A 230686-nucleotide genomic window follows, 5' to 3' on the forward strand; every position below is an offset into this window, starting at 1 on the left:
CTGCTACAAGTTGCGGCGACTGGTGAGGTTTTGGCTCAGGTTTTTGGCGCTGATAATTCTCTGACTTCTCTGGATTTTCTCACTCTTTCTCCTTAATACCACAGCGCATTAAACAGCGTGTAAGGTTCCATTCACACAGCACCTTACCGCTGTTTATTCAAAAAATCTAATCCTAAAAAAATAGCTGCGATGCTTCCTGCTACACAAATTTCTCGGTTTTTTATTTTTACCAAAACTTCGGCAACGGGGACTAAAACTACTTCAATATCTTCTGTAATATCTAATTGGATTTTGCTGGCAAGCTTGACATTTTTAGCAAAGTATAGGTAGATAGAATTGGTGTCTTTTACGGGGTTATCATATAAGGTTGCTAGTTCCAAAATTTCTTCAGCAACATATCCCGTTTCTTCGGCCAGTTCTCTGGCGGCTGCCAATTTCCCGCTCTCTTCAGCAGGGTTGAAAGATCCGGCAGGCAGTTCCAGCAAAATTTCCCCTACTCCGTGCCTGTATTGGCGCACTAATACAAGTTCTTGCTGCTCTGTCGTGGCAAATACGAGGGCGATATTGGGTCGGACATTAACAAAAAAGTCGTCTATAATTTGTCCGCTTGGCAATTCTATTTCATCTTGTCTAACCTGACACCACTTGTTGTTAAGAACAAAGCGCGATCGCAATAATTTCCATTTAGTTAAATTTTTCATATCGCAATAATGTTAAACTTTCAGCGTCATCCGAAGGCAAAATTTTCTTATCCCTAATCTATTTCAGATCAAAAATTTCACTTAGCCGCCATGCCATACAAAAAATTACTCACCCGATTTGGGGAAGACTTACAAAAATTGACTGTTAATTCTCTACCAGCGGGATTGTTTGCGATCGAGTCACTGAGTCTGAGTCTAGCAGTCGTCGCCGCAGTTGCAGCAGTGCCCGCAACACTGGAACCAGCAAATGCTTCTACAGTCACAAGTTGGAAATTCGATCCGGCGACAAATCAGCTAGAAATTACTCTCCCAGAGGGAACAACCCCCACATATTCTCTACTCAATCCGTCTCAGATTGCTGTGGATTTGCCCAATACTGAGATCGGAGTAGATGCAACTCAGCTATACCCGCAAGGTAGAGTGCGTTCTGTGGGGGTGAGTCAACTTCAACCGGGAACGGCGAGAATTCTGCTCAATTTGGCTCCTGGAGTCGGTTTCAGCGCAGGGCAAGTTCAATTCCAAAGAAGCGGAGTAGAAAATCGCTGGGTGTTGCGTCCTTCGATGGAACCGACTCGGAGCGTGGAAACTCCCCAAACTCAACCCCAGCCTGCAATACAAGTACCGCAAAACCAGCAGCCTACAGATTCCAACTCAAATGCGGCCACAGAGGTCGATCGAGCTGAATCTCCTACTTCCCTAAATCCCGCTACAAATTCTTCGCAGCAGCCAACTCCAAACGATCAAATCCGACCGCTAAGAGTGCCTTTAGTCAATGTTCGCCTTGACGAACGCCGTGGGGTACAAGCTGCTGCTCTACCCCGCCTAGACCCTCAAATAACGGCTGCTGCTGCACCCCAACAGCGCACGCTTACTTTTGGTGAACCACTTCCTCGCGGCCGCTCAAATGCTCCTTTGCAGGCTGCGACTGGGGCGAATGTCTTGCTGCCGGCGGGCACGGAGCTCAGTTTGCTATACCCCGGCGATCGGGCTTTGCGACTGCAAGCGAAGCCCAGCCGAGAGGAAGTGTTGCTGCTGCAAGGGGGAATTCTCGACAATCGCGGTAATACGATCGTACCTGCCAATACGCCAGTCATCGGTCGGTTTGAAACAACGAACCTCGGCAGTCGATTTGTGGTCGAAGCTATTAGTCTCAACGGTCGCAATATTCCTCTCTTGGCTCGCTCGGAGCCAGTGGGAGGCCGACGAGCTCAGCCTTCCGATCGCAGTTTGTTGCGAAATACTGGTATTGGTGGCTTAGCTTTGTTCTTGCTGAGCGGCTTTTCTGGTATCGGTTTGTTGGCGGGGGCCGCCGGTGGTGTTGCTACAACTTACGTGGCTGCTCCTCAACCTGCTACGATTCAACCCGGCCAAATTTTGCAAGTTCAGTTAACCGAAGATTTCCCCCAGTTTGGTTTTTGAAGGAAGGAAGAAGAAGGAAGAAGGAAGAAAGAAGAGGGAAGAAGGAAGAGGGAAGAAGGAAGAGGGAAGAGGTTCGAGGGAAGAGGTTCGAGGGAAGAGGTTCGAGGGAAGAAGGAAGACTTCATTCTTCCCTCGAACCTCTTCGTTCAAAATTTACTTAGAGCAGTTTTCCATTCTCTGAAATAAAGTAGGGACTTAGGCTTAGCCTAAGTCCCTACCCCCTATCTGTACTTCACTCAAATCAAAACCGCTATATAGGCGATTTAGAAATTTTGACCTTCAGTGGTTGGAGCTATAGAACCCGGTTGGTTGAGGAACAGGTTTTTAGCGCCGTCGTTTTGGTAGATACAGTTAATTTCGGGTTGAGCTTCCAGGGGGCCGGTGAAGCCAAAGGTGTTCATGCGATTTTTGCAATCGCGCACTTGGTCTTGGCTGATGAGTTTTCTTTGTTCCAGAATTGCCCAGTTATTGGTTCGCAGGACGCATCCGGGGCGCATACTCGGCTGCGAGATGTAGACGTTGAAAGGGTTGAGGGTGACGTAGAGGCGCATATCTGTCACCATCGCGCTTGCTCCAAACTGCACGCAAAGTTCTGGGTTCGGGGCGCTGCGATCGATAAATTCACGGGAGGCTACGTTCTCTGGGCTAATTGTAGCTGTGGAGCTAAAGGCAATGCCAATCCCAATTCCCAGAATAAAGACGGCTGTTAAAATCCCTAGGGTGGCGGAATTGAGGAAAGAGGGTTTGCCCGACTGAGGTTGACGCCGCGACTGTCCGCCCATTGAGCCGGGGTAGTCGGAGTCTTCATCTCCTCGGGATGGGTCGCCGCTGAATCTGTCGTTGTAGGATTTAGGTTTGCGTTTCATATAAGGTTCCCTCAGTTCTGGAGACTCAACAGGTAGTAGTTTGTTATTTTTAGCCGATCGCGCCTTTCTAATATTATGGCGCTAGGAAGGTGGTTGCGGAGGGCCCAGGACACCCCCTGTGGGTTTGGTGTTGGGTTCACAGCTCGCGATCCACTAAGGGGCTGCCTTGTCTGAATTTTCAGATTTCAATAAAATAGCTGAAAGTGAGATAGTCTTGCACAGCGGAGGAATCCGGCTCAAGATTGTTGACAAATTTTAACATTTTACAAGTCAGGAGGTATAGATTAGTGTCTGTCGAAATTATTCAAAAGCCTTCCACAGTCCGCAAGCTTGCACCGCGCTACCGCGTTCTGCTGCACAATGATGATTTCAATCCTATGGAGTACGTGGTGCAGACTTTGATGGCGACGGTACCAAGTCTGACTCAGCCACAGGCGGTAAATGTGATGATGGAAGCCCATACTAACGGGATGGGATTGGTGATTGTTTGCGCTCTCGAACACGCTGAGTTTTACGCTGAAACGCTCAATAACCACGGATTGAGCAGCACCATCGAACCTGACGATTAGAACCTGACGGTACTGCAACGGATTCGTCCAGCCGGTTTCAGACTCATACCGTCAACTCTACAAATACCAAAAAGCCAAGGGTTCGGCCCTTGGCTTTTTGGTATATTTAATCCGGTAGAGATGGAAATTTGAAGAGCATAGGTTGTTCGGAACGGCCGGAAGTGGTTCGGAGCTAGGTGAGCTCTCGCGCCAATTTTAACTCTCCAATCTCAAATCGGGATTCGAGGAAATTAATAACGTCCTCCTCCGCCTCCCCCTCCGCGAGCAAATTTTCCAGGGCCACCGCCGCCCCGGTTGCCGCCACCCCGGCCGCCTTCATCTTCGCGGGGCTTGGCTTTGTTAACTTTGAGGTCGCGACCCATCCACTCTGCTCCGTCGAGAGCACTAATGGCTGCATCTTCTTCTGCATCTGTGGACATTTCTACAAAACCGAAGCCGCGGGGGCGACTGGTTTCTCTGTCGGTAGGTAGATGTACTCGCTTAACGGTTCCGTATTCGGCGAAGACGGTGGTGATGTCTTCTTGGGTAACTTGGTAGGATAAGTTACCGACGTATATCGACATGAGGAATAACTCCAAAATTTAGACAGTGCGAAGATTTCAGTTTCGGAGAGTCCCCTGCCGATACAGAAGGGCAAGTTTTTAGACAATTCTGTAGCAATGAACAAAGCCTGCAACTGAATCTGATTCACACTTGGTACTTTAACATAGAATAGCGTCTTTTGAGTAGGTTTTAGGAGTTAATTAAGTTGTTCTAATTAAAGGTAAAACTTTTAGGGTATTCAGAAACCTGGTTGATCGGTGTGATGTTTTGCCGGCAGTGGAAGCAGAGAAAGTTATGCCGCCCGCTCTCACCGCAGGAAAGATACATCCACCTTGCCAAAGTTGGTACTCAAAGCTAGGTTTACGTTTTCCAGGGCTTTGACTAACCACACCACGCCTTCTCGGGTACTGCATTCGTAGTGACCGAACAAAATTGCCAGTCGCTTTTCTAGGTAGGGCTTGACTTTGCCGCAAATTAGTACGATTTTCAGCAGCAAACCTGTGGTTTGGGTCGGTCCGAGGTTTGAGATTAGGTCGATGAAGACAAAGTGGTTGGGCCGCACAGGACTCTCTACTACTAAAAAGTTCAATAACTGGCTGCAAGTTCTAATCATTAAAAATTCATTAAACTTCTGATCATCGCTGTGGGGCAGGGTATTTTGTAGTTGCTTATACAATTTTTCGTTAAAGAGACGTTTGCCGTAGCGGTCATCGGTGACAGAAGAAATCAGGTATTCGTACAAGTCGTCTTTAAAGGAGCCGTAGGACTGATTTGTGCTGGCGTTCGCCGTGAAACGGCCCGCTAGCTGTCTGTAAGTATCGGCTCCTTCTACTTTTCCCACAAATTGCTTGAGGGCAAAAAACAGTTCCGGGTCGGTCAACAGCGTCGGGTTTTTTATAGGTTGTATACTTCTTTTGAAGGAAATTGAGGTCCCTTGGCGCGCTGTTTGGGATTTTCTCACTTGGTGAGCCACGTATTGGGAGAGGTTGATCTCAAATTGCTGCTGCTTTTGAGCTTGGATTTTTTTAATGATTTTCTGCTGTTCGTAGGTGCTGTCGTCGCTCAGGAGGCAGTGTTTGTAGAGGTAAGGGTAACGGGGAATTAATGTTCCGAGGGGAAGGGTAGCAGGGGTTTTGCTGTTGCTGCTACTATCTTCATTGCTGTGAGTTATGACTTTGGCTAAGCGTTGGAGGGTGAGGTACTGTTCACTTTCGGTAAATTGATTTACTAATTGGGGGATGGAGCCTCGCCCCCGCGATCGATTGTATCCAAATAATATTTTGGGCGCTTCTTCAAACACAGCTATCAATTCAGGGATGGCCGCTTGCTTGCTGGGGTAAGTTTGCCAGCGGTTGATCAGGATGTGGCAGCAGCGGTTGAGGATGTATTTGAATTCTTGTTCAGCGTGTTCTGAGCGTGCTATTTTTTCGAGTGCGTCGGCGACGGAGCGATCGGGATATCCGGTACCTTGGATAAACAAAGTGCGAAAGCGGCTGATGAGTTCGGCCGGCTGCTCTCGTTGTACCAACTCCAGCCAGTGCTTGTAAAGTAGCTGTTCTTCTTCGTGGCTTTGTCTGTTGTAGTCGTTCACTGTGGATTAACCCTCCCAGGCTGAGGCAGGAGCTTTCAGCGCTATTATCTTGATGAATTGGCCAATGAATCGCAACAATTGAGTCAACCGAGCTTCTCGCCGGATGAGGCTTATGGGTAGAAGCTGTCAGCAGCTTAAGCCGATCGATATTTTTGCTTAGTTAAACTATTTACCAACACCAGCATGACATGAATTGTTGGTAATTAGCAAGGCCTTAAATCACCATCTACTTTGTAAAGTATTGGTAAAGATTGTGGGTGGGTAGGGAATAATTTCTGGGTGGGCGGACCATTTAGTATTAGGATGATCAAGGTCAATCCTGATCCGCAGCCCGCTGTTAGTTAAATTTGAGGTTGGGCGAGGTAGAATTAGCTGGGAAAATTATTGGAAAGGTGAGTGCTGGTTATGGTTTGTCGCGTAAGTATCGCCCAACTATCTGAAATTTTAAGTGTACCTTTGCCTGCTGTGTCTAAGGGAGTTTTGACAGCTTTAGGGACAGGTATTGCCACAGATACGCGCACTCTTGAGGGGGGCGAAGTATTTTTGGCGCTGCGGGGTGACAATTTTGATGGTCATCAATTTGTGGCAAAAGCCCAGGATTTGGGGGCGATTGGCGCGATTGTCGATCGAGATTGGCAAGAGGAATTGCCTAATTTTCCGCTGTTGCGCGTTGACGATACTTTAAAAGCTTACCAGTCGATCGCCCGTTGGTGGCGTGACCAATTCAGTATACCTATAGTTGCTGTTACTGGTTCTGTAGGTAAAACTACTGTTAAAGAGTTAATTGCGGCGGTTTTGTCAACGAAGGGAAATGTTCTTAAAACTCAATATAACTACAACAATGAAATTGGAGTACCAAAAACTCTGTTGGAACTTTCACCGACCCACAATTATGCTGTAATTGAAATGGGAATGCGCGGGAGTGGCGAAATTGCGCTGCTGTCGCAAATTGCGCGTCCTACTGTGGCGGTAATTACTAATGTAGGAACGGCGCATATCGGGCGATTGGGTTCGGAAGAGGCGATCGCCAAAGCTAAGTGCGAACTGTTAGCCGAAATGCCTGCTGATAGCATTGCTATTCTAAATCACGATGGTGACAGATTAATCGCAACTGCGTCAAAAGTGTGGCAGGGAAAAACTTTAACTTATGGTTTAGAAGGCGGGGATTTGTGGGGAGAATTGCTCAATCCTGATACAATATTAGTAGAAGGTGTGGAATTGCCGCTGCCACTGCCTGGACGCCACAATGCTGTAAATTATTTGGCGGCTTTGGCCGTAGGAAAAGTTTTAGGTATTGATTGGGAAGTTTTAAAGCAAGGTTTGTCTGTGCAGTTACCGGATGGACGGGCGCGCCGCTACGATTTGCTGCAGGATATTGTGATTCTAGATGAGACTTACAATGCTGGTTTGGAGTCGATGTTGGCAGCCCTGAGACTATTAGCAGATACTCCGGGAAAGCGCCGGATTGCGGTGTTGGGAACGATGAAGGAATTGGGCGACAGGGCGATCGAATTTCACCGACTAGTGGGAAGGACGGCGCGAGAGTTGAATCTCGATGCTTTGTTTGTTTTTGCTGATTTTGAGGAAGCGGCGGCGATGGCTGCGGGTGCGGCGGGTTTGCCTTTTGTGGAGGTAGGAGATATTACAGCCAAGGATGGGCGGGAAGATTTAGCAAAGCGGTTGTTGGGATTTGTCGAAAAGGGCGATCGGATTTTATTTAAAGCTTCTCATTCAGTTGAGTTGAATCGAGTTGTGGAGAAGTTTAGGGCAGATTTTGCGGGGGAGTAATAGAAAAGAAATTTTGGGGATTTGAAATTATGCGAGCGCTTCTAGTCGATCGCCGCCTCAAACTCACGTTTCGATCGCTGATGCGTAGGGTAAGATGCCCATCTGCACCTAAGTCCCGAGGGTTCAATATCCCGATCGCTCTAACGGCCCGATTTCAATATCGGGCTCGATCTCAATTATTGAAATTTTGGCATTTTCAACTACTGTATTTCCCATCATTGTATTGTGCATTGCCTCAAACTTAGATTCTTCCTTAGCAATTCGTTCGTAGTGCAAAATTACGTGATAACGCTTTTCAATTGGCTCTCCAGAATCTGAAATTTCCACCGCGTCCCAATCTATATTTTGAGCTTGTTCGGCTTGCTGGCGGTAGCGAGAGGCTAAGTTTTCTAAGGCGATCGCGATCGCGTGTTCTTTCGTTTGTCCGTAAAAATTCATGGTATCATCAGGGCGATCGCTCAGAGATGACGAAATCTGACAAAGATACTGCCCGTTTGATTGAGCGCAAACGTCGATCGCAATTGTACCAGCAGTGCGATCGGGATTTATTTCGGTCATCTCAACCTCGCTATCTTATGAAATAAAATTGCTAAATTGTATCTGGGTCAATATTTAATTCTCGCAGTTTTGCGGCCGGACGATCGGCTCGTTGAGCCTGTTATTCGGAGCGTTGCGTCTCTTGTTGAGCACGTTGCATTTCTATCAAAATTGAGATGGAGGAGAACATTAGCTATACGGTTTAAGATTTGCTAGACAAAATGGGGGTACATTTGAGGCGATCGCCGATCGCCTGAGTCATCCATCCGCGTCAGTCAGCGTTCATCTGCGGGTGCTAAAAAGAGCGTCAAACCCAGCCATCCCCTACGGAATCGCCCTGCTTCACTCCCCTGGCTGAATTTGACTCCTCACCCACTCCCGGAACAAGCGAATTAAAGCATTTTCTTTTGTAGTCCTCCTCAATTCCAAAAAGCGCAGCATCTCAACTTGCGACAAAAAAGGAAAAGTCGGAGACACATCTCTTTCTGTATATTCCTGTGCTTCCAACTGATAAATTATTAAACGATTTCCGTCGTAGCGCCAAACTTCCGGTACGCCTAAACTTGCATATAAAGAAAGTCGATCAATCGAACTGCTAGTCACCTCTATTTCCACAACTAAGTCCGGTGGCGGATCTTGATTGAGATCGATTTGTTCTTTGTCCCAAACCACATTCTCATTTTGGATGTAGTAGCACTGATCTGGTTCTAATCCGCGAGCCAAATCTTCGCGCCTGCAAGTTAGTGAACCCAAACTCCGAATTTCGACATTTAATTCTTCAGTCACACTTTCCACAAAACGGCCTAAAATTTTCTTACTACCTTCATGGGGTGCTGATGGAGTCATAATTTCTAAATTTCCGCGATCGTAAGTCAGGCGAATTCCTCTCTGTTGGGCTAACTCATTCAGCAGGGATTCGTATGTTGTCCAGCTAATGTTGTTCAGCAGAATTCCGCTACTTTGACTCGGGATCAGGGTGGCTGTCATGGCTACCTGCCTGGGTTGTAAATTATTGATTGTATATTAGCAAATATTATCTTGATTGATGCGCGATCGCCATTTTAAAGCGACTTTTGAAGCGAGCATCTCTTTCGGCCAGTAAAAAGCATTTTTTAGGAGTGTGAAAATAAAAGTGGGATAAGCTCCAGCGGATCTAAGTTTTACTATCAAGTGCGATCGCACTCTTCTGGGCTGTCTCGCCCGCCCGAAAAATACAATTTAGATCCGCCTCGGCTTATTCCCATTGACCAAAGTTAAAAACTAGATTTTCCTAGTTTTTAACCTTGGTGATTGAGTGCGACGAATCGATTCGTCGCACTCAATACACTACTTCGCAGCTTGACGCTCTTTTGCCGCCTTAATCACTTCTTCAGCGATGTTATTCGGGCAAGGAGCATAGTGCGAGAAGGACATTGAGAACTGTCCGCGCCCAGAGGTCATAGTACGCAAGTCGCTAATGTAACCAAACATTTCGCTCAACGGTACATCTGCCTTGATCCGCGCTCCTGTTTGTCCTGTCTCCTGAGATTTCATCATCCCCCGGCGGCGGTTGAGGTCGCCGATCACGTCGCCCATGTAATCATCTGGAGTGAATACATCGACATTCATAATCGGTTCGAGCAACTGAGGCGCCGCTTTAGGCAGAGACTGCCGATAGGCCGCTTTGGCAGCAATTTCAAAGGCCATTGCTGACGAGTCAACGGGGTGGAAACCGCCGTCTAGTAGGGTGAATTTCAAGTCCAAGCAAGGGAATCCGGCCAAGACGCCTTTGTCAATGCAGCTTTCAAAGCCTTTTTCGACGGCGGGCCAATATTCTCTTGGCACGCTACCACCAGTCACTTTGGACTCAAACTGGAAGCCGCTTCCCACCTCACCAGGCTCGATCACATAGCCGATTTTGGCAAATTGACCGGAACCACCTGATTGCTTTTTGTGGGTGTATTCGTCTTCGAGGCGCTTGGTAATCGACTCGCGGTAGGCTACTTGTGGTTCGCCGACTTCTACTTCGATGCCGTGGGTGCGCTTGAGAATGTCTACTTTGATGTCGAGGTGTAACTCGCCCATCCCCTTGAGAATCGTTTCGCCGCTTTCTTGATCCGTCACCATGTGGAAAGATGGGTCTTCTTGCACCATCTTGGTGAGGGCTGCTCCCATTTTTTCTTCGCCGCCTTTTTGTTTCGGTTTGACCGAAATCGAAATAACGGGATCGGGGAATACCATCGGCTCTAGGGTGGCGGGATTTTTGGGGTCGCAGATGGTGTGTCCGGTGCGGACGTTTTTCATGCCGACGATCGCTACAATGTCCCCTGCTTGCGCGGAGTCAATTTCTTCGCGAGAGTTCGCGTGCATTTCCACCAAACGGCTGATGCGCTCGGTTTTGCCTGTGGCGGTGTTGAGTACGGTGTCGCCCTTGGACAACTTACCGGAGTACAGGCGGGTGAAGGTTAAAGCACCGTAGCGATCGTCCATGATCTTAAACGCGAGTGCCCGCAATGGTCTGTTGGGATCGACGAGCGCAAACTCGCCGGTTTCCTCGCCATCGAGATCGACTTCTGGCTGCGGTGTGACTTCCATCGGGTTCGGCAGGTAGTCAACTACGGCATCGAGAACCAACTGCACGCCTTTGTTTTTAAACGATGAGCCGCAGTAGGTGGGGAAAAATGCCCGATCGCGAGTACCTTTGCGAATGCAGCGCTTGAGGTCGTCGAGGCTCGGCTCGTTGCCTTCGAGATACTGTTCCATCACAGCGTCGTCTTGCTCGACGGCCAGTTCGATCAACTTTTCGCGCCAAGTTTCGACATCATCGACCATATCGGCCGGGACATCTTTAATTTGATAGTTCATCGGATCGCCGGAGTCATCCCAGATCCAGGCTTTGCGGGTCAGCAAATCGACTACGCCGCAAAACTTTTCTTCTATGCCGATCGGCAATACCATCACCAGCGGTTTAGCTCCGAGGATTTGATCGACTTGCTTGACAACGCGGTAAAAATCTGCACCGGTGCGATCGAGCTTATTGATGTAGATGACGCGAGCGACTTTGGAATCGTTAGCGTAGCGCCAGTTGGTTTCAGATTGCGGTTCAACTCCACCCGAACCGCAGAACACACCAATGCCACCATCGAGAACCTTCAAAGAACGGTAAACCTCGATCGTAAAATCGACGTGTCCCGGAGTATCAATGATGTTGAGCTGATGATCGTTCCAGAAGCAGGTGGTAGCAGCGGATTGAATCGTAATACCGCGCTCTTGCTCCTGTTCCATGAAGTCAGTAGTCGCCGCGCCTTCGTGAACTTCACCAATTTTGTGGATTTTACCTGTCAGTTTCAGGATTCTTTCTGTTGTGGTGGTCTTGCCAGCATCTACGTGGGCGAAGATGCCGATATTTCGATAACGAGTGAGATCTTTCATAATTACTGTTGAGATTAAATGCGACGAACCGTCGGCGACCACCTGCAAGCGTGACAAGCGAGGAATCAATGTTGCCTGGTAAGGCCAGTACAGGCCGGATTTCCTTTTCCCTGTTTCTGGCAGGACTATCTTAATTTTGACACTTTCTCGTCATTCCTGCGAAGGATTCTGGGTTTAATAAGTGCCCCAAGCCTGACAACTCATAAAAATACCCTAGACCAAGGGAAAAATCGTCTCCGAAAGTAGGTTGGGTTGAGGCACTCCTACCCAACAAATTCGTGTTTTGGACGCTTCGCTCAACCTGATATTTTGCACCATTCTCAGCAAAACCGTATAAACTGGGTTTCTTGACAAAAAAACTATGATTTTACGTGACTTTGTGGCAAGAAACCCGGTTTCTGACATTAAATAGGCAAAGGCCAATAAACCGCCCTACGGGGAGAGGGCGGGTTTGGCAGCAATAAACAGCCGGCTTTAATAGATATTCGCTTAACCTGCCACTACAAAATATTATTAAAAACCCCGTTGCGGCGTCCAAAACTATCTAAGTCAAAATCGACCCACTCATCATCCGCTGATATCTCCGCTCCAATTCATCCCGCACCACCGGCCACTGATTCAAACTTTCATCATTCTCAATTACCATTTGAGCCGCCGCCCTCGCCAACTCCAAAACCTCCTGATCCTCCACCAAACTGGCCAAAGCAAAATCCGGCAAACCCGACTGCCGAGTTCCCAAAACCTGACCGGGCCCGCGCAATCTCATGTCCATTTCTGCAATAAAAAAACCATCTTGAGATTGTTCTAAAACCTTCATTCTCTGCATGGCTTCCGCAGTTTTGGAACCGGGCATTAACAAACAATAAGAACGGTTGCTGCCCCGACCGACTCTACCCCGCAACTGGTGCAGTTGCGACAGTCCAAAACGCTCAGAATTTTCAATCAGCATTACCGTTGCATTCGGCACGTCTACTCCCACTTCAACAACAGTAGTAGATACTAAAATATGCGTTTCTTTGTCTCGAAACTTAGTAATTGCCTCATCTTTGTCAGCACTGCTCATCCTACCGTGGAGCAAACCCACCTTAAACTCAGGAAATACGCTTTTTTGCAGTTTCTCTTGTTCCTCAATTGCCGATCGCACGTCCAACTTTTCCGACTCCTCCACCAACGGCAGCACCACATAAACTTGACGCCCGCTCGCCACTTCCCGCCGAATCAAATCGTAAGCTTGGATGCGTTCTTTGGCAGACAGTACAGTGGTTTGAATCGCCTGCCTGCCGGGGGGAAGTTCATCAATCTGACTCACATCTAAATCCCCGTGCAGCGTCAGCGCCAGCGTCCGGGGAATGGGAGTTGCCGTCATCGTCAAAACGTGGGGAGCTTCGCCTTTTTGCTGCAATTTAGCGCGCTGCTGCACACCGAATCTGTGCTGTTCGTCAATTACCGCCAAACCCAATCTATGGAAATTCACCGTATCTTGAATCAGCGCGTGAGTTCCCACTAAAACTGGCAATTCTCCGGTTTCTAACTGGTTGTGAATTTCTCGGCGCTTGGCTACTTTTGTGGAACCAGTTAAGAGTTCGACAGACAAGTGCATCAAATTAAACCAACCTACCAATTTGCGGTAGTGCTGTTCTGCTAAAACTTCAGTCGGCGCCATTAAAGCGGCTTGATAGCCGGATTGAATTGCTGCTAGCATTGCCACGACGGCGACTACGGTTTTGCCGGCGCCGACATCGCCTTGCACCAATCTATTCATCGGTTGCGACGAAGCTAAATCGTTGAGGATGTCGTTAATTACTCTTTCCTGAGCATTAGTCAAGGCAAAAGGCAAGATTTCATAAAAATGTTCGATCAATTTGCCAGTAGGAAGGATGACTGCACTAGCTTGAGCTTTCCTTTGGGTTTGGCGGCGCTTTAAAAGCCCTAATTGCAGGTAGAAAAATTCGTCAAAAACTAAGCGCCGGCGGGCGGCGGCCAAACAATCTCGATCGAGCGGAAAGTGAATATTAGTCACGGCATCGGCTAAACCCATTAAACCGTAACGCTCGCGCAAATCCTCTGGTAGCGATTCTGGCAACATTTTCGCCGCCGGCATTACAGCCAAAATCGATCGCCTCACCGAACCAGCATCCACCCCCTCCGTCAACGGATAAACTGGTATCAGGCGGCCGACTTTCATTGATTCGATCGCACCGCCGGAGTCATCTAATACTTCTAACTCAGGATTTTCTAAAGTAATTCCATATTTACCCTGCTTCACCAACCCGGAAGCTGCCAGCACCGCACCAGTACAATACTCGCGCTTTTTGAATTCTTGCCAACCGCGATTACTGTAGCGAGGGCCTGCAAAAAAACGACTAATTTTTATTTCTCCGGTGCGGTCTTTTAAAATTACTTCTAATATGGTTAATTTCTTATTCTTCGGACTAGAAAAGCAATTGCAGCGCTTTACTTCTGCGATCAAAGTGACAGTTTCCCCGGCTATTAGCTCGCGAATTTGTACTTGCTTTGCATAGTCGATGTGGTTGCGCGGATAGTAGTAAAGCAAATCATATACAGTGTATAAACCCAGTTTGGCCAAGCGGTTGCCGTTGGCGGGGCCGATGCCTGTGACGCGGGTTAACTGTTGGTCGAGAGTCAGGCTGGGCGGTGGGGGTGCTGTACTCAGGGGTACTGTTCGGGGAGCGGAAAGTGCTGGGGTGGTTGGTTCAGAAGCGTTAGCGTTTGCGGGTCTGACTTGTCTTGCTTGTTCTGGCTGGTGGCGAGTTTCTTGTTCCCAAACTTGCTCCATTTGCCTCAGAAAACTGACCGTAATGGCGATCGAATGTTGGCGCTGTTCAAGATCTTTCTGAGGGTAGATGTCAAATTCAGCGGCAAGTTGTCTAGCTCGATCGCGCGCCGAAGCCGCCACAGAACCTGCAAGTTGTCTCAAACTCAGGCCCAGAAACTCGCTGAAGCGGTATTGACTGCCTTGGATGTCGTTAAATCCGCGATCGGCTTCTACTGAAAGAGCTTTTTGCAATCGCTGCCATTCGGGTTGGTTATTAGTCATCAGTCATTAGTAATTAGTCATCAGTCATTAGTAATTAGTCATTAGTCATTAGTCATTAGTTATTAATCATAGCTCAAGAATTCCAGACAATTGACAACTGACAACTGTCAACTGATAACTGTCAATTGACAACTGACTAATCTTCAAACCAACTCGATCGCCAAGCCGACTCAGCCTCCACCACAGCGAGTTCCCGCTGCTTTTTCTGGTAATCGCGGCCCAGCGAGTTCAACTTTACAGACAGGTTACGAATTTGCTGGCGCCAAGCCGAGGTTCCCGCATCGGCAAACTCTATTTCCGATAGCCGCAGTTTAATAGCTGTAATGTGCAGCGCCCTACTACCAAAGGTTTCTGCCAATTTTCGTGATGCTGATGAGGCATCGGTTTCAATGATTAAGTTTAATAAGTTAGGCGGCCCGGCAACGCTGTCGCCGGAGGATTCAGCTTGAGAAGCAGCTTCTAGAACCGGTTCTGGCAATTGACTCGGCAAGATTGCCGATTGTTGCAGCAAGCGGTTGGTGTCGCGAGAAAGCAGCTTGAGTATATGGACGATCGACTTTTCAATACTATTTTGCCAGCGTGCCAAACTTTCCGGGGAATTGGCGTTTGGCAATTGATAATTTGCCAATGAAAATAGATAGTTAATGGCGGAAACTTGGTTTTTTTCCTTTTCGTCTTCTTCCTTGTCGTCTGATTCGTCTTCCTCTTCTTCCTCTTCCTCTTCATCGAAGTCGTCTTCGTCTTCTTCTTCCTCTTCCTCTTCCTCTATTTCTTCATCTGCTTGTGATTCAGTCACCAGCGATCGCAATTTTTCCTCCGACTCCGCAGCCAAAGCCTTTACAGACTGCTGCATTTTTTGCCGCCCCTCGAAGGACAACTTGAGAAACGACTCCGGTACTGCTTGAGTGCAAAGGTGATAGCAAGCCAAAATTAACTGCTGCCGCACCGCTTGTCCCAACGCAGTTAAATAACCTTCGTAGGTACTGCGAAACTCCAAATTCAAGGCTGCTAAAGCCTCTTCGAGTCCTGCCAAATCTTGCTCTATTCTCTCTCTTGGTCGCACCATATCTCTCGTATAAAATTAAAATAGGACTTATATCATTTCCGGTAACACCGGAATGATGTTGACTGTTGACTGTTGACTGTTGACTGTTGACGCCGTGAACAGTTAACAGTCAAGAGTGAACTCTAATTTACGATTCCGATGCTAACAGATTTGATATTACGCAAGTTTTCCATTTTTACGATATCTGTAGTAGTAAGGTTTGCAGTGATCAGCCTACAAATATAGTCTGTCCATAAGTCCTATAAAAATTAAAAATTAAAAATGCAAAAAATCAAGTTTTCACATTTTTAATTTTTAATTCTAAATCTTAATTTGGGATTATTGAACACCCATTTGGGCTGCCACTTCATCGGCAAAGTTAGCTTCTACCTTTTCAATGCCTTCGCCCAAGACAAAACGCACGAAGCGGCGCACTTGGATATTTTCTCCAATTTGGGCGATCGTTTGTTTTACCAACTCTTCTACCGAGATATTCTGATCTTTAATAAAAGGCTGATCCATCAAAGATAACTCTTTCATGCGCTTCTCAATCCGCCCTAGAACAATCTTTTCTTTGATGTTTTCCGGCTTGTTGCCCAAGTCATCCTTGCCCATTTCAATTGCCTTTTCTCTTTCGACAACTTCGGCGGGGATATCTTCAACTTTCACGTATTCCACATTCGGGCAAGCTGCAATTTGCATCGCAATATTCCGCACCAAAGTTTGGAATTCTTCGCGACGTGCCACAAAATCTGTTTCGCAGTTAACTTCCACCAGCACTCCCACGCGGCCGCCCGTGTGAATGTAGCTGCCTACAAGCCCTTCTGAGGCAACTCGTCCACCTTTTTTACCTGCCGAAGCCAGACCTTTTTTCCGCAGCCACTCAATGGATGTTTCCATATTGCCTTCGTTTTCAACGAGGGCTTTTTTGCAGTCCATCATGCCCGCGCCAGTTTTTTCGCGCAGTTCTTTAACAAGTTTTGCAGATATGTCCGCCATCTTCTTTAAGTTCCCAATCAAAATTAGTTATTAGTCATTAGTCATCAGTCATCAGTCATTAGTCATCAGTCATTAGTCACTAATTTTAATGTTAATGATTAGACCAGAGTGAAGAAATACCCAGTCGATCTTAGTATCGACTTTGTAGGTGTAGCGCCAGAATGAATTCTGGCGCTGACACAATGAATGCTTTTGCCAGAACTCTACTAATGACTTAGACTCGTGCTATGTACAATTAAAAATTAAAAATATCCAACTAAAAATAATTATTATTTTTAATTTTCAATCTTTAATTTTTAATTTCCTGGTGTCAGATTCCGAGGGCAATACTAGCTCTCGGTTTCTTCGCCCTCGGCCTCAGCAGCCTCGTCGGGATCTACATAATCGGGGTCATCCAATTCTTCGATTTCGACATCATATTCAGCGCCTTCGTAACCACCGTCGTAGTCGTAGTCTTCCTCAGAGTCGCCGCCCTGCTGACCGTGACGACCTTCGTAGATGGCATCAGCTAACTTGCCGACAATCAGCTTGATCGATCGAATAGCATCGTCATTCGCCGGAATCGCAATGTCAACCAAATCGGGGTCGCAGTTGGTATCCAACAGAGAGACGATCGGAATTCCCAACTTTTGGCATTCCAACACCGCATTATACTCGCGGCGTTGGTCTACCAGCACCACTCCGTCGGGAATCTTCCGCATAGATTTAATCCCGCCCAGATATTTCTGGAGTTTTGCCATTTCTCGGCGCAGTACCGAAGCTTCTTTTTTCGGCAGCAAATCGAGGGCGCCGATTTCCTCGCGGCGCTCCAAATCCTTGAGGCGCTCCACGCGGGACTTAATCGTCGTCCAGTTGGTGAGCATTCCCCCCAGCCAGCGCTGGTTGACGTAATAAGCACCGCAGCGTTGAGCTTCTTGGGCTACAATCCCGGCAGCTTGGCGCTTCGTACCCACGAACAAAAACTTTTTGCCTTTTTCTGAGGCAACTCTCATGTACTCGTAGGCGTCTTCCATAAGCTGAGCGGTTTGCACGAGGTCAATGATGTGAACCCCGTTGCGCTCTGTAAAAATGTAGGGAGACATTTTCGGGTTCCACCGACGGGTTTGGTGTCCGAAGTGAACCCCTGACTCTAACATTTGAGCCAAACTGACTACTGGCATTGTATTTTTAACTCCTGATTCGGGTTAATCCTCCACCCGGTCGTATTTCTGAAGGTTTGCGCCCTCGAAACACCCGAAAACCCGGATGTGCGAATTTAAACAACTTTTCTAGTTTATCACAAGCGCGCTACTTTTTCTGACAATCTGATATCCGTAGGGTTGGCTTGGCACCCGGATGTGAGATTTAATGGGCGGGTTGGGTGCGGGGTGTCCACGCTGCGGTTAAAGTTACTTGCAAGAGTTTCTTAAAAACAAAAAATCCAGGTGGAAGGTTGCCAAAGCCTTTGTTCGCTTGTGAGAGAATGGCGTTGTTGGTGCGCCTCTTGTGCGTTCTACCTTCGATCGAGCTGGTATCCCTTTTTTTCGATCGGCAATTCAGTCAGCTTTAGTAGCCTGCCCTCTCCATCCGCCAAAATCCCAAAGCTAAAAACGCCATGCCCATACCCATTCTCGTTCTGCTTGAAGTTCTAATTGTCATCGCACTTTCGAGACTTGTAGGTTTAGGATTTCGAGCGATCAAACAACCTCAAGTCATTGGAGAAATTGTAGCAGGAATTATGCTTGGGCCTTCTCTGTTTGGCTTAGTTGCACCTGATTTAGCAACAGCACTTTTTCCAGCCGAAGCCGTTCCCTTCCTCAACGTGTTGTCTGAGGTGGGGCTAATATTTTTCATGTTCTTGATTGGTTTGGAACTGAATCCCAAGTACCTTAAAAGCAATTTAGATATCGCAATTTTAACTTCCCACGTCAGCATTCTAGTGCCGTTTTCTCTAGGAAGCTTGCTAGCGCTGCTGCTGTATCCCATCGTTTCAAATAATAGCGTTTCCTTTACAGCCTTTGCCTTGTTTTTGGGCGCTGCGATGTCAATTACGGCTTTTCCGGTGCTGGCAAGAATTATTACAGAACACAACTTGCAGAATACCAAATTGGGGACGCTGGCCTTGACTTGCGCTGCGGTAGACGACGTGACGGCGTGGTGTTTGTTAGCGGTGGCGATCGCAGTTACTCGTACTAATTCGATGCTCGGTGCTTTGCCGACAATTATTGAGTCTTTAATTTACATCGGTTTCATGCTGACTATAGTTCGTTGGTTCTTGCAGCGACTTTCCAAACAGTACAACCGCACTGGAAGATTAACACAGTTATTGCTCTCCGGGATTTACATGGGAGTTGTAGCTTCTGCCTTAATTACTGAATGGATCGGCATTCATTTAATATTCGGTGCATTTTTGCTGGGCGCTGCTATGCCTAAAAATGCGGGATTAACCAGAGAATTAGCAGAAAAAACCGAAGACTTTGTACTAATATTTCTACTGCCAATATTTTTTGCTTATAGCGGCTTGCGGACTCAAATCGGCTTGCTCAACACTCCCGAATTGTGGCTGCTGTGCGCCGCAGTTTTAGGAGTGGCAATTGTCGGCAAATACGTCGGCACTTACGTTGCGGCGAGAGTTTGTGGTATCAACAACCGCGAAGCTTCAGCCCTGGGATGGCTGATGAATACTCGTGGTTTGACTGAACTAATTGTGCTGAATATTGGTCTTTCCTTGGGTGTAGTTTCGCCGCTACTATTTACGATGTTAGTCATCATGGCTTTAGTGACAACTTTTATGACTTCCCCGCTGTTGGAGTGGACTTATCCAAAACGGTTAATTAGATTAGATATTTCAGAAGTTAACTCTGAGGATTCAGAATTAGAAGATTCACAAATTGCTGACAGCAATGAAGAAACTGCTAATAAATTGCTGCCCACTTATCGAATTTTAGTACCTGTTGCCAATCCCAGCACGCAGAAAGGTTTACTGCGACTAGCGGTAGCGCTGGCGCAGCCGGCTGCTGGTATGGGTGGTGATGATTTACAGTCGGCGGCGGTTCATCCTCTGAGTTTGATAGAATTAAATGATGACTATGCTTTTGAAAGTACGCCTGCAGAAGCCGATCGCATTATTCAAGAGCGCCGCTCGAAATTATCAGAATTGATTGAGAGTTTGGAACTGCCGGAGGCACAAAAATTAGTACATCCGATCATTCGGGTTACTAATGATGTAGCGCGGGAAACTGCCAAAATTGCGGAAATAGATCGCGCAGATTTGATTTTATTAGGATGGCACAGACCTACTTTTAGCAGCAACCGTTTGGGAGGACGTGTCGGCCAAATTCTCAGCAACGCTAAGGTGGATGTAGCAATTTTTGTTGACAGAGGCAGGGAAAAATTGAATAACTTGTTAGTACCTTACGCGGCAAACATTCACGATGATTTGGGGTTAGAATTGGCGCTGAGACTGTTAGTTAATAGCGAGGAACGCCGTTTGACGGTGCTGCGGGTGGCGGTTGACGGGGAAGCTGAAAATGCTCTGAGTTATGAGTTTCAGCGAGTGATGGATCAGTTGCCGGTTGATGTACGATCGCGTATTGAAACTCCGATTGTGGAGGCTGCTGAACCCATTCAAGCAGTGGTTGCGGCTTCTGCTAATGCTGATTTGACTATTGCGGGTACGAGTCGGGAGTGGGGAATAGAGCGCCAAACTTTGGGACAGTATACTGATGAATTGGCTGTGCAGTGTCATTCTTCGCTGCTGATTGCACGATGTTACGTTAGAGTGCGATCGCACTTGGCATCGGTACTTCCTCAAATGTAGTCAGTTGACTGTTGACTGTTGACTGTTGGCTGTTGTTATTAGTTATTGGTTATTGGTTATTGGTGAGTTAGTACCAATGCCCAATGCCCAATGCCCAATGCCCAATGCCCAATGCCCAATTATTAATTACCAAGATTATGAATCATTTAAGCCTCAAATCGCTGGCATTTTACGGGATTGCGATTGGCTCAGTTTCACTGCTGTTTAAAGTAGTAACTGCTTATGGAGAAGCAAATTTAAAGGCTCCTCCGGCAATTGCGGGAAATTATCGCTTCGATCCTAACAGTTTGCCCGAATGTCTGAAATCTGATGTTTTGGTATTGACAATCGAGCAATCGGGTGTTTATTTGAGCGGTAATTTGCGATCGGGCAGCAGGGAGGGCAGGGAAAACACAGCCCAAGAGAAACCTTCTCTACTTGGTAAGTGGGAAACTCAAGGATTGAACTTGTCGGGTGCGGTTCCTAATTTAGCTGGTTGCAGCGACTCCACAGCAACCGGTCAAAACAGTTCTGTTAAAATGCGCGGAATTGTCGAGCAAGAAAGCCTCAAGGGAAAAATTAGTCTAACTGATAAGACGGCGGCTACTGATTTTACGGCTCAAAGAGAAGCGGCGGTGCAACCCCAGAAGCAGGAACATTGATTGATCCCAATAGAGAATAAGAAATGGGAAATGGGTAATTCTTTGTCGCTTTCCGACTCTCCCCTTCTCCCCTCATGAACCAAGGAATCACAAAGTTGCGGCGGGGTGGGGGAGTGGGCGATCGAACTCCCGACACCGAAGCTCGCCTGTGACGGTCGGTTGCTGCTAAATTAGAAAATATACCTAAAAGTAAATGATAAAAATAAAGTATCCCAGAGAAGTTCTTGGTTGAGAATTTGTCTTGCTCAAGACCCCCCGTGCCCGTATAGTTTGTTTGGAATGGATGTTGCCGTGATATTAATGCCGTCAGAAACTTCGCTTACCCAGTCAAACCCGTTAATTTTAGACAGTTTGCCAGACTTGTCGCCTTCCGATGGGGGATGTCCCCGCCGAGCCAGATTACAAATTGACTTGATGTTGCTGGCGATCGAAGCCTTGTATCTCGGAGGTGCCGAAGAAATGCTGGCAGTGTCAAAGGACCTGGAATTGGAATCAATTATCAAAAATCGGGTTGCCCTTTGGCTGATGCGTAATACTAACCCGCTGAGACGCTACACGCAGCGCCGCTCGCTTACCATGGTGGAGGCAAAAGCGCTGGTGGCGATCGCCTGTAATATGGCGCGTAAGTTAACCGCCACAATTCGGCAGTTGCTGCTAGACTCGCAGCAGTTGCGATCGAAAAATATCCCCCTCAACCAGAACCTGCAGCTGGCCGAGTATTTAGAACGCTTTAGAGCTCACTTTCGATCGCGCATGAACCCCAAGCGATCGCTAGTTGCAGCTTACGATTCCGACGACAAGCTCAACGAACTAGCTTTGAACTTGTTGAGCAAACTGTTATTTTGTACAGGCACAGCAGGAATGCAGCGCTTCTGGGTTAGCCTGTTTGATGGAGAAGTTGAATAAAAAATGACTATTAGGCGTCAGTACAGTCTGCCAAATTGCACCCTAGTTCTAGAAGGGTTGAGCGATGGATCGGCAGCCAGCCAGTTAGATATACGGCCGGTGCTTTCCATATTAATGAGCGCTGAATGCTATGTTACAGGTCTTGGCGAGCCCCTAAGCGGGGGACGGGAGTTTTTTGAAAGCTTGGTGAGGGCCGTCAGCAGCTACGCTCAAGAATTTATGAGCGGAGTGCATTATCCCGATCGCTACGGCCCGAATGTGGGTATGGTGCAGTTACACAGAATTGACGGGAACGTGCATCGGTTGACCGTTCTACCCGCCTCCACAGGCAGCGCAACCCAAATCGATCAAAAAACAGAACTGTCGGCAAAAGTAGATTTGACGACGGTACAGCTATTCGACTTGGTAGAGGCGATCGATCAGTTTTTTGCGGACACGCAGACGCTGCCGGAATTGTCGCTGCAATTAACCCCAATTTCCAAGCGTTACGTTAAGTCAGCCGAACCTTTGGCGAAGCGGAGTTTGCCTGCTGTCGTGGGGGTGTCGAGTTTGGCTTTGGCTGCGATGGCGTTTTTCTTGGTGCCGGTGCCGGAAGTCCAGCGCCAGAGAGATCCGGTGCCGCAGCCCAATCCAGCGGGCCAGAATCAAGGGACGCCGAATCCGGGCGGATCGGGTTCGCCTAATCCCAATCCCACGCCCCCTGCGGGCGGTTTGCTGCCTGGGACTCAAACTCCGAACGCTGAATCGATTTCGCCGACTCCGAGCCCCGCGCCGCAGTCGGACGCTTCACCAAGCGCCACACCGCCGTCGGACGATTCACCTAGCGCCACACCGCAGTCGAACACTTCGCCGGAAAGCACGCCCAGTCCTGTTGCTGAAGGTTTGGCAAGCCCTGAAGCAGCACCCCAGCCAATTACCGATCCAGGGGAAATTGAGCTGTTGAGGGGAAAACTTTCCCAACAAATTGACGGAGTTGTGAAGAATCAGCCTCCGGTTGATGCGGAGTTGGTTTATCGGGTGAGTGTGGCCCAAGACGGGGCGATTGTCGGTTACAAGCCGGAGAATTCGGCAGCAGTTGATCGATCCGAAACGCCGTTGTCGGAGTTGCTTTACAAACCTGTTGGCACCAGACCACCTGCGGAACCGCTGGCTGATTTCCGCGTAGTTTGGGCACCAGACGGGACTGTTCAAGTCACTCCTTGGTAATGGTTAACGGTTGACTGTTAACGGTTGACTGTTAACGGTTGACTGTTGACTGTTGGCGGATACCAAATCCCGCTTAAATGCTCCCTCAATCTCTTAGTCTGGGGAGGCAGACTTGGTTTTTATAGTAGCGATTTCAAGATCCGAATCATCTACAAACCGATTGCTGATTCAAAGGCCTGTTGGTGCGATCGGCTCAATGTCTGGGTCAAATCCTCCAACTTGATTTGTGCGAATTATCCACAAAAATGCTCCCTGTTTTAAGAAAATTTTGGCTATTTCATCTTGGGTGCGTCTGGGCAACATGGTTCGGTAACTAATAGCAGCTTTTATCAGGTTTGCTATACCAACAAAAAATGTTTTTTTCAGTTCAGAATCAATTCCCGCTAATCTCGAATTTTTGCGCCAATCTGGACGGACAATGCCGAGGGGCATTAATACTTTTTCTAAACTCTCTCCTAAAGCTACTAACTGGTGAAACCTTTGGGTTTGTGCGTCGGTGGGATGTGTTTTCAACCAGTCTTGAATCTGAGGATTTGACTCTATTTCGGAAGTGATTTTTTTAATGGTGGCGTAAATTGCCTGACTTGAATCTTGGACGCAAGAAGTTGCTGGCGTGACTAAACTTGCGCCGGTGCCGTCTCCGCTGCGGTAACGGGCCATCATGATATCTAGTTGCTGGTTTAATTCGGTTAAAGGCGACAAGGTGATGCCGTCAAAATCGTAGTCGCAACACACGCAATCTAATTTACAGATGATATCGCAAACCGGGCGATCGCCCAACCAGCCGCGCTGCAAGTCTCCCATGTAGCTTTGCCATTTGCTGGAACCGGCAACAATTCCGTCGGGATTGTGGGCGTAAACTTGTTTGTATTCTATGTCAAAACGCAGTTCGCTGGTAAAGCGATCGCGCACTACTTTTGCTACTCCCAAAGCAAAATGCCCCGTGACAATTCCCAGCGGCGGCCGTTCGCCTTTTTTGCCACCGATACCGCCGAAACTGTGAATCACTATCCCGATATCTCCTTCTTGCCAAGGAGAGATTGAATCGTTTTCTGTAGCCTCATTTGGGGTTAACAATACTCTTTTTGCTTGCCCTTTTTGGGCTGGTGTATTTTCCCAATTTTTGTAGTTTAAATAAGAGAGAGATTTTTTGAGGCCGAAATGTGTTTCATCTGGTGTTAATTGGGCAATTTTGCGGGGTTCGATTGCCTGCACTACAAATATACTGTCTTCGTCTCTTTCGCCGTAAATGTACCAGCCGTCTGGATTTAAGGGGGATTGTTCGATCAGGTGATTGGTAAACCTCGCTACGCCATTTTTATCTGGCTGTACTTGGGGAATCCGAATTATTTCAGCGGCGCCGTCAAATTGTTGAGATGTTTTGTTGAAATGCCGGACAATAAATTTGTCGCTGTCGGCTTCTTTTCGCTGTAAAATTGAGACTAAGGCGCAGAAACGTCCGATAATTTGTACTGGTTCGCGATCGATCGTGAGTTCCTGGCGATCGCTGCTGCTATAATTAATCGCAATCACGGGTCTGCGTAGCATCACAGTCACGCTGTCTTCAAGTCTGCTGCCTGCTAGAGTTTCTAAAGGGCCGACATTTCGCCAGCCGTTCAATCTCTCTGGATGGATATTGCCAGATTTTTGACTTTTTTTAGTTTCTTGTGTGAAGTTTATATCTTGACTGACTGCGTGGACAAAAAACTGTACTTCGCGATTTGTACTCCATTTCAAAAATGCTGTTTTGCCAATGAAATTCTTATATTTTTTGGGGGCATTTATTACTTCAAAAAACACGGTACCGTAGGGCTGGCGCTGTTCGTTGGAGGGCAAAATTAAGCGCCCGTGCCAAAGGGCGATCGGCTTGTAGAGATAGGCAACTACTGGTGAATTTTCGCAGATTATCTCCGGCTGAAGCGCTCTTGAAATAGCGCTTTTGCCTCCAAAAATAGTAGCAGTTAAATTGCCGTCACTTTCTACAAATTTTGGTTCTAAAAAAACTTTTTCAGGTTGTGAAATATTAGGGGTTAAATGACCAGTGTTTCTTGTGAACGATCGCCTAAAGAGGTGATTGTTCTCGAATTTTGCCTGCAACCAAGTGAGGAAAATGCGAATAAAAATAAACGCTGTTAAACCAAAAACAACAGCTAAAATAATCAGCCCCAGGGTCAAAATGAATTGGTTGAAAGACTGACCTGACAGTAAAAAAATGGTTGGCCCGATCCAAGGAAATGCCGCCATAATGTCTAAAAACGAGTTTTAGGTTCGATCCAGTCTTTGCTGGCTTGACTGCCGAAAACTAAGGGTTTGTCCTCGGTGACTGCTACCGTTTGCCCTGTCATATCCACTGCACAAAGAGGCCAAGATCGATCGCCCAAATTGCCTGCGCGGAACAGAACTTTTCCGGGACAAACTTGGCTCCAACCCAACAATACAGCATGAGTGTAAAGACTGCGAGCGGGAGCAACGGTATAAGTGTAGTTATCATTTTTGTCCCAAATGACACCGTAGTCGGACATATCGGAAGAGTTGAAAAGTGCTTCAAATTCGCGGGCGAGAATGCGGGAACCGTCTTGATTCCAAGAAACAGGCACTAAAATGGCGATCGTCCCGGACATATCTGTATCATCGCTAGCATACATCCCACTTTCGGCTAGTGGCGAAGCAGCCGCCACTGTTTGCAGTTCCCCGGTTTTGAGATTTTCCACAAACATGACACTGCTAACCCGACATCGGGAGAATTCCGGCTGTACTTGCAACTCAATTCGACTGTAAGCTGCGTATTGGCCGTTAGTGGATACTAGGGATGGACTGCGATAATAGCGGAGGCCTGTGCCGGCAGTGGAGCTCACTTTAGCATGAGTGGCACTAATCCATTCCCAAGGAACGGGATAAGGGCTATTTAAAGGGTCAGTCATCGGTTTTTTTTCCAAAAATTTTACTGAATTATCCAACAGATTCAGGCTGGCACGCAACAAACTAGAAACCAGGTTTCTGGCTTGATGCTTCGCCACTAAACCCCAGATTTATAGAAACCGAGTTTCTTTTTTAGATTTTAGATGGGAGGGCACATCTCAAATCTAAAATCTAAAATTTCCAATCGGATAGGTAAGATAGTATCGAAATTAATCTGGTATGTACACTGAGAGGGATGAAATATGACGCGATCTTTTAACCAAAAACCTTCAATCCCCCCCACTCGCGTCTCCAAGTCGCGGGGAAAAGGTTTGCTTGTACTGTCGCTGATTTTTCGACTGCTGCTGCTGGGGGTGGGCAGCGGTTTTGCGTGGGTTCTGGGGATGACGATCGCTCAAATTTATCCGTCAGGCGCGACGGAGATGCCGCTGGCAGAGAGATTGCTGCGTGGAACTCAAAATTCGACCTCCAGCCCGAAACGCGCCCCAGCAACGCCAATTCCGGCGCTCCCGCCACCAACCGCTACACCGACTCCCCAGTCAAAAGTTAGTCCTGCCCAGAGAGAGAAATTGCAGTCGGATTTGAGACAGTTGCAGGGTGAACTCAACGCGCTGATTGGTCGCACGGCGGCTTTGGAGAGTCAGTTGGGCAGCAGCCGCCCGACGGAAACTTTGGAAAAGCGTTTGCAGTTGATGTCGCGGCAATTGGCGGGGCCGGAAACGGCGACAAGTCTTGCCCCTGCTTTACCGGCGATCGGCAGCAGCCCGAGTCTGAACCCTGAAACGGTGAATACTGCCCCACAGAATGCCAATAATTCGGTGTTTGGGAGGGATGGGCTGATGGTGACTCTGCCCAGCGATGTTTTGTTTGATACTGGCAGCATTTCTTTGCGCGCTGGAACAAGTGCGATTTTGGACAATTTGGTGGCGGAGTTGAGCAATCACGAGGGGGCAACTGTGCGGGTGGCGGGCCACACTGACGACGCGGGGGAAGCGGCGGACAATCGCAATGTGTCGTTTGCGCGGGCTCAGGCTGTGGTGCAGTATTTGTCTGATGTACTCGGTCAGAAGTATCATTGGGTAGCGATCGGCTATGGGGAAAGTCGCCCTTCGGTGGATAATAGTTCCGATACTAATCGGCAGCGCAACCGTCGCATTGAAGTGGCAATTAATCCTTAGTCAGCGGACTTGTGGATACTAGATTTATTGCATGAATCTTTGATTGATAGTCAACGGCAGATGTAAGGCAGATAAACACGGATAAACGCTGATAATTTCCACAGAGGTGAGCGAATGCTTGCAATTGGAGTCTACTGTGTTGAATTCTCAAGGCGTAAGTTGCTGTCACGCTGAAGGTGTCAGAGGTGGCAAGTCAGAATTATTTTTAGCCTGATCTATTGCCTCTCGATGTTCGCTCCTAAGTTTCGGTTTTAAATACAAGTTCTCAATCAAAGCTGCCACTCCCGCAAACCAAGGCGGCACAATTACAGCTCCAATAATTCCTAATACTTGAACGCCTCCCAAGACAGACAGCAATTGATATAAAGGATGCACACCAACCGATGAACCAACCAGCAAAGGATCGAGTACGTAAGTTTCTAAATTCTGGATAATTACAAATAACAGTAATACCCACAAAAGTACCCAGCCACCTTTAGCTAATGCTACTATTAATGCTGGTCCTGCTCCCAACACTGGGCCGATGAAGGGAATCAAGTTGGTAACACCTGCGATCGCACCCAAGCCTAAAGCAAATTCCGGCATTCCCAAAATGCTCAAACCTGTGGTAATAAATATCCCTAAAATGGCCGAAACTAACACTCGCCCGCGAATATAACTCCCCATTCTTTGACCGATTGGCGCGGCTTGTGCGGCTAATCTTGTGTCCCAAGGTTTAGGGAAAAATTGCACCACACTTTTGATTAATGTGTCGCTGTCGGCTACCATGTAACCTGAAATAAATAATGCTAACACTAGGCTGAAGACCCCGCCTAGAATGCCTCTCGTTAAACTGTACGATCGCAAAACCAGTTGTTGACTCGATCGAATCAGCCAATTAGTCAGCGATTGAGTGTCCACCAACTGACCCACCAAGGTTGGGGCATCGTCGGTTAGGCGACTCAATAAATTAGTTGCCACAGTTCGCAAACTTTCAACATAGAGTGGTAACTGTCGCAGCAGTAACTCTATTTGTTCGATTACCGTGGGGCCGATTAACACTACCGTCCCGCTAAATCCACCGATGAGAGTTAAATAAACCATAATCACCGCCAGCCAGCGCGGAACCCGCATCGTTTGGGCCCAATTAACAATAGGGACGATCGAAGCAGCCAGCACGACTGATATCATCAGAATTACTAGCAGGCTCCGCAATTGCCACAGCAGCACTAGCAGCAAGGACGATGCTACAATTAGCAGCAAGTTAGGTAAAGAAATGGTAATCCGCTGTTCTGACATAATTAAGTAATCAAGGTTTGTATTGGCGCTTATGTCATCCCGCAGGGCGGGTTTATTTATATTCTCATTTACCAAATATATGTCGGGTAAAACCCGCACCTACTCATATTATAATAAAAAGTAACATCGGTTCAAAAAAAAATAATATGCAACCGCAATATTCAACCCAAGATTTCTCCACCCTTTCGTCTATAAAATCACCAACGCTCTTTTACGAATGGCAAAATTACCGTTGTGCTTATGAAGTTTATAACCCAACTACTGCGACAGAAGATAGCATCCCTTTGTTATTAATTCATCCGATAGGAGTTGGTTTGTCAAGAATCTTTTGGCATAGATTTTGTGAGAGTTGGTACAAAGCAGGGAACAGTAATCCGATTTACAATCCCGACCTTTTGGGCTGCGGCGATTGCGAAATGCCGGCTGTGGCTTGCTATCCAGACGATTGGGCCGCACAGTTGCAGTATTTCTTGGAAACTGTAGTCAAAAAACCTGCGATCGTCCTCGTACAAGGTGCTTTACTATGTGTAGCCTTGGCTTTAGCAAAAAGGCAGCAGGAAAGCGGCTCAAATTTAATTCGCGGCTTAGTCCTCGCCGGGCCTCCCGCTTGGGCTGTCATGAACAAACATTCGACAGAAAGACAGCAAAGAATTGTCTGGAATTTGTTAGATTCTCCCTTGGGAAACGCTTTTTACCGCTACGCCAGACGCGCTGATTTTTTGCGCTCTTTTTCTGCGAAACAACTGTTTGGCGATGCGGCACAAGTTGACAGCGAATGGTTGGATGCTTTGCAGGCTGGGGCGGCGAATCCTGACAGCCGACACGCGGTTTTCTCGTTTTTAGCGGGGTTTTGGCGCCAGGATTATAGTGGTACGATTCAAAAGTTCGATCGCCCCGTACTCGTTGTGATGGGAGAAAAAGCCTCAAGCATCAGTCAAGCGGGTAAGGAAGAGAAACCGGATGAAAGATTAGCGCAATATTTAACAACTTTTCCCAATGCGGAAGGTTTATTAATGCCGGGGCGCAATGTTTTGCCCTATGAATCAACCGCAGAATTTGTCGCGGCTGTTGCGGAGTTTGTGAATGGGAGTTTTTAACCGCAGATATCAGCAGATGAACACCGATGAACGCGGATGGAATTTCATCTGCGTTCATCCGCGTTCATCTGCGGTTAAAAAACTCTAAATTTCAACTCCGGTGCCAGATGGTTGTACCATCTTTTTGATCGATCAAAGTAATGCCCCGATCCTTAAGTTCGTTGCGAATGCGATCGCCCTCAGCGAAATCCCTCGCCTTTCGGGCATCTTTCCGCTTCTGAATCATCGCCTCAATCTCCGCAGCACTCAAACCGTCAACCGCATCATTGCTATCACTTTCCGGCTGAACTTCTAAACCCAAAACCCCAGCCAAATTCACCAAAGTCAGCCATTTTTGCTGCAACAATTCCGGTGAAGTTTGTGTTTTGCCTTGATGCACTAAAACATTGCCTTCCTTGCCCAATTCCTTAGCCAATTCAAACAAAACAGTCAAAGCGCCGGGAGTATTGAAATCATTATTCATAGCTGCTTGAAATTGCTGGACTAAGGTGTTATCTTCTCCTGTCAATTTATCAATTTTCTCAACATCCCAACCCAGTTTAGAGCCGTGTTGACTGCCAAAAAGTAAGCCTTCCTTAAGAGTGTGCCAGCCATTTCGAGCGCTAGCGATCGCGTCTTCGGTAAAATCAATTTGACTGCGATACTGCGCCATCAACACAAACAGCCTCACCACCATCGGTTCCACCGCTTTTGACTTCTCGCTTCCTTCATTCTTACTCCCCCCCTTACCAAGGAGGGGCTGGGGGGGGTTAAATTCCCAATCACCCGACCAATTCCCATCCAACAAATCGCGAATTGTAATAAAATTGTGCAAAGATTTCGACATCTTTTTGCCATTGACAGTCACAAAAGCATTGTGCATCCAATATTTAGCAAGTGACTTGCCCGTCGCGGCTTCAGATTGAGCAATTTCGTTTTCGTGGTGGGGAAAAGTTAAATCGGAACCGCCGCAGTGAATATCAATAGTTTCGCCCAAGCAATCGCGCACCATCGCCGAACATTCAATGTGCCATCCGGGACGACCTTTTCCCCAAGATGAATCCCAAGCAGGTTCTCCCGGTTTAGCACTTTTCCACAGAGCAAAATCTGACGAATCTTGCTTTTTTTGAGATTCTATTTCTGCGGTTTCCAATCTACCGCTAGCCCCTGCCTGCATTTCTTCCAACTTGCGGCCCGAAAGTTTTCCGTAATCAGGAAATTGCCTCACGTTGTAGTAAACGTCGCCGCCAGACGCATAGGCATAACCTTTATTTTCTAATTCGTGAATCAGCCGTTTAATGCCGTCGATTGTATGGGTGGCGCGGGGATATTCATCGGCTCTGAGAATATTCAGCTTGTCCATATCTACAAAATATTCATCGATGAAGCGTTCCGCTACGGCTTCCATTGTGGAATTGGTTTCGCGGGCGCGGTTGAGAATTTTGTCGTCAATATCTGTAAAATTCTGCACGTAGCGCACATCGTATCCTCGCCACATCAGATAGCGGCGCACCATGTCCCAAACAATGTAAGCGCGGGCGTGGCCGACGTGGCAGTAATCGTATACCGTAACGCCGCAGCAATACATCCGCACCTTTCCTGGTTCGAGGGGCTCAAAAGGTGATTCGCGACGGGTCAAGCTGTTGTAAAGCGTTAGGGGCATGGGATTTGAGATTTGGGATTGATGTACTGCTCTAATTTATTATATTGCGGTTGGTGAATCTTTCGGTGTCATTACCAAACATCTGTTAAATCTAAGACAAATCCCGGTAACACATCTTCCCCTGACAAAGTGCTGGGATTATCTAATATTTCCACAGCCTGATTTTGTCTGTATATCTCAACTTTCTGGTTTTTGCCATCGATTAACCATCCCAAAATGGCTCCATTTGCGATGTAGAGCGGTTCTCAAGAAAGTGAAATACACGGGCTAGTTCGATGCCCCATGCTTTTATGCCCGATGCCCAATCCCCAAGAGCACCTCATGTTACTGAGAAAGGCTATATTCCAGCATTTTTTCTGGCAATGGTTCCAGGTTGTCAGACTTAGAACGCAATGATTCAGAAGAAAGAGCGACCTTAGAAGGGAAGAGAGAAAGTAGTACGTCAACAGATGCTAGAATATCTCAGCCCCAAAGTTGCCATTTTTTTATCCAAACAGTAACCAAAACAGTTAAAGGGCGATCGCGCACGCTTAACAGTTATTTACAGTTTGTAGGGGAGGAGTTGACAGTGAAATATAAAGAAAAAAATAGTTTCAAAACAGGAGTCAAATGGCTACTGTGGTCTAGTTTTCTCACTCTAGGCATCGGCGGCGGCTTATTTGCCTACGGGTTATATCAAAACCGACCTCCCGAACCCATAGGAGTGCGCTTGATACCCGTCAAAATTGGCGATATTGAAGATACGCTTAATGAAAGCGGCACTATTGAATTGGCTGGTCAACAAACTCTTAAATCTCCCGTTGATGGTACTGTTGATGAAGTGTTAGTAAAAATCGGGCAAAATATCACATCTGGTCAGAACTTAATCACTCTTCGTAACCCCCAAAAACAAACAATTCTCACCAAGCAAGAGTTGGTGATTCAAAAAGAAAAACTCACTCTAGAAAGCTTACGCCAAAAACTTGTCGCAGCCCAGGAAACGCTCAGTATCGCCCAAGGAAGACTTCAAAATTATAAATCCGGGCAAAATAACGATTTATTAGAAATTAAAAAACAGGAAATTGCCTTAGCAAATAATCGCAAAAAAATTGTTGACGCGGAGGTGGTTTTGGCTGCTGCTGAGCGGAAACTTACGGAGCAAAAAGCATTATTTGAAAGAGGTTATATTCCGGGAAATGACGTGCGCTCCCAAGAAGACGAAGTTCGCAAGGCTAAAGTCAGTTTACGAGAGGCACAGTCTCAAATCAACACCGATTTGCTCGACCTCAAAAGTCGGCAAATGCAGCGACAAGATAAAGAGCAAGAACTTCAGGAAAAAGCGAGCGCTGCTGAGTCAGTAGTGCGACAAGCTCAGTTAGATGTTGCTACAAATAGCCGCAGTCTCCAAAGCTCTCTGCTTGAGTACCGAGAAAAAGAACAGGAACTAAAAAACAATATGGTGACTGCATCTATTGATGGCAAGGTACTTAATATTCAAGTTAAAAATGGCGACGGAGTGACGCGGGGAACAGAGCTTTTGACATTAGGCGACCCTTCACAAGAACTGGTAAAACTACAGCTTTCTACCCTCAATGCTGCTAAAGTTAGACCCAAGCAGTCCGTCCGTATCAGCATTATTGGCCCCAATCCTAAGCAGTTTTCAGGAAAAGTAGAAAGCTTGTATATTCTTGCTAAAAGTGGTGATAGTAAAGGAAATGACGACTCTAATCAAGGCAGTCAACCAACGGTTCCTGCAACGGTAAGACTCGATGCTCCAACCCGGACTTTGATTCCAGGGAGTCAAGTGAATGTGGAGATAATTTTGCAGCAGCGCCAGAAGGTAGTAGTTTTAGATACAGAGGTAATTGTGCGATCGGACTCTAAGCCTTTTGTGTGGATTCGGGACAGTCAAGGCAAAGCCCAGAAACGGTCAGTTACATTAGGTTTAGAAGGATTAACACAGGTAGAAATAACTTCTGGTTTGCGGCCAGGTGACAGTGTTGTGATACCCCCTCCTGAACCTTCCTTAAAGCCAGGAACTCCTATTCAGGAAGAAAAAACCACTGAAAAGAAAGAAAAAACAGACGGTGACGATCTGGAATAAAAATTAAAGAGTAGGATCAAATCAGCTAATTTTATTAATGTACGAAATGTTGATTTTTAATTTTTAATTACTTATGAGCCTTTCTCCTTTAGACCTCCTCCGCCTTACTTGCATTTCCCTAAGTGGCAATCTTTTGCGCTCTGCCCTAACTACAGTCGGAGTTTTCATGGGTGTAGCTGCGGTCAGCGCAACGTTGCAAGTTGGCAACATTAGCCGCGCGGTGATTGCTGAACAACTAGCCAAGCGAGAAGCACCTCAATTTAGAATCATTATCTGGGATGACTTAGGTTTGAAGTTAGAAGATATGGAATTTTTACGGAATCGGCTGAAAGGAATTCAGGCGATTAGCGGAGCAAAGTTGTTTCGTTATAACGAAAAAGTTATATTTCAGGCTGAAGAAGCGGAAACTAATATCTTCGCTGTTTCTGAAGATCATTTATTGACATCGGGGCGGCGATTAATAGCGGGGCGTTTTTTTTCCCCTAATGATTTTACTAATTATCGACCTGTAGTGGTAATTGATGAAATGCTGGCGACACAACTTTTTAAAGGTGGCATAAAACCTGTAGATCAGCGCATTTATGCTAACGGTAGACCTTACATTGTTGTTGGCGTAATGGAGAGCAAGGAAGGCTTTTCTGACAAAATCGAAGCTGAAATGTGGGTGTCGATGTCGGTTTACAAAGCGATGACAGGTAGCCAGACAATTGGGGGAATTTCCGTGCGTCCTTACAATCTCAAAGATATTAAAGGGATGGAAAAGCAGGGAAAAAAGGTTTTGAAGCAGCGCTTTCCCAAGGCAGAGGTTCATACTCGGAACAATGTTAAGAAAATTTTGGAGCAGCAGGAAATTCTGGAACTTGCTTCACAGGGACTATTGGCAGTGGGGGTAATTTCGCTATTGGTGGGAGGGGTTGGTATTGCTAATATTACGATCGCGGCGGTGATGGAACGTACCCCCGAAATTGGTTTGAGACGTGCGATCGGGGCTACTCAGAGAGATATATTGTTGCAGTTTATTCTAGAAGCAGTAATTCTGAGTTTAGCGGGGGGAATTGCTGCTATTGTGACGGTACACGGGTTAACGGTGGTGGTTGCGGATGTTTTTAAGTTGCCTTATAAATTTGACAGCAACACAGCAGCTTTGGCTCTAGGAGCGGCATTAGCGGTGGGTGTAGGAGCTGGATTTTTCCCGGCTCTGCGAGCTAGTCAACTCGATCCTGTTAAGGCGCTGCGTCAAGGGTAGTCATCCCGTAGGAAATCGCCATAGAATTACTTGCAGAAATCACTGGAGTTAGCATGACTGAGCAACCGCACGAAGATTATCTCCCAAATAGCGATTCCCCTGCTCGCTACGAGATTCCTTGGATATTTCGTTTTAGCCTAGTTATGGTTGCAAGCTGTGGGCTATTGGCGATATTTGCTGTTGCTTTTAAGTCTAGTTCAACAGTCAAAACTGATGTTAGCTCTAAATCTGCGATCCCGCCAAAAATTCTGCCACTTACCACTAAAAAACATCTCCCACACATCCAAAACCCACCGCAAAATCAGGCGCTCATTAAACCCCCAAATCAGAGAGAAACGCTATCTACAAACCAGAGAATAGTTATTCCTCAATTCCCCGACGAAAATCCAACAAGTAAAATCAAACACTCACCCATTCCCCATTCCCAATCCCCAATTCCCAGTTCCCAAGTATTAACAACTTCTACTACTCAAAAAAAACCTGTTCAACCAGAATCAATAGTAATTTCTGAAGCTCCACCAAATCCAGAAATAACAGCAGAACCCATACCTGAAAATAGCCAAGAGCCAACTATTCAACAGCAATTTATAGCGGATGAATTAGGGGTTGAACTGACACTACCGGAAGTTGTATTTTTAGGCTTAGAAAACAACAGAGATATCAAAAATCAATACCTCGAACGCATCGCCCAAAAACAAGATTTAGCCGTAGCAGAAGGCTTATTTGTCCCTATTTTTACACCGAGACTATCCGTGTCATCAATTCCTTTGAGGAATGGGGGAAGAGTCGCCACTACTGGCGAAGTCGATTTATCTGCCCAGGTGAGTGTCAAAATTCCCACAGGAGGAAATATAAGTTTTGTGTGGAGTGGTAAACAAGGACAAGATGCGAATGGTTTTGGCATTAATAGTGAAGGTTCTTTAAGTCAAAATCTCAGGTTAAATTTTACCCAACCTCTGTTAAGGGGAGCTGGAGTTGCTGTCAATCGAGCACCCATTGAGATTGCTCGCCTGAGTGAAAAAAGAAATATTCTGAGTTTGAAAGGGACGCTAATTGAGACAATCACCTCAGTAATTTTAACCTATCGAGAGTTGATTAAGGCTCAGGAACGAGTTAAGATTTCACAAAGCTCTCTGGAAATTGCCCGTCAGCAATTGGAGATTACTCAGGTTTTGATTGAGGCAGGAATACTAGCAAAAGTTGAGATTTTTACAAGTGAAAAAGCTGTGGCAGATCAGGAAGTGACAGTATTAGCTAGTGAGGAGCAACTGAAGAAGGCAAGATTAGCACTGCTGCAAATTCTAGACCTCGATCGCAATCTTAATATAACAGCAAGAGAAGATGCTGCTGTACAGACTAACCCTCTGGATTTCTATAAGATTCTACCATTAGCTCTGTCAAATAGTCCTGATTATTTACAAGTACAGCTCGACCGGGAAATCGCTAAATATAACTTGCTCGTAGCGGAAAATAATCGACAATGGCAAGTGGATCTAAATGCAAGTATTAATAATAATAATAATGCTACTAATCTTTCAGACAGCAGCTCGGATTTGAGAGTGGGACTGGTTTTGACTCGCGAATTTGGAAAGAGAGGAATTGAGCGAGATTTTCAGAATAGTCGTATTAAGCTATTACAAGCTGAGAATATTTTAAAGGAGTCCAATCAAAAGCTGGAAGTTGGGGTCAGAAATGCAATTCGAGATATAAATTTGAATCTTAAGCAAGTAGAACTAGCTCAAAGGTCAAGCGAGTTAGCGCAAAAGCAATTAGAAATAGAGCAAGAAAAAAGAAGATTGGGAGTGGGAAGTTCTCGGAGTATCGAGATTGTGACTTTTCAGAAGGAGTTAATAGAGGCTAGAAATGCAGAACTTAATGCGAGGATTGCCTATTTTAATGCTTTGACAAATCTTGATAAAATAATAGGTACTACTTTGGAGACTTGGCAGGTGAGGATTGAAAATGAAGAATGATGTTAGTTAGTTGTTATCGGATTGAATGAGACTTGTCAGTAATTCCAACCAGGCTCCATCGGATCGGGAGCGGTAGAATCAGCCGTCAAGCAGATAGGTACAAGGCTAAACATTTCATTCTTCACAGTAGAAATCTGAAAGTGTTTCTCAAATGTTACAACTGCGTTGTGCCTACTTGAATGGTTAATTTGCAGTCTAATATTTTTGCAAAATCGGGATGCTCCCGCGAAGCCTTCTTGTTAGAAGGATTATATAGAAAGTCTTCCACTTTGTCATATTCGCAAAGACATATCCATTCTAAACGATCGCCCCCACCCTCCAAACCCATCAAAAGCCCCCTATCCCAAATTGTCATCAAATCCTGACATTGGCTTCAACACCGATCCCCTAAACCTCGCGAATGTCAAGATTCCCTGACAATTTGATCCCCAAAATCCCGAAAATGCGTATAAGTACCCAGGATTGAGGCAAAAGACCCCTTGACCCGATCGCAACTTGTCTGCAACATTAAGTCATGACAAAGCGATCCCAAAGAAATGCTTCGATTAAGCAGCACTGGGAGTCAAATAGCGCGTGTGCTGCCAGCACAGCGTTGCTAGCAGCACCGATCGCACTCACAAAATCGATCTTGTCAATCAAGAATCGACAGATAAAGCTTTATTTAGCTCGGACGGTGCGCGCAGAAGCCAAGAAGTCACAACCCTCGATCGCATTGGGGATAAGACAAGCTAAAAACAATCAAGGCTTCATAAGGTTGGAGAGATTTGGAAGCTCGATCATATTTGCATTTAAAAGAGTTTCTAACTCAAAAAGTCAACACATTTGTGTTGAAACGAAAAATCTAACCCGCCATCCCAAATTAGTGGAGAACAAACTCATGGCAAAAGAACGCCCACCATTAGAAGAGATGACTTTGCGACAACTCCGCAGAGTTGCTAGCGAATGTGGAGTCTCTCGCTACAGCCGGATGCGGAAATCGCAACTTCTGGCATCAATTCAAGAAATTCAGCGCACCAAATTTTCCTACAGCCCATCTCGCAAACTAGAGGCACAAGAAGCAGTGGAAGCAGCAAAGTTTGAACTCGGTCAAGAAGATAGAACAGGCGGTTCTTTGTCGTCGGTAGATGAAGGTTTAGCAGATTTGCCCAACGGCTACGGCGAAAGCCGGGTTGTTTTAATGCCCCGCGACCCTGAATGGGCCTACACTTACTGGGACATTCCCAACGATCGCAAAGAAGAATTGCGTCGCCAAGGAGGACAGCAACTCGCCCTGCGGATCTACGACGTTACAGATGTTAACCTCGACATTCAAAGCCCGCACAGCATTCAAGAATATCCCTGCGACGAATTGGCGCGCGAATGGTACGTGCCAATCCCCGTGAGCGATCGGGACTACGCGATAGACATCGGCTACCGCTGTGCAGATGGCCGCTGGCTGGTATTAGCTCGATCGGCCCAAGTCCGCGTTCCTCCCGTCTATCCCAGCGACTGGATTGAAGATCAATTCATCACCCTCGACTGGGAAGAAGAATTGCAGGGCAAAACCTTCGCGGAACTGGTTCCTCCGGCCAAGAAAGTCGCACAAGCAGTCAATGGCAATGGTTACAGCACCAGCAACGCCATCTACGAACAAATCTTCGGCATGGCAGAATCGGCAGAATCCCTGCGCGTAGCGGGTTCTGTCTTCGGTTCCATGCAGCACGTCGCCGGTTCCGTCCAGCAAGTCGGCATCCACGAACAAGCTCTCAGTTCCTACGTGTTCCCCTCCGGCGTCGGAATGTGGGCGGCTCCCACCATGTCTGGCCTCACGATGTCAGGTGTCGGTATGTCCGGCCTCACCATGTCGGGTGTCGGTATGTCCGGTCTCACCATGTCCGGTTTCGGTATGTCCGGTGTCGGTATGTCGGGTGTTGGCTTCGCCGCCCCGATGCGTCCGCGCCAGTTCTGGTTAGTTGCTGATGCCGAACTGATCGTCTACGGCGCCACCGAGCCCGACGCTACCGTCTACGTAGGCGGACAGCCGATTAAACTCAATGCTGACGGCACTTTCCGCTTCCAGATGTCCTTCCAAGACGGCTTAATCGACTATCCGATTTTTGCAGTAGCAGCAGACGGCGAACAAAACCGCGCCATCCACTTGAAATTCAACCGCGAAACCCCAGAACGGCGCACCAATACCAAGCAGGATGCTGTTGTGGAATGGTTGGGCTAATCGCAAAGGTCGATCGATCAGCGGGCGATCATGCAGGTTTGTGCCAATTTTTTAACCATCACAAGGCATAGCCTCAGCCGATCATGATTTGTTAAGGTTAATCCCAGACAACAACCCATAACACCCCCTATACACCGTTCTCCTGTTTTGAGGAGCGGTGTTTTTTGTATTTAGAAGGAAGAAGGAAGAAGGAAGAAGGAAGTTCGGCAACGGATTCGCTTTCTGAGGATGTAACGGATGTCACGGATGTCAGGAAGAAGGAAGAAGGAAGAAGGAAGAAGGAAGAAAATTTTAGTTATCTAGGAGAGAAGTTTTAGTTATCTAGGAGAGAAGGAAGAATCCATTTACTGCATGGGTTTTAGCAATTAAGAATGTGCTCACCCTCATGGCGGTTGCTATATGGTAAAATACCAGGCAAGTGGGCGATCGACAAAAGTTATACCCATTCTTAAAAGTAGGGATAAATATAGATGGGATGCCAGCATCTGTAGGGACTTAGACCAAGCCTAAGTCGGGCGCGGGACTCTGCGACTTTTAATAATTGGTATAAAATTGATGATGGTAGCAAGACTTTTTTAAATTGGTATAGCCGTTTTCAATTGAGTGAATTACAGATATCCGGCCCAGGACACGACATTGCCGTGTCCTTACTTTATTGCATCCAATTGACAACTGCTAGCTTAGACAATTGGCTCAATATCTCTCTATAGATAGATGTCTACTTAACTCCCCTTGGAGCTACTTAAATCAAAATTTGCATTTTTCACTCAAGCATTATTAAGTAAGCTAAAGTTTACTTAAATTTTTATTGCACAAACTCGGTAAATCCAGCGAAACAAAAGAAAGCGAGTTATGAGAGAAAGAAGGCGATCGCACCGCCATTTCTCAAAAGCAAATGCAAAAAATCAATTCCCTGCAGCAACGAAGCCAGAAGCGTCCCCGTCTTTTAGCCTTATTCGCTGCCACATTAACCGCCGTCTTGCTTTTATTTATTCTGCCGGCACTGACTCAACAGCCAGTCGTGCTCACCATGTTAATGCAAGGCCAAGACATAGTTAACTGGAGACCCTTTGTCAAAGAATTTGAACAGAAAAACCCCGACATTCGCATCAACCTCATAGAAGGGCCTTTTGACACCAACCTCATAGAAAATCTTTACACATCTGCCTTTCTTTTAGGCGAATCGCCCTACGACATCATCAACATGGATATTGTCTGGGTTCCCAAATTTGCAGCCGCAGGTTGGGTAAGCGATTTGACAGACAGAATTCCCCCCGAACAACTATCAAAATTCATCCAAGGTAACGTCGAAGGCGGGCGGTATCGGGGCAAACTTTACCGAATTCCCCATGCTTCCGATGCCGGAATGCTTTATTACCGCAAAGACATTTTAGAACAAGCGAAAATTCCAGCGCCAAAAACCTTTGAAGAGATGGTAAAAATCTCTCAAAACTTGCAAAAACAGGGAAAAGCAACTTGGGGTTATCTGTGGCAAGGCAAACAATACGAGGGAGTATCTGCAATGTTTGTCGAAGTGCTCTCCGGTTTCGGTGGCTTCTGGGCTAACCCGCAAACTTTTGAAGTTGGGTTAGATAAACCGGAGGCAATTAAAGCAGTGGAATTTCTCAAAAATACGATCGCCTCCGGCATTTCTCCTCCGGGTGTCACCACCTACGGCGAAGAAGAAACCCGGCTGTTGTTTCAAAACGGACGATCGCTGTTTTTGCGAAACTGGCCGTATGTTTGGAAGCTGGCAAATGCCGAAGCATCGAATGTTAGAGGCAAAATTGCGATCGAGCCAATGCTCAGCAGTACCGGTCAAACAGGCGGTTCCTGCTTGGGCGGCTGGGGCTGGGGAATTGCCAAAACCTCAAAACATCCAGAACAAGCCTGGAAAGCAATTCAGTATCTTACCAGTGAGGAAACCCAGCGCAAATTTATTTTAGAAACAGGTTTAATTCCCAGTTACAAATCCCTGTTTACCAACAAAGAAATAGTCGCCAAATATCCCCACTACCCGCAACTGCTAAAAGTAGTGGAACGGCCAGCTTTGCGGCCGCCCCTGGCACAATACGCTCAAGCTTCTGATATTTTGCAGCGCTATTTGAGTTCAGCTTTTACCGGGAGAATGAGTGCAGAACAAGCAATGAAAGCAGCAGCTAGCGAAACTCGCAATTTATTAGGCAGTTTAAAACAACCCCAAGCTTCGTAAATTTGACATCTTGCCTCTGTCAGAAACAGGCAAGATGCCTGTTCCACAAAGAGTGAATTTTTTTATTGTGGGGTGGGCATCTTGCCCGCCCGAACAGGCTTTCCAGCCTGTTCCACAAAAAGTTAATTCAATTGTGGGGCGTTGCTCCTAGCCCGCCCAAAAATAAATTAAATAAAGGTGAACAATATGCAATTAGACAAGATGCGACAGCGCGAACAAAAAACCGGATGGATATTAGTAGCACCAGCTTTGATAATTCTGATGCTAGTATTTGCTTACCCAATATTACGCGCTTTTTGGCTGAGTTTATTCACCCAAAACCTCGGTACAGAATTAAAACTGGTTTTTTCCGGTTTTGCTAACTACAGTCGAATGTTAGGCGACGGGCGTTTCTGGCAAACTTTAGGCAACACCACAGTATTTACAGTCGCCTCTGTTTTACTGGAATTAATTCTCGGTATGGGCATTGCCTTAGTCTTAAATCAATCCTTCACAGGGCGCGGCATTGTTCGCACAATCTCCTTGCTACCTTGGGCGCTGCCGACTGCATTGATGGGAGTAGCTTGGGCGTGGATTTTTAATGACCAATACGGCGTAATTAACGACATTTTGAGGCGATTAGGATTGATTCAAAATAGCATTAGCTGGCTGGGAGATCCGACTTTGGCAATGATGGCAGTAATTACAGCGGATGTGTGGAAAACTACGCCCTTTGTCAGCTTGCTTTTGCTAGCGGGATTGCAGTCAATTCCCGGTGATTTGTACGAAGCACACGCGATTGACGGCGCGAGTAGCTGGCAGAGTTTCCGTCAAGTTACGGTTCCCCTGCTGATGCCCCAAATTGTGATTGCTTTGCTGTTTCGATTTGCCCAGTCTTTCGGCATTTTTGACTTGATTCAGGTGATGACGGGAGGGGGGCCGGCAGGGGCAACGGAGACGGTTTCTATCTACATTTACAGCACGGTAATGAGGTATTTAGACTTTGGGTACGGGGCGGCTTTGGTGGTGTGTACTTTTTTGCTATTAGTGGCAGCAGTTGCGATCGCCGCTTACCTGTTATCGAGAGCCCGCACCAATGCAGCAGGAGGAAACTAAGACGATTTTAGATTTTAGATTTGGGATTTTAGATAACCAACAGTTGCACTTTTATTTCATTGGTATAAATTATGTCGATCGCCCGCGAACAACCCACCAAAAAAACCTTTAACATCCGGCAATTAATCTTGCCAATCTCAGCGCTCTTAATTGTCGCATATTTCCTCGCACCTATTATCTGGCAGGTGCTAACTTCTTTTAAAGTAAATCCAGATATTTCGGCGATTCCCAACGTCTACATTCCCAAACGAATTACTTTCGAGCATTACCTGTCGCTGTTCCAGCGCCGCCCGTTTGCTCTTTACATCTTAAATAGCGCTTTTGTTTCGATTACTTCAACATTGCTGTGTTTAGCAGTAGGCGCTCCCGCAGCTTACGCTTTAGCCCGGTTGCGGCTGTGGAGCGAGAAAATCATCCTGGCAATTGTGACGATTGTAACGCTATTTCCGGCGGTGCTGCTATTTTTGGGACTGCTGGAAATTGTCAAAGCTTTGGATTTAGGGAATAATTATTTAGCATTAATTATTCCTTACACCGCGATCAATTTGCCGCTGACAATTTTGGTGATGCGGAGTTTCTTTCAACAGTTGCCCAAAGATTTGGAAGATGCGGCTAAAGTAGACGGATACAACACTTTCCAAATGCTGTGGCAAATCGTACTGCCAATGACATTTCCCGCGTTAGTCACAACTGGAATTTTAACATTTATTTCAGCTTGGAACGAGTTTATATTTGCACTAACATTTATGACTCGCGAATCTCTAAAAACAATCCCCGTTGCCACGGCTCAACTCAGCGGGGTGTCAGTATTTGAGATTCCTTATGGCCCGATCGCCGCAGCCACCGTTTTGGGAACTTTGCCCTTGGTTTTGCTGGTTTTAGTATTCCAGCGGCGCATTGTTCAAGGTTTAACGGCCGGGGCTGTAAAAGGATAAATCGATTTTAGATTTTAGATTTTAGATTTTAGATTGAACTGGTTCCTAGGCTGTGCCTGGTAACGAGTCAAACAACACAGTCAACAGTCAACAGTCAACAGTCAACAGTCAAACAACACAGTCAACAGTCAACACTTTAAAAATCATGGCAAAATTGCAACTCAAAAACCTCAATAAAACCTACAGCCCTAAAGTTGTTCCAGTAAAAGACATTAGTTTGGATGTCAGCGAAGGGGAATTTTTGACATTGCTAGGGCCGTCGGGGTGTGGCAAATCTACGACGCTGCGGTTAATTGCAGGGTTGGAACAGCCGACTAGAGGCGAGATTAGAATTGGCGATCGCGATGTCACTTATCTCAGACCGGGCGATCGGGATATTGCAATGGTTTTTCAAAGTTACGCGCTGTATCCGCACATGACAGTATACGAGAACATGGCATCGAGCCTCAAACTTCGCAAAAAAATATCCAACAGCGAAATCGAGCGATTAGTGACAGAAGTTGCAGCATCCCTCGGATTGACTGAATTAATCGATCGCAAACCAGGAAAACTATCAGGCGGACAGCGGCAGCGAGTCGCCCTGGGCCGCGCATTAGTGCGCCAACCGGAAGTATTTTTGCTCGACGAACCTTTGAGCAATCTCGACGCATTATTGCGCGAAAAAGTTAGGGCCGAACTCAAACAATTGTTTTCCTCCCAAAAAGCTCCTGTAGTTTACGTCACTCACGACCAAACCGAAGCAATGACGCTTTCAACAAAAGTCGCAGTTCTCAACAGCGGCAACGTGCAGCAGCTAGATCCGCCACACTTAATTTATACTCGTCCTGCAAATCAGTTTGTAGCGGGTTTTGTGGGCAGCCCGCAAATGAATTTGCTAGTGCTTAAATGCCAGGGAAATTTTGCTCAGTTGGGCGATTTTCGAGTTCGACTACCAGATATGCCGACTGTGCCCCCAGAAATTGTGTTAGGAATTCGCCCGGAACACGTCGGCTTTGCAGATGCAGAGGCCGGCAAGATGTCTGCCCCAGAGGCAATTAAAGGTGAGGTTTTTTTAGTGGAAAACTTGGGAATGCAAAATTTAGTTAGCGTCCGAGTTAAAGGCGTGGACTCAGTAACGGTGCGGGCTTTGCTGCCCAATGACCGCCACTGGAATTCAGAAATTGTAGAGCTGGTTTTTGGGCCTCAGTTGCTGCACTGGTTTGACGTGAAAACGGGCGATCGCTTGCAATAAGAATTTGCCCTGCATAGCATGATTGATTAAAAATTCTCTAACCCTGTGCTGAAAAATATTTTTTTTGCTTATAACTAAGTTATGACTTTAGTTAGAGGTAGAAGTATTGTGCGGCTGTTAAGGTGATATTCATGTGTGAAAAAGCTAATTGGCTGACACATAGGTTGCGTGTTTACCAGATTTTATCGCTAACCTATAACTCTATTTAGGTGGTTAATCAGAAGTTAAAGCTAAATTGGCTTTACCTCGCATTAACTGCTAAATTTGGAGCGAGTCAATTAGATCAAAAAATGTTGCAAATAATCACCAATCAACTTAGGGAGTATTACTGAGATGAATTTGATTTCCACAGCCATTGCTCGCATCAGTTCCCTGCTTAAGGGCTTTCAAATTAAGAGTTTTTTGAGTGTTGTCCTAGTCGGTTTTCTGGTGCTGACAACCACTGTAGATTCGGGACGCACTAACAAAGGTTTTGGCACGCAAGCCAGCTCAAAGGCTGAGCTAAACAATCCTGAAAGACCCCAAACAACGCGGGAATGGAGGCAAGAAGCTCGCGAAACCTCAGACTCTCCGGGCGAACGAGCTCAGAAGATTGGCCAAGAGGCAGGAGCAGCCGTGAAAGAATTCGGGGAGATGTACCAAGACACTGCTAAGAGAAGTGTCCGCGAATTAAAGGATAACTAGCTCCAACTAAAAAAATATAACACTGAGAAACCTGATTGCTTTCGGGCGCAGCCAAGAGTGCTCGCCCTTCCGGGTTTCTGAACACCTGAAAAGTTTGACGTTTAAATAGGTTGAGCGACTTAATACGACAGACGCAATCAAGTAGGCGAGCATAAATAAACTAGAACAGACGCTCAAAAACCCAGTTTCTCATGAGAAACTGGGTTTTTGAGTGGGAAGCATTTTATGTTAAATTAAATCAAATTCCCGTTAAAAACCCGTTGAGCAGACTCGGTGGTTAAAACTGAGATATTGCAGGATTCTCAATCACAATTTCAAGAGCGGGCTAGAAGCAACGGCCCACAATAAAATTGGACGATGAGTGGAACAGGCGGGAAAGCCTATTCATAAAAATGGTGCCAGATGACCTGTATTTTGGCTTAACAAAACCGGGAGGCGAGACAATTTCTGAATCAGAATGGCAGGAGTTGGTCAAAGCAGTTATTACCCCTCGCTTTCGGGAAGGGCTAACGGTATTAGACGGAGCGGGGCAGTTTCTAAACTGCTCGGAAATTATGATTAGAGAAAACTCTAAAATAGTTATTTTAATTTATGAAAGTAGTCCTGCAAAAAATCAAGCTATTCATGAAATTATCGAAACTTACAAGCGCACTTTCCTGCAAGAGTCCGTGCTGCGCGCAACCAGCGAAGTTAAGGTTTCTTTCTGATGTGGTCATCCAATCAGCGTATTTATGATATTATTCGTGGTAATCAAGGTCATATCCTCAAAGATAAGTAGGGTGCTGGTGCAAGAAAAATCATAATTTGTGGGTATCGATCGCAGACTGCAAAAAATCGCTAGAAAAACCTGCCCGGGAGAAAACAAAAACATGATGAACGACGGCAACCAAAAAGCTGAAGCGCCGGAAAGCGAGGAATCACAAAATTTGTCCGGCATGGCGAAAGCTTTTCTTGTGAGCGTGGCTTGGTCTTACGCAGAGGCATTGGAGGCAACGAAACGATCGCGAAATCCACAGGAACCCGCGCCGGAAGCTCCGACAGAACAAGTCGAACCCGATACAGAAAAAAATTAATGAAAGACTATTAAGGCGATCGCTTTGCGAAACTCTCTGTGCGAGCGAACCCCATAGTCAATTAGCTGTTTTGAGTTAAAAACAATTAACTCAGAACAGCGAACTGTGCAGCTTAAGCGGGATTTGTATTGGATTTTACAATAAAAAAAACTGAAATCCCCGTGACCAAGAATTTCTTGATGGTACAAGCCCCCGGATTTATCCGTGGAATCAATCCCAAATCGAAAATCTCAAATCCTCAAGCCCCCGAATTTATCCGTGGGGTCAATCCAAAATCTCAAATCTCAAATCGAATGACCCTTCAACAAGCTCAGGAAAAGCTTTAGTCCGGGGATGACAAATGTGTTGCAGGTTTGAACCTCAACCTATATCTATCCATAAAAGAGATTTAAACTAAACAAAGTACGGTTTTACCGCTACAGTGTACAAAACAAATAACCAATTTTTAGATCGGTCTCATGTCTAATTCAAAAATGATTGGTAAAGCGATCGCACGTAGCCTTTGCTTGGGCATCCTCATTAGCTTCAACGCCTCACTCGGCCCCGCATCCGCAGCAGCACCAATAATTGCCCAAGAAACAGCAGCCCCGGCCGCTAGCAGCATCGACAAGCAACTCCTAGGCCAATGGCAAGGCGTCGCCTCCGGTGAGTCTTTCACCTTCGTCTTTGCCCCAGAAGGCAAATTGTTTCTCATGGCTAAAGGCCCGGACGGAGCCGCCCGCGCCCAAGAAATGAGGTACAAAGTTAATCTCGGTGAAAAACCGATGCACCTTGATGTCCGCCTCAGCAGCACAGAAACCGTTGAGACTGTTTTTGAGTTGACTGCCGAAGGTCAAATGCGCCTTCAGTTGAAAGGCACCTATCCCGGACTGGCGAGACCTAATTCCTTAAACGAACAGGCAACCCTGTTTAAAAAGGTCTCCGACGCCACTGCACTGCCTGCTGACACTCAAGTCATCGGTTTTTGAGGAAAATTACTCGCAGGCAGAAGGCACTCCAGTAGTTCTGAGTTTTGAGTTTTAAGTTATAAACCATTTAAAATTCAAAACTCATCCACGGCGAAGCGTTGCGAAGAATGTTAGCTTTCGCCATCTGTTATGCAAAGCCATCTTAAAATCTTCCTACTGCCTTCTGCCTTCAGCAGGCCCTGCTACAATCCACTTAATCTCCATTTAACTGCCATAGACCTCCATGAGTGAAACCGTCCTAGAAGTTCGCAACCTGCGGGTTCAATTTCAATCTGCGGACGCAGGCGATGCGTCTGCAACCGTCAAAGCGGTTGACGGCATTTCCTTTGAGGTCAAGCGAGGGCAAACTCTGGGCATCGTGGGAGAGTCGGGGTCGGGAAAATCGGTAACATCCCTCGCTGTTATGGGTTTGCTGTCGAGTTCGTCAACCAAAATAGATGGCGAAATTTGGTTTTCTCCGACAAAAGACGGCGTTAGCAATGGGCCTGTGAATCTGCTGGAAATGCCGGACAGGGAAAAACAAACATACCGGGGCAGCCAGATTGCGACGATTTTTCAAGAGCCGATGAGTTCGCTAAATCCCGTTTATACGATCGGATTTCAACTCACAGAAGCCATTTGTTTGCACCAACAGGTGTCGCAGACAGAAGCGCGCCGTCAAGCTGCTTCTCTGCTACAAGAGGTCAAGCTGCTACCGGGCGACGATGAGCTCAGGCAGCGGTGTTTGGCTTTGCGACAAGAGCATTCCCGGGCTGCTGCTGGGAATCAAGCAGTTATGGAGGACGATCGCGATTTGATGCAGCTCGTCAACGGCCAAAAACAAGCTATGCTCGATCGCTACCCCCACGAACTCTCAGGCGGTCAAATCCAGCGCGTGATGATTGCAATGGCCATTTCTTGCAATCCCACTCTATTAATTGCTGATGAACCTACCACGGCTTTGGACGTAACCGTGCAGGCCACAATCTTAGCTTTGCTGCGGGAGTTGCGGGACTCTAGAGGCATGGCAATGATTTTTATTACCCACGATTTGGGCGTCATTGCTGAAATTGGCGATACGGTGGCGGTGATGTACCGAGGCAAGATTGTTGAGTGCGGTGCGATCGAACAAATTTTCAGCAATCCCCAACATCCTTACACAAAAGGTCTGTTAGCTTGCCGCCCAACACTCGATCGGCAACTGCGCCGCTTGCCGACAGTTTCCGATTTTATGGATGTCACCACAAATGCTAGCGGCGAATTAGTAATTGTTGAGAAAAATGCCGATTTAGACGGCGACAACAGCGGGGGAAATCCCGCTTTTGCCATAGGAAAACCGCCGCGGCTGCCGAATATTTCCCAGCCTTTACTAGCTGTTGATAACCTGGGAGTTGGTTTTCCGGTGCAGGGAATGTTTGGCGAAACTAAACGCTTGTTTATGGCGGTAAACGATATTTCTTTTGAGGTTTATCCGGGCGAGACTTTGGGTTTGGTGGGCGAGTCTGGCTGCGGTAAATCAACTTTGGCGAGAGCTTTGCTGCAATTAATTCCGGCGACCAGCGGTAAAGTGTTTTTTGAAGGCCAAGAAATTACGCCTCCTGCGAAAAGTAGTTCGGCACCGCAGTGGATGGCTAATTATCGGATGAAAAAAGAGTACGATCGCAAATTGCGGTGGCTGCGGCGCGATTTGCAAATTATTTTTCAAGACCCTTTTAGTTCTCTCGATCCGCGCCTAAATGTTGGGGATGCGGTGATGGAACCGATGGTGATTCACCGCTTTGGTAAGAACCAGAAAGAACAGCGCGATCGCGCTGCTTATTTGTTGGAGAGAGTGGGTTTAAATCCCGATTTTATGCGCCGCTACCCTCACGAGTTTTCGGGCGGACAGCGGCAGCGAATTTGTATTGCTAGAGCTTTGGCTTTGAATCCTAAGTTTATTATTTGCGATGAGTCGGTTTCGGCATTAGATGTGTCCGTGCAGGCGCAAGTTTTAAATTTGCTGAAGGAGTTGCAAACAGAGTTTGGACTGACTTATATTTTTATTTCTCACGATTTGAGCGTGGTCAAGTTTATGAGCGATCGCGCGATCGTCATGAACAAAGGTAAAATCGAGGAAATTGGCACTGCCGAGCGTATTTACCGCCAACCGCAACAAGCTTACACGCGGCAACTTATAGCTTCTATTCCAGCAGGGAATTTGGAGCGAATTCGGCAACAGCAACTAGGTCGCCAAGCTGCTTGGCCCCCATCGCCTGCAGATGAATCGAAACAGGTTTGAGCTTTAGTGTTTTAAACTGGTATCAATTACCAATTGCCCGTTACCAATTACTAATTAGCCATTACGCGCGAACATATCGGGCTACGAAAACCTGCTACGAAGATTTTTTTCATTTTTTCTTCACAAATTAGCAGTTTATCTTTATTTTAACTTCATAATTTATGGTCAAATTCTACCTGCTTGAACTTGACTAACATTCCGGGTTTTTCAACCCACAGCCAGGGCGCTCCACGCAGTATTTTCCTACATCAAACCCTGTTATTTCTAGACGCAAAAAGTGGGGTATAACACGCTACTATAACGCGGCAAGCAGATTCAGGCGCAGCCTACATAATTAGGTTCTGCACCCAGGAGTGCGAGTTTCTGCGTCCAGGACTAGCTAAATTAGGCCAAATGTCCAATGACTAACAACAATATGTCGCGTAGTATTATAAGTAAACTCTCTCGATGAGTCGGAAAAATTATAAAATGGGTACCCAAGCTAAAAAGAGATGGGTTGCTACTTCCGTAAATACACTTAATTATCGCCTGGTATTGCGTAAATTTACGTAATTATCCAATACTAGAGCTCGCCAAATAGGAAATATTTATAATATTTAAACATCTTTATTGTAATTCTTAAATCAGCACAACTCAAAGTAACTCTAGAGTAAAAGAATGAAACATTCAGTTCAACTAGAAGAATCCAAAAGCACTAAATTGCTGAAAGTGTTGCAAGTGTTGTGGACAAAAATTACGGCAGCAGTCACCAGAATAGAAAAGGCAGAAGGCAGCCAGGAGTATGAAAAAAAAATCAGCGTAGCGACGATCGCCCCTGGCAGTGTATTCTCAATTTTGATAATTGTACTGCTTGTCTTAAACGGGTGGCTCCTAGTTGGCAGCGGTGATAATTTCTACGATAGCCAACTCGCCCTGGGATTTTTGGCAATAGCAAATTTTGTCTTTTTAGCGGTATCGGCGCGCTCAAACGCCTCTGCTGTCGTAGCCCAAAACGATCGCCCCTCCAGCGAACCCAACGGGAGCGATCGCTTTTTTAGCCTCTCGCTAGATTTACTGTGCGTCCTTAGTTTTGACGGTTATGTAAAACGCATCAACCCAGCAGCAGAAAAAATACTCGGCTATTCCCCAGAAGAAATGGTTGGCCAACTCTTCATTGAATTCGTGCATCCAGACGATCGCGAAGCTACTTTAAAAGAAGCTGAAAGTATAGCTGCGGGGAAGAATACCGTTGGGTTTGAAAACCGCTGGCGCTGTCGCAACGGTTCTTACAAGTGGATAGCCTGGACTGCTACCCGTTTCTGCGAGGAAGAATTGATCTATGGTGTCGGCCGCGACATTACCGCTCAAAAACAAGCAGAAGCAGCGCTGCAAGAGAGTCAGCGTTTTGTTGAGCGAATTGCCAATACCAGTCCGAATCTTCTGTTTGTTTACGATGAAAGTGAGCAGCGAAATGTCTACAGCAACCGCGAAATCAGTGACACCCTCGGCTATACGAGGGCAGAAGTTGAAAACATGGGCAGCAATCTACTGCCCACCATCATCCACCCTGACGACTTAGCTAAATTTCCCGGATATTTTCAGCAATTAGAAAATGCTCCCGACGGCGAAGTTATTGAGTACGAATATCGGGTACGCGATCGACATAATTGTTGGCACTGGTTAGTAAGCCGGAATATTGTATTTAGCAGAACAGAGGAGGGAAAAATTAAGCAGCGTCTCGGTGCTGCTACGGACATTACAGAGCGCAAAATAGCAGAACAAGCTTTAGCAGAACAATTGAAACTTTCTCTATTCACAGCAGATGTGGGAATTGCTCTGACTCAAAACCAGACTTTGCTTGCAACTTTGCAATATTGCGCCGATGCAGTTGTGCGCCATTTGGATGCTGCCTTTGCTCGGATTTGGACGCTGAATGAAGAGGAAAATGTATTGGAACTGGAAGCAAGCGCGGGGATATATACTGGCATTGACGGCGCTTACACCCGCATTGCTGTCGGCGAGTTCAAGATTGGTTTAATCGCCCTGGAGCGAAAACATTACATCACTAATTCTGTGCAAGAAGATCCCAGACTCCACGATAAAGAATGGGCGTCACGAGAGGGAATGGTAGCTTTTGCCGGATATCCGCTAATTGTTGACAATCAGTTAGTGGGAGTAATCGCTCTGTTTTCTCGCCACAAGTTGAAGGAATCAACGCTGGTTGCTTTTGCCTCGGTAGCGGATGCGATCGCCCTGGGAATTAAGCGCAAACAAACAGAAGAAGCTCTCGCCAGACAAAAGCAAACTTTGAGGGCAATTATTGACAACGCTCCCATTTGGGTGTGGCTGACTGATACTAAAGGCAAGATGCTGTTGGTTAACAAAACTTTTTGCGAATCTGTGAACGTTCCTGAAGAAAGATTTTTGGCAGCATCTCACTCTTCAGAAATTTTGGGAGCGGAAGCATTTGCTAACTGCATGGCGTCTGACGTGCAAGTCGGGAGTCAAGATACTCCTTTTTATGCTGATGAAATTATACAGTTTGCTGACGGTAAAAATCACCATTTAGAGGTGATTAAAGCTAAGGTAAAAGAGGCCAACGGCAGCGCGATCGGCTTAATCGGTTTGGGTTTGGACGTTACACAACAAAAAGAAGCTCAACGAAAATTGCAAGCTTCGGAAGCGCGCTTCCGCAAGTTAGCGGAGCAGGAAGCACTGCTGAACCAGTTAGCTAGCAATATCCGCGAATCTCTAGATTTAGATACTATTTTGGCAACGACTGTGCAGCAGATTCGCGACTTGCTGCAAGTCGATCGCTGTGTGTTTATCTGGTATTTGCCCGACGCTTCGCCACCTGCGTGGGATGTCGTCCACGAAGCTAAAAATGAGGATTTGTTCTCGCTTTTGGGTTATTTCCCTGCTGACATAACGGGTACGCTGCCGCAAAAAATCGCTAAGTTGGAAGTTTATCAAATAGATGATGTTGCAACTGTTAGCGATCCAGTAGAACAAAAATTCTTTTTGGATATTGGTTGCAAGTCTGTCTTGGATTTACCGATTAAAAGTGCCGGGGGTTTAACTGGTGTTGTTGGCTGCGTTTCTTGCAAGGAGGTACGCACGTGGACCAAAGAGGAAGTGGAGTTAATTGAGGCAATTGGCGATCAATTGGCGATCGCCATCAGTCAATCTGAACTTTACACTAAAAGCGTCGATTCAGCCCGGATAGCGCAAGAGCAAGCTGCAAAACTCGAAGTAACTCTGTGCGAACTCCAGCAAGCTCAAACTCAGCTCGTGCAGGCAGAAAAAATGTCGAGTCTCGGTCAGATGGTAGCAGGAATTGCCCACGAAATCAATAACCCGGTCAGCTTTATTTTCGGCAATCTTACCTACACAGAAGAATACGCCAGAAACCTGATGAAACTGGTGCAAATGTATCGAGATGAATACCCCGAACCTTCTCCAGCTCTTCAGGAGGAAATAGAGGTGTTAGAGCTGGATTTCGTGCTAGACGACTTGCCGAAAATGCTGTCTTCTATGCAGATGGGAGCTACTCGCATCCGGGATATCGTGCGGAGTTTGCGGAATTTCTCTCGCCTCGATGAATCTGACATGAAAAAGGTTAACATTCACGAAGGCATCGACAGCACATTGATGATTTTAGAACACCGTCTGAAAGTTCAGCCCGAGCGCCCAGCAATTCAACTCGTTAAAGAATACGGCAAATTGCCACTGGTGGAGTGCTACGCTGGATTGTTGAATCAAGTGTTTATGAATATTATCGCTAACGCTATTGACGTTTTACAAGAATCGCTCGAAAATCCGGGAATTATCCGCATTCGTACAGAGGTAGAAGGTACTCTCGCTGTGATTAGAATTTCTGATAACGGTGCAGGTATGACAGATCAAGTCAAGCAGCGGATATTTGACCCGTTCTATACTACCAAACGGGTCGGTTCGGGAACGGGGATGGGTTTAGCGATTTCCCATTCAATTATTGTCGAAAAACATAAAGGTGAAATTAAGTGTTCCTCGGTGGTGGGGAAAGGCACTGAATTTATAATCGAGATTCCTATTAAAAGGACATAAATTTAAATGGGTTGGTCGGCAAAAATAGTAAGGTGCGTCAGTTGGAAAAACCTGATTTTTTTGTACTAACCTTAAGACTGACGCACTCTACAGGCTACAAACAGAGAAAAGTTATTTTAGCAGAAATTTGTATGGTGCGTATTGCCCACCATCCAACTAAAATTGATATGATATTAAAAATCTAAAATCTAAAATCTAAAATCTAAAATGGCATTACCTCCCGGCAGTTTCGGTTTACCCCTAATTGGCGATACTATCAACTTTTTGCAAGATTCCCAATTCGCCAAAAAACGCCACCAGCAGTACGGGCCCATTTTCAAAACCAGCCTTTTCGGACAGCCTACCGTGTTTATGCGTGGCCAAGAGGCTAGTTTGTTTGTTTTAAGCAATGACAACCAATATTTTGTTGCGAGTTTTCCTGCGAGTACGAAAGCGCTTTTAGGGCCGCTTTCCTTGTCGGTGCAAACGGGTGCTAACCACATAAATCGGCGCAAGTTGATGTACCAAGCGTTTCAGCCGCGAGCTTTGGTTGGCTACATCGGCGCGATGGAAAATATCACTCAGAGCTATTTGGAAAAATGGGAAAAAATGGAAACCCTGACTTGGTATCCTGAACTGAGAAATTATACTTTTGATGTGGCGGCTAAGTTGTTAGTAGGGATTGATAACGGTTCGGGGACGGCGCTCGGACATAATTTTGAAACTTGGGGCAATGGTTTATTTTCGATTCCTTTAGATGTGCCTTGGACAAAGTTTGGCAAAGCGAAAAATAGCAGAAACTTACTGTTAGCAGAACTGGAAAAGATTATTCGCGATCGCCAGCAAGGAACCCCTAGTGGCAAGGATGCTTTGAGTTTTCTGATTTCGGGTCGCGATGAGGAGGGAAATAGTTTGAGTTTGGATGAGTTAAAAGATCAAGTGTTGGTGCTGCTGTTTGCGGGACACGGAACTTTAACTTCGGCCATCGCCTCTTTTTGCCTTCTCCTAGCTCAAAATCCCGATGTGATGGCAAAAGTGCGGGCCGAACAGCAGCAGTTCCCCGCAACTGAACCCTTAACATTGGAACAACTCAAACAAATGACCTATTTAGAACAGGTGCTGCGAGAAGTGCTGCGTTTAATTCCACCGGTGGGAAGTGTTTTTCGGACAGTAATTAATGCTTGTGAGTTCGGCGGCTATGAAATTCCCAAGGGTTGGAGCGTGCTTTCTGGGATTACTCAAACCCATCAGGATAGTCAACTTTATCCTGAACCCGATCGATTCGACCCCGATCGATTTAGCTCCGAGCGCTCGGCTAAACCCTTTAGTTACGTGCCCTTTGGCGGCGGTTTGCGAGAATGTTTGGGCAAAGAATTTGCCCGATTAGAGATGAAGTTGTTTGCGGCAAAGATTGTTCGGGAGTTGGAATGGGAGCTTTTACCCGATCAAGATTTGAATTTAATCACAGTACCGACTCCCCGTCCCCGCGACGGTTTGCGAGTAAAATTTCGTCGAACAACTATGAAATAAGTAGAAGCTTCAGTTCTACACCCTCCTTATTTTCCTCTTCTTCTTGAGAACAGGCTTTCCGGCCTGTTCCACAAGAGATGAATTTTATTATGGGAAGTAGGGGTTGGGCTTCTAGCCCGCCCTGAAAGCCTGATTGATAATGGTGCAAGATCTCAGTCTCAATCAACATCCAATTGCATCGGCCCCAAATACTTAGTTAAATAAGGAGAAAAAACCTCATAAATCAGAGTCAAGGGCTTACCATGATGCCAAAACAAATAGTGTCGCCCCCAAAAAGGCCCCGACTGTTCAAAAGCTGACTCCAAGGCCACCGAATAACCGCAATAAATGCCCTGCACATCGCGATACAATTCTGTCCGCAGCCTCGCTAAACTAGCCCAAATTGGCAAAGATTTATTTTGTAAATATTCGTCTACATGACTCGCTTCCCACCAAGAAGTGGCATAGGCTAAGCGCTGTCCCGAAGCAGTCCGCAGCCACACTTGGCGGCGCAGGCGCGGCCCGGGAACGGCGACAAGTTGCTGGGGCGCGCCGTCTGCGTCTTCACCCACTAAAGACATATCGATCACATCTACTTCTGTGGGTTCCCCTGTCAGCAGTTGCAGGTGACGGGTGGGGGAACCGTCACCTAGGAGCAGTATTTGCCACGCCGGTGCTAGCTTGGCGTGGGGTAAACCCTTCTGTACTGCGTCTTCTGCTCCTTGCCACAGGGGGTTGAGAGCGTGCCAGGTGCGGCTGTTTTTGGGTGTAAATGTTGCAGTCAAGGGTCTTTACAAAACTTAATTTTTTGTTTATTATAACGCTTCTTCAATTATCCGCTCAAAAATCAAAAATTGCTCGACCGAGGACGATCGCCCATATGATGTCCAATTAAATAGTTATAATACTTCTGTTCGGGATTTTTATTCTTCCTTCTTCCTTCCTTCTACCTTCTTCCTTCTTCCTGACATCCGTTACATCAGTTACATCCGTTACATAATCCGTTGCCGAACTTCCTTCCACTATATGTTACGAATAACCGAAATAAAACTCCCCCTCGATCATCCTGAAGATGCGATCGCCAGCGCCATTCTCAAAAAGCTACAAATTCCCCCGGAAGAATTGCTCGGCTATTCCATCTTCAAGCGCAGCTACGATGCTCGTAAAAAAGCAGAAATCCTCCTTGTCTATATTGTGGATGTAGAGACGACACAGGAAAAGCAACTTTTGGCGCGCTTCAAAAAAGATCCTCATGTGATGGTAACACCAGACACGAGTTATCGCTTGGTAGCCAAAGCCCCCAGCAATTTGACGATTCGCCCCATTGTGATTGGTACAGGGCCGTGCGGTATGTTTGCAGGTCTGATGCTGGCACAAATGGGGTTTCGCCCCATCCTTTTAGAACGCGGAAAAGCAGTCCGCGATCGCACGGTTGATACTTTTGGATTTTGGAAGAAAAAAGCAGAATTCAACCCTGAATCTAACGCTCAGTTTGGCGAAGGTGGTGCGGGTACTTTTTCCGATGGCAAACTCTACAGCCAAGTTAAAGATCCTCAGCATTATGGGCGGAAGGTGTTGACGGAACTTGTGAATGCAGGAGCTTCACCGGAAATTTTATATATTAATAAACCGCATATTGGCACGTTCAAATTGGTTGGAATTGTCCAAAGTCTACGCGCCCAAATTGAATCATTAGGCGGAGAAATTCGGTTTCAAAGTCGTGTAGAAGATATCCACATCGAAAATGGAAAAGTGCAGGGACTTACCCTCGCCAGCGGAGAATATATTGCTAGTAATTATATAGTTCTGGCGGTGGGACACAGCGCCCGCGATACTTTTGAAATGTTGTTTTCGCGCGGGGTTTACATCGAACCTAAACCTTTTTCCATTGGTTTTCGGGTGGAACATCCCCAAACTATTATCGATCGCTGTCGTTTTGGCGATCGGGCCGGCCATAAGCTTTTGGGCGCCGCCGATTACAAACTGGTTCACCATTGCCAAAACAATCGTTCTGTGTATAGTTTCTGTATGTGTCCCGGTGGTTTGGTAGTGGCGGCTGCGTCAGAACCGGGGCGAGTTGTCACTAATGGAATGAGTCAATATTCTCGCAATGAACGCAATGCTAACAGCGGGATTGTGGTGGGTATCACGCCGGAAGATTATCCGGGTCATCCCTTAGCCGGAATAGAGTTTCAGCGTCGCTTAGAAGAACGGGCATTTGAGTTAGGAGGTGGCACTTACAACGCCCCTGGGCAGCTTGTGGGTGATTTTTTGGCGAATCGCCCTTCCAGGGCGCTAGGCAGTGTGCAGCCGTCTTATACGCCGGGAGTTGTGATGACTGATTTGAGCGGAAGTTTGCCAGATTATGCGATCGCAGCTATCCGCGAAGCACTTCCGGCTTTTGACAAACAGATTAAAGGATTTGCGATGGATGATGCGGTTTTGACTGGGGTGGAAACGCGCACTTCTTCACCAATTCGGATTAAACGCAAGGAAGATTATCAAAGTTTGAATACAGAAGGCCTTTATCCTGCTGGGGAAGGTGCAGGATATGCGGGTGGAATCCTGTCGGCGGGGATTGATGGGATTAAGGTGGCGGAGGCGGTTGCTTTGAGTATTTTGCAATCTTCAAACCACAAAATTTGATGCGGGATTTGAGGATTTTTAGATGATTTGAAGATTGCCGTCAACCGTCAACTGTCAACTGTTCAAACAGCAGCTAAACGCGATCGAATTTCGGTATCGGTATACTCAGGCGTCCAGCCTTCTTTAGTGGTAAAATAGCGCACCGCTTTAACTTTCCGGGCTGCTGTCAAATAAAACCAGTGTTCTGTATTCGCCGGCACGTTGATAAATTCTTCCGGCTGCACTGTGAGTTCGACTTGGCTGCCGTCGGGCCGCACGAAGCCGAAAATTCCCTCGCCTGCTACGATATAGCGGACTTCATCATCGGCGTGGATGTGGCACTTGTTGAATTTGGACAGCAAGGTGTCCAGGTTGGGAATGTCTGGGTGCAGTACAATTAAGTCGCGATCCTGATAGCCTGCACTTTCCGACAACTGTTGAAAGTAGCCGTCGAGAGCTTGCAGCACTTGCTCTTTTTGATTGTCGTCAAGAGCATCTTTAGCTAACAAATTTTGAATTTCAGCGCTGTCACCCACGGGCCAGCGGTTGAGTTGAATGTTTAAGGAAGCGAGTTCTCGGGTAATGTCGCTTTGTTGAGTGTAGGTTGTACCGTTTTCGAGTTGCAGGATAGCCATTTTTGCACGTTCCAATTTTTGGGTGAGGCGATACACAGGCACTGTGAAAGATGTTTGTCGATCGTACCTGTACCAGAATCACAATTTTAACGCTAATTTGAACAGGCAAGGTGCCTGTTCCACAACAGTTGAATATTTGTCGCGATAATATTGATAAGTCAGGCGCCAGCTAGCACCAGCAGCGATGGCATTACTGATATCTTAAATGTAACTTTTGCAACAACTATGCCTACTTATACTGGAATTTCTAGCGAAGCATTTCAGCATCCCCTCGATCGCCAAGCTGAGGAAGCGCTGCGAAGCGTGCCTGGATTTGACTTAATTGCCAGCAAATTTGTAGAATTTGTCTACGAACGACCGCAATTCGTTTACCTAATGGGAAATAGCATTCAAGTCGGGCCCCGCCAATATGCCAGCATTTATCATATATTTCGGGAGTGCGTGCAGGCTTTAGATGTTTTTCCTGAACCGGGTTTGTTTGTTTCTCAGAATCCCTCAGTTAACAGCTATGCCCTGGGAAAAAACCAGCCTTATGTAGTATTAAACACTGGTCTTTTAGACTTGTTGGACGAGGCGGAACTGCGGGTAGTCTTGGCTCACGAGTTGGGACACATTAAATGCGGCCATCCAACTTTAAATCAAATGGCGATGTGGGCGATGAGCGTCGCATCGACAATTGGCGAGATGACTTTCGGTTTGGGAAATATGGTCGGTAGCGGTTTAATTTTCGCTTTTTACGAGTGGCGGCGCAAGGCTGAATTGTCGGCAGATCGGGCGGCTTTGTTGGTGACAGATGACTTGAATAGTGTGATGAAGACGATGATGAAACTTGCGGGAGTTAGCAGTAAATATGCTGACCAATGCAGTTTGCAAGAATTTATCCGCCAGTCTGACAACTATCAAGAACTCGATCGAGACAATCTCAACCAAGTGTATAAATTTTTACTTTACAACGGCGGCCAAGGCGTGATGCTGAGTCACCCTTTCCCGGTGGAAAGGCTGAGGTATTTGCGAGACTGGGCCAGTTCCGAGGAATACCGCCAAATTAAGCTAGGGAACTACAAGCGGGCTGTAGCTGAGGGTGCGGTTGATGTGAAGTCGCAAACGCCTAACAGCGAGACGGAGGCTTTGCGCCGTCAAATTGAAGAGTTGCAGCGGGAGATCGAGAGGCAAAAATCAAAGCGAAACTAAGTTTAAATTCCTCGTTTCCAGGCTGTGCCTGGGAACCAGCTAAATGTTTTGTTGAAGATTTACCGGATTTGAGGGAGGGGGAAACGTAAAAGGAAGGTAAACCAGTGAGAGACTTACTCGCAACTGGCCTCCAATCTAAAAACTGTCCCCTCCTTTCGGAAATCTGTTTCTGAGGAGGTGTAGTTTAAATCAAGAGAAGCTTATAAATCAACGGGGCTAAAAAAAATGAATATTGATAACGCAATGAATACTAACAAGCCAACTTCTAATTTTTTCGGCAATGTGGGAAAAGTCGCGATCGCCATGATTCTTCTGGCCGGTGGCATGGTATTTACAAATCCTGGGAGAGACCAATACCTAACTTATGCTTCCGGCGTACTCCAAACCGAGTTGGAAAGCACTGTGTGCAAAGATTCTCGCGTTCCGAAAGCTTTGGGCGGCATTACAGATACTTTGATCGGCAGTTGCAAGAATTTGCTGACTTCGCAGCGGGGCACGATCGAAAGCTTGCTCGACAATACAACGCAGCGTCAAAATTTAGGTGTGGTCAGTATTTACACAACTGAATTAGGTAAAAAAAGCTATCAAACGGTTGGAGCTTTTGGTAATTTTGTGACGCTGCCACCTAGTTCTGAAAATGGTCAAAATTAGACTCTAATTAAGTTCAATTGTTGAAACCGGGTTTTGTAGAAAGCCCGGTTTTTGCTTACGTAATTCTCTCAATAAATTCGGAGATCGGTAGCACCTATTTTTAATGAGGCCCGCTAATAGAGACAAAATATTAAGTTTTATTAAAGAAGAAAAGTTATTGTACCACTTAATATTAACATAAACGCTATAAAGTTTGATGTTTAAAAAATAAGCAGATGGGAATGCAATTAAGTAAGGGTGAGAGATTTAATATCTCTAAAGAAGCGCCCGGTTTGAAAAAAATGGCGATCGCCCTCGGTTGGCAGGTGACAGAGGCAGGACAAAGCTACGAGATTGATGTCTCTGCCTTTATGCTAGGTGCTGACGGCAAAATACCTAACGATAAATATTTGATATTTTACAATAATCTGCAATCCGGTGACAGTTCGGTACTGCAAGTGATTCGAGATAAAAACAACAGAAGTCAAGAGAATAAGACTATTTACGGCGTTATTTTAAAAAGAGTTAATCCTGAAATTGAGGAAATAACTTTTGTTGTCACTATTCACGAAGCGGATAAAATTAATGCAAATTTTAGCAATATCAAAAATGCTTTTATCAAAGTTTCCAATTTGGATACAAAAAGCGAACTGGTTCGGTATGAATTAAAAGAGAACTTTTCGCGAGAGACTGCTGTAGAATTTGGTCGTTTGTATAGAAAGAATGGAGAGTGGAGATTTCAAGCGGTAGGAGCAGGATATCAGTCAGGATTGCAGAGTTTTGTGGATAAGTATTGCAGCTAAAGTAGTAATAATATTGCTCCAATTCCTCACGAGTTGGCAGCGGGAACTGCCGATGATTTGCAGTTTCCGGCTGGGGAGTTGGAGGTGGAGTCAGAACCGGAAGCGGAACAGTCTCGTCTGGAGCTTTTGGTAACTTTGTTACCTTGCTACTTAGTTCTGAAAATGCTCAAAATTAGGGTCAAATTAAGTTCAATTGTAGAAACCGGTTGGGGGAGAAAGCCAGGTTTTTAATTACGTAATTGTACTTAAGTAAGTCTCAATAAATTTCAGATACAGGCAGCACATATTTTTAATCAAGCCCGCTATTAAAAGCAAAATATTAAGTTTTATTGAATAGCAAAAATTATCCGGGGACTTAATATTAACATGAACACTATAAAGTTTGATGTTTAACAAATAAGCAGATGGCAATGCAATTAAGTAAGGGTGAGAGATTTAATATCTCTAAAGAAGCGCCCGGTTTGAAAAAAATCGCGATCGCCCTGGGTTGGCAAGTGACAGAGGCAGGAAAAAGCTACGAGATTGATGTCTCTGCCTTTATGCTAAGTGCTGACGGCAAACTACCTAACGATAAATATTTGATCTTTTATAATAATCTGCAATCCTGTGACGGTTCGGTACTGCAATCGATTTCTGACAAAAACAACCGAGGTCAAGAGAATAAGACTATTTACGGCGTTATCTTAGAGAAAATTAATGCTGAGATTGAGGAAATAACTTTTGCGGTCACTATTCACGAAGCAGATAAAATCAAGGCAAATTTTAGCAATATCAAAAATGCTTTTATCAAAATTACCAATTTGGATACGGGAAGCGAACTGGTTCGGTATGAATTAAAAGAGAACTTTTCGCGAGAGACTGCTGTAGAGTTTGGTCGTTTGTATAGAAAGAATGGAGAGTGGAGATTTCAGGCAGTAGGAGAAGGATATCAAGCAGGATTGCAGAGTTTGGTTGACAAGTATAAAAGCGGAAACAGCAATAATATTGCTCCCATTAGTAGGGAGTTGACAGCGGGAACAGCAGCAGATGATTTGCAGTTGCCGGCTTGGGATTTGGAGGTGGATTCAGAACCGGAAGCGGAACACTCTCGTCAGACTCGAAGGGTACAGCCATCACGAATTAACAATCAAGTTAATAATAATTCGCGAAGTCGCAAAATACCCGCAGCTTTATTAGCAGGTTTAGGGGTTTTGGTGTTGGGAACAAGTGTAGGGACGATCGCCTTAATGCGGGCAAATGAAACGCTGAAGCAAGCGAAAATACTGGCAGTTGAAACGCAGAATGCAGAGAAAGTCACAGATGTCAATTTGCTCAGAAGTTTCGATAAACGACTTAAAGAAACGATCGCCCATTTAGAGAAAATTCCTAACTTCCCTGGCTTTGGGTATCAACAAGCTAGAGCTGATTTGCTGAAACTGCGCCCGAGTTTGGTTCCAGTAGCGCAAAATTTACAGGCTGCAGAAAGTCTAGAAAAAGCTCAACAATTGGCGATGGAAGCTGCTGTGGTTGTGCAAAAACCGCCTCATCCGATAGAAGTTTGGCAGCAGTCGCAAAGTAAATGGCAACAGGCGATCGCACTTTTAGAAGTGATCGATTCACGTACACCTGTTTATAATCTAGCTCAAAATAAGTTATCTAATTACCGGGCCAATCGCGCTGTTATCAGTCAAAGAGTTGCGATCTCTCAAAAAGCTGCAAATTTCAGCAACCAAGGTTCTTTGAAAGTTCAAAAGGGAGATGTTCCGGGGGCGATCGCCAATTTTACTCAGGCTTTAACGCTGAATCCCAACATACCTCAAGCTTACCTCGGATTGGGAATTGCTACTGCAAAACAGGGAAACAAGCAGCAGGCAATTTACAATTACGATCGAGCGCTACAATTTAATCCTAACTTGGCAGAAGCTTATTTCGGTCGCGGTCAAGCATACTATGAATTGGGAAAAAAGCAACAGGCGATCGGGGATTACGAACAAGCTATTCGCGTTAATCCTAATTATGGTTTGGCTTATTTGGAACGAGGTGCTATTCGCTGTATGTTGGGAACCAAATCGCAAGCAGTAGCAGATTTTAACCAAGCTGGAGAACTTTTCTTAAAGCAGGGAGACGGAAATAATTACAAATTAGCACAAAGCTTTATTAATGATTGTCAAGAACCGATTGCAGAGGCTGCAATCTGCGATTATCGGAGGAAAATAGACTCCTTTGGCAGGCCCTGCGGTCGATCGGTTAATGTTCCGATTATAATTAGAAGAAAATCCGCGACTGCTACCTCAAACTCTGAGTCTACTGATGTTAAAAGCAGTAGCAGCGTTGAAAAAATCTCGCCTGCAAATTCTGATAGCAGCAGCACAAGAACTCGCAGCAGGAGAAGAAGTAAAAGGTAAACCCCAGTCACATTAGTCAATATAGCAACCGCCAAGACGGTTAGGACGTTGTTAATGGCTGAAACAATTGATTTTATTGCTTCTTCCTTCTTCCTTCTTCCTTCTTCCTTCTTCTTTCTGCTATAGATGACAAAATCTCCTGGTAAGCATCGATGGTTTGCTGGGCGATCGCCTCCCAGTTATAATGCTTTTTAGCATACTCTTGGCCGTTTAATCCCCGCCGTTGGCGCTCCTGTGGATTGAGAAGTGCTGATTTAATTGAATTGGCGATCGCCCCTACTTCCAAAGGTTCCACCCAACCAGCTTCTGCTTGCTGTATGTCTTCGGCAATATGTATGCGATCGGAAATGGCGACAGGTACACCCGCGGCCATCGCTTCTGCTACAGCAATGCCAAAGTTTTCGTAATAAGAAGGCAAGACAAATAAGTCGGCGTTTGTCAACAGTTCACTTTTTAAATCGCCGCTCACAAAGCCAGTTATTGTTGTGTATTGTGCTAATATTGAATTCTGAATTTGGACTTTAATTCTTGTTTCATAACCAGCATCTTGTGGGTTTGAACCAGCTAAAATAAACTTAAAACTTATTCCCGATGCCAAAATACTTTCTAATGCTGTAATTAGCAAATCAAGCCCTTTTTTAGGTTCAATCCGCGACATAAATAAGATGATTGGCACTTGAGATTCTCGCAATCTCTTAGGAAAAAAACCTGCTGTCACCCCCAATGGAATCACCAAATCTCGTGCCACGGGTATCTTGCCTGTGCAGTCCAAACCAAATCTTTCTGAGATTTTAGCTTCTTCTTTACTTGTGAAGTGAATTGCGGCTGCACCTGCTAAATTAGGGCGTTCTAAAACTGCTGCATAAATCTGTTTTAAGCGCTTTTTTTTCTGCAAATCGGCGGGATCAAGCATACCGCAGGGACGCATAATATATGGCAACTTGTGATATCTAGCAATTGTAGCAGCGAGGGTAGTTACCGGTGAGAAAAGAGCGTGAATGTGAGCCAGGTCAAATTGCCCCGCATTTTCATTTAACCACTGCAATAACGAGAGGGAAAATTTATATCTGCGCCAGGGAGAACAGCGGAAATAAATAATTTGATAACCGTTTTGTTTTATTGGTTGATTTAGAGGAACATCTAAGGGAGGTTGACCGATATCTCCGTTAGAATCTGTGGTAATAATTGTGACATCAATACCTTGGAAAGCAAGAGCCGCAGAAAGTCCGATTACCATTTGACTCGGCCCGCCGTAGACAAGGGAGATTGAAGGGATAATTTGGAGAATCCGCATCGGGGATAGTTATTTAAATCAACATACCAACACATCCCATTACAAATTTAATTATCTGCAAAAGGTTGCCCGTCTAGCTGTTCAGCTTCCTCTCTTTTTGTTGCTGTAATTTGGGTATTGTGAGCCATTGTCTTGGAAAATTCATACATTTCACTGGCTTTTGCTTCCGCCGCTTTCACAATTTCCAGGATTTCTAGGAGTAGGCTTTCATCTGGTAATTGTTTCATGGCAATGCTTCTAATCTCTCAACTACTTTGTCAATCATAATTTTCGATTCAGGAGCCATATGTAGCAAGGCTGCTAAATAATCTCCTGCTTTTTGAACATCTTCATCGGGCACACCAGCCATCAATACATTGCCCACAATGTGTTCTGCTTGTAAGCGAACACCTGCTACGCAGAATTGAAAATTACTGATCGAAGAAAAGTATTGCATCAGTATTTCATTTTGTGGAAAAAGAGACATTGCTCTTCTAAGTGCAAAAAGTCCCAGCGTTGCTTGGCGTTCGGTATCGTCTAGTACCTGGTAGAGTTCGCTAACCAAAGAGCGTATGTCGGGAGGAATAGACATTTACCACAGTTTTTTTTATTTAACACTTGCATTATAGCTAAAAGTTACAACAATTCTTTGTAGAATTCCAATAACTGCTCAGCTAAAGCTTTATTTGTATAATTGCTCATCGCTCGATGATAACCCCGATCGCCCAAATCAGCAGCCAACTCCCGCCGCTCCATCAATTGCTGCAAACACTCTCGCAAAACCCCTGCATTTCCTTCTGGGAATAATAACCCCGCATCGCCGATGACATGGGGAATTTCCCCGCAGTCGGAACCAATAACCGGAATGTGACAGGCCATCGCTTCAATTAAAACGTGACCGAATTGTTCTTTCCAGCCCACAGAGGTCAAAGTTTTGAATTTATAGCTGGTTTGCGAGGGCAATACCAAACAGTTCATTAAGTTAATGTAGGGAGGAATTTCTTCGTGGGAAACGCTTTCTACCCAGATTATTCGGTCGCTGATTCCCCATTCAATACATTTTTCCGCGAGATACGTCCGCAATTTTCCTTGTCCTACTAACAGCCACTTCCAAGAGCTTTTTTTCAAGCCTGCCAAAGCTTCAGCTAAAGTCAACAATCCTTTTTCTTCGACAAATCGCCCTACAAAGCCTACCACAAAATCGGTCGGTTCAATGCCGAATATGCGCGATAAATCAGCGTTTTTACCAGTGCGACGAAACAAAGTTTCATCTACTCCGAGTTGTGGCATTACTTTTACCGCACCTTGATAGCCCCGCTGCCGCAAAATTTTAGCTCCATCTAAGTTGCCTGCAATAATTCCGTCGGTGTGCTGAAGATTGTAATTTTCTAAGACTGAAACAGGCCAATTCAATTGATAAGGCAGATTCCACCAAGTAAATAGTATATTTTTTGCTTTGAATTTGAGCAGTTTATTTAATAAAATTAATTGAGCGCAAGCAAGGGATTTTGAACCTTGTTCAATTTGGATTATCTGGGGTCTAAAGTTTTGCAAAACTTTAATTAAATCAAAACCAAAGCTTAGCAATCCTTGATTGTTTTGACTAAAGTTGGAGACAGGGATTACTTTAAAGGAACCCTTTTGATAAAATTCCGTTTCTATAATTTTATTTTGAACCCCTCCGGGTTTCCAACGCTGCGGCACTACAACTGTTACTTCAATATCGGGTTCTAGGCTTGCTAATATCTTGAACTTTTCCCGGTTAATGTCCACAATATAGGTGTGACTGGCAACGAGAATTCTCATTTAGGGGAAGGGGGAAGGAATAGGGAATTATTGAGCGTTAATGTTGTCTTGATGGCTGTAAATTTGTCCATCATTCCACAGAGATTGAGTTACTGTATTTATAGCACTGAGAAAACCCAAGATATAAAAAGCAAATCTAGTTATAATTTTAATGGGCGAGTGGCTTTTATAACAAGGCGGATTTCCCAAAACGTGGCAGTCAAAGAGTTTGGCAAAAAATCGCAGGCATTGAAAAGCTGTTAAATTTTTCAATCCCATTAGAAAGTGATTGTGATAAAATGTGATTTGATATTCGATCGATCGCGTGCTGACATCGTGACACCCGCCGCTCTCTTCCCCCAAGTGAACTAAACACGCATTGGGATCGTACCAAATTTTCATGCCAGTCGATCGCAATCTCAAACAAAAATCCGACTCCTCCCGCACCGCACTACCTGCAAACCGCTCATCAAACCTCAGCCCCCATTCGGCAAAAACCTGCCTGCGAAATGACATATTGCAGCCTCTAGCCGAGAGCACCTGCTGCGGTTTGACTGTATGCACCAAATCGATAAAATACCAGGCAATGCCCGCATCCATAGCTTCTGAGGGCAAATATTCAATCGCCAAATCGCCTCCAGAATTATCCAGTTTCATTCTGTCCAAAACCCGGCCCGCCACACATCCCACATCGGGTTTTTCTAAATAGTTGTCAGCGTGAGCCGCTAAAAAACCCTCTGGCAATTGTACATCATCATCAATAAATAAAATAATCTCTCCAACTGCGCGGCGCACTGCATAATTTCGAGCTGCCGGCAAACTTGCCCAATCTACCCGAAACCACCGAATTTTGCCAGCATTTGCCAATTCCTCTAAATAAACTTGAGTTTCTGATTCGTGGGTGCGAGTTTGATCGATTACTAGCACTTCAAAATTCGGGTAATTTTGCCGAAGCGCATCAGCCAATGTCTCTCGCAGAGGTTGCTCGCGGTTGTAGGTGGGTATCACAACAGAAATCATCATTTGCAGTTGCCACTTTGCTTATTTCTCTACACGCCAAAGCCAGCCAGCGTCGGGTTTGTCAATTGGTGTAATGTTATATTTTTGCACTTTTTCTAGTTCAAATTGCAATGCTTCTGTAGGTCGGTAGAGAAATACATCGCTAAAACCATCAGGAATTTTGACTTGTTCGGGTTTAACTGCCAGCAAAAACTGTACTTGCGGCTTCAGCAGATAGCTGACAGACAGTATTTTTCCTGTGATGTTGTTGCCTCCGTGAGTGATTACTAAAGGTTTTTTCGCTTGATTGACAATCGCTGCTACTTGCGGATTATATTTAGTGCTAGAAGGATACTTGTTCCACCAAAGTTGCGACTGTGAGCTGACGGCACAAGAAACTATTCCACTCGATATTAACGCTATTAAACCAAGCTGCCACAGCTTTTGTTGGCGGGGATTGGTGGCGGCTGCAATTTTAGTAGTGAATAGATAGGCAACAGCTATCTGGATTGCTAAAATATAGGGAACCATATAGCGATCGGCAACGCCTCGCACTACTATCAATACTATCGCTGTAATTCCGATCCCTGTCAAGACAAACAGCCAAACTCGTTTGGGAGTTAAGCAGCAGAGCGAGTATAGTGAATGTGCGATCGCTAACAGCAATACGACCATTACAATCAGTCTCATTAAATCTGTAACCATATTGCTCGAACCCAATTTGATAATTCCGCCGGCCCAATGCGTGTCGATAAATATTCGGCAGGTGATGAGAATTAAAGGTTGAAGTGAAGACATCAAAGGCAGGGAAAAGCGGGGAAAGCCTACTGTTGACTCAATCTTTTCCGAGTTATCAACTAATATCCAAATCCAAGGCGCAAACATAATTATTGCTGCCGCTGAAGCTAGTAAATAAGCAATTAATGTCTTGCCAAAACGCCAATTTTCTGTGATAATTACATAAATGCCGTGGGCGAATACTACTAAAAAAAATAATAAACTAGAATAGAGTCCGAAAGTCAGGGCGATCGCATAAATAGACCAAACAGCCTTACTCAATAATTTAGATGTAGTCGGAGAATTTTGTAGGGCGATCGCCCGCAGCAGAATTGCATTCGACAGCAAGACGAGGACTGCAAACATCATGTAGGGTCTTGCTTCTTGCGCGTACAAGACGTGAAAGGGGGAAACAGCAACGATTGTAACCGCCATCCATCCCACAGACGCAGAGCGAAATAATTCCCAGCACAGCCAATAAATGCTGGGAAAAACTAACAAACTAATCAAAGCGGAAAGACTTCTGACAGTCGCCACTTGCGGGTCGAACAACTGCACCCAAAACCTGGCTAAAATAAAATACAGCGGCGACAGTTGAGGTTCTTCTGTAGCTAAACCTTTAACAGTATCTCGCCAAGTTTTTTCGGAATTTATTTGTTGGTATTTCCGCTGCAAATCTGCGACGCTAATTGTTTTGCCTTGAAAATCTTGCTGCACCATTTCCGTCCAAGTGTAGCCCGAAATTCGCAGCGAGGTGATAGATTCGTCGAACGAATAGACTTTGCTATCCAGATTAGTAAAGCGGAACCATATCCCCGTTATTAATATGACGACAATTAAAAATTTTAACGAAATGCGATGCAGCCGCCCCTTTTGAATTGATTTGGTGTTCATACAATCAGAAATGGGGAAATGAAGAAAGAAGGATTTAGTTATTTAGGACAGAGGGAATAAGCAAGAGGGAATAAAGAATGAGAAGTTAGTTTCAATAGCCCCTATATTTATCTAGAGGCTTCTTCCTTCTTCCTTCTTCCTTCTTCCTTCTTCCTTCTTCCTTCTTCCTTCTTCCTTCAGATTAATTCCCCATTTCCATCAGATAGCTATGTGTTGCTGAACGGCTAAAACTAAATTTTCAGTCCAGAAATTAGCCAATTCGGCGCTGGCAGCTTCCACCATAACTCGAATTAGCGGTTCAGTGCCAGAAGCGCGAACCAAAACCCGTCCCTGTTCGCCCATTGCTGTTGTAGCACGTTCGATGGCCTTTTGCATTGCCTCGCACTCCTGCCATTTCAGGCGTTTTTCGCGATCCTCCACCCGAATATTTCGCAACAACTGCGGATAAGTTTGGAAACTGCCACTTACCAAGTGTGCCAAAGATTGCCCGGACTGGCGCACCAGCGAAGCCAAATGCAAAGCTGTCAGCAAACCGTCGCCGCTGACACCGTAATGCGGACAAAGAATGTGTCCCGACTGTTCGCCGCCCAACATCGCACCAGTGCGCTGCATTTCAGCGTGAACGTACTGATCTCCCACGTTGGTTCTAGTTAGTTTACCCCCCAATTCTTCCCAAGCTCGCTCGAAGCCGAGGTTAGCCATTACAGTAGAAATAATTAAATTGGATGGTAACTGTTCGGAGTCGCGCAACTGCCGGCCCCACAGATAAAGAATGTAATCGCCGTCAATCGTTCGACCTTGGTTGTCAACACACAAAACTCGATCGGCATCGCCGTCAAAAGCAAATCCCAAATCGGCATTGTGTTCCAAAACAGCCGCTTGCAAACTGTCGAGATGAGTAGAACCGCAGTTAACATTAATGCGAGATCCATCAGGAGAGTCGTGCAAACAGATCACATCCGCCCCCATTTGCGCGAACACCGCCGGCCCCAAACCCGCGGCCGCCCCCCAAGCCAAATCCAAAACTATCCGCATTCCCTCCAAATTCATCTGTTGCAGCGAATCACAGAGCGAAGTGGCATAATCTTTAACCAACTCAGCTCGATGGTAGTGGTGTCCCCAACCCAAGCTAGCAATTGGAACCTTTGCCCCCCGGATTCCCGCTTCGATTTGTTCCTGTAACTGCTGCGACAGCTTCGAGCCGTTTGAGCCGAAAAACTTAATGCCGTTGTCTTCTGGGGGATTGTGAGAAGCCGAAATCATCACTCCGCCGACCGACTCCGAAACGCTTGCCAGATAAGCAACGCAGGGAGTGGGACACAATCCCAAATTCCACACTTCCAAACCGGCGGCCGTCAAACCCGCTGACAGTGCCATTGCCAGCATATCGCTGGAATTCCTGCTGTCTTGCCCCAAAATCACAGGCCCCTGGTTGGGGGAATTTTGGCGTAGAACTTGTCCAGCCCAGAAGCCCACTTGCAGGGCTAGGGGTGCATTCAGCAATTCTCCAACTTTCCCGCGAATGCCGTCTGTGCCGAAGAGTTTGGTATTTGGCAGGGGGAGGCTATCTCCCACCAGAATCGTATCGCGTTTGACTGGCTGTACCGAGTTAGCAGCCGGAAACTCGCTGCCACGAGGGCGCGAAGGTGTCTGAACCATATTCACTCCTTTAGGAATATTCACACTCACACTTTGGGTTCATGTTACAACTGAAAGTCTTTATTTTCAGCCTAAACTCCATTTATTTCGTCAATTGCTGAAGCAACTTGCTCTGACAACCTACGCACAAAGCTTAACTTCATCGGAAAAATTTGTATTGTACCCAAGGGAAAAACTTTTAGTACCGGGGGCGTGCCCACGCCACGAAACCCGGTTTCTTTCAGTCTCCAGGCGTGACGCTGCTGCGGTTTGAGCCTGTCAGGCACTGCGTGTGTAGAAAGTTAATGCTGTATTGCCGTATACTTTGTGGCGGCAAATTTCTAGACCGGAAATCGGTTGTGCCGATCGCTCCGGGCTGTGTTCGATCGCGATTTCGCCGTTTGGTGCTAGCATTTCTTGGCTGGCGATCGTGTTTAACACAGGTTCGTACAAGTCGCTGGCGTAGGGCGGATCGAAGTAAATGCGATCGAACTGCTGCCCCGCTAGTGCCGCCAACTTCGCCGTCGCGTTTCCCCGCAATATTTGGAAGGTTTGGGATGAGTCTGCTACTTGCTCCCAGTTTTGGCGGATAATCGCACAAGCTTTCGCCGACTGTTCGATGCCAGTGACACTCGCGGCTTGCCGACACAAAGCTTCTGCACCCATCGAACCGCTGCCGGTACAAATGTCAAGCCATCTGCAATCTGCGATCGTCCCTTGCCAAATATTAAATAAAGCTTCTCTGACTCGCGAAGGTGTAGGGCGAGTTGCGAGTCCCGGCAGGGTTTTTATTTGGCGATTGCCACAGATTCTTAGGCTCATTTAGGAAGAAGGAAGTTCGGCAACGGATTCTGTAACGGATGTAACGGATGTCAGGAATAAAAAAGAAGGAAGTTCGGCAACGAGCAATGTACGGGATGTAACGGATGTAACGGATGTCAGGAAGAAGGAAGAAGACTTTTAAAAATGTCAAACCCGGTTTCGGCAATCTACCGGGTTTTTTTTAAGATTCATGCCACCTAAGCAGGTACTTTTTCCCTCACTAGACTGACAAAATTTGACAGCATTTGCAATCCCGTACTCGAAGACTTTTCCGGGTGAAATTGCACGGCCATCAGATTGTCTTTAGCTATAGCCGCCGTCACGTTTTGACTACCGTGAGTCACCATTGCCGATCGCACTTCCCAATCAACAGGATCGACATAATAAGAATGCACGAAATAAACCCAAGGATCAGACGGTAAATTTTGCCACAGCGGCAAATTCTGCTGAGTCAATTCCAATTGATTCCATCCCATGTGCGGAATTGTCAAACCCGGTTCCGAGCGAAATCGGCGCACTTTTCCCGCAATAACCCCCAATCCGGGTTCTACACCTTCTTCGGAACTTTCAAACAGAATTTGCAAACCCAAACAAATGCCTAAAAAAGGTTTCCGCGAGGCGATCGCCCTTTTTATCGGTTCTATCAAATTGCGCGATCGTAAATTCTGCATTGCCGGGTCAAACGAACCCACCCCCGGCAAAACCACCGCATCAGCCTGCTCGATTATAGCAGGAGAATCTGTAATTTTTGGCACTGCACCCACATTTTCCAAGCCTTTACAGACTGAGTGCAGATTCCCCATGTCATAGTCCACTACTGCAATGACAGACATTGACTTACTTGCCTTATATTATCAATATCAGTATTATTGCACAAATATGACGGCGAAAATCCTGCTAACCTCATTTGATACTTGGCTTCCCCATCAGCAATCCAACTCTTCCGACGACTTATTAGCAAAGATTTCCCAAATCAAATCTTTGCCTAATTCCCTGACTTTTTTGAGGAAACTGCCTGTTGATTTTCAGCTAGCACCTAATTTAGCGATCGCCAAAATCCACCAACTCCAACCCGATACTATTATCTGCTGCGGCATGGCCGAAAGTCGGCAAAAATTAACCGTAGAATCTTGCGCTTGTTGCGATAGCGACATTCGGAAAACCGCAGTTAATCTCGAACCGCTAGTCGCTGATTTAGCTGCAACAGAAATCAGTCACGAAGCCGGAAAATTTGTATGCGAAGCCCTATATTATGCGGTTTTAAAACATATTTGCGATTCTCAAATAGCCGCTAAATGTATTTTCGTTCACGTACCAATTTTAACTGATGAAAACACCGAAAAGATTGTCGCCGATTTTTTATTAGTTATGCGACGCCTAACTCTCGCAACTAATAAATAGGTCGCTCTAATTCAACATAAAAATTTGTTTAGTATTCAGAAACCCGGACTTTTAAAGAAACCGGGTTTCTCAGTGTTAGTTTTTTTTACTAACAACTGCCAAGTGCCAAGTCATTAGCCGCCGTAATTCCAACCGGTGCTTTCTAGCAGCAACGGATTGCCTTCTCGGTGGACGCCGGCTGCCAAAACTTCTCCCACATAAACCGTGTGATCCCCGTGTTCCACGGCACCGACAACTTTGCACTCGATGTAACCCAGAGAATCCGAGATAATCGGACAACCAGTTTCCGCGCCCGGATAAAATTCTACATCCTCAAATTTATTGCCAACGCGGCGCTGCTGCTTGAAGAATTTCTGGGCTAAGTCTTTTTGCCCTGCTTCTAGGAAACTCAAAGCAAAGACACCGCTAGCTTTGATCATGGCGTGGGATTTGGAGTCTTGCTTAACGCAGTTGACAACTAAGGGAGGGGTAAAGGAAGATTGCATCACCCAGCTAGCGGTGAAACCGTTGACTTCCTCCCCGTCTTTGACACCGCAGATGTACAATCCGTGAGGGATTTTCCGCAAGATGGTCTTTTTAGCTTGTTCGTCTAGCACGGGCTTACCTGTTCGATCGATAATTCTACACCGCTCAGTTTACCAATGTCGGGTCCACAAACCCACCTGTCTTAAGGGCTATTCGCTAATATTGCCTTTTTCCATCCCAAACTTGACACCAGTTTTAAGTGAAAATTAACAACTCACAACTATCAAGAAACTCCATACTTTTTAAACCAATCTTGCATCCGTTTCCAAGCATCCTCAGCTTCTTTTTCCCGGTAACTGGGGCGATAGTCGGCGTTAAAAGCGTGGGGCGCATCTGGATAAAGCACAATTTCCGAACCGCTGCTACCAGTTTTGAGAACTTCCCGCATTTTCTCTACTGTATCGTTGGGAATTCCCTCGTCTTTGCCGCCGTAAAGCCCCAATACAGGCACTTTCAAAGTTGCTGCAATGTCGATCGGCTGTTTGGGAGTTAAAGCCGTAGAATCGCCAACCAAACGCCCGTACCAAGCCACTCCAGCTTTGACTTTCGGGTTATGGGAAGAGTACAGCCAAACAATTCTGCCACCCCAGCAAAATCCTGTAATTCCCAACTTATTAATATTGCCTTTTCCTGACTTTTGTGCCCAATCTACGGTTGCATCTAAATCGGACATAACTTGCTCGTCAGGAACTTTCGAGACAACTTTACTCCTAATTTCTTGAATGTCGGTCATTTTAGAAACATCACCTTGACGGGCAAACATTTCTGGGGCGATCGCTAAATAACCTAATTTTGCCAAACGGCGGCAAATATCTTGAAGGTGGGCGTGGACTCCGAAGATTTCTTGAATTACTAAAATTACTGGAAAATTGCTGCCGCTGGCTGGCATTGCTCTGTAGGCTGGAATTGAGCCGTCTTTTACGGGAATTTTTACCTCACCTGCAACTAAACCAGCAGCATCCGTATTGATAACGGCAGCCGCAATAGGATGAACTGCTAAGGTAAATCCGGCGCTTAATGCGGTGACAATGATAAATTGTCTGCGAGTTAAATCAGTCATGGCGATTTTAGATTTTAGTTTTTAGTTTTTAGATTTTAGATTGGGGAATTGAGAATTGGGAATTGGGAATTGGTAATTGGTTATTTCATAATTGCTCTTTCTTCCCTCTTCCTTCTTCCCTCTTCCTTCTTCCTTCTTCCTTCGATGCTCGGAAAAGCCGATCGTGCTCTGGATGGTACAAGCGCGATCGCCCTTCTGCCGATTTTCCCAACGCCGGACTAATCACATAGATTGTCGTTCTGATCAAATTATTTTCGCGCGTAGCAACGGCCATTTTGTCAAGGGGAACTAGCACAATTTTTTCATCAGGCCAGCCCAACCGATAACAAATCGCTACAGGCAAATCAGATGGGTAATGTTCCATCAATTTAGCTTGAGCTTTTTCGACATGGCGGGCACTCAAATACAGGCACAAACTCGCTTGATGAGCCGCTAAACTCGCCAATTCTTCGCGTTCCGGTACTTCAGTTCTGCCGCTAATTCGCGTCAAAATAATTGTCTGCACAACTCCCGGAACTGTCAACTCAATTTTAAGTTTAGCCGCCGCAAGTTGGAAAGCGCTAATTCCCGGAATTACCTCAAAAGCAATTCCCTCCGAGGCCAAAGCTTGCATTTGTTCGCCGACAGCCCCGTAGAGACAGGGATCGCCGGAATGGAGGCGGACGACGCTTTTTCCGGCCTGCACTCGTTGCACCATCAAAGGTACAATCTCTTCGAGGGTCTTATCCGCAGTTTGGATCACTTCAGCATCCGCGCGCACCCCCTGCAAAATTTGCTCTGGGACTAAGGAATCAGCAAATAATATGACATCGGCTGCAGCCAGTAATTTTTGAGCCTTAACAGTCAACAAATCCGGGTCTCCCGGACCTGCACCTACAATGTATACCCCTGGAATTAGGGCTTCAATCTCTGTCAAACTCATGGCTGCTAAAAAATTTGCTAAATTTACGGACTCTTCCGGATGTACCTATTTTGGTTGGAAGTAAGGGATGGTAGATGCACCCTGGTTTTGAACCCTAGAGACTAACCTCTCTGGGGTTTTTTATTGATCCTCTGGCACTTTCGGAGTGATCTTTGCCCGATCGCTATTGGGGGAGACAACATCGGGTAAAGGTCGATCGAGCAAATAAAGCCAAGCTAACCCGCCCAACCCTAGCACAATCCCAGTCAAGCTTACCATCTGTGCCGTCCGCAGCGGCCCGAACATCAAACTGTCAGTTCGCAACCCTTCAATCCAGACTCTACCCGAACTGTAAGCTGCGATATAAACCAAAAATAAAGCACCAATTTTCAAGCGAATTTTGCCCTGCAAATCGCGGAAAAACAAAGTCAGAAGCAACCCAAATACTGTCAAATTCCACAGGGATTCGTAGAGAAATGTGGGGTGGAAATATTCAAAATTAGCGTAGGCGGGCGGGCGGCTGTTTGGCGGAATATAGAGTTTCCAAGGCAAATCCGTAGGACTGCCAAAAGCTTCGGAGTTAAAGAAATTTCCCCAGCGTCCTATCGCCTGACCGAGAATTGCCGAAGGCGCGATTAAATCTGCCAATTGCCAAAAAGAAACTCGCTGAATTTTCGCAAAAATTAAAGCTGCGATCGTGCCGCCCAAAATCGCCCCGTGAATGGCAATCCCGCCTTTCCAAATCGCAATAATATCCTCTGGCCTCTGGGCGTATTGCTGCCACTCGAAAGCCACGTAATAAATTCGAGCGCAGGGAATAGCGCCCAGAACCAGCCAGATTGCCAAATCACCCAGCAATTCCGGGTTGACGCGGCGTTTTTGGGCTAAGTATTGGGACAGACTGACCCCAATCAAGACGGCAGAAGCTATCAACAGCCCATACCAGCGAATGGCTACGGGGCCAAGTTGAAAGATTATCGGGCCGGGCGATGTAAATTGAAACGCTAAGGGCAGCGCAAGAATATTTAGCACCATAAAAGTTGCATTAATTGTGATGGAAAGCTGTCAAATTTGCATACCCTTTAACAAACTCCAGAGTTTATTTTAGGTGGCTGCGGTCATTTACACGCAATATTTGGGGAATTTTGCCAAATATTAACTGGATGCTTGATTTTGCAGATTGCTGTCTGGAGTTTTTTTTGTGAGTCCACAATAAAAGCCCCCTAACCCCCTTTTTTAAGGGGGAACCGGATTATTCTTAAACTTCCCCTTATTAAGGGATTTAGCCGGATCGAGATTCCGCCTTCTGCTTTCTGCATAAGTACCTTCTGGAGGATTAACTGCCGCTTTGGTCGAGAAGTTTTAATATAGAGGATGGCTTTAAATTTTCTGATGACCTATGTCTCCTACTTCCGTTTCTCAGGTGTACTCTTCTGGTAATTCCAAGGGTGCGAATCAGTCTCGCAAGACTGCTGCTTTGGCTGTTGAGTCGGGTAAAATTCCGCCCTTGCTGGGGGCGAGTTTAGCTGAGTTAACGGAGTGGGTGCAGCAGCAGGGACAACCGGCTTATCGGGGAAAGCAGTTGTACCAGTGGATTTATGAGAAAGGTGCACGATCGATCTCTGACATTTCTGTATTCTCGAAACAGTGGCGCGAGACTGTTGCTAAAATTCCGATCGGGCGATCAACCATTCACTATCGATCGGTCGCACCAGACGCCACGGTAAAGTATCTCTTAAAATTGGCAGACGGTCAAATCATTGAAACAGTCGGCATTCCCACCGATAAACGGCTGACTGTGTGCGTCTCAGCCCAAGTTGGCTGCGCGATGGGCTGCGACTTTTGCGCTACGGGAAAAGGCGGTTTCAAGCGCAATTTAGAAAAACACGAAATCGTCGATCAAGTCTTGACAGTACAGCAAGATTTCGGCCGCAGAGTCAGCCACATCGTATTTATGGGAATGGGCGAACCCCTGCTGAATTTTGATAATGTTGTAGCTGCTGTCAAGTGTTTGAATCAAGACGTAGGGATTGGACAGCGAAACATCACCATTTCTACAGTAGGAATTCGGAATCGCATCAGCCAACTAGCTGAACATCAACTGCAAGTTACCCTCGCCGTCAGCCTCCACGCTTCCAATCAAAGATTGCGCGAAGAGTTAATTCCTAGCGCCCGCCCTTATCCTTTGGGTGAGTTAATCGCAGAATGTCGGGAATATGTGCGATCGACTGGACGCAGATTGAGTTTTGAATACGTACTTTTAGCAGGTGTGAATGACTTGCCAGAACACGCAGCCGAGTTAGCAACTCACTTGCGAGGTTTTCAGTGTCACGTCAATTTGATTCCTTACAATCCGATTCAGGAAGCTGAATATAAGCGACCTACTCCCAATAGAATTAACAGTTTCGTTGCGACTTTGAAGGAAAAGAAAATTGCAGTTAGCGTGCGGTATTCTCGCGGCTTAGAAGCAGATGCAGCCTGCGGACAATTGCGGGCATCCGAGGTTGAAAATTGAATTTTTAATCCCTAAAAATTGTCGTATGGTGCGTGAGCTCTGAGATGTTGCACCATTCTCAATTAGCCTTTTGCGGGCGGGCAGGATGCCCACCCCACAAGAAAACTCCGTCTTTGTGGAACAGGCCGGAAAGCCTGTTCTTGAGAATGGTGCAAGATGTGAGTTAGACCGCGTTATTTTATCAATCATCGATAAACTACTTTGTGACGCACCATACTAACTCTTTAAGCTGTTCTGCCTTTAAATTATCTGTCAAAAAAAATCAAAGTCTTGTGGGGTGGGCGTCTCGCCCGCCCTGAATATACAATTTAAATGCGCGACAGCTTACAAGCGTTTAACAAGTATCCACCGCAACTCTAACGGCGGTGTTTGTTGCACCGAAAATAAATCCCGCCCGCTAGCCCAACTGACAAACCAAGGTGTCGGCGGCCACGCCGAATCAGGCAAATGTTTTTGTTCGTATTGAATCACAGATTCATCAGAAATAATTTCTAACGGCAAACCCTCTATTGCTGCTTGCAATTCTTGTCTGGTAATCAGATAAGACCAACACAATTCAGACATTTGTTTTGCCATCTCATCGGGTTCGTACCCATCTACCGCTAAGAAAGTGCTGAATAAGATAAACCCGCCGCTTAAAACGGCATCGGACATTTTGCCGAGGAAAAGACGAATTTGTTCGGGGTAGCGGAAGTGGGAGAGAACTTCGGTAGCAATGGCTAATTTGTACCGATAAGTTTTCATCCTCAATAATGGGTCTAAAACGTCGCCTTGGGTGACATTTATCGGCAAGTTTTCGGCGGTGGCTGCTGCTGATAGTTTCTCGGCAAATATCGGCGTTAGTTCGATCGCATCCACGGAATGGCCTAACCTTGCTAAAGGCAAACTATTGCGCCCTGGGCCCGCACCGACATCTAAAATAGGTGCTTTTCCCGGTTCGCCTAATTCGGCGGCAATGGCGATGACTTTGGCATCGGGATGGCTGCCGAATAAAGGTTCGGGGCGAATATCCGGCCAGCTATGATATTTCTGGGCCATCGATTCGACTTGAATCTTGGTATTCAGAGTAATGCCGCCGGCTAAACCGGTTTGGGAATTAGCAGGAAAGTATGAGACTATGAGATTAGCGTGGGGGGAATTTTTGAATCCTTCTGCTAAGGCGTTGGCGATTAATGTTCGCAAGTTTTCGGCTTGGGCAGCGTCGATGTTTTGTCCGAGAATGTTTAAGAAGTCTGAGAGTAATTTAAGATAGTCGTCTAGCATCGATGGCAAGCAAGGCAGATAGAATTCTCCCTTGAGGCCGATGCTCCTTTTGAGCCTTTCTTTGAGAATTAATTTCAGGCGATTGGAGTCTGTCAGCGGCGGGCCTATTTCGAGTGATTCGCTGACAGGCAATTCGGGGATAGATGCAGCACTGGTGAGGTTTTTAGTCACAATATTTTCGATTAGATTCGGCAATAAGTGCGATCGCACCGAGCATAATCTTGTGCTCTTGCACCTGAATTCGAGCGTGCAGCGTTTCTGCGGTATCATCAGGCAATATCGGCACGGCAGCCTGCATTAAAATCGGCCCGCTGTCTACTTCTAAACGGGCGATATGCACCGTACATCCGGTGATTTTAACCTTAGCGGCCAGTGCTTGCTCGACAGCGCGAATTCCTGGGAAACTCGGCAGTAAGCTGGGGTGAATGTTAATAACGCGATCGGGAAAAGCATCAAACAAAACTTTGGTAACAATTCGCATCCAACCCGCCATCACTACCCATTCTACATCATATTCTTGAAAAGTTTTGACAATTTTTGTATCTAATTCTTCGCGGCTTTTGCAGTCGCGGTGATTGAGAAGAATCGAGGGAATGCCGTATTTTTCGGCTCTGGCTGCGGCTTTTGCTTCGGGGTTGTTGTAAATTAATACTGGGATGTTAGCGTTGAGTTGTTGGTTTTGGATGGCTTGGGCAATTACCTCGAAGTTGCTGCCGCTTCCTGATGCTAAAACTCCTAATTTTAATGGAGGATGGGCCGGAGCGAGTGCACTTTTGCCAATCTCAGGAGAAATCAGCCAGGCATTGGAATTAACAGATACTGGATTAGCGGTCATTCGATTTTAGATTTTAGATTTTAGATTGTGGATTGACCCCACGGATAAATTCGGGGGCTTGAGGATTTTAGATTTTAGATTGCGGATTGATTCCACGGATCAATCACGTGGCGGGTACCATCAAGAAATTCTTGGTCATAAAGATAAAAACTATTCACTCGTATTCTACTATAGAGGTAAAGGGTAAGGTGTGCTTCGGCGCACTCTACATGGAGATATTGCGTAGGCCCTAAGTATATTATTTTTTTTCGTTGACCGACTGATTCACTCCTCTTCTACAATATTATCAAAAAACTCTTCCCTGAGAATCGAATAAACTTTTAGATCCCAATATCTGCCTTTCACAAATAGGTGCTGTCGCAATACCCCTTCCAATTGCATCCCCACTTTTTCCATCACCCTAGCAGAAGCAATATTGTTAACTTCACATCGAGCCATAATTCGATTCAGCAACATCTCCCGAAAGCCGAATTCAATAACTGCATTGACAGCCTCGCTCATGTATCCTTCGCCCCAATAGCTCCTAGAGAGTGCATAGCCAATTTCCGCGCGGCTGTGGGTCATGCTCCATTCCACAAATCCACAAGTCCCGATAAACTTTTTGTCGGCTTTATGAACGACTCCCCAATCTACCAGCTCTCGTTTTTTGTACATTTTTGTAAGTGACTTTAGAAAATATTTAGTGTCTTCAATCGAGGTGTGACTTGACCACATTGTGTATTGTGATACTTCGGGATTTGAGGCATACTCAAACATATCGCTCGCATCATTTAAAGTAATTTTTCGGAGCAGGAGCCTTTCAGTTTCTATAGTGGGTAAATGAGTTAATATATCGAGAAGGTTCATTTGGACATTGACCTATATTGTGATACCATTTAAAACTAAAAGCTAAAATTTACAAGCCAATGGATCGGATTAAATTTGGGCGTTTTAACTGGTTGGATAATGATGCGATCGCAGCTTGGACTTTTCTGGCCCCAGCTTTGCTGTTTCTGGGTACTTTTTTGATTTGGCCGATCGCCTATTTATTTTACCTCAGCTTTACCAGCGGCAGCTTTACCCAGTCGGGAGTGCGTTGGATTGGCTTCAACAACTACTGGCGTCTAGTCACAAACCCGGATTTCTGGCAAGTTCTCCAAAATACGCTCTATTTTACTACTGCAACAGTCATTCCCAGTTTAGTGATTCCATTGGGTTTGGCAGTTTTGCTAAATCGCTCGTTTGCTTGGCGAGGAGCTCTCCGCACCGCTTATTTTATTCCTTCGATTACCTCTTTAGTTGCGGTTGGCTTGGGTTGGCGGTGGTTGTTTCAAACCGAAGGCCCGGTGAATAATGCGCTAAGTGCGATCGGCTTAAATCCAATTCCTTGGCTGAGTAGCACAGTTTGGGCAATGCCTGTGATCATTCTGCTCAGTGTTTGGAAACAATTAGGCTTTAATATGGTAGTATTTTTAGCAGGATTGCAAGCAATTCCGGTAAATCGTTACGAAGCCGCAGAATTGGATGGAGCTAATGCTTGGCAGCAATTTTTGTATATCACTTTACCCGGTTTGCGCCCGACTTTAGTATTTGCTACTGTCACTACTGCTATTTTTACTCTGCGGAGTTTCGAGCAAGTTTACGTCATCACCGGCGGCGGCCCTTTGAACTCTACTAATTTGCTAGTTTATTATATTTACGAGCAAGCTTTTTCGCAATTTGATTTTGGCTATGCAGCCGCTGCGGCAACTTTCCTGATGGCTGTAGCTTTGATATTAGTTTATGTTCAGCTTCGAGTTTGGGGCGAAGATGCTTGATATCACATCCGGTAGCATCCTTCGTGTATGGGCGGGGCGGGTTTACGAGATTGTTTGTTTAGGGGCATGATGGTTGGTAAACTCCCCCCTACGATCGCACAAATTATACAATTAACGATGCCCAATGCCCAATTACCAATTCCCAATTTTATATTCCATGTGCTCGGCTGTTTGTTCAGCTTGTGCTGTACCCAAAAGTTTGCCGACAACGTGCAAAGACATATCAATTCCCGCAGCAATTCCCCCAGAGGTGATGATTTTGCCGTTATCTACAAATCGCTGATTTTCGATAATAGTTGTGTTGGGAGCTAATTCTTTCAATAAATCCAATACTTGATGGTGTGTAGTTGCTTCCAAACCTTCCAACAAGCCAGCTTTTGCCAAAAGCAGCGAACCCGTACAGACAGAAAGGACTAATTCTGCTGTTGGCGCATAATCTTTTATCCAGTTAATAACTGCTGAATTATCGATTAACTTTCTCGTACCTTGTCCTCCCGGTACAATTAAAATATCCGGTGGCGGACAATCGGAAATGGTGCAGTCGGGATTTACACTCAAACCGTTGCGGGCGTTGACAGCACCGGGATGTTCGGCTACGGTAGAGACTGCAAAAGGTCGCTCGCCCTTACTTAATTCTGATGTCACCGAAAACACTTCAAAAGGGCCTGCAAAGTCCAGTACCTCGACATCATCGAACATTAAAATAGCTACGTTCCTAGTTGCCATAAGACCTACTTCTGATAGAGGCAAAAAATCTGGGCGATTTGTTATTGTAGAACTGATATAATTTAAATTATTAAAGCTATGCCGAAAAATATTCGCCATCGCGTCCTAACAATCTGTATTTTATGTCTGGCTTGCGCCTTAGCAATTGCTGTTGCGCCAATTGTCACGCCCGCTCAATCCACAACTCAATTAGAGTTTCGCATTACTCAATTAGAAAGGCAAATTTCTGAACTCAGGGGACAAATCTACAGCTTGCAGAACCAAGGTTCTAGAGTTAACCGGCCTCAGTCTCCTCCCCCTTCCGGTTCTGGTCGCACAAATCCTAGACCGCTGTCGGGAGACCCGATGTTTGACAATTTAGCAACTTTGGCAATTGAAACTAAGCAAGATGTTATTAAAATTCAAGAGCGCTTGTCAAAGCTAGAAGCGTCGAGAAATCGCTAGAGAAGGAAGAAGGAAGAAGGAAGAAGGAAGAAGGAAGAAGGAAGAAGGAAGAAGGAAGAAGGAAGAAGGAAGAAGGAAGGCGCGACACGGATACACGGATTAATTATTGAGCAAAAGTAGGGAGTCAGGAGTCAGGAGTCAGGAGTCAGAAGGAAGAGGTTCAAGGGAAGAGGGAAGAAGTCAGTAGTCATTAGTTACAAGGATGAAGTCATATTCTCGCCAACTCAAAACTCAAAACTCTCCCCCTCTCCTTCTCTCCCACTCTCCGACGTTGAGGTCGAGAAAAGCAGGGTCTGCTAAAAGTCAACTTGCAGAACTATTCAATGATATGGAAATAAAAGGCTGCAACCACAAAATTGATTGCTAACAGCAACAGAAACCAGCCTGCGCGAAATGGGTAAGGGAATTTGCCCGTTTTCATCACGGACTCGGATTTTAATTGGTTCTTCGCTATCTCTGGCATAGGTAAAGCTCCTAATTGATAATGTCACTCTATTTACAAATAGCAGAGAGCGTCGCACTTATGCACAATCCTCTAGAGTTATTTTTTGTAACAAGGAGTTTATACCGAGTTGAATTCAAATTAGTTTCAATCGCTCTCTCCGGCGTGGTAGGAACTGCGGACGAGAGGCCCCGATCGCACGCGCTCAAACCCCATCTCCCGCGCGATCGACCCGAAACGGTCAAATTCGGTCGGCGTCCAGTATTTACGCACTGGGAGGTGCTCTAGAGATGGTCTCATGTATTGACCGAGGGTGAGCCGATCGCACTTGGCATCCCGCAAATCAATCATCGCTTCGACTATCTCGGCTTCGGTTTCCCCGTGCCCCAACATCAAACCGGATTTGGTGGGAATAGTTGGGTCATATTGCTTAACAATACGCAGAACGTCGATCGAGCGATCGTACTTGGCCCCCCTCCGCACCGGCCCTTGCAAGCGACGCACCGTCTCAATATTGTGGTTGTAACAAGCCGGTTTAGCCTCCACCACCGTGCGAATCCGTTCTCGCTGCAACTCATCGAGGCCGAAATTCTCCCCCTCTGAACCCCTGCCCATTCCCCCCCAAAAATCCGGCGTCAGCACCTCAACTTCAGTATGCGGGTTAAGAAGGCGGATTTGGGCGATCGTTCTGGCAAACCAACCCGCACCCCCATCCGGCAAATCATCCCTCGCCACCGAAGTCAGCACCGCATAGCGCAAACCCAACAACTGCACAGCCTCGGCTACCTTTTTCGGTTCCTCCGGGTCTAGGGGCATCGGAGAATGACCTTTATCTACTTGACAAAAAGCACAAGCGCGGGTGCAAGTCTGCCCCATCAACAAAAAAGTCGCCGTTTTTTGCGCGTAGCACTCGCCCCGGTTGGGACATCTCCCCTCCTCACAAATCGTGTGAATTTGCCGCTGTTTGATAATTTTTTGCACTTGGGAAAGTTCGCTAGCTTTGCCAACGGGCCTACGCAACCACTCCGGCATCGCCTCGATTTCACCCCGCATTTGGGCGGCAACTGCTTTGACAGTAGGAGTTTTAGGAGTTTGGGGCGACATAAAATTAAGTGGCGATTGAGTTAATTCCTTCGATCGTATCCGAAATCAAAGCCCCTGAACTTGTAGGAGTATCACCCGAAATCAGAATCGCGCCTAGGTGCAACAAAACTAAACTCGCCCAGAATTATGGGTAGAATTCTGTTAGGGATATACTGAAGGTTGCAAATCATCACTCATTCATTACTGAAGGAGTCAGTCGTGGCTGGTCAAAAAATCTTGGTAATCGATGACAGTAAAGTCATCCGCGTCCGAGTCCGAGAGATGTTGCCTCAGGGTAACTTTGAAGTTCTAGAAGCAAAAGACGGCGAAGAGGGACTCAAACTGATCCGTCAAGCCCGGCCAAATCTAATTATGTTAGATTTCCTACTGCCTAAAGTCAGCGGTTGGGAAGTGTATCAAAAAGTGCAAGCCCATCCTGAGCTTTCTAAGATACCTTTGGTGATCATGTCGGGCCGCGAAGAAGAGGTGATGGAAAAAATTCCGAAACCCTTTGAGAAGCATTTTTTTGCATTCATCGCCAAACCGTTTGAGAAGAAGCAGCTAACCGAGGCAATCAAATCGGCGATGGTACTGGCCAAAAAGAAACCAGTGCCGGAAGCCCCAGCAGCAGCCGCTGCTGCACCCACTTCCGGAGCGGGCGCCGCCGAAATTCAGGCGATGACTGCGAAAATGGCGAAAATGCAAGCGGAAATTGATGCACTCAAAAAACAAATGACTCAAGTGATTACCATCATCAAGCAGAAATTGAAATAATTCTGCTGTTTTTTGAATGCACTTATGTAGAAGGAAACTTCCACACCGTGAAACTTTCAGTTGAGTCTCAAAGGCTGCGATTTTATCGGCATTGTTTTGCCAAATTGTTTGAGCGAGTGCGATCGCCAATAGCCGGGAACTGGTTTCTCAAAATCCCAGTGAGAAAATCAATTAAAAGTTAAAAATAAAACAAGGGAGGAAATTAATTATTAATTTATATTAGGATTTTTAATTCCCGCTCGCTCCACACTCAATTATCAACTCCTCAGTCTCATTTTTTTGGTTAATGACTAACGACTATTCCGATTTTTTGCCTCAACTGCGTGCCTCAACAGAGCAATTATTGAAAAGATTAGACTGCTTCGATCAAGCGCAGGTATTAGCGATCGGAGATTTGACCTTGGACGAGTTTCTTACCGGACAAGTAGAGCGAATTTCCCGCGAAGCACCTGTGTTGATTTTGCGCTACGAAAATACTCAGCAAGTACCCGGAGGTGGCGCAAATGCTGTCTATAATTTAGCCAAACTGGGAGGCAAAGTAAAAGTTGCTGGTTTGGTGGGAAAAGACGACCAGGGAAAGGCTTTGTGCGGTATTTTTGAGGCGGCGGGAATTGATACGGGTGGGATTTTAATCGATTCGCAGCGTCCAACTGTCACCAAAACTCGAATTTCCGGGCACGCGCGGCAGTCGGTGACTCAGCAAATTGTTCGAGTCGATCGCAAATCGGACGAGTTGCCGGATTTAGATTTGCAGTTGCAATTGGCAGACTACATCCGGCAGCAAATACCGACAGTAGATGCAGTGGTTTGTTCCGACTACGGCGACGGAGTTTGGACGAATTTGGCGATCGACTCGGCAGTGGTTCCCGGCAAAACAATTGTAGACGCTCAAACAAATTTGCAGCGATATTCTGGAGCAATGTTATTTACTCCGAACTTGCCAGAAGCCGAGCAAGCCGTCGGATATGCTATCAAAAACCCTGAAAATTTAATGCAAGCAGGACGCGATTTATTGAACTTAACTCAAGCTCAAAAAATCCTGATTACTCGCGGCGAAGAAGGGATGACTTTGTTTGAAAGGGCGATCGGCGAAGAAATCAAAAATTCACCCCCTCCAACATCCATTTGTGACAAGGGGGAATTTGCCATTCAAAGTTGGGACATTCCCCCTTTTAACAAGACTGATGTATTCGACGTAACCGGTGCTGGAGATACAGTCGTAGCAGCAATGACTTTAGCTTTGTGCGTCGGTGCATCCGGTTGGGAAGCGGCAGTTTTGGGCAATTTGGCAGCTAGTATTGTCGTGCGTCAATTCGGTACGGCAACGACGACAGCAGACGAAATGAAAGAAGCTTTGAAAACGATGATTGCAGTATAGGGGTGGGTAAGCTGTACTGCATTTAAATTGCCGATTTCGGGCCTTGCTCTGAGCAACGGGCCACAATAGTTTGATTACTGGTTACTGGTTCCCAGGCTCTGCCTGGTAACGCAGATCCGGAGGATCAGCCTCCAATTTTACCATCGCTTTTCGAGGCAGAGCCTCTGGATATCGGTTCCCAGGCTCTGCCTGGGAACCAGTTAAGAGCCTGGGAACAAGTTAAAATTCCCAATTCCCAATAACTACTTACTCTTTTTCAAAAGTTGCCCCTTGTCATCAATTGTCAAACCGCTATTGGGAAAATCGCTCTTTGTCAAACGGTTAATCAACCCCACAGTCCTAAAATTGTTATCAACAGCCGGAACACCTCGTCCGTCAAGTTGGACTGGGATAATCTTACCAGAAACAAAATCCCCTTGCGGCGTCATTTTCACATCCAAAATTAGAGATTGACCGAGTGCTCCAGCCGTGGACAAAGTGCGATAACCCAAAAAATTTCCCAGAGAATAAGCAATCAATTTCCCTTTATAAAGTTCCATCGCTCGGGGAACGTGCGGGCCATGTCCCAAAATCAAATCTGCTCCCGCATCAATCATCGTCCGCGAAAACAAAACCATATTTCCCCGGTTTTCTCCGTAAAAGAACTCAGTTTTATTTCTCACATTCAGAGCTCCCGTTCCTTCAGATCCAGCATGAACTGATATCACTACAATATCAGCGTTTTGCTTGGCTTTTTTGACAACTTCTGATCCTGCTTTCAGTTCCAGCAAAGAATTGTGAACGTCGCCGTAGTTGCTGAAACCGATAAATGCAAAATTCACACCCTTGACATTTTTATAAACAATTTGATCTCTTTTACCAACAGCCTTCATGCCATTGCTGTCGATGTTTTTAATCGTGTCATTAAATCCCTGCTCGTGAAAATCGTAAGAGTGATTGTTGGCAATACTCAAAATATCAAAACCAACATCTTTGAAGATTTTGGCATAACTCGGAGGCGTCCGAAAGGCAATCAGCATTCGTCCGCCGCCTGCTTTGGAACTGTAAGGATAATCGGTCATCGTGCTTTCAAAATTGCCAAAGAGAATATCAGCTCCTTTGAGGTACGGTTTTACTGACTCTAATAACATCTCTTTTTTTGCCGGCAGTTTGTTGTAGGGATAATTTGTGCCGGGGATCATGTCGCCAACTGCTTTGATACTGACAGTTGCGGGCAAAATGGCAGGTTTTTTGGCAGCCGGAGAGGGCGATTTTGGAGCGGGAAGGGGTTTGGCTGCGGGTGTCGATCTCACTTCTTGTACCGCAGGCTTTGACGTGAGAGGGTTATTAGTAGCGGTGGTTGGGGATTTGTAAAGTTGAGAAGCCAGAACAAAGCCGGATATCGGTACGAGAATTAGACTCAGAGCACCGACTGACCGCCCAGATTTTTTAGTTTTAGTGCCTGCTAATTCTGGCTGCGGTGATGGCTTTTGCTGCCTTTGATTTGGGGGTTTTGGAGTGGGGATTTTAGGGGGTTGGGGCGGAGATTTTTCTGGTGTTTGAGTGGGCGCAGTTGTGACATTTTGAGTTTTTTCTAGGTTGGGCAAAGTCACAGGAATGGGAGAAGCGGCTACACTAGCGGCTACTGCTGCACTCGCAGCTACTGCGGCATTTACGGCAACTAACGGACTCACGGGTGCGGAAGTCAAGCGTTTTTTTAATTCTACCGTCTGAGTCCAAGCGGGCAATTGCTGGCCACTCCGCCGCCCGTAAACTGTCACGGAGTAAAGGTTATTTGGTTGCAGCCGCTGCAACCCTTTGACTGCGACTCGGAGACAGGCTTCTTCTGCGGGTAAATGTTCTGATTCCAGCAGCAGGTGCAGGGTGTCATTTTCCCGGCTGGCTTTAGCCGTGACGCCGAAGCTTTGGAGTGCTTGGCTGATCAGAAAGGCGATCGCCCTAGCATCGCCTTCTTTTGCTAAATTTAAAATATCTTGTTGGCTCACAAACGCCTCTACTCTCACACTAGAAATTTAGCTCGATCTTATATCAAATTTGGCGGCACAGCATTAAATACCGATTGATTTAACTTAAGTAAGTGGGTACAAATAAACAGAAGGTGGGGGGAGGGCGCGTGCGTGAAAGGGCATACTCGCTCTCACTATAGCTTCTAACTAAATCCCACCCTTCTTTTACAAGATAGTATGATTTTTGGCGCTTGCTAGCTGAATACAATATTTCCTAACGGTTATCTTAGTCGATCGCCAAAACACTTCTATCCGGCATAATTGCCCCCTTCAAATTAACATCGGTCAAATCAGCGCTCTCTTTCTTAGAGCATTTTTGGTAAATAAAACTGGTTTGTGAGCGTCGAGAGTGCGTCCTGGAATGTACGGAAAATATGCGGTTTAGCAACGAAGAATTAACGAAAAAACCGAGTTTCTCGTTACCAGTGCCCATCCCCCTGTCCCACTTGGGCCCAAATTCAGACAAAAACGATCGACCGGCAGGCTCGGAAGCTTGTTAAACTCTTGGTCATGCCAGGCTATTAGTGAGAAATCGACGGCGAGCCACAATCGTCTGCTAGCGCCCCCGCAGTGCTGCGCTGCGGGGCCTGCACTGCACAATGCACGTAGGTGAGATTAGCTGCAATCAACTTTCGGGATGCCGCTGCTAAAGTCGCGCCCGCCGATGTAGTTGTTCGTTTTAAACTAATTAAACTAATTATTTAAAGGAGTTGCACGTCAATGACACAATTGTGCTTATAAGATCTGGCTCAGTGCCCTCTCAAACCAGGGTTTTTCGCTAGTCTGGTGCTATTTGTGAGTTAGTTAAGCCCATAGCAGCTAGGATCGAGCTAACTCAAGGTTAAACTAAAGCTCGTCATGCGGCGTTGCCTCTCAAAACCCGGATTGAGTCTTATGGCGCATTACCGCTCCTCTGTATGTTTGTTCACCTGCATTGCCTGTCTGGGCGCTGTGTTCAGTCCAAGTGCGGACGGAAAGCACCAAGCTCTCAATGCTTCCTACCGGGCTGTTTCCCCAGAAATTGCTCAGGCGAACTCTCCCCCGAACGATCGCCAGGATTCCAAGCCTCCAAAACCGTCTCCAGCGCCCGATAAAAACAAATCTCAGCCGTCCAAAACGTCCAAATCTAATTCTAAGCTCCCGAAATCGGTATCCAATTTGATCGTCATTTTGTCTCGTCAGCGGGGGCTCTTAATGTTGGGTTTGGCAGCAGTTGTCGTCACGGCAGCGGCAGTATTTATCCTGCTCAAATTAGTTAGCAGTGACGAGTCAAATTATTCTAAGCGAAGACGGGGAAGATTTGAGCGCCACAACCCAAGAAACTCTCAATTTACTAATAATCCCGATTCTCCTACAAACTCGCACGCAATTACACAGCACAAGGCTTCTTTTGGGCTATCAAAACCGCTGTCAGCCTTGCCCTACCCTTTGGATTTGCCAAAAGACAACAGTCTCGACAGCAGCGATCGGTCTTTTATCAGGGAATCCGGGGAATCAGAATCCGAGGATGCAGCATTCGAGGGCGATAGAATTAATTCCGACACCTCGCCCTTGGAGACTCACACCAATGGGTACAGCAACACAGGTTTCAACATTCCCGAAACAACTAATCAAGCCGATTCCCTAGCGAGTCTGAAGAAAGATATTGCCCTTCCCGAAACGGATGGTAGACCTAAAGTTGATATTATTGAAGCACTGATTGAAGATTTGCAGCAGCTAAATCCGGCAAAGAGGGGCAAAGCAATTTGGGAACTAGGCCAGCGGGGAGATTCCAGGGCAGTTGAGCCGTTGCTCGATTTGCTAGCAAATTCCGACTCCAAGCAGTACAGTTTAATTTTGGCAAGTCTCTCGGAAATTGGCATTCGCACCCTCAAACCCATGAATAATGCGTGGTCAATTTCGCTGCAGAATGAAAATCCCGAAGTGCGTAAAAATGCAATTCGCGACTTGACACGGGTTTACGAATTGGTGAATCAAATCAGTTACTTGTTGCACCGTGCCACGGACGATCCAGATCCCGAAGTTCAGGAAGTTGCTCGCTGGGCAATCAATCAGTTGAATCGCCTCCGTCCGCGTTCTGGGAGGGATTAATAAATGTAGCCATTTTCAAATTATTGGAAAATTAAGATTTGAGATGGGAGAATTTATAATTTAGATTATGTTAAAATTAGTGAATGCTGACTAATGACTAATGACTAATGACTAATGACTAATGACTAATGACTAATAACACTTTAAAACTCTTGTTCCTGTCAACTTCGGTCGGTCAACTAGGTTCGGGGTTGGGTGGCGGTGTCGAACTTACAGTCCTGAACATTGCTAAAGAATTGCAGAGTCGTGGTCATAAAATAGCAGTTGTAGCGCCGATAGGCTCAGTCTTAGAATCAATTCCAGTAATCGAAATAACGGGTGATTTGCAAGTAACGGCCCAAACACAAGATTACAATGATCCTATTGTGATGCCCGCAGATTCTGTGCTGGCGAATATGTGGGAATATGCTCGCCAAGTTCAGGATGAATGGGATGTCATTGTTAATTTTGCCTACGATTGGCTGCCGTTTTATTTGACAGCATTTTTTAGGACTCCGATCGCACATTTGATCAGCATGGGCTCCCTTTCCGCAGCCCTCGATCGCATTGCAGGACAAACGGCTGTCCAGTTTCCTGGTACGATCGGAGTTCACACCGCTTCTCAAGCAAAAACATTCGCCTTTGCCGATGAATGTCAGTTGTTGGGAAATGGCATAGATTTATCCCTGTACGAATTTTGCAACAAACCACAGTCTAAATTAGCTTGGCTAGGCCGCATTGCCCCGGAGAAAGGCTTAGAAGATGCAGTAGCAGCAGCGAAAATTACAGGCATTCCCCTGAAAATTATGGGCAAAATGCAAGATGAGGATTATTGGCAAAAAATTTGTGCAGATTGGCCAGATGCTCCGGTAGAATATTTAGGGTTTCTGACAACAACCCAAATGCAAGAGCAAGTCCGTCAGTGCCGAGCATTGTTGATGACGCCACGTTGGGTGGAAGCTTTCGGAAATGTCGCGATCGAGGCTTTAGCGTGCGGTGTGCCGGTGATTGCTTACGAGCGGGGGGGGCCGGCGGAAATTGTTAGAGACGGACTGACGGGCTTTTTAGTGGAGCCTGATAGTGTAAATGGCTTGGTAGGTGCGATCGCCCGCTTAGACCAAATTGACCGCAGCGCTTGCAGGCGACAAGCAGAGGTAGAATATTCTTTAGCAGCTTTGGGCGATCGTTGTGAACAGTGGTTCCAATCTATCACTGCTAGTAGGGTGCGTCAGTAATAATACTGGCACATTTTTAGAAAGATTCGCTGACTGATGCACCTTACAAGTTTATTGAACCGCAATTCAAATCTATTCTAAAATTGAGTTAAATAAACTCTTAATCGACCACACAAAAAGCAAACAGAAAAAACTATGGCAACCGAACGTTTAGTGCTTTTATCCAGTAGAGAAATCGAAAAAATGCGCCAAGCAGGCCGTTTAGCGGCCGAACTTCTGCTACATCTCGAACCCCTGGTAAAACCAGGTGTCAGCACTCTGGAAATTAACGACGAAGCCGAACGCTGGACTTTGGCACACGGAGCAAAAAGCGCTCCGCTAGGCTATAAAGGATTTCCCAAATCTCTGTGTGCAAGCGTCAATGAAGTAGTCTGTCACGGCATCCCCAATGCAAAACAAATTCTTAAAGAAGGTGACATTATTAATATTGATGTAACACCTTTAGTTGATGGTTATCATGGCGATACTTCCAAAACTTTTTTTGTGGGCAAACCTTCACCTGTAGCGAAAAAGTTAGTTGAAGTAACCGAGGAATGTTTAAGAAGAGGAATTGCGGAAGTCAAACCGGGTGCTCGTACTGGCGACATCGGTGCCGCGATTCAAGAATATGCTGAAGCACAGGGTTTTTCTGTAGTGCGAAATTTTGCGGGACACGGGATTCACCGAGTCTTTCACACTGAACCGGAAATTCTGCACTACGGCAAGCGGGGCACAGGAAAAAAGCTCAGACAAGGCATGGTTTTTACGATCGAGCCGATGATTAATGAGGGCACTTGGGAAGTGGAAATTCTCGCCGATGGTTGGACTTCTATCACCAAGGATGGAAAGCTTTCGGCTCAATTTGAACACACTCTGGCTGTGACTGATTCAGGGGTGGAAATTCTGACTTTGCCTTAGCAATCATTAACAAACAATCTGAAAAACTCACTGGTAAATCAATAATCAACCATATCCCGTAGGGGCGGGTTTCACCGACAATATCTAATGATTATCAACAATCTAGATCAACCCACCCCGCCATAACCGAGCACCTACATCAACCTGAAATTTGCATCGAATCCGCAAATGTAGGTTTGTATTTATGGGTAGGTGGGGGCGGGTTTTAGAGATTATCTGTTTCAGTCATAAATTGTCTGTAAAACCCGCCACTACAGAATTACCATCGATTCACCAAACTCGATATAACTAATAACTAATAACTAATGACTGACATAAAATTTCTGCAACCAGGAGATTTGCTCAAAGTAATTGCCCCTAGTGGCACTTTGCGAGAATCAACCAACTTTGAAAAGGGTGTAGAAATTTGGAAATCCCGCGGCTATCGACTTGAATTAACACCGGGTTTTGACGATCGCTGGGGCTATTTGGCCGGTTCCGACGAAAACCGCGTCCGACAGTTGGCAGATGCCCTAAATGACCCGGATTGTCGCGGTATTCTCTGTGTTCGAGGCGGTTTCGGCAGCACTCGACTTTTGGAAAAAGGAAATGTGGGAAAGGCGGAAAATTCCCAGTTTCCAACTCCCGATTCCCATCCGCCAAAATGGTTAATCGGCTTTTCAGATATTACGGCTTTGCTGTGGAATCAGGCTAAATTGGGTGTTTGGGGCGTTCACGGGCCGATGCTGACAACTTTGGCGGATGAACCGGATTGGTCTGTCGATCGACTTTTTGACTGCATAGAAGGTCGTCCCTTACAATCTTTGCAAGGTAAAGGATGGGGCGGCGGACAAGCCACCGGGCGGCTGTTTCCTGCGAATCTGACGGTGGCTTCTCATTTGCTCGGAACCCCGTATCAACCGGATTTGACGGGGGTTATTCTCGCATTTGAGGATGTTTCTGAGGTTCCTTACAGGGTCGATCGAATGTTGACTCACTGGCGGATGGCGGGGGCTTTCGCTGGGGTGCGGGGCATTGCTTTGGGGCGCTTCAGTCGTTGCGAGATTGAGCCGAGTATTCCCAGTTTTAGCATTGAAGAGGTTTTGCGCGATCGGCTGGGGGATTTGAATATTCCCATTGTCTCGGATTTGCCCTTCGGCCACGAGGGAGTTAACGCTGCTTTACCGATGGGAATTATAGCTAGTCTTGACGCTGATTCGGGATTGCTCAGTTGCGGGTAAAAACTACTTTTTAGATAGCCTGAAAATCATTCATCAAAGTTCTGTAAAAGTATTGTCGATTTCAGAATATTTAAGGTGCGTTCTGCATGGTAGCGAAAAAGAAACAGAAATAAAGCATAGGATGATAGTAAAATTATCACGAAAAATGGGATGATTTCTAAGGGTGGTTTTTCGGTGACAAAGAAAAATACAAGCCAACCCAATCCCAAAAACAGTAAAAAGACAATAGATAAAGTGGGAATAGTCATCTTCAAGGGCAACACCGAACCGCCTTCAATGTCTTGAATTTGTCCTGTCGCCACCAAAAAGCCTCTCCAATCTCCGCCAGTAATTGTCGCGCGGAGGAAATCACCATCAAGCTCGATTTGGTAGCAGTAAAGAATTCGGCTCCCCCCTATTATAGCTTTGCGAACGATTAAACCTGTACGAACTTTGGCAGCAAGCCGTTGGCGGACTACTTTTTTGGAAAATGGTATATGAAGGGTTGCTTCCCGGTAGGGCAAGAGCGAGTACAATAGTTTGAAGAACGGATTTAAATTTAATGGCATAGCAAAAAACACGATCGTGAATTGCATCAATTGCCACTACCTAATTCTAAGCAGCGATGTTTCATTCTATCAAAGTTTTCAACCTCCAAGCACTATAAGTAAATCTACGGAGGTTTTGGGCGATCGACATTGTGCGATCGCGAATCGCGAGAGGTTTGCCCGTACGTTCACGCTATATGTAGAGGGGTGGCATACATCCTGCCAGATAATAGTTTACAGCAACAAAATAGTCCTGTCGGGTGAGGCTAACACTAGATAGCCAAAATTACATTTAAAATGGATTATATGTGCAAATGTCGCTGCCCACACAGCCAAAAGATTTTAAAACTTTCGCAAAGAGGTTGATATGAGAACACACAACTTGTTAAACAGTATTGCTGCCGCAGTCCTAGTTACGGGATTGGCACTTACGGGGATTTCCTCTAGTGCAGTTGGCGAACTGATAGGGAATAACGATCGCATAGATGGAGTAATTCGCCGCACTTCCCCCATTTACCGTTTCCGAAATATGTGGGTTCCGGGTTCTCCGACGGAAGAATTGCGCGGTCAAGAATACACATTCAGCGCCAGGGAAGGCGATAACATTGAAGTGTTTTTAGACACAGATACAAGGAGCGGTTTTGCTCCCGTAATGGTGCTGTTTTACGGGAACAACAAACAAGTCGCTTTTACCCAAGACCGTTCTTTTAATTATCAAATTCCCCGTAGTGGGAATTATAAACTGTTAGTGTTAGCAAAAGATGCAGCCAGAGGCGGTAGCTACACGCTGGAAGTTTCGGGAATTGATGGGGGCGACAGACGAGCTCGCAATTCGCGGGACGATTGGTACACGAGGCGAGATGACGATCGATATGACGGTCGATATGACAGAGAACGGCTTTTGCAAAATGATTTTGACTTGCAGTCTGTTGATTGTCGCGAGAGACGTTCTCTGGTGAGAGTAAGGTTTGACGATGGTAATCAAGATTCAACTTACTGCGCTGTCCCGAATAGAAGGTTTCCGGCGGGAGATTATTACTACAATTCACGGACTAGAGATTTAGACTCGGCGAGGCGGAATGATAGTAGATTCGATGGGGGCCGCGATCAATGTCGGGTAGTAGTGGGCGGAGTCTGTGTGACGAGATAGTTTCGATTTAACTCAATTGGTGTAAGTCCCACACCGTAACTGTACCCGGTTCGGTGTGGGGATATAAGCCAAACAAAAATATAGAAAGAGTTGGCATATAGAGTTGATTTGAGTTAATATATAGATGGTTGCGACCCACTCACTCGGCTGTAATAACAAAACGGTCATAGTAGCAGTAATATGCTTACCGGGAAACTGCCAGAGAAAGGAGGAAAAGGCAGACCGCTGGTTAGTATGGTATGCCCTGCTGTAAAAAATAACCCATGTTTGTTGTACGAAAATAGTTTTTGGTCTTAGGAAATAGGACTTCTGCGTGGGTTCCCTACGAGGGGATAAAGGGCGTAAAAGCCCAGAGATGCTGTGTAAGACTCCGATCGTCTTTGATGACGAATATTCAGCAATGAATATCCCCAATAGAGCGACGGCAAACGAGACACGAAGCCCGAATTATAACGGTACTCCGTTTAGTTTGGGTATTTCACAGATCGACTAAGTTACATCTTTGAGAGCCGATCGCGAATTGTTCGGAGATTTTTTGACAACGCTCATGCTGCCGTCGGTTTCCAGCACGACTGCTTCGATTTCTTCGATCGACGCGCTGCCCGTCCCCCGAATCGCCGCCCGAATTTCCTCTTCACTCACGCGCTGCTGCCGCATCGCCACAGGCAGAAATTGGCCTTGGTCGAGCAGCATAGTAGGTTCGGCTTTGATGAGATTTTTTACCCACTTTACCCGCACGGCAAGCCACGTGACGATGAATTGCAGCCCGATGAGCAAGCCGAGGGCGAAAACGCCCTCGACGAGCGAAACGTCTTTTGACATGATGACAGTCGCCAGCGTCGAACCGAGCGCTATGGTAACGATGAAATCGAAGGCATTCCACTTCGACAGAGTTCGCTTGCCGGAGGTCAGCAGCAAAAAAATCAGCGCGGCGTAAGCGGAAACACCGAGGGTCAAAATCCGAATTATTTCAAACCAATTGTCAAAAAACATATTTTTATTTCGCCGTCGTGATTTTCCGCGCTTTGCCGCTGCACCAGTGCTAGAGGCTTCGTCTGCTTGAGGTCGCGGTCGCGGGTTCTGTTAGTTTCCATTGTCAGTCTAGCAGAAGGGTCGATGCGAAAATTCCCTATTAACAATAGTTTCAGGTATTAAGAATTTCTTGACCGTGCCAGAAGGTTGCTATCGAACTCAGCCACTTTCCTCATCTCCCTCCCCGCCGACAGATGAATTTTTTGTCAAAAAGGACGATCGCACAGTGGTAAGCTACCAAAGGCATTGAAATATCTAAGGTAGAGAAAAGTTAAAATGTCGGCATTAAATGAAGTTCCCTTGTTGTTGCGGGCAGCCCGCGGCGAAACCCTAGACCGCCCGCCCGTATGGATGATGCGCCAAGCCGGTCGCTACATGAAAGCCTATCGAGATTTGCGAGAAAAGTATCCCTCGTTTCGCGAACGTTCCGAAATTCCCGAAGTGGCGATCGAAGTTTCCCTTCAGCCGTGGCGCGCGTTTCAACCCGACGGCGTAATTCTGTTTTCCGATATTGTCACCCCCATGCCCGGTTTGGGTATTGACATGGACATCGCCGAAGGCAAAGGCCCGATTATCCACTCGCCCATCCGCACTCAGCAGCAAATCGACAACCTGCAACCGCTGAACCCGGAAGAAAGCTTGCCGTTTATCAAAACTATCCTGAAATCCCTGCGCGAAGAAGTCGGCAACAAATCCACCGTGCTCGGTTTTGTGGGCGCGCCCTGGACTCTGGCGGCCTATGCCGTTGAGGGCAAAGGTTCTAAGGATTATGCGATCATCAAAAACATGGCATTTTCCGATCCAACTTTACTGCATCAGTTGCTGTCGAAATTCGCCGATGCGATCGCAGTTTACGTGCGCTATCAAATCGACTGCGGCGCGCAAGTAGTGCAAATGTTCGACTCTTGGGCCGGCCAACTCTCCCCGCAGGACTACGACACCTTCGCTCTACCTTACCAGAAACAAGTATTCGAGCAAGTCAAAAAAACCCATCCCGACACACCGCTAATTCTGTTAGTCACCGGTAGCGCCGGCCTCCTCGAACGCATGACAACATCGGGCGCGGATATCATCAGCGTCGATTGGACTGTTGACATGGCCGACGCACGCCGACGTTTGGGCCCCAATATGAACGTTCAGGGAAATCTAGATCCGGGCGTGTTGTTTGGTTCTCAACCGTTTATTCGCGATCGAATTCTTGATACAATTCGCAAAGCGGGCCCGCGCGGACACATCCTGAACTTGGGACACGGCGTGTTACCGGGAACTCCCGAAGATAACGTGCGTTTCTTCTTTGAAACGGCAAAACAAGCCGACAAATTGCTTGCAGTTGCTGCTTGAAATTGATTGCGAACAGGTTTTAACTGGTTTTAACTGGTTCCCAGGCTCTGCCTGGTGAACCTATATCCAGAGGCTCTGCCTCGCGTAAAATGGAGGCAGAGCCTCCGGATCTGCGTTACCAGGTCAGAGCCTGGTAACGAGTAACAAAAACACACAATATTTGTAGGGACACGGCAATGCCGTCTCCAACCGTGAAAAAAGGATACGGCAATGCCGTTTCCCTACCGCCCTTAAAAGCGTCAAATCCTCCCTCTTCCCCTGCGGCAAAATGAACTCCAAAAAAATTTTTGTGACGGGTGCAAGTGGCTGTATCGGTCACTACATGGCCGAAACTTTGATTCAAGAAACAAACCACGAACTTTACTTATTAGTTCGCAACCCCGAAAAATTAAAATTTGACTGGAAAGCCCGCCCCGGCATCCATATAATACAAGGCGATATGCGAGATATCGATCGACACGCCGAACTTTTGCAAACAATTAATGTCGCAATTTTAGCTGCCACTGCTTGGGGAGGAACTCAAGAAGTGTTTGACGTTAACGTGACCAAAACTCTCCAACTAATTCAACTACTTTCGCCACAGACTTGCCAACAAGTAATTTATTTTTCAACGGCCAGCATTCTCGGTCGAGACAACAATTTGCTCAAAGAAGCCGGGGAACTGGGAACCGATTATATTAGCTCAAAATACAACTGCATGGTACATTTGTCAGCCTTGACAAATGTGCCTCCAATTACGGCACTTTACCCGACATTAGTATTGGGAGGAGACGCTGAAAAACCAGTCTCTCACTTGTCATCAGGCCTGCCACTGGTCGCCAAGTGGATTGGTTTGATTCGCTGGTTTAAGGCCGATGGCAGTTTTCACTTCATCCACGGCGCAGATATTGCCAAAGTAGTTAATTATTTAGTTGAACATCCGCCTGCTTCCGAGGAACCGCGACATTTTGTGCTAGGAAATCCGGCGATTACAGCTAATGAAGTGGTAGAACAAGCTTGCCAGTATTTGAATAAAAACATATTTTTTCGGATTACTCTCTCACCTTGGCTGGCCGATTTCTTTATTTGGCTGTTCCGAATTCAGGTGGCTGCTTGGGATAGATTTTGCATCAGCTACCGCCATTTTACCTATCAAAATCTTGTGAATCCCGAAAGCATAGGAATGCCGAGTTACTGCGGCACAGTTGCCGATATGTTAAGAACTAGCGGGATTCCCGGCAAAAATTCAAATTAGGGGAGAAGGAAGAGGGAAGTTCGGCAACGAGCAATGTACGGGATGTAACGGATGTAACGGATAAATGTGGAGGAAAAAGGAAGAGGAAATGTGCATCAAACTACTAATGTAGGCCACACCATAAGCACTTTACGAGATATATGTAGGGTACGCCTCGGCGCATTTTACGAATAATGTAAGTTTTTCAAATTCTTTTTTGCCTTAGTCCCATGCTTTTTAAATGCGATTATCGTCAATTAAGGGTCAAATACGATAAGATATCAGCATTTGCACACTTTAACAGGGAACTGCAAGCTAAAAATTGCGCTCAATTTGTTGGTTTTAGGGGGTGTCACCCCTCGCCAGATATTCGATCGAGTGCAAGATCGTAATTTTAGCCTTAACATGAAGTCTTGAGAGTCGATCGAACTCTCAAACACGCCAGCCCGATCGCAAGTTGTTTACTGATGTGAGGTTTAACATATAATGCGAGTTCTTCTAGTTTACCCGCTGTTTCCGAAAACATTTTGGTCTTACGAGAAAATCCTAGAATTAGTCGATCGTAAAGTGCTGCTGCCACCGCTGGGTTTGGTAACAGTAGCAGCTATTTTACCCCAAGAATGGGAATTTAAGTTAGTCGATCGCAATATCAGACAAATCACTGAAGCAGAATGGGAATGGGCAGAGCTCGTTATTCTGTCGGCAATGATTGTCCAAAAAGAAGATTTGCTAGACATTATTCGCGAAGCAAAACGGCGCGGTAAATCCGTAGCTTGCGGCGGCCCTTACCCGACTTCCGTACCCGAAGAACCTCAAGCAGCGGGCATAGATTACCTGATTCTCGACGAAGGCGAAATCACCTTGCCGATGTTCGTCGAAGCAATCGGGCGTGGCGAAAAAAGCGGAATTTATCGATCGGACGGCGTAAAACCCGATGTTACCACAACCCCTGTCCCCCGCTTCGATTTGCTGGAATTAGACGCCTACGACTCGATGTCAATTCAATTTTCCCGAGGCTGTCCTTTCCAGTGCGAATTCTGCGATATCATCGTGCTCTACGGCCGCAAACCCCGCACGAAAGAACCAAAACAATTAATCGCAGAATTAGACTATCTCTACAACTTGGGCTGGCGGCGCGGCGTGTTCATGGTTGACGACAACTTTATCGGCAACAAACGCAATGTAAAACTGTTGCTAAAAGACTTACAAGTTTGGCAAGAAGAGCACAAATTCCCGTTTACTTTCAACACAGAAGCATCCATCGATTTAGCTCAAGACCAAGAATTGATGGACATGATGGTTGCTTGCAATTTCAATGCAGTATTTCTAGGGATTGAAACTCCCGATGAAGAAAGCCTGCAAATGACGAAAAAATTCCAAAATACCCGCAATTCCCTGATCGAATCCGTAGAGTTAATTGCCAAATCAGGTTTGCGAGTAATGGCCGGATTTATCATCGGATTCGATGGCGAAAAAGCAGGCGCAGGCCAACGCATTGTAGACTTTGCCGAAGCAGCAGCAATTCCGAGCACAACCTTTGGAATGTTGCAAGCTTTGCCGCACACTGCATTGTCCCACCGACTAGCAAAAGAAGGGCGGTTGCGCGACAAATCGGGCAACCTCAACCAGACAACTTTGATGAACTTCATTCCGACGCGGCCGCTAGAAGATATCGCGAGGGAATATGTTCAGGCATTTTCTGATGTGTACGATGCTGAGAAATATTTAGACCGCACCTATCGCCACTTCTTGATGCTGGGTGCACCTACAGCAAATATACCTGCAAGAATTCCCAGTTGGATCGACTTGCGAGCACTGTTAACTGTGGTTTGGCGGCAGGGAGTCAAGCGCAAAACTCGGTGGAAGTTCTGGCATCATTTGTTCAGCATTCTCAAACGCAATCCTGCGGTTTGGGATCACTATTTAACAGTGTGTGCTCACAACGAGCATTTCCTGGAATACCGCCAAATTGTGCGGGATGAAATTGAAGCTCAATTGGCAGACTTTTTGGCTAATGAGTCTCAAACTGTATATCAAGAACCTGTTGCTGTTGAGGAAAAGCAAGTGCAAGTGGTTTAGGGTTCGAGAATTCAACCGCAGATGAACGCAGGTAAACGCAGATCAATGTAAAATTGTCTGCGTTTATTTTGTTTTTAATCTCCTTTCCAGGTTCTGGCTGGAAATGTCATATCCTGCGGCTCTGCCGCCTGTTGAGAGCAGGCGAGAGAGCCTCCCGAGGGATTCCCAGTTTCTCACTGAAAAAGTGAAATACTACTATTGGCGGCAGCAGTTATTTCGGCAGGTAGAGGCGCGATCGCCCCCAACTATGAAAATCTAATTACAAGCTCAAAAATATCAAAATATCGATCGCCCTCAACCCGCCATGTTAGGAACAAATCAACTCAGAACAGCCGCTCTCTTAGGACTCCTAAGCGGCCTTCTCGTTTTAGGAAGTTATTATTTAATCGGCAACGAGCAAGGACTTTACATCGGTTTAGCGCTAGCCGCCTTCTCAAGTTTTAGCTCTTGGTACTATTCCGACACAGCCGCGTTAATGGCTTACCGCGCTCAGCCGATCGCCCGCAGCGAAGCACCAGAAATCTACGATATGGTAGCATCGCTGAGCGAAAAAGCCCAAATTCCGGTGCCGAAAATATTTCTAGTTCCCACTCAATCTCCGAACGCATTCGCCACAGGAAGAGACCCGGAACACGCGACAATAGCAGTTACTGAAGGCATCATCAAGCTGCTTTCCCGCGAAGAATTGGAAGGCGTTTTAGCCCACGAACTGACCCACATCCGCAACCGCGACACCCTCACTCAAGCAGTTGCAGGGACAATTGCCGGTGCAATTACATTTGTCGGGCGAATTCTGACTTTTGGAGCGCTTTACGGCCCGGTAACGCGGGATAGCAGACAAGGGGCGAATCCGTTTGGTTTGCTGTTTTTAATCATTTTAGCGCCACTATCAGCAACCGTAATTCAATTGGCGATTTCTCGGACGAGGGAATTTGCAGCCGACAGCGGTGCGGTGGAAATTACCAATAACCCGATCGGTTTAGCAAACGCGCTGCAGAAATTGGAGAAACTGGGTCATGAAATTCCCATGCACGGCAATCCTGCGATGTCGCCGCTGCTGATTGTGAATCCTTTTTCGACTAAAGGTTTGCAGTCACTTTTCCGCACTCACCCGCCGACAGAGGATCGCATTCAACGGCTATTGGAAATCGCACAGCAGCAGCAGCAAGGTACTCCAGTTATGGCCTACGTGCCCGGAATTTAATCGTCGAAAATGCAGCAACAATATTTAGAAACCCGGTGTTGTGAAGCAGCCGGGTTTCTGTATGTTTATAACGATCACTTTATGGAGCGACTAATTCTTCGAGAGGTAGAGGGCGAGCGCTTTCTCCGTAAATATCGCACAGTTTTGGAGTTACTGTGAGGGGTGATGCCTCCATTGAAAAAATTTACCCCACGCAGCAATTCATCAGGCTTGTTCTTTAAGTCCGGTGATGCTAGTAGTGGTCTATAAACTTCACCTTCATAGGGCGTCCAAACATATCCCAGACTGAACGATTGAAAAACCGAAGATGCTCCCGTTGCTTGCCAAACAGCTTCAGCTAAAACCAATCCAGGAAAAGCCAAGCCCGGCTCTTCAATCAATTCGCTGTAGGTTCTAAACTCATCTACTTCCATACCAACTAAAGCATACCGAAACGGTGGAGCAAACCGCAAACGCAGATACAGAAATCTACCTATTTCCGTCATTAAATAAGCACTTTCTGGAGTGTCAATGCCAATCTCACTGATCCCACTTGGACAAACTCGACACCACCAATTTTCTTCTATATCCTGAAAAATTTCTGCCCGACATTGGGAAACTCTACTGTTTGAGAGCAGGCAGAAACTTTTATTGAAATATTGAGCAAATTGCTGTGCTTCCGATTGCTTTGTGCCACATTCAGCCGATAAGCTAAACACCCATGCCATTGCTGTTCTCCCGTTGACTAAATTAAACTATCAAACTTTCTCCCATTCGCTCTGTGTCTGGACCAGGGCTGCTTCATATTTCTCTAAAAGCATTGTAGCGCTTGGCAAAATACTGACATGAGTTGGACTATCTTGCACAGCTTCAATATCTCCGACGATCTTGCTGTCGTCAATCTGCCAAAGAGGATCTTTTCCTGTTCCGCCAAATTTTGGGGGTTTGCGGGGTGGTGGTATGCCTTCGATAGAGAGGGATACAGACATTCCTTTTGTGTTTCTAATGGCTACAGTGACAGACTCCTCTGAAGACTTGCGTTCTATTTCTGGTAGTAAATAACCTTGTTCATCCAACCAGTCTTTGGGCACTTGCTGAACATCAATGTCCATACCGGGTCTGACTCCCAGTAGCCTCGCCTTGGGCCCAATTTTGGGTTTACCGTTTTCTTCTGTCATGCCTCGATAATAGAGTCTTGCCATTAGCCTTTCATCAGCCCAACTCGATCGCCAGACCAATCATAATGTAATTGCTGCATTGGTTGGATGCGATCGCTCTTTGTTTTTGCAGCTAATTCGTGAGATGTCACTGCTCATTTATTTTGATTTGAGTATCAGGGAGAGCGCCCTGTGATTGCTCTCCCTTAATACGATTACTTGCGATCGCACAAACGCGGGTTTGTCTGTTTGCCGTTGTCTGTTTCAGTCGGCTCATCGTGGAGTGCGATCGCAAAACGCAGATGATTTGGAATCATCTGCGTTCATCTGCGGTTTAACTAAACCCTATTAAACTGAAGCCGTCACCTTATCTAAAGGCCGCACTTGACGGAGGAATTCGCGAAGTGCATCACCTTCCACCACCTCAGTTTCCAACAGTTTCTGCGTAATTGTTTCCAACAACTCTCGATTTGCTTTCAGAATATCCACAGCTTGCTGATGTGCAGTTTCAACAATTTCCTTCACTTCTTGGTCGATCGCCTCAGCAGTCTGAGCACTTACCGCACGGCGGGCATTTCCCATACCGTCATTGAGGAACATTGCTTGCTGGCCTCGATCGTAAGCTAGAGGCCCCAAAACCTTACTCATCCCGTAAGTCGTCACCATCCGTTCAGCTAAATCAGTCGCCCTTTGCAAGTCGTTTGAAGCGCCAGTAGTAATGCTACCAAACACCACTTCCTCAGCCGATCGCCCGCCCAACAAAGTCGCAATTTGACCCCGCAATTCCGACTCATCTAACAAGAAACGGTCTTCAGTCGGTAACTGCAAAGTATAACCCAAAGCAGCCATCCCGCGAGGGACGATCGAGATTTTGGCAACTTCGCCATTACCAGTCATCAAAGCGCCAACCATTGCGTGGCCGACTTCGTGATAAGCAACGATCGTTTTCTCTTTTTCATTAAGCACGCGGCTTTTCTTTTCCAAGCCGGCTACAATCCGTTCGATCGCCTCTGCAAAGTCTTCCTGTGCTACAGTTAGGCGTTTGTTGCGCGCCGCCAACAAAGCAGCTTCATTGACCAAATTTGCCAAATCTGCGCCGGAAAAACCGGGGGTGCGAGTGGCGATCGCCTTCAAATTAATATCCGGGCCCAGCTTCACTTTTTGAGCGTGAATGTTCAAAATTTCTTCGCGGCCAGATAAATCCGGGCGATCGACTAAAACTTGGCGATCGAAACGGCCAGGGCGCAACAAAGCAGCATCCAAACTTTCTGGGCGGTTAGTTGCAGCCAGCACAATTACCGTAGTATTGCCCGCCGCAAAACCGTCCATTTCAGTTAATAATTGATTGAGAGTTTGTTCGCGTTCATCATTCCCACCGAAGCTAGCGTTACTGCTACGAGATTTGCCGATCGCGTCCAATTCATCTATGAAAATAATACAAGGAGCCTGTTTCTTAGCCTGATCGAATAAATCTCTAACTCTTGCAGAACCAACACCTACAAACAGTTCCACAAACTCCGAACCCGATATGCTAAAAAACGGTACGCCAGCTTCACCAGCCACTGCTTTTGCTAACAGCGTTTTGCCAGTTCCCGGAGGCCCGACTAACAGCACGCCTTTCGGAATTCTCGCGCCAATTGCCGTAAAGCGATCGGGAGTTTTCAGGAACTCAACAACTTCGACTAATTCAGTTTTAGCCTCTTCTACTCCAGCCACATCAGCAAAAGTAATTTTCGCGGATTCGCCTTCTACATAGACCTTAGCTTTGCTTTTGCCCAGCGAGAGCGCGCCCTGCGGCCCGCCACCCTGCCTGTTCATGAAAAATTGAAAAATAGCCACAAAAATCAGCGGCGGAATCACCCAGCTTAAAACACTGCCAATCCAGCCATTTTTGGCAGGGGGAGTTGCCGCAAATTCAACGCCTTTTTCTTGCAAAAGTTTAGGAAGTTCCAGGTCAAAAATCGGCGTAGTTGACAGCACTTGACCGGGTTGATCGCCTTCGCCTTTTAGTTGGTAGCGAATTTCATTTTGACCTACCGAAGCTCGCGCTACATCTTGTTCTTGTACTTGATGGACGAACAAGCTGTAAGGCACTTGCGGAATTTGGGGGCCGAACAAATTCGGTAAAAAGATGTTTACCAGCAAAAACAAACTTGAGAGCAATAACAAGACATTGCTAATTTGTCGAAAACGAGGTGGTTGGGGCTGGTCTTTAATGGCCATTGATAACTGTCATCCTTTGATTTAAAGCCGTTTTATTCATCTATTTTCTCATCAAATACCCACACACTGTTAAGCGGATTTCCTCACTTTATCGGGTGGGTTAACCCGCTAGCACCGATGTGCTATTATTAACAATGTTTTTTTTAACGTACCGCGAAGACGCTAAGGACATGAACGAAGAGAAGAGAAGAGGGTTATAGTCTGTAGGGTGCGCCGAATAACACCGAATATTTAAGCAGCTTCCGGGTTTAACTGAATCATTTCCCAAGTGGTATAAGTGCCGATCGCACCCCAAATCACGTAAGGCAAAAGTAACAAAGCCGCGGTTTGAGAAATCGGCAAAACAGCCAACGTCAACACAGCTCCCACAATCTCGCCAGCCCCTCCCAAAATCGTCCCTACTTTGAGACTTTTGGCTCTGAGAGTAGCAGGAATATAAGCAACTGTTACAATTTCTAAAAGCAAGTACAAAGCCATCAGCAGCCATGTTTTAAGGCTCCCTGGCTCCTGTTCCCACACGACAGTAGCACTGCCTGCCCCGCAAGCAAAAATTACCGTCCAAATTAACGGAATAGCAGGCTCAAAAAACATCCAATCCGGTCTTTGAAGTTTAACGGCCCAGTTAATATCGCGGAGTTTAAAAAACAGAGTTCCGAAGGCGACTGAGAAAGTCACGCCCCCGATAATCATCCAAGATTCCATCATGGTTCTCAACTTTCAAATTGCTCGATCGCTCATTAAGTCGATCGTGCCAACTTCCAGCAGAACTTAGATCCGCCTTTAGTAATAACTTTTGTAAAGCCCTATGCAATTATTGCTAACCGCCAGACAAATTCTTAGCAAACTCTTCGCGTCCAGACTCCAAATTAGCTGGAACGCCGTTAGGGTAATTTTGTGCGATTAAAGCTTGCAATTTTTGAACTCGGTTTTCAGGGTTTGGGTGAGAACTCAAAAACTCCGGCGGCGCTTCGCCCTTCCTAGCAGCACCGAGGATTTGCATCACCTCAACAATACCTCTAGGATCGTAACCAGCTTCGGTCATAAACCGAAAACCGAGCTGATCGCTCTCAAGTTCATCCGATCTACCGTACCGCAAACCGACAACTTGATTGACAGCTTGAGCAATTAATGCAGCCTGCTGGCCCCCACCGCGATCGTCGCTAGTAGCCACCCCAACCGCCGTTACCAAAGACCTCCCGAACTGCTGTTTTGCCAAGTGTTCCGCACCGTGGCGCGCCACAACGTGACCGGCCTCGTGCCCGAGTATAGCAGCCAACTGAGCCTCGGAATTCAGCCGCCGCAGCAGCCCCGCAGTAATGAAAACTTGTCCCCCCGGTAAAGCAAAAGCATTGACAGTTTGGGCGTCTCGCAGCAGGTGGAATTCAAACGGATAACCTGCTTGTTTCGCCACCGAACCGTTGACAACTCGTTCGCCTACTCGATCGAGATACTGCTGAATACTCTGACTGGGATAAAGCCCCCCGTGCTTAGCGGCCATTTGATCTCGCGCCTGCAATCCCAAAACTATCTCTTGGCGGGGAGAAAGCTGCACTCGCTGTCTTTCTCCTGTTACCGGATTTTCTACGTCGTTTGTAAAATAGGTGATTGCCCCAAAAAATGCCATTAATAGCCCGATCGCGGCTCGAAATAAAAATTTATTCACAGGCTTTTACCTAAAAAGTTTAGCGAGTAGATTATCAGCCTGGCAGCTACCTCGACATCTGTCTGAAGTATTAATAAAGGAATATTGTGGTAGCAATTATTGCAGGACTTCTGAACAATGCTTTTTTTAACGAACCGCGAAGGCGCGAAGGACACAAAGGAAGAGAAGAGAAGAGAAGAGCGTTATATTTGTAAATGGTTGGTTAAGTGTTAGTTAATGATTATTACTTCACAATCGCTTTAAGATTCTCTCGCTCTTTTCTTCCTTCGCGCCCTACCCTTCGGGAACGGCTTCGCCGAACGCATCTTCGCGGTTCGTTAGTAAAAAAAAAATTACCCATTTCCAATGTTCCAAGCTACCCGCCGCCGCCTCGCTATTTGGTACACAGCCGTTACTGCTGTATTGTTACTTGTATTCGCCACTGGTTTCTATTTCTACGTCCGCAATACTTTGATCGATCGCATTGATGACACTCTCAATCATGTTGTCGAAGTAATAGAGCGAACTCTCGTTATCGAACCGCTAAATTTCCCTAATACCACAGATAAAATTAAATTGCAAGTTAATATTCAAGCGAGTTTTCGAGATAGCACCGATGCAGTAGAAGACGACCACATTGATTTAGAATGGTTCAGTCCTACGGGGGAATTGCTGTGGTCTACATTATCGGAACCGCTGAATATTCCCATTCACGCTAACCGTACTGGCGAAACAGTTTGGATAATTAATAATAAGTTACAGTCCGATCAAAACTATTCCCTCAGACAAGTAACGCAGCGAGTACAAAGCGGCCGCCAAGTTCTGGGATATTTGCGAGTCAGCCATCCTTGGTTTGAAGTGACAAAACCCATCCGCCAATTAATTCTCGATTTGATTTTGGGCGCGAGTTTAACTCTAATTTGCGTTGCAGCTATTGGCTGGCTGCTGTCGGGATTGGCTATGAAACCTGTGCGGGAATCTTACGGGCGTCTCAAACAGTTTACTGCTGATGCTTCTCACGAACTCAGAAATCCGATCGCCACAATTCAAACTAACGTCCAAGTAGCTTTGGCGGAACCGGATATTGAACCGCAGCAGTACCAACAGCTACAAGTTATCGAACGTCTCACGCGCCGTTTGGGGCGCTTGGTTGATGATTTGCTGTTTTTAGCCAGACAAGATAGCGGTATCGTTCAGCAGCAGTGGATTGAGGTTCCTCTCGACGCTTTACTGATGGAGGTAATTGAAGAACAACAGGCGATCGCCACTACCCAAAATCTCTCTCTTTCTTTGGAAATTGTCGATCTGCCCAACGCTGAGGACAACTTTACACTGTTGGGCGACTGGGATCAACTAGCCCGACTTTTTACGAATCTCGTCAGCAACGCCGTGCAGTACACCCCCTCTGGAGGTCAAATTCAAGTAGAATTGGAGGTGGCAGCTAAAAACAAAAGAAATTCGCCAATGTTACATCCAGCGCTGCAAATAAAAGTAACAGACACCGGCATCGGAATTTCCGCAGAAGCCCTGCCGCATTTATTCGATCGATTCTACCGCGCAGATCCCGCCCGCACCCACCGCAGCGCCGCCGGTTCCGGTTTAGGATTGGCCATCGCCAAAGCAATTGTCGAAAATCACCGCGGCCAAATCCGCATAGACAGCCAAGTCGATCGAGGTACCGCCGTTACCGTCGCCCTCCCCGCCCACAAATCAGAAGCATCTCGCCCCTAAAACTTCCCCTCCTCCTCTGCGCCCTCTGCGCCCTCTGCGGTTAAAAAAAAATCTACCCCTCAAGCCTGATTCTTCTTACCTCTGCCCCAAACCCAGCTATTAAAATTCAATTCACGCATAGATTAACATGAACTTTGTTGGAAAACCTCGATCGAACTCGTGAGGAGTTATTTATGTTTCGCCACAATCTACCGTTAAAAAAAATCAGCTTGCTAGCAGCCACCTGCGGAGGTTTACTCGTTAGTCTCGCAACACTTTCCCACGCCGGCGGCCCCCCGCCCCAACAAGGAAAACCCGTTTCCCAACCCGCAGAGACTCCCTCAGAGACTCCCTCAGAGACTCCCGCAGCCACTGAAGAACCCGTCAGCCAACCAACTCCGGCTGCAAGTCCGGGCCTCAGCGGGATGCCATCTACACCCACAGACGCGCCTCCCCGCTTTCCCCTGCCCAGTGCGCGAGTTACGCCTGCTGAAGGCGGGATAGTAATTAAACTGGTGAATACCACCAATGCTGTCATCAATTATCAAATCGTAGGCGTTACCCAGCCGCGCACTCTGGGCGAACAATCGGAAATTTTGCTTCAAACCCTCCCAGTGCCAATCACCCTCACTTACCAGCGCCCAGACGGCGGATTGGTGCTGGTTCGCCCCCAAGCAACCGCGATGCCGGGAATGTTGCAAGTCAGTTTCGGCGCGACAACTGAGGTGGCCGCTGATACAAAATCCCTGGAAATTCAGGAAGATGGGAGAGTATTTTTGAATTAGGTTAATTGGTTGACGGTTGACGGTTGACTGTTACCATTCGTGTCAACTTAAGACTAAAATCCATAATAAATATCGTTTATAGTTGAGTTTCGAGCCCCCCTAACCCCCCTTAATAAGGGGGGGACAAGAGTATTCTTACGTCCCCCCTAACTCGCATTAATAATAAAGGGGGAAGAGCATTCAAAGTCCCCCTTCTTAAGGGGGATTTAGGGGGATCGAAACTTCGATACCAACGAGATATTATACACAGGGTTTTAGTATTATGTTGACACCGATAGGCGGTTAGTAATTCCAAATTTCCAATTCCAAATTCCCAGTCAACCGTCAATCGCCGAGTAATAACGGAGGTAACTTAGTAAAAGGTAAATCCTCGTTGATTGCATCAATTTCTTCCTGTTCTCTTTCGTTGATTTGACCGATATAAGACTTGAGAATTTGCGCCAGACGGTTGTTATAAAATCGGTGCAAACTATAATTTGGCGTAGCTGGAAAGCCGCGCCGTTTTTTGTGCCTGCCGCCGGCACCTGGATCGAAGCTTTGGATGCCCCGATCGATCGCCCATTCGATCGGCGTATAGTAACAAGCATCGAAGTGTAAGCAGTCGATTTCCTGCAAACTTCCCCAATAACGCCCGTACAGTCGATCGCCCTTATACAAACAAAAAGACATTCCCACCGGCTGTCTCTCATCTTCCTTGTCGTAGGCGGCTACAAATAAAACTCGATCGCGATAATTGTGGTGCAACTGTTCAAAAAATCGCTTAGTCAGATACTTGCTTCCCCACCAACCAAATTTGTCGCAAGTATTCTCATAAAAAGCATACATTTGAGCAAACATGGCTTGGGGAATTTCATCGCCCGTCAGCGTTTTTACCAACAAACCAGCTTGGTCAACTGCTTTGCGTTCGCGTTTGATATTGCGGCGCTGGTTGGCATTAAATGCGCCTAAATAATTGTCAAAATTTTGATAGCCTTGATTTTGCCAAATATAACTGTGGTGCAGCCAACTGCTGAAACCGTGGCGTTCCATTCTTTCGCGCCATTCTGGATCGACATAAAGGAAATTGCAACCAGAGATATTGTGGCGATCGCAAAAATGGTCGATCGCGCTTACCATTACTCCGGTTAATTCGTCTTCATCTTCCCCCTCGGCAATCAAAAACCGATAGCCTTCAGCCGGAGTAAACGGCGTCATTCCCATCAATTTGGGATAATAGTGAACACCCAAACGTTGAGCTAAATCCGCCCATTGATTGTCGAATACAAATTCGCCGTAACTGTGACTTTTGACATAAAGTGGCGCGCAAGCAATCAACTGTTTGTCTCGCCAGACTGTTAAGTGATGCGGTAGCCAACCGGTTTTACCTGTCGCACTGCCCGAGATTTCGAGATTGTTAAGCCAATCCCATTCCAGAAATGGAGTTTTTAGTGGCATCGCCAGGGCATCCCACGATGCTTGCGGGATTTCGCCTATTTTGCTAATCCAGGCTACAGAATATTCAGGTTTTGGCTGTTTCAGCATAGGGAGATTTGAGCGTAGAGCGATCGAACTTTATTTAACTTAATATAATTTCCCCTGTTCCACACTTGTTACCAGGCTCTGCCTGGTAACGCAGATCCATAGGCTCTGCCTCGATTTTCCTTGCGCTGGCGAGGCAGAGCCTCGCTTACATGGGTTCCCAGGCAGAGCCGGGGAACCAGTTAAATGCGCGACTATCGATCGACCCGATAATGCAAAAATACCTCTTGTCCCACCTGTTTAACCGCCAAAAGCTCCAATTTCGGAGCTAAATCCGCCAAAAAACCCTCTCCCTCAACAGCCGTCGGTGCATCCGCCCCGCCCAAAATTAACGGGCACACCGTCAGCCAAAATTCGTCTATCAAGCCTGCAGCCAGCACAGAGGCTACGAGTTTTCCCCCGCCCAGAATCGCCAAGCGTGTGATACCGAAGCTTGCTAGCTGTTGAAACGCATCAATCCAATCAATCTCTCCACCTGCGGTTTTCGCATAGATAATTCGATCGAACTTAGTGTTTGTGATCGGGTAGGAAGAAAACATTGCCGTTTCCCCGTCTTTCGTCGGAAAAGGAGACGACAATGCCGTTTCCCTACAGTCTTGCCCCGTCAGCAGCCAGCGAGGCAGCGGTTGCTGGAAAAATCGCAAGTTTGGGTCAAATTCGGCCGATCGCGAACACACAATTTGCACAGGTTGTGGGGGCTTCCCTTGCAATTCCCTCTGTTTGACTAATTCCGGCGAAATTACTCTCATCGTCGTCCCATAAGCCTGTAACGTGCCGTTGCCGAACAAAACCGCGTCGCTTGCTGCTACTTGCTGTTCGAGGTGGGCTTTGTCGTTGGCAGAACCGAATCTCGCGGGCGATCGTACTGCATCTGCTATTTTACCGTCAGCACTAATCGCGAGTATTACTGTTGCGTGAGGTTCAGTCATGACTTATCAGAATTTCGCAGAACAACATTTAACTGTACCAATTCACAACTATTTGTAAAGTTTTTTTTCAACTCGAGCGTACTGCTTTTATTTGACGGATAATGTGGGTTTATTTATTTTGCAACCGCAGCGATCGCCCTACCAAAGTATTTACTTTTCTTTACAAACAGCAGACAAAAAACGGCGCGGAAAGTAAAAAATCCGTTGCAGACTTTAAATGCGCCGCGCGATCGACTAGAGTAAAAAAAATGGCTTGATCCGTTTATTCATCGCAAAGGAAAAAAAGCTCATGGTTCAACGCGGTTCTACAGTCCGGATTCTCCGCAAAGAATCCTACTGGTATCAAGAAGTGGGCACCGTTGCTACGGTAGACCAAAGCGGCATTAAATACCCAGTTATCGTTCGCTTTAACAGCGTAAATTATGCAGGCGTCAACACCAACAACTACGCCGAAAGCGAATTAGTGGAAGTGGCAGCGCCCAAAGCAAAAGCGAAAACAGGGACTCCAGTAGCTTCCGGCGGCAAACAAACCACGCTCGACGAGAAAACTCGGCAAACCGGCCAGGGTAGCCCCTCGCAGCAGCCGAAAACTACCGCGGACAGCAAAGCGGGCTCCGAAACCCCCGGCACCGTCCAAGGTTCGCCTCAAGGTCAAGGAACAGAACAACGCTAATTGTGCCAGAACTGCCAGAAGTTGAAACTATTTGCCGGGGTTTGAATCAAGCAACCCTCGATCGAGAAATGTTGGGCGGGGACGTGTTGTTAAACAGCACGATCGCCCGCTCAATCTCTGCGACCGATTTTTTGACAAAACTCAAAGGAAAGTCGATCGCCCGCTGGTACAGACGCGGCAAATATCTACTGGCAGAACTATCTCAATTCCCAGAAGGAGAAAGAGAGAAAGGGAAAGGGGGAGAATTTAGGGATCAAACTCCAAGCTCTTCCCTTCTTCCTTCTTCCTTCCTCCTTCCTTCAAAAGCCGGCTGGTTGGGCGTTCATCTGCGAATGACGGGACAACTGCTGTGGGTGAACCGATCCGAACCCCTGCAAAAACACGCGCGAGTGCGGCTTTTGTTTGAGGGAGACCAAGAATTGCGGTTTGTAGACCAGCGCACCTTCGGGCAAATGTGGTACGTGCCGGCAGAAACCGAGGTTTCGAGCACTGTCATCGGTCTGAAACTTTTAGGGCCAGAACCGTTTTCCGACGAGTTTACAACAGAATATTTGACCCGCAAGCTGCATCGGCGGGCGCGACCCATTAAAACAGCTTTGCTAGACCAGTCACTGATAGCCGGTTTAGGCAATATTTACGCAGACGAAACTTTGTTTTTGTCGGGAGTGATGCCCACAACTCTGTGCGCGGATTTGACCGCAGAGCAAATTGGACGCATCCATACAGCTATTATTCAAGTTTTACAGAAGGCGATCGAATCCGGCGGCACCACTTTTAGCAATTTTCTCAACGTCCAAGGTGTCAACGGCAACTACGGCGGCGTCGCTTGGGTGTACAATCGCGCCGGTCAACCCTGCCGCACTTGCTCCACAACCATCGAACGTATAAAATTAGCAGGGCGATCGACTCATTTTTGCCCCCTTTGTCAGACATAGGAAGCAGTCAATAGATTTTAGGCTTTAGATTTTAGATTTTAGATTTACCCCACGCATCGCACCCCTTTATTCCTTAGTCCGCTTGGAGTGGACTTCGTTTGTTTAGTAGCCATTTCAATCGCAGAGTGACTTTCAAGCCAAATCTAGATTAAAATTTGTATAGTTTTTTAAACTAAACAAAGCAAGTTATGGCAATCAAGAAAGGCAGTATAGTTCGCGCTGTACGCGAAAAATTGGAAAACAGTCTAGAAGCCAAAGCCAGCGACCAGCGCTTTTCCTCCTATATATTTGAAACAAAGGGCGAAGTGATGGATGTTCGCGGCGACTATGCCTTCGTCAAATTTGGCAAAGTACCCACCCCCAATATTTGGCTGCGGGTAGACCAACTCGAAGATTTTCAGTAACTCACCAAAACTAAACATCACTGTTCTTAATGTAGCGAAGGGTGCACACCGCGCACCTTTCCCCAATTAAGCTGATTGCTAAAAGCTAAAAGCTAAAATCTAAAATCTAAAATCTAAAATCCAATGAATTCTCCATCAAACCGCGTATCAATTATTGGTGCAGGCAAAGTCGGCAGTACGTTAGCCCAGCGAATTGCTGAGAAAAATCTGGCCGATGTAGTATTGCTAGATATTGTGGAGGGTTGGCCGCAGGGCGTTGCTTTGGATTTGATGGAAGCAAGGGGAGTGGAACGCCACGATCGCCAAATTGTTGGTACAAATGATTATACAGATACGGCAAACTCAAATATCATAGTAATTGCCGCCGGAGTGCCGCGCAAACCCGGTATCAATCGGGAAGATTTAATTAAAATCAATGCTCGAATTGTCACCGAAGCCACAAAAAAGGCGATCGAGCATTCTCCCGAAGCAATCTTAATCACAGTCACAAATCCCCTCGATATCATAACTTATTTAGCGTGGGAAGCAGCGGATTTGCCAAAACACCGAGTCATGGGGATGGGGGGAGTTCTCGACTCCGCACGCTTTCAAACTTTTATTGCAATGGAATGGGGCGTTTCAAATGCTGATGTCAATGCAACTGTCATCGGTTCTCATGGCGATTTGATGGTTCCTTTGCCCCGCTATTCTACTGTCAATGGTATTCCCATCAATCAACTTATGGATGCTGGGGCGATCGATCGAATCGTACAGCGGACTCGCCACGGCGGCGCCGAAATTGTAGAATTGATGAAGACTGGTAGTGCTTATTTTGCACCCGCATCTGCTGTCTGTTTGATGGTAGAATCTATTTTATTTAATCAGTCGCGACTCTTGCCTTGCTGCGTTTATTTGCAGGGCGAATACGGCGTGCAAAATATCTTTTTAGGAGTTCCCTGCCGCTTGGGATCTCAGGGAGTCGAACAAATAGTGGAACTCGAACTCAGCGATACCGAAAGAGCAGCCTTTATCGAGTCAGGCAAATTGGTTGCCGAAAATATTGAGGAAGCCAAGGCGATACTGAAAACTGCTTCTTAAGTTTGTAGAAGTTCGTTGATTATAGCAGCCGATCGCCACTTCAATATAATAATTTATATTGAGTATGACAGTGCGATCGATCTCTCGGAAGTTGGCTTTTCGGCTTTCAACCGCGCTTTTATAAAAACTATCATTTATCATGTTTGTTATGTTGTATTTCACAAGCTCAAAAATGGCAGCAAGGAACCGCTTGATAAATATAAAGTTTCCTCTCAAAAACTTGCTGAAAACGCAAAAACTGGCAAAAGCAGTTGAACTTGGTTTGTGCGACAATACCCTCATAGTTTCTGTAGGAATTCAAGCAAAAATCTGCCATCTTTTCTTTCCTACAAAACCAACAGCAGAAGCAGTTGGTTTTGGCTGATCTATCACTCCCGCTCGCATTGTCCAACAACACCGTGGCACTTTAAATGTAGAAAGCGAAATGCGAGTTTCTACGGAATTTCTCATTACTTTGACCAAACTTTAATATTCGCGCTCGCCCTTTCTATTGTTCAAGCTTGAAATACCTTTATTTTAGCCAAAAATGTGATACCATAAACATTTGTATTATCTAAAATTTTTACACTTCTCAAAAAACCTACAAATCGGGCAAAAAGTCTCCGCGCGTGCGAAGCTATCCCGAACGCGGGTGCGGGCCAGTTGCGGTAGGGAATCGCCCTTGAGTTGAGCCAATTTAACTATAGCAGGCAACCTACCTCAAATTTTTTAGGGAAAACTCACCTCTGATTCGGTGAATTCAAATCAGTTTAAAAAATCTAATTCATCGCATAAAAAAACGATACTGCAAGGAAAAATATCTTAATTTATTGCTTACAACAAAGGGGGTAAAAAATCTCATTTAGGAGAGACAAATAGAGAATTACTTAAAACTCTAGAAAAGGCGATAGCCTAAATTTAAACAAAATTTAATAGAGGCAATCCCAACAGGATATTCGCTCGCCAAAACAAGGAAACCATAGATCGAGTTTGCGGTAATAATAAAAAGGTGACAATTGCAACCGAAGGCGACCAAAAAAAATGTCAAAATTAGTCAGGGCGCTCCTCCCAATCCCGCAAGGGAACCGGGTTTCTTGTTTCCACTTTCGGAGCTTCCCTGACTTAATTACGTTAAAAAACAGGGTTTATGTGTAAGTTTTGTTATCATACTTCTCAAGAATTGACAATTTATGACGTAGCCAGTTAAGCCTTTTTTCAGTAAATATACGGGAGATAAGATGGTCGATTGACCTCCAAATCTCGAAAAAATACGGAAATGCAGCGTGAGTAGCTGCTAAGTGCTAGCAGAAGGAGGAGAATATGTTCTTTGCCTTTTTGAGTTACCAGGCTCAACTTGCAGAGCGCTATTGAGATGCCATCAACCTCGATAACAAACCGCAAAATAACTAAAGAAAAAACATTATGTTTCATGAATACCTGTATCACGAAGTCAGCAACCTGCGCGAGAAACTAGCTCACCTAGAAAGACAAACGCAGTCTCAAACCTGGTTCAAAAAGCTGCAAGCGCTGATGGGAGTTATTAGCAAAATTCGTGAATCCCTAGACTTAGAAACAATATTCAAAATCACAGCCACCGAAGTTCGGCAACTCCTAAATGCCGATCGAGTCGCCGTCTACCGCTTCTTTCCCGAATCCGAATGGAATGAAGGCGAAGTAGTGTCCGAAGACGTACTGCCCCAATACAGCCCATCTTTGGGAACCAGAGTCCGCGACTACTGTTTCGGCGAACAATTTGCCGCCAACTATGCCAAAGGATACGTTCAAGCAGTCACGGACATTTACAAAGCCCGGTTGAGTCCTTGTCACCTAAAAATCCTCAAGCGATTTCAAATCCGAGCCAACTTAGTCGTACCCCTACTGCAAGGGCAACATTTGTGGGGATTGCTGTGCATTCACTCCTGCGGCAATCCCCGCGATTGGCAAGAAGACGAAATCGAATTTGCCAGACAAGTAGGCGACCATTTAGCAGTTGCCATCCACCAAGCCGAACTGCACTTGCAAACCCAGAGGCAAATAGCACAAATCGAAGCGGCACAGCAGAAACTCCGCGACAGCGAGGAAAAATATCACCAAATTCTCGATTCGATCGGCGATATGGTATTAGTCAAAGGCCCCAAATCCAAAATAGTTTGGGCAAATCAAGCATTCCGCGACTATTACGGCATGACTGAAGAGGAACTTCAAGGCATAGTAGACGCACCTTTCGCCGATACCGACAATACTCTCCAGTACATCAAAGATGACGCCTTCGTCTTTGAAACCGGACAGACTCTGCAAATTTCCGAAGAACCGGTGACGCGCTACGACGGAGAAGTGCGGCTGTTCAGCACCGTCAAAACACCGATCCGCAACGCAGACGGCCAAATCGTCATGACTGTCGGCGTCTCCCGCGACATGACGGAACGCAAAAAAACAGAAGAAGCCGTCAAAGCCAGCGAAACCAAATACCGCAGCCTGGTAGAAACATCCCAAGACATGATTTGGTCGGTCGATGCTTCAGGGCGCTACACCTTCGTCAACCCAGCAGTTAAGTACATCTACGGTTACGAACCAGAAGAAATGATCGGTCGGCCGTTCTCCGACTTTGTGACACCAGAACAAAGCCAGAAAGATTTAGAAGTTTTCGCCCGCCTGGTGGCCGGAGAATCAGTTTTCCAGTACGAAAGCACCCACATCGCCAAAGACGGCAGCATGAAACATTTGATGTTTAACGCCATCGCCGTCTACGACGAAACCGGAAACTGCCTTGGCACCACGGGTACAGCCACCGACATTACCGATCGCAAGCGAGCAGAAGCAGCCTTACAACACGCCAACGCAGAACTAGAGCGCAGAGTAGAAGCACGCACGGCAGAACTGCGCCAGACTTTTGCCGCCCTCACAGCTAGCGAAACCAAGTTTCGGACGATCGCAGCCACCATGCCCGGAGCTTTGTTCCAATTTTGCAACCGTGACGGAATTTGGCGCATTGACTACATGAGCGATCGCATCGAAGAGCTCAGCGGCGTCACAGCAGCAGAAATGATGCGAGACATGAATACATTCATTTCCCGCGTCCACCCCGAAGACTTGGAAAGCTACATCGCCTCCGTCTGCGAAGCCGTAGAAAATCTTTCCCTCTGGCACTACGAAGGACGGTTAGTCAAGCCCGACGGTGAGATTCGCTGGTGGCAGGGCGACTCCATGCCCACCCGCAGCGAGAACGGCGAAATCGTATTTTGCGGCGTATTGTTCGACATTACCGATCGCAAAGTTGCCGAAACCGCCATCCGCAACAGCCAGCGGCAGCTCAAAGAAGCCCAGAGACTCGCCCACGTCGGCAATTGGGAACTCGACGCATCCACCGAAACCCTCACTTGGTCGGAAGAACTATTTCGCATCTTCGGGCTCGAACCGGCCCCCATCGCGCCCAACATAGCCGAACAGGTAGCTCTGATTCATCCAGAAGATTTGGAATTGTGGCAAACTCAAGTGCAGCAGGGACTCGCAACAGGCATCCCTTTTGAGTTTGACTTTCGCCTTTACCGTCCCGACGGCATCTTGCGACACGTGAACGCCGTGGGCAGAGCCGAAACCGATGTGAACGGCAAGGTACTAAAACTGTTCGGTACGGTGATCGATATTACCGATCGCAAAGCCGCCGAAGCAGCACTGCGGCAAGCAGCAGTCGAGTTAGAAGACAGAGTGAGCGATCGCACGGCCGAACTTTCCCAAGCAGTCACGCAATTAGAACAAGAAATTGGCGATCGCAAACAGGCAGAAGCAGCGCTGCAAGTTTCCGAGCAAAACCTGCGAACCATATTTAACAATGTCTACGATGCTATCTTCATTCACGATTTAGAAGGAAACATTCTCGATGTCAATAATCGAATGTTAGAAATGTACGGAGTTACCCCCGAACAAGCAACAAAATTATCAACTAAAAATGACTATTCAAGTGGCGACAATCCCATTGAACAAATGGGAGAACTTTGGGAAAGAGTATTAGCCGGCGAAACAGGTCGCGTGGAATGGAAAGCGAGGCGTCCCAACGACGGTTCAACTTTTGATGCAGAAATTGCCCTGTCCCGAATTCATCTCAACGGCAATCTCAGGGTCATTGCCAACGTCCGAGATATTAGCGATCGCAAACAGGCAGAAGCAGAACTGCAACAGGCTCAACAGTTTATGGAATCAGTGCTCAACACCATACCCGTAGGAGTATTTGCCAAAGAAGCAGAAGACTTGCGATTTGTACTGTGGAACCCAGCGGCCCAAGAGTTGCTCGGTTTCAGTGCAGCAGAAGTTAGGGGCAAAAATGATTACGACTTTTTCCCCAGAGAACAAGCCGAATTTTTCACCGCCAAAGACCGGGAAGCGCTCGCCAGCCGGCAAATTGTAGACATTCCCGAAGAACTGATTCAAACAAGAGAAGGCGATACTCGCATATTTCATACCAAGAAAACCGCAATACTCGATGCTGATGGCAAACCGCAATATCTATTAGCTGTCACCGAAGACATTACCGATCGCAAGCAGGGAGAAATTGCCTTGAGGCGATCGGAAGCCCGACTCAGGCAGCAGGCAGATCGAGAAAAATTGCTCAACAACCTCACTACTCAAATCCGCAATTCCCTCGATTTCGACAGCATTATTGCTGTCGCCGTCCAAGAAATTCGCGCTTTCATGCAGATCGATCGTTGCCACTTTGCCTGGTATCGCTGCGACGGAGAGGAACCTTACTGGGAAGTTATTCAAGAATCTCGCACAAGAGAACTTCCCGATTTAATAGGTCGCTATAAAGCTTCTGACTTCGGCCCTTTAGGAGAATCGGTATTGCGTCTAGAAACGCTGCAAGTCGATGATGTCGAAGCAATCGCAGACCCTGTTTGGAGAAAGTCTCTCCGTTCTATGGGCTACCAATCTATATTGGCAATTCCGATGCAGGCACTTTCGGGAGTCGTGAGTGTTGTTACCTGCACCCACTCCGCTTCTGTGCGGCCTTGGAGCGACAGCGAAGTAGAATTGTTGCAAGCGATTACAGTTCAATTGGCGATCGCTCTCAACCAAGCCGATCTTTACGCCCAAACTCGCAATAAAGCTCTCGAATTAGAACAAACCTTGCAGAAATTAACTAGCACTCAATCGCAGTTAATTCAAAATGAAAAAATGTCAAGTCTCGGTCAACTTGTGGCAGGAGTAGCCCACGAAATCAACAACCCAGTTAACTTTATTTACGGCAATCTCAGCCACGCTAACGACTATGCTCAAGACTTGCTACACCTGATCGAACTTTACCAAAATCACTATCCCGATCCAGTCCCGGAAATTCAAGAAGAAGTAGACACTATTGAACTCGACTTTCTGATGGAAGACTTACCAAAGTTGCTTTCTTCAATGAAAGTTGGTGCAGACAGAATTCAACAAATTGTTGCTTCTCTCCGCACATTTTCCCGCATGGACGAAGCGGAAATGAAAGCAGTCAACATCCACGACGGCATAGATAGCACCCTGATGATTTTGCAGCACCGGCTCAAAGCTAAACACAATCATCCAGAAATTGAGGTGATTAAAGAATACGGTCAACTGCCCTTAGTAGAATGTTATGCCGGACAGTTAAATCAAGTATTTATGAACATCTTGAGCAATGCTTTGGATGCTTTGGAAGAACGGGATCTGCGCCGTTCTGCTGAGGAAATGCGGCAAAAGCCCAGCAACATCCGCATCCGCACTGAAATATCGCCAGCGGGCAAGGTAATCATTCGGATTGCTGACAACGGGCCGGGAATACCGGAGACTGTCGGCACTCGGCTTTTTGACCCGTTTTTTACCACTAAACCTGTGGGTAAAGGCACTGGGATGGGCTTGTCAATTAGCTATCAAATTGTTACAGACAGACACAACGGGTCGCTGAAATGCACTTCTTCGCCGGGACAGGGTACAGAATTGGCGATCGAGATTCCCCTCAAAGCTAATTGTTAATGGGGAATTGGTAAGTTGTAATATCAAATCCGTTAGCATCGGAATGGTAAATTCGAGTTCACGGTTGACGGTTGACGGTTGACTGTTCACGGCGTCAACAGTCAACAGTCAACAGTCAACATCATTCCGGTGTAACCGGAAATGATATAATTGGCAATTGGCAATTGCGAAAGCGTTACTGTGCGTCAGTTTTGTAATTGTCAACCATATCAAATCCGGTAGCATCGTCCTGATAAAATCCAGTCAATAGTCAACAATTACCGACAATGCAACCGGAATTGAGCTAATTCATCTGCGTTAATCTGTGTTTATCTGCCATCATCTGCGGTTTTAAAAAGAGAATTTCTCGGGCCGGTGCATCAGTTGTGAGATTGTGAGTTTGTAGCCAAAATGTCTTCACGGGGTGACGCATCATTTACCAATCCGTGCCTCACTCAGTCCATAATTGCTCTATTACCGAGATTTATCAGGATTTCTGTCACGGCAGAACTGTCCAAAGGTTTAGAAAACCAATATCCCTGAGCTAATTCGCAGTCTAGTTCTCGAAGCTGCGCTAACTGTTCGCCTGTCTCTACACCTTCGGCGATCGCATTCAATCCCAAATTGTGAGCCAAAGTTACGATCGCCCGCACAATCTGCAAAGGCTGACCCCCGTCGTCACCATTTTCGACAGCGCCCAAGCGGCTTACAAAAGATCGATCGATCTTCAGTGTATCCAGCGGAAAACGGTGCAAGTAACTCAAAGACGAATAGCCAGTACCGAAATCGTCGATCGACAATCGAATATTTCTAGCTTTTAATTGGGATAGCACAATATTGGCTTTCTTCACATTTTCCACAATCGCGCTTTCAGTAATCTCCAATTTTAAACAGCTTGGATCGCAGCCAGTTTCTGCTAAAATTTGATCCATTTCATCGATCAAATTCGGGAAACCTAACTGTTTAGGAGAAAGATTGACGCTCATTGTTAATTGCGAAGGATCAATAATGGGTAATTTAAAATTCGGAATTGGTACCTGGGAAGTTGTACTGAACGTACTTGTACTGAGCGAAGCCGAAGTAGCCGAAGTATTGGGAATCGGGAATTGGGAACTCGTACTGAGCGTAGCCGAAGTATTGGTAATAGATGAGTGGAAATCGGTAATCGGGAATGGGTAACTGGGAATTGGTAATTTTTTACCGATTCTTTCTTCCCTGTGACCAATACTGGGGCTAACCTCAGTAAAAATTCCGTGTTCCTCATTCCCTGTATCTGTTACATCAGTTAAATCCCCTACATTGCCTATTGCCCTGTTCCCTGTTGTTACCCGGAGCGAAGTCGAAGCGCCTTCTTCCTTTTTGTTACCCTGAGCGACTTGCCCTGAGTGAAGCCCAAGGGAGTCGAAGGGTCTTGTTCCGACTTCCATTGGACTTCTTCCCTGTTCCTCGGTTAACATTTCTTGCCAAATCCGCAATTGCTGACAAGCTTCCCGCAACACCCAGGCTCCCAGAGGCACGATCAAACCTGTTTCTTCAGCTACAGGGATAAAAGTAGATGGCGGAACTAAACCCCGAACTGGGTGGTGCCAGCGCACCAAGGCCTCAAAACCTTCTAGCGCACCGCTGGCGATCGAAACAATTGGTTGGTAGTGCACAATAAAGTGCGAACATTGATTCTTGCTCTCTCCTAATTCCTCCTTGCCCAAAATAGCCAACCGCAGGTCAGTTTCTAACTGCAACAGCGACATAGTTTGGTCGTGCATCGCCAAATTAAACACTTCGTGGCGGGCCTTACCCAAAGCTTTAGCGCGGTACATAGCGATGTCAGCATCGCGTAGGAATTCTTCCGGGTGAGTGTACGAATTTGATGGGTCACTGGCGGTGGCTTCGCCTCGACTGAAAACAATGCCAATGCTAGCGGTGGTAAATACTTCGTGCCCTTCGAGATGAAACGGCTTCGTCAGTTCTTTTTGTATCTTTTTAGCTGCGAGGGTGGCGTCGCTTAGGCTCTGAATGTGGTCTAGCAGGATGGTGAATTCGTCTCCCCCCAGCCGGGCGACGGTATCAGAAACTCGGACGCAGGTTTGCAGTCGCTGGGCGAGGGCGATTAGCAGTTTGTCTCCTAAAACGTGTCCTAAAGAATCATTAACTACTTTGAAGCGGTCTAAATCTAGGAAAAGTAAACCAAATTTGTAATCGGGGGACTGATTGGATCGGCGGATGGCTTGTCCTAGCCGGTCGATGAACAAAACGCGGTTGGGCAAACCCGTCAGCGCATCGTGAAAAGCGCCGTGCAGCAGTTGCCGTTCTACTCGCTTGCGCTCGGTGACATCTCGGATAATAATCTGGCCGGCCGTCGAGCCTTGATAAGTGGCGGGGATGCCGGCCATTTCAACGTCTATTATTTGTCCGTCGAGCCGCATCAGTTTTTGTTCGGCAAGGTCGAGCGGCTGATTTTCTGTCTCGACTAGCCGAATGCGCTCTGTGGCTATTTCCACATAGTTTGGATGGACGAAATGCAATATTGGAAAGCCGATGAGCGCTTCGGGAGAACTCGCACCGAGGAGTTTCGCGCCGGCAGCATTGATGTAGGCGATTTTCCCTTGACTGTGAACGGCGATCGCTTCGGGAGATAGTTCTACTAAACGGCGATAGCGTTCTTCACTTTCTTTGAGAGATACTATCAACTCGCATCGCTCTTTTTCAGCTTGCTGGCGTTCGACTTCCATTTGGTGAACCGCCAGAATTTTGCCAATACTTTGAGCCATCAATTCTATAATTTCTATTTCCTCGTACTTGAACTTTCTTTTCTTTATTTCTGGAGAACTAAAACTCAACGTGCCGTAAGTTTTATTGTTAACAAATATCGGCGTTCCGATGTAAGATTCCGCGTGGCAGTTCTGATAAGCAGGATGTTCGCGCATCTCAATATCTGCTCCTATATGAGAATACGCAACTGTTTTGTTAAGTTTAATGACTGCGGCGCAGTAAGTATCGCTGAGGTTCAATTCTAAGCCTTGCACGAAGTATTCTAACTCTGTTTTAGCTGCTCGGACAATAAAAGTCTCGTTGTCAACTTCAGCCATGATGCCCCTCGAAAGTCCAAACATCAAACAGCCTGCTGTTAGATAATCGTCAACCAGTTCTTCAAAGTTTTGATAATGATAAGTTGTAATCCGGTGCAAGTGTTTGAGATTAGCGCTAAAAGCTGCTAAAGCTTGAGAATTTAAAAATAATTCTTCTTCCGAACGCTGGCGATCAGTAATGTCTGTTTGTACTCCAATAAAGTGGGTTAAGTGTCGCCGCGAGTTGTAAACCGGAGCGATCGACAGTTCGTGCCAAAAAGGCGTGCCGTCTTTCCGAAAGTTGCGTAATATAACTTGAGATTCTCTGCCTTCTTCAATCGCAATTCGCAATTGTTTGGCAGCGGGGCTGTCAGTGTCTGTGCCCTGCAAAAATCGGCAATTTTTGCCGATTAACTCGTCTCTGCGATAACCAGTAATCCGCTCAAAACTGGGATTGACATAAATAATCGGATTATCTGCAACGGTTGCGTCGGTGATTGCAATGCCGTTGCTGCAACTTTCGATCGCCCGTTCCATCATTTGTAAGCGCTCTTGCGATATAATTCGCTCGATCGCCGCAGCTAACACGTTGGCGATCGCTTCTACAAAATAAACGTCATCTTGACTGAAAACCCGCCTTTGGCTGGTATGAACCCCCAAAATCCCCCAGGCCTGCGAGGAGGAACTGTTCGTTGGTTCTGCTTGTCCCCAGTTGCTCCCCACTCCTCGATTGCCCGGAATAATTACAGTAACGCCGCTGACAGCCCGGTGGTTATGCAGCAGTGGCAACTCGCTAAAGCGGGTTTCCACCCGCAAATCTTCGACGATTGTCGGTTCGCCCACTAGCAATGTGTAACCTGCTTGCGATCGGGCAGAAGCAGCAACAGTAGCGCTGCCGACAAGGCCCTGCTGCCAGCCAACCCCCGCTCGCAGCATAAAAGCATGACCAGAGGGCAACAGTTCTAATAACTGGCAATAATCAACGTCCAAGGTTTGAGCAATTAAAACCGCAGCTTTGTCCATCAGTGCAGACAAATCTGTTTCGGCCAGGGCCTGCTGCCCCAAGTAAGCGACGGCCGCTTGCTGGCGCGCCCGCGAGTGGATTGACGTGAGCAATTCCTGCTCCTTGGCGGCGGCTCGCTTGCGATCCGTAATGTCGCTGAACACCGACAGAACAGCTTTCCCCGACACCAATGTCAGATACCGCATCGATACACTTGCCCAAAACAGCGTGCCGTCAGCTTTTTTAAGCCGGACTTCTCTCTCGCAGACGTGTTCGTTGCGGGCGAGCCGCACCATCAGTTCCTGGCGGTCTGCGGGGTTGTGGTAGAGCATTTCGGCTTTTTGGCGGTCGATCGACTTGAATCCTGTGAACCCGAAAGCCTGACGGCATAAATCGTTACTATAAAGAATTGTGCCGTCCGCCAGACTGCTGACGATCAAGGGTATCGGCATCGAGTTAGCTATCGTCAGCAGTAATTCTTTGGTTCCTTGCAGCTCTTTGTAAAAGTCTGGCTTGGAGGCCCAGCCGTGACAGTTTTCAGAGTTTTCAGGGATAAAACTTTCCATTGTTTAATCGATCCATTAGCAGGACAACTTTTTTAAACTTGTGGTAAATGACGATTTCCGATGCAGAGCATTGGTAACAACTGAAGACTTAATTTCATTTGTCAATCAGTAAGATTACTCAAAAAAACTGCTTTTCTAGGAGTAGAAAATTCGCGATTTGGGAGTGGGTGAGCCTAAATATGGCACTCGGCATGATTCCTCGATCGCGCCAATCTGAGTTTTGTACCCACAATCCGAGTAAATTCTGAGCATAATTGCTCATTGACAAATGCTTCCCTAGCTTTAGTTGTTAGGGATGGATGCAGAGGACGATCGATCGTAGCCCACAACACATTAATCTTAACCACAACAATGCAACTGAAGACCTGTACACTGCTGGGCTGGAGTCTGATCTCGTGCACTCCGAGTGGAGAACACATCTATCTTTGGTATGACAATCTACTGTTTTTAAAGTTGCGTTAAGTTTTTATAAGAGCGAGGTACTTTACCCAATGTGCAGCGGAAGCTCCTAATCTAAAAAGTAAAGTCACCGGCTTGCCAACCACTGAATACTATCCGAGGAGAGAGGAGAAATGCTTGAATCTTACCGCCGTACCGCTGCCGAACGGGCCGCTTTGGGAATTCCACCGCTGCCGCTAGACGCTCAGCAAACGTCGGAACTGTGTGAACTGCTGAAAAATCCGCCGGCACAAGAAGAAGAAACCTTAATAGAATTATTGCGCGATCGCGTCCCCCCAGGCGTAGACAGCGCCGCCTACGTCAAAGCTGGTTTTTTAACTGGCATTGCTAAAGGTGAAATCCACAGCCCCCTAATTGCTCCCAAATGGGCAGTTTACCTGCTGGGGACAATGATGGGCGGTTACAACGTCCAATCTTTAATCGATTTGCTCAATCCTACTGCCGAAATCGCCATTCCCGCCACCGCCGCCCGGGCACTGAGCAAAACGTTGTTAGTATTCGACGCTTTCCACGACGTTATAGCTTTGTCTGATACCAATCCCTACGCCAAGCAGGTAGTCGATTCTTGGGCGGATGCCGAGTGGTTTACAGGCCGTCCTGTATTGCCAGAAGCGATTACCGTTACAGTCTTCAAAGTTCCTGGAGAAACCAATACTGACGACTTGTCGCCTGCACCTCATGCTACCACGCGACCGGACATTCCCCTACACGCTTTGGCGATGCTCGAAAGTAAGATGCCAGGAGCTTTGCAAACCATTGCTGACTTGAAGCAAAAAGGTCATCCCGTAGCCTATGTTGGTGATGTTGTCGGTACCGGTTCGTCACGGAAATCGGCGATTAATTCCGTGCTCTGGCATATTGGCAATGATATTCCGTTTGTGCCGAACAAACGCAATGGCGGTTATATTTTAGGAAGTGCGATCGCCCCGATCTTCTTCAATACCGCTGAAGATTCCGGCGCATTGCCGATCGAATGTGATGTCTCCAAAATGGAAACAGGAATGGTAATTACCATCCATCCATACAAAGGCGAAATCACCAACGAAGCCGGAGAAATTATCTCCACATTCACCCTCAAACCCGACACAATTCTAGACGAAGTTCGCGCAGGTGGCCGAATTCCGCTATTAATTGGACGAACTTTAACCGACAAAACCCGCGCAGCTTTAGGACTAGAACCTAGCACTATTTTTACCCGTCCTACAATCCCAGTAGATACGGGCAAAGGCTTCACTTTAGCACAAAAAATGGTAGGCAAAGCTTGCGGTTTGTCCGGCGTTCGTCCCGGTACATCTTGCGAACCAGTCATGACAACAGTCGGCTCGCAAGATACCACCGGGCCGATGACTCGGGACGAATTAAAAGAACTTGCTTGTTTGGGATTTAGCGCCGATTTGGTTATTCAAAGTTTCTGCCACACCGCCGCTTATCCAAAACCAGTTGATGTCAAAACTCACCATGAATTGCCCGATTTCATGGCAGAGCGCGCCGGCATAGCTTTGCGCCCCGGAGACGGCATTATTCACTCTTGGCTGAATCGAATGTTATTGCCAGATACAGTGGGAACTGGCGGCGATTCTCACACTCGTTTTCCTTTGGGAATTTCCTTTCCTGCGGGTTCGGGATTGGTGGCATTTGCTGCGGCCTTGGGCGTCATGCCTTTGGATATGCCGGAATCGGTTTTAGTGCGGTTCAAAGGTGAATTGCAGCCGGGAGTAACGCTGCGGGATGTTGTGAATGCAATTCCCTATGTAGCAATTCAAAAAGGTTTGCTGACAGTCTCGAAACAGAATAAGAAAAACATCTTTTCTGGGCGGATTATGGAGATTGAAGGTTTGCCCGATTTGAAGGTTGAGCAGGCTTTTGAATTGACCGATGCGACGGCCGAGCGTTCTTGCGCCGGATGCACGATTAAATTGAGCGTGGAGACTGTTTCCGAGTACATTCGCTCCAATGTCGCGCTGCTGAAAAACATGGTGGCGCGGGGCTATCAAGATGCGCGGACGATGATGCGCCGGGTGGCGAAGATGGAGGAATGGCTGGCAAATCCGGTGCTGATGGAGGCGGATGCTGATGCGGAATACGTTGAAATCATCGAAATCGATTTGAACGAGATTACAGAACCCATTGTGGCTGCTCCCAATGACCCGGATAATGTTAAGTTGTTGAGTGAGGTTGCGGGCGATCGGGTTGACGAAGTATTTGTCGGTTCCTGCATGACAAATATCGGTCACTACCGCGCCACTGCGAAGGTGTTGGAAGGTGCAGGGGAAGTGAAAACTCGCCTGTGGATTTGTCCGCCAACTCGCATGGACGAACAGCAACTCAAAGAAGAAGGTTATTACAGCATTTTTGGAGCGGCTGGAGCGCGTACAGAAATGCCCGGTTGCAGTCTTTGTATGGGAAATCAAGCGCGGGTTAAAGATGCGACAACGGTTTTTTCCACTTCTACTCGTAACTTCAACAACCGCATGGGCAAAGATGCACAAGTTTATCTGGGTTCGGCGGAATTGGCGGCCGTTTGTTCGCTGTTAGGTCGCATTCCTACAGTCCAAGAATACAATGACATTGTGTCGAAGAGAATCGATCCTTTTGCGGGTGATTTGTATCGGTATTTGAATTTCGATCAAATTGCTGGTTTTGAGGATGAAGGCAGAGTGATTGCTTTGGAAGATATGCCTCGAATTGAGGATATTTTGGGAATTCCCGATGGTGTGTTGAGCAAGTAGTTTTATCGAAACTCAGCGAACTGCTTATCTTGAAACGCAAATGAACGCAGGTGTACGCAGATGAATTTTATCTGCGTTCATCTGTGTTAATCCGCTGACATCTGCGGTTACAACAAATCCCAGAATCTCCATGAATCATCCCCCGTTTTTTGTTTAAAATATAAGTAGAGGCGAGTTCGATCGCCAATCTCTAATTCCCATCCAGGATATCGACCTGCCAATTCCTATAAATCCGATTGAGGAGAAAAAAAGTATGTCTGAACGAGCTTTTATCACTGAAAACCCAGAGACACCAACTTCAGCGCCAGAAATTCGCATTGGTAATGAAATGGTAGAGTTTCTCAGTGTAATTCAGCAAACTCCGAGAGAATATTGGCCTAATTTGCTTAAAATGATGAGGTTATTTCTGGAAACTGTGACAGTTAAGCCAGGATTGTCGGAACCCGCCGAGACACCTGAAAATGTAGATTTTACTAAACTGTCGAAGGAGAGTATCAGAAGAAATCAAGCTATGACCAGACTAATGCGAGCGGGGCTAAAGGAAGGAAATGAGGATAACGAAAAACCAGAAATTATCGATCCTTTACAGCAGCACGAAGCTTTGAGCAAGCTGTTACAGTCTTGGGTAGATGATGGAGATGAAGAGGAACAAACAGAAACCGCTGAAGTGCTTCGCAAGGCACTAGAAGAAAACCAGGTGCATATATAGTCCATGAGCAGAATAGTGTTGTTAGATTCTGGGCCTTTAGGAATTGTTACAAATCCAAAAGCCGCCTCTTCTTTATATCAAGATGGTAAACTCTGGCTGCAATCTTTGCCACTAAAAGGTTACATTGTAATACTCCCTGAAATTGCTGACTATGAGGTGAGGCGCGAATTAATTCGTGCAGGTAAGGCGGCCGGCATTAGACGACTTGATGAACTTAAATCGCAACTTCCCTACCGTCCTTTGACTACAGAAGTAATGCTTTTGGCCGCTCAGTTGTGGGCGGATTCGAGAAGGAGAGGAAGACCAACAGCAGAAGCCAATGCACTTGACGGGGATGTGATTTTGGCTGCTCAAGCAATATTGGAGGCAAGTGAAGGCAATGAGGTGATAATTGCTACAACAAATGTGGGGCATTTGTCGCAATTTGTGGATGCTCGTGAATGGCGGCTAATTGAGTAATGTTGAAATCGATCGCACTTACGGAGTTACGCACTTAGCCAATCCCTGCTATACTTTGAACTACAGATATTTTTACAGACACCGTTGGCGAGATAAACAGGATGGTGGAAACAGTGGACACAATCGAAAAAATTGACGATCGCACACAAACCCGGTACTGGGGTCAAGTTACAGTCATAGACGCGGGCGATCGTTATAAGATCAATCGCATTGAAGTCAAGCCGGGGCATCACATCAGCACCCAAATGCACTATCACCGCAGCGAGCACTGGGTTGTCGTCTCCGGTACCGCTAAAGTTATCTGCGACGACAAAGAGACGATTCTCATGCAGAAACAGTCAACCTACGTTCCCATGAATACTGCTCACCGCGTAGAAAATCCAGGCGTTATTCCCCTGGTGATGATTGAAATCCAAAATGGTGAATACCTCGGCGATGATGACATTATCCGCTTCGCCCAAGATAGTCACGAGGAAGATTGATCCTAGATCAAAATATGAAGCAATCGCAGACGCCAAGGAAAAGCTTCGCACACCGAACCATGACGCAAAGCATCCAGGATACAAGCCCCCGAATTTATCCGTGGGCTCAATGCTTGAATTCTTTAATCTAAAATCTAAAATCTAAACTCTAAAATCGATTGACCGAAAGCAGCCAAGATACAAGCCCCCGGATTCATTCCAACGCGCAGACTCAGGACCGGTAAAATAAAAAACCTGTATCCGATGAAACTTGCCCCCCGAATTTATCCGTGGGGTCAATTCTTTAATCTAAAATCTAAAATCTAAAATCTAAAATCGATTGACCTACGCAGCGATCGGAAACAAGATAAATCCTACAATTAAAACTGTAGGGGCAATTTCAGAATTGCCCCTACCTTATTATATTAAGTTTGTTAAGGACCAGAATTTGATATAGCAATTGGCGATCGTCCTACGGCAAAGAAGCGTTTTTCAAATCTACATTTGCCATATTGGCATTCTTTAAATTAGCACCTGTCAAGTCCGAACCGTTCAAATTTGCACCGTTCAAATTTGCATTGGTCAAATTTGCATCCCGCAAGTTGACTCCCTGTACGTCTATTCCCGACAAACTTCCGCCTCTGAGGCTGACATTAGCTAAATTCGCTACAGACTGGCGAGCATTTTTCAGATTTGCACCCGCCAAATTGGCGCTTTCTAAATTAGCGCCGATTAAATTAGCGCTGGTGAGGTTGGTATTTTTCAAACTCGCAATCACTAAACCCGCCAAACTCAGATTAGCGCGGCTCAAATCAGCTCCCTCCAAATTAGCCCCGTGCATTTTAGCTGCAACTAAACTCGCACCTTGCAATTTAGCTTGTTTCAGATTTGCTTCGTTCAGTTTGGCTTCGTCCAAATTTGCACCGTTCAAATTTGCACCTCTGAGATTCGCACCGCTCAAATCTGCCCCGCTCAGATTCATACCAGCAAGCTGCGCTCCTGTCAAGTCACATTGGCTACATTTTTTAGTTTCTAATAATTGCTTGACGTGTGATACGTTTTCTGCGTTTACTCCCGATGCCGAGGCCAAGCCCATCGCAATCAGCAGCCCTGTTGTTGTTAAAATTCCAAGTTTCATATACCCACCCTCAGCAAAATCTCTCTTTAATAATATCCCACATTATTAAAGAGGTTAGGGTGATCAGTCTCTTTGAGAAACTGTGACAATCATCACCCTGTTGTGCACAAAATATGCAATAATTATTGAGTTTTAAACTCCCCAAAATTATTGTAAAGAATTATTGCTTTTTCAGGAACCAAAAAGGAAAAGATTGCGTCGGTTCTAGACGGACGCCGGTGATGCTGTTCTGAGCAAATGTATAGTCCTTATCCTGCCAAAGAGGGATGAAAGGTACATCTTTACCCAGTATGTCTTGAATTTCGGCAAATATGGCTTTGCGGGTTTCAGGGTTTGTTTCTTTGCGCTCCTTGTCGATCAGTTGATTTACCCGATCGCTATAATAAAACGAACCCTGACTTTGACTTGCACCCTTGGAGCAGCCCCCAGCCTCCGAACCTGTGGCACAATCTAAAAACGGCTGAATGTAATTGTCAGCGTCAAAAAAGTCGGCGGACCAATCCACTAAAACCGCTGGATAAATGCCCTTCTCTATGTTTTGAAACAAAGTCGGAGATTCAACGCTGTTAATTTCTACCTGCATTATCCCGTCCATTTTGAGTTTAGTTTGCGCCTCGATCGTACTTGCGACTAAAGCTCTTTTTCTTGAAGCCGAAGCATACCAAATTGGCAGAACAAAAGGATTTGTGGCCGAGTATCCCGCTTTCGTTAATAGTTCCTTGGCTTTTGCCGTGTTGGCGTCACCGTACAGTTCTTTGAAAACCGGTTTTTGAACGTCCAAGGTTGTGGGAATCAGACTGTAAAGCGGTTGTGCTTGTCCCTGCAGTACGCGCTCGTTAATCAAGGGGCGATCCATCACTGATGCGATCGCTTGTCTCACTTCTAACTTGTCCAGCGGTTTAGACTGCATATTCAGCGTCATGTAATTAACCGTACTGCTTTCTCCCGCGATTTCCTGCCATTTCCCTTTTTTTGCTCCCTCGTCCAAGCTGCGAACTTGGTCTGCATCCAGAGACAAATAAGCCACATCAACTGCACCAGTCTGAAAAGTATTAAACAAATTTGACGAACTAGAAAGCAGCAAAATGTCAATTCCTTGATTAACCGGCTTTTCCCCCCAATACTTGTCAAACACGTCAAACTTGAGAGAATCGCTGCCGTACTTCGCCAGCTTGTAACGTCCAGTTCCCACAAAGGTATCGGGTTTAAATTTACCCTGCCCAATCTCGTAAGCTTTCGGAGAAACGGCACACATACCGGAAAATGTCAACAGGGAAGGAAAAGCAGCAAAAGGCTTTTTGAGTTGAAAAGTTAATTCGTATTCGCCCGTGGCTTTCACCGATTCCACTGCATCGCTCAACAACAAAGCCGGACTGCCACCATTTTGGATAAACCGCTGCAAGGAAAACTCCATTGCTGCGGCGTTAAACGGTGTGTCGTCGTGAAAAATAACTCCTTGACGCAAGGGGATTGTATATGTCAATCCGTCTTGGCTAACTTTTGGCATTGCTGTCGCTAAGTGGGGGATTAACTCAGTAGTTCCCGACTTGTAAGTGTAGAGAGTGTCGCCCAAATTTCGCAGCAATTGTCCTGATAAGGTTTCGTAACCGTCCGCAGGGTCCATCGTCCGCAATTTCAAGGTTGTGCCAATAGTAACGCGGTTATTAGCATTTTCGCCGGTCGCAGTGACCGATGGACGTGTTCTTTGTCCACAACTTGCAGTTAACAAGCAGCACAGAAAGAACAGAGCTATTGCTTTAATCACTGAAGGTTTTATACGTATTCTAGGCTGCTGCTTGTTAATTCCCATCGTCTTTTTTTGACACTCCAAATTATTGATTATATTATCAGGACTTACGCACTGTTAGACTAGAAACCGGATTTATTTGTAGATTCTCCTGTAATACAAATATCGCTGCCTAACCACAGCAACTTAAAAGCTGGGTGATGTTCGATCGGTTTGAGATCCTTGGACTCAATCTTTATAGCTTGCTGGGCGATGACTGTTATTGCTAAGAAGCGCGGCGATCGTCTTAATTAATTTATCCGGTTCGATCGGCTTTGCCAGATGTCGGTGAAATCCAGCTTGCAAAGCTTGCTGTTGATTAAACTCACCCGCATAGGCAGTCAGGGCGATCGCGGGAATCTGCCCACCCCGTTCTGGCGGCAGAGCTCGCACTTGCCGCAACAGCATATAGCCATCCATCCCCGGCATTCCAATGTCGCTCAACAGGACATCTGGCTGGAAATTAGTCAAGGCTGTGAGGGCTTCTTGAGGGACAGCAACAGTCAGTACCTCTGCACCTGCATCTTCTAGCAAAAAGGAAATCAACTCTCGCATATCCGGCTCATCATCTACCACCAGTATCCGCATCCCGGATAACGGTTCATCCGCAGTCGATCGTTCTGAAAGTCCTGGAAGAGACTTTTCTTGTCTTACCTTCCCTGAGAGGGGCAGTCTTACGGTAAAGGTAGCTCCTAGCCCTTCACCCTGGCTCTGGACCCCAACGGTGCCACCGTGCAGTTCGACTAGATGTCGCACGATCGCCAGCCCCAATCCCAAGCCACCAAACTTGCGGGTTGTAGCGCCATCTTTTTGCCGGAAGTAGTCAAACACGTAGGGTAAAAACTCCCGTGCGATGCCAATCCCTGTATCCGCCACCGTAATTTGAGCCTGATTGCCAACACGAGTCAAATTCACCTCAACGCGCCCCCCGGCTGAGGTGAATTTGACCGCATTGGAAACAAGATTCCACACAACTTGCTGCAAACGGCCCGAATCCCCCAAAATTTGTCCAATCTGAGGATCTAACACAGTCCGAATATCAATGGATTTGGCAACAGCAGCCAAATTGACAGTTTCGATCGCCGATTCCACAGTTAAAGCTAAATCGACTGGACGAATATTAAGACTGAGCTTGCCTTGGAGAATTTTCGAGACATCAAGCAAATCTTCAATCAGTTCACTTTGCAGCTTGGCATTCCGTTCGATCGTCGCTAACGCCTGTGCCGTTTTGGCCGCATCCAGCTTGCCAGTTTGCAGCAGCTTTGACCACCCCAGGATGGGATTGAGGGGCGATCGCAATTCATGGGATAGTACCGCTAAAAACTCATCCTTGATGCGATTTGCCTGTCTTAGCTGTTCCGCTTGCTGCTGGAGTGAATCGTTCAGGTTTGCCCGTTCCAGAGCGATCGCGATCTGGTCACAGGTCGATCCCAGCAGCTCGATTTCTGCCGGAGTGAAGTGCGTCCGAGTCCGACTGGCAAATGAGAGCGTTCCTAATAACCGCCCTTGAGCGATTAACGGTTGACCCACGTAAGCCGTGATGCCAAGTTCATAGACGGCTTTACCATTCGGATGAGTCGAGAGTTCGGCTTGATTCAAGACAAGTTGCTGCTGCGTTTGGGCAACCAGTCCACAGAGATATTGCCCTAATTCGATCCATGCGATCGCCTGCGCCCTTTCTTCAGAGATGCCATCATAGTTTCTCAAATGCAACATCGGGCGGTTGTCTTTTTCTTCCACCATGAAGTTGTAGTAAGAGTGCAGATCGAGTTGCACTGCAAGTTTGCCGAATAGCGTGTCCATCAAAGCCAGAGGCTGTTCTGTCTTCATGAGATCGCGGGTAGTTTCATACAGCAATTGCAGTCGCTCACTTGCTTGCCGTTGTGCGGTCTTGTCCTGCATGATTTTGACGAATCCCTGCGGAGAATCCGCTTCGTTAAGCAGGGGCATCATCAATCCACTGGCCCAAAACCGATTCCCATCTTTGCGGACGTGCCAGCGTTCGTCTTCGGCCCGTCCTTGCAGTAGAGCCGTTTGCCTCTCGTACTCGGCTTGTCCTTGTTCGTTATCTTCGGGCGTGAAGATCATCCGAACCGAGCAACCAATTGCTTCTGTCTCGGTATAGCCCAACAACCTTTCTGCCCCTGAGTTCCAACTGGCAATGATGCCGTTAAGGTCAAGGGTGAAGATGGCATAATCTTTGGCGCTTTCAATGATCAGACGGAGGCGGGATTCACTCTCGCGCAGGGCTTCCTCAGCTTGTTTGTGGTCTTCAATATCAACACAGGAGCCTATGTAGCCCAAGAACTGGTCTTCCAATCCGTAGCGAGGAACAGCTTCATCCATAACCCAACGGTATATGCCATCACAGCGTTTCAAGCGATATTCCATCTTGAACGGTTGACGGGCATCAAAGGCAGTCACATAGGTGTCTAAACACCGCTCAAAGTCGTCGGGGTGGACTCCTTCTGCCCAACCATTGCCCCTTTCTTGCTCGATCGTCCGTCCCGTAAAGTTTAGCCACGGGAGGTTGAAGTAATAACAGAGTTTATCGGTACCCGACATCCAAATCAGCACAGGGGCGGCATCTGCCATCAGCCGGAACCGTGCCTCACTCTCCCGTAGTGTGGCTTCGGCTTGTTTGCGATCGGTGATATCGTTTACCAGTGCTACAAACCCTTCAACTTTTCCCTGGCTATTGAAGCGGGGAACATAGGTTGCATTGACATAACGGGTTACACCATTTTTGTAGGGAATTTGGGTTTCAAAGGTCACTTCCTCTCCTGCCAAGACTTGCTCAACATAAGGACGAATCCCTTGATAGCCAGTTTCGCCTAAAACCTCTTGAAGGTGCTTGCCATAGATTTGCGCTGCCGGATGTCCAAACCATTCTTCATATGCTCGATTGTTGAAGCGATAGCGCTGGTCTGAGTCTACAAACGAAATCAAGGCAGGCACGGCATTGGTGACTAAACGAAGTTCTGCTTCTCGTTGTTGCAATACCTCCTCGGCCTGTTTTCGATCGGTGACATTTCGGAAATAAATCGTAATCCCGTTCGCGGCAGGGTAGGTGCGAACGTCATACCACCGATCGTGATCCGGATAAAACGCCGTCACTGAAAAAGCCACGCGCTCCTTTGCCACGCGCCGATGAACCCGCTCAAACTCGCTGCCATTGAGTCCTGGGAATTCTTCCCACAAATTCTTCCCAATCAGAGCGCCCGGAGTGCGGTCTAGAAGAATTTCCGCTGACCGATTCACGTAAGTGAAACGCCAATTCTCATCGAGGGAAAAGAATCCATCATCAATGCTCTCCAGAATGTTGCGACTCTGTTCTTCGCTTTGACGCAACGCTTCTTCGGCTTGTTTGCGATCGCTGATGTCGATTAATACGCCCCGCGTTGAAATTATGATGCCCTCAGCGTTATAGGCGCAATCGCCCTTTGCCAAAATCCAACGAACGGTGCCATCTGGCCAAAGCGTCCGATATTCTATTTCAGTATGCGGTTGATTCGCTTTTAGCTCCGTGAGTACGGTGTGAACGAATGGGCGATCGTCGTGATGCACCGCTTCTAAAAATACCTGCACTGACATTGCCTGATCCAGGGGTAAACCAAACATCGCTTTGGCTATCTCCGTAAAACTCAGGGTATCAGTTTCTATATCCCAATACCACAAACCCAAATTGCCGCCTTCGGAAGCCAGTCGGAACTGTTCTTCGCTCTCACGCAACGCCTGGAACGATCGATCGCGCTCGAAGGCGATGCTGGCAACTTGGGTGCCGAACTCGGCGAGTTTATGTTCCCAATCCGTCGGCCTCCGCGTCTCGCTAAAGCAAAGCATCAGCGACCCCAGAGCTAGATTGTCCTGCCCGATCACGGGCTGAGAATGACAGGCTAGAATGCCATGAGCCACGCATAAATTTCGCCATGCTTGCGACCAGCGGTCGTCGTTGGCAATGTCGGCGCAGGTCACGGGCTGACCGCTATACACTGCTTCGCCACAGGTTCCAATGCACAAATCGTTAATCGGAGCATCTTGGAGTCCTTCACCAAAAGACGCTGGAAAGTCTGGAGTAATGGATCTGTTAAAAGTTAACCGCTGAGCATCCGCTAGCAGGAAGCCCGCGCGGGTACCCGGATTCAGCCTGGATACTGAGTTACACACGGCTGCCAGACAGTCGTCTAGGGGCTGTCCGAATGCGATCGACTCCAGCAGTCGTTTCTGCTCGATTAGGAGGAGTTCGGCCTGTTTGCGATCGGTAATGTCAGCAAGCAAAACGGTCAGTCCCCTGGGCGAAGGGTAAATTCGATAGTCATGCCAACCCTTCCCAGGTGAGTAGAGATAATCAAACTGGAGCGGCGTTTGTTCCCCCATTGCCCGATGAAACTGCACATAAGCATCGGTGTCAACTGCAGCCGGAAATAACTCCCAAACGTTCTGACCCAGAATCGCTGACCGAGGCATTCCAACCATTTCACAGTAGCGATCGTTGGCATAGGTGTAGCGCCAATCGCGATCGAGGATGTAAAACCCATCGTTGATGCTAGAAAGTACCGTTTCTAGCTGTTCTTTTGCCTCCGTCGCCGCAGTTTGTGCTACTTGGCCGCGAACCAGGGCTTTTTGTTCTAGCGACCTTGACTCCTGTAAAGTTTGCAAGGCTGCTTTCGCGTTTTTTATAGCAGTGCGCCACGATAGATTGAGTGAAGCGCTCAATCCTGCGGCGAGCGAAAACATACCCAGCCGAACAATTGTCTCTACATTAGTGATCTTTAAGGAATAGAACGGCTCAATAAAAAAATAGTTGATTGCCAGTGTCGATAAAATTGTTGCCAGAAACCCAGCCCTGAAACTGCCATACCAGGCACTCACCATCACCGCGATCAAAAACAGCGGCGTCGTGGTTGGGTAGAGCCACGGTAAAAGCAATCGGGTTAGCGCCAGTGCCAGAGCCACGGAGAGGGTCGCCACACCATAGGGAAGTAGTCGAATATCTCTGAAAATGCTGTTGATTCCCTGTAAACTCACCCTTTGTACTCCTTATCCGAAAAATATCTTGCTCGCAGCGCCTTACTGCATTCGCGAAGCGTTGCATCTGGCAAATTACCTAACTCATCCAGCAATATCTAAATTTGCTTGAGTGCCAAGCCCGAAGGCGTAGCGTGTCCATTTTCCGAACGATTAATCGGGGGAAAGGTCGTCCCTAATTCATCCGCCAACTTTTTCTGAGACAGGTTCAGCGCTGGCCGCCGTTCTCGCCCCAAATTACCGATCGCTGGTTTTTGAGCCCTAAGCCGTTCTATTTTGAGAGCTCTCAGAAGTAACAGGTATAAAGCTGTTTATATTTTACACCTTTGACAGATTCCAGAGGTCAGTCATCACTCTCAAGATATATTGTAGTTGTAGTGCCTTGAAAATATAAACGCTTCACCTTAAAAACCAGTGTCGTACCAGGGACGATTCGGATTTTCTTGAAAGTCTCTGGTTTGTGCCTAAAAGCTTGATTTTTGATGATGTTGTGGCTGATTTTAAACACGGGACAGGCTTCTGTTTTCTTCATCTCAAAAAGCTCTCCGGGCTTAGATGACTTTGTGACGTAGTTCATAAATGTAGGGTTTGGTCATCAGGAGATTGAACACTATCAAGACGAGGGACTATCTCTAGTATCTGTCCTAGCAGCCTGGGCGATTGTTATATGATTCGGATGGAACGGAGATGTTGCACCACGATCTATCGGCCTTTTACGGGCTGGCTAAAAGAAGCCAACCCCTACTCCCCACAAGAAAATTTACTCTTTGTGGAACAGGTAGTCGGGCGTGTTAAGCAATAATGATGCAAGATGTCAGATGTAACCGGATTTGAGATGAGTCATGAGTCAGGAATCAGCCCAAAAACGGATACTTGCTTTGCGACAGAAGTGGTCAGCCCCCAACATTTTAGAGCCTAGTTCAAGCTGCCAGATTTATCTGTGGAGGCAGTCTAAAATCTAAAATAGACTAAACTTGCTTTAAATTCCTTTGAGGAGCGATCGCCAATCCCGACAGCGTTTCAGGTAAATGCGAGCTACATGATCGCTGGGGTTTGTTCGCAAACATTCCTCAAACAATTTTCCAGCTTCTCGGAACTCCTTGCGCTCGCACAGTAACATAGCTTCATTATATACAGACAAATTTGCTAGCTTTGCCGACAGAATTTCCGGCGGATCTGCATCAAATACCTCATAGACTACGACATATTGAGATTTTCCTTTTACCTGTACTTTATCCACAATCCTAATAGCATAATCCCTGGGATTTCGCAACCGTTCCAAAGTCTGCTGAGAAATTAACAGAGGTACGCCGTAATCTTTGGTCAATCCTTCAATGCGAGATGCTAAATTAACAGCATCGCTAATCACAGTGCTGTCCATTCGGCTTTTACCCCCGACTGTCCCCAGCATCAAAGAACCCGAATTGATGCCAATGCCAATGTGAATCGGGACGTAGCCGACACCTTGACGGTATTCGTTGTAATTTCTGAGGATATTTAGCATTGCAATACCCGCTTTCACTGCATCATCTGCAAAGTCACTAAACAAAGCCATAATTGCATCACCGATGTATTTGTCAATAAACCCGTTATTGCTAGTAATGGCAGGCTCCATCCGCGAAAGGTAAGCATTGATAAATTTAAAATTTTCTTGGGGAGTCATAGTTTCTGAAAGCGTCGTGAAGTCGCGAATATCGGAAAATAGCACCGACATTTCCTGCTGCACTTGGTCGCCTAAATGGACATCTATAATACTTTCATATCCCAACAAATTTAGAAATTGGTGCGGCACAAATCTACCGTAGGCATCAGTTAACTCTGATTCGGCATCCAGGGATTTTTCCAAGTTTTGATTAAGGTCAAATAGTTTTTTAATAAATAAATGGCGATCGACTTCAGCTTCTTTGCGTTCCGTGACATCTTGAAAAACTGCGATCGCAAAAGCAACTTTGCCACCCTCGTCAAAAATTGGCGTTCCCCAAATCTCCAGGGGAATTTTCTTGTCAGCTTGATGAATTTCCAGATCGTCAGCAGTGGCGTTTTCGCCCCTCAAAGCTCGGACGATCGGCAAATTCTCGAAAGGGTAAATAGTCTTAGTTCCCGCAATATAAATTTGATAATTTTCTGACAAATCCTCAACTGCATTTAAGGGCAAAACTCCTTGACCGAGTAACTGCTGTCCGGCGTGATTTACGTAGTAAGGTCTGCCTTGAGAATCCAGCACGAGCACACCTATGGGAATCGCTTCGAGAAATTGAGCCAGCTTGATTTCGCCTTCGCGCACTGCCTCGAATGCGCGAGATCGCAACTCATTTTCAACCGAATCAGAATGTTCAGCAGTAGTTTCCAGCAAGATTTCCAGATCCGCTTTTTCCTCCTTCAAGTCTTCCACTTGCTGGCGCAATCTTTCTATCTCTAAAAGTAGCTGTTCTCTAGATGGTTGTTCTTCCAGCATAACTCGAGAATTGGCGCCTCGACTAACAAAAAATTGCTCAACAGCTCGCACCTAAAAGTAATCGTGTTTCTATAGAAATTCTAACTGCAAACCCGGCATCAGGCGCTGGAAATTCCTCAAAGATTTGCCGTGCCAACTTATGCTTTGAGAGCCTTGTACCGCCATTTGCACCCTGGCTGTGTTGCGGATCTCGATAATAAACTTCGATAGCACATTGATGCCAGAACTGTTCAAAAATTCTAACTGCTGCAAATTAAGGGTAATTTTCGTCGGTTCCATGTCGGCAACCTTCGTTAGGAAATGCGCTATCGGCGCGTACTCCGCAGGCCCGCTCAGCCTTAGAGATCCAATAAAACTCACGGTTGCCGTTGCTGGATCGTAACAGATCTGGTAATCTTGTGTATTAATTTCCATAGCCACAAAAAAAAGTCCCTTAGATATTATCGATCGCCAGCGTTGCTTATACTGTTAATTGCACCATAGTTGTTACCGCAATTACTTCCGGGTCTTTTTGCACGGTCTGGAATTTCCAGCCAAGTTTGGCGGTATAATCGGTGAGCATGGTCAACAAACCCAATCCAGAATTGGTAGAGCTTTCGTCAGCAGCATTTTTTTCCAACCGCTGAATGTAAAGTTCGCTTGGCTCCGAGGTCAGCAACTGGTGAATGTAAGCCTGAAACTTGTCCACCGCTTGGGGAGAGATGCTGTTAGCAACCGAGAAAATCACTCCGTCGCTCTCTAATTGCAGTTTAATAGCGATCGGGTACTCCGAGGTTTCATCATTAAACTTCATGGCATTTTCCAATAACTCGTTGGCAATGTAGCTAACAGCGCTTTTTATTTCAGCTTGTCTTTCAATTGTCGAGGGTTCATCTTGGTTGCCCGGAAAAAAAGTCGTCAGGTAGTCAGCCAGAAAATCCGCCGACAAACCGTTGTTCCGCCACCGCTGCTTGAGAGGAACCGAACTCGGAGAAAATCCAACTATTAAGTATTCTTGGCTAGCGAACTGCTCGATGAAATCGCCGAAGATTTGAGTCATATCGATGTGAGAGCTAAAGTTTGAGATGAGGGGGATCACTGAATATATTTTAAACTTTAGAAGCGATATCCAAGTATTTATTTTTGTTTGAGTACCAGCAATGTGATGTCATCAAAAACTTTTTGTTCGCCGATGTGCGATCGTACGTCCTTAATTACAGCGTGCCTGATTTCGGCAGCCGAACGCTGCGAGTTAATCTCTATTACCTTAATTAACCGCTCTAAACCATAAAGCAGTTTATCCATATTTTTAGCTTCCGTAATCCCGTCAGTGTACAGCACTACCACATCTCCTGAATACAACTGCACAATTGTTTCAGCAACAAATTCAGCAATATCTGCATCCAGTCCGATCGGGAAACCCAAATCGATCGTATCAAACCTCTCTACACAACCGTTAGACCGCACTACAATCATTTCTTCGTGCTGGCCGCTCAACTTCAGCATTCCCTGCTGATAGTCTAGCAAGGCAAGGGTAGCGTTTCTGTCGCATTTCATCCGCTGGATGTTATCGTAAATTACACTGTTAATAGCGCTTAAAAATTTAACCGGATCTGATTCATTGTAGGCGAGCAAAGTTCGCACTGCCGTTTGAACCATAATCATTAAAACGCCGCTCTCCAATCCGTGTCCCGTCACGTCGCCAATGCCAATTTTCACTCTACCTTTGTGCTGGAGTACGTCGTAATAGTCGCCGCCTACTTCATCGGCAGCTTCCATAAATCCCGCAATATCTAAGCCGATAACTTCCTTGAGTTCTCGGTCTTTCGGCAGCAGCATCTGCTGAATCTTGCGAGTAACGTCTAGTTCTGCGCTCATTCGGATATTTTCAGCTTTTAAGCGATCGTTGAGAACAGTAATTTCTTGATTAGCACCAACTAAGGCATCGGCAATTTTGTTAAACGCAGTCACAACTTGCCCCAGTTCATCTCTGTTATCCAAAATAATTTTGTGATCGAGATTGCCGCTTGCCATCTTTTTTGAGGCTTCGTCTAGGACAAATACAGTTTGCATAACGGTTCGGTAAAAAGATACAAATAAATAAACAACAATTGCTAATGTTATTAACACAAAACCAGAAATAGTCGTTTTTTTTGTAACAAAATTATCTATACGTTTGTGCAGCAATAAGTCTAATTCCTTAACAGTTTCATCCCATAGTTCAAAACTCGAATCCAGAACTCTATCGCTTCCATCAAGATAGGCATAATATTCCACTACGACTGTGGGATTAATCAGTTTATCTAGTTGCGCCGTTAGGAGATCTACTACCGAGTTAAATTTTGTCAGTTTATCGCTTAATTTCGATCGAAGATTGCCGTGACGATTATTGCTAAATCCTACCTCCATATTAATTGCTAAATCCTGATTAAGTTCTCTCAATTTGCCAGCCAAAGTAATCAGCTTTGCTCTTTTTTCAGGTTGGGCATGGGAAAGCAAGCTGTTTTTTTGAGAAATTAGTCTAATCTGTGACAAGATTTTTTGCATTTCTGGAATTTTCAGCAAAGTAGCATCCATCAAATAATAGGTATCTAAATCCGGGTCTAATATGAGATTGGAAGTGTCCCCGACGTGAGCGCTCAATCTATTAATATCGTCTGTTAAATTTTGATATACAAAATCGTAAGTTTCTCTACTCCAATGGCTGCGACGAAGTTTAAAGTTTTGCCAATTGTGATAGATTTTATTAAAATAGCCGCTAGAAACTAATTTTTTCCCTAACTGGCGATCTGTATATACCAGGGATTGAAAGTTCGCATCTATTTTAGCTTCTAAATCTGCTCTCGTATCTGGGAGGCTTAAATTTGTATTTAAAGGCTGATAATTTAACAATTGAAGTTTCGGTATGTATTGCCTCAACTGGCGGAGCGGGCGCAGGTATTCATTACCGTAGATTTCTTCTTGGGCAAAATCAACCCTGCTATTAATTTCGGAAATCAGCAGGTACATGACTAAGGTTAACGGTATTGCAAATAGAAAACCGATTAGGGTAAATTTTTGAGGATAGCTCAACCGATTCATTAAATGGATTCCCAGGGATTTTCTACTCATAATCGATAGATTTCAAAAATATTGAACTAAAAAACTAACGTTTGCTACTAAAGTATTTTCCGGGACTATCGCTCTATAAAACAATAATGCTAATACAATTAATCAGATAGCTGATTTAATTTCTCATGCGTTTTCGTCCTGTTGCAACAAGTTTTGTGGCATCCCTTTCACCTCGTCGGCTCAGCTCGCCTACCACAGTCTAAAACACCTTTAGCAGTTTTGGAACGATGAAAAGTCATTCGTACTGAGATTGTGGGCCACAATTAGATGACTTTAAGAATATTTACTTAAGCATAAATTTTTCTTAATACCGCGAGACAAAAAGTAAAAATTAAGTGATAACTGGGTAGTGCAAGTTTCCTGAAACACAACTGCCGGCAGCGAGTAGGAAATACTTGCGCCACACCAGCAGTCAAGTTAGTTCTGCACAAAGGAACCAGTAGCACCAGCAATAGTGTCTAAATAAGTATCTGCAGTTGAGTGTTCAGGAGCGATCGCGCATTGTGTAAAGTGAGGCAGAGGGCGTATGATGAAAAGAATCTCCAAAAATAAATTTCAAAAGAATAAAAACCGAGAGCAAAAGCAGCCCAATCCTGTAATCTTGGCTTTAGTGCTGACAGGAATTCTGGTATGGGAAATGTATCCGGCGCTAAGACACACCGCTGCTGCTAACGCGGGCGCTCTCAAAGATTCCCTTGCCCAGTTGGAAAAGCAACAGCAGCAAACCGCGCAGCAATTTTCCTCAGCCGCGGTGCCCCAAAACATCAGCTATTCGGTATTGGCACTCAATACTCTAATTTCCGAACCGGGCAATTTGGCCGAGGCTACGCGCCAAAATCCCCCGAACAAATTGCCCGAAACCGTGGCAGCAGCAGTTCGCCAAGAGTTGTCGGACTCCACTGGCATTGCTGCTGACAAGTTGAAAGTAACTGAATCGAGCAGACAAAGTTGGCCCAATACTTGTTTAGGGCTAGCGACAGCGGATGAAATTTGCGGTCAAATGATTGTCGAAGGTTGGCGGGTTGTGGTTTCTGATGGTAGGCAAACTTGGGTTTACCGTACTAATGCTAGGGGAAATATCTTGCGTTTGGAAAAAAGTTAGGTAGGTAAATGTACCCCTGTGAAATGAAATATAAGTTTCCTTTTGGAACAGGCAAGATGCCTGTTCCACAAAGAGTGAATTTTCTTGTGGAAAGTTTCTGGTGGGGTGAGCTTCTGGGAACAGGCAAGATGCCTGTTCCACAAAGAGTGAGTTTTTTTGTGGGTAATTTCTGGTGAGATTCTGGGAACAGGCAAGATGCCTGTTCCACAAAGAGTGAGTTTTTTTGTGGGTGGTTTCTTGTGGGGTGGGCTTCTAGCCCGCCCCTTGCCTTAATTTGGGAGTTGGTGTCTTTCGATGATGCCGCCGCCCAGCAGCACATCTCCGTCATACCAAACGGCCGCTTGTCCGGGGGTAATGCTCAACTGCGGTTCGTCAAAAATCAACTTAACTCTTGTACCGCCGGCTTTTTCCTCTGCTTGGGATGGTTCCACAGGAATAATTGTAGCGGGGACGGGGTGCGATCGATATCGAATCTGTACCTGAGCCCGAATCGGAGCCGTCGGCGCAGCCACAGAAACCCAATTCACTTTCTGGACAGTACACTCAGATTCTACTGCCAACTGTCGATCGCCCACAATTACCCGATTGCCAGCAGCATCAAGTTCAATCACGTACAGCGGTTCCGGTGCAGCAATTCCGAGTCCCTTGCGCTGGCCGATGGTGTAGTGGTGCACGCCGTCATGCTGTCCGAGCACCCGCCCTGACTTGTCCACAATGTCACCCTTTTGCGGCGCAATGTACTTATCCAGAAAAGCCCGCATCGAACCGTTACTTTCCACCAAGCACAAATCCTGACTTTCCGGCTTATCAGCAGTTTTCAAGCCAAATTCCGCCGCAATTCTGCGAGTTTCTGTCTTGGTAATTTCCCCCAAAGGAAATTCCGTACCCGCCAACAAATCCTGTGTTAAATCATACAAGAAATAAGACTGATCTTTCCCAGGGTCGATCGCCCGCAGCAACTGATAGCGACCCGTAGCAGCATCGTAAGTAATCCGAGCGTAATGGCCTGTAGCGATTTTTTCAATTCCGAGTTCTTCGCGAGCATACTTAAGCATTGGCCCGAACTTCACAGTTTTATTGCACTGCGAACAAGGCAAAGGCGTAACTCCTGCACTGTAACCCTCCACCAAATAATCGACAATACTTGCCTGAAAAACATCGCGGCTGTCAACAATGTGGTGGGGAACGCCCAAATCTTCGCAAATTTTAGCTGCATCGACCATTCCCTCAGAGCAGCACTGACCTTTGCCCTTCATCAACCACAGCGTTAAACCCACCACTTCATATCCCTGATGGTGTAAAATTGCGGCTGCTGCGGAACTATCGACCCCGCCGGAGAGGCCTACAACAATCTTGTTCATGATTCTGAGAGAAATTGCTATTTTACTGTGAGTTAGTTCGATCGAGCTAATTTATTATACCACAAGCATACTACAACTTGCCACTGCTGCTGTTAGCTGAAATTTTAGCACTAATATGACTATTCAAAAATTTGTTGTCACCGCCGACCAAATGCGGCAAATAGAAACCAGAATCTTTGCTGCTGGAATGCCCGTCGCAGCTTTAATGGAAAAAGTCGCGGGACTGATTGCTAGACGCATTCAGGAGCTTTTGAAAGCGGAAGGAAGTTCGGCAACGGGCAGTGTACGGGATTTAACGGATAGAAGGAAAAGGGAAGGAGGGAAAAATCTTGTTAATTCTCAATTGCCAATTATAGGCGTATTGGTTGGGCCCGGACACAACGGTGGCGATGCTTTGGTTGTTGCCCGCGAATTGCACTTTCAAGGGTTCCAAGTAGTTATTTACTGCCCGTTTTCTAAACTCAAAGAACTCACGAAAAATCATGCTGATTATGCGCGTTGTTTAAATATTCGATTTGTTGACAAAATTGAACCGCTGAAAAACTGCGATTGGCTTGTAGATGGTTTATTTGGATTTGGATTAGAACGAGAAATTAATAACGCCACTGCGGCAGCTATTGACGAAATAAATAATTTAAGTATACCCATTTTAAGTATAGACATTCCATCGGGAATTCATACAGATACCGGAGAAGTTTTGGGGACGGCTATTCGGGCCAAACATACATTATGTTTGGGTTTGTGGAAAATGGCATTTCTGCAAGACAGAGCGTTAGAATATATCGGCAGTTCAGAATTAATTGATTTTGATATTCCGGCAGCAGATATTGCAGCAATATTGGGCGAAACGCCAGCAATACAACGCATTACAACAGCCTGGGCAACTCAGCATTTGCCGTTACCCCGATCGCCAATTTCGCACAAATACACCAACGGTCACTTACTAATTATTGCAGGTTCCCGCCGCTACACCGGAGCAGCAATTTTGGCAGCATTGGGAGCAAGAGCAAGCGGCATCGGAATGCTGTCAATTGCTGTTCCTGAGTCGATTAAACCGATGTTGAGCAGTCAGTTGCCAGAGGCATTAGTTATAGGGTGTCCCGAAACTCAAAGCGGTGCAATTAGCGAGTTGCCAGTAGCAATTGATTTGAGTTCTTATGATGCGATCGCCGCAGGGCCAGGTCTGACATTGGAAGCGGCAATAGCTGTAGAATCTGTACTGGAGAGCGATCGACCTCTCGTGTTAGATGCTGACGGTTTAAATATCCTCGCTCAACTCGGGACAGTCCCGATTTTGTCCGAACGCCCAGCACTGACAATTATCACGCCTCACCCGGGCGAATTCAAGCGTTTATTTCCCGAATTAGCCGACGAAACCGGCGACGATCGAATTGCCGCAACTCAAGCAGCAGCTCAGCTTTGCGGTGCAACGGTATTGCTCAAAGGAGCCAGAGTTTGCATAAGTTGGAAGGAGGAGGGCGATTCCCTAGGGGATAGCTACGCTTCACGTACCATCACCTACCTCAATCCCGAAAGCACCCCAGCCCTCGCCAGAGGCGGCAGCGGCGACGTTCTTACAGGCTTGTTAGGGGGACTATTAGCAAGTGCGATCGCCCGCAAATCCCCCCCCCAATCAGTTGCAGCAACAGCAGCTTGGTGGCACGCTCAAGCCGGAATCATGGCTGCCCAAGAACGGACGGAATTAGGAGTAGATGCCTTTACTTTGACACAGTATTTAATTCCCACATTGCGAGAATTTGCTGAGTAAACAATCAACATGAGTTGGTAGGGCGCGTACCCCGCATCTTTGTATTTGGTAGGGCACGGCGCACCTTTGCATTTTGTAGGGTGTGCACCGCGCACCTAGCCCGCGTCTTGGTGACTGCCTCGCTTGCGCTAAAAGTCTCGCGGTTGAGACATGGCGGTGACGCCGATCCTATTGAGGAGGGTGTTTATTCTTCTTGGCAGCGCGAGGTTGTTTGAGGAATCTTTTTAAACGTACCCTATGAGCCAATTCTAATCAAACAGCCGCTACTTCTTGCTGACAGAAAGAAGCAAAAACCCCCCATTTTTTCCGAGGAATCGCAATCATCATTCCTCGATAGGTGTTTTGGATTTCATCAACAATGTAATAGTCAGAAAGACAGGCTTCGATTTTACCAACTCCATGCACACTCGTGGTGCACTGCACGAACAGTTGCCAAAATATTGTAAGTAACCAATGCTAAACAAAAAGAGAATAATGCAGGTTTAGGATACCCCAAAGTTTGAAATTCACCCTCGTAATTCTCGGTCACTCTCTGAAAAACATTTTCGACGCTACGGTGCTGGCGATCGAGTTGTGCAACAACTGCTGCGGATGCTTCTGATGAGGGGAGGCTTGTCAAAATCGTTATCTCTTTTTCTTCCTTACGAGTTGGTTTAAAAAGGTATAGAACAATCGTCAGTATGAAATCAATGAAAACAAAGTTATTCATCATATTAAAGCCAGCCTGTTCCCGAACTGGGTTGTTACAGACCAAGAACGCTTCTTTGAATTCAAAGACGATCGGCTAACATTTAGTACACCTCTTATACCGATAGGTGGTGAGGAGCAGATAGCCTATCTGATTTGGAAGCGGGCTCCGGCTAGCGCACCCGAGGGATAGAAACCTTGCTACGATCCAGTCATCCGTCGCACTTTCCACAGAGGGGGTATGGCGGGCTTTACGCGTGTCGTAAGCGATCGCATGGTCTTTCTACATCCTCTAAACATACCTATTTTTGTTTGAGCACCACCAAAGTAATATCATCAAAAACTTTCTGAGAGCCGATATGCTGCCGCACATCCTCAATCACCGCTTGTCTAATTTCTTCTGCTGAGAGGGAAGAGTTGCGGCTGCCCACTTCACATAACCGCTCAATCCCGTATTGCTTGCGATTGATGTCTTTTGCTTCCGTAATTCCATCGGTGTATAACATTACCACATCATCTGGGTTTAACTGCACTTGTTCAAGAGCAATGAAGTCGGAAATCTCTTCATCTAAGCCAATCGGAAAGCCAAGATTCATCGTATCTATCCGTTCAACTTTACCCCCAGCACGCACCACAATGACCTCCTCATGTTGACCGCTTAAACTCAGCGTGCCGCGATCGTAATCGAGTAGGCAAAGCGTCAGGTTCTTATCGGGGTTGATACGTTGGACGTTGCTATAAATTGTTCGATTGAGAATATCTAAAAATTGCACCGGATCGGTCTGATTACTTTCTTGGAGGGTTCGGACAGCGCTTTGGGTCATTAGCATTACTACCCCACTTTCCAAACCATGTCCGGTGACATCACCGATACTAATTTTGACTCGACCATTTTGTGAAAACACGTCGTAGTAATCGCCGCCGACTTCATCTGCCGGTTCCATAAATCCAGAGATTTCTAACCCTTCAATTAAATCTAGTTCCTCTTGTTTAGGTAAAATCATCTGTTGGAGTTTGCGCGTTACCTCTAACTCAGCACTAAGGCGTAGATTTTCGGCTTTGAGACGTTCGTTGAGAGCGGTAATTTCCTGATTAGCTTGAGCGAGTTGCGCTGTACGTTCTTTTACTTTGTCTTCTAGGGTTTGATAGAGCCGAGAATTTTCAATGGAGATAGCCGCTTGAGCGGATAAGATGTTTAAGACTTCTAATCTGTCCGGAGTAAATGCCCTCGTGGTCAGATTGTTTTCCAAGTAAAGGATACCAAGGAATTGACCTTGGTTAATAATTGGGGTACACAATACCGATTTAGGTTGGGTACCTATGATGTAGGGATCGGCAGAAAACGTATTTTCAACACTGGCATTGTCGAGTACCAAAGTTTCAGATGTGTGGCAGACATAGTTGATCAGAGTTACAGGAATCTCTTGGCTTTGTTCAACAGGAATTGATTGCAGTACTGTTGCTTCTGTTGTGCCGCTGACTCCCGTTGCTTCAATCATCAATTTACCTGCCTCGGACAAGATTAGACAGCCTTTTTCAGCTCCAGCATTCTCAATAGCAACTTGCATCAAACTGGAGAGTAACTTATCCAGTTCAACTTCCCCGGAGAGCGCTTGAGAGGCTTTAATTACTGTTGCAAAGTCCAGAAACTCTGATACCTTACCCGTACTGGTAGAAGAGATGGTTCCCCCGATTGTCTGGAGAATTGTTTCTCCTGTGGCTGCATTGATTCTTTGGGTAAGAATGGGGGCGAGTAGTTCGGGATAGCGTTGTTCTAAATCTTCAACTTTAGCCCTGGCTCCCCAGCGAGCATAGGCATAGTAGGCATTAGTTAAATAAGCTTGGGCAATTGTTTGTTTGCCCCAACCGAGATATAATTTAGCGGCGAGTTCGTTGGCGAGGGCTTCTTCGTTGACGTACTCATTTTCTTTTGCTCCGGCTATGGCTTTGTCGTAATAATCCATTGCCTCCATATATTGACCCAAAACCCGATAGCGCTCTGCCTCCACTAGATAAAATTTATGCAGGTGATTCATCGGGGCATTATGCGCCCACTTTTGCATCTTTTCCTGATTAGCTCGTACTTTGGCGAGAATACCCTCTTGCTCAGGTGCGGCTGCATCAGCATATACTGCCAGCCGAGCCAGAGAATCGTAGAAATGGAACACAGGCACAACTAGGAATGCTGTTACACCGTCTAAATATTGTTGGGCTTGAGTAGCATTTTCTAATGCTTGAGGATACTCTCCAAACAAATAACAGAGGATTAGTTTGTTTACATAAAAGTAGTGGAGTCCAGTTCTGTCATTGGCTGCCCTAAGAAGGGATAACAATTTCTCCTCATTGTATATCTCATCCGGTAAAGAACACTGATTATTAGAGAGTTTCAGTAAAGTAAGGACTGCCTGGTGAAATACTCGATTCCAACTTAAGGCGTTTCTTTGCTTGAGTTGCGTAAGAGCATTACTGGTTTTCGCCATCTCTCGTTCAAGTCCTGTTAGTTCCTGACCGATGAAATATGAATGTTGACATTTTTGCATGGCAGCATAGCCGCCATATTGTAGATCTCCGTTTTCCAGTCCATTTTGATACCCTTTCAGTAAAAATGGTAGAGTTTCCCTGGCATGGACTTTCCCATGCACTGTACACGAGCCAGCTATGAAGAGTATTGAAGTTTGGAGTTCTAAGGCATTTAATTTTTCCACTAAACTCAAAGATAATTGACCAAATTGATAAGCAGACTCATTGTCTAGAACTACTCCGTTTAAAATTACCCCGTAACAAACATAAGCATAGGTAGAAAAGATTGAATTGCCATATTTGATAGAAAGATTAACCTGTGACAATACAATTAACGGGAATAGTGCTGGCGCAGCTTGATAGGTAGGAGAACCCATAGTTGCTAAGATACCCATGGTTGCTAACTTATCTGGCTCTTTCATCAAAGGCAAATTAAGCAAATCATCCATTCTCTTCCCGTTTAAAGAAGCCATTGTTTCTGAGAGTGCTTGTTGAATGTCCAAAGGTGTAGGCGACTCTGGTAAGCTAACTCCCATTATTTCCAGCACTTGTAGCCCAATTTTTACCGCTTCGAGTTGTTGCGATTGGGCCATCCTGCTTTGAATTTTTACCTCATAAACTTTCACTTTGTCCAAGATTGTTTTTGCTTGTTGCAGTACAATTTCTACTAATTTTTCCATCCAATCGAAATCGCCGTTCAGGTAGGCTATTTCTGTAGCTGAGTCATAGAGAGCCAATGTTAGCTCGTACTGATTTTGCCAGCTATCTGCAGCTAGAAGCTCTAGACCTACACTTAAATACTTTTTGGCAGCAGCGTAAGCCGTTGAAGACTTAGCTTTACGTCCAGCGATTAAATTCAACTGGGCTAATTCATTTCGTTCTGTCAGATGGGTAATTAACTCCACCGCCATATTCAACTGATTGACAATATCAAAAATTTTTTCGGCGCGCTCCTCTAGACGAGTATTAGTCAAAAGTAGTTGCCCAATTTTCAGGTGGGTTGACTGTTTTTGGTCTTCGGGAATCAGAAAATATGCCGCTTGCTGTACTCGGTCATGCAAAAATTTGTAGGGGACTGTCAGTTGTTCGTTGTCAGTTGTCAGTTTTTCTTCGTTACTAACCCCTGAACTCTGACCCCTAAATTCGGCTCCCTCCTGAAAGAACTTGTAACTTTCAGTAATCGGAATAACGACGCCTTCTTGCAACGCTCTCCACAGGTCAGGCGCTGTCTCTGCTTGAGATTTCTCATGTACAATAGCCAGAGTTGCTAAGTCAAAAGAGTTGCCAATACAAGCAGCAAGTTTCAACACATTTTGGGTATTATTTGGCAATTTTTGTAATTGAATTGCCATAAACTCAACTACATCATCGCTGACAGCCAGCGCCCTCACTTGAGCAATGTCGCACTGCCAATAGCCGCCACTAAAATCAAAGGAGATTAGAGCCTCTTGATGCAAAGATTTGAGGAATTGAGTCGCAAAAAATGGGTTGCCTTTGGTTTTGGCAAACACCAGTTCTGTCAAAGGAATTGCTAATTGGGGGGGACAACTCAGGGTATCGGCAATCAGGCGGTTTAAAGCAGGCTGGTCTAGGGGTGCTAGAATAATTTGGTTGACTGTGGCATAAACTGTCCGAATCTCATCCAACGTCAACATCAAGGGATGTGCTGGATTAACTTCGTTATCCCGATAGGCTCCTATTAACAACAAATAGCCTGTCTCCGTTTCACTCATCAGCAATTGCATCAACTTCAGAGAAGCGGAGTCTGCCCACTGCAAGTCATCCAAAAAAATGACGAGGGGATGCTCAATTGTTGCGAACACCCGGATCAACTTTTCAAAGAGCAGATTGAAGCGATTTTGGGCGGCACTTCCTTCCAATTCTGGAACTTCTGGCTGTGCCGCAATCAACAGTTCTAATTCTGGGATGACATCAATAATGACCTGACCATTTTCACCCAAAGCCTCCAAGATTTTGGTTTTCCACTTCTCCACAGAATCGGCACTTTCGCTGAGCAATTGCCGCATCAAATTCTGGAGTGCCTGCACCCAAGCAGAGAAGGGAATATCGCGCTTGAATTGGTCGAACTTTCCTTTAATGAAGTAACCCCGTTGCCGAACAATGGGTTTGTGGACTTCATGTACCACCGCTGTCTTGCCAATCCCCGAAAAGCCAGCCACTAACATCATTTCAATAGTACCTGCGCTTACACGGTCAAATGCAGCTAACAGGGTAGCAACTTCCGTTTCTCTACCATAAAGTTTTTCCGGAATAATAAAGCGCTCGGTGATGTCCCTGCTTCCTAGGGTGAACTGTGTAATGCTGTTTTTTTCTTGCCATTGTTGTAAACAGGTTTCTAAATCGTATCGCAGTCCAAAAGCACTTTGATAGCGTTCCTCAGCGGTTTTTGCCATCAATTTCATAACTATATCGGAAACCACCTGGGGAATCGCTGGTACAAGCTCGCTTGGGGGAGTTGGTGTGCGGGCAATGTGACAGTGGACTAACTCCATCGGGTCAGCAGACACAAAGGGGAGTTGCCCGGTGAGCAGTTCGTAGAAGGTAACACCCAATGAGTAGAAGTCGGTGCGGTAGTCGATACCCCGATTCATCCGTCCGGTTTGTTCCGGGGACATATAAGCCAGCGTTCCTTCGAGAACGTTAGGGTTAATAATTTCTTGGCTCTCTCTAGGTAAGAGGGAGGAAATGCTGAAGTCAATTAGGTTGACCTGCTTTGTTTGGGGGTTAATAACAATATTCTGGGGCTTGATATCTTTGTGAATAACTCGGTATGAATATAGTCCTTCTAGGGTTTGGGCAATCTGAATGGCGATGTGGAAAAACTCGTTGAGGGAATCAGAACACCTCCCCATACCCTCCCCATTCCCCCATTGCTTCATTTCTTCATAGAGGGAAATACAGCCATTGTCTTCCATAAAAATAGCAAGACCACGATCGTAGTTTTCCAGACTTAAAGGTTTGACCACTCCCGGTACATCAAGATTTTTAGCAATAGTATATTGATTCCGAAACTGCACCAGTTCATTAAAGGTCGGATACTGAGACTTAAGTAGTTTGATGACCACAGGTTTTTGGTTTATTTCAGAAAGAGCGCGATAAACCTGGGTTCTGGTACCAGAGTAGAGCTGAGTAGTGATAGAATAACCGGGTATTGTAATCATAGTTAAAAAAGGGTTCCCAATCGGGGTGTTATGATAAATGGATCAAATGACCCAAGGTTTGATGGAAGGACTTTTCGCACCCGCAGCGCTCGATCGCATCTTTGATGCCCACGCACAAGTTTAGTATACCAGGCAGTTCTTATTTTCGGATTTGGTGAATTTAATTAGTCGGGTAGTCTGTGGAATATACCCATCAGTCAACGCGACTTATCGAGCCAGAGCGCAACAATTAGATGTCAGTTGTAGCGCAATTTATGACAAATTAAATGATGTAGAACCGATAGAAAGTGTAGCAATTATTTGGGAAACAGCAGTGGCGATGGCATCCATAAGAGAATTTACTGGAGGCTCTGCACCAAAATTATTACCTCCCTACAAAGTGCGGCTCGTCGATGAGAATTGTGTGGCTGGAACTGACCCTCGGCTTGAAGTATTACGGCATATATGAGCCGTGGCACTACCAGTTAAATTACTGGTCATCCTCGACCCTGAATTAAGATTAGGGAGCGAGGTTTGTCTATGTGCTGACAGTCATGCTAAGCGATCGCTCGTTGTTCGAGTTAGTCTTAGCAACAGTCAAGCCAGGATAACTTTAAAAGCACCTAGCGGGCGATAATGATTGCGGTTACCGCTGAAAATAGGAGTATTTTTGCCGATGGCGATCGACAACAGCTCCCAGAAATTTTATTAGATTTGGCTGCGCGGGTACATTTAAAAAGATTCTTCAAACAACCTCGCGCTTCCAAAAAGAAAAAAGATCCTCCTCCCAAGCGATTCACGTCACCCCCATGTATCAACTGCCCGGCTTCTCAACCAAGCTCAGCAAATGCCTTGACAGGGCTAGCACCGCCCACCTTACCCCTTGGTTTTTATTGACAACGGAAGTCCTTATAAACATATGACAACTTGCATTCCTTACGACAAACCAACAGGTAACTCAAACGAGTGACACTCACATGAGTGACACTCCAAAAAGTGACTGTGCATCCACAAATCCCACCAGTTATACCTGAAATATCAAAGACCAAAACTTAAATATTGAGAGGAACCACATTATGTACACCGAAGAAAGAAGCTTGAACAATGAAACTATGGCTCTCGTCGCCGATACTACTGCTCAATCAAGTCTTGCATTTGCTGAAACCACGGGAGTAAACAAACCAACTTTACAAATGGGTTCAACAGGTCAAGCTGTCAAGGAACTACAACAACTTCTATATCATTGGGCATATTATTTCGGCCCGATGGACGCTATCTTCGGTGTGCAAGTTCAAAACGCGGTCAAAGGTTATCAACACCGCGTCTTTTTAAAAGAAGATGGGATTGTCGGCCCTCTCACTTGGGAAGCACTATACTCTGGTGCACCTGTGAATATGCCGATCGTCATGAAGGGCAGTTCTGGTAATGCTGTTAAAATTGTTCAGAATGTCTTGAAAATCAATGGATACTATTTCGGATTCATTGACGGATTATTCGGGCCGATGACAGATGTAGCAGTGCGACAATTACAAATTAGCATGGCTTTACCGCAAGATGGAATTGTCGGCTATAGAACTTGGCACGCCCTCAGCAAGTTACCGCACTAATGACTGGTTGGATTAATATCTATTCCGGTTGTACGAGCGAAATGATTGTTGACTCTTGACTGTTGACTCGATTTTATTATTCTGATGCAACCGGAAACGATATCACTTTCAGTGATGGCAAAAAATCGGTAGCTCAATTAGGGATTTAGGCAAAGCTTAAATCCCTAATTATCGTTAAGGGTAAGGCAGCGAACGGGAAGGGCGATCGCAAATTCTGTTACCGTTCTCGGCGATGAAAAATATTCTCAACTTTTCCGTGTTTTTTTGTTAGTATATCTTGGGAAATTGGGAGTCACAATCCGGTTTTTTTCCCTTCAGCTTTAGTTGTAAATAGTTGCACTCATAAATTTATTATTCCGATACTTACCTAACAAGACTTAGGCATGGAGGGCTTATTCCCGGTTTATACAAAAAATTCCAGGTTGAGTAACGAGAAATCTAGGAATCAACCGGGTTTTTAAGCCAAGCGCGCGCAAGTCACGAACTAGCCTTTGATGAACTTTTCTAATTTTTGAGCCATCTTCTCTATAATTCCCTCCGAAGTATCTGCTGCCGATGATTCAGCTTCAATACGCTTGACCACATCCTCTGAAAGATTCAGCAACCGCACTAATTTTTGATAAGCTGCGGCTTCTTCAGCGTTAATTTTTGGTTCGTCGGGAGTGCGAGAACTAGATGAAATCACTTCATAGCCGAGTTGCAAGACTAATTCCTTTTCATCTTGAGTTTCTAGTTGGCCAATCAACTCGTCAAGGGGGATATTTTGCATGACGTAATCCCGCAGTTCTTGTTGCATTTGTTGTCCGTCGGTATCAGGGGCAAACAAACGACAAAAGCGATCGAGCATTAAATTAACTTCTTCTGTCGCGAGTTCGCCGTCAGCCCAGGCCATAGAAGCAACTATTCTCAGCAGATTCATTTGGCGGGGCGTAATTGATGGAGGAGGTGGGGTTTGCATAATCAAAATTGGTAATAGGGAATATTAATTCCGGTGCAACCGGAATTATTGTTGACTGTTGACTGTTGACTGTTGACTGTTAACTGTCTGTCGAAAAACTGAATGATATTTGAGTATTGACTGGTGATTCAATTTTACCAGGAGGATGCTAGCGGAATTGGGAATTGGGAATTGGGAATTGGGAATTGAGCCTGATTCCTTCTTGTCTTTTCTTCCCGGTTCCCCTTCCTTTATGTCACAATTTTGATAGAGGAACTCCCAGCCATCCAGTAAAGTTTTGTTTCTGAATAGCGGTGGGCTGTTCCACGGGCACGATCGAGTAACGCGTCGGGCGCGGCGCGGCCAGAGTAACAGGACAAGTCCGCAGTTCGTCTTGGTGAAAAACCGTCACCTCTATTGTGTCCCCTGGCTGATAATCTTTAAGCCTCTCACCCGCTTGTTCTGAATTTACCCGAAAACCTTCGATCGCCAGCAACTCGTCTCCCGCATCAATTCCGGCCAATTGTGCCGGAGATCCTACTTCGACAAATTTAACCATTTCTCGCCCGTTTTCCGTTCCCAACGTCCAACCGATGCGAGGTATTTCGCTAGTTTCACTTGCGATGAGTTCTAGCCCGAAAGGTTCCAGATACTTGTTGTAAGGCAACTCTTCTGTACCGTCTATATAGCGCGCAAAAAAGTCGCTCAAATCAATGCCGGCGACAGACTCGATCGCACTTTGCAACTCTTCGGGAGTAAAGCCTATTTCTGCTGGCAGCGAAGGAGAATTTAAGTGTCCGTTTGAGGTCAAATGCGCCGGTTTGCCGTCTGTTTCCGACTTCAGGTCAAAATCGCCGTTTTGGGCCGAATTAGCATTGCCAAACTGCTGCCACATCAAACGCATCACATCGTCGAGCGATCGCGAATTGCCGTGTCTGGCGCGAATCAACAAATCGAGCAAAAACGACACAACTTCCCCTTTCAAATAATAGGAAATCTGCGAGTTGTCGCTGTTAGCATCCCTGCGATAAAGTTTAATCCAAGCATCCCAGCTCGACTCGCTGACCGGCTGCACGCTCCGCCCCGGAGTCGTCTGCAAGCGAGTGATTTCCTTAGCCATACTTTGGAAATAACCTTTCACGCTGTAGATACCAGCTCGAAAAGGAATCACCAAATCGTAATAACTGGTCGTGCCTTCAGAAAACCATAAAGAAGGAGTGTAGTTCTCTTTTTCGTAGTCAAATACTTCCAGAGCTTTCGGTCGAATGCGCTTGACATTCCAGAGGTGAAAAAACTCGTGAGCCACCAACTGAATAAAGCGTTCGTACTTTTCCTTAGCCCGAAAACCAAAACGCGGATAGTTGAGAGTGCAGCTCTCCTTGTGTTCCAAACCGCCAAAACCAGAGCCGGACAAATGCAGGAAGAACACATAGCGTTCGTAAGGCAAACCGCCGAACATTTTTGCCTCGACTTCGATCACTTTTTGGATGTCTCGAATCGTGCGATCTGGTTCTAAATTGCCTTTTCCCCAAACAACTAGCTGGTGGGGTTTTCCCATCACTTCAAACTCGTACACTTCGTGACAGCCAATCTCAAAAGGACTGTCTACGAGAGTGTCAAAATCTGCAGCCTCGAAAGTAAGATTTTCCCCGGAAACAGCCGGCAAAGTAGTAACGGTGCGCCATTCGGGCTGCGGTGGCACAACGGTCACGGTGTAGCAGTTGCTCTCAAAACCGGGCAAGAAAAAGCACAAAGCCGCCGGATTGAAATAACCGTGAGTCGAGTCTAAATGATTGGTTCGCACTGTCAGTTCGTTGGCAAAAATGCGGTAGCGTACCGTGACCTCGGACACCGAATCGGTCTCGATTTGCCAGTGATTTTTGCTGAGCTTGCGCCAAGGTAAAGCTCGATCGCCCGCATGGGAGCTAAAATCTTGCAGGTGGCGGGCGTACTCTCGAACCAAGTAAGAACCGGGAGTCCAGACAGGCATTTTTAAATCCAAAACCGGCTCCGACCAACCTTGCACGCGCAAAGTTACTTCAAACAGGTGGGATTCAGGATTGGGCATCGCCACCGAATATTGAATTGTCGGTGCTGTTAGTTGCCCCTGACGGTTGTCGGCAGCCGACGAGGTATCCAAAGAAGTAACATCAGTCATTGACTTGCCAAATTAATCAAGTGCTTGAGGTTGATCAAATGGATAGTTTGGCGGTCTGGATCGATTTTGATCCAACCTTTACTATCGAGTTTTTCCATAATTTTGCTGGTTTCATCTAGGGTGATATCTGTGACATCAGCTAAGTCTTCATAAGGAATATTGAAGATCTCTTTGCCCTCAGCAGTTTTCTGACCGTAGTTTTCTGCCAGCTCGACTAAAGTATTTGCTAGTTTAACCGCTGGCTGGCGGTTTCGGAGTTGATAGCGGTGATTGGTTTGGCGGAGCCGCCGTACCATCAGTTGCAGCATCCGGTGGTGCAATTGCGGGTCTTTAAACAGGGTTTGGATAAATCGCTGAGCTGTGACGCTCAGCAGCCGCACCGGCGATAGAGCAAGTACGTCATTCGATCGGGGAGATTCGTCAAGAATTGCCATTTCGCCGAAGAACGCACCCCGTCCTAAAATAGCCATTGATACAGCTCGATCGTTTGACAAGCGCCGGACTTTTACCCAGCCAGACACGACAAAGTAAATCGCGTTGCCCCAAGAATCCTCCATCACCACAGCTCGGCCCGGGGGATACTCATGCTTGACGGCATTTGATAGCAGCCCTCCCAAGGTTTCTGGGTTAGCACCCTTAAATAGAGGGAATAGCTCACTGAAAGCTTCTGTCTTCATCAAAAAAATGGGTAGAAACCCCGTCCTTCTAGGACGGCTTTATATGGTCTTTTTTTGATTACTACCGCCTTGGGACTGGTTGGCTCGGTGTGCTTTTGTGTTGCACTTTCAGCGGGACAATTACCGCCTCAAACTTCCCGGCCCTGTACGCATAGTGTTTTGCTCTTTCGAGCCTCCCTTTCGGGGTGATGTTAGCCTCGCCAAGGTTTAGTGAGCTTGTTGGGCTGAAAGCACTGCCCCAGTGACCTTAGAGCTGTTTAACCTTCAGCGACAGAGCGGAAAACTGGCTTCGCATTCTCCGGTGTCGTGACTCAAAAAACGTAGTCAGTTAAGACTTAGGCTGGTCAGAATGGCTTGTCAGATTACTCTTCCAAGCCTCACGCCTTTAGGCTGAGGTTCCTGACGCAAACTCGCGGAGGTGGGAAATATGATTAGGCGACACCCAACAGCTAGGGAACGATCGATGTTTGGGAACACAAACAATCTGTTGCTCCTTTAATTGATGATAAGGGTGCAGAGGCCCGGTTCACGTAAAATTGGGAGATTCTTTAATCTTAAACGGGTTTACAAGCCTGCCACTGCCTGTTGAACTTTGCCCAACAGAGGTTCTATGTATTCCGGCCAGCCGATCGCGATTGACTGTGTATGGGCAAGAGTCTCCGGCTCGATCGCATCTTTAGTCCACCTCAGCGGTTGACCTTGCAAGTCGCAACAAACCAATCCGGCTGCTTTTGCTAGAGCCAGAGGGCCGGCGGTATCCCACACTTTAACTCTGCCGTTGAGATACAGGTACAAACCAGCTCGACCGAAGATAACTTCCATCACTTTTAAGCCAAAGCTGCCCAGCGAGTAAAATTCTGCTCCGGGGATGCTTTGGGCGATCGCCAGGGCGTAGTTTTTCTGGTCTTTGTCTCCGAGTACAATTTTACAATTTTCCGCTGTCGGAGCCGGGGGTTTGCACAGCGCGATCGGCTGTGGCGCTTGGGTTCCGACAGTTTGGAACAATCCCCAATCTTTGCCCCCAAAATACATTTGGTCAAAAGCCGGGGCATAGAGCCAGCCGGCTACCGGTTCCCCTTCCAGCAGCAGCCCCACCATCGAAGCGTAGTGCAGTTTTCCCCGAATAAATTCTTCAGTCCCGTCGAGGGGATCGATGCACCAGAGGCGCTGGTAATTGGCCCCGTAAGCTGCTCTGGAGGCGGCGTTTTCCTCGGTGATCCTGCCATCTTCAGGAAACAAAGCGCTAAATACTGCCGATAGTTGTCGGTCTAGGTATTGATCGATACTCGTCACGTAGTCGTTGGGCCCTTTCTCGGAAACTTCAAAAGGTTCGGCTGCTAGCTTGTAAGCTTCTTGACCGCACTCGCGCAGGGTGTAGCGAATTTTTTGATCTTGCTCTGGAGAAATATACATGAGGTTAAACATAAATTTTTTAGCTAACTTCAGCATAAAAGCTTAAGTCCTTGGAATCGATCGGCGCGAGTCACTGTTTTTGATTAGTACAGGATTTGCGCGCAGGTGCCGATAAACCCGGTTTCTTAACCATCTGGGCCGTTGCTCTACAAGCCCCAGACAGGATTTGTCGAACTCAAAAAAATTTTAGACACTAAGCAGATACTAAGCTGTCCGGTATCTAAATTTTATTTTTGGGGCGGGCGAGACACCCCACAATAATTTCATCAAACTTGACTATAAAATTTAGATGCGCCTTAGCTTACTAGAATTATCTGTTTTAAAATCTAAAGTCTAAAATCTAAAATCCCGTGACAGCTCGCACTAGCACTTTCAACAGCAGAGGATAGAATTTTCTGAGGTTAGATAATTTGTGCCAGCACCAAGATGATTATAAGCACAATAGTTGGAAATACGATTTGCCATTAGGTCGCAATAATTGACCTAGATGGAATTGACCGCGATGCAAAACTCGGCAAATGCCCTCGCCACGTCGTGCGAACCCTCAGAGACCGCTTAAATGCCACCCTTCATGCCCCGCCCCGAATGGCGAAGCAATATCGTCGAGTAACAAGCTGCGATCGAAAATTTCTTCTAAACCCGAACATTGGGTCGCCGCGCGCAAATTGTCCAAGCAAGTTAGCAGCGACGACGTGATATTTTGTACGGGCGAGGACGGGATTCCAGTGGTGGCGGTGTGTGGTCAATTGCCCGATCGCCCGAAAATTGTTGTACATTTCCACAATATCGATCTGCCGCGCGGTCGCCTCGCCCTGAAACGATTCGGTTTAGCTGACAAAATTGACGTATTCATGGTCAACGCCCGCCCTCAAACAAACTTCCTCCGCAGCTATTTAGCTATACCTGAATCGCGCATTTTAGTGCTTCTAGAACATACAGACACCCAATTTCTCACACCGGGTCCCGTTTCTGAAAAAGCGGCAAACGGTTGTTAGCGTCGGTTTAGAAAAGCGCGACTACCGACTCTTAGCAGCAGCAAATGCTGACTTAGATGTTGACGTAAAAATTAGCGGTTTTTCTAAACATGCCAAGGCTTTATCGAAAGCTTTCCCCGATACTATGCCAGAAAATATGTCCCGCAAATTCTATGAATGGCCAGATTTAGTGCAGCTTTACCGCGATGCAGAGGAAGTTGCAGTTTGTTTGGTGGACAATAAATATGCTGCAGGAGTGGAGGGTTTGGTGGAAGCCATGGCCTGCAAGCGACCGGTCGCCATTACTCGGACTCAAGGTATCGTCGATTATTTAACGGCCCCGGATATTGCTAAAGTGGTAAATGTCGGAGATGCAGCAGGTTTGCGCGAGGCGATCGTCCATCTGCTAAAAAATCCTCAAGAAGCTGAATCTCAAGCGCAGCGCGGCTACGAAATGGTTGTGAACCAGCACAGCAGCGAACGTTATGTCGATGTTTTAGCCCAGAAGTTGCGATCGCTTTAATAAAACTGTAGGGTGCGCCTCGGCGCACCATAAATCACGTCCGCAGAATGCACAATGCACACCTTACTGCTATAGATAAAAAGCCAAACTATTTATTACCTAAGTCAGATTTAAAAAGTAATTAATTATGAGTTGCAGTTACTAATTAAATTTCACCGCAGTTACGTACCTACTAAATAAACCGGGTTGTAAAAAGATAATCGAAAGCCTTAAGGAAGTATTTTCGTTCATCAAACCCGGTTTCTGTGGCTAAAACGGTTTCACCCAAAACTCACAAATCAACACTATTAAGACTCCCGTCCACTCGCCCACTTATCCCGCCATTTCACAGTCCCTTCCGAAACTAAAACCCAGCGGCGACAAACCAGATTTTCTCGCAGTGGCGACTGTCCTTCCCGTAGCAGCGCATACTTATAAGAAATCAACTTACCCGCGCTTTCATTAAAAGGAATTTCCCCAAACCAAGTATTAGTATTGATATACTCCAACGGGTAACCCTTACTAATATCCCAATTCCCCAATTCAGGACAATCTCCAATCACCACAATTCTTTCCCCAGGCTGAGTTTGAACGCTGTTAAGCTGCGCCCGCACAATAGTTGTCGCCTTAACTCGCTCTCCGACGCGGCTAAAAATCATTACTTCCCGCGCACCCAACTCTAAATTGTACAGCTTCCCATCTTTAACTTCAAACTTGCGGCGCGATAAAACCTCCGTATGCTCTCCATCAGGCAGCTCAGTATCAACCTCTTCAACTGTAACAGAATTGCCACGATTCATCGCTACAAACACCACAGAATCGCGATAGCGGCGCACGTAACAATAAACATCAGCAGTTAGATATTTTTGCCACTGACTCCCCATCGAAATAGCTGGATTCAGCCGTCGCAATCCCGACAGTAATCGCACAGCTCGGTAAATCGGCGAATCAGTATCCCACTTTTCCATCATCGGGCGGTTGTAGGGGTCATTTCCCCCATCTGTATCATCGTGCAGATACTGTTCGGTGCCGTAATAAATGCAGGGAATGCCGCGAGTCGTCATAATTAAACCTATCGCCAACTGCAGCATTTCTGGATCGGGATTCAACGACTGAAACCTCGGCATATCGTGGTTGTCAATAAAAGTAATCAACTCCGTCGCCCCGTAGTAGCGGTGATCCAAATTCAGGACATCTTGGACTAACTGAAATCCCGCCTCCGCACCCTTTCCCAATACTTCTCGAATTGCCACGCACAGACCAAAATCTAAAATAGTCATCCCCGACTCGTTGACAAATTCCACAGAACGATCGTTTCTAGGGTCGCTGTAAATCCATTCGCCAAAAATGAAAACATCAGGTCTGTGTGTTAAAATGTCAGCATTAAATTCCTGCCAAAACCAAATAGGCATATGCTTGACTGTATCAACCCGCAAAGCATCAACGCCTCTGTCCAGCCATTGTTTAATTGCTGACTTAATGTAATTGCGGTATGCAATATTGTTTTCGTTGAAAGTTGCTAAACCCGACAGTTCGCAGTTTTGGACTTGCCATTCATCTTCCCAGTTTTTGACTTCGCCGTAGTGGTGATACCAGTTATCTTCATCGTCGTTAAAGTCAGCTATTTTTACGCCGTCGTCATAGAGTTCCCCTTTTTTACCGCTAAAATCTGGGTTGCTGTGATTGCAAACAATATCGAGCACGAGTTTCATGTTTCGCTGGTGCAACTCGTGTACTAACTTATCAAATACCGTATCTTTACTTTCTTGTGTTTGGTTAATAGAAGGATTGTCGTCTGTGGCAATGAAGCGGGGATTTAGTCGCTTGAAATCTTTAGTCCAGTAGCCGTGAATGGCAGCTTGTTCGACAAATAATGCTTCTACTTGCTCGAACAGTGGAGTCAGCCAAACTGCGGTAACACCCATATCTTTTAAGTAGTCGAGTTTGTCGATAACTCCCTGCAAGTCGCCGCCCCAATATTTTCCCCAATCTTTCCCTTCTGGATCGTAAAGTTCTGGGTTGGGGCCTTCGTTATTTGTGGGGTCGCCGTCGTAAAAGCGATCGACTACAATAAAATAAATTGTTTCTTGTCGGAATTCAATGTCTCTGGTGTAGAGGAATTCTAAATCGAGTTCGCTTTCTGGCTTAACTTCTTCTACCAGAGACTCAATTTTGTCTTCTGGTTCGCTAACTTCGTATTGAGAGGAAGTTTGATTGGGAGTGACTGATGTCATGAGATGTATTTTTTTATATTGTAAGATTGGTCAGTTATGCGGAGCTAGAGTCGGAGATAGCTTTCCCCTCTGACTGACTTTTACAGCATCATACGGAATTTACTGGTTTAATGAAATCTTCCTTTAGAGAGAGGGCAGACTCATCCTTAAGCATTAGATGGATGAGAATTAATATTTGGCGTCATTCTCAATCAAAGAGGCAGAACCTCAAAACCTGCGCTACCAGGCTGATCCTAGTAGCGAGAAAAGGTGTACTAATTGTGCGATCGCACTTTTTCCCTTCCTTTCATTCCTCCCGCAAATTTTGGATATCTTCAACGCTCAAACCAGTAGTTAGACTAATGGTTTGATTGTCAAGGACATTGAGAAGTTGCCTAGCAATTTCTAGAGCTTTTTCCCTCATTCCTTGCTGCATTACTTGCTACAATTCCTGTTGTAATCCTTGTGCAAGTCGTTTATCCTCACATCTTGCACTATTCTGGCTCGCACAGGCTTTCGAGCCGGTTTGACAAAGAGTTGATTTTCTTGTGGGTGAGCAGGAGATCCCGCCCTGAAAGGATTATTGAGAATGGTGCAACATCTCAGCTATCCTGACTATGCAGCAGTATTTAACTAGAGCGACCTACTTATCCGAAAAAAGAACGATCGCCCGACATCCACCCAAACAAACCCTACCTAACTACAGCCACCGCAGACTCTGACACCTGAGAATGCTCCACCCGGAACACATTGGCGCTCAGATTAGCAACAACTTGTTTTCCCTGCTGCGTCAGTTCCAAATAGCCGATCGCATCCTTCACATACCGATAAACCACATTCCAATAAAACTTCGGATAACCATCCCGCAACTCCCCCGGATTCTGATAGCCCAAAATCAGATTCTGCCCAGTTTCCTCAAACTCGTAAAACAGCGCAGCAATCTTTTGCAAATATCGCGGATCGCTCAACTGACCAATTAAATCCGCAGCGCGAACTAAACCCGGATAATTTACCGTATCTTGATAATCTTCATCGGTCGGAACCGGGAAACGAGTCAGCTCAATATTACGCTTAACCAGCTCAGCATCAATCAATTTATGACCGCCAAAACGCTCGTCAATAAACATTTTTCCGCGATCGACATGATAATTCATCAAACTAGCATCCGTCGCCCCCGGAGGCAGCGTTAATTTCAGGTCGCCTATTCCCGTCGCATACAGTCCCAAATCTGTTCTATCTTGCCTGCAAACACCTTTAACATACCCGATATCGTGACATAGCAAAGCAATGTGGAAGTGCAGCCAATCTTCGCAGGAAACACCCCCTTCGCGGATGTGCTTCCCACCCAGAATTGCTTGTCCCACCAAGGTTACTAAAATAGTGTGTTCGACATTGTGATAAAGAGCATCGCTATTAGCAATATTTTCTAAAGCCATACTCGCCACCCAAGCAATAATCTCTCCATAGTCAGATTTAAACCCGCCATAAGTGTGGCGGTAGCCTTCAATCAGGCGATTGACAAAAGCCTTAATCAGCAGTTCAGTTGCGTTAAACATATTCACTTCCCTGATCCCACGTAGATTATTAAATTATTTTTATAGTTATTGTTTTTGCTGCTACCGTTTGATGTTATTTTTGGCTTAAGCGCCACGATGGATACCCACTCCTATCGAGAGGCATCCATTGATATTATCAACAATTATGGCTTAAATTATGGCTCTCGCAACTACCAGAGCGACAGACCCCATAAATAATTGATATCAATGGGCGAGCGAGGTATGACACCCCTCAATTAGCTACGGCGTTACATCTTCCCCGTATAGGTTAGGAAAAAACGAGGGCGATCGAAAACGCAACCGCACTAATTCCTCATACACAGGATTAAGCTTGCACATAGGCGGTATGTAGAAAAGATGGTGTCCCTATAACGGAAGATCTCTCTCACAACAACACCGTGCGAGTATAAGTTGGCACACCACTGAGTTACTGATGGCTCTCCCACTGTAATGCTATCAAGCCACTGTCGCAATGGTTGCACGAGGCGATCGCAAAAAGTTAAGTCTTGGCACTGATTTTCCGGGAAAATACTTGTAGTCAAGTTCATGATTGATCTCAGTAATCATTACTAACAAAAACTTATGAATCACCAGACTTAATCCTCAACGAAAGCCACTGTGGCTCCGGTGACCTGAATAAGTTTTATGGGTGACACTCACAGTCGCAAAATGTGATGCGAAGAGCTAGCCTTTGTGATTTAAAACTCGCTAAAGTGTGAGACAGATCACGCGCTCCGTTCCTTACAGAATGTATATTTAGATAGATGGCAATAAAATAAGACAGAATAACTTGCAGCCCTCCCTCGCAGCTCCCCTCTCCCATCATCTGCGATCTACTACTCTGTATACTTACTAATATAAGGTTTCAGGCAATGATTAAACAAAAACATAAATATGCCGACCTTGCTCAACTCCCCCACACAGATACCGTGATCCAAAAACTCCCTGTAGAAGTTAAAGATTGGGCTCAAAGTTTGCCTTGGAACCAACGGCGCTATGTCTTGTCCCTCTGCTACATATTGTGTGCATCTACTCCCGACTTGCAAGCCGAATTTTTAGATAATTATACAGCCGACGGTTTAGTCTCAAAAATGTTTGAAGATGTAGATACTCTACACCGAGTCAAAGAGTATTTAATCAGATTTCGGGTCAAAAAACAATTAAATGAATCAGATTTAAGAAGCTACATCAAACAATTTTATATCCACTCAGCTCAACAATCGCGCCGAGAAACTGACCAATATTTAGAATCTGCACTCCGCTTCGTCTTGAGTACAGAAGAACGTAATAATGTTTTTAACTACATTTTGGGCTTTGAATTTATTAAAATTGTGTTTCAAATGAGCTGGTTGCAACACGAAAGATTAGCGAGACTGCAAAAAAATCAGTCCCAGTTTATTGAAACCTATATCAAGCCGATTCAACACGCCCACAGAATTAATGGCATAATTCTACCGAAAGATGAGAGAATCTTTTTTGCCAGACGCACCTATTACGTTCAACTACCTAACATTTCCTACAGAAGGCTCATTGAGTTAGTCATGGCAACTTTTACTACAGAAATGGTGAGTAATTGCGGATTTTCTATCAGCCGCCACTCTCAAGCTTTGCGTTTTGACTGCGATTACATTTACGATCCAGAACCAGAAGAAGAAAGATTTCCTACTGACTTGCAATTTATTCATTGACTTGACGCAGTAAGGTGTACCCTAAGTTGCTTTATTCTCTTTAATTTTAGTTGCGCTTTGGGAACAGGAGAGTTTTTGAATCAGGGGACTTCGAGTCGGCACGTTAAAACTGAATTTTTCAGCCGGATTTGATATAAAGTAGGAGGGCTCTCTCAATTAACCTTCCGCTTGCATTTCTTCAATGTCAAACCAGCTAACTATCACTCCCGCTAGCGGAATCGCCAGAAATATACCTAAAAGTCCTGCTGCTCTCGCCCCGACTAACAGTGCAAAAAATACCACTACCGGATTGAGGTTAAGCGAATTTTGCATCAGTCTCGGATGAATAAAGTTGTCTTGAATTTGCTGCAAAACAATGCAAGCTGCCAATACTTTTAAAGATAGCCACACATTTTGAGACAATACAATAAAACAAACTAAACTAATGCCCAGCGTCGCTCCGATCCCTGGAACTAAATCAAACAATCCGATAATAAAGGCTAAAATTAAGGGAAATTTCACATCTAACAGCAGAAAAATTAAAAAACTTGCTGTTGTCAAAAATAACATTAACAGGATTTGTGCCTGAAAAAATCCTAAAAAGTTTTTCTCTATTGTTACACTTAAACGCCTGTGCAGGTGTCGAGGTATAAATTTGAGAACTAACACCCACAGCCTCTCTCCATCAAGTAACATGAAAGAAGCCACTACCAAAATTAATATTAAATTCAATAAATTGGTTAAAAATACTTGTAAAAAAGCAATACTCGATACAACTCCAGCCAAAGCTTGATTTCGCAGTTGTTCCTCAATAACTCGCAGGTTAACTTGCAGGTTTCTCGCCCGCAGAAATGCTTCGATGCGCTCGGACAGCGGCGCCAGAGCATTCACAAATTCAGTCATGCTGTCAATTAATTGCTGTCCTTGAGATAAAAGAGTGACGCCTACAGTGACGGTGAGACCGCCAAAAACTAAAATGGTGAGCAAGACAACGAAGGCGACAGCTAAACTTCGCGGTAAAAATCTTTGGAGAGTTCGCACCGGATAGTTGAGCAAAAAAGCCACGAGTGCAGCAATGGTGAAAACCGCGACGGCAGTTTCAAAGTAAGCTAAAAGTTGCAGTCCAGCCCAACCAGAAGCAAATAAAAGCAAAAACCGGACTAAGGCTAAATTGCTTAGCATATTCCAAAAATTGGGAGGGGTTCTTTCTTGCTCTTTCACAGGGATTTTTAGGGGTTAATAATAGCTCAAAACTATTGCAGAGTGATCTTTTAGAATCGCACCCAAGATATATCTGCGGCTATCCCCCTCAAGGCAGAAAACAGATGACGAACTGAGGCAGGAGTGGGTTCTATTCACCATAAGTTCGATCGTCACGAATGCCCCATGAAACACGTCCGCGATCGAACAAACAGCCTTTTTGACTCTAAAACCGCCTCGGAAACTCTTTGCGAGGGGAGTATTTGTCGTGGCGGGCTCGCAACTAACACACAAACGCTCAAACTTGCCGGCGCCGAAAAACCCGGTTTCAGTGTCCGTGGCGAAAAATTTCAACTCTGCCTCGTGGAAGATAGTATGAACCGGTCAATTTTTGGGATACTAGAAACTAGCACTCAACTTAGCTGAGGAACAAACGTGCTGCTATCAAAAGGCTTTGAAGTAGAAATGTATACCGGCACTCCCGAAGGTGAGGTTGTCGGTCTCTCCGATCGCATAGTTGCCGATCTAGAGGGATTTGTCCGGGAGCCTGATAGCCGCAATGTGGAGTACACGACCGCCCCGCTGTGCAGCTACGATCGCCTGCTGTGCGCCTTAGTCAAGCCGCGAGTCCGGCTGCGCGAGTATCTCAAACAATTGGGCGACTATACCTTGCTGCCGGGAAGTACCCTGTCTCTCGGAGGGAGCGATCGATTTTACAGATCCGATCCCAACAACCCCTACCACACCTACATCGAGCAAACCTACGGCACCAAAGTCGTCACCGCCAGCATTCACATCAACATCGGCATCTCCCAACCAGAAATGCTGATGCGCGCCATCCGCCTCGCCCGCGTCGAAGCACCGCTATACCTTGCCTTGAGCGCCTCTTCCCCCTTCCTCGACGGCGAAGTAACGGGCTATCATTCCACTCGGTGGGGTTTGTTTCCCAAAACTCCCGCCATCGTCCCCCTGTTTGAAAGTCACAAGCATTACATTCAGTGGACTGAAGAACAGCTAGAACTCGGCACTATGCAAAACGTCCGCCATTTGTGGTCTGCAGTGCGACCAAATGGCGATCGTCGCCCCTACTGTCTCAACCGCCTAGAACTGAGAATTTGCGACCTCGAAGTCAATCCTCTGGCTTTGTTAGCCATCACTGCCTTACTAGAAGCTCGCATCTGGCAGATGATGGAAGACCCCAGCTTAGACCCCTTAGAACTGTCTACCTTACCTGCCGCCACCCGCAACCAAGACTTAGTTGCCCTCACAGACGCCAACGAAATTGCTGCATCCCGGCAAAGTTTGGATGCCGAACTCACCCATTGGCAAGACGGCAGAACTATTCTGGCACGAGATTGGATTGAGGAAATTTACCGAGAAGTCTGGCCTATAGCCAAAAAACGCGGCTTTAGTTGCTTTCTCTCGCCACTCAAAAAGATTCTCCGGGAAGGCAACACGGCCCAGCAGTGGTTGAAGCTACACGAGGGCGGTTCGGACACCCGCAGTATTATTCTCCAAGGAATTCACGGGATGGCTCACCAAGAATGGGAGCTTGAAGACAACTTGTGCGCCCAGTTAGTTGCCTGAAGTACCCGCCGTTATTATAACGGGGGGTTTCACTAGCCCCCTGGCTATGCGTACTCAGCCAATACAAATAGCCCCAACCTCCCGGTCAAAAGTTGCAGAGCGACTCCCAAAAACCAATCAGAATATTTAATCAATGGAGCTCCACAAAGGTTATAAATAAAAGCTATAAGGTAGATCTACCTTTGGGTAGTTTTATAAATTTCCCAAGAGCTGTATTTTTCGCTGTTAATTAGCTTCATGCCCCAACTTGTCTTGATTCACCCGCAAATCCCCCCCAATACTGGCAATATCGCCCGCACTTGCGCTGCTACAGGCACGGAACTGCATTTAGTCGGCCCGCTGGGGTTTGAAATTAGCGATCGCTACCTGAAACGGGCCGGCTTAGATTACTGGCCCTACGTCAATCTCCACTGCCACGAAGACTTAGCGGCTTTTCAGGCCTGTCGGCAGCAGCGCGGGGGACGATCGATCGGATTCAGCACTGGTGGGCGATGCAATTACGCCGAATTCCAATTTCAGCCCAGCGACTGGCTGATGTTTGGCTCGGAAACTGTAGGCATTCCCCAATTCGTCTTGGATGCCTGCGACGCCACAGTTTTTATTCCGATGAGCCAGCCTGGAGTCAGGAGTTTGAACCTCTCCGTCAGCGCCGCTGTGGGTTTATTTGAGGCTAAACGACAGTTGGGCGAGCTGGGATAAATCATTATCAACACATAAATATATAGATATTTAATAGCTGCCGGAGGTGGCAAAATCTCCATTTTAATATAAGAAATTTGTATCAAAGGGGGGAAAATCTAGATAGCCGACATTAATATATTTTATTCATTCAAAAACAGATTGTTATCAGCAACACCAAATTACTCACCAGATGATTCAGCAACAAAAACGGAGGATTTTAGCGATTTAGGGCGTCAGCGAGCACCAGCTTGGGTTTGAACACTATATCTAGTAAATATACGGTTGTAGCCTGTCCGGAAATTAGCATAAAGTCAGATAATAGGTAAGAGTTCAGAGCCTTACCGGAACGAAGATTTTATGTATTCGTTCCAGCTATTGCGGTGTAAGGCTTGTGGGGTTAATTGCAGCAGGTTTGACCGAGAATTTTAAAATTTCTGACGGTTTGAGCTTGTCTAAATTAAAAAAGCAAGGTAATCTGGCCTAAGCATGATAGCTGTCAACAATCAGAATATTTTTGCTTGTTGATTTAAACTCAGCGTCATGCGATCCCCTTGAGTGTTTCCAAGGACAGTTAGCGCTTCTCAGTAGGAGGTCGTTTTTTTGAAACGAACATATCCCCAAATTAAGCCTGTTCAGGCTAGTGAAATCGACAGAGATGGTTCTGCGGAACCATCCAAACAGACAACGCTCAGCACAGGCAGAGTTCGCTCTCTCGCCACGATCGGGCTGGCAATATCGGTAGGTGCTTCTGGCATCCTGCTACCGAGAAATGGAGACAGCGCTCGCGCGTCTGAGCTCGCACCGACATCAGAATCCACCGCTGAAGTACAGCCAGTATCGGCCAACGGGCCCGCTACATCGGCACAAGTTGACGGTTCCAGGGCCCAACAGCCCGGATCACCTTATGAACCCGCGACGGTTAAGGTGCAGGAGGGGCAAAGCCTTTGGGAGCTTTCTCGGGATTATGAAGTTGAACCGTTGGCACTAGCAACTGCCAACGAGATCCAACCCGATACCATACTCCAAGTTGGCCAACAGCTCAGAATTCCGACTGCGACGGAAGCCACACCACAACAGAACGCCGGCTATAGCACATCGGCTTCGCTAGATCTCGCAGCGACGGTCAATCCCGAACAAGAGTTAAATCTGACTGGCTCCGAGCCATTGGATAGTGCAGCAATGACAGCGCTGCCATCAACCGCAGCGACCCCGCTGGTCACGACGGTACCGGAACAAAGTTTGATCGAAATCCCGAATGCAGACGGGGCAATCGACAGTTTGAAAAAACAGGAAAACCGCACCACAGAATCGGGTCGAACTATGTTCGGGTCGGAGGGGGGAGCAAATTTATCTACACCTGCGGCATTTGTGCCCGAGTCAGCACCGACGCTGACCTCCCCGGGATATGCAACTGGGACAACTATTCCTGACCTCGATGCCACACCTGTAATTCCCAATTCCGGGGAAGGTCAAGCAGCATCGCCCGATGATCGAGCATTCGAGTCAATTGAACAGTCTTTGGCAACACCCAGTTTGCCCTCGGCTGTGGTAGTCCCCCCTGCGGGAAGTACCGCCGCGCCGGCTGAGGTTCTCTACAGCGTGCGTCCGGGAGATACGGTAGATGCGATCGCCAAAGGTCACGGCGTATCGCCCACAGATCTGATCTCGGTCAACAAGCTCGGCAACCCCAACTTGCTGAATGTCAATCAACGGCTCAAAATTCCCCAAGTTGGGTTTAAAAATCCAGGGGTGCAGGCTGCTGCCTCTTATTCTGCCTCTAACTCTACATCTGTCAGGGCGGGGAGTTCGGTTCCCGCATCTTTGAACCCGAGCTCGTCTACCTCGGAAATAGCCGGTGCTGGCGTTGCAGCACCCGCGCCCACAGTGCCTGTTGTCTCTCCCCTGGAGAACTTGGAAGGTCTGAACAATATTTCAGCGCCGATGGTTCCCCAAATTAACAGCATTCCGCTGACTCAAGTTTCCCAAACCATTAGCGATCCACGGAAGCTGGATCTGCAAGGCGAACCAACATTTACAGGTGCAGTTGACACCAGTGCCCTACCTCAGCCAGCCAGTGCAACTGCTACCGCCATCGCTACTGGAGAATACCCGCAGCCGCTCAGCTTCGTGGCAAATACTAGCGCCCAGGGTTCAAATGCCGATCCAACTAGCGCTTTACCAGAGTCGAATTCGGAGGCTCTCCCCACCGCAGAAGCTCTCAACCCTTATTCCGAACGCTTGAGGGCAGAAGTTGTCAGGCTACGAGAGGAATATCGTGCCTCGCGCAATTCTATCGGCGCCAATGCGGTGTCCCTGGCTCCAACTGACGGGCCCTCGGTCAACCCGTCTGAGGATATGCCAAGTGTCAATCCATATCTCTACACCCCCGACTATACTGAGGCGGTGCAGAATGAAATCAGCAGACCGCCATCGAGAGCCTGGTCTGAGCAGGTTCAGAAGCAGCAGCAAGAGCGTTTAGACCCCGCTCGCGCAGCGGAACTGCAACCGATAAACCTGACGCCGACCTCTGCTCAACAGCAGCAGCAGCGACCTGTGGTAGCAACTGCTCCTTTGGGAGCCGACGGTTACGATCCCCTAAGCAACCCGTCTTTGGGACGCATGGTTTCCCCAGAACTGCCTCCGCTTTCGAACCCTGATACTTATCTGCCTAACGGCAAACAACAGTCGGCTAACGGGTTTATTTGGCCCTCTAAGGGCGTTCTTACTTCTGGCTATGGCTGGCGATGGGGACGGATGCACAAAGGAATTGATATTGCAGGGCCGATCGGCACGCCAATTGTGGCAGCATCAGACGGGGTGGTTACCTATGCTCAGTGGAACGACGGCGGCTACGGGTATCTGGTGGAAATTACCCATCCTGACGGCACTGAGACTGTCTATGCCCACAACAGCCGAATTTTGGTGCAAAAAGGTCAGAGAGTCGCTCAAGGGGAACAGATTTCAGAAATGGGCAGCACTGGCTTTAGTACCGGGCCGCACTTGCACTTTGAAATTCATCCCGCCGGACAGGGTGCTATCAACCCAATGGCTTTGCTGCCCGACGATGCGTCCAGCGCTTCTCGGTAACGACTGGTCGGAAGTTATGGGTTTTGAATGATTATCAAAACTCATAACTTTTACTGGAAGTTATTAGAAATAGTGTTGTTAGAAAAGAAGACATAGCTAGCCTTACCGTGCTACGATAGTAAATCGTGAAGTAGATTTGGCTCAGTGGCGCAGTGGTTAGCGCAGGGGACTCATAAGCCCAAGGTCGCAGGTTCAAATCCCGCCTGAGCCATTATTAAATCAAAAAAACTGCGCTCTCAAATTTGAGAGCGTATTTTTTTGATTTATCGAGAAGATACTTGTAGTCGTTATGAGTATGATATATTTGTAACAGTTCGTAAAAAAGGAAACAAAATCTATGACCAGTGAATGCCTCCGGGTTGGTCAAGCTGCACCCGATTTCGCAGCAACAGCCGTAGTGGATCAGGAATTCAAGACAGTTAAACTGTCCGACTATAAAGGCAAAAAGTATGTAGTCCTGTTCTTCTACCCCTTGGACTTCACCTTTGTGTGCCCGACTGAGATTACAGCATTTAGCGATCGCTTCGAGGACTTCAAGAAAATCGATACCGAAATCCTCGGCGTATCCGTTGACAGCGAATTCTCTCACCTCGCTTGGATACAAACAGACCGCAAATCAGGCGGTGTCGGCGACCTCAACTATCCCTTAGTTGCTGACCTCAAAAAAACAATTAGTTCAGACTACAACGTCCTCGACCCAGAAGCAGGCGTTGCCCTCAGAGGTCTGTTCATCATCGACAAAGAAGGCATCATTCAACACTCTACTATTAACAATCTTGCCTTCGGTCGCAACGTGGATGAAACTCTCCGTACTCTGCAAGCTATCCAACACGTCCAGTCTCACCCCGATGAAGTTTGTCCCGCCGGCTGGCAGCCCGGTGACAAGACAATGACTCCCGATCCTGTCAAGTCTAAGGTATTCTTTGCTGCGGTTTAAGCACATTATAGGTGTAAGGACACGGCAGTGTCGTGTCCGTACCCGCAGGGAAATTCATTGAATCGGATTTTTAATTAACAATTAGCAATTAGCAATTACCCAATTAGGAAATATGCTGACTTCTACTAATTTTAGCGGCTTGTTAAATCAGCGATTTTTCCAAAATTTATTGCCTGTTCCGGCGACTAATGTTCTGAACCTGGGGCAGATGACGCCAGATTTTGAATTGCCGGATATTAATAATGGCAAATTGGTGCGGCTGTCGAATTATCGCGGCGATAAGCCGGTAATTCTGGCTTTTACGCGGATTTTTACGGAAAAGCAATATTGCCCTTTCTGTTTTCCTCACATTAAAGCTTTGAATGAAAACTGGGAAAAATTTGCCGATCGCAATATAGAATTATTGATGGTTGCCAGTACCGACGATCGCCAAAGCCAAATTGTGGTTAGAGATTTAGGCTTGAAAATGCCTCTGCTTTCTGATCCAGGCTGTCAAGTTTTTCGGGCTTATCAAGTCGGTCAGGCTTTAGGTGCTCCTTTGCCCGCTCAGTTTGTTTTGGATGCAGAGGGAAAACTCGTCTTCAAACATTTGTTTTCTTTCATAGACCACAATGCTAGTGTGGACACTTTGCTGAAATCCCTGCCGAAGTAGGGACACGGCAGTGCCCATGAGTCAGGATAGAGTCCAAGGCAATGCCGTGTCCCTACCCCAAAATAATATTGTAGGGAAACGGCACTGGCGTGTCCATATTTGGAGCCGTGTCCATATTTGCACTTTTTAACCCCAGATTCACTTAGATGTAAGCCGATCGTATTTAAAACCGAAAATCTGTGGCATTGATAGTGTGAGCAGAAACTCCGGTTAAGGAAGCTAAAACTTGACCGTTGGACACTAACTTAATCAAAGTTGCATTATTACTTTGAGTTACAGCCAATAGCGAAAAATTCAAGCCATTAGTTAGGAAAATCAAATCTTTTCCATCCTCAAAATCGACAATTGTATCGATCGCAGAATTGGCAGATCGTAAAAAGTAATCGCTACCTGCACCTCCAATTAAACTATTATTCCCTAAGCCACCAATCAGGGTATCATTGCCTTTGCCACCGTAGAGGGTATCATTGCCATCAGCGCCGATGAGACTGTCAGATCCGCGATCGCCAAATAAGATATCTTCACCGTTACCACCAATCAGACTATCATTACCCTTGCCGCCGTAAACGCTGTCGTCACCCATGCTGCCGTCAATGGAATCATTGCCGCGTTTGCCGCTGATGAAATCGTTAGCATCACCGCCAATCAGACTATCATCTTGATTTGTACCGATCGTCGAATTGGCAGAATCGCTGACGGGTTCTATATCACCGATCGCGATCGGACTAGCAGGCAAAGAAGGTGCAGCAGTGCCTTGAATCTTCGCATCTAAAGCAGCACCAGTATTTTCGGCAACCACCTCAAAAATCGGTTTGATGCCCGCAGCAGCTCGTTTGAAATCCATTGCAGTGTCACTGAGTGCAACTTTTTGCACGCGGGCAATTTCAGCAGGAATCCAATTCGGCAAAAAGTTAGAAACAACTTGATTTACCCGTTGATTCGCCTCTGCCATTACCTCAGCCACTTGCGGGGCTATTGATAGTAATTGTTGGCTGTTGAGATTCGATTCAAACTGTTTCGTATTGGTAACAGCTTGCTGAATAATTGCTGATAACTGTGCGGGATTAGTTAAATCCAACTCAGTACCAGATTTAATTTGACTGGTTATTGCACTGACAACAGCTTTATTAATGGCTGGATAACCAGCGGTGGAAATACCGTCAATGAAGGTGGCAGTTTGGGTAATCAAGTTTTGCACTTTTACCATTGCTGCCAAAGTTTCAACTGCACCCGGTTGATTGTCTTTTGTCGCAGCAATTGGATCTAAATCTGTCAAATCAACACTTGCTGGAATCGCCAAAGAAGCTTTGACTTTCGATTCCGCTTCATTTTGGGAAATTCCGCGATCGATCAAATCTGCTACTAGACTCGTTAACAGCGTGACTACCGTAGAATCGGGAGGTGCAGATACAGGTGTTTCCAGAGGCAAACCAGTCGCAGTATCGAAGCCGCCAACAGCAACAATCTTGCCTTCTTCTGGATCGATTTGACCGTTTTTGTTAGTGTCAAACTGATCGAAGGGAATTTCTAATTCAAAACCACCATTGCTGTCAGTAGTAGTGAACGGTTCGTTGGCATCGCGGACGTTATTCTTATTAGCGTCAAAGAAGAGAGTTGAACCAGAAATGTAACCGTCAATCACCACGCCACGACAGCTAACAGTTATTAGCATTCCCTGATTGTCGCTAGCACTTGCACCCGCTTTATCAGTTGCTTTTAACTTAATTTGGAGAGTTTGAATTGTCGGACTTTTGCCGCTGAGAGTGCGAGTATTTGGATTGAAATTCAGCCAACTCGGTAGGGGACTTCCGTCTATCAGAGTAGCTGAATAAGTGAGAGTATCTCCAGGATCGGAATCTGTGAAGGTATTCTGCGGGAAAGTGTATTCAAACTGCGATGAATTGCTGGTTTTCAGGTATTGGTAATGCCACGGGGTGGTAGTCGGGCCGTAATTGAGTACAGGCGCGTGGTTGATGTTGTTTGGCGTTGGAGTTGGCGTTGTTGTTGGAGTTGGTGAAGTTGTTGGAGTTGGTGAAGTTGTTGGAGTTGGAGTTGTTGTAGGAGTTGGTGAAGTTGTCGGAGTTGGCGTTGTTGTAGGAGTTGGTGAAGTTGTCGGAGTTGGCGTTGTTGTTGGAGTTGGGGAAGTTGTCGGAGTTGGTGAAGTTGTCGGAGTTGGCGTTGTTGTTGGAGTTGGGGAAGTTGTCGGAGTTGGTGAAGTTGTCGGAGTTGGTGAAGTTGTCGGAGTTGGGGAAGTTGTCGGAGTTGGTGAAGTTGTCGGAGTTGGTGAAGTTGTCGGAGTTGGTGAAGTTGTCGGAGTTGGGGAAGTTGTCGGAGTTGGGGAAGTTGTCGGAGTTGGTGAAGTTGTCGGAGTTGGTGAAGTTGTCGGAGTTGGTGAAGTTGTCGGAGTTGGTGAAGTTGTCGGAGTTGGTGAAGTTGTCGGAGTTGGTGAAGTTGTCGGAGTTGGTGAAGTTGTCGGAGTTGGTGAAGTTGTCGGAGTTGGTGAAGTTGTCGGAGTTGGTGAAGTTGTTGGAGTTGGTGAAGTTGTCGGAGTTGGGGAAGTTGTCGGAGTTGGGGAAGTTGTCGGAGTTGGGGGAGTTGTCGGAGTTGGGGCCGTGTAAGTTACGATATTGTCTGCACTCGTGCTTGCGGTATTGGCATTACCTGCTAAATCTGTGACTGCATTAGCATTGATGCTGGCAACAATATTGCCGTCGCCTGTCATGCCATTGACTCCGAAGGTGTAAGTCGGGCCAGTACCGGATATGTTAGCTGTTAAAGTTCCGCCTGCTGTACTCCCGGTGAAGCTAATATCTGAGGCATCAAAACTGGTTACTTCTTCGCTGAATGTGACTGTGAAATTAATAGTTGAATTGCCAGTCGGATCGGTTTGTGTTGTGGCTTGATTAACGGTAACAGTCGGAGCAATTGTGTCAATGACTATTGCTTTATTTGCACCTAATGAATTGGCTGCACCGGGACTTGGTAAAGTCAATACAGCATTATCATTTTTGGCATTCAGGATAGTACCGCCGTTGAGAGTGAGGGAAGTTGTCGATCCGTAGTCTAAATCGGGACTATTATTTCCGGCTGCAACTGTGTAATTAAATGTCAGGGTATTGCTGCCGCTGCCGCTGACATAATTTGCAACTGCATCGGTGGTTCCGGTTTCTAAGGTAAGCTGTGGTGTCCCCGTAACTGTGACTGGTTCGGAGAGGGTTATTGTAATGGGAATGACTTTACCAATACCGTAATTTCCATTAGCTTGAGGTGAGTCAATATTGGTGATAATTGGTGCATTGGTAATGGTGATGCTGGCTGTTTCTACCGCACTGCTGAAAGGACTCGAAACACCGTTAATTTCTAAGTCTTTGGCAATGTCAATATTGGCTTGGCCACCGGTATAGACGCTGGACGGGTATGCAATACTATTACCCGATCGATCTAATGTGCTAATTTGATCCCAGGCACGGAAGGTAATAGCGTTACTGACAGTACCGATGTATCCGTTGGTGGGAATCAAGCGAATGCGGGTAGTGGGGTTGGATGGCAATAAGAGTGGATTTTGATCCGTGCCTTGAGGGGTGAAAGCAAAATTATTCCAGTTTGTACCGTCTGTGGTGTACTGCCAACTACCATTGGTTGTGTCTGCTGCTGTAATCGCAACGCCACGGGGACGCAGAGAAATGGCATCATTAGGATCGGTGATTTTGGTGCCGCCAAGGCGATCGATTAATTCTGATATTAATGTACCGCTATTAGTTTCGTTGGATTTAAGCGTGTTTAAACTGGGATTGCCCGAATTATCGAGCACTGGGGAGTCATTGACGATGACGAAAACTGAGCCTTGGAGCTGATTGTAGTTATTAGGGGGGGGAAAATAAGGTTGATTAGAGGTATCGGTAGAACCGTCCGTAGCCTTGTAAAAGAATTGGTCAATGCCGTTGAAACCGGGTGCGGGAACATAGTTAATGTTGCGTTTCGGGTCGATAGTCATCGCCGATACTGAACCGTTGAACGGAACATTAAAATTTGGATCGGGATTGTAGTTAGTAGGGACATTGTTGTTAGGAAGAACGAAAGTAGGAGTGAACCGAGCAATACTGTCAGTAGAGTTGGAGGTATTGGGATCGGGTTGTTTTGCAAATAAGATTCCCTGTCTACTATCGATCGCGATCGGACTCAAAAAATTACTTTGATTGATGCCACCAGGAATGTTGGTTCCGTCGCTACTTTTTACTCTTTGAATCAACGTGCTGTTAATGTATCCTGAATCAACACTTCCTACTACTAAGTCGCCGTTAGCATCAATGACAATTTCATTGACAGATCCATTGGTAAACAAGTTGGCAAGGAAGGTGGGATCTGCCGTGCCGTCCTTATTCAATCGAGCAAGGCTGTTGCGCGGCTGCCCGCCGATATTACTAAAATTGCCTCCAACTACGATCTTGCCTGTAGCATCAATAGCGATCGCCCCGATGCGAGAATTATTAGGGCTGGGGTTGGGGTTGAAAGTGTTATCTATCGTGCCGTCGCTATTCAATCGAACCAGCTTGTTTTGGTTGGCGAAGGTGGTCGGGTTGGTGAAGGTTGTCCCTATGACTGGGTTGTTATTAGCATCGATCGCGATCGCGTCGATAAAATTCAAATTAGCTAGAATATTCTCGTTAGGATCGATCGCGCCACTGATGCTATTCACCCGATCCAATGTGAGATTTGGGCCTGTGAAGTTGCCGTTGATGCTCTTTTTGCCTATTAAGTTGCCATTAGCATCAATTGCGATCGGACCTACAAGACTCGTTTTCTGATTAGGATCGTTGGGATTGCTGGCGTTAAAAATTGGCTCGGCCTTGCCGTCGCTGCTATTCAAACGAACTAAAGACAAACGATTTGATGGGTATAATCCGCCGCTGTCGATGAAATTCCCACTTACAATTGGGCTACCGTCATCGCCGATCACGATCGTGTAAACTCCTGGAAAGGCACTGGAAGGAATATTGGGATCTAGTGCAAGATTGGGATTAAAAGTCGGATCTACCGTCCCATTGCTATTCAGTCGAGCAACGTTATTGCGAGGTTTACCGCCAATTTCAGTGAATTTACCTCCTACATAAATCCAATCGTTAATATAAGCAGCATTGTTGCCATTAGGGCCGGTTAGTGTCCAATCACCATCGTTATATGGGTTTGGTGGAGGAGTATAGTTGGGTTGTTGCGGAAATGGAGAGAGACTTTTTACCGTCAAAGGTTTCGCGCCACCTGTATCGTTTGCCAAAACGTTAATTATGACACTCTTCCCATAGTTCGGCTGGCCATAGTTCTGCTGCCCATAGTTCGGCGAGGTATTATTGGCGTCCGGGAGAGTGACAGTGATGGCTGCCCTGTCCGGTTTTGCGACGATGGATTGATTAGCAATAGAGACTTTGCCCAGACGAAATGTAGAGCTTCCTTGGTCGGTACTGTCCCCTAAAAATAGCGATGATCCGTAGTAATCGCTGTAGGGATTGAAAGTAGGAGAACTCGTTGCTGGCTGGAATAAGTAGTTACGCAGCGGCCCTGTCAAAATTGGGGTTGAGGAATCATTAACAAAGAGTTTGTACTGGTTATCTTTGACAGTCAGCGCGTACTTGTTAAAGGAGGCAACATTAAATCCAGCAGGAAGTGTGGCTGTTTCAGCGGGGACAAAGTTATTGGTAGTCGGGGTTGATTGAGCAAAAATTCCTGTAGATTTGAAACCCAATTCTACGCCGGGGGCAATGACGCTGAAACCCGATCGATTTGCTTCGCTGGTTTCTGCGGTAATTGCCACGTTAAACAATAGGGTATAGCCCTGATTGCGATCGAGTCTTCCTGGTTGTGGAACATATCCTATATTTGGATCGTAGGGTGGTTGAGGTGGTAGTGGTATATCTTGATTGGAATAGCCTGCAATACCTGTATTTCCTCCTGAGATGCTGGCAGTATTGATGCTGATATTTGGTGAAAATGCACCGGTATTTAAAGTAGGGGGAGTTGTAGTTTCAGGGGCCGGTGTTTGTAGGTAACGAAGCCTGGGGAGCTTTTGTAGTTGTGTCCCTGGATAGAAATCAGGCAATCCCCATACCCCTATGCCACCAGAGAAGTTTGTGATGCCATCGTAGAGAGTATAGTTGCTGAGGACGCGATCGTAAGTGGCTAAAGTTTCTGGCTTGAATGCTAGAGAAGAAGAGATATCTCCAGTTGTGTATTCTAATTCCCAGTCGCCACCTTTCGCTGCACTGCCAGTGAGATTGGTAGATGCCGCAATATTTGCTCCTGTCAGTGCCGCGATGCGCTGAAGGAAGTTGGCACTATCTACCCTTGTTTCAAAAGAGTCTAATTCGCGGGTGGATTTGGCTTTTGGGTCACTGCTGTCTGATGTGGTTTCTGCTGCTACGTTGCAACCGTAAATCAGGATGTCTGCATAAAGATTTAAAGCGTGCCGCCATTGTTGCAATTGCTGGTGATAAGTTTCTAGGTTGTCGGCACATAGTTGGGTTGTGCCGAGTTGCAAGCAGCCGGGACTGCCGTGAGAAACTATGTGAATGCTGTCAATTTTGGTGCGATTCGTTAATACTTGGGTGATTTGGGCGACTCCATCGGCGCGGGAGTCGATAATTATTGCTTCTGTTCCGGGCATAATGCCTGTTATCAGGCTTTGATAATCTTCGACTTGGCTGTCGATAAATGCGATCGCTCTTACTGATACTTGGCTGATTGATTTTGTTGGCATAACACACCTACTGTTCATGAAGAATGAAACTACAATTACCGAAATTAATCGATCAAAAATTGCAATAAAAGCCCTCTAAGGTTTTAATTCTCAAACCTCTTTGGATTCTCATGTATAGCGCTGCACCCGCCGACAAAAATGAATAAACTGATTTCTTTAATTTAACTATAAGTACAAAGATTAGATTTGATGGATTTCTTAACAAAAATATATAATATCTATCACTAAGGGATTTAATAACAAGTATTATTAGTGACTAGGTAATGAGAATTATCCTGATAATTCCTGCTAAAACATGAGTTTTATTAGTATAGAGCGATACTGAGAAAAACTAAGGTTTATTAAATCCAACATCTTGCACCATTTGCAATAATCCATTTAGGGGCGCAAATACAGGCTTTTAGTAATAAATACTTATTGTGCCAATTTCGAGGGCGGAATGTTGCGATGTTCGCTCGACATTAATCTAGGCTATAGCTTGAAGGTACTTAGTACAAGTTTAAGCCGATGTCGTTTCCCAAAGGTCGATCGAGCAAAATTGAATTGAGCGTCTTAGCGTCGCATCCTGAGTTGTTGACAGGTTTAGATGCGTGGCTGCGGCTAGGTTTACTTTCGCCCGCTGAGGTTGAGGAATTGTGCCGACAGTATTTAGTCTGCCCACTCAGAGATCCCGCTGTAGACCTTTCTGAAATTGAGAACCAGCGAGCTCCTATTGCCGAGCCAAAAGTACCTGCCTTATCAACGCAGAAAGCAGTACCTAGCAGCAGAGAAAGCGTTGCTAGACCCAGAGAAACTACTCAAACCCCTAATTTTATCGCTCAAATTTTGCACTCGCTAATGGCAGAAATTAGCGTGGTGTGGCTTTTATTTTTAGGAGTGTTCATGGTAGTTGTCTCCTCTGGAGTCTTAGCTGCCAGTCAGTGGGAAAGATTTCCTGCCGCCGGACAATATGGAGTTTTATTAGCTTATACTTTAACCTTTTGGGCGATTAGCAGTTGGGCAAACAGACAGCATAATTTGCACTTGACTGCTCAAACTTTGCAAGAAGTGACGCTGTTGCTAGTGCCGATCAATTTTTGGGCAATGGATACTTTTGGATTGTGGCGGTATCCTTCGGATTGGGCGGTAGCGATCGCAGCGGCACTTATTTTGACTTGGATAACTGCCCGGATTATCAAAGATCAATATCAAAGCTTTTCAGGACAAAACATCACTCGCTCGATCGCCTTAAATCATTTGGGATTGAGTTATTTGCACTGGGGGTGGGCCTTGGCAGGCTTTGCCCTTACTGCGGTTTATGTGGGTACAGTGGGAACTGCTGCTACTACAGTTTATCAAATTCAGCAACAACGATTGCAATCTATCCAACGTGGGGCAAATACTGAAACATTCCCCGCTGCTTTCAGTTTGAGCAGAGATTTTCTGACTTACAAAAAAGCGGCTTTAGTAGCTTATTCGTTAGGAATTTTACTGGGTAGAGCGATATTTGTCAAGGATGTAAATATCGCTGAAATGGGTTTAGCTTTGGCGATTTGTGGCGTGCTTTTAGCATGGCTAGATTGGCAGCAACCTCGGCAATCTGGAACTATTGAAAACAATATATCCGACCAGCCAAATCCCAGCAACTTTTTTAAATGGCAATTAGCGGGAATGGGTTTGTTGGGTTTGGGATACCTGGTTTGTTTTCGCGACATTCCGCTACAGGCGATCGCAGTTAGCGGATTGGCTGTTTGGTTTTTTTACAACCGTGTAGTGCGGTTTTGGCAAGAGTTTGATTTGCTAATGCTTGAGGCGGTGGGGCTTCAGATTATTTGGCTGTTTTGGCGAGTGCTTCCTTTAGGGATTAGAACACAAGTTGTGGCATTTTTAGCTCAGCTTACAAACTCTCAGGAAACTCCTTGGGCTTTTTGGGGTGTTCTGCTGTTGCCTTATTTAATTTTAATAGTAAGTGTGGCGCAGTGGCTCTACCGCAAGCGAAAGTTTCAACTTGCCAGTTTTGGCGAAAACCTTGCTCTCGGTTTGGGGAGTGGTTTAACTATTATTAGTTTTGTCAATCCGTTTTGGCGATCGCTCAATTTATTAGTTTCTACTTTAATTTTAGGTTGGATCACTTGGAAATACCTAATTCCCGATAATTCCCGCCGAGTCTCAATGCCGGCTTCTGCGGCTGAACAACCTGGAAATCCGGCAATTTTGGTTTCCCTAACTCACATTATTGGTTTAGGCGCGATCGCTTCGGCAATTGACTTATTTTTTCCCAACCAGCTACCCAATATTTGGTCGGCAATATTATTAATTTTTATGGTGGCTGAGTGGGTATTTTTTGTCGGGATGAAAGCGGCGAATTCGCGAGAAAATTCTATCTTTTTTCGCTGGCATCCTGCATGGTTCCAAAGTTCCTGGTATCTAGGCTTAGTATTAGCAGGATTTAGCTTTGTCTTGTTGCAAAATTATTTGATTGCGGGTACTGCAACTTATCGCCCTCAGTGGAGTTTGCTCTGGGTGGCGACTCCTTTGGCTTTGACTGCTGTTGCTAAATATACTGAGGTTCCTCACAAACGAGTTGCCAGTACCTTTAGTACGATCGCCCTAATATTCGCACAATTTCTAATTTTTACTTTTCCGGGATATCGGTTAATTGGTTTTGGGTTGGCCACCGGATTAATGTTGGTCAATACTTACTATTTAGTAGAGCTACCAGCGGCTGCGATTGGAGTGGGGTTTGGCTTGAGTTTCGTAGCTGCGGTGATCGATCAATTAGGTTTTGTGTCTGGTTGGCTTTGGGGAATTGCCGGGGCGATCGCACTTTTGTCTATGTGGTTGCTTCGCAGCATAATAGTTCGTTTTTCCAGCCGTTTGTCTGAGCCTTCTCAATTAGCTGAAATTTACGATAGAGCTGTAGATGGGTGGGCAATCTTACTGGCAAGCTTGCTGTTAACAACTATTACTTTTTATTCCTATGAACTCTACGCAGACAGTACCTTGAGTTTTCCACCATCTGCTGAAGTTTTGGCTGCTATTTTGGTGATAATGGCTGCGATAATTTTCCGAAGTTTACGGCAACTTTCCCCTCTGGCAATTTATGCTCTGGCTTGGAGTTTGGAGTTATTGACAGCAGTCGGTTTAAGTTTTGTCGATCGCACTACGATTAATTTGGCAGTGGCTAATATCGCTCTCGGATTGTTTACTCAATTATTGGGTGATGTGTGGCGGCGCCGCCACTTTGATCCAACAATTTTACCTAGCATTCATTTTATACCTTTGGTTTACGGGGTATTGGGTTTAACTTTCCGATCGCACACTTTGACGAATTGGACTGGTTTAACTGTGTTGGGTGCGTCTTTAATTGCGATCGGTATTGGTAGGCGGGAGGCAGAATTCAAACCTTTGGTTTATTTGGGATTAATTGGCGTGTCCCTTGCTGCTTACGAATCGCTACTATATCAACTTTTTCAAACACCGGGAGGAGCTTTTGGCGATGGCTTAATTGTCCTGGCAACTCTGGGCACAACTTTAACATATATCTATCGCATTTTATCTCCTTGGCTCAGTAATTATTTACATTTAACTAATGCAGAGTTAAAAATATTTGCTCACCTGCATTGGGTTTTGAGCAGTTTGCTGCTGATTTGGGCTTCTGCCGATGATATTAAGTCCGGCCTAAGTTTAGGATTAGTCACTGGTGCTTTATTAGTTCAATACGCTTTCTTGCAAGGGCGAAATAATCTCGCTCGCCAATGGGCCGAAATTTGGATTTACTTGGGCTGGCTAGAAGCCTTTGGCATCCGGCTTTATTGGATCAATACGCCTTTAGTTAAGTATATTTCCGGGCCGCTGGGGCCTTGGAAAGTTGCCTTCGCTTCTCTATTTGCCTATTTCATTTACATTTTGCCTTGGGACAACTGGGGTTGGTCAAAAAAACCTTGGCAGGTAATTGCTTCGCTGATTCCAATAGTTACTATTTTGGAAAGTCCGGCTAAGTTTTATCCGATTAGCTTGCTGATAGCTGCTACCTTCTATTTTTTCCTGGCTTGGGAAAGGGAAGAAGTCCGTTTTACCTATGTGAGTGTGGCGATAATTGACTGGATAATGCTGCGGTGGTTCTGGCAAATAGGATTGACTCAGCCAGAGTTTTATGTTACTCCTTTAGGACTTTCTTTACTTTACATTACTCAGTTCGATGGCACTCTCAAATTACCAGCAGAAAAACCGCTGCGCCACACTCTGCGAATGCTCGCAACTGCGCTGATTTGCGGCATACCTCTTTTGACTCAGCAAAGCCACGGTTTAGTTGCGGCAGCTTTTAGTTTAGTGGCGATTGCAGCGGGTTTGGCGCTGCGAGTTCGGGCGTTTTTGTTTGTGGGAACTGGAATTTTTTTAATCAATGTTTTCTATCAGTTGGTGGTTCTGATATTCGATTATCCGCTGATAAAATGGGCGATAGGTTTGGCTTTTGGGATTGCGTTTATCTGGATTGCTGCTACTTTTGAAACTCGGCGCGATCGCATTTCTGCTTTTGTACAGCATTGGGTTGTGCAATTACAATCGTGGGATTAGATTCGCCATTGTAAGGCGGGCAATGCCGGCCCTACTGAACGACTACTGGTCGATGTAGTATAATCACATTATTAGACCTGTGACCGCAGACAAAAACTCTTATATTCCCGGCATAACCAATGATCACAACTCAGTTAATCAAGCGGTTATTTACAGTAAAAGAATATCATCAGATGATTGAAGCTGGCATCTTGACAAAAGATGATAAAGTGGAATTAATTCGAGGAGAAATTGTTCAAATGGCCGCCGTCGGTAGAAGGCATACATCTCATGTCAAGCGTCTGACAGAGTTATTCTATATCCGCTTATTATCGAGAGTAACCATTGGAGTTCAAGATCCGGTAGAATTGGACGATCACTCAGAACCTGAACCGGATATTTCCTTGCTGCGGCGGCGCGATGATTTTTACGAATCGGGACATCCTCAGTCTGAGGATATTTTACTAATTGTGGAAGTAGCGGATGCAACCGCTGAAACTGACAGAAATATCAAAATTCCTCTTTATGCCGAAGACAATATTGTAGAAGTTTGGCTGGTAGATATTAACGAGCAATGTGTAGTAGTTTATCGCGAACCTTCTCCTTCGGGATACCAAAATATTCAAAGATTTCAGCGAGGTCAGGTTTTATCTATTCTAGCTTTTCCAGATGTAGAAATTGCTGTAGATAATGTGTTGGGATAATAGAGTCATAACTCATACCATTTTTGATTTTAGATTTTAGATTTTAGATTTTAGAATTGGGAATGATATCGTTTCCGGTTGTATCGGAATGATTTAACCGCAGAGGGCGCAGAGAACGCAGAGGGAGAGAATACAGAGAGGAATAATTCCGATGCTACCGAATTTGATATGACTGATTATATAAGGATTTGGAGCTTGCCTAAAGTTGCTTTTTTTAAACTGGTTTCATTTAATTAAAAACCCGGTTTCTGCGAGAAACCGGGTTTTTAATCAACAGTATTTATCCGTTTTTAGAGCCGATTAATGGCTCAATGCGAATTCGGGCAATTTCGGCTCAGATGAACCATCGGGCACTACCTTAACCTGACCGTTTTCATCCACATCAACGATCGCCTTTTGGCCATCTTTCAGCTTCCCAGACAGCATTTCCTCAGCCAGCACATCTTCCAACAACCGCATGATTGCGCGGCGCAAAGGTCGAGCACCGTAGCTGGGATTGTAGCCTTCTGTAACTAACAAGTCCTTGAACCGTTCCGTGACCGACAAAGTAATACCCTGTTCGGTTAAGCGGCTGAAGACTTGCTGCAACATAATGTCCGCAATCTGCTTCACTTCTTCCCTGTTCAACTGGCGGAAGACGATAATCTCATCCAAGCGGTTGATAAATTCGGGACGGAAAAACTGTTTCAGTTCTTCGTTTACCAAGCTGCGAACGCGGTTGTACTGACCGTCTGCGGCACTTTCAGCAAACTCGAAACCGAGACCGCCACCGCCTTTTTCAATCACTCGCGAACCGATGTTTGAGGTCATGATCAGCAGTGTATTCTTAAAGTCTACTGTCCGACCTTTAGCATCCGTCAAGCGGCCGTCTTCCAAGATTTGCAGCATCATGTTGAAGACATCCGGGTGAGCTTTTTCGATTTCGTCGAACAAGATGACCGTGTAAGGACGGCGCCGGACTGCTTCTGTTAGTTGGCCGCCTTCGTCGTAACCGACGTAACCGGGAGGCGAACCGATGAGTTTGGAAACCGTGTGGCGTTCCATGAATTCGGACATATCTAACCGAATCATGGCTTCTTCGGAACCGAAGAAATAAGTTGCCAAGGCTTTTGTAAGTTCAGTTTTGCCGACGCCTGTGGGGCCGGAAAAGATGAAACTGGCGATCGGGCGATTCGGATTTTTCAAGCCTACCCGCGCGCGGCGGATGGCCCGAGAAACTGCGGTGACAGCTTCTTCTTGACCGATCAAGCGCTGGTGCAGCGTGTCTTCCATGTGCAGCAGCAATTCTGATTCGGATTCTGTCAGCTTGCTGACCGGTACTCCCGTCCAATTAGCCACGATGTGGGCGATGTCTTCTTCGGTGACGATGGGAGAAGTTTTGAGTTGGCTTTTGTTGATCGTAGCTTCGGCGATTTCGGCTTCAATTTCTAATTCGCGATCGCGCAATTTTCCAGCTTTGTCGAAGTCTTGCTCGCGCACTGCTGCATCTTTTTCTTTTGTTACTGCAGGCAGTTGCTTTTTGAGCTCTTTAACTTCGGGCGGGGTTTGTGAATTCATCACGCGGACGCGGGAACCTGCTTCGTCAATTAAGTCGATCGCCTTGTCTGGCAAAAACCGATCGTTAATGTATCTGTCTGACAGTGTGGCCGCTGCTTCTAAAGCTGCGTCGGAAATTGTCAGTCTGTGATGCTGTTCGTAAGCCGATCGCAACCCGTACAATATTTCTATTGTTTCAGCCACGCTCGGTTCACCGACTTTGATCGGTTGGAAGCGCCGTTCTAAGGCAGCGTCGCGCTCGATGTGCTTGCGATATTCGTCCAAGGTAGTTGCGCCGACACACTGCAATTCCCCTCTAGCAAGGGCTGGTTTGAGCATATTGGAGGCGTCCATGCTACCTTGAATTGCGCCTGCACCGACTAAGGTGTGAATTTCATCAATTACCAGAATGATGTTGCCGGCAGCGCGAATTTCGGCCATGATTTTCGTCAGCCGTTCTTCAAATTCGCCTCGGAACTTTGTACCAGCAATCAGCGAACCCATATCGAGGCTGATTACTTGTTTGTCTTCTAAAATTTCCGGGACGTTTCTATTAACAATGCGCTGGGCTAGGCCTTCGGCGAGGGCTGTTTTGCCGACTCCCGGTTCGCCTACTAACACTGGATTATTCTTCGTGCGGCGGCCGAGCACTTGGATCACGCGCTCGATTTCATTTTCGCGGCCCACTACGGGATCGAGTTTGCCTGCTGCAGCTAACTTGGTCAGGTTTGTGCCGAATTCTTCTAAAGTCGGGATTTTGCGATCGCCGCTATCTCCCCTACCTCCAGGTACCGCCGCGACTTCTCCCACGGCACGAATTACCTGCGTGCGGACTCTCTGGCGATCGATTCCCAAGTTTTGCAGCACCTTCGCCGCCACCCCTTCATCGTCCTGAATCAGCCCCAGCAGGATGTGCTCGGTGCCGATGTAATTGTGGCCTAACTGCCGCGCTTCGTTCAGCGCCGTCTCAAAAATGCGCTTGACGCGGGGCGTAAAAGGAATTTCTGGCGGGAGGAACCCGGAACCTCTACCGATGATATTTTCGATTTCATTGCGCGCCTCTTTCAAGTTGAGGCCCATATCCAGTAATACTTTTGCAGCGATGCCAGTGCCTTCGCCGACGAGCCCCAGAAGAATTTGCTCGGTGCCTACAAAATTGTGACCGAGGCGTCGCGCTTCCTCTTGGGCTAGCATGATTGCTTTAATGGCTTGTTCTGTAAAGCGTTCAAACATATTTTTTCTATCCTACTGTCTTGGCGAGGGCTGTATCGCTGCTGGTGAGGAGCGATTTGGAACACTACACAAATTATAGATGTAAATTTTTGTGTATTTCCTTCTCTAACAATGTATCTTGCTAAAGGGGTAGGGACAGTGGGGAGACCCGAATAGTAGGGGTGTGGTTGCCGTCCGCTGTCGATCGGATATTAATTGAGAATAATAGTAGCAAAATGGCTTAATTGCCTGAATCCTTACATTTTATGTATAAATTATATTCTTGTCCGAGTAAATAAAGCTTGATTTTTCTTTGCCTAGGTACATGGTTGAATTAAGCATATAACTGTTGCCGTGTCAAGACTTTTGACGGTTGAGAGTGGTGGTGCCGTCAGCCAACAGCCAACAGTCAACAGCGAACAGCGACTAGAATCAGATATATTTTCAACTCTGAGGAGAACTCCATGCAATTTCTCTCGCAATACCAAATCCACTCCACTCTCCACGAAGGTATCGAAACGATTATTTATCGAGGAAAAATCCTCACCCACCAGGATACAACCGTACTCAAAATCCTGAAAGCTGAATATCCTACCCTCGATGCAATTACCCGGATCAAGCACGAGTATCGCATTCGCCAACATTTAGACCATCCAGGCCTAGTTAAAGTCATTAGCCTAGAAACCTTTGATAACCGTCTCGGCTTGCTTTTAGAAGACTTTAATGGCGAATCTATCGATCGCCTCATGTCCAGACAAAAGCTCGAAGTCATCACCTGTTTGAGGTTTGGCATCCAACTTATAAAAACTTTAGAATATCTACACCTTCAAAAAATTATTCACAAAGATATTAAGCCGAGCAATATCATCCTCAACAGCCAAACAGGAATTATTAAACTGACAGATTTCGGGATTGCTTCGCGATTATCCAAAGAAAATCCCCAAATTAATAATATTAACTCGATAGTCGGTACTTTTGCTTATATGTCTCCCGAACAAACCGGGAGAATGAACCGCACCCTCGACTACCGCACCGACTTTTATTCTGTGGGGATTACCTTATATGAAATGCTGACAAATCAATTGCCATTTATGAGCAACGACCCGTTAGAGATAGTTTACAGTCACATAGCTTGTCAAGCAATTTTACCCCATCACATTAATTCAGACATTCCACCAGCAATTTCACAAATTGTGATGAAATTGATTGCCAAAAATGCCGAACAGAGATATCAAAGCGCAGGCGGATTGTTGGCAGATTTAGAAATTTGTTTAAATCAGTTAGAAACTACAGGCAAGATAGTAGATTTTACGCCGGGAAACTTAGATATATTGAGTCAGTTATTGATTCCTCAAAAATTGTACGGTCGGGAAACACAAGTCAGCGAACTATTGGCAGCATTTGAACGTGTAGCTAATCATTGCGAGGAAAATTCTTCCCCTTCCCAAATTGAACTGATCCTAGTGTCTGGTTATGCAGGTATAGGCAAATCGGCCGTAGTTAGCGAAATTCAAAAACCCATCACCAGACAGCGGGGTTATTTTATTTCAGGTAAATTTGACCAATTCAAACGCAATATACCTTACGCATCTTTAATTCAAGCTTTTCAATCTTTGATCCAGCAGTTACTTGCCGAAAATAACAAAAAATTACAAGATTGGCAACATAAACTTTTAGCCGCACTAGGCGATGCCGGACAAGTAATTATTGACGTGATTCCCGAACTAGAATTGGTAATTGGCAAACAGCCTGCCGTTGCAGAACTTGCCCCCACAGAAGCACAAAACCGCTTTAACAGGCTATTCAAAGAATTTATCCACGTATTCGCGCAAAAAGAGCATCCATTAGTTATATTTATCGATGACTTGCAGTGGTCAGATTCAGCGACATTGAAATTAATGGAATTGCTAGCGACTGACCCAGATAGCAAATATTTACTATTTATTGGAGCCTATCGAGACCATGAAGTTAGCTCTACACATCCTTTAATGCAAACAGTAGAGTACCTTCAACAAACGGGTATTGTTATCAACAATTTAGTGCTGGAACCTCTTTCTTTAGCCCAGGTTACTGAGTTGATTTCTGAGACATTGAATGACTCAGCCAGAATTCAACCTTTAGCGGAGTTAATTTGGAATAAAACTGGTGGGAATCCTTTTTTCTTGACGCAATTACTCAACACTCTTTATCAAGAAAAACTTTTGAGGTTTGACTTTTCCCGGCTGCTGTCTCCCGGAAGCAGAGGGGAGTGGCAGTGGAACATTGAGGAGATTCACGCTATTGGCATCACAGATAAGAGTGTAGTTGAACTGGTAGCCAGTCGGATTCAACAATTGCCAGAGACTACACAACAAGTTTTGAAATTGGCTGCTTGTGTTGGGGACAAATTCACTTTAGATGTTCTCTCTACTGTCAACGCAAAATCTCCCTCAGTCACGGCGACTGAACTCTGGGATGCTTTGCAAGCGGGGTTAATACTTCCATTGAATGAGAGTTATCTCATTCCTTTATTTTTAGATGGAGAAGCAGGAGCTAATTTAACTTTCGATTCTTCGCGAATCAGCTATAAATTTTTGCACGATCGCGTCCAGCAAGCTGCATATTCGCTGATTCCTGATGATGAAAAGAAAGTCACTCATCTTAGCATCGGTAAATTGCTGTTTGAAAATACGCCCGCCGATAAAGTAGAAGAGAAAATTTTTGATATTATCAACCAGTTGAATGTAGGAATTGATTGTCTGCTCCTGCAATCAGAAAAAGATGAATTAGCAGGATTAAATTTAATTGCTGGACATAAGGCAAAAGTAGCTAATGCTTACGAACCCGCTGTTAAGTATTTGAATGCGGGAATGTCGTTATTAGCACCTGATAGCTGGGAGCGCAACTATAGCATGACGCTGCGCTTGTATGTAGAGACGCTAGAAGCGGAATATTTAAACACCAACTTTGAGCAAGCAGAAGTTTTGGCAGAAGTGGTTTTGCGATCGGCTAAAAACCAGCTTGACATAGTGAAAGTGTATCAGCTCAAGATCCTATTTTATCAGGCTCAAAGCCAGATGCTAAAAGCTGTTGAAACAGGTCTAGAAGTGCTGGAAATGCTGGGACTAAACCTATTAGACAACGAAACCATTGCAGTGCCAAAATTGCCGCGAATTGAGGAATTAGAAAACCTGCCAGTTATGACAGATCCATATCTACTGGCAGCTATGGAAATCCTGACAGCCCTCTATCCTCCGGCTTATATTGCCAAACCTGAAATTGTGTCCTCCCTCGTCTTGACTATGGTCAATCTTTGTATCGATCACGGTCATTCAGCATTAGCTACTTTTCCCTATACTCTTTATGGAATGATTCTGTGCGGCATCGAAGGCGACATCGAAGCTGGTTACTACGCTGGATTAATCGCTTTAAAGCTGCTAGAACAATTTAATGCTAGCCAACAGAAAGCTAAGGTTTATGTAATGTTTAATGCTCATATAAGAATCTGGAAAGAGTCTACTAAAAATACACTTAATTCATTTTTAGAAGGGATGAAAGTTGGTGTAGAAAATGGTGATTTAGAATGGGCTGTTTATAATTTTATGCACTATATTACTAATTTAGTGTTAGTGGGAGAACAGTTAGAATATGTCGAAGAAAGACAAAGCGTTTGTATGGAGTTTTTGCAAAATAATAAACACGAATTTGCCATGGGTTATGCTCAAATTTGGCAAGTAACTGCTTCAAGCTTAAGAAGCAAAACAGCAGAGCAAGTACGGTTAGTTAGCGGCAGGTTGGATGAACCTGCTGTGATGTCCCGTTGGCAGAAAGAAAATAATCGAATGTCGCTGTTTGCAGCGTATGTTGGTAAATTGATCGTGCTTTATTTATTGAAAGATTATGCTGCGGCTGTTGCCCGCGGTAAATTAGCGGCAGAATATGCAGATGGGGCGATCGGCTTAATCACTGTTGGGGTACACAATTTCTACTATTCGCTGGCCCTCCTCGCTCACTATCCTGACAGTGAGAATCAAGAAGCATACCTAGCTATTGTTAACTCTAATCAGCAAATTATGAAAAAGTGGGCCTACCATGCACCCATGAATTATCAGCACAAGTACGAGTTAGTTGAAGCTGAGAAAGCTCGACTTTTCAGCGATAAACTTGCAGCCATGGATTATTATGACTTAGCTATTAAAGGAGCGGCTGCTAACGGTTACATCCAAGAAGAAGCATTAGCTTATGAATTAGCTGGAGAGTTTTATCAATCTTTGGATAAAGAGATAATTGCTCAATCTTATCTGACAAAAGCTTATTATGCCTACATCCGCTGGGGAGCTATAGCAAAAGTTAAATACTTAGAATCCCGTTATCCTTATTTAGTCGATCGCAATCAAGGATCAATATCTAAGAATGTTGATCTCATGACTGCTACCACTACTGTTGACAATAGCTTGATGCTGGATTTACCAACTGTTGTCAAAGCATCTCAAGCTGTTTCGAGCGAAATTATCCTCAGCCGTTTGCTAGAGAAACTTGTACAGCTTGTAAAGGAAAACGCAGGCGCTCAAAAAGTATTATTTCTTGCCAAGACAGGTAATCAATTATTCATAGAAGCTGGACTTACAGGTCAGTTTAATGATGTAACCCTGTTACAATCTCTCCCGATAGCCGAATCCGAGAACCTCCCACTTTCATTAATTAACTATGTAGAAAGAACCCAAAAATACTTGGTTTTAGATGATGCTACCCGATCCGATCAATTCCAATTTGACCCTTATATTGTGGCCAATCAACCCCTATCTATCCTGGTATTGCCAATTATCCATCAAGGCAACCTTACGGGAATTTTTTATTTAGAAAACAATTTAACAAAAGGTGCTTTTACTACCGACAGGGTAGAAATTTTGGGAATCCTCTCTGCACAAGCAGCTATTTCTCTAGAAAATGCCCGTTTTTATACTATTCTGGAAACGCGAGTAGCCCAAAGAACTGAGAATTTGCATACAGCACTGGAAGAACTTCGCCACACTCAAGTGCAGCTAATTCAAAGTGAAAAAATGTCCAGTTTAGGTCAAGTTGTCGGGGGAATTGCTCACGAAATTAATAACCCGATTAACTTTATTTATGGAAATTTATATTACACCAACGAATACGCTGAGAACTTACTAAATCTACTACGTTTATACCAAAATAATTACCCAAATCCAGTGTCCGAAATAGTAAATGAAACAGAGCAAATAGATTTAGATTTTTTAATGAATGATTTCACTAAAATGATAGATTCAATGAGAGTGGGCGCTGCTAGAGTTCGCGATATTGTGCTGTCGCTGCGAAACTTTTCTCGGCTAGATGAATCAGATAGAAAATGGGTTAATATTCACGAAGGTATCGACAGCACGTTGATGATTTTGGATCACAAATTAATTGATATTCAAGTTATCAAGGAGTACGACAATTTGCCTTTAGTGAACTGCTATCCGGGAGAAATTAATCAGGTATTTATGAATGTCCTGACCAATGCGATTGATGCTTTTTCTCGCGAAAGAGGGAGTGAAGTTGACTCGAAACAGACTCCGACAATTCAGATTTGCACTGAAGTCGCGGAAGGAAATCAAGTAGCGATTCGCATTGTTGATAATGGTGTGGGGATGAGTTCGGAGGTACGCGGTAAAATATTCGATCCGTTTTTTACTACTAAAGAGGTAGGTAAGGGGAGTGGTTTGGGATTGTCTATCAGTTATCAAATTGTTGTAGAACAACATGGAGGAAAGTTAATTTGCAAGTCGGAACATGGACAGGGCAGCGAGTTTACTATACTGCTGCCGTATTGATTAATTAAAGCCATCGTGAAAGCAACTGTTCAATTACTTCCACAAAGCCGATCGCAATTTGAATCAATGGCCAACCCACCAGACAAATTAACACCGCCCAGCGAGTTTGAATATCCAAACCTTGGCGAACCGCCACAATTACAGCTAGCAAACTCCACACAGCTAATATCCGCTCTATTCCTTCTCCCAGCAAGGGAATTAAGGTTAAGAAATTCAGAACTTGGGGGGCGTAGGCAAATCCGATTGGAACCAGCAACTCGCCATAAGTTACGTGACCCGGTTTCAGCCACTGCCCGATTTTAAAGATAGTGAAAGTCCAAAAATAATAACCCCCCGCGACTGCCAAACCCTCTATCAAAAGTCCTAGAAATAATACTGATAGCTCAGTTCGGTTGATTAACAAGATGACAGCACTGCCCAACACGCGGGACAGCGCAGCTAAAATTACAATTGTTAAAGCTATTCGCTTAGTTCTGCCAGTGTAGGGAGTTTTTTCGTAAAAATTGCCGTTCAAAGAAAGTGCGTTCCAAAGCGTTGCGCCCAAACCTGCAATTGAATCTTCTCCCTTCACGTTGAACTCCTGCTCCTCAAGATAGTTGACAATTTTTACAGAATAAGCTCTAATACAGCAGAATCACCGAACTATTTCTAGGTAATTAAGTAATTAATTGGCATTCTACCAGATTTTATTAAATGCTAAGATTGATTTTACGGATACTTGCATGGTTGCGCGGGGGAAGTTTAAATTTGTTGCTCATCGCAGGTGTAATCCTGATAATTTGGGGCATTCTTTCGCCGGTGGGAACTGTTATATGGTGGCTGAATCAAAGTGCAGAAACTTTTGGTATCAAGAAAAATCCGCCGGAGATATTGCCCTCAAACAAGGGCAATCTAGCAGCGCGCAAGTCTTCGCCACTCAATTGCTATATCATCTTTTTACCGGGAGTTGGCGATTTTTCGGGGGACGAATTAACCCCTGGTGAAGAGTTTTTTCTCAAGGGTTTAGTTAAAAGTCACCCGCAGTGCGTAGCAGTGGGCGATGTTTTTCCTTACTCAGCCTCTAACAAAAGTTTAGGAGGAGAGCGGTGGCTAGCTCCTTTTTGGCGGTTTGCAGAACAGGCACAAAAAGGGCCGATTGCGGGGAATATATTCATTAAAATTCGCAACCTTTGGAGGTTTGCAATTTCTCTAGATTATCGCTACGGCTTTGCATACAATCAGGGAATTGCTAATGCAATTATCGATCGCATGAATGCTCAATCTCCCATTCCAGTTAATTCTAAACAACCTTTGAAAGTTATTTTAATTGGCACTAGCGGCGGCGCACAAGTTGCTTTGGGTGCTACTCGCTATCTTAAAGAATGGCTGAAGGCAGAAATTACGGTTATTTCGGTTGGGGGCGTGTTTTCGGGAGAAAATGGTTTTGCAGAAGCCGATCGCATTTTCCACTTTCGCGGCACTCGCGATTCAATTGAGGATATTGGCGGCATAGTTTTTCCGAGTCGCTGGTACTGGTACGCGACTTCTCCTTTCAATCAAGCTCGTTTGCAAGGCCGCTATGCAGAAGCTTTGAGTGGCCCTCACAAGCACGACGGCGATGAGGGATATTTTGGGGAAAATCTGGCGGCGGACAATAAAAAGTATGTAGATATAACCCTGGACAAGATTAATCAATTGCCTGTTTGGTCTAAGGGCGCGTCCGATTGATGAGTTCTTGCATATTCGATGCCTGTACAATTATAATTAAGTTAGGAGGAAAAATTTTAGTTTTAATTTATTCATACAGAGAGGAGTGGCGTTCATCATTAACAACTAATTTTATTAGCGTCAATCGGTCGGAGAGCATATCAATCGGTAACATAAGCTAGTCCGCCTTTAAATTGCATTTAAAATAATAATAAAACTCTTCTCGGCAGTTGCTCACAGCAAGGTTAGGAATATACAAGTTAAATACACAACCGCTTAGTCATTAGTCATTACTTATTAATTGTGTCATTGTTCGTTGTGCGTCGCTGGAAGCTTGGCCTTGCTGGCTTCCCGTCTCTACCTCCAATTCCCGGTGCCCGATGCCCGATGCCCGATGCCCGATGCCCGATGCCCGATGCCCCATTCCCTATTCCCTATTATCAATGTCTCGACCAACATTATATATTGCCATCACGAATCACGGATTCGGCCACGCTGTCCGAGTTGCGTCCGTAGCTGCAAAAATTCAAGAATTAAATCCAGATATCTTACTAATTATCACAACAACAGCACCTCGGTGGCTGCTAGAATCTTATATTGGTGGCGACTTTATCCACCGTCCCCGCGCTTTTGATGTGGGTGTCGTGCAAGCTGACAGTTTGAATATGGATAAAGACGCGACGCTGGAAAAATTGCGGGAAATTCGGAAAAAGCAAAATTCCCTAATTGCCAGCGAAGTTAATTTTATTAAGCAAAATCGGGTGGGTTTGGTGCTGGCAGATATTCCTCCTTTGGCAACGCGAATGGCGGCAGCGGCTGGGGTTCCTTGCTGGATGATGAGCAATTTCGGGTGGGATTTTATCTATCGCGATTGGGGCGGGGAATTTGCAGAAATCGCAGATTGGATTGGTGAATGTTTCGGAATGTGCGATCGGCTTTTTCGTCTTCCTTTGCACGAACCGATGGCAGCTTTCCCCAATATTCAAGATGTGGGCTTGACTGGCGGCAATCCTCGCTACAGTAACGAAAAAATTCGGGAAGTATTCGGCATCGAAACACCGCTGGAAAAAACTGTATTGTTGACTTTCGGCGGATTGGGTTTAGAAGAAATTCCTTATCAAAATTTACAGCAATTTAGTGACTGGCAATTTATTACTTTTGATGCGGGAGCTCCCGATTTGCCGAATTTGATTTATGTCAAAAATCAGGATTTTGCACAATCTTTCCCGATTTTACCGCGTCCGGTTGATATTATGCTTATCTGCGGGCGCTTAGTTTCTAAACCGGGATACAGCACTTTTGCGGAAGCTTTGCGCTTGGAAATACCTGTTATTTCTATAATGAGAGAAGGTTTTGCAGAAGCTGCGGTGTTGCTGGAAGGGATTCAAAATTATGCGGAACATCAAATTTTGACGGCGACGGAGTTTTTTGAGGGGGATTGGGAGTTTTTGCGACAACCGCTGCATCCGCCCTGTTTGTCGGATAAATTGGATAAAAATGGTACGGAAGCGATCGCCCAAGCTGTTGTAGACTATTTTTCATAAGTGCGATTAGAAATCGATCTTAAAAAAACAAAGTCTACCTCCGCCGACAGAAGACTTTTGCATCAGTCTCATCCAAACTCTAAAATCTAGAATATACAATCGAATGAATCACTATCAACAGATACTCAAGATTCAAACTACAGGGAAATCTTTGGGCAAAATCACTCCTAAGATAGAAGATGTGGTGGCGAATTCAGGTATTAAAACGGGACTTTGTAGTTTATTTTTGCGCCATACTTCTGCTAGTTTGGTGATTCAAGAAAATGCTGACCCGGATGTACTTAAGGATTTGGCTAACTTTTTGGCTAAACTGGTACCGGAGGACGATCGCTACATTCACGATGCCGAAGGCCCAGACGATATGCCGGCGCACATTCGCACTGCGCTGACTCATACTTCTGAACAAATCCCGATCGATCGCGGCAGGTTGCTGTTAGGAACTTGGCAGGGAATTTACCTGTGGGAACACCGCCAGCGGGGTCACATTCGCGAATTAGTTGTTCACGTCAGCGGCACTTAATCGGAATTTGTACCTCGCTGATTTTAGTTGCTTCCGGCGTCATCGGGGAATTGTAAAAAAAGCGGCGCGGCGGCCCGACTATTTCGTATTCGGGATGTTCTTGAAGCCAATCTTTGAGTTTCTGGAGGTTGTTTTCGTAGCTTTCCCAAGTGTAGGCCCCGCGCACACCGATGCTGACAACCGTCATCGGGGAAGTATCCGTGATTTCTACAGCGGAGTTAACGCTGCTGGGGGCGATATTTGGTTCGGGATAGAGGAACGAAACTTCTGCTTGGGGAACTGCATCGATTTGCCCGGAATTTTCCGTGTAGCGCGCTTCTACTGGCGTTGTCATCGCAATTTGGTTGTTGCTGATGTGTTGAAATAAGGGATTGAAGGCGATGCCAGTTGCTTGTCGCAAATCGCCCGCGTGGGTGTAGGTGACAGCGCGGTAGTGAGGATATTGCTTAACTTCTATGACCCCAATCTGTGCGGGTTCAGGGAATCCAGTAGGTAATACCATTTGAGATTTAAAAGTTTAGATTTTACATTGAAGAATGGGGAAGACTGACTCCGCAAGGGTTTGGAACTTGCTTGCAGTTGCATTATTTTTGGCAACTGGTATAAATAGGCTGAGATTGTTTGCAGACAATCGTTCAGGTGGCACAATTAGTTTAGCAGTTATTTAAGGCGCTGCTAACTATCCATCGCCTAGAATTAGTTTAGAGATTATTAATTAACCTCGTAATAATACGGACGGCACTGAGTAAGCAGAGAAACATTAATCTAGTTGTGCTTGAAAAATTAGTGTTTTTCCGGCGTTTGCTATTTGTGTGGGAAAATATTCGGCTGTTGGGCCGATCGAGCTGTGCGTTCTCAGTTATTACCACGCTTATCGCTTTCAGCTAGAGGGTCAATTATACCGCTTTCAGGGAATGATGTATGAAAAAGATTCTAGTGATTGAGGACGAGCAAATAATCCGGGAGAATATTCTCAAACTCCTCAAAGCTGAAGGTTTTGACGTGACGGGTGCAGAAAATGGAGCAAAAGGTTTAAATGCGGCGGTGTCAAATCTTCCCGACGTGATTCTTTGCGACGTGATGATGCCGGAACTTGACGGATATGGGGTGCTGGTGGCCTTGCGATCGAATCCTGTTACTGCTACAGTACCTTTTGTGTTTCTCACAGGTAAAGCCGATCGCTCTGAAATGCGGCAAGGTATGGAATTAGGAGCAGATGATTACCTGACTAAACCTTTTAGTAAAGCTGAACTTGTGGGCGCAATATCGAGCCGCTTGAAAAAACAAGAAGCTGTCGCCGAACAGTACAATACTTTGCGATCGCAAGGCAGCGAATTTATCCAAAATACTGCCGACAAATTAGAGCAGATAAAAAATTGTTTGTGCAACGCACTGGAACGAGAAGAATTCCAAGTTTACTATCAGCCGCAAGTCAATGTCCAGACAGGTAAAATTATGAGCGCAGAAGCTTTAGTGCGCTGGGTACATCCAGAAAAAGGGCTGATTTCGCCTGCAGAATTTATTCCCCATGCCGAAGCAACTGGCTTCATTGTACAGTTAGGCGAGTGGGTGTTGCAGACAGCTTGCAAGCAAATGCAAGTTTGGCAAAATGCTGGTTTTCCGCTTCGGATAGCGGTGAATCTGTCGCCGCGCCAATTTCACCAACCGGATCTCAGCAGCAGAGTTGCCCAAATTTTAGCAGAAACTGGTTTGCAAGCGAGCAGTTTGGAATTAGAGCTGACAGAAAGTTTAATGGTAGAAGATGCCGAAAGTGCGATCGCAACTTTGCAACATTTGAAAAATTTGGGAGTTTGTATATCTCTTGACGATTTCGGAACTGGGTATTCTTCTTTAAGCTATCTGACGCAATACCCCTTCGATACTTTAAAAATAGACCGCTGTTTTATCAGCAATATCACCGATGGTTGCACCAATGCAGCGATTGTGAAAGCTATTATTGAAATGGCCCACAGTCTCTGTCTTGAAGTAATTGCCGAAGGAGTTGAAACAGAAGCCGAAAAAGATTTTTTATGGCGCTATAAGTGCGATATAATGCAAGGATATTTGTTCAGTCCTCCTTTGGCAGCAGCGGATTTTGAACAGTTGCTGGTGGAAGGAAAATAGCCGATTGGTTAACTCAATATTTGTCTTTGAATAAAGTGCGATCGGGGTGGAATATGGTTTTAGAATCCAGCAGTAACGTTGACTCACTCAAATCAAGCAATAAAAAAAATAAGGATTTTTACTTAGCTGTTCAAATAGCAATAGTGATAGTGTTTTTAGCTATATTGTCCAAATTTTTTATCATAGTTAACGCTGGAGAACGGGGCGTGCTGATGCAGTTTGGTAAAGTGCAAGAACAGGTACTAGGAGAAGGAATTCACGTAATAGTCCCCACAGTTTATACTGTAAAAAAGTTGAGCGTCAGGGTGCAAAAACAGGAAAGCTCCGCTGAAGCTTCCTCAAAAGATTTGCAAGATGTTTTCACGGATGTAGCGCTCAACTGGCATATTATCCCTGAAGAAGCAAATGCTATTTTTCAACAAATAGGTGACGAGAAAGAAGTCATTGCTCGCATTATAGAGCCTGCTGTTGAAGAAGTATTAAAAGCAGTTATGGCCAAATACACGGCTGAAGAAATAATTACTAAACGGGGAGAAGTTAAAGCCGCAGTTGATGATTCTTTGACCTTGAGGCTGGTTACATATCACATTGCCGTTGACGATATTTCTTTAGTACACGTTCACTTTTCTAAGCGGTTTAGCGAGGCGGTGGAGGCGAAACAAATTGCCGAACAGGAGGCAAAAAGAGGGGAGTTTTTAGCGCTGAAAGCAGCCAAACAGGCGGACGCTAAGGTGAATTTAGCTAAGGGAGAAGCCGAAGTGCAAAGGTTGCTGCGGGACAATTTGACTCCAGAACTTTTGGAAAGGCAGGCTATAGAAAAATGGGATGGGAAATTGCCGCTGATTGTTGGTGATGGGGGTAAAAATTTATTGGACTTGAGTAAATTGGTTGAGAGATAATTATAATCCTGGACGCACGGGGTGCCAGAAACCGGGTGTTTTTACGACACAATACACGGGGTTTAGCTTCTTATGTCGGTAAAAAACCCGCTTTCTTAAGTATTCGTGCCTAAGTCCTGAATTACCAATTACCAGCACCTTGACTTAATATCTCTTCAAAAGCTTTAGTAATTCTAGTTTGAAAACGCTGTCGGTGCTTGAGTTTGAAAACAGGTTTAATTATTTCAAAACATACATTAGAACTTGGTTGGCTATCTATAATTTTAATCGCTCGCAGTGTAGATAGCTGCAATTCTTTTTTCACCATCAATTCAGGAATAGCCGCTGCACCTGTGCCGCTTTCCACCACTGCTTTTACCATTTCGCTACTGTTTAAAACTAAAGTTACATTCAATTCATGGGGATTAATTCCCCAACTTTGCAAAGCTTGTTCCAACATTTGCTGAACTCCCGAACCAGATTCTCGCATCACCCAATCCGTTTTCGCAATTTCCGCTAAACTCACATCTGTTCGTTCAAACCAAGGGTGAGATTTGCCAACTACAATCAGCAAGCGTTCGCTGCCTACAACTTCTTCTTCCAGAGTGCTCTTAAGCGAAGCTTTAATATCTCCCGTCACTAAACCCAAATCAAATGTTCCCGTCGCCGTCCCCGCACAAATTTCTTCGGCATTTGCCAGAGTACAATTCACGCAAATACCAGGATATTTTTGTTTGAACTTGCTAAGTTTATCAGGCAACCAATAATTGCCAATGGTCAGACTGCAACCCAAGTTTAAATCGCCTCGCTGCAAGTCGTTCAACTCCCGCAAACCTCTCTCAGTCAAAGCAACTTGGTCGAGAATTTTCTGAGTTTCAACTTGCAGCAACTTCCCAGCATCTGTGATTTCTATCCGGCGGCCGATGCGGTGAAATAGTTTTACTCCGTATTGCGCCTCTAAGCTTTGGATGGTCGCGCTGACAGCGGGTTGGGTGATGTAAAGTTCCTCGGCTGCGCGACTGAAGTGCAGGTGTTCCGCGACAGCTAGAAAAACTCGCAGTTGGTCAAGTGTCATTCCGGCCATGCTGAGTACCCTTTTACTAAATACAGTTATTTTTTGAGATTAAAATCTCTGGCGGCTAAGCTTTGACCTGAACTTTTTGATCGAGTCTCTGGTACAGGTTGGAATTACCAAAAAAGCACGGTTATTAGCCGTTATTTAAAGTGTCCTTTTAACGTCACGGGTTTGAGCTTTTGGCGACAGATACGTCTGGTATTCCAACAGTTATTTTGCGGCTGCACTGCATCACTTGCATTTATTAATTCGATAAAAAACAACATTTGATTCTACCCCAGAAGGGGATTACAGTTATATTCAAGCTTCTAAGGCAGGGCCCAATGCTGAAGTAGCACCGACAAGTTTAAGCCGATCGCCAAAAGTCGATCGACAAAAAGAGAGAAGATAAATGACTAAGAAAACGCCAAAAAATCAGAGTGCACACGGCTTAAAGCCGGACTGCCTCTCCTTCGGGGAGGTTTTAGCTCAATCCTTTGCGGTGATTGCACCTACAACTATACCCGCATCTAATCTAGGGTTAATTGTCGCTCTTTCGGGTAACGGGACTTGGCTGAGCTTTCTCATCGGCTTGATAGGCCTAGTATTTGTCAGCATCAATATCAACCAATTTGCGAGTCGATCGGCTTCTGCCGGTTCTCTTTATTCTTATATTGTTAAAGGACTTGGCCCGACGGCCGGCGTAATTTGCGGCTGGAGTTTGGTACTGGCTTATCTATTTACTGCGATGTCCGTTTTGTGTGGTTTTGCCAACTTTACGGGTACTTTCATCGGTCATTTAGGCATCCATCCGTCACCGATTACGCTGTTAGCGATCGGGGCTGGCGTTGCTTGGTATGCAGGTTATAAAGATATCCAGCTTTCAGCTATGGCGATGCTGTGGCTGGAGGGAGCATCAGTGGCGGCGATTTTTATCTTGGGAATTATCATCTGGGCGCACAAAGGTTTTGCCTTAGATATGTCGCAACTAACTTTGGAAGGCGTAACTCCGGGGAGCATAGCGACGGGACTTGTCTTAGTAATGTTTGGTTTCTCTGGTTTTGAAAGTGCTACATCTCTGGGCGACGAAGCGAAAAAACCCTTAAAAAATATCCCCAGAGCTGTCATTGGTAGTGCTGTCATGGCAGGCTTATTCTTCGTTCTGATGACCTATATTGAGGTTTTGGGTTTTAGCGGTACTGGAGTTTCTATTACTAATAGTGAAGAACCTCTGACTTTTCTAGCGCAACAAATCGGGATGGGTTGGCTGGGAGAATTAGTGGCTTTCGGCGCTTTATTTAGCTTTTTTGCTTGCGTGCTAGGCAGCATCAATCCAGCGGCGAGAGTGTTTTTTATGATGGCCCGCCACGGTTTGTTTCACTCTTCACTAGGTGTAGCGCATTCATCTAATAGAACTCCCCACGTTGCAGTAACGATGTGTACATTTATGACATTTTTGGTGCCTGCTGTGATGTCTATGTTTAACATCAAACTGTTCGATTGTATGGGTTATTTGGGGGCAATTTGCAGCTACGGATTTTTAACGGTATACATCTTGATTTCGATCGCAGCTCCGGTTTACCTGCACAAAATTCGTAAATTGCGCGTGCGAGATGTCCTGTTCTCGGCTGTGGCGATCGCATTTATGATGATTCCGATTGCCGGAAGTGTGGGCATTCCAGGCAGCACTATGTTCCCAGTTCCAGAAGCTCCTTACGATGCGTTTCCTTACTTGTTCTTGATGTACTTGGTGGCTACTTGCGGATGGTTTTTCTTGCAGCGGCGGCGCTATCCTGGACTTGTGGGTTCGATGGAGCAGGGTATTGACGCAATTCATGCCAAATTCGAGGAAGAAAATGCAATTTACGGCGGTGTTCGATTGAAAGCCGTCCCCTTTGACAGTGAGCGTTTTTGATTAGCAGTTACCAGTTCGCTGTTCGGAGAAAGAGTTTTTAAGCAACTGGGTTTTTACTGAGATATTGCACCATTGTCGATGAGCATTTCAAGGGCGTTGCTCAGCTCAACAGCCCACAATAAAATTTAATTTTTGTGGAACGGGCATCTTGCCCGTTCCGAAGATACGATCCCAGCAAATACAACCAAATAAAAAATCTGAGGAGAGACAGAAATGAATGAATTACTAACAGCAATTTCTACGGGAATGACAGCTTTTACGGCTACAAACCTTGACGATATTCTGATTCTGCTGCTGTTTTTCTCGCAGGTGAATGCAGTATTTCGGCGCAGGCATATCGTCTTCGGTCAGTTTCTGGGCTTTACTGCACTGGTTTTTGCTAGCCTTCCGGGGTTTTTTGGTCGCTTAATCTTTCCGCCAGATTGGATCGGAATGCTGGGTTTGCTGCCAATTGCGATCGGGCTTAGCCGCTTGCTGAATCCAGAAACTGACGATTCTGAAGCTGAGGCAGAATTAGAGCAATCTGAGAACTCTTTTTTTAGCAGTTTTCTGTCTCCTCAAACTTACAGCGTAGCAGCGGTGACGGTGGCAAATGGGGGCGACAATATCGGGATATATGTGCCGCTTTTTGCTAGCAATACTTTAGAAAGTTTGGCGGTGATTCTCGCTGTATTCTTCGCGATGGTGGGCGCTTGGTGCTACGCTGCTTATCGGTTAATTCAGATGCGGGCGATCGCGGATACTTTGACTCGCTACGGCAATCAGCTTGTGCCTTTTGTTTTAATCGGATTGGGAATGGCGATTCTGGTGAAAAGCGGGACTCTGGCAAGCCCAACTTTAAGTATAATATCTTTAGTTGGTTGCGCTTTCTGTTTGATAACTATGAGCAGAGGTAACGCCAGCGAAACTGAAGTTTAGAAAAGTTGCAGGGACAGCACATGAATTGGATTGCAGCAGCGATTATTGCCGGAATTACATCTTTTGCCGCAACCAATATCGACGATATGGTGCTTTCGATGCTGTTCTTCGCCCAGGTAAATGATACTTTCCGCCCCCGGCATATCTTTGTCGGTAAGTACCTCGGATTTGCAGCACTCATCGCTGCTAGTTTGCCCGGTTTTTTTGGTGGCTTAATTGTACCGAAAGCTTGGATTGGCTTGCTGGGTTTGGTTCCGATCGCGATCGGCATTAGTCACTTAGTCAAGAGAGATAATGAGGAAAATGACGTACAAGCCGTATCGGGCGAATTTAACCGTCAATCTAACTCATCTGTGCTGTCAAAACTCGCCAATCTTTTCAACCCCCAAACTTTGAATGTGGCTGCGGTAACAGTGGCCAACGGGGGAGACAACATCGGCATCTATTTGCCGCTGTTTGCTAGCAGCGATTTGCCGAGCTTGGTGGTGATTTTGGCGGTTTTCTCGGTGATGGTAGGTGTTTGGTCTTATGCCGCTTACCGGTTAACTCGCCAAAGGGCGATCGCCCCTATTTTGACGCGCTATACCAAGGCTGTTGTCCCTTTTGTCTTGATTGGTTTGGGAATATTCATCCTGATTGAAAGTGGTAGTTATCGGCTGCTTCCGGCATTCCACTCTAACTAAGAATTAGCCCGGAACCCGCTACTTCTATCCCTCTCTAGGTAGATAATTTTCCCGGAATTCCTAACTTCTAACTCATCAGTTTTACCGTGCCAATTGTTTTCTTAAAAAAGGTGTATAAATTACTTGCCATATATTACCAAGTATGCTAAGTTAATAATGAACTAATTGACCGAGCTAAAAGCAGCTTCAAACTAATTTAGCCTCGAAATTTTACGAAAGTTCAAGCCATCTTGTGAGCTAGCAAATTGCCAGACTTAGGCAAGAATATACCTGTCATTTCAATAAATTCTGTAGTGGTGAATCCAACTCAGCTAAAAACTTGAGGAGGAATCCTTAAAATATCGCCCGAACACTTCGCCACTACCCCACGCCGCTCGACTTTGACCATAGGTCTAATCCTAAACAACCAGATTTTTAGATTCTGCAAAATTTGGTTTTTCAGGCAAACCAGTTAAAGAGATATCGTTTTTGCCTAAGTCCTAAGATAGCAAGCAAACAGAAAGTTGGAAAAAACCTGACAATCTAGAAAAGGAGAAAAATTGTGAAAATCTTCAAATTTGTTTTAGTGCTGTTGGTAATGGCCGCCAATTTAGTATTCGTTCCCCCATCATGGGCAGATGCTCCAAAAACGCCGAAATATGCGAGCAATCCAGACTACATAGAGGTGACTCAAGCTCTGAACACTCTCAGGACAGCGAAAGATGCACCCAATCTCGCCCAGACTTATACCCCTGAGCAACTTCAGCAAAAAATCTCTCAATTGGAGTTTCAAAAATACACTTTAGAAACGGGAAAACCTTGGGGTCAGTGTCGCAACGAAACCGGAAAAACCCTGGCTGTCTACGGCCCGAAACGCAAAAAAGCAGCTTCTTCTTCTTACGAGAATGCCCTTTATTTTCTAGCTGACGGCCAAACAACTGAACATAAATGGGATTGCGATGGAATTTATCTACCCAGCGATATCAAAGCAACCGATTTAAGAACTACCGATCAACCTTCAGAAGAATTGACTGGCGGTCTAGCTGTTAAGATAGTTGACGGAACTCAAGTTGTAGCCAGAGCTAATCCCGATACGGGGGCTGTAGAATTTAACGTTCCTACTGCTAAAGTTTTCCAGCCTGGGGATGCTAATTGGTTTGTTCCTGACGTGACTCAGGCGTACATAGATACGCAAGTTCCCAACGCACCTACTGAGGAAAATGATTAGTTTTGGTGAAGTTGTAATGCGATCGCCTGTGTAAAGCCCGTTGCAACGCAAGAACCCGCCGGGGAGCGATCCCCGGCGAATAATCGTCCCAGCGAAAATATATCGGTTTCCCTTCTTAATTTGACGTTAAAATTAAAAGGTTTATCTATGCTATTAAATTGGAAATCCACGAAAGTAAATACAGAAAAGATTAAGCGACCCAATCCGTCGCGGGTGCGGGATCACTTGGCAAACGAGCGCACTTATTTAGCATGGATGCGGACAGCCATATCGCTGATGGGTTTTGGCGTAGTTATCGTGCGCCTTCGCACCTTTCATCCCCCTCTACTCCCAACTCCCGGCAATGGCTGGAAGTTGGGTTTGCTTTTTTCAGCAGTGGGTTTGTTGACGGTGTTATTCTCAACTAAGCACTACTTTGGCGTCCGTCACGATATCGATTACGATACTTATGAACCTACCGATCGCTGGGTAATTCTTTTCAGCCTCGCGATCGCAATCCTAGGGGCTGGGGTAATTTATTATATGTTCACCGTTCCTTCTAGCTCATTTGGTTTGATGGCACCTGAATAATGGTGGCGGTTTAATATGAATATTAAAGAGTTCGATCGCGTGCAATTATCGTTCAAACCGATGCAAGTAGATGATGAGAAACCAAAGCAGCAAAATCTGTCGCGGGCGATCGATCGATCGGCAAATGAGCGCACTTTCTTAGCATGGATGCGGGCCGCGATCGCCCTCATGGCTTTTGGCGTCGTCATCATCCGACTTCGCGTCGTGCAAATGCCCGTACATTACCGTCAGGCGATGGGGTGGAAGTTGGGTTTAATCTTCTCTCTAATAGGTTGGGTGACAGTCTTAATCTCAACTAAGCACTACTTCACCGTTCGCCACCAAATTGACCACGATACCTACAATCCCCCAGACGCCATGGTTTTATTTTTCAGTTTTGCTGTGGGCTTATTGGGAATTGGAGTAATTTATTCGATTTTGGCAGTCGCCCTGGGCCCAAGTAGTTTTGTAATACCCGATTGATTATCAATAGGAGTTAACCATGAACAGCGATACAGTTGCCACGATCGCTTCCATTATCATCTTAACTGCTGCTATCTGGGCAGCATTCGTAGTGCTGGAGACTGTCGCGAAAATAGTCCCTAAATTGCTAGGCGTCACAGTCGCGATCGGGCTTTTGCTCGTTTACCTGCAATTTTACTGGGGCATCGATACTGCATATCTTTGGCAAACTGTCAAGCATTTACCTGAAGCTTTCAATTTCTCGATCGGCGCCTAAACTCGCACCAGCCAGCATTCTCAACCACCTCTCCCTCATCGATATTTTTCTACCGGAAACAAAGTAGATTCAGCCGAGGGCCAACAAAATACGGTAACTCGATTGACTTACTAGACATAGCTCAGCTTTGCTGCTAAACTACGGTAAGTCGATCGAGTAATGAGATATTAACGTGGAAAACGCTAAAAAAGTCAGTGAAGAGTACCAGCTTGCAGGACAACTGACCCAACAATTGCCAGAAGCTAAGGGCTTTAACGAAGTCTGGTTTAAAAAAATCCGAGGCGGGTTGCTTCTGGCAATTGGATATTTGCTATCACCCCTGTGTTGGTGGAACGACATATTTTTCAATCTGCCAATTGCCTACGCCTTTGGGTATATCTGTAGTGGGCTTTCCCCAGATTTACTGTTTCCCTGCACAATTGTCGGCTACTGGCTTTCCAATATTGCTGGAATTCTGTTGATGCAGCTAGGAACTTTAGATGTTTTGACAGACAAACCCAAGGAAAAAAACCTCAAAAAAGAGTTATTGACGGGTTTAGTTTCCTCAACGGCCTTCACTCTGGTCATTGTGGCATTGATTCATTTTAATGTTCTCGATACTCCCGATTTCTTTGTCGGCAAGCAGTCGGTTAACCTCACCTCTACTTTACCTATGACGATCGTCACTTCAAGGTAGAAGACAAAATATAAACCCCATAAATGAATCCAGGGTTTTTGAGCAGTTACACAGGTACATATAAGAAAATCAGGGAAGTTTTACACTACAATTTCTGTAGTCTTGTTTATTTGCATTTACTTACTTTTACCAAGAATATTGTTGCTGAGAACGTGGCAACTCTAAAGCCTTGACGAGACAAATCTTTGGTAAAAAATATTGAAATGCAAGTGAGATTTAGCCTGTGTAGCTGTGTTGCAGGAGCCGCCCAAGTTATCTATTTGTTGGTTGGCAGCGCTTAAATACACAGTTTTTGGGCATAACCGTGAACTACTTATTACTATCCTTTCTCAGCTTTTTTGTGGGCATAATTGTTGGTTTGACCGGAGTTGGCGGAGCTTCGCTCATCACCCCAATGTTAATTTTTGTTTTCCATGTTCCGGCATCAATTGCTATTAGTTCGGATGTCGTAGCTGCCACACTGATGAAAGTTGTTGGTGGCTTCAAACACTGGCAGCAAAAAACCCTAGACTTGCAAATAGTTAAGTGGCTGGCTTTGGGCAGCGTGCCCGGTTCGCTGACGGGCGTGTGGATTTTACACTGCATCAAATCCAGCGGAAGTCAGGACTTAGACAGCATATTGCTGCGCGTTCTCGGAGTAGGGATCGCACTAATTGTAGCTTTATCGCTGACCCAATTAGTGGTCAAAACATTTTTCCCTAAGTTTAAATTCCCTTCGCCCCCTAAATGGGACTTAAATACTAATTATGGCCGTATTTGTACTGTGAGTGCGGCAGCAATTTTAGGCTGCATAGTGGGAATTACTAGCGTGTCTTCCGGTTCGATGTTTGCACTGTTGCTGATTGCTTTTTTCCGCCTGGATACTTCTAAATTGGTGGGTACAGATATTTCGCAGGCGGCAATTTTGTTGATGTTTACATCTCTGGGACACCTCAGCCTCGGAACAGTAGACTGGAGTTTAGTATTGCCAATTTGGTTGGGTTCGGTGCCGGGAGTTTTAGTAGGTGCTAAATTCTGCCAAATTATGCCTCAACGCCCGCTAAAGTTTGTTATTTACGGAATGTTGGCAATGGCTAGTTGGAAGTTGTATCAAGTCTGAAAAGTAGGGGTAGTGCCGAGCCCATTGGTGTCAACAATCCCCTAAAAACCTTTGTATATCTTGTTGAGAGCCGAGTCTAGATCCCCCTAAATCCCCCTTAAGAAGGGGGACTTTGAGAAGAATCTTGTCCCACCCCCTACTCCCCTTATTAAGGGGGGTGAGGGGGGATATAGACTTCGATACCACAAGAGAGACGGTGGGTTTAACGTTAAGTTGTCACCACTGCCCTACTACAATTTAATAATTGCTGACTAATGCTTCGAGTTCGCTGACAGTCGGCAATTCTAAATCTTTGAACAAGGCTGTACTGAGGTAGCGTTCGCCATAAGAAGGCTGGACAAAAACTATTAATTTTCCAGCATTTTCGGGACGCTTGCCGACTTGAATTGCGGCAAACAAAGCGGCGCCGGCAGAAATTCCTGACAACAATCCTTCTTCTCTGGCAAGTCGGCGACTGTAGGCGATCGCATCTGCGTCGGTAACTGTAATCACCTCATCAATTAACTCTGGTTTCAACACTTCTGGGATGAATCCTGCGCCAATCCCTTGAATTTTGTGAGCACCAGATTTACCTCCAGAAAGCACGGGGCTGCTTGCGGGTTCAACTGCGATCGCCTTAAAACTCGGTTTCCGCTGTTTAATTACCTCACCAACTCCCGTAATTGTGCCGCCGGTGCCAACTCCAGCCACTAAAAAATCTACTTTACCCTCTGTATCTTCCCAAATTTCCTCAGCCGTTGTTTCCCGGTGAATTTTTGGATTAGCGGGGTTGCGAAACTGTTGCAGCATGAAAGCATCGGGCGTTTCTTCTACAATTTCTTCCGCACGGGCGATCGCGCTTAACATCCCTTCATGTCCCGGAGTTAATTCCAACCGAGCTCCGTAAGCTTTCAGCATCGATCGGCGTTCCGTACTCATCGTATCCGGCATCGTTAAAATCAGACTGTACCCTTTCGCCGCCGCGATCATTGCCAAAGCAATTCCCGTATTGCCTGAAGTCGGTTCAACTAAAATTGTTTTCCCCGGTTGGATTAACCCCGCCTCTTCTGCAGCCTGAATCATGCTCGCCGCAATCCGATCTTTTACCGAAGCAGCCGGATTCATCCCTTCCAATTTGGCCACAATTTGAGCAACTACTCCTTCGGCTTGGGGAATTTTATTGAGCTGAACTAAAGGAGTTCTGCCAATTATTCCTGTAACATCCTTAGCAATTCTCATGGCTTAATTTCTCTCCCTTTAAATGTAGTACATGGGATGTGCTTGCTTGCGAACATCCCGCTGTTCGCACAAATCTTGTAATGTGTATTTTCCCAAAACAGCCCAAGATGCCTGTTGAGCTTCCTGCCAGATTTCTAGCACCGCAGTTTTTTCTATTGTTACAGATTCCGAAACTTTTTGGGTCGGGCCGCTGCCGTCGCCTTCAAGAGTCGAAAACACCTCTAGCAAAGTAATTTGCCAAGGATCTTTCGCCAGCAAATAACCGCCTTTAGCACCCCGCAAACTCTGGACAATACTTGCACGCCGCAGCACGGCAAGAATTTGGTCTAAATAGCGTTCCGGTATCTCTTGAGAAGCAGTAAGTTCGCTTACTGTTAGGGGCGAATCCTTCGGGTGGTGGCTCGCCAGTTCCAAGAGCGCTAACAGGGCATATTGTACTCTAGAAGATAGTTCCACATTCCCCACTGGCGATCGAGTTTAAATTGTACATTATATAATAGTACACAATTCCGGTAGGTGTACAGGTGTTAGTATATTTTTATTACAAAAACGGTTGGAGAAATCCCGTGAGCAACGTAAATGTAGGTTTAAGCTGTCGGCACTGTCGGTATTACGAGCAGCACGGGCACAGGGGCGGAAACTGCCGGATGCTCGGCGTGGGCGTAAAGGGTGGGTGGAAAGCTTGTCCGTTTTTGGTTCCACCCTTTGCACCGTCTTGGGAACACCCAGAAGCGGGTAGATCCCGAAAGTCTCAAATGTTGCAGGGAGCGAGTATTTTACAAGCAATACCCCCGCCTTAAAGTAACTACTAAGTAGGTAGGCGGATATATGCTGTCTCATCTTTAAGTAGATTCATACTCACCTACTTGGCGGCAGTCAACAGGTGCGAGATATCGCATCTGTTGGCAGTGAGAAGAAAGAAATCAACACAAAGAAAAAAGCAAGTGCAATTGTTGCCCTTGCTTTTGAACTTATTGACGAGTCGATGAGAAAATTTAGTTAACGCAAATTCGATACAAATTATCTATTGCCCAGACCATTCTGAATTTGATCGAAGATTGCACCGTCACCTTTGAACAGGGACGATTTTAACAGAGGGGCTGATTTAAGAGAAAATACTGGCAAACCAGTTTTTTTCTTAAATGGCTGCAATACACTATCTGCGAGATGATGATTCCGCATTGATGCTTCTTAGTTCCTCTTGTTTTTTCTCAGGTCGATTGAGCGCACAATTAAGTTTAATGCGCTTGACATAGAGCAAATGCAGCCTGATGAGATTTGCCCGGATAATCTATAAGATTTCGCTGATGTGGCAATTCTTGTTAATGGCAACAGTGGCAAGATTGAGAGACTGTTTTGCTAGCAGTTGGGCGATCGCACTCAAGGTGCGTTCGCCACCTCTCTCTACTTAATCTAATACATTACACTACTAAATACTAAATATCTATAGGAAAACAGTAGTTAATGTTTTTAAGGCGCGCTTGGCGGGAAAATGCGACATCTGTAGGGACAAAGGCTTTGCCTTTGTCCCTACCCGCAGGTCGATCGCCTATTCATGTTGGAAATTAATTCTCAAGTCGGAAGAGCGATCGCAATTTAATTCCCGCAACGCTTCCCAACAAAGCAGTCGCAATCCACAGCCAACCGTGCAAACTGGTAGAAGCAATACCGCTAAAAAAAGCGCCGACATTGCAGCCAAAAGCCAGCAACGCTCCGTAACCCATCATGAAACCGCCGCTCAAAACGGCTGTAACTTTGGGTAACGAAAGGTTTGTTTTGACGGTGAATTTGCCAGCCAAAGCCGCCGCTAAAACTGCTCCCAAAACAATGCCAAAATTCATCACGGAAGTAACATCAGCAAAGATGCCTTTTTGCAGGGATTCCAACTTGTCGGGAGTATTCCAAAACGGGTTAGTTGTTGGATTCCAACCGAAAGCGGTAGCAAGTTCTGCCGCCCACAAAGTAAACCCCCAAGTCACTCCCCAAGGCCTGCCGTCAATTAACAGTTTTACCCAGTTGAGAAAGGCAAGGGCAAAAGCTCCGGCAGCCAGAGGCCAAGGCCCGTAAAGCCATTGATTCTTGATGTGAGATTGAGGAGTTTTAATGATAAAATCTGCTGTTAAGGGTTGCTTGCCATTGGTGCGATTCCACTGCCAGAGGGCGATCGCAATTAACAGAAATACGCTTAGCTGCAAGATGACTGCGGGCATCCATCCCAAAGTTTTTCCTAAAGATATCGGTGGCAGCGAGGGCAAATGCCACAAATGTCTGGTCAAACTTCCTGCAAAAGAACCGATGCAAAAAGTCAGCAGCGTTAACAGCATTGACGTGCTGCCGCCGCCAATTGTCCAAAGCGTGCCGCAAGCGCAGCCGCTGCCCAATTGCATTCCAATTCCGAATAGAAAAGCGCCGATCGCATTTTGCCAGCCCACAGGCGCAACAGCCCCGGCTATTTTGTGTCCGAATGCCTCTCCTGATGCAAGTACGGGAGCAAAAAGTACAGTAGCAATTCCTAACATCAACAAGTGCGCTAAAACACCTGTAATATCGCGCTCTGCAAATAATTTGCGGTAAGCAGAAGCAAAGCCAAAACTTGCATGATACAAACTCGCGCCCAGCAAGCCTCCAATCAGAAATAAAACGCTCTGCCGCCAGCCGTAGGCGCTCAAACCGGCCGCACCAGCAGCAAATAGCGTCAGTATCAGAGCTAAAATCGGACGCTGCGATCGGGGCGGCGAAGTTTTTGTCAGCCGTGAAAAAGCAATTTCTGCGGTGTTATTCACAATAAAATACTTGACTCCAGAAACAACTGTAAAGCGAGGCAGAGCCTCCATTTTAGCGCTAAGTTTTTCGCGGCGAAGTCTCCGATTTTTCATCGGGTTGTTCGCTAGGAGTGCAAGCAACGGAATTATCTGCTTGTCGGTGCTCAGCTATTGTTGATAAACCAAAGCCAATCGCGCTGATTATTCCGAGCATTGATATCGAGATAATTGCTGTTTTCATTCTACCTCTTAGGTCAATTTTTACCCAAAATTGCTGTTAACTACAGATTTGTTTTCTACACTGCTTGTTCCGGACCAGTTTCTACAGGTAAATTAGTCTGACTGTATTCAGTCCAAGAACCTTCGTAGATTCTGACTTTGGGATAGTTCAGCAAGTGTTTCAAAACTACATATTGCAGCGTTGCTTCCCGCCCCGTACTGCAAGTAACGATGATGTCGCTGTTGCGATCGATCTTTTTAGCTGCCAAAACCTGCTTGATTTCGTCGAGAGACTTCAACTTGTGCGGGTTTTCAGCATCGGTAAAAGTCGGCCAGGGAATGTTGCGAGCGCCGGGAATGTGTCCGTTGCGCGTCCAGATTTTTTCTTCCCCTTGAAATAGTTTTTCCGGTCTGGGATCGATGAATGTGACGCCTGCTTTGCCAATTAAATTTTTGACTTCATCCAGGGTGACACGAATTGATTTGTTATCGCGGACAGTCAGTGTACCGGCCGCGTATTTTGGAAACTCTTTCGTCACAGTTTGAGCTGCTTTGTAACCCGCATAACCTCCGTCGATAACTGCTATGTTCGAGTGTCCCAATCGCTCTAATACGTAAGCAACCATTGTCGCGCCGAGAATGTCTCTGCCGTCGGAATAAACTAAGACGAGGCTGTTGTCTGTTACTCCTGCCCGCGACAGTAATTGCCCCAGTTTATCCGGCGTTAGATACTGTACTGGCAAACCGCTGTCCGGCCCGCGCAAGGTGTTGTCGGCGATGTTGACTGCGTTGGGAAGATGCCCGATAAAGTAGTCCATTGGATTGGTGCGGACATCGAGAATTCGCAGGTTTTTGTCGCTGGCGTTTTGGGCAACCCACGCGGGGGAAACGAATTGAATTTTACTTTTTGATTCCGCTGCTTGGGTTGGGAAAAATGGGAACAGAGGAATTGCGATCGCCAGCACCGCTAGGACGGCAATTAATGCCTCTATTTTCTTTCTTTTAAATCGAGCTTTCAGGGATTTAGTTTTCATTTTCTTTCCTCTTGCATTGTCTCTGTCGAAAAGCACAAAAAGCTCCTCGCTGCTAGAGAGCAGATCGCTCCCTGCAGTAATCACCTTAAACTTGACCGATTTACCGTATATTATAGGTATAGCTGTTGATTGTTGCACAGACAGTCTCAGAAAGTCAATAGTTTTTTTTAGTAGCGAAGGATACAGGAATTTTGGGGCGATTCCCTCCGGGATAGCTTCGCACGCGCGTGCGAATTGGCCCGTGTCAGCAACGGACTCGCGAGCACGCGGGTGCGAGACATTGATTCTACCCTTAGATTTCGTAGTGCCAAACCTCGGAAGGTTGTAGAATAATCCGGTGGAGAGGCAGACGATCGATCAAGCCTTGCTGCTCAAAATGACCGAGGGTGCGAGTGACAGTTACGCGACTTGTACCGATAATTTCTGCAATGTCCTGATGCGTTAAAATCATATCTATCAGATGTCCTTGCTCTACCTCAGAACCAAACCTCTTAGCCAGCCAGGTTAATAGTTGATAGAGCATAAAATCAACTCTTTTGTAACCTCGCATTACCATAAAGTCTTCAGCCTGCTGAATGTGATTGAGCAAAATATCTCTATTTAGCCAGCGATCGCCCGATAGTAAAATTGCCTCGACTTTAGTGAGGCATTCAATTTGAAAAGGATCGCATTTTGATATCGGTTTGCCGATCGTATCACCAGGCCCCCACAATCCCAAGGTGATAATTGTGCCATCTTCAAGCCATGTTACAGTTCGCACTACTCCAGTTTCAATTTTCCAGAGAGCATTGCTTCTGTTGGGCAAGTGCGAGCGACGAGAAAATATATGTCTGCTCGTTTCATCAAAAGTTTTAGTGGAAAGAGAAGCAATAGTCATAGCCAGTTACTGAAAGAATAAAAGTTAGTTTTTCCAATGACAGCAGGATAGTGTGGCTGGCAAAAATCTATATAAATTAAAGATTTACTAGATTCCTGCACCGTCTAAAAACTGTGTAATGAATATATCAGAAGACAGGAATAATTTATGTTTTGCGACCTCTGCTTGCTCTGATTGAGTGGTTTTGAGCGGAGATTGTTGAGATTTCAAAAAAGCAACCTGCTCTTCTAAATCCTTAATTCTATCGAACAAAGCTCGAATCGCTTGAGCTTCCAAATCCGGTAGACCTTGAGAATTTAGAGGATCTTCCACCTGCTTTTTCCGAGAGATAATGCGGCCGGGGATTCCCACAACTGTGCAATCGCTAGGGACATCCCGCAGCACTACCGAACCCGCACCAATCCGAACATTATTGCCAATTTGAATATTGCCTAAAACTTTAGCACCCGCTCCTACCACTACATTTTCTCCCAGCGTTGGATGCCGTTTTCCTATTTCTTTACCCGTGCCACCAATGGTCGCTCCTTGATAAATTACAGCATAATCTCCAACGATCGCAGTTTCGCCAATTACCACCCCCATGCCGTGGTCGATAAACACCCCCCTACCAATTTTTGCTCCTGGGTGGATCTCAATACCTGTTAAAAAGCGACTTACTTGGGAAATCAAGCGCGGTACAAACGGCAGGCCAGCGGAATAAAGCCAGTGTGCTGTCCGGTGCAAAAAAAGTGCTTGCAGTCCGGGATAGCAAAATAATACTTCCAGCCAGTTGCGCGCCGCGGGGTCGCGTTCGTAAATAATTTGCAAGTCACTGAACATATTTAGTCTCGCCGTGTTTGGGTTATACAGTATCGGCAGTGCCGACGGTTTAAGCTGCATAAAGCAGTATTGATTGTGGCATTATTACATATAATACTATAATCCGACCGAATTACAGTAGTTAATGATAAAAAAATTTTTCTTCCCCAGCCCTCTCTAAGCTGCCTCCGATATTTTCCGCGAAACAAACGGTACAGCTTGTCTGACTTCTTGCCGCAGCGGAATCTCGATCGAGAATTCCGTCCCTAATCCCGGTGTCGAATCGCAGCGCAGCGTACCTTTGTGCTTTTCTACGACAATTTTATAGCTGATGGACAGTCCCAATCCTGTCCCTTTTCCGACTGGTTTCGTCGTAAAGAAAGGGTCGAACAGCCGTTTTTTGACATTTTCTGCTATACCGGGGCCGTTGTCGGATATCCGCACAATTATTTTATCGGGAGTTGAATATTCTGTGGTTATGGCGATCGCGATCGGATTGGCTTTCGCTGCTTTGGGCCCGCGATCGAGGTTGTAACTCTCAAGGGCGTCGATCGCATTAGCCAGAATATTCATAAACACTTGATTTAATTGTCCGGCATAGCACTCTACTAAAGGTAAATTGCCGTAGTTTTTAACAATCTCGATCGGCGGGCGATCGCCTGTAGCTTTCAGGCGACTTTGCAGAATTAGCAGAGTGCTGTCAATGCCTTCATGGATGTTGACAGGTTTCATTTCGCTTTCATCTAAGCGAGAGAAATTTCGCAAAGATTGGACGATTTGAACAATGCGATCTGCTCCTATTTTCATCGAAGACAGCAGTTGCGGCAAATCTTTCCTGAGAAAGTCAAAGTCAACCTTTTCTAAATACTCTAAAATTTCCGCCGGAGGGTATAAATAGTGTTTTTGGTAGAGTTTTACCAACTCCAACAAATCGCTAGTATATGCGCTGGCGTGGTGGATATTGCCGTAAATAAAACTAATAGGATTGTTCACTTCGTGGGCGACACCAGCGACTAATAAACCCAAACTAGACATTTTTTCCTGCTGAATCAGTTGACTTTGAGTTTGCTGTAACTCTTGCAAAGTTTGTTCTAGCCTTTGAGATTTAGCCCTGCGTTCTGCTGCTATTTTTTCAATGAGAGCGGTATAATTCCACAAGCTCATTAGATAAAGTGTCGCCGCCAAAGTTAAGATTGTCCCAAAAATTAAAACAGTCAAAGAACGCCAAAATCTTAGAGGATTAATGTACTCTGGCGTTAGCCGCAGTTGCAGCAACCACCTGCGATTTTCAATATTGAGAATGCGGGTGCAACTGCTGCCATCCGGGCAGTAAGCTCTTTCCCCAATTTGAAGTTGGTTTTTAATGTTTTCGTCGGTGACGATCCTTTTAGTCTTTGCTTCGTAAAAAGCGAGAAATCTTTCTGTTTCAGGAGCCATAGCATCTTGAAGATACACATTAACAAAGTTGAGTTGAGTTTCCTGTAAAGCCGACTTCACAATAGCATCAACGAGCAAAATCCCCAAAGCAAAGCCTTTCAAATTTTCTGGGTTTCTAGCCAGTAAATTTTGCGGCGAGTCTGCGGTATTGTCAGCAGAAATTTGACTAAAAATTGGCAGAAACACGAAGACGGTTGGTTGATTTTGTGAAGACCATTTTTGACGGTCAGTCGCGATAATTTCTTGTCTTTTGGCGGCTTTTTCTAACGCTAGCCGATTGGCAGTCAAATCTAAACCTAAATCTATTTCATCAGTCAGGAATTGCGGAGAGTCAGAAACACGGGGCAGCCAAGCGATCGCCTTCAGGCTCGGATGGCGGTAGAGGGCAGGACCAACAAATGTCTTCATTTCTGGTTTTTGAACGCCGTCAAATACGCTGTAAAATGCTCCCACCGCCCGAATTATTTCTAAATTGCCGCTAACATCTCTCTGAATGTCTGTAGCTATTTTGTCCAGCCGGTCTTGCAGTTCGGCTTGCATGGATTTGTATTCCCAATTGTACGCAACTGAAGAGGCGATCGCAGACAGTCCCAATCCTGCACAAAGTGTTAATCCTGCTTGGATGTAACGGCGATAACTAAGTAAAGTGCTAGTTGCTAAATTCTTGAATTTGTTAGCAGTCATATTCTTCACCTATCCTTTTTTTAGTTCTTCCAGCCTCTGCCTGGGATTTCTCGTTTTTCTAGTTCTCAGGCTCTGCCTGGGAATGAATTTCAGGAGGCTCTGCCTCCGATTAAGAGCCACGAGACAGCATTACCAGGCACAAGCCTGGTAACGATGTGGGAGGAGTGTTTTGTAAAAGCTCCCCGATAGTATTTTGAGTAAGATGCAGCCGCTGATTTTAAATTGAATAAGCAGGGAAAGTCATCGCGTGTTTGGGCTTGACGTAAACCTGCTGATCTCGCGTTAACTGTAGAGAATCGAAGCGCTCGCGACTCACGTAAGCTGTTACTACCTGCTGCGATTCTAACACTAACTCGGTTTGTATTTCCCGCCCTAAATGAATGATGCGACTGACTTTTGCTAATGAAAAACCCGACTCCGGCTTAGTTTTAATTTCCACATCGTGGGGGCGCAAAAACACTAATTCCGAATGAGCGGCTCCATTATGGCGAGGCGTTGTGGCGTTGCTGGCGAACAAACCCGCAGCATTCGACAGCACATTGACCGGTCCAATAAAACTCATCACAAAAGCTGTTGCTGGTTTGTCGTAAATTTCAGCAGGAGTGCCAACTTGTTCGACTCTACCTTTGTTCATCACCACAATTTCATCCGCTACTTCCATAGCTTCTTCTTGGTCGTGAGTCACAAAAACTGTGGTGATGTTAACTTCTTTGTGAAGGTTGTGCAGCCACGATCGCAATTCTTTGCGGACTTTAGCATCTAATGCTCCAAAAGGTTCGTCTAGCAGCAGCACTTTTGGTTGAACTGCGAGAGCTCTGGCCAAAGCCACCCGCTGCCGCTGGCCCCCGGAAAGTTGCGAAGGATAGCGATCGCCCAAACCTGTCAACTGCACTAAATCCAAAAGTTCATCAACCCGCCTGCTAATCGAGCCTTTAGGAACTTTGCGAATTTCCATCGCAAAAGCAATATTTTTCCGAATACTCATGTGTTTGAACAAAGCGTAGTGCTGAAACACAAAACCAATATGCCGTTCCTGCACCGACTGATGAGTAGCATTTTCACCCGTCAGGTAAATCTGACCGCTGTCTGGCGGTTCTAGTCCCGCAATCATCCTCAGCAGAGTCGATTTCCCGGAACCGGAAGGCCCCAACAGCGCGACTAAAGATCCCCTTTTAATTTCCAAATTCACGTTGTCAATGGCGTGGAAGGAGCCGAAGTGTTTCGATACGTTCTCAATTGTAATGCTCATGACTTTGTGTACCTATTTTAGGAGTTGACGATATTAACTCCACATATCTGACCGATTTACAGTAGTATATCCTGAAATTAATATTTTGCAAGACCTGTAACTTTTTGTATTGTATTTCGAGCCCTGCTGATGGGGACGGCGCTTGAAAGTTGACGCTGGCGGGCAGTCTGAGTTAAGCCGCGAGGGTTTCCAGATGTGGCTGTAGCAGTAAATGCGATCGTCGGAGAATAAGCCATGCTGAAATTACGCAGAAACCGGGTTTGATGGACGAAAATACTGCATCATCACCTTTAAAACCTTTAATCCCCGTAAAAAACCCGGTTTCTTTGCTGTCGATCTATCTATATTTTACCGCTGCCGACAATTCCCCGACTCCCGGCGATATTAAAGATTTCATGTACAAATTGCTCAATCTCAGGTGCGATCGCACACAATTTAGATCACAATAGTTAATTCAGAAGCCAGCCAGCTTCACCTTTGAAAAACTGACAGAATAGTAAATTCTAACCAGAACACCACTATGGGAAAACCAACCGGCTTTATCGAATTCTTGCGCGAATTGCCCTCCGAACTCTCACCAGTCGAGAGAGTCCACAACTGGGACGAATTTCACCTGCCGATGGATGAGGACAAACTCCGCACCCAAGGCGCGCGCTGCATGGATTGCGGCATTCCGTTTTGCCACACGGGCACAATTATCAGCGGCATGGCAAGCGGCTGCCCGATTAACAACCTCATCCCCGAATGGAATGACCTAGTATATCGCGGACTTTGGAAAGAAGCCCTTGACAGACTCCACAAAACGAACAACTTCCCCGAATTCACCGGCCGCGTCTGTCCCGCACCCTGCGAAGGCGCTTGCGTGCTCGGCATCAACAATCCGCCGGTCACGATTAAAAACATCGAAGCCGCAATTATCGATAAAGGCTGGGATGAAGGCTGGATTGCCGCCGAACCACCCGCCAAACGCACCGGCAAAAAAATCGCCGTCATCGGTTCCGGGCCCGCCGGTTTGTCCGCCGCCGCGCAACTCAACAAAGCCGGTCATTGGGTAACAGTATACGAAAGAGCCGATCGACCAGGCGGCCTGCTAATGTATGGCATCCCCAACATGAAGCTAGACAAAGAACAAGTCGTAATGCGCCGCCTCAAAGTCCTCGAAGACGAAGGCGTGACATTCGTCTGCAACACCGAAGTCGGCAAAGACTTACCAGCCGAACAACTGCTAAAAGAATACGACTCCGTTGTCCTCTGTACCGGCGCGACAAAACCCCGCGACTTGGGCATCCCCGGCCGGGAATTAAAAGGCATCCACTTCGCAATGGACTTCCTGACAGCCAACACCAAAGCAGTTTTAGACAAGAGTACAAACGATAACTTCATCTCCGCCGAAGGCAAAGATGTCGTGATCATCGGCGGTGGCGACACCGGTACCGACTGCGTGGGCACCTCCATCCGCCACGGCTGCAAAAGCCTCGTACAGCTAGAAATCCTGCCCAAACCGCCCTCGGAACGGGCGGCCAACAATCCCTGGCCGGAATGGCCGAAAGTCTACCGCCTCGACTACGGCCAAGAAGAAGCAGCAGCCAAATTCGGCGACGACCCCCGCGGCTATCTCACCACGGCGACAAAGTTCGAGGGCGACGAAAACGGCAATGTCAAAGCTGTGCACACCGTTGAGGTGGAGTGGGCGAAAAACGAGAAAGGGCAGTTCATTCCGAACCACATCCCGGGCACGGAAAAAGTGTTGCCGGCACAGCTTGTGTTGCTAGCGATGGGCTTCCTCGGCCCGGAACAGCCGCTGCTGGATGCGCTGGGATTGGAACGCGACGCCCGCAGCAACGTGAAAGCCGAGCACGAAAAATATACAACCAGCATTCCGGGAGTTTTCGCGGCTGGGGACTGTCGCCGGGGACAAAGTTTGGTGGTTTGGGCAATTAATGAAGGGCGCGGTGTGGCCCGGGAGTGCGACCTTTATCTGATGGGGAGCACTGATTTGCCTTAGTTGGTAGGTATGGGTCGATCGAGATTGTTTGATGTCCGATAATTTATTAGGCCCCTAGGGGCGGGTTTAGAATATTTTTGATTTAAAAACCAATAATATTCTAAACCCGCCCTTTGTACCTTGAAATAGGTAGATTGCGATTTACCGTTGGGTGGGGGCGGGTTTACGAGATTATGGATTTTAGGCATAGATGATTGGTGAAACCCGCCCCTCGCATCGATTGACATAATATTAGATGACGATCGACTGTATATAAGATTTACCATTCCATTCGATCGCCAATGGACTAGATTCATTAATTTTGACTGCATTATGAGGATACAATTCATCTTTTCCCCACAACAAAGGATTATTAACAATATATTCACGAATAGCAAATAATGATTCTTCATTGCGGATGATATGTTCGTAATAACCCCGCTGCCACACCGATATGCCTGTCAAATCTCGCATTTGGTTAATTCGCCGCGCCGAAGATGTTTTTAAACCCCGCACAATTTCCGACAAAGGATGGATTTTTGATTTTATCGGCCCAAATTTATCGGATTCTGTATAATTTCTTTCGGGGCTGCCGTTCAAAACAATAATTCCATGCACGTGATTTGGCATCACAATAAAATTGTCCACTGCCACATTTTGGTAACGTTTGGGAAGAAGACTCCAATTGAATAAAACAGTTTTACCATAGGGACTCAATTGCATTTTATCATTAATAACTTCGCCGAATAAACATTCGCGCTGCCAACTGCAAATAGTGATAAAATACCCACCGGGAGTCCTATAATCATATCCTGGCAGGCGAATAGAGCGCCGGTGGTGTTTGTTAGGCTCGTATTTCATAATTTTGTCCCCATAAAAAAGTTGTTCGTTGGGCCGGGGCGGGTTTATTATATTCTTGGTTTGTCACATAGATAGTTGGTGAAAGCTGCCCCGGAGATGGGCTGTGGGGGCGGGTTTTACCAACAATATTTGATGCTCGCAAACCATCTATAAAAACCCGCCCCCACCCAACCAATAACCCAGATTAACCTGATTTTATAGATCATCCCAAAAAATGTAAATTCCGATTTACCTTTGCGCGGGGGCGGGTTTATTATATTCTTGGTTTGTCACATAGATGGTTGGTGAAACCCGCCCCGACGATGGCCGGTAGGGGCGGGTTTTACCAACAATATTTGAGGCTCACAAACAATCTATAAAAACCCGCCCCCACCCAACCAATAACCCTCAACCAAAATTCAACGGATCGACATCAATAGTTAAACTAACAGAACGCGGCGTGCGATCGCGCAACCCGATCAAATCGGACAAATCCACCGACTCATCCAAAGGCAACTTCAGCAAAATCTGCCACCGATAGCGATTTGCCACCCGCATAATCGCCGCAGGTGCAGGCCCCAACAACTCACATCCCGGTACAGACAATCGCTCAATATACTCCTGACAAACAGACGCCAATTGTACCGCAGTCACCGCCACTTCTGCCGCATCTACACTGCTCAACCGCAACAACACCAGCCGCCCCGAAGGTGGATAATTCAGCGCCGCTCTTTCTGCTAATTCTGTTTCCACAAAATCTGCATATTCGTGCCGCCTAACTGCTTGAATTACCCGGTGTTCGGGAGTGTAAGTTTGAATAATTACCCGCCCCGGATCGTCGCCCCTGCCAGCACGGCCCGCGACTTGAGTTAATGTTTGAAAAGCTCGTTCGCTGGCCCGATAATCGGATAAGTTTAGCAACCCATCAGCAGACACAACTCCCACCAATGTTACTCCAGCTAAATCTAACCCTTTCGTCAGCATTTGCGTACCCAACAAAATGTCAGCTTCCCCATTAGCAAATTGCGTTAACAATCTGCGGTGGTCGCCCTTATTTCTAGTCGTATCACTGTCAAACCGAATTGCCCGCAATTCTGGAAACAATCTCGTTAATTCCTGTTCGACTCGCTGAGTGCCGCTGCCAAAGTTTTTGAAGTAAGGAGAACTGCATTCAGGGCAGTTTTGAGGGTGTCGTTCCGTGTGGTTGCAGTAGTGACAGCGCAATATTTCTGCTGTTCCTTCGCCGACGTGGTGATAAGAAAGCGAAACATCGCAGTTCGGGCATTCCATCACATAGCCGCAACTTCGACAAGAGACAAAGGTACTGTGTCCTCTTCTGTGAATAAATAGAATACCTTGCTGTTGTCTTGCTTGCAATTGTTCGAGGGCGTTTTGCAGGGAAGCGCTGAAAATTGAGCGGTTCCCTTGCCGCAATTCTTGGCGCATATCGACTATTTCCACAGGCGGCATGGGGCGAGAATAAATGCGATCGGGCAATGATAAATAATGGATATTTGGTAACGAGTAATAATCTCGGCGCGTCCCCACCAAAGTCTCTAATGCTGGCGTTGCGGAACCTAAAATTAAGGGACAATTTTCTAATTCTGCGCGCCATTTGGCAACGGTGCGGGCGTGGTAGCAGGGGGCTGGTTGGTCTTGTTTGAAGCTGCTGTCGTGTTCTTCATCGAGGATAATTAAGCCGAGGTGAGGTAATGGCGCAAAAATGGCCGATCGCGTGCCGATGACAATTTGCGGGGTTCCAGTCAGCATCTGACGCCATGTATCGTAACGTTCGCCGTCGGATAGGGCGCTGTGGTACACGCAAATTTGTTCGCCAAAACGGGCGCGGAATCGATCGGTAAGTTGCGGTGTCAAACCTATTTCGGGAACGAGTACGAGGGCGGATTTGCCGCTGGCTAAGATTGGGGCGATCGCCTGCAAATACACTTCGGTTTTCCCGGAACCTGTAACGCCGTGCAGCAGCACTTGACGGAATCCCGAAAAAGAGTTAATAAACGCTAAAGCTTGAGCTTGAAAATGAGTTAAAGTTTTCGGTGCATCGGGCAATTGAGAAATTCCGCGATCGCCCCTGAGCACTTCCCTTTGATCGATGACAACGCTACCTTTTTGTTCCAAATTTTTGACAACAGAAGAACTCGCGCTGCAAATTCTCAGCAAATCGTTCATCCACATTTCACCGCCGCCGCGCCGCAAAACTTCCAATACTTCTTGTTGCCGCTTGGTTAAATCTGTGACAAATGCACTAGCAATTAATGTCACTGCCGGTTTGAGTTGTGGTTTGGGAGGATTGGGCGGTTCTAAATAACTTTCTACCCAACCGCGTTTCAATAAATCTTTCAATCCCCGATAACTTCCCTTAACTTGCCCCTGGAGGTATTTCCAAGTGTAATCGCCGTTTTTTTGAGCTTGCAGCAACTGCAAAAGTTGACTCGCGGCGGGATTGAGAAATGTTTCGGCATTCGGAGAAATAGCGTCCTTAATTAAGCGAATTCGGCGCACGGAACGGCTTAATAAACCGGGCGGCAGGGAGGCTCTAATTACTTGAATTAAAGGTGTGCAATAATAGGTGGCAGTGCGATCGAGTAATTCCCAGTAAGTCGGTGGGAAAAATCCCGTACTGACAACATCTTCGACATCTTTAACCCGCGCCGGATCTAAGTCGGGCGGCAGTTGAGAAATGAACCGAATCGCGATCGCCCCTACCTGTTGACTGCCAAAGGGTACACTTAAGATATCCCCTGGTTGTACTGTAAGTTCAGCAGGTAAACGATAGGTAAATAACTTATTTTCCTCCCCTGGGGAGTCCCCCGCAACCCTGAAGGGAGAGTCCACCAATACCTCGATCCACTCTGCCCGCACGGTGGGGCGCTGTGGCGGTTCGCTGCTGCCGTAGGATGCCCCGGCCTCTGCCGCTATAGGGGTTGACAAACCAAAAGTGACAGTAGACATAGGGTTGCACATCAAACTAGGAGGAGCCGCGGTCAAAGGGAGTTTTCATTATCCCTCAGTTTAGCTCGATCGATCGATCTTAGCTGCGGGATTTGGCGATCGGAATCTCGATCGCCAATTCAGTCCCTTCTCCAATTGCGGATATGCACTCCAACCTCCCCCCGTGTTTGTCCACAACAATCTGATAGCTAATTGACAATCCCAAACCCGTCCCGTAACCAACTTGTTTGGTGGTGAAGAACGGATCGAAAATTTTCGCTTTTACAGCTTCATTCATTCCCAGACCATTATCTTTGATGCTAATTCTTGCCCAATTTTCGGAAATAATAGAAGTAGTAATTACCATCTCCATAGGGTTGGCTTCTATCTCGTCCAGTGAAGAATTTTGCTCTCGCTCCCGCAGGGCATCCACAGCATTATTAATGATGTTCATAAACACCTGATTTAATTGCCCAGCATAACACTCTACCTTGGGCAAGTATCCATAATTCTTAATAATTTTTATAGCAGACTGACCTGGTTTTTCTTTAGTTAAATGCTGCAAAATTAACAAGGTGCTGTCAATTCCTTCGTGAATGTTAACTGGTTTTTTTTCACCTTCATCTACCCGCGCAAAGTTGCGTAAAGTCAACACGATTTCGCGGATGCGCTCGGAGCCAACTTTCATTGACGAAAGAGTTTTCAACAAATCTTCCCGCAGAAAGTCGATGTCAATTTTTTCCAGAAAAGCTTCAATCTCTGCATCTGTTTCGGGATACCTATCCTGGTACATTGCGAGCAACTTTAAAAGGTCGCCTGCGTAGTCATTGACATAGGTAATATTGCCGTAGATGAAGTTAACGGGATTGTTGATTTCGTGGGCAATACCAGCTACCAAAATTCCCAAAGCCGACATTTTTTCGGCTTCGATCAATTTGATCTGTGTTCTTTGCTGGTTTTCCCGAGCTTTTTCTAGTGTAGAAATTTTTGCTTTAAAAATATTTTCGGAATCTCTAAACTCCTCAGTGACTATTTTTAGCAAAGATTCTTGTTTTTGATTAAGGACTTGTAATTTGCTGCGTTCAATTTCCGAATTTTTGAGTTTTTTCCGCAGGATTCGATTTTCATTTTCCAGCTCTTTGATTCTGTTTTCCCAGTCTGTTGGTTCCATCGGCTATTATTTTGAACCTAAAAATAGTGTCATAACAGTTTTATTAGTAAATTTAGTGGCACCCTTTACATAGTTAGAATCTCGGCGCATATCGTCTATCCAATTGTGTCCTAAAACTTCAACACTTCCTTTATTTGGGTCGATATAAAAATCTTATCTAAGATACATTCACAATGTCAACATATTAATAACAAATATGGTTAAAACCGATCGCTACTTTTATTCCCCGCTCTCGCATTTGCGGGGTTTTCATCGGATTGTTGATAAATAAGCAGGGCGATCGCAAACTTATAAAGGCGGGCCCAGCGCGAAAAATTGCCTGATTCAGACAACCTTTGTACAAAACCCATCGGCAATGCAAAGCGAAAATATTGAATGTGAGTGCGATCGACTCCGGGGCGACGGGAAAAGTGCGATCGACTGGCCGCGCGATCGCCCACAAGCAATCTCAACTAACAAGGCAATGCCTCTATCCCAGAACGCAATCACACTATACCATTCCTCCGAAATCTCACTGCAATGTGTCGCTCGTACTTACATACCCGCACCATTTTGTGCTAAGAACTACTACTTGTGACAACATCGACACAGCAGTTTATATTTGGAGAGTAATTGATGTCAGGTAGCGAAGTTCGTGCAGACTTTTGGATGAGCGAGTACATTACCCC

The 230686-nt window shown here is 46.0% G+C and carries 182 protein-coding genes, 1 tRNA gene and 2 pseudogenes (1 of these 185 cut by a window edge); 95 read left to right on the forward strand and 90 right to left on the reverse strand.

Annotated features, from left to right (window positions below; genetic code table 11):
• Positions 1–143 precede the first annotated feature (143 nt).
• Positions 144–701: an NUDIX hydrolase gene (locus NDI35_RS07105; protein ID WP_445312107.1), complete on the reverse strand. Its 558-nt coding sequence runs from the start codon at positions 699–701 to the stop codon at positions 144–146.
• Between the two features lie 90 nt (positions 702–791).
• Between NDI35_RS07105 and NDI35_RS07110 the strand changes: the two genes are divergently transcribed.
• Both NDI35_RS07110 and NDI35_RS07115 read left to right on the forward strand, forming a co-directional pair.
• Entirely contained in the window at positions 792–2120 is a 1329-nt protein-coding gene (locus NDI35_RS07110) for an AMIN domain-containing protein (protein ID WP_445312108.1), read from the forward strand.
• Positions 2110–2301, forward strand: coding sequence for a hypothetical protein (locus tag NDI35_RS07115; RefSeq protein WP_445312109.1), 192 nt, complete (start codon positions 2110–2112; stop codon positions 2299–2301). The genes NDI35_RS07110 and NDI35_RS07115 overlap by 11 nt, the downstream gene beginning before the upstream one ends.
• Before the next feature lie 82 nt (positions 2302–2383).
• Here the strand turns inward: NDI35_RS07115 and NDI35_RS07120 are convergent, their stop codons facing one another.
• The gene (locus tag NDI35_RS07120) at positions 2384–2986 is read right to left on the reverse strand and encodes a DUF3172 domain-containing protein (protein WP_333035210.1); all 603 of its coding nucleotides are present in this window, start codon (positions 2984–2986) and stop codon (positions 2384–2386) included.
• A 287-nt stretch (positions 2987–3273) separates the two neighbouring features.
• On the opposite strand from NDI35_RS07120, the gene clpS reads away from it, so the two are divergent.
• The gene (gene clpS / locus NDI35_RS07125; protein WP_190658451.1) at positions 3274–3555 is read left to right on the forward strand and encodes an ATP-dependent Clp protease adapter ClpS; all 282 of its coding nucleotides are present in this window, start codon (positions 3274–3276) and stop codon (positions 3553–3555) included.
• A gap of 230 nt (positions 3556–3785) precedes the next feature.
• Here the strand turns inward: clpS and rbp are convergent, their stop codons facing one another.
• Both rbp and NDI35_RS07135 read right to left on the reverse strand, forming a co-directional pair.
• Complete coding sequence (gene rbp, locus NDI35_RS07130; RefSeq protein WP_006635107.1) at positions 3786–4118, reverse strand: RNA-binding regulator; 333 nt, start codon at positions 4116–4118, stop codon at positions 3786–3788.
• A gap of 287 nt (positions 4119–4405) precedes the next feature.
• Entirely contained in the window at positions 4406–5689 is a 1284-nt protein-coding gene (locus NDI35_RS07135) for a Sll1247 family protein (protein ID WP_445312110.1), read from the reverse strand.
• Positions 5690–6094: 405 nt separating this feature from the next.
• On the opposite strand from NDI35_RS07135, the gene NDI35_RS07140 reads away from it, so the two are divergent.
• Positions 6095–7477 carry a UDP-N-acetylmuramoyl-tripeptide--D-alanyl-D-alanine ligase gene (locus tag NDI35_RS07140; RefSeq protein ID WP_445312111.1) on the forward strand — a complete coding sequence of 461 codons (1383 nt, stop codon included), beginning with the start codon at positions 6095–6097 and terminating at the stop codon, positions 7475–7477.
• Positions 7478–7600: 123 nt separating this feature from the next.
• Here NDI35_RS07140 and NDI35_RS07145 read toward each other — a convergent pair whose 3' ends face one another.
• From NDI35_RS07145 to rpsB, 7 genes are all read right to left on the reverse strand, one after another.
• Positions 7601–8035 carry a hypothetical protein gene (locus NDI35_RS07145; RefSeq protein WP_445312112.1) on the reverse strand — a complete coding sequence of 145 codons (435 nt, stop codon included), beginning with the start codon at positions 8033–8035 and terminating at the stop codon, positions 7601–7603.
• Positions 8036–8356: 321 nt separating this feature from the next.
• Entirely contained in the window at positions 8357–9001 is a 645-nt protein-coding gene (locus tag NDI35_RS07150) for a Uma2 family endonuclease (RefSeq protein WP_445312113.1), read from the reverse strand.
• A 339-nt stretch (positions 9002–9340) separates the two neighbouring features.
• Complete coding sequence (gene fusA, locus NDI35_RS07155; protein ID WP_445312114.1) at positions 9341–11425, reverse strand: elongation factor G; 2085 nt, start codon at positions 11423–11425, stop codon at positions 9341–9343.
• A gap of 544 nt (positions 11426–11969) precedes the next feature.
• Positions 11970–14483 (reverse strand): ATP-dependent DNA helicase RecG, encoded by a 2514-nt coding sequence (gene recG / locus NDI35_RS07160; protein WP_445312115.1) that lies wholly within the window; start codon positions 14481–14483, stop codon positions 11970–11972.
• 136 nt (positions 14484–14619) lie between these two features.
• Positions 14620–15549: a hypothetical protein gene (locus tag NDI35_RS07165; RefSeq protein ID WP_445312116.1), complete on the reverse strand. Its 930-nt coding sequence runs from the start codon at positions 15547–15549 to the stop codon at positions 14620–14622.
• 318 nt (positions 15550–15867) lie between these two features.
• The gene (tsf, locus tag NDI35_RS07170) at positions 15868–16527 is read right to left on the reverse strand and encodes a translation elongation factor Ts (protein ID WP_333056024.1); all 660 of its coding nucleotides are present in this window, start codon (positions 16525–16527) and stop codon (positions 15868–15870) included.
• A 329-nt stretch (positions 16528–16856) separates the two neighbouring features.
• Positions 16857–17687, reverse strand: a complete 831-nt coding sequence (gene rpsB, locus NDI35_RS07175; RefSeq protein ID WP_333189325.1) for a 30S ribosomal protein S2 — start codon at positions 17685–17687, stop codon at positions 16857–16859.
• A gap of 434 nt (positions 17688–18121) precedes the next feature.
• On the opposite strand from rpsB, the gene NDI35_RS07180 reads away from it, so the two are divergent.
• The 4 genes from NDI35_RS07180 (at position 18122) to NDI35_RS07195 (ending at position 23079) form a co-directional block, all read left to right on the forward strand.
• The gene (locus NDI35_RS07180) at positions 18122–20326 is read left to right on the forward strand and encodes a cation:proton antiporter (RefSeq protein ID WP_445312117.1); all 2205 of its coding nucleotides are present in this window, start codon (positions 18122–18124) and stop codon (positions 20324–20326) included.
• Positions 20327–20430: 104 nt separating this feature from the next.
• Positions 20431–20967, forward strand: coding sequence for a hypothetical protein (locus NDI35_RS07185; RefSeq protein WP_445312118.1), 537 nt, complete (start codon positions 20431–20433; stop codon positions 20965–20967).
• Between the two features lie 279 nt (positions 20968–21246).
• On the forward strand, positions 21247–21873 hold the full coding sequence (locus tag NDI35_RS07190; protein WP_445312119.1) for a DUF3038 domain-containing protein: 627 nt from the start codon (positions 21247–21249) through the stop codon (positions 21871–21873).
• Positions 21874–21876: 3 nt separating this feature from the next.
• The gene (locus tag NDI35_RS07195) at positions 21877–23079 is read left to right on the forward strand and encodes a DUF4335 domain-containing protein (protein ID WP_445312120.1); all 1203 of its coding nucleotides are present in this window, start codon (positions 21877–21879) and stop codon (positions 23077–23079) included.
• A 168-nt stretch (positions 23080–23247) separates the two neighbouring features.
• Here NDI35_RS07195 and NDI35_RS07200 read toward each other — a convergent pair whose 3' ends face one another.
• Both NDI35_RS07200 and NDI35_RS07205 read right to left on the reverse strand, forming a co-directional pair.
• Positions 23248–25323: an abortive infection protein gene (locus tag NDI35_RS07200; RefSeq protein WP_445312121.1), complete on the reverse strand. Its 2076-nt coding sequence runs from the start codon at positions 25321–25323 to the stop codon at positions 23248–23250.
• 5 nt (positions 25324–25328) lie between these two features.
• On the reverse strand, positions 25329–26000 hold the full coding sequence (locus tag NDI35_RS07205) for a hypothetical protein (protein ID WP_445312122.1): 672 nt from the start codon (positions 25998–26000) through the stop codon (positions 25329–25331).
• 240 nt (positions 26001–26240) lie between these two features.
• On the opposite strand from NDI35_RS07205, the gene NDI35_RS07210 reads away from it, so the two are divergent.
• Positions 26241–27176 (forward strand): OmpA family protein, encoded by a 936-nt coding sequence (locus tag NDI35_RS07210; RefSeq protein ID WP_445312123.1) that lies wholly within the window; start codon positions 26241–26243, stop codon positions 27174–27176.
• 165 nt (positions 27177–27341) lie between these two features.
• Here the strand turns inward: NDI35_RS07210 and NDI35_RS07215 are convergent, their stop codons facing one another.
• Positions 27342–28454, reverse strand: a complete 1113-nt coding sequence (locus NDI35_RS07215; protein ID WP_445312124.1) for an AI-2E family transporter — start codon at positions 28452–28454, stop codon at positions 27342–27344.
• A 146-nt stretch (positions 28455–28600) separates the two neighbouring features.
• Here NDI35_RS07215 and NDI35_RS07220 point away from each other — a divergent pair, with 146 nt between their 5' ends.
• A complete protein-coding gene (locus tag NDI35_RS07220; RefSeq protein WP_445312125.1) occupies positions 28601–29551 on the forward strand; it encodes an alpha/beta fold hydrolase in 951 nt (316 codons plus the stop codon).
• A 91-nt stretch (positions 29552–29642) separates the two neighbouring features.
• Here NDI35_RS07220 and cysS read toward each other — a convergent pair whose 3' ends face one another.
• Positions 29643–31193, reverse strand: coding sequence for a cysteine--tRNA ligase (gene cysS / locus NDI35_RS07225; protein ID WP_445312126.1), 1551 nt, complete (start codon positions 31191–31193; stop codon positions 29643–29645).
• Positions 31194–31264: 71 nt separating this feature from the next.
• A pseudogene (locus NDI35_RS07230) lies at positions 31265–31429 on the reverse strand (Uma2 family endonuclease); the annotation flags it as partial.
• Between the two features lie 332 nt (positions 31430–31761).
• Here NDI35_RS07230 and NDI35_RS07235 point away from each other — a divergent pair.
• From NDI35_RS07235 to NDI35_RS07250, 4 genes and pseudogenes are all read left to right on the forward strand, one after another.
• Positions 31762–33276, forward strand: coding sequence for an efflux RND transporter periplasmic adaptor subunit (locus NDI35_RS07235; RefSeq protein WP_445312127.1), 1515 nt, complete (start codon positions 31762–31764; stop codon positions 33274–33276).
• Positions 33277–33349: 73 nt separating this feature from the next.
• A complete protein-coding gene (locus NDI35_RS07240) occupies positions 33350–34522 on the forward strand; it encodes an ABC transporter permease (RefSeq protein WP_445312128.1) in 1173 nt (390 codons plus the stop codon).
• Between the two features lie 53 nt (positions 34523–34575).
• Complete coding sequence (locus NDI35_RS07245) at positions 34576–36495, forward strand: TolC family protein (RefSeq protein ID WP_445312129.1); 1920 nt, start codon at positions 34576–34578, stop codon at positions 36493–36495.
• A gap of 54 nt (positions 36496–36549) precedes the next feature.
• Positions 36550–36682 (forward strand): annotated as a pseudogene (locus NDI35_RS07250) (ISKra4 family transposase); the annotation flags it as partial.
• Here the strand turns inward: NDI35_RS07250 and NDI35_RS07255 are convergent.
• The gene (locus NDI35_RS07255; RefSeq protein ID WP_445312130.1) at positions 36650–36850 is read right to left on the reverse strand and encodes a hypothetical protein; all 201 of its coding nucleotides are present in this window, start codon (positions 36848–36850) and stop codon (positions 36650–36652) included. The pseudogene NDI35_RS07250 and the gene NDI35_RS07255 sit on opposite strands and share 33 nt — an antisense overlap.
• Positions 36851–37068: 218 nt before the next feature.
• Between NDI35_RS07255 and NDI35_RS07260 the strand changes: the two genes are divergently transcribed.
• From NDI35_RS07260 to NDI35_RS07325, 14 genes are all read left to right on the forward strand, one after another.
• On the forward strand, positions 37069–37227 hold the full coding sequence (locus tag NDI35_RS07260) for a hypothetical protein (protein ID WP_445312131.1): 159 nt from the start codon (positions 37069–37071) through the stop codon (positions 37225–37227).
• A 145-nt stretch (positions 37228–37372) separates the two neighbouring features.
• Positions 37373–38707 (forward strand): DUF4912 domain-containing protein, encoded by a 1335-nt coding sequence (locus NDI35_RS07265; protein WP_445312132.1) that lies wholly within the window; start codon positions 37373–37375, stop codon positions 38705–38707.
• A 164-nt stretch (positions 38708–38871) separates the two neighbouring features.
• The gene (locus NDI35_RS07270; protein WP_445312133.1) at positions 38872–39024 is read left to right on the forward strand and encodes a hypothetical protein; all 153 of its coding nucleotides are present in this window, start codon (positions 38872–38874) and stop codon (positions 39022–39024) included.
• Positions 39025–39602: 578 nt separating this feature from the next.
• Complete coding sequence (locus tag NDI35_RS07275; protein ID WP_445312134.1) at positions 39603–40919, forward strand: ABC transporter substrate-binding protein; 1317 nt, start codon at positions 39603–39605, stop codon at positions 40917–40919.
• A gap of 186 nt (positions 40920–41105) precedes the next feature.
• Positions 41106–42014 (forward strand): carbohydrate ABC transporter permease, encoded by a 909-nt coding sequence (locus tag NDI35_RS07280; protein ID WP_006635133.1) that lies wholly within the window; start codon positions 41106–41108, stop codon positions 42012–42014.
• 71 nt (positions 42015–42085) lie between these two features.
• Complete coding sequence (locus tag NDI35_RS07285; protein WP_445312135.1) at positions 42086–42949, forward strand: carbohydrate ABC transporter permease; 864 nt, start codon at positions 42086–42088, stop codon at positions 42947–42949.
• A gap of 145 nt (positions 42950–43094) precedes the next feature.
• Complete coding sequence (locus tag NDI35_RS07290; RefSeq protein ID WP_445312136.1) at positions 43095–44180, forward strand: ABC transporter ATP-binding protein; 1086 nt, start codon at positions 43095–43097, stop codon at positions 44178–44180.
• Between the two features lie 333 nt (positions 44181–44513).
• Complete coding sequence (locus NDI35_RS07295) at positions 44514–44864, forward strand: hypothetical protein (RefSeq protein WP_445312137.1); 351 nt, start codon at positions 44514–44516, stop codon at positions 44862–44864.
• Between the two features lie 392 nt (positions 44865–45256).
• The gene (locus NDI35_RS07300) at positions 45257–45571 is read left to right on the forward strand and encodes a DUF3574 domain-containing protein (protein ID WP_445312138.1); all 315 of its coding nucleotides are present in this window, start codon (positions 45257–45259) and stop codon (positions 45569–45571) included.
• A gap of 162 nt (positions 45572–45733) precedes the next feature.
• On the forward strand, positions 45734–45937 hold the full coding sequence (locus NDI35_RS07305) for a hypothetical protein (RefSeq protein WP_445312139.1): 204 nt from the start codon (positions 45734–45736) through the stop codon (positions 45935–45937).
• A 458-nt stretch (positions 45938–46395) separates the two neighbouring features.
• Positions 46396–46905 (forward strand): hypothetical protein, encoded by a 510-nt coding sequence (locus tag NDI35_RS07310; protein ID WP_445312140.1) that lies wholly within the window; start codon positions 46396–46398, stop codon positions 46903–46905.
• Between the two features lie 223 nt (positions 46906–47128).
• Complete coding sequence (locus NDI35_RS07315; RefSeq protein WP_445312141.1) at positions 47129–49162, forward strand: ABC transporter ATP-binding protein; 2034 nt, start codon at positions 47129–47131, stop codon at positions 49160–49162.
• A 657-nt stretch (positions 49163–49819) separates the two neighbouring features.
• Complete coding sequence (locus NDI35_RS07320) at positions 49820–53227, forward strand: PAS domain S-box protein (protein WP_445312142.1); 3408 nt, start codon at positions 49820–49822, stop codon at positions 53225–53227.
• A 207-nt stretch (positions 53228–53434) separates the two neighbouring features.
• Positions 53435–54736, forward strand: a complete 1302-nt coding sequence (locus tag NDI35_RS07325; RefSeq protein WP_445312143.1) for a cytochrome P450 — start codon at positions 53435–53437, stop codon at positions 54734–54736.
• A 158-nt stretch (positions 54737–54894) separates the two neighbouring features.
• Here the strand turns inward: NDI35_RS07325 and NDI35_RS07330 are convergent, their stop codons facing one another.
• Positions 54895–55500 carry a chorismate lyase gene (locus NDI35_RS07330; protein WP_445312144.1) on the reverse strand — a complete coding sequence of 202 codons (606 nt, stop codon included), beginning with the start codon at positions 55498–55500 and terminating at the stop codon, positions 54895–54897.
• Positions 55501–55606: 106 nt separating this feature from the next.
• Positions 55607–55738 carry a hypothetical protein gene (locus NDI35_RS07335; protein ID WP_445312145.1) on the reverse strand — a complete coding sequence of 44 codons (132 nt, stop codon included), beginning with the start codon at positions 55736–55738 and terminating at the stop codon, positions 55607–55609.
• 3 nt (positions 55739–55741) lie between these two features.
• On the opposite strand from NDI35_RS07335, the gene NDI35_RS07340 reads away from it, so the two are divergent.
• Positions 55742–57361, forward strand: coding sequence for an NAD(P)/FAD-dependent oxidoreductase (locus tag NDI35_RS07340; protein ID WP_445312146.1), 1620 nt, complete (start codon positions 55742–55744; stop codon positions 57359–57361).
• Positions 57362–57423: 62 nt separating this feature from the next.
• Here NDI35_RS07340 and NDI35_RS07345 read toward each other — a convergent pair whose 3' ends face one another.
• A complete protein-coding gene (locus tag NDI35_RS07345) occupies positions 57424–57975 on the reverse strand; it encodes a 1,2-dihydroxy-3-keto-5-methylthiopentene dioxygenase (RefSeq protein ID WP_445312147.1) in 552 nt (183 codons plus the stop codon).
• A gap of 225 nt (positions 57976–58200) precedes the next feature.
• Between NDI35_RS07345 and NDI35_RS07350 the strand changes: the two genes are divergently transcribed.
• The 4 genes from NDI35_RS07350 (at position 58201) to NDI35_RS07365 (ending at position 62983) form a co-directional block, all read left to right on the forward strand.
• Positions 58201–59166 carry a M48 family metallopeptidase gene (locus tag NDI35_RS07350; protein ID WP_333436059.1) on the forward strand — a complete coding sequence of 322 codons (966 nt, stop codon included), beginning with the start codon at positions 58201–58203 and terminating at the stop codon, positions 59164–59166.
• Between the two features lie 225 nt (positions 59167–59391).
• A complete protein-coding gene (locus NDI35_RS07355; protein ID WP_445312148.1) occupies positions 59392–59817 on the forward strand; it encodes a DUF4359 domain-containing protein in 426 nt (141 codons plus the stop codon).
• Between the two features lie 221 nt (positions 59818–60038).
• Positions 60039–60599 carry a TerD family protein gene (locus NDI35_RS07360; RefSeq protein ID WP_445312149.1) on the forward strand — a complete coding sequence of 187 codons (561 nt, stop codon included), beginning with the start codon at positions 60039–60041 and terminating at the stop codon, positions 60597–60599.
• A gap of 404 nt (positions 60600–61003) precedes the next feature.
• On the forward strand, positions 61004–62983 hold the full coding sequence (locus NDI35_RS07365) for a TerD family protein (protein WP_445312150.1): 1980 nt from the start codon (positions 61004–61006) through the stop codon (positions 62981–62983).
• A gap of 73 nt (positions 62984–63056) precedes the next feature.
• On the opposite strand, the gene hpsP is transcribed toward NDI35_RS07365, so the two are convergent.
• The 9 genes from hpsP to hisH form a co-directional block, all read right to left on the reverse strand.
• Entirely contained in the window at positions 63057–64277 is a 1221-nt protein-coding gene (gene hpsP / locus NDI35_RS07370; RefSeq protein WP_445312151.1) for a hormogonium polysaccharide biosynthesis glycosyltransferase HpsP, read from the reverse strand.
• A 47-nt stretch (positions 64278–64324) separates the two neighbouring features.
• Positions 64325–64504 carry a hypothetical protein gene (locus NDI35_RS07375; RefSeq protein WP_332977946.1) on the reverse strand — a complete coding sequence of 60 codons (180 nt, stop codon included), beginning with the start codon at positions 64502–64504 and terminating at the stop codon, positions 64325–64327.
• Complete coding sequence (locus NDI35_RS07380; protein WP_445312152.1) at positions 64501–64848, reverse strand: hypothetical protein; 348 nt, start codon at positions 64846–64848, stop codon at positions 64501–64503. Before NDI35_RS07380 ends, NDI35_RS07375 begins: the two co-directional genes overlap by 4 nt.
• A gap of 44 nt (positions 64849–64892) precedes the next feature.
• Positions 64893–66062, reverse strand: a complete 1170-nt coding sequence (hpsO, locus tag NDI35_RS07385) for a hormogonium polysaccharide biosynthesis glycosyltransferase HpsO (RefSeq protein WP_445312153.1) — start codon at positions 66060–66062, stop codon at positions 64893–64895.
• A 27-nt stretch (positions 66063–66089) separates the two neighbouring features.
• Positions 66090–67064, reverse strand: a complete 975-nt coding sequence (gene hpsN / locus NDI35_RS07390; protein WP_445312154.1) for a hormogonium polysaccharide biosynthesis glycosyltransferase HpsN — start codon at positions 67062–67064, stop codon at positions 66090–66092.
• 18 nt (positions 67065–67082) lie between these two features.
• On the reverse strand, positions 67083–68711 hold the full coding sequence (locus NDI35_RS07395) for a glycosyltransferase family 39 protein (protein WP_445312155.1): 1629 nt from the start codon (positions 68709–68711) through the stop codon (positions 67083–67085).
• A gap of 198 nt (positions 68712–68909) precedes the next feature.
• Positions 68910–70370, reverse strand: coding sequence for a phosphoglucosamine mutase (gene glmM, locus NDI35_RS07400; protein ID WP_445312156.1), 1461 nt, complete (start codon positions 70368–70370; stop codon positions 68910–68912).
• Positions 70371–70628: 258 nt separating this feature from the next.
• Positions 70629–71171 (reverse strand): 16S rRNA (guanine(966)-N(2))-methyltransferase RsmD, encoded by a 543-nt coding sequence (rsmD, locus tag NDI35_RS07405; protein ID WP_445312157.1) that lies wholly within the window; start codon positions 71169–71171, stop codon positions 70629–70631.
• A gap of 197 nt (positions 71172–71368) precedes the next feature.
• Complete coding sequence (gene hisH / locus NDI35_RS07410; protein WP_445312158.1) at positions 71369–72004, reverse strand: imidazole glycerol phosphate synthase subunit HisH; 636 nt, start codon at positions 72002–72004, stop codon at positions 71369–71371.
• Between hisH and NDI35_RS07415 the strand changes: the two genes are divergently transcribed.
• A complete protein-coding gene (locus tag NDI35_RS07415) occupies positions 71994–72572 on the forward strand; it encodes a pyroglutamyl-peptidase I family protein (RefSeq protein WP_445312159.1) in 579 nt (192 codons plus the stop codon). The genes hisH and NDI35_RS07415 overlap by 11 nt on opposite strands.
• A 113-nt stretch (positions 72573–72685) precedes the next feature.
• On the opposite strand, the gene NDI35_RS07420 is transcribed toward NDI35_RS07415, so the two are convergent.
• The 4 genes from NDI35_RS07420 to lgt form a co-directional block, all read right to left on the reverse strand.
• Positions 72686–73168: a flavin reductase family protein gene (locus NDI35_RS07420; protein ID WP_015178074.1), complete on the reverse strand. Its 483-nt coding sequence runs from the start codon at positions 73166–73168 to the stop codon at positions 72686–72688.
• Positions 73169–73320: 152 nt separating this feature from the next.
• Positions 73321–74157, reverse strand: coding sequence for a dienelactone hydrolase family protein (locus NDI35_RS07425; protein WP_445312160.1), 837 nt, complete (start codon positions 74155–74157; stop codon positions 73321–73323).
• A gap of 85 nt (positions 74158–74242) precedes the next feature.
• Positions 74243–75079, reverse strand: a complete 837-nt coding sequence (gene cobM, locus NDI35_RS07430; RefSeq protein WP_445312161.1) for a precorrin-4 C(11)-methyltransferase — start codon at positions 75077–75079, stop codon at positions 74243–74245.
• A gap of 120 nt (positions 75080–75199) precedes the next feature.
• On the reverse strand, positions 75200–76093 hold the full coding sequence (gene lgt / locus NDI35_RS07435; RefSeq protein WP_445312162.1) for a prolipoprotein diacylglyceryl transferase: 894 nt from the start codon (positions 76091–76093) through the stop codon (positions 75200–75202).
• Positions 76094–76457: 364 nt separating this feature from the next.
• Between lgt and rlmN the strand changes: the two genes are divergently transcribed.
• A complete protein-coding gene (gene rlmN / locus NDI35_RS07440; RefSeq protein WP_445312163.1) occupies positions 76458–77573 on the forward strand; it encodes a dual-specificity RNA methyltransferase RlmN in 1116 nt (371 codons plus the stop codon).
• Positions 77574–77897: 324 nt separating this feature from the next.
• Here rlmN and NDI35_RS07445 read toward each other — a convergent pair whose 3' ends face one another.
• From NDI35_RS07445 to NDI35_RS07455, 3 genes are all read right to left on the reverse strand, one after another.
• Positions 77898–79007, reverse strand: a complete 1110-nt coding sequence (locus tag NDI35_RS07445; protein WP_445312164.1) for a class I SAM-dependent methyltransferase — start codon at positions 79005–79007, stop codon at positions 77898–77900.
• The gene (purN, locus tag NDI35_RS07450) at positions 79000–79671 is read right to left on the reverse strand and encodes a phosphoribosylglycinamide formyltransferase (RefSeq protein WP_445312165.1); all 672 of its coding nucleotides are present in this window, start codon (positions 79669–79671) and stop codon (positions 79000–79002) included. The genes NDI35_RS07445 and purN overlap by 8 nt, the downstream gene beginning before the upstream one ends.
• 264 nt (positions 79672–79935) lie before the next feature.
• The gene (locus NDI35_RS07455; protein ID WP_445312166.1) at positions 79936–80517 is read right to left on the reverse strand and encodes a GNAT family N-acetyltransferase; all 582 of its coding nucleotides are present in this window, start codon (positions 80515–80517) and stop codon (positions 79936–79938) included.
• Between the two features lie 59 nt (positions 80518–80576).
• Here NDI35_RS07455 and NDI35_RS07460 point away from each other — a divergent pair, with 59 nt between their 5' ends.
• Positions 80577–81467 carry a carbohydrate ABC transporter permease gene (locus NDI35_RS07460; protein WP_445312167.1) on the forward strand — a complete coding sequence of 297 codons (891 nt, stop codon included), beginning with the start codon at positions 80577–80579 and terminating at the stop codon, positions 81465–81467.
• Positions 81468–81599: 132 nt separating this feature from the next.
• On the opposite strand, the gene NDI35_RS07465 is transcribed toward NDI35_RS07460, so the two are convergent.
• Positions 81600–82193 carry a DJ-1/PfpI family protein gene (locus tag NDI35_RS07465; RefSeq protein ID WP_445312168.1) on the reverse strand — a complete coding sequence of 198 codons (594 nt, stop codon included), beginning with the start codon at positions 82191–82193 and terminating at the stop codon, positions 81600–81602.
• 78 nt (positions 82194–82271) lie between these two features.
• Here NDI35_RS07465 and NDI35_RS07470 point away from each other — a divergent pair, with 78 nt between their 5' ends.
• Entirely contained in the window at positions 82272–82637 is a 366-nt protein-coding gene (locus tag NDI35_RS07470; protein ID WP_445312169.1) for a hypothetical protein, read from the forward strand.
• Between the two features lie 316 nt (positions 82638–82953).
• Here NDI35_RS07470 and NDI35_RS07475 read toward each other — a convergent pair whose 3' ends face one another.
• Together NDI35_RS07475 and lipA are read right to left on the reverse strand one after the other, a co-directional pair.
• Positions 82954–83100: a photosystem I protein PsaX gene (locus NDI35_RS07475; RefSeq protein WP_333046472.1), complete on the reverse strand. Its 147-nt coding sequence runs from the start codon at positions 83098–83100 to the stop codon at positions 82954–82956.
• Between the two features lie 126 nt (positions 83101–83226).
• A complete protein-coding gene (lipA, locus tag NDI35_RS07480; protein ID WP_445312170.1) occupies positions 83227–84183 on the reverse strand; it encodes a lipoyl synthase in 957 nt (318 codons plus the stop codon).
• 198 nt (positions 84184–84381) lie between these two features.
• Between lipA and NDI35_RS07485 the strand changes: the two genes are divergently transcribed.
• Complete coding sequence (locus NDI35_RS07485; protein ID WP_445312171.1) at positions 84382–84936, forward strand: response regulator; 555 nt, start codon at positions 84382–84384, stop codon at positions 84934–84936.
• 286 nt (positions 84937–85222) lie between these two features.
• On the forward strand, positions 85223–86314 hold the full coding sequence (locus NDI35_RS07490) for a bifunctional heptose 7-phosphate kinase/heptose 1-phosphate adenyltransferase (protein WP_445312172.1): 1092 nt from the start codon (positions 85223–85225) through the stop codon (positions 86312–86314).
• A 242-nt stretch (positions 86315–86556) separates the two neighbouring features.
• Here NDI35_RS07490 and NDI35_RS07495 read toward each other — a convergent pair whose 3' ends face one another.
• Positions 86557–88299, reverse strand: a complete 1743-nt coding sequence (locus tag NDI35_RS07495; RefSeq protein ID WP_445312173.1) for a CapA family protein — start codon at positions 88297–88299, stop codon at positions 86557–86559.
• A gap of 915 nt (positions 88300–89214) precedes the next feature.
• On the opposite strand from NDI35_RS07495, the gene NDI35_RS07500 reads away from it, so the two are divergent.
• From NDI35_RS07500 to NDI35_RS07515, 4 genes are all read left to right on the forward strand, one after another.
• Entirely contained in the window at positions 89215–90411 is a 1197-nt protein-coding gene (locus tag NDI35_RS07500) for a HEAT repeat domain-containing protein (protein WP_445312174.1), read from the forward strand.
• Positions 90412–90539: 128 nt separating this feature from the next.
• Positions 90540–91625: a glycosyltransferase family 4 protein gene (locus tag NDI35_RS07505; protein WP_445312175.1), complete on the forward strand. Its 1086-nt coding sequence runs from the start codon at positions 90540–90542 to the stop codon at positions 91623–91625.
• Between the two features lie 135 nt (positions 91626–91760).
• Complete coding sequence (gene map / locus NDI35_RS07510; RefSeq protein ID WP_445312176.1) at positions 91761–92522, forward strand: type I methionyl aminopeptidase; 762 nt, start codon at positions 91761–91763, stop codon at positions 92520–92522.
• Positions 92523–92827: 305 nt separating this feature from the next.
• Complete coding sequence (locus tag NDI35_RS07515) at positions 92828–93742, forward strand: S66 peptidase family protein (RefSeq protein WP_445312177.1); 915 nt, start codon at positions 92828–92830, stop codon at positions 93740–93742.
• A 26-nt stretch (positions 93743–93768) separates the two neighbouring features.
• Here the strand turns inward: NDI35_RS07515 and NDI35_RS07520 are convergent, their stop codons facing one another.
• Positions 93769–94317, reverse strand: coding sequence for a hypothetical protein (locus NDI35_RS07520; RefSeq protein ID WP_445312178.1), 549 nt, complete (start codon positions 94315–94317; stop codon positions 93769–93771).
• Between the two features lie 319 nt (positions 94318–94636).
• On the opposite strand from NDI35_RS07520, the gene NDI35_RS07525 reads away from it, so the two are divergent.
• Positions 94637–95419, forward strand: coding sequence for a hypothetical protein (locus tag NDI35_RS07525; protein ID WP_445312179.1), 783 nt, complete (start codon positions 94637–94639; stop codon positions 95417–95419).
• Between the two features lie 489 nt (positions 95420–95908).
• On the opposite strand, the gene NDI35_RS07530 is transcribed toward NDI35_RS07525, so the two are convergent.
• Positions 95909–96412 (reverse strand): DUF421 domain-containing protein, encoded by a 504-nt coding sequence (locus NDI35_RS07530; RefSeq protein WP_445312180.1) that lies wholly within the window; start codon positions 96410–96412, stop codon positions 95909–95911.
• 315 nt (positions 96413–96727) lie between these two features.
• Between NDI35_RS07530 and hemE the strand changes: the two genes are divergently transcribed.
• The 4 genes from hemE (at position 96728) to NDI35_RS07550 (ending at position 102288) form a co-directional block, all read left to right on the forward strand.
• Positions 96728–97792, forward strand: a complete 1065-nt coding sequence (gene hemE / locus NDI35_RS07535; RefSeq protein WP_333144146.1) for a uroporphyrinogen decarboxylase — start codon at positions 96728–96730, stop codon at positions 97790–97792.
• A gap of 268 nt (positions 97793–98060) precedes the next feature.
• Positions 98061–99026: an NAD-dependent epimerase/dehydratase family protein gene (locus NDI35_RS07540; protein ID WP_445312181.1), complete on the forward strand. Its 966-nt coding sequence runs from the start codon at positions 98061–98063 to the stop codon at positions 99024–99026.
• Between the two features lie 465 nt (positions 99027–99491).
• Positions 99492–101084 (forward strand): B12-binding domain-containing radical SAM protein, encoded by a 1593-nt coding sequence (locus tag NDI35_RS07545; protein ID WP_445312182.1) that lies wholly within the window; start codon positions 99492–99494, stop codon positions 101082–101084.
• Between the two features lie 304 nt (positions 101085–101388).
• Positions 101389–102288 carry a M48 family metalloprotease gene (locus NDI35_RS07550; RefSeq protein WP_190738289.1) on the forward strand — a complete coding sequence of 300 codons (900 nt, stop codon included), beginning with the start codon at positions 101389–101391 and terminating at the stop codon, positions 102286–102288.
• Positions 102289–102362: 74 nt separating this feature from the next.
• Here NDI35_RS07550 and NDI35_RS07555 read toward each other — a convergent pair whose 3' ends face one another.
• The 5 genes from NDI35_RS07555 to NDI35_RS07575 all read right to left on the reverse strand — a co-directional run bounded on the left by NDI35_RS07555 (position 102363) and on the right by NDI35_RS07575 (position 107310).
• On the reverse strand, positions 102363–102995 hold the full coding sequence (locus NDI35_RS07555; protein WP_445312183.1) for a hypothetical protein: 633 nt from the start codon (positions 102993–102995) through the stop codon (positions 102363–102365).
• A gap of 30 nt (positions 102996–103025) precedes the next feature.
• On the reverse strand, positions 103026–103469 hold the full coding sequence (locus NDI35_RS07560) for a Tse2 family ADP-ribosyltransferase toxin (RefSeq protein WP_445312184.1): 444 nt from the start codon (positions 103467–103469) through the stop codon (positions 103026–103028).
• Positions 103470–103772: 303 nt separating this feature from the next.
• On the reverse strand, positions 103773–105647 hold the full coding sequence (gene ftsH4 / locus NDI35_RS07565; RefSeq protein ID WP_445312185.1) for an ATP-dependent zinc metalloprotease FtsH4: 1875 nt from the start codon (positions 105645–105647) through the stop codon (positions 103773–103775).
• Positions 105648–105878: 231 nt separating this feature from the next.
• Complete coding sequence (locus NDI35_RS07570; protein ID WP_445312186.1) at positions 105879–106352, reverse strand: TspO/MBR family protein; 474 nt, start codon at positions 106350–106352, stop codon at positions 105879–105881.
• 112 nt (positions 106353–106464) lie between these two features.
• Positions 106465–107310, reverse strand: coding sequence for a M48 family metalloprotease (locus NDI35_RS07575; protein ID WP_445312187.1), 846 nt, complete (start codon positions 107308–107310; stop codon positions 106465–106467).
• Between the two features lie 345 nt (positions 107311–107655).
• Here NDI35_RS07575 and NDI35_RS07580 point away from each other — a divergent pair, with 345 nt between their 5' ends.
• Both NDI35_RS07580 and NDI35_RS07585 read left to right on the forward strand, forming a co-directional pair.
• The gene (locus NDI35_RS07580; RefSeq protein ID WP_445312188.1) at positions 107656–109020 is read left to right on the forward strand and encodes a sensor histidine kinase; all 1365 of its coding nucleotides are present in this window, start codon (positions 107656–107658) and stop codon (positions 109018–109020) included.
• Positions 109021–109193: 173 nt separating this feature from the next.
• Entirely contained in the window at positions 109194–109784 is a 591-nt protein-coding gene (locus NDI35_RS07585; protein ID WP_445312189.1) for a hypothetical protein, read from the forward strand.
• 324 nt (positions 109785–110108) lie between these two features.
• Here the strand turns inward: NDI35_RS07585 and NDI35_RS07590 are convergent, their stop codons facing one another.
• Positions 110109–111305, reverse strand: a complete 1197-nt coding sequence (locus tag NDI35_RS07590) for a GNAT family N-acetyltransferase (protein WP_445312190.1) — start codon at positions 111303–111305, stop codon at positions 110109–110111.
• Between the two features lie 191 nt (positions 111306–111496).
• Entirely contained in the window at positions 111497–112231 is a 735-nt protein-coding gene (locus NDI35_RS07595; protein WP_445312191.1) for a RibD family protein, read from the reverse strand.
• Positions 112232–112520: 289 nt separating this feature from the next.
• Between NDI35_RS07595 and NDI35_RS07600 the strand changes: the two genes are divergently transcribed.
• The 6 genes from NDI35_RS07600 (at position 112521) to NDI35_RS07625 (ending at position 121281) form a co-directional block, all read left to right on the forward strand.
• Positions 112521–112904 carry a photosystem I reaction center subunit IV gene (locus tag NDI35_RS07600; RefSeq protein WP_190738280.1) on the forward strand — a complete coding sequence of 128 codons (384 nt, stop codon included), beginning with the start codon at positions 112521–112523 and terminating at the stop codon, positions 112902–112904.
• A 2-nt stretch (positions 112905–112906) separates the two neighbouring features.
• The gene (locus NDI35_RS07605) at positions 112907–113839 is read left to right on the forward strand and encodes a DNA-formamidopyrimidine glycosylase (protein ID WP_445312192.1); all 933 of its coding nucleotides are present in this window, start codon (positions 112907–112909) and stop codon (positions 113837–113839) included.
• A 188-nt stretch (positions 113840–114027) separates the two neighbouring features.
• Entirely contained in the window at positions 114028–114243 is a 216-nt protein-coding gene (locus tag NDI35_RS07610; RefSeq protein WP_333053996.1) for an NAD(P)H-quinone oxidoreductase subunit O, read from the forward strand.
• Between the two features lie 123 nt (positions 114244–114366).
• On the forward strand, positions 114367–115320 hold the full coding sequence (gene mdh, locus NDI35_RS07615; protein ID WP_445312193.1) for a malate dehydrogenase: 954 nt from the start codon (positions 114367–114369) through the stop codon (positions 115318–115320).
• Positions 115321–115492: 172 nt separating this feature from the next.
• A complete protein-coding gene (locus NDI35_RS07620; RefSeq protein WP_445312194.1) occupies positions 115493–115684 on the forward strand; it encodes a hypothetical protein in 192 nt (63 codons plus the stop codon).
• A 1037-nt stretch (positions 115685–116721) separates the two neighbouring features.
• Complete coding sequence (locus NDI35_RS07625; RefSeq protein WP_445312195.1) at positions 116722–121281, forward strand: PAS domain S-box protein; 4560 nt, start codon at positions 116722–116724, stop codon at positions 121279–121281.
• Positions 121282–121715: 434 nt separating this feature from the next.
• Here the strand turns inward: NDI35_RS07625 and NDI35_RS07630 are convergent, their stop codons facing one another.
• Both NDI35_RS07630 and NDI35_RS07635 read right to left on the reverse strand, forming a co-directional pair.
• Positions 121716–125894 carry an EAL domain-containing protein gene (locus NDI35_RS07630; RefSeq protein ID WP_445312196.1) on the reverse strand — a complete coding sequence of 1393 codons (4179 nt, stop codon included), beginning with the start codon at positions 125892–125894 and terminating at the stop codon, positions 121716–121718.
• Positions 125895–126067: 173 nt separating this feature from the next.
• On the reverse strand, positions 126068–126241 hold the full coding sequence (locus NDI35_RS07635) for a hypothetical protein (protein ID WP_445312197.1): 174 nt from the start codon (positions 126239–126241) through the stop codon (positions 126068–126070).
• Positions 126242–126466: 225 nt separating this feature from the next.
• Between NDI35_RS07635 and acnB the strand changes: the two genes are divergently transcribed.
• The 4 genes from acnB to NDI35_RS07655 all read left to right on the forward strand — a co-directional run bounded on the left by acnB (position 126467) and on the right by NDI35_RS07655 (position 130732).
• Complete coding sequence (acnB, locus tag NDI35_RS07640; RefSeq protein WP_445312198.1) at positions 126467–129082, forward strand: bifunctional aconitate hydratase 2/2-methylisocitrate dehydratase; 2616 nt, start codon at positions 126467–126469, stop codon at positions 129080–129082.
• 253 nt (positions 129083–129335) lie between these two features.
• Entirely contained in the window at positions 129336–129791 is a 456-nt protein-coding gene (locus tag NDI35_RS07645; RefSeq protein ID WP_445312199.1) for a hypothetical protein, read from the forward strand.
• A 3-nt stretch (positions 129792–129794) separates the two neighbouring features.
• A complete protein-coding gene (locus NDI35_RS07650; protein WP_445312200.1) occupies positions 129795–130250 on the forward strand; it encodes a PIN domain-containing protein in 456 nt (151 codons plus the stop codon).
• Between the two features lie 101 nt (positions 130251–130351).
• On the forward strand, positions 130352–130732 hold the full coding sequence (locus tag NDI35_RS07655; RefSeq protein WP_333165736.1) for a cupin domain-containing protein: 381 nt from the start codon (positions 130352–130354) through the stop codon (positions 130730–130732).
• A gap of 451 nt (positions 130733–131183) precedes the next feature.
• Here NDI35_RS07655 and NDI35_RS07660 read toward each other — a convergent pair whose 3' ends face one another.
• From NDI35_RS07660 to NDI35_RS07700, 9 genes are all read right to left on the reverse strand, one after another.
• Positions 131184–131849 carry a pentapeptide repeat-containing protein gene (locus tag NDI35_RS07660; RefSeq protein ID WP_445312201.1) on the reverse strand — a complete coding sequence of 222 codons (666 nt, stop codon included), beginning with the start codon at positions 131847–131849 and terminating at the stop codon, positions 131184–131186.
• A 160-nt stretch (positions 131850–132009) separates the two neighbouring features.
• Entirely contained in the window at positions 132010–133659 is a 1650-nt protein-coding gene (locus NDI35_RS07665) for an ABC transporter substrate-binding protein (RefSeq protein ID WP_445312202.1), read from the reverse strand.
• A 165-nt stretch (positions 133660–133824) separates the two neighbouring features.
• Positions 133825–138663 carry a PAS domain S-box protein gene (locus NDI35_RS07670; RefSeq protein ID WP_445312203.1) on the reverse strand — a complete coding sequence of 1613 codons (4839 nt, stop codon included), beginning with the start codon at positions 138661–138663 and terminating at the stop codon, positions 133825–133827.
• Between the two features lie 98 nt (positions 138664–138761).
• A complete protein-coding gene (locus NDI35_RS07675; RefSeq protein ID WP_445312204.1) occupies positions 138762–138899 on the reverse strand; it encodes a helix-turn-helix domain-containing protein in 138 nt (45 codons plus the stop codon).
• A 107-nt stretch (positions 138900–139006) separates the two neighbouring features.
• Positions 139007–139240, reverse strand: a complete 234-nt coding sequence (locus NDI35_RS07680; protein WP_445312205.1) for a hypothetical protein — start codon at positions 139238–139240, stop codon at positions 139007–139009.
• Between the two features lie 402 nt (positions 139241–139642).
• Positions 139643–141118, reverse strand: a complete 1476-nt coding sequence (locus tag NDI35_RS07685; RefSeq protein ID WP_445312206.1) for an adenylate/guanylate cyclase domain-containing protein — start codon at positions 141116–141118, stop codon at positions 139643–139645.
• A 69-nt stretch (positions 141119–141187) separates the two neighbouring features.
• Entirely contained in the window at positions 141188–141532 is a 345-nt protein-coding gene (locus NDI35_RS07690) for a slr1659 superfamily regulator (RefSeq protein ID WP_445312294.1), read from the reverse strand.
• A gap of 46 nt (positions 141533–141578) precedes the next feature.
• Complete coding sequence (locus tag NDI35_RS07695) at positions 141579–142157, reverse strand: slr1658 family protein (RefSeq protein WP_445312207.1); 579 nt, start codon at positions 142155–142157, stop codon at positions 141579–141581.
• Between the two features lie 77 nt (positions 142158–142234).
• A complete protein-coding gene (locus NDI35_RS07700) occupies positions 142235–144208 on the reverse strand; it encodes a SpoIIE family protein phosphatase (RefSeq protein ID WP_445312208.1) in 1974 nt (657 codons plus the stop codon).
• A gap of 526 nt (positions 144209–144734) precedes the next feature.
• Between NDI35_RS07700 and NDI35_RS07705 the strand changes: the two genes are divergently transcribed.
• Positions 144735–145310: a DUF8738 domain-containing protein gene (locus NDI35_RS07705; RefSeq protein WP_445312209.1), complete on the forward strand. Its 576-nt coding sequence runs from the start codon at positions 144735–144737 to the stop codon at positions 145308–145310.
• 269 nt (positions 145311–145579) lie between these two features.
• On the opposite strand, the gene mnmA is transcribed toward NDI35_RS07705, so the two are convergent.
• Positions 145580–146671, reverse strand: coding sequence for a tRNA 2-thiouridine(34) synthase MnmA (gene mnmA, locus NDI35_RS07710; protein ID WP_445312210.1), 1092 nt, complete (start codon positions 146669–146671; stop codon positions 145580–145582).
• 115 nt (positions 146672–146786) lie between these two features.
• Between mnmA and NDI35_RS07715 the strand changes: the two genes are divergently transcribed.
• Positions 146787–148439 carry an NAD(P)H-hydrate dehydratase gene (locus NDI35_RS07715; protein WP_445312211.1) on the forward strand — a complete coding sequence of 551 codons (1653 nt, stop codon included), beginning with the start codon at positions 146787–146789 and terminating at the stop codon, positions 148437–148439.
• Positions 148440–148827: 388 nt separating this feature from the next.
• Here NDI35_RS07715 and NDI35_RS07720 read toward each other — a convergent pair whose 3' ends face one another.
• Positions 148828–149151, reverse strand: a complete 324-nt coding sequence (locus NDI35_RS07720; protein ID WP_445312212.1) for a hypothetical protein — start codon at positions 149149–149151, stop codon at positions 148828–148830.
• A 12-nt stretch (positions 149152–149163) separates the two neighbouring features.
• Here NDI35_RS07720 and NDI35_RS07725 point away from each other — a divergent pair, with 12 nt between their 5' ends.
• Positions 149164–149319: a lipocalin-like domain-containing protein gene (locus tag NDI35_RS07725; protein ID WP_445312295.1), complete on the forward strand. Its 156-nt coding sequence runs from the start codon at positions 149164–149166 to the stop codon at positions 149317–149319.
• Positions 149320–149428: 109 nt separating this feature from the next.
• Here NDI35_RS07725 and NDI35_RS07730 read toward each other — a convergent pair whose 3' ends face one another.
• Positions 149429–154828, reverse strand: coding sequence for an AAA family ATPase (locus tag NDI35_RS07730; RefSeq protein WP_445312213.1), 5400 nt, complete (start codon positions 154826–154828; stop codon positions 149429–149431).
• 154 nt (positions 154829–154982) lie between these two features.
• Here NDI35_RS07730 and NDI35_RS07735 point away from each other — a divergent pair, with 154 nt between their 5' ends.
• Positions 154983–155276, forward strand: coding sequence for a hypothetical protein (locus NDI35_RS07735; protein ID WP_445312214.1), 294 nt, complete (start codon positions 154983–154985; stop codon positions 155274–155276).
• 607 nt (positions 155277–155883) lie between these two features.
• Positions 155884–156414: a peptidoglycan-binding domain-containing protein gene (locus NDI35_RS07740; RefSeq protein ID WP_445312215.1), complete on the forward strand. Its 531-nt coding sequence runs from the start codon at positions 155884–155886 to the stop codon at positions 156412–156414.
• A 484-nt stretch (positions 156415–156898) separates the two neighbouring features.
• Here NDI35_RS07740 and NDI35_RS07745 read toward each other — a convergent pair whose 3' ends face one another.
• The 4 genes from NDI35_RS07745 to NDI35_RS07760 all read right to left on the reverse strand — a co-directional run bounded on the left by NDI35_RS07745 (position 156899) and on the right by NDI35_RS07760 (position 161611).
• Positions 156899–157372 (reverse strand): tellurite resistance TerB family protein, encoded by a 474-nt coding sequence (locus NDI35_RS07745; RefSeq protein ID WP_445312216.1) that lies wholly within the window; start codon positions 157370–157372, stop codon positions 156899–156901.
• A gap of 235 nt (positions 157373–157607) precedes the next feature.
• Positions 157608–159509, reverse strand: a complete 1902-nt coding sequence (locus tag NDI35_RS07750; RefSeq protein WP_445312217.1) for a M61 family metallopeptidase — start codon at positions 159507–159509, stop codon at positions 157608–157610.
• Positions 159506–160186 carry a Crp/Fnr family transcriptional regulator gene (locus NDI35_RS07755; RefSeq protein WP_333165702.1) on the reverse strand — a complete coding sequence of 227 codons (681 nt, stop codon included), beginning with the start codon at positions 160184–160186 and terminating at the stop codon, positions 159506–159508. The genes NDI35_RS07750 and NDI35_RS07755 overlap by 4 nt, the downstream gene beginning before the upstream one ends.
• A 564-nt stretch (positions 160187–160750) precedes the next feature.
• Positions 160751–161611, reverse strand: coding sequence for a 3'(2'),5'-bisphosphate nucleotidase CysQ family protein (locus NDI35_RS07760; protein WP_445312218.1), 861 nt, complete (start codon positions 161609–161611; stop codon positions 160751–160753).
• A 506-nt stretch (positions 161612–162117) separates the two neighbouring features.
• Here NDI35_RS07760 and NDI35_RS07765 point away from each other — a divergent pair.
• Together NDI35_RS07765 and NDI35_RS07770 are read left to right on the forward strand one after the other, a co-directional pair.
• On the forward strand, positions 162118–162594 hold the full coding sequence (locus NDI35_RS07765) for a hypothetical protein (protein ID WP_445312219.1): 477 nt from the start codon (positions 162118–162120) through the stop codon (positions 162592–162594).
• A gap of 124 nt (positions 162595–162718) precedes the next feature.
• Positions 162719–163096 (forward strand): glycosyltransferase, encoded by a 378-nt coding sequence (locus tag NDI35_RS07770; protein ID WP_445312220.1) that lies wholly within the window; start codon positions 162719–162721, stop codon positions 163094–163096.
• A 287-nt stretch (positions 163097–163383) separates the two neighbouring features.
• Here the strand turns inward: NDI35_RS07770 and NDI35_RS07775 are convergent, their stop codons facing one another.
• The 4 genes from NDI35_RS07775 to NDI35_RS07790 all read right to left on the reverse strand — a co-directional run bounded on the left by NDI35_RS07775 (position 163384) and on the right by NDI35_RS07790 (position 167183).
• Positions 163384–165309 carry an alpha-amylase family glycosyl hydrolase gene (locus NDI35_RS07775; RefSeq protein ID WP_445312221.1) on the reverse strand — a complete coding sequence of 642 codons (1926 nt, stop codon included), beginning with the start codon at positions 165307–165309 and terminating at the stop codon, positions 163384–163386.
• A gap of 286 nt (positions 165310–165595) precedes the next feature.
• Positions 165596–165724 carry an Rpn/YhgA-type helix-turn-helix domain-containing protein gene (locus tag NDI35_RS07780; protein WP_445312222.1) on the reverse strand — a complete coding sequence of 43 codons (129 nt, stop codon included), beginning with the start codon at positions 165722–165724 and terminating at the stop codon, positions 165596–165598.
• A 256-nt stretch (positions 165725–165980) separates the two neighbouring features.
• Positions 165981–166844, reverse strand: a complete 864-nt coding sequence (locus NDI35_RS07785; RefSeq protein ID WP_445312223.1) for an Npun_R2479 family HD domain-containing metalloprotein — start codon at positions 166842–166844, stop codon at positions 165981–165983.
• A 240-nt stretch (positions 166845–167084) separates the two neighbouring features.
• Positions 167085–167183: a Mo-dependent nitrogenase C-terminal domain-containing protein gene (locus NDI35_RS07790; protein ID WP_445242801.1), complete on the reverse strand. Its 99-nt coding sequence runs from the start codon at positions 167181–167183 to the stop codon at positions 167085–167087.
• A 533-nt stretch (positions 167184–167716) separates the two neighbouring features.
• Here NDI35_RS07790 and NDI35_RS07795 point away from each other — a divergent pair.
• Positions 167717–168532: a cobyrinic acid a,c-diamide synthase gene (locus NDI35_RS07795; protein ID WP_445312224.1), complete on the forward strand. Its 816-nt coding sequence runs from the start codon at positions 167717–167719 to the stop codon at positions 168530–168532.
• A 156-nt stretch (positions 168533–168688) separates the two neighbouring features.
• On the opposite strand, the gene NDI35_RS07800 is transcribed toward NDI35_RS07795, so the two are convergent.
• A complete protein-coding gene (locus tag NDI35_RS07800; RefSeq protein ID WP_445312225.1) occupies positions 168689–169732 on the reverse strand; it encodes an AI-2E family transporter in 1044 nt (347 codons plus the stop codon).
• Between the two features lie 414 nt (positions 169733–170146).
• On the opposite strand from NDI35_RS07800, the gene gshA reads away from it, so the two are divergent.
• The 6 genes from gshA to NDI35_RS07830 all read left to right on the forward strand — a co-directional run bounded on the left by gshA (position 170147) and on the right by NDI35_RS07830 (position 176655).
• Positions 170147–171298, forward strand: coding sequence for a glutamate--cysteine ligase (gshA, locus tag NDI35_RS07805; RefSeq protein WP_445312226.1), 1152 nt, complete (start codon positions 170147–170149; stop codon positions 171296–171298).
• Between the two features lie 237 nt (positions 171299–171535).
• Positions 171536–171997 carry a tRNA (cytidine(34)-2'-O)-methyltransferase gene (locus tag NDI35_RS07810; protein WP_445312227.1) on the forward strand — a complete coding sequence of 154 codons (462 nt, stop codon included), beginning with the start codon at positions 171536–171538 and terminating at the stop codon, positions 171995–171997.
• Positions 171998–172579: 582 nt separating this feature from the next.
• Complete coding sequence (locus tag NDI35_RS07815; protein WP_445312228.1) at positions 172580–175066, forward strand: peptidoglycan DD-metalloendopeptidase family protein; 2487 nt, start codon at positions 172580–172582, stop codon at positions 175064–175066.
• Between the two features lie 138 nt (positions 175067–175204).
• Positions 175205–175277 (forward strand) — tRNA-Met (locus NDI35_RS07820).
• Between the two features lie 126 nt (positions 175278–175403).
• Complete coding sequence (locus tag NDI35_RS07825) at positions 175404–176003, forward strand: peroxiredoxin (RefSeq protein WP_190663488.1); 600 nt, start codon at positions 175404–175406, stop codon at positions 176001–176003.
• Positions 176004–176115: 112 nt separating this feature from the next.
• Positions 176116–176655 carry a peroxiredoxin family protein gene (locus NDI35_RS07830; RefSeq protein ID WP_445312229.1) on the forward strand — a complete coding sequence of 180 codons (540 nt, stop codon included), beginning with the start codon at positions 176116–176118 and terminating at the stop codon, positions 176653–176655.
• A 163-nt stretch (positions 176656–176818) separates the two neighbouring features.
• Here NDI35_RS07830 and NDI35_RS07835 read toward each other — a convergent pair whose 3' ends face one another.
• The gene (locus NDI35_RS07835; protein ID WP_445312230.1) at positions 176819–183403 is read right to left on the reverse strand and encodes a DUF4347 domain-containing protein; all 6585 of its coding nucleotides are present in this window, start codon (positions 183401–183403) and stop codon (positions 176819–176821) included.
• Positions 183404–183910: 507 nt separating this feature from the next.
• Here NDI35_RS07835 and NDI35_RS07840 point away from each other — a divergent pair.
• Positions 183911–187960, forward strand: a complete 4050-nt coding sequence (locus NDI35_RS07840) for a hypothetical protein (protein WP_445312231.1) — start codon at positions 183911–183913, stop codon at positions 187958–187960.
• 119 nt (positions 187961–188079) lie between these two features.
• Complete coding sequence (locus NDI35_RS07845) at positions 188080–188643, forward strand: Uma2 family endonuclease (protein ID WP_445312232.1); 564 nt, start codon at positions 188080–188082, stop codon at positions 188641–188643.
• A gap of 300 nt (positions 188644–188943) precedes the next feature.
• Here NDI35_RS07845 and NDI35_RS07850 read toward each other — a convergent pair whose 3' ends face one another.
• Entirely contained in the window at positions 188944–191412 is a 2469-nt protein-coding gene (locus tag NDI35_RS07850; RefSeq protein ID WP_445312233.1) for an ATP-dependent Clp protease ATP-binding subunit, read from the reverse strand.
• A 443-nt stretch (positions 191413–191855) separates the two neighbouring features.
• Here NDI35_RS07850 and NDI35_RS07855 point away from each other — a divergent pair, with 443 nt between their 5' ends.
• Positions 191856–197204 carry a trifunctional serine/threonine-protein kinase/ATP-binding protein/sensor histidine kinase gene (locus tag NDI35_RS07855; RefSeq protein WP_445312234.1) on the forward strand — a complete coding sequence of 1783 codons (5349 nt, stop codon included), beginning with the start codon at positions 191856–191858 and terminating at the stop codon, positions 197202–197204.
• Positions 197205–197208: 4 nt separating this feature from the next.
• On the opposite strand, the gene NDI35_RS07860 is transcribed toward NDI35_RS07855, so the two are convergent.
• The gene (locus tag NDI35_RS07860) at positions 197209–197775 is read right to left on the reverse strand and encodes a hypothetical protein (RefSeq protein ID WP_445312235.1); all 567 of its coding nucleotides are present in this window, start codon (positions 197773–197775) and stop codon (positions 197209–197211) included.
• Between the two features lie 122 nt (positions 197776–197897).
• Between NDI35_RS07860 and NDI35_RS07865 the strand changes: the two genes are divergently transcribed.
• Positions 197898–198911, forward strand: a complete 1014-nt coding sequence (locus NDI35_RS07865) for a hypothetical protein (protein WP_445312236.1) — start codon at positions 197898–197900, stop codon at positions 198909–198911.
• Between the two features lie 262 nt (positions 198912–199173).
• Here NDI35_RS07865 and NDI35_RS07870 read toward each other — a convergent pair whose 3' ends face one another.
• Entirely contained in the window at positions 199174–199314 is a 141-nt protein-coding gene (locus tag NDI35_RS07870; RefSeq protein WP_445312237.1) for a hypothetical protein, read from the reverse strand.
• 19 nt (positions 199315–199333) lie between these two features.
• Here NDI35_RS07870 and NDI35_RS07875 point away from each other — a divergent pair, with 19 nt between their 5' ends.
• Complete coding sequence (locus NDI35_RS07875) at positions 199334–200434, forward strand: glycosyl transferase (RefSeq protein WP_445312238.1); 1101 nt, start codon at positions 199334–199336, stop codon at positions 200432–200434.
• A gap of 103 nt (positions 200435–200537) precedes the next feature.
• The gene (locus NDI35_RS07880; protein ID WP_333325134.1) at positions 200538–200954 is read left to right on the forward strand and encodes a secondary thiamine-phosphate synthase enzyme YjbQ; all 417 of its coding nucleotides are present in this window, start codon (positions 200538–200540) and stop codon (positions 200952–200954) included.
• Here NDI35_RS07880 and NDI35_RS07885 read toward each other — a convergent pair.
• Positions 200941–201456 carry a heme-binding protein gene (locus NDI35_RS07885; RefSeq protein ID WP_445312239.1) on the reverse strand — a complete coding sequence of 172 codons (516 nt, stop codon included), beginning with the start codon at positions 201454–201456 and terminating at the stop codon, positions 200941–200943. The genes NDI35_RS07880 and NDI35_RS07885 overlap by 14 nt on opposite strands.
• Before the next feature lie 419 nt (positions 201457–201875).
• Between NDI35_RS07885 and NDI35_RS07890 the strand changes: the two genes are divergently transcribed.
• Both NDI35_RS07890 and NDI35_RS07895 read left to right on the forward strand, forming a co-directional pair.
• Positions 201876–203078, forward strand: a complete 1203-nt coding sequence (locus NDI35_RS07890) for an EAL domain-containing response regulator (protein ID WP_445312240.1) — start codon at positions 201876–201878, stop codon at positions 203076–203078.
• A 53-nt stretch (positions 203079–203131) separates the two neighbouring features.
• Entirely contained in the window at positions 203132–203977 is an 846-nt protein-coding gene (locus NDI35_RS07895) for a prohibitin family protein (protein WP_445312296.1), read from the forward strand.
• A 121-nt stretch (positions 203978–204098) separates the two neighbouring features.
• Here NDI35_RS07895 and NDI35_RS07900 read toward each other — a convergent pair whose 3' ends face one another.
• Positions 204099–205031 (reverse strand): LysR family transcriptional regulator, encoded by a 933-nt coding sequence (locus tag NDI35_RS07900; RefSeq protein WP_445312241.1) that lies wholly within the window; start codon positions 205029–205031, stop codon positions 204099–204101.
• A gap of 391 nt (positions 205032–205422) precedes the next feature.
• On the opposite strand from NDI35_RS07900, the gene NDI35_RS07905 reads away from it, so the two are divergent.
• The 9 genes from NDI35_RS07905 (at position 205423) to NDI35_RS07945 (ending at position 212796) form a co-directional block, all read left to right on the forward strand.
• Complete coding sequence (locus NDI35_RS07905; RefSeq protein ID WP_445312242.1) at positions 205423–206925, forward strand: APC family permease; 1503 nt, start codon at positions 205423–205425, stop codon at positions 206923–206925.
• Positions 206926–207138: 213 nt separating this feature from the next.
• Entirely contained in the window at positions 207139–207843 is a 705-nt protein-coding gene (locus tag NDI35_RS07910) for a cadmium resistance transporter (RefSeq protein WP_445312243.1), read from the forward strand.
• Positions 207844–207863: 20 nt separating this feature from the next.
• Positions 207864–208526, forward strand: a complete 663-nt coding sequence (locus NDI35_RS07915; protein WP_445312244.1) for a cadmium resistance transporter — start codon at positions 207864–207866, stop codon at positions 208524–208526.
• A 541-nt stretch (positions 208527–209067) separates the two neighbouring features.
• Positions 209068–209733: a hypothetical protein gene (locus tag NDI35_RS07920; protein WP_445312245.1), complete on the forward strand. Its 666-nt coding sequence runs from the start codon at positions 209068–209070 to the stop codon at positions 209731–209733.
• Positions 209734–209880: 147 nt separating this feature from the next.
• The gene (locus NDI35_RS07925) at positions 209881–210303 is read left to right on the forward strand and encodes a YidH family protein (RefSeq protein WP_333068952.1); all 423 of its coding nucleotides are present in this window, start codon (positions 209881–209883) and stop codon (positions 210301–210303) included.
• Between the two features lie 15 nt (positions 210304–210318).
• Complete coding sequence (locus NDI35_RS07930) at positions 210319–210765, forward strand: YidH family protein (RefSeq protein WP_445312246.1); 447 nt, start codon at positions 210319–210321, stop codon at positions 210763–210765.
• A 19-nt stretch (positions 210766–210784) separates the two neighbouring features.
• Positions 210785–211021 carry a hypothetical protein gene (locus NDI35_RS07935; protein WP_445312247.1) on the forward strand — a complete coding sequence of 79 codons (237 nt, stop codon included), beginning with the start codon at positions 210785–210787 and terminating at the stop codon, positions 211019–211021.
• 172 nt (positions 211022–211193) lie between these two features.
• Positions 211194–211697: a DUF7980 family protein gene (locus tag NDI35_RS07940; RefSeq protein WP_445312248.1), complete on the forward strand. Its 504-nt coding sequence runs from the start codon at positions 211194–211196 to the stop codon at positions 211695–211697.
• 304 nt (positions 211698–212001) lie between these two features.
• The gene (locus NDI35_RS07945; protein ID WP_445312249.1) at positions 212002–212796 is read left to right on the forward strand and encodes a sulfite exporter TauE/SafE family protein; all 795 of its coding nucleotides are present in this window, start codon (positions 212002–212004) and stop codon (positions 212794–212796) included.
• 237 nt (positions 212797–213033) lie between these two features.
• Here NDI35_RS07945 and cysK read toward each other — a convergent pair whose 3' ends face one another.
• Both cysK and NDI35_RS07955 read right to left on the reverse strand, forming a co-directional pair.
• On the reverse strand, positions 213034–214014 hold the full coding sequence (gene cysK / locus NDI35_RS07950; protein ID WP_445312250.1) for a cysteine synthase A: 981 nt from the start codon (positions 214012–214014) through the stop codon (positions 213034–213036).
• A gap of 18 nt (positions 214015–214032) precedes the next feature.
• Complete coding sequence (locus NDI35_RS07955) at positions 214033–214470, reverse strand: RrF2 family transcriptional regulator (protein WP_445312251.1); 438 nt, start codon at positions 214468–214470, stop codon at positions 214033–214035.
• 110 nt (positions 214471–214580) lie between these two features.
• Here NDI35_RS07955 and NDI35_RS07960 point away from each other — a divergent pair, with 110 nt between their 5' ends.
• Complete coding sequence (locus tag NDI35_RS07960; protein ID WP_445312252.1) at positions 214581–214814, forward strand: hypothetical protein; 234 nt, start codon at positions 214581–214583, stop codon at positions 214812–214814.
• 765 nt (positions 214815–215579) lie between these two features.
• Here NDI35_RS07960 and NDI35_RS07965 read toward each other — a convergent pair.
• The 6 genes from NDI35_RS07965 to NDI35_RS07990 form a co-directional block, all read right to left on the reverse strand.
• The gene (locus tag NDI35_RS07965; protein WP_445312253.1) at positions 215580–216890 is read right to left on the reverse strand and encodes a YeeE/YedE family protein; all 1311 of its coding nucleotides are present in this window, start codon (positions 216888–216890) and stop codon (positions 215580–215582) included.
• A 182-nt stretch (positions 216891–217072) separates the two neighbouring features.
• Positions 217073–218029 carry a sulfurtransferase gene (locus tag NDI35_RS07970; protein WP_445312254.1) on the reverse strand — a complete coding sequence of 319 codons (957 nt, stop codon included), beginning with the start codon at positions 218027–218029 and terminating at the stop codon, positions 217073–217075.
• Positions 218030–218321: 292 nt separating this feature from the next.
• A complete protein-coding gene (locus NDI35_RS07975) occupies positions 218322–218906 on the reverse strand; it encodes a Crp/Fnr family transcriptional regulator (RefSeq protein ID WP_445312255.1) in 585 nt (194 codons plus the stop codon).
• An 87-nt stretch (positions 218907–218993) separates the two neighbouring features.
• On the reverse strand, positions 218994–219725 hold the full coding sequence (gene cysE, locus NDI35_RS07980; protein ID WP_445312297.1) for a serine O-acetyltransferase: 732 nt from the start codon (positions 219723–219725) through the stop codon (positions 218994–218996).
• 156 nt (positions 219726–219881) lie between these two features.
• Positions 219882–221825, reverse strand: a complete 1944-nt coding sequence (locus tag NDI35_RS07985) for an ATP-binding protein (RefSeq protein WP_445312256.1) — start codon at positions 221823–221825, stop codon at positions 219882–219884.
• Positions 221826–222042: 217 nt separating this feature from the next.
• Positions 222043–223074 carry a sulfate/molybdate ABC transporter ATP-binding protein gene (locus tag NDI35_RS07990; protein WP_445312257.1) on the reverse strand — a complete coding sequence of 344 codons (1032 nt, stop codon included), beginning with the start codon at positions 223072–223074 and terminating at the stop codon, positions 222043–222045.
• Positions 223075–223337: 263 nt separating this feature from the next.
• Here NDI35_RS07990 and NDI35_RS07995 point away from each other — a divergent pair, with 263 nt between their 5' ends.
• Complete coding sequence (locus NDI35_RS07995) at positions 223338–223523, forward strand: hypothetical protein (protein ID WP_445312258.1); 186 nt, start codon at positions 223338–223340, stop codon at positions 223521–223523.
• A gap of 71 nt (positions 223524–223594) precedes the next feature.
• Positions 223595–225079, forward strand: coding sequence for a glutamate synthase small subunit (gene gltD, locus NDI35_RS08000; RefSeq protein ID WP_445312259.1), 1485 nt, complete (start codon positions 223595–223597; stop codon positions 225077–225079).
• 231 nt (positions 225080–225310) lie between these two features.
• Here gltD and NDI35_RS08005 read toward each other — a convergent pair whose 3' ends face one another.
• The 4 genes from NDI35_RS08005 to NDI35_RS08020 all read right to left on the reverse strand — a co-directional run bounded on the left by NDI35_RS08005 (position 225311) and on the right by NDI35_RS08020 (position 230458).
• Complete coding sequence (locus NDI35_RS08005) at positions 225311–225919, reverse strand: transposase (protein ID WP_445312260.1); 609 nt, start codon at positions 225917–225919, stop codon at positions 225311–225313.
• 387 nt (positions 225920–226306) lie between these two features.
• On the reverse strand, positions 226307–228868 hold the full coding sequence (gene priA / locus NDI35_RS08010) for a primosomal protein N' (RefSeq protein ID WP_445312261.1): 2562 nt from the start codon (positions 228866–228868) through the stop codon (positions 226307–226309).
• Positions 228869–228947: 79 nt separating this feature from the next.
• On the reverse strand, positions 228948–230018 hold the full coding sequence (locus NDI35_RS08015) for a sensor histidine kinase (protein ID WP_445312262.1): 1071 nt from the start codon (positions 230016–230018) through the stop codon (positions 228948–228950).
• Positions 230019–230218: 200 nt separating this feature from the next.
• Positions 230219–230458 (reverse strand): hypothetical protein, encoded by a 240-nt coding sequence (locus NDI35_RS08020; protein WP_445312263.1) that lies wholly within the window; start codon positions 230456–230458, stop codon positions 230219–230221.
• 175 nt (positions 230459–230633) lie between these two features.
• On the opposite strand from NDI35_RS08020, the gene NDI35_RS08025 reads away from it, so the two are divergent.
• Positions 230634–230686, forward strand: partial view of a fused MFS/spermidine synthase gene (locus NDI35_RS08025; RefSeq protein ID WP_445312264.1) — the 5' portion only. The gene runs 892 nt beyond the window's last position; the window shows 53 of its 945 coding nt (coding positions 1–53); it begins with the start codon at positions 230634–230636; its stop codon lies off the right edge, out of view.

The sequence above is a fragment of the Microcoleus vaginatus FACHB-2002 genome, from assembly GCF_040004035.1.
GTDB lineage: Bacteria > Cyanobacteriota > Cyanobacteriia > Cyanobacteriales > Microcoleaceae > Microcoleus > Microcoleus vaginatus_C.

Bases quoted from the DNA above. Each gene is read 5' to 3' on its own strand.
- NDI35_RS07105 (WP_445312107.1), bottom strand. From the start codon at position 701: ATGAAAAATTTAACTAAATGGAAATTATTGCGATCGCGCTTTGTTCTT.
- NDI35_RS07110 (WP_445312108.1), top strand. From the start codon at position 792: ATGCCATACAAAAAATTACTCACCCGATTTGGGGAAGACTTACAAAAA.
- NDI35_RS07120 (WP_333035210.1), bottom strand. From the start codon at position 2,986: ATGAAACGCAAACCTAAATCCTACAACGACAGATTCAGCGGCGACCCA.
- rbp (WP_006635107.1), bottom strand. From the start codon at position 4,118: ATGTCGATATACGTCGGTAACTTATCCTACCAAGTTACCCAAGAAGAC.
- NDI35_RS07140 (WP_445312111.1), top strand. From the start codon at position 6,095: ATGGTTTGTCGCGTAAGTATCGCCCAACTATCTGAAATTTTAAGTGTA.
- NDI35_RS07145 (WP_445312112.1), bottom strand. From the start codon at position 8,035: ATGACCGAAATAAATCCCGATCGCACTGCTGGTACAATTGCGATCGAC.
- NDI35_RS07150 (WP_445312113.1), bottom strand. From the start codon at position 9,001: ATGACAGCCACCCTGATCCCGAGTCAAAGTAGCGGAATTCTGCTGAAC.
- fusA (WP_445312114.1), bottom strand. From the start codon at position 11,425: ATGAAAGATCTCACTCGTTATCGAAATATCGGCATCTTCGCCCACGTA.
- recG (WP_445312115.1), bottom strand. From the start codon at position 14,483: ATGACTAATAACCAACCCGAATGGCAGCGATTGCAAAAAGCTCTTTCA.
- NDI35_RS07165 (WP_445312116.1), bottom strand. From the start codon at position 15,549: ATGGTGCGACCAAGAGAGAGAATAGAGCAAGATTTGGCAGGACTCGAA.
- tsf (WP_333056024.1), bottom strand. From the start codon at position 16,527: ATGGCGGACATATCTGCAAAACTTGTTAAAGAACTGCGCGAAAAAACT.
- rpsB (WP_333189325.1), bottom strand. From the start codon at position 17,687: ATGCCAGTAGTCAGTTTGGCTCAAATGTTAGAGTCAGGGGTTCACTTC.
- NDI35_RS07180 (WP_445312117.1), top strand. From the start codon at position 18,122: ATGCCCATACCCATTCTCGTTCTGCTTGAAGTTCTAATTGTCATCGCA.
- NDI35_RS07185 (WP_445312118.1), top strand. From the start codon at position 20,431: ATGCCCAATGCCCAATTATTAATTACCAAGATTATGAATCATTTAAGC.
- NDI35_RS07190 (WP_445312119.1), top strand. From the start codon at position 21,247: ATGGATGTTGCCGTGATATTAATGCCGTCAGAAACTTCGCTTACCCAG.
- NDI35_RS07195 (WP_445312120.1), top strand. From the start codon at position 21,877: ATGACTATTAGGCGTCAGTACAGTCTGCCAAATTGCACCCTAGTTCTA.
- NDI35_RS07200 (WP_445312121.1), bottom strand. From the start codon at position 25,323: ATGGCGGCATTTCCTTGGATCGGGCCAACCATTTTTTTACTGTCAGGT.
- NDI35_RS07205 (WP_445312122.1), bottom strand. From the start codon at position 26,000: ATGACTGACCCTTTAAATAGCCCTTATCCCGTTCCTTGGGAATGGATT.
- NDI35_RS07210 (WP_445312123.1), top strand. From the start codon at position 26,241: ATGACGCGATCTTTTAACCAAAAACCTTCAATCCCCCCCACTCGCGTC.
- NDI35_RS07215 (WP_445312124.1), bottom strand. From the start codon at position 28,454: ATGTCAGAACAGCGGATTACCATTTCTTTACCTAACTTGCTGCTAATT.
- NDI35_RS07220 (WP_445312125.1), top strand. From the start codon at position 28,601: ATGCAACCGCAATATTCAACCCAAGATTTCTCCACCCTTTCGTCTATA.
- cysS (WP_445312126.1), bottom strand. From the start codon at position 31,193: ATGCCCCTAACGCTTTACAACAGCTTGACCCGTCGCGAATCACCTTTT.
- NDI35_RS07240 (WP_445312128.1), top strand. From the start codon at position 33,350: ATGAGCCTTTCTCCTTTAGACCTCCTCCGCCTTACTTGCATTTCCCTA.
- NDI35_RS07245 (WP_445312129.1), top strand. From the start codon at position 34,576: ATGACTGAGCAACCGCACGAAGATTATCTCCCAAATAGCGATTCCCCT.
- NDI35_RS07255 (WP_445312130.1), bottom strand. From the start codon at position 36,850: ATGACAATTTGGGATAGGGGGCTTTTGATGGGTTTGGAGGGTGGGGGC.
- NDI35_RS07265 (WP_445312132.1), top strand. From the start codon at position 37,373: ATGGCAAAAGAACGCCCACCATTAGAAGAGATGACTTTGCGACAACTC.
- NDI35_RS07275 (WP_445312134.1), top strand. From the start codon at position 39,603: ATGCAAAAAATCAATTCCCTGCAGCAACGAAGCCAGAAGCGTCCCCGT.
- NDI35_RS07280 (WP_006635133.1), top strand. From the start codon at position 41,106: ATGCAATTAGACAAGATGCGACAGCGCGAACAAAAAACCGGATGGATA.
- NDI35_RS07285 (WP_445312135.1), top strand. From the start codon at position 42,086: ATGTCGATCGCCCGCGAACAACCCACCAAAAAAACCTTTAACATCCGG.
- NDI35_RS07290 (WP_445312136.1), top strand. From the start codon at position 43,095: ATGGCAAAATTGCAACTCAAAAACCTCAATAAAACCTACAGCCCTAAA.
- NDI35_RS07295 (WP_445312137.1), top strand. From the start codon at position 44,514: ATGAATTTGATTTCCACAGCCATTGCTCGCATCAGTTCCCTGCTTAAG.
- NDI35_RS07300 (WP_445312138.1), top strand. From the start codon at position 45,257: ATGGTGCCAGATGACCTGTATTTTGGCTTAACAAAACCGGGAGGCGAG.
- NDI35_RS07305 (WP_445312139.1), top strand. From the start codon at position 45,734: ATGATGAACGACGGCAACCAAAAAGCTGAAGCGCCGGAAAGCGAGGAA.
- NDI35_RS07310 (WP_445312140.1), top strand. From the start codon at position 46,396: ATGTCTAATTCAAAAATGATTGGTAAAGCGATCGCACGTAGCCTTTGC.
- NDI35_RS07315 (WP_445312141.1), top strand. From the start codon at position 47,129: ATGAGTGAAACCGTCCTAGAAGTTCGCAACCTGCGGGTTCAATTTCAA.
- NDI35_RS07320 (WP_445312142.1), top strand. From the start codon at position 49,820: ATGAAACATTCAGTTCAACTAGAAGAATCCAAAAGCACTAAATTGCTG.
- NDI35_RS07325 (WP_445312143.1), top strand. From the start codon at position 53,435: ATGGCATTACCTCCCGGCAGTTTCGGTTTACCCCTAATTGGCGATACT.
- NDI35_RS07340 (WP_445312146.1), top strand. From the start codon at position 55,742: ATGTTACGAATAACCGAAATAAAACTCCCCCTCGATCATCCTGAAGAT.
- NDI35_RS07345 (WP_445312147.1), bottom strand. From the start codon at position 57,975: ATGGCTATCCTGCAACTCGAAAACGGTACAACCTACACTCAACAAAGC.
- NDI35_RS07350 (WP_333436059.1), top strand. From the start codon at position 58,201: ATGCCTACTTATACTGGAATTTCTAGCGAAGCATTTCAGCATCCCCTC.
- NDI35_RS07355 (WP_445312148.1), top strand. From the start codon at position 59,392: ATGAATATTGATAACGCAATGAATACTAACAAGCCAACTTCTAATTTT.
- NDI35_RS07360 (WP_445312149.1), top strand. From the start codon at position 60,039: ATGCAATTAAGTAAGGGTGAGAGATTTAATATCTCTAAAGAAGCGCCC.
- NDI35_RS07365 (WP_445312150.1), top strand. From the start codon at position 61,004: ATGGCAATGCAATTAAGTAAGGGTGAGAGATTTAATATCTCTAAAGAA.
- hpsP (WP_445312151.1), bottom strand. From the start codon at position 64,277: ATGCGGATTCTCCAAATTATCCCTTCAATCTCCCTTGTCTACGGCGGG.
- NDI35_RS07375 (WP_332977946.1), bottom strand. From the start codon at position 64,504: ATGAAACAATTACCAGATGAAAGCCTACTCCTAGAAATCCTGGAAATT.
- NDI35_RS07380 (WP_445312152.1), bottom strand. From the start codon at position 64,848: ATGTCTATTCCTCCCGACATACGCTCTTTGGTTAGCGAACTCTACCAG.
- hpsO (WP_445312153.1), bottom strand. From the start codon at position 66,062: ATGAGAATTCTCGTTGCCAGTCACACCTATATTGTGGACATTAACCGG.
- hpsN (WP_445312154.1), bottom strand. From the start codon at position 67,064: ATGATGATTTCTGTTGTGATACCCACCTACAACCGCGAGCAACCTCTG.
- NDI35_RS07395 (WP_445312155.1), bottom strand. From the start codon at position 68,711: ATGAACACCAAATCAATTCAAAAGGGGCGGCTGCATCGCATTTCGTTA.
- glmM (WP_445312156.1), bottom strand. From the start codon at position 70,370: ATGGTTCAGACACCTTCGCGCCCTCGTGGCAGCGAGTTTCCGGCTGCT.
- rsmD (WP_445312157.1), bottom strand. From the start codon at position 71,171: ATGAGCCTAAGAATCTGTGGCAATCGCCAAATAAAAACCCTGCCGGGA.
- NDI35_RS07415 (WP_445312159.1), top strand. From the start codon at position 71,994: ATGACAGACATTGACTTACTTGCCTTATATTATCAATATCAGTATTAT.
- hisH (WP_445312158.1), bottom strand. From the start codon at position 72,004: ATGTCTGTCATTGCAGTAGTGGACTATGACATGGGGAATCTGCACTCA.
- NDI35_RS07425 (WP_445312160.1), bottom strand. From the start codon at position 74,157: ATGACTGATTTAACTCGCAGACAATTTATCATTGTCACCGCATTAAGC.
- cobM (WP_445312161.1), bottom strand. From the start codon at position 75,079: ATGAGTTTGACAGAGATTGAAGCCCTAATTCCAGGGGTATACATTGTA.
- lgt (WP_445312162.1), bottom strand. From the start codon at position 76,093: ATGGTGCTAAATATTCTTGCGCTGCCCTTAGCGTTTCAATTTACATCG.
- rlmN (WP_445312163.1), top strand. From the start codon at position 76,458: ATGTCTCCTACTTCCGTTTCTCAGGTGTACTCTTCTGGTAATTCCAAG.
- purN (WP_445312165.1), bottom strand. From the start codon at position 79,671: ATGACCGCTAATCCAGTATCTGTTAATTCCAATGCCTGGCTGATTTCT.
- NDI35_RS07455 (WP_445312166.1), bottom strand. From the start codon at position 80,517: ATGAACCTTCTCGATATATTAACTCATTTACCCACTATAGAAACTGAA.
- NDI35_RS07460 (WP_445312167.1), top strand. From the start codon at position 80,577: ATGGATCGGATTAAATTTGGGCGTTTTAACTGGTTGGATAATGATGCG.
- NDI35_RS07465 (WP_445312168.1), bottom strand. From the start codon at position 82,193: ATGGCAACTAGGAACGTAGCTATTTTAATGTTCGATGATGTCGAGGTA.
- NDI35_RS07470 (WP_445312169.1), top strand. From the start codon at position 82,272: ATGCCGAAAAATATTCGCCATCGCGTCCTAACAATCTGTATTTTATGT.
- NDI35_RS07475 (WP_333046472.1), bottom strand. From the start codon at position 83,100: ATGCCAGAGATAGCGAAGAACCAATTAAAATCCGAGTCCGTGATGAAA.
- lipA (WP_445312170.1), bottom strand. From the start codon at position 84,183: ATGTCGCCCCAAACTCCTAAAACTCCTACTGTCAAAGCAGTTGCCGCC.
- NDI35_RS07490 (WP_445312172.1), top strand. From the start codon at position 85,223: ATGACTAACGACTATTCCGATTTTTTGCCTCAACTGCGTGCCTCAACA.
- NDI35_RS07500 (WP_445312174.1), top strand. From the start codon at position 89,215: ATGGCGCATTACCGCTCCTCTGTATGTTTGTTCACCTGCATTGCCTGT.
- NDI35_RS07505 (WP_445312175.1), top strand. From the start codon at position 90,540: ATGACTAATAACACTTTAAAACTCTTGTTCCTGTCAACTTCGGTCGGT.
- map (WP_445312176.1), top strand. From the start codon at position 91,761: ATGGCAACCGAACGTTTAGTGCTTTTATCCAGTAGAGAAATCGAAAAA.
- NDI35_RS07515 (WP_445312177.1), top strand. From the start codon at position 92,828: ATGACTGACATAAAATTTCTGCAACCAGGAGATTTGCTCAAAGTAATT.
- NDI35_RS07520 (WP_445312178.1), bottom strand. From the start codon at position 94,317: ATGCAATTCACGATCGTGTTTTTTGCTATGCCATTAAATTTAAATCCG.
- NDI35_RS07525 (WP_445312179.1), top strand. From the start codon at position 94,637: ATGAGAACACACAACTTGTTAAACAGTATTGCTGCCGCAGTCCTAGTT.
- NDI35_RS07530 (WP_445312180.1), bottom strand. From the start codon at position 96,412: ATGTTTTTTGACAATTGGTTTGAAATAATTCGGATTTTGACCCTCGGT.
- hemE (WP_333144146.1), top strand. From the start codon at position 96,728: ATGTCGGCATTAAATGAAGTTCCCTTGTTGTTGCGGGCAGCCCGCGGC.
- NDI35_RS07540 (WP_445312181.1), top strand. From the start codon at position 98,061: ATGAACTCCAAAAAAATTTTTGTGACGGGTGCAAGTGGCTGTATCGGT.
- NDI35_RS07545 (WP_445312182.1), top strand. From the start codon at position 99,492: ATGCGAGTTCTTCTAGTTTACCCGCTGTTTCCGAAAACATTTTGGTCT.
- NDI35_RS07550 (WP_190738289.1), top strand. From the start codon at position 101,389: ATGTTAGGAACAAATCAACTCAGAACAGCCGCTCTCTTAGGACTCCTA.
- NDI35_RS07555 (WP_445312183.1), bottom strand. From the start codon at position 102,995: ATGGCATGGGTGTTTAGCTTATCGGCTGAATGTGGCACAAAGCAATCG.
- NDI35_RS07560 (WP_445312184.1), bottom strand. From the start codon at position 103,469: ATGGCAAGACTCTATTATCGAGGCATGACAGAAGAAAACGGTAAACCC.
- ftsH4 (WP_445312185.1), bottom strand. From the start codon at position 105,647: ATGGCCATTAAAGACCAGCCCCAACCACCTCGTTTTCGACAAATTAGC.
- NDI35_RS07570 (WP_445312186.1), bottom strand. From the start codon at position 106,352: ATGATGGAATCTTGGATGATTATCGGGGGCGTGACTTTCTCAGTCGCC.
- NDI35_RS07580 (WP_445312188.1), top strand. From the start codon at position 107,656: ATGTTCCAAGCTACCCGCCGCCGCCTCGCTATTTGGTACACAGCCGTT.
- NDI35_RS07585 (WP_445312189.1), top strand. From the start codon at position 109,194: ATGTTTCGCCACAATCTACCGTTAAAAAAAATCAGCTTGCTAGCAGCC.
- NDI35_RS07590 (WP_445312190.1), bottom strand. From the start codon at position 111,305: ATGCTGAAACAGCCAAAACCTGAATATTCTGTAGCCTGGATTAGCAAA.
- NDI35_RS07595 (WP_445312191.1), bottom strand. From the start codon at position 112,231: ATGACTGAACCTCACGCAACAGTAATACTCGCGATTAGTGCTGACGGT.
- NDI35_RS07600 (WP_190738280.1), top strand. From the start codon at position 112,521: ATGGTTCAACGCGGTTCTACAGTCCGGATTCTCCGCAAAGAATCCTAC.
- NDI35_RS07610 (WP_333053996.1), top strand. From the start codon at position 114,028: ATGGCAATCAAGAAAGGCAGTATAGTTCGCGCTGTACGCGAAAAATTG.
- mdh (WP_445312193.1), top strand. From the start codon at position 114,367: ATGAATTCTCCATCAAACCGCGTATCAATTATTGGTGCAGGCAAAGTC.
- NDI35_RS07620 (WP_445312194.1), top strand. From the start codon at position 115,493: ATGGCAGCAAGGAACCGCTTGATAAATATAAAGTTTCCTCTCAAAAAC.
- NDI35_RS07625 (WP_445312195.1), top strand. From the start codon at position 116,722: ATGTTTCATGAATACCTGTATCACGAAGTCAGCAACCTGCGCGAGAAA.
- NDI35_RS07630 (WP_445312196.1), bottom strand. From the start codon at position 125,894: ATGGAAAGTTTTATCCCTGAAAACTCTGAAAACTGTCACGGCTGGGCC.
- acnB (WP_445312198.1), top strand. From the start codon at position 126,467: ATGCTTGAATCTTACCGCCGTACCGCTGCCGAACGGGCCGCTTTGGGA.
- NDI35_RS07645 (WP_445312199.1), top strand. From the start codon at position 129,336: ATGTCTGAACGAGCTTTTATCACTGAAAACCCAGAGACACCAACTTCA.
- NDI35_RS07650 (WP_445312200.1), top strand. From the start codon at position 129,795: ATGAGCAGAATAGTGTTGTTAGATTCTGGGCCTTTAGGAATTGTTACA.
- NDI35_RS07655 (WP_333165736.1), top strand. From the start codon at position 130,352: ATGGTGGAAACAGTGGACACAATCGAAAAAATTGACGATCGCACACAA.
- NDI35_RS07660 (WP_445312201.1), bottom strand. From the start codon at position 131,849: ATGAAACTTGGAATTTTAACAACAACAGGGCTGCTGATTGCGATGGGC.
- NDI35_RS07665 (WP_445312202.1), bottom strand. From the start codon at position 133,659: ATGGGAATTAACAAGCAGCAGCCTAGAATACGTATAAAACCTTCAGTG.
- NDI35_RS07680 (WP_445312205.1), bottom strand. From the start codon at position 139,240: ATGAACTACGTCACAAAGTCATCTAAGCCCGGAGAGCTTTTTGAGATG.
- NDI35_RS07685 (WP_445312206.1), bottom strand. From the start codon at position 141,118: ATGCTGGAAGAACAACCATCTAGAGAACAGCTACTTTTAGAGATAGAA.
- NDI35_RS07690 (WP_445312294.1), bottom strand. From the start codon at position 141,532: ATGGAAATTAATACACAAGATTACCAGATCTGTTACGATCCAGCAACG.
- NDI35_RS07695 (WP_445312207.1), bottom strand. From the start codon at position 142,157: ATGACTCAAATCTTCGGCGATTTCATCGAGCAGTTCGCTAGCCAAGAA.
- NDI35_RS07700 (WP_445312208.1), bottom strand. From the start codon at position 144,208: ATGAGTAGAAAATCCCTGGGAATCCATTTAATGAATCGGTTGAGCTAT.
- NDI35_RS07705 (WP_445312209.1), top strand. From the start codon at position 144,735: ATGATGAAAAGAATCTCCAAAAATAAATTTCAAAAGAATAAAAACCGA.
- mnmA (WP_445312210.1), bottom strand. From the start codon at position 146,671: ATGAACAAGATTGTTGTAGGCCTCTCCGGCGGGGTCGATAGTTCCGCA.
- NDI35_RS07715 (WP_445312211.1), top strand. From the start codon at position 146,787: ATGACTATTCAAAAATTTGTTGTCACCGCCGACCAAATGCGGCAAATA.
- NDI35_RS07720 (WP_445312212.1), bottom strand. From the start codon at position 149,151: ATGATGAATAACTTTGTTTTCATTGATTTCATACTGACGATTGTTCTA.
- NDI35_RS07730 (WP_445312213.1), bottom strand. From the start codon at position 154,828: ATGATTACAATACCCGGTTATTCTATCACTACTCAGCTCTACTCTGGT.
- NDI35_RS07740 (WP_445312215.1), top strand. From the start codon at position 155,884: ATGTACACCGAAGAAAGAAGCTTGAACAATGAAACTATGGCTCTCGTC.
- NDI35_RS07745 (WP_445312216.1), bottom strand. From the start codon at position 157,372: ATGCAAACCCCACCTCCTCCATCAATTACGCCCCGCCAAATGAATCTG.
- NDI35_RS07750 (WP_445312217.1), bottom strand. From the start codon at position 159,509: ATGACTGATGTTACTTCTTTGGATACCTCGTCGGCTGCCGACAACCGT.
- NDI35_RS07755 (WP_333165702.1), bottom strand. From the start codon at position 160,186: ATGAAGACAGAAGCTTTCAGTGAGCTATTCCCTCTATTTAAGGGTGCT.
- NDI35_RS07760 (WP_445312218.1), bottom strand. From the start codon at position 161,611: ATGTTTAACCTCATGTATATTTCTCCAGAGCAAGATCAAAAAATTCGC.
- NDI35_RS07765 (WP_445312219.1), top strand. From the start codon at position 162,118: ATGCCCTCGCCACGTCGTGCGAACCCTCAGAGACCGCTTAAATGCCAC.
- NDI35_RS07770 (WP_445312220.1), top strand. From the start codon at position 162,719: ATGCCAGAAAATATGTCCCGCAAATTCTATGAATGGCCAGATTTAGTG.
- NDI35_RS07775 (WP_445312221.1), bottom strand. From the start codon at position 165,309: ATGACATCAGTCACTCCCAATCAAACTTCCTCTCAATACGAAGTTAGC.
- NDI35_RS07780 (WP_445312222.1), bottom strand. From the start codon at position 165,724: ATGCAGCAAGGAATGAGGGAAAAAGCTCTAGAAATTGCTAGGCAACTT.
- NDI35_RS07785 (WP_445312223.1), bottom strand. From the start codon at position 166,844: ATGTTTAACGCAACTGAACTGCTGATTAAGGCTTTTGTCAATCGCCTG.
- NDI35_RS07790 (WP_445242801.1), bottom strand. From the start codon at position 167,183: ATGTGCAAGCTTAATCCTGTGTATGAGGAATTAGTGCGGTTGCGTTTT.
- NDI35_RS07795 (WP_445312224.1), top strand. From the start codon at position 167,717: ATGATTAAACAAAAACATAAATATGCCGACCTTGCTCAACTCCCCCAC.
- NDI35_RS07810 (WP_445312227.1), top strand. From the start codon at position 171,536: ATGCCCCAACTTGTCTTGATTCACCCGCAAATCCCCCCCAATACTGGC.
- NDI35_RS07825 (WP_190663488.1), top strand. From the start codon at position 175,404: ATGACCAGTGAATGCCTCCGGGTTGGTCAAGCTGCACCCGATTTCGCA.
- NDI35_RS07830 (WP_445312229.1), top strand. From the start codon at position 176,116: ATGCTGACTTCTACTAATTTTAGCGGCTTGTTAAATCAGCGATTTTTC.
- NDI35_RS07835 (WP_445312230.1), bottom strand. From the start codon at position 183,403: ATGCCAACAAAATCAATCAGCCAAGTATCAGTAAGAGCGATCGCATTT.
- NDI35_RS07840 (WP_445312231.1), top strand. From the start codon at position 183,911: ATGTCGTTTCCCAAAGGTCGATCGAGCAAAATTGAATTGAGCGTCTTA.
- NDI35_RS07845 (WP_445312232.1), top strand. From the start codon at position 188,080: ATGATCACAACTCAGTTAATCAAGCGGTTATTTACAGTAAAAGAATAT.
- NDI35_RS07850 (WP_445312233.1), bottom strand. From the start codon at position 191,412: ATGTTTGAACGCTTTACAGAACAAGCCATTAAAGCAATCATGCTAGCC.
- NDI35_RS07855 (WP_445312234.1), top strand. From the start codon at position 191,856: ATGCAATTTCTCTCGCAATACCAAATCCACTCCACTCTCCACGAAGGT.
- NDI35_RS07865 (WP_445312236.1), top strand. From the start codon at position 197,898: ATGCTAAGATTGATTTTACGGATACTTGCATGGTTGCGCGGGGGAAGT.
- NDI35_RS07870 (WP_445312237.1), bottom strand. From the start codon at position 199,314: ATGGGGCATCGGGCATCGGGCATCGGGCATCGGGCATCGGGCATCGGG.
- NDI35_RS07875 (WP_445312238.1), top strand. From the start codon at position 199,334: ATGTCTCGACCAACATTATATATTGCCATCACGAATCACGGATTCGGC.
- NDI35_RS07880 (WP_333325134.1), top strand. From the start codon at position 200,538: ATGAATCACTATCAACAGATACTCAAGATTCAAACTACAGGGAAATCT.
- NDI35_RS07885 (WP_445312239.1), bottom strand. From the start codon at position 201,456: ATGGTATTACCTACTGGATTCCCTGAACCCGCACAGATTGGGGTCATA.
- NDI35_RS07890 (WP_445312240.1), top strand. From the start codon at position 201,876: ATGAAAAAGATTCTAGTGATTGAGGACGAGCAAATAATCCGGGAGAAT.
- NDI35_RS07895 (WP_445312296.1), top strand. From the start codon at position 203,132: ATGGTTTTAGAATCCAGCAGTAACGTTGACTCACTCAAATCAAGCAAT.
- NDI35_RS07900 (WP_445312241.1), bottom strand. From the start codon at position 205,031: ATGACACTTGACCAACTGCGAGTTTTTCTAGCTGTCGCGGAACACCTG.
- NDI35_RS07905 (WP_445312242.1), top strand. From the start codon at position 205,423: ATGACTAAGAAAACGCCAAAAAATCAGAGTGCACACGGCTTAAAGCCG.
- NDI35_RS07910 (WP_445312243.1), top strand. From the start codon at position 207,139: ATGAATGAATTACTAACAGCAATTTCTACGGGAATGACAGCTTTTACG.
- NDI35_RS07915 (WP_445312244.1), top strand. From the start codon at position 207,864: ATGAATTGGATTGCAGCAGCGATTATTGCCGGAATTACATCTTTTGCC.
- NDI35_RS07925 (WP_333068952.1), top strand. From the start codon at position 209,881: ATGCTATTAAATTGGAAATCCACGAAAGTAAATACAGAAAAGATTAAG.
- NDI35_RS07930 (WP_445312246.1), top strand. From the start codon at position 210,319: ATGAATATTAAAGAGTTCGATCGCGTGCAATTATCGTTCAAACCGATG.
- NDI35_RS07935 (WP_445312247.1), top strand. From the start codon at position 210,785: ATGAACAGCGATACAGTTGCCACGATCGCTTCCATTATCATCTTAACT.
- cysK (WP_445312250.1), bottom strand. From the start codon at position 214,014: ATGAGAATTGCTAAGGATGTTACAGGAATAATTGGCAGAACTCCTTTA.
- NDI35_RS07965 (WP_445312253.1), bottom strand. From the start codon at position 216,890: ATGAAAAATCGGAGACTTCGCCGCGAAAAACTTAGCGCTAAAATGGAG.
- NDI35_RS07970 (WP_445312254.1), bottom strand. From the start codon at position 218,029: ATGAAAACTAAATCCCTGAAAGCTCGATTTAAAAGAAAGAAAATAGAG.
- NDI35_RS07975 (WP_445312255.1), bottom strand. From the start codon at position 218,906: ATGACTATTGCTTCTCTTTCCACTAAAACTTTTGATGAAACGAGCAGA.
- cysE (WP_445312297.1), bottom strand. From the start codon at position 219,725: ATGTTCAGTGACTTGCAAATTATTTACGAACGCGACCCCGCGGCGCGC.
- NDI35_RS07985 (WP_445312256.1), bottom strand. From the start codon at position 221,825: ATGACTGCTAACAAATTCAAGAATTTAGCAACTAGCACTTTACTTAGT.
- NDI35_RS07990 (WP_445312257.1), bottom strand. From the start codon at position 223,074: ATGAGCATTACAATTGAGAACGTATCGAAACACTTCGGCTCCTTCCAC.
- NDI35_RS07995 (WP_445312258.1), top strand. From the start codon at position 223,338: ATGGACGAAAATACTGCATCATCACCTTTAAAACCTTTAATCCCCGTA.
- gltD (WP_445312259.1), top strand. From the start codon at position 223,595: ATGGGAAAACCAACCGGCTTTATCGAATTCTTGCGCGAATTGCCCTCC.
- NDI35_RS08005 (WP_445312260.1), bottom strand. From the start codon at position 225,919: ATGAAATACGAGCCTAACAAACACCACCGGCGCTCTATTCGCCTGCCA.
- priA (WP_445312261.1), bottom strand. From the start codon at position 228,868: ATGTCTACTGTCACTTTTGGTTTGTCAACCCCTATAGCGGCAGAGGCC.
- NDI35_RS08015 (WP_445312262.1), bottom strand. From the start codon at position 230,018: ATGGAACCAACAGACTGGGAAAACAGAATCAAAGAGCTGGAAAATGAA.